The following is a 230,686-nucleotide window of genomic DNA, read 5'->3' as shown; positions in this document are numbered from 1 at the left end:
ATCCCCGTGGCACCTTTAGTCAAGGCATCTTTGGCCTGTTGATTCGCATTTATTTCATCATAAACAATAATATTCTCTATATTTATCCAGCCAGTAGTTTGTCGGGTCTGAGCCCACAACTGATGAAAGCCCTGAAGATACTCTAGGCCTACCACATCTTCCTTTGTATAGAACGGTTGGATTTCAATACCCGGCTCCGGATGCTGAATAAGCTTTTGTGTATAGATGCGTAGTTTCTCTTCCTGTGTTTCGGCTTTGATCGTTTTTAGAATGAGTTGTTTCCATTCTTCTTGAGTAATACCAGCGAAATCATCGAATTGCATTGGAAGACAAAATTAAGTTTAGTGAATTGTGGTTATCAAAGTTGTGGATTCAATCGCTAAGTTTCAAATCTTTTCCTGAATTTTCATATTTCCTTTCGATCCTACCTGGAGGGCAATCAGTAATAAAATAAAAAGGTACTTAAAGGAAAGTAAAAAATTATAACCATGAATATTTTGAATAGTTTGCTTGGTTCAGAATATTATAGTTGAATTTTTTTAGTGGGAGATATTTTCATTGTAAAGAATATATTGTCAAAGAATAAAGTAGTAACAAAGGATAAAATTTAACTTTATTTGTCAAAAGAAAGAATTTTGTGTAATTTACTCTGACAAAAGAGTGTCTTTTTTGAGTTAAAAAATTGCTTTTCAATGTGTTGAGGTGTTTTGAAGAATCCTGCTACCCTAATTTTTTTTTCCATTAAAAGTTCAGATTTTTATTTTTTTGTTAAGGCTTTTTTTATCAAATTTGTCGTCCTTGTTTTAGAAAATACACAGAGTAACCACTTAACGACGTGATCATAGGGATGCTAAAGGACAGTAAAACAGTATGGAATAACTGTCTTAAAATCATAGGAGAAAGTGTCTCCGAAAAGGATTTTAGGACATGGTTTGAACCCATTGTTCCATTACGACTCGCCAACAATGTCCTCACCATACAGGTACCCACTCTATATGTGCATGAGCATCTGGAAAATAACTTTGTGTATTTATTACGTAAAGCTATTGATGCAGAGCTTGGACCAGAAGGCCGTTTGGAGTACCAGGTTGTGATTGATAAGGGAAATGAGAAGAACCGAGCCTATGTGATCAATATTCCAACCAATAAAACACCACAGAATAAAGATCCGAAGGTTGATATCCATGCTGATAAATACAAAAGTCCATTTGATTTGTATGAATTGGAAGGCAATGGATATGCATCCTATCTGAATCCTATTTATAACTTTGACAACTTTATCGAAGGAGATTGTAATCGTCTGGCACGTTCGGCTGGTATGGCTGTGGCGCAAAAGCCTGGTATTACATCCTTCAACCCGTTGTTATTATATGGTGGTGTGGGATTGGGAAAAACGCATCTTGTGCAAGCTATCGGAAATTACATCAAACAACATGATGTAGGGCGGTTTGTTTTATATGTGTCCTGTGAGAAGTTTACCAATCAATTCATTGAAGCTGTACGAAATAACAACATGCAGGGCTTTATGAACTTCTACTTACAGGTAGACGTACTAGTGCTGGATGACGTGCAGTTTTTGTCAGGTAAAGAAAAAACCCAGGAATGCTTCTTCCATATTTTTAATCACCTGCATCAAGCTGGAAAACAAATCATCATGACCACTGACCGTTCTCCTCGGGAACTAGTAGGTTTTGAAGATCGTTTGCTTTCGCGTTTTAAATGGGGATTGAGTGCCGATTTACAGCAACCTGATCTGGAAACACGTATCGCAATTATTCAGAAAAAACTACAGGCTGAAGGAATTGCCATGGATATAGATGTGATTGAGTACATTGCTCATAGCATTGATACCAATGTCCGTGAACTGGAAGGGGTAATCGTTTCCTTAATGGCTCAAGCTTCACTCAATCGCAGGGAGATTGATCTGGATCTGGCCAAACGGACTATTCAGAATATTGTGCAGCATGTAGACAAAGAGGTAAATATTGAGGTAATACAAAAGAGGGTAGCAGAACATTTTGGGGTAACAGTAGATGATCTGAAAGACAAAAGCCGTAAAAAAGAACTAGTAGTACCTCGTCAGGTGGCTATCTATTTTGCAAAAGAATATACCGATTTCTCTCTGAAGTCTATTGGATACCACTTTGGAGGACGTGATCATAGTACAGTTATTCATGCCATTCAGTCGGTGAATGATATGCTGAAAACAGACAAGGATTTTAAAGCGGCTGTGCAGGAAATTCAAAAAAGCTTTAAAACACGTCCGAATAAGTACAGTAATTAAAAATAAAAGATTAGTTGATTATATTGTAAGTTCAGGCGTTTGTCTGAACTTTCTTTTTATCTACTTATGGCAAAGCAAAAATATTATGTAGTCTGGAAAGGTCGTGAATCTGGAGTATATACCAGCTGGGACGAATGCAAAAAACAAATTGATGGATTTGCCGGTGCTGAATATAAGTCCTTTGAAACAAAGGAGCTGGCAGAACAGGCTTTTGGTGAAAATAGCAAAAAACACATTTTTAAAAATGCAAACCAGAAGAGTAGCTCGGATTTGTCTCCATTAGAAAAGGCAAAGATTGGAAAGCCTATCCTGGAAAGTATTTCGGTAGATGCAGCCTGGAATACGGCTTCCGGAGATATGGAATACAGAGGTGTTAATACCAAGACAAAAGAACAGCTTTTTCATCAGGGACCATTTAAAGATGGGACCAATAATGTTGGAGAGTTTTTGGCAATTGTACATGGACTGGCCTATCTTCAGAGACTAGGAAGCCGATTGCCTATTTATTCAGATAGTGTCAATGCCATTAAGTGGGTACAGGCCAAGAAACATCGGACCAAACTGGAGCCTACAGATAATAATGATAAATTATTTGAATTACTGGATCGGGCAGAAAAATGGCTGGCTGAAAATACCTACCCTAATCCTATTTTAAAGTGGGAGACAAAGGTGTGGGGTGAAAACCCTGCTGACTTTGGTAGAAAGTAGGCTTATCTATCATATAAACTTTGTGATCTATCTTTTATGCGTTTTTCTTTGTATTGTAGTTTTCTATTGTTTTCTGCCATTTTTAATGATAAACGTAATCAGGAAAAGACAATAGAATCAATGATTGATGTAACACATATTGAGCAGGAAAACTTCAAAGATTTTTATATCCGATTTCATCAGGATTCTTCTTTTCAAAAGGAAAGACTTTTATTCCCTTTGCAGGGACATAAAATTTCAGAAAATCGTGCAGGGCAAATAGTAAAGGAGAAATGGACGGTTTCAAACTGGGTAATTTTAAAAGTTCCAATTGATAGGATAGATACACTACCTAAGTTTATGATTGTAAATAATGATACCATTAAGATAACTCACTATAAAACAACCCGCTTGCAGTCACAAGATGTCATAACAGAAAAGATTTGGTTGGTTGATAGTAGTTTTTACTTTGAGATTCGCTTTAAATTAGTCAAAGGGAAGTGGTATCTATTTTACTGTGAGGAAGCAGATATGTAAAGGTTGTAGTTTTAATGAGCCAACTTTATTCTATTGAGAAAAGAAACTAATTAGCGTGTGAAACCTGCATCTATGATCAACATAATGATCTTAGATGCAGGTTTTTTACTCAATTGAAGAATCTTAGCTATTCCCTATTTCAATGCATTGCGAAGTTCGGTAGCCGCTGAACGCAAGGCCGATTGTACCGCAGGTACAGTAGCCAATGGATTAAGCAAGCCATAATCGTGAATCATACCCTGTACCCGTACCAGTGTTACATCTACACCTGCTTCATCCATCTTACGGGCATATGCCTCTCCTTCATCACGTAATACATCATTCTCTGCTACCTGTATCAGTGCTGGAGGTAATCCTTTTAGTTGGTTTGTAGTAGCCTGCAAAGGCGAAGCATAGATTGCTTTGCGTTCATTTGCATGAGTCGTATAATTATCCCAGAACCAGATCATCATGTTTTTAGTTAGAAATCGGCCTGTTGCATATTGGTTGTAAGATACATTTTCAAAGTTTGCATCCGTTACAGGCCATAACAATAATTGAAACTTGATTTCAGGGCCTTTTTTATCTTTGGCCATAAGTGCTACTACTGCAGCCATATTTCCTCCCACACTGTTACCTGCTACTGCCAAACGTTTGCTGTCAATACCAATCTCTTTTCCATGGGCGGCTACCCATTCAGTGGCTGCATATGCCTGATTAATGGCAACCGGATAGTGAGCTTCCGGGGAAGGAGTGTAGTTAACGAAAACGGCTGCTGATCCTGAACCAACTACCAGATCTCGTACCAGCCGTTGGTGAGTAGGAAAGTCACCTAATACCCAGCCGCCACCATGAAAGAACATGAATACAGATACAAGTCCTTTGGCATTAGCAGGTTTGACAATATTCAATACAATAGACTGGTTGTTGACTGTAATCGTTTTCTCTTGTACTGTGATTCCCGAAAGATCTACTTTTACAGAAGACTGGGCTCCTGTCAATACAGCTCTGGCTTCTTTGGGAGATAACTGTTCCAGTGGTTTCCCACTTCCTGCATTCAGTGCATTTAGAAATTGTTTGGTTCGGGTTTCAATGTTTGGGTCTGTCGCAGGGTTTATATGTTGAGCGATTACTGATTGATTTACTGTCAATATGCCTGCTAGAAGTAGTGCTTTACCGAAATTAGATGGGGTTTTCATTGTTTGTGTCGTTTTGATTAGTAATTGAATGACACAAAGGTATGAGGCTGGTAAGCTGGCTTCAATGTACGATTGTAGACACATATAGCACTTTTTTCCTCCTGCAGAAATCACGTGTTCTGATAGTGTAAGCGAAAGCTTTGAGGAGAGTTACTTGTATGATTGGTGAACAGACGAATAAAATAGGAGGTATCTTCGTAGCCAAGTTTGTACCCGATCTCTTTAACGCTTAATTGCGTATGAACCAGCAATCGTTTGGCTTCCAGTATAATGCGATTTTTGATGATTTCGTTAGGAGATGTATTGCTGTAGCGGGTAATACGTTTGTTCAATGCTTTGGGCGTTATATGTAGTAGTTCGGAATAATCAGCAACACTATGAAAGCGTGTATAATTCCATTCTACCAACTGGCTGAAGGTACGTGAAAACTCTACTTCCTGATTGACTTCTTCACTGGTAAACTGGTGACTTTGTTTCCATACCCGCGTAGATTTGATAATCACCTGTTTCAGTAAAATGCGAAGCATTTCTTCCATAGTGGTATCGTTCAACTCCAGTTCCTGTTTTATCTCTGCCAGAATGGCCTGCATCATAGCAGATATTTCTTGGTTCATAAATATGACAGGTATCTCATAGACATTGTGAAAGAGGATGCCATCACAAGCTACTTCCTTGTCATGTATTTCTACACAGTAAAAGTCACGGTTATAATATAGCAATGTACCTGTACTATCATTGTTAAAGGCAAAATACTGTCCTGCATTGATAAAAAACAGTGCATCCTGTTCAAGTATATACTCTGTAAAGTCTACTACTACCTGAGCTCCTGCTTTGAAAAACACAATCTTGATATACTCCTTGAAGTCTTTTTTCTGTAGTTGTTCCTGAATATCAAAATTGAAATCAAAGTATCCGAATTGCTTAAACGAGAATTGCCGAAAATGAGACATAGAATATAAACAGATTAACACATATCTGCCTGCAATGTATACAGGAACCTTAGTAATGCAAAGAGGCATATCTGATACTGAAGCGGGTGTTTGAGTGTTTTCTTTGTTGTAAATTATTGAATTTTAGCATTTTATGATGATGTGCGTAAAGCTTGTAAAAATTTTTTCGACTAAAAGTTTGGTAGAGTGTTTTTCGTACACTAACTTTGGTGTATAAATTACAATAAGATAAAAATGAACGCTGAAGATTTACTGGTTAGAATACAGATAGCAAGCAAAGCGGAAGATCTGCTGACCAGAAACAACTATCGAAAAGAGTATGTGAACTATGTGAAATTGATTCACCCAGATGTATGCTCGCTGGCAGGTGCAAATGATGCAGTTGAAAAGCTCAATGCATTTAAGGAGGAGATGGAGCAACTTAACAAGATCGAAGATGATGCAGGCCTTATACAACAGATAGATGATAAAACCTTTTTATGCAAAGGGGAGAAAGAGCAGCTATTGCGGTCTCTGGAGAATTACAATCGACTGATGAAGTTGAATGACGATTCTTCCAGACACTTTCAGAAATATCTGCCAACCTCCATGAAGCTGGAAGGAGATTATCTTCGGATTAGTTACAGTCATCGTATGGTTTCTTTTTCTCATCTGACATTGCCTCAGGAACATGTAAGCTGGATTATGAGCCGTATGCTGGAATTTACAGCCTGGTTGCATCAGATAGGATATTGCCATGCAGGGTTTAATCCGGAAGTATTTTGTGTGGTGCCTGAAACACATGGAATTGTCTGTCTGTCATTCTATCATGTGAGACCAATGAAGAGTAAGTTGAACACTGTCTCAGGAAAGTATCTGGATTGGTATCCTCAGATTGTATTTGACAAAAAGCAGGCTATTGCGTATGTAGATGTAAGTCTGGCACAGCGTACAGCTCTCTACTTACTAGGTGACAAGTCTGGAAATGGGGTGAAGTTGAAAAAAACATGTAACGAGCATCTGATTAACTTTTTGATTGCACCTCATTATGAAGCTTATCAAACATATGATGATTACAGACAGTTATTACGATCCATATTTGGAAAACCTCAGTATCATGAATTAAATATATAAGTCCATGCTTCCTTAGAAGCTTGTTATGTAACTAATAATCAATCTATTACTAACTTAATTAACTACAACTATGGGATACACACGTTGGTCTGATGATGCCTATGAGCATCTGAAAAGTTCAAAAGCAAACTTGAGTACAGATGACATTTTTGCCAATAATAAAACAGGTAAAGCTAGTTCATTGATGTCACCGATTGGGGTTAAATTCCGGGAAAGCCGTGACTCGGACATCCACCCTGACTCTTTATCTATCGCAGTATTTCTTGATGTAACGGGAAGTATGGGACGTATTCCTGAAATTCTGGTTCGTGAAAAACTGGGATCTCTGATGAATACACTAATCAGTCACGGTATTGAGCACCCTCAGATTATGTTTGGAGCTATTGGAGACCACGTTACAGATAGTTATCCATTGCAGGTTGCTCAGTTTGAAAGTGGTACAGATGAATTGGACAAATGGCTGACCGAAATTTATATTGAAGGTGGTGGAGGTGGACAGTGTATGGAATCATATACACTTGGCTGGTTATTCTGTGCACGACATACTTCTTGTGACTGTTTTGAGAAACGCGGACAGAAAGGCTTTTTATTTACCATTGGTGATGAAGCTGCTTGGAGTAAACTGGATGCTGCCCGTCTGAAATATATCATGGGGTATACGGAGTCTACTGATTTGACAGATAAGCAGTTATTAGAAGAAGTACAGCGTAGTTACAATGTTTTCCATATCCACATTAACGAGGCCTCTTATCGTGATGATCCAACCGTTTTAGGATATTGGAAGAAATTGTTAGGAGAACGTCTGATTGTACTGGATGATTACAATGCTATTGCTGAGACCATTGCGTCTACGGTTGCCGTGATTCACGGAGTAGAGTTAAGCAAGATTTTGCATTCTTTTGATGCATCTACTTCCAAAACAGTAGCTAAGGCATTGGTTAATGTAAAAGCAGATGCATTGGTTAAAAATAACAGTGGAGGGTTGGTAAACAGAATATTTAAGCTGTAATATCGTTTCTCCAATAACATACACTTCCAGTCTGAAACATTTTGAGGGCTGGAAGTGAAATATATACAACTATGAAAACACTGCACAAAAAAGCATTTATTGTTATTGGTTCGGGATTTGGAGATGAAGGCAAAGGTTTGGCAACAGATATGTTGTGTCTGCAACATCCTTCTCCATTGGTGATCCGGTTTAATGGAGGACAACAGGCAGGCCATACAGTAGCAACATCAGATGGTAAACGACATGTCTTTTCCAATTTTGGTTCCGGCACATTGCGTGGGGTGCCAACTTATTGGTCAGCCTATTGTACATTTTCCCCCGGATCTATGCTGAAAGAATATGCGGCTCTGCGAAAATTAGGCGTCCAGCCTGAATTGCTTGTTGATAATCTATGTGCAGTGACAACTCACTACGATGTATTGTATAATAGAGTTCTGGAAACTGCCAGAGGCAATTCCCGCCACGGTAGTTGTGGAATGGGATTTGGGGCAACCATAGAACGGCAGCAATTGTCGCCTGTGAAGTTGTTTGCTCAGGATCTGCTTTTCCCGGAATTCTGTAAGATCAAATTAAAAACCATTCGGGAATATTACCGGCAGAAGTTAGAAAGCCAGCCTAGCTTTGATTTTGATGCACTGGAACACGATGCAGCCGACGAACATTTTACTCAGACAGTTGCAGATCTGCTTCGCTTGCAAAACCAACATGCTGTCCGGTTTGTGACAACTGCCGAGGTTTTTACAGAAAATACTCCGTGGCAGACATTTGTATTTGAAGGAGCACAAGGCTTATTGCTGGATATGGACTTTGGATTCTTTCCGCATGTGACCCGTAGCAATACCTGTTCTAAAAATGCATTGGCTCTCGTAGACCAGTACCTGAAGCCGCAACTTTCTGATCTTGAGTTATTTTATATTACTCGTGCCTATCAGACACGACATGGACAAGGGCCAATGACCCATGAAGAAATATCTCTTTCATTGATTAATAATGAGAATGAAACCAATCAATACAATGAACACCAGGGAGTATTTCGGGTCAGCCCACTGGACATTGACTTACTGAATTATGCCTTACAGTGTGATAATAATTACTCATATGGGCTGAAAAAGAATTTGTTAATGACTTGTGTAGACCAATTACCCGGTTATCAGGTTCCCTATTTTAAAGGTAATCAGCTACAGGGTGCCAATTACGAAGATATTCCATTATTGCTTACTCAGTCATTCAGTAAGACCTTATTCAGTTTTAGTGATTGTGCTGAGAATATAAACGCACGAGTTTTAGTTTCCTTTTAAGAAGTAGGTACAATTGAGTTTACCTGTTTACCAAATTGTTACTAATGTAACAGTTTGGTAACTATTTGTACATCAGTGTATAAATGCTATTTTCTCAATACAACCCACTTCTATTCTACATCTAATTATGTCAACTAACAAACGGCTGGTGATTGGAGAAGGCTTCATCAGCGGCTACATCTCTATCTTTTTGGGAGTACTTTCTATTCTGGCAGTCTTCTGTTTCCATTATCCTGAATTTTTTACGACACCTGAGTTTCGCGAGGTATATACCGGTGAAATGATGAAAGCCATTCTAATGGGAGTGATTATCGCTTCTTTTTTCTTTGCTACACTCAGTTTCTTATTGAGTAATAAAAAGCAATTAGCTGTGATTGGCATTTTATTATCTGCTTTGGCTATTGCATTAGGAGGATTTAATGTTCAACCCCGATCTGTAGACAAAACCCTCTGGCATATTGGCCTTGACTGGCTACTGATTGACCTGCTTCTGTTGTCGATTATTTTTGTGCCTATAGAAATGGCATTTCCTAAGAATAAGAATCAATCCCGCTTTCATGATGAATGGCGTACTGACCTGGTTTATTTTGTAATCAGCCATTTATTTGTTCAATTCTTTGGTGTAATTACTCAGGCTCCTGCCAAGTTGTTGTTTGGTAGGGTAGGGTTGGACCAGATCCATGGCTGGGTACAGAGTTTGCCTTTTGTAGTAGAGTTTTTGCTGGCATTATTTGTAACGGATCTGTTTCAGTATTGGGCACACCGCATTTTTCATTCACATGTATACCTGTGGCGTTTTCATTCAGTGCATCATTCTACACGGGCCATGGATTGGCTAGCCGGATCACGCACTCACTTTGTAGATATCTTTGTAACACGTTCTATTTCTTTTTTACCTCTATACATCTGTGGATTTTCAGAAATAGTCTTCAATACCTATATCATCTTTGTGTCTATTCATGCTGTATTAATCCATGCCAATACAAATATCAATTTCGGATTTCTGAAATACATCTTTGTAACACCTCAATTTCATCACTGGCATCATTGTGAAGATCCGGCACATTATGGAAAGAATTTTGCCATCCATTTTCCATTTATCGACCGGATATTTGGTACCTACTACCTGCCTGGAAATGTATGGCCTGAGGCTACTGGTGTAAAAGAAGGAAATTATCCAAAAGGTTATCTGCGCCAATTGGTCTATCCGTTTACCAAAAGTCCTTTTGATAATGATCTGAATATGGAAGATAGCAGCAAACGATAATAGTATCAGCTGTCTCGAATTTTTAGAAAAAAGCTACAAAGAGATTTATGATAATTTTAATCGGGTAAGTTGGTGTAGGTGCGTTAGCCTCCTTCTGTAGTGAGGTTAGCCACTTAGCCTGCCCAGCCCAATATGTTTTCAGGAAAAGACGTATGGAGTTAAAGAAAAACATTCTCTCTGTCCTTCTGAAAGGATCTCGTGACAAATAGAGCTATGTTTGGATTCTGAAAAGATTTTCTCCAAATCCAAATGCCACCGGTCTTGCCACGAGATTCTTACAGAAGGACAAAAAAGGGTAACAGCTCGTAAGTAGAACCATGTAAGGAACAATAACGGAACTTAGGAAGAGAGCTGAAAAAAGCGAAATGAGCAAGCTATCCAGAATAAAACAAAGCCTGCACTTTTGAAAAGTATAGGCTTTGTTTACTATTTCAGACAGAATCACATCCAAAATCTGGGATGACTCATTCTTTAGGAGATCTTATTTTTAGAAAGATATGTAATCGCTTCTACTAATCTGTCAAGGTCTTTCAACGTTGTATACACATGAGGAGTAACCCGCACTCCTTTAATGTTTTCCCAAACAATAGGACTAGTATGAATTTTATATTTGTTGAATAAGAAGGATTCAATAGCTCCGGGTTCCATACCTTCTACTGTAAAATTAGCTAATGCACAGGAATATTCTGGTTTCAATGATGTATTCAGTTTGATGCGCGGCAGATCTTTTACTTTATCACACCAGTAGTTTTTGAGGTAACGCAATCTTTCTTCCTTGCGTTTAGTACCAATTGCATTCTGAAAATTGATGGCTTGGCCAATTGCTTGTTCAATCGCAAAGGAGCGCGTACCTAATACTTCAAACTTTCGGATATCATCTATTCTGGGATCGACATTTGGGAAAAGAGGATATAGACCTTTGACTTTCTCTTTTTTAACATACAACATACCCGATCCAAAGGGAGCACAGAGCCATTTGTGTAAACTAGTACCTGCATAGTCTGCTCCCAGATCAGGTAGTTTATAATCCAGATGGGCAAATGTATGGGCTGCATCTACTACTACTTCGATACCGCGGGCATGAGCAACATCAGCAATCTTACGTACAGGTAGTATCTGACCTGTCCAGTTAATCATATGGGTGATATAGACAACTTTTGTTTTGGCAGTGAATTGTTCTGTAAATTTCTGTACAAACACCTCATCACTTTCAATTGGTAAATCCAGATTGATCCATTTAAGTTTAATTTCATCCCGTATCTCCCGTTGCTTCCATGCTTGTATCATATTGGGATAATCCTGCCTTGTAAGCACTACTTCGTCGCCTTTACGAAGTGTAAGACCAAAAATAATAGTTGCCAATGCTTCAGTAGCATTGCGGTTTACTGCAATTTCTTCCGGGGAGCAACCTGCCAGATCTGCCAACTTGCTACGTATAGGTTCTCTTCCCTGATCCATAATACGCCACATATAATAAGATGGGGCTTCATTGGCTATTCTGGTGTAACGATCCTGAGCTTCCTGCACAATAGTAGGCTGAGGGCTTACTCCACCATTATTGAGATTGATGATAGTTGTTGATGCAGTGTAGGCTTGTTGAATAGAGGCCCAATAATCTTCGTCAGAAGCTGCCTGAAGAGGTGAGAGATGAGCAATTTGCTCGCCTGCCAAGAGAATATCCTGTGCTTTTAGCGGGTTGAAGGTTGGCAATAGTGTAGCAGCACCTGTAGCTGCGCCTACTTTTCTGAGAAAATCACGACGTGTACGCATGAGGATAAACAGTAGAAGTTTTCGAAAATGTTTGGTAGGGTCTGATATAGAGGAAAGATACTGTTTTTTATAGATTATCTGGCGCTTTAGGCATATTTTCTACTATTCAGATAGTAAGAATGAGTATACTACCTATATGAGTATCGCTTTTGATAATAGATTTTCGCTGAATTCACAGCAGGATATGTTTACAGAAGGCGTGATATAGACATGTAATTACAAATATTTTTGATCGGAATTCCGATCATTTTTCATTTTGACCGGAATTCCGATCACTTTTTTGTCTTGCGCATCGTTCACCGCAAAACAAAATCTGATCGGAATTCACCGCAGACTCCAAAATAAACAGAGCCTATACTTTTTTAAAAAGTATAGGCTCTGAACTTATGTTCGCACATTATTATTTAGGGCATTACAGCCTTTTGATTAAGCTCTTCAATGGCTTCTCTGATATGGGTAACCCGATTTTCAGGATTAGGATGTGTACTAAAGAACTCAGGTTGACGACCTCCTCCGGCAGAGGCCAGAATTTCCATAACACCTATCATTCCTTCTGGATTATAGCCTGACTTTGCCATATAAAAGACACCATTTCTATCTGATTCCAGTTCATCTCCGCGACCATATTTCATATTTACCAGATTGGCAATCAATGCTGCCATTGCTGCCTTACCAATACTCCCTGTCGGATTATCCGGATCGTAACTGGCAATGACTGCAGCTCCTGTAAGTCCTTGAGTTAATTGTTGCTGTGCAATTTGCTGTGCTGAGTGCCTTTCTACCACATGCCCAATTTCATGCCCTAATACACCTGCCAACTGATCATCACTTTGTAATTTGCTATACAACGCATAGGTAATAAATATCTGGCCTCCAGGAAGTGCAAAGGCATTAATAGTTTGTGGATCTGCCAAAAGGTGGAAGTCAAATTTATAAGGCTGATTTTCAGGTAGAGAAGAGGCTACCAATTTTTGCCCGATGCGTTCTACCCGATCCTGGTCCTGCTGATTGCGGTACTCTCCTCCATATTGTTGAATCATTTCGGGTGCAGATTGTAAGCCCAGAGCAATTTCCTGGTCCACAGTCATATCTACATGTTGGGTTTCGCCTGTGACAGGATTGTCCTGTCTTTTCATATAGTAGCTTATCAGCGAAAAAAGGGCAATGCCTAATGCAAGAAAGATGCGAACTTTGCCTGATCGAAACATTTTGTTAGGTGTTTAGGGTTTGTATAAAATATGAGGCATATCAAAACAAGGTATGCTGCTTATGAATAGGATATTTTAGACAGGATACGTATAAAAATGTATACCCGTTACATTTTTCATGTATTGTCCAGCTTTATAATAGGAATTTGTTATTCAAAGATATTGTTTTTCAGAAAGCGTGAAAATAAAAACAACAGGCTGTTAAAAAATGTTAGTATAGGAAAATATACTTACGAAAAGACTGTACTTTTACAGTACATTTCTGAATGATTATCATGAACGATTATTTTCGGTTTGAAGCTGACTTTATTGAATCCATGCGATGTATCCCTATGGGTGTTCGTTGTAAGCTGGACACTTGTGGTATAAAGCTAAAGTTGTCCGAATGGAATGATTTTACCAAAGAAGAAAGGGATCAACTGTTTGAACTACCTTGTTTTGAAGAAAACGATATCCAGGCATACCGGGAATTTCTGCAAAAACTTGTCCAGAAATATACTCAATCTTTACCAGATGATCTGGCTGTAGATACTCATCCTGCCTGGCTGGATAGTACACAAGTACCCGAAAGTTTACAGGAAAAAGTAGAGGCCTTACATACACAAATTTCATTGGAACAATGGCGTGCATTAACTCCTTTGCAACGCTTTGCCCTGATAAAGTTGAGCAAACCCAGCCACGAGAGCAAAAACTTTCCACATGCTTTGCGCGAATTTGGATTTCTTTCTTGAATGTGAGTCAAACAATTTCTATCAAAAACGACTGTATTATTCTTTCTCTGTAGCCAAGAAACTATATTTCTGATTTGCTGGTTAACAAATTATAACTGTTGTCTGATTGGTATAAAATGTAGTATATATAAGGATAATGAGACAACAGCATAAAATTCTTCCTTATATTTAAAGAGATAGTATTTTGTCACTAGCTGATATGTAACAGATGAGTGAATCTGTTACTCTGCCGTATTCTTAAAGAAGATAGGCGAAGGAATAATTTTTTTGATTTTTTGCGAAACATCCCTGAAAAATATGAATACTGTTTCAGATTTGGTGCAGACCTCTTGGCTTGCCCGTTTCAAAAATATACGTCAGCGTACAGCCGCCATTTGCCAGAACCTCACTACAGAAGATTATGTAGTACAACCTATTGCAGATGTAAGCCCCGCTAAATGGCATCTGGGCCATACTACCTGGTTTTTTGAGACTTTCCTGCTGGTTCCCTATCTGAAAGGCTATCAGGTATTTCATCCGGACTTTAGTTTTGTTTTTAACAGCTACTATGAAACAGTTGGAAAGCGAGTTTTACGGACAGACCGGGGAAATCTGACGCGTCCAACTGTGGAAGAAGTATATGCCTATCGGATGTATGTAGATACACATCTGGAAGAATTATTGCTCACAATAGCTACATCTGACTTTGATAAAAGAGAAGAATTTGCGGAGTTACTGGAGATTGGATTCAATCATGAAGAGCAACACCAGGAGCTACTGGTTACAGATTTGAAATATATTCTGGGACATAATCCATTATTTCCTGCTGTAAAAGTAATTCCGGATGAGTTGTATCTCTATAATGAATTTAACACTTCCAATCAGAAGGTCCATATAGACGAAGGAATTTATGAGATTGGCCATTGGGGAAATGGATTTAGCTTTGACAATGAACTGGGGCGCCATAAAGTTTATCTTCAATCAATAAGTGTCTCTCCAAAACTGATTACCAATGCAGAATATATAGAATTTATGGAGTCAGGAGGCTATCAGAACTTTAATCACTGGCTGGCAGAAGGATGGGATTGGGTGAAACAAAATCAGATTCAGGCTCCTCTGTACTGGCATAAGATAGAAGGGAGCTGGTGGAACTATACATTTGAAGGTCTGCAGCCTGTTAATCCTGATGAGGCAGTATGTCATGTAAGCTTTTATGAAGCGGATGCATTTGCCCGCTGGAAAGGTCAGCGATTACTTACTGAATTTGAATGGGAAATTGCTGCTCAGCAGTTTGTGTGGGGACAAAGATGGGAGTGGACTAATTCTGCCTATCTGGCTTATCCTGGATTTACTAAGGCAGAAGGTGCTGTTGGAGAGTATAACGGTAAATTCATGATCAATCAGATGGTGTTGCGGGGAGCCTCCTCCGCTACTCCACCTCAACATTCCCGGATTACTTACCGCAATTTTTTTCAGACTGATAAACGCTGGCAATTCACAGGTATTCGCCTGGTACAGAATTTTTAGTAATTAACTATTCACAAAAGAGTAAAAAAGAGCAGAGTAGTCCTGGTGACTTTTATCATTTAATGTTACAATTATTTTCGTTTTTGTTCTGACCTATGCAAACTAGCACCAGCCTGGCATTATCTGAATTTGAGCATGATGTGCTCAACGGATTACAGAAAAATCCCAAATCTCTCTCTTCCAAATATTTTTATGATGACGAAGGTAGCCGGCTGTTTCAGCGGATAATGCACCTTCCGGAATATTACCTGACTCGTAGCGAACTTGAGATTTTTACAAAGCACAAGGAAGCTATGTTATCTTTGTTTAATTCAGAGCAGGAAGGTTTTGAACTGATAGAACTGGGTGCAGGAGACGGATTGAAAACTAAAGTTCTATTAAGTCATTTTTCAGAGCGAAATGTTCCATTTACTTATATTCCTATTGATATTTCGGAGAAAGCATTGGATGAACTGACTGCAAATCTATCAAGGGAGATTCCAGATATGGCTATGCAACCTGTCAATGATGATTATTTCAAAGCATTGAATGGCCAGATGACATATAGCCAATACACCAAGCGAATTGTCTTCTTTCTAGGCTCCAACATTGGTAATTTTTCAGAGGAAAGAAGTCTACAGTTTTTGAATCAGCTTAAAAACTGCCTCAATCCTGGAGACATGATTATGATAGGTTTTGATTTGCAGAAAAATCCATTTACTATTTTGTCTGCTTACAATGATACACAGGGTATAACACGTGATTTTAACATGAACCTGCTGGATCGCATTAATCGTGAATTAGGAGCTGACTTCAGAACAGATCGTTTTGTACATTATCCGATATATGATCCTGCCACAGGAGAAGCGAGAAGTTATCTGGTCAGTTTACTAAAACAACAGGTTTATCTCGAAAAGCTGGATGAGTGGGTGTATTTTGAAGAAGGCGAGGCTTTGCATACAGAAACTTCCCGTAAATATACATTGTCACAAATGAAACAGCTGTGTACGCAGGTTGGATTGAAGCCTATACACTATTTTACAGATAGCAAACATTATTTTGCAGATATGTTGCTGAAAGTTTAGGCTATATAGATATAAAAGTAAAAACCCTCATGACCATCGGATCGTGAGGGTTTTTACTTTTGTATTCACTCAAATCAAATAGTGCACTTACAAGATAATTTTCTTCAAAAGACTATTTTCTAATAAAGTTTCTTGAGAAAATACATAGAGATAAAACAGGATGTACAATCATTGCACATCTTTGTTGTATGGCAAGCAAGATCAAACAGTATGCATTCAAACCTGGACTCCCGCTGGAAATCGAAATTATTTCCATTGGAGAGACTTTTCTGAAAGGACTGGCAGAAACTACCAAACCTCACCGAACAAACTTTTATCAGGTATTCTGGTTTCAAAAAGGTAATCCTGTACACATTGTTGATTTTCGATCAGTAAAGTTAAAACCCAATTCCCTTCTTTTTATAAAAAAGCAAAGAGTCCATCAGTTTGACCCGACAGGAGGATATGAAGGTCTCGGATTGTTATTTACAGATCAGTTTTTTAACAGGACAGATCTGGATGCCAAATTTCTGACAAATACCATTCTGTTTCATGACTTATTGGATATTCCTGTTATTGATTTAAATGAATCTTCTCCAGAATTGCCTCGTATTTTTTCACAGATAGCCACTGAGCTACGCTTACCTGCTGATGCTCTTCACTATGATATACTACAAAACTTTCTGCACAATTTTCTGCTAGTTGCAGAGAGAGAACGCCAGAAGCGTGATTTTACCCAGATTCCTAAAGGTGCTGATCTGGATTACACATTTCAGTTTACACAACTCATAGAAAAGCATTTTATTACGCATTTGGCTGTAAATGAATATGCTACCAACCTTTCTATCTCCGAGAGGCGTTTGCATCAGGCTACGACCCGCATTTTGGGTAAATCTCCTAAAGAGCTTATTGATGAACGAATTCTGCTGGAAGCGAAACGCCTTCTGGTGCATACCCATCTTTCTATCAAAGAAATAGGTTTTCAACTCGGATTTGAGGAACCAACTTACTTTAATAGATACTTCCGAAAGCATACAGGGCAAACGCCTATAGAGTTTAAAGGAAGTTATATAGTTAGATAGCTATTCTGAAAAGTGTCATGGTTATACTGAAAAGTGCCTTTCTCCACAGGGCATAATGGAAGAACTTTGCATTGTCATTTAAATCATTAGATCAATCAGACAAAGCTTATGAAGTTCACAATAAAAACCTTACTAACCCTTATGATAGTGGGAATTGTATCCTTTCAGTCTATCTATTCACAAACAAAAAAATCCACGAAAATGAACAACAAAGAAAAAGTCGTTGCATTGCTTAAGAGCATAGAAACAGGTGATGCTGCTCCTGTAGGGTATATTAATCCAAACAAATATATTCAGCACAATCTGGCTGTAGCTGATGGATTAGCTGGTTTTGGTGCATTGCTACAACAGTTGCCTCCTAATTCTGCCAAAGTGAATACTGTAAGAGCATTTGAGGATGGCGAGTTTGTCTTTGCTCACACAGAATATAACTTCTTCGGACCTAAAATTGGTTTCGACATTTTCCGGTTTGAAGATGGAAAGATTGTGGAGCACTGGGACAATTTGCAGCAAACAGTAACTCAGACGGCAAACGGGCATACAATGATTGATGGCGCAACAGCAGTGAAGGATCTGGATAAAACAGAGACAAACAAAAAGCTGGTAACGAGTTTTGTAGAGAAGTTTCTGGTCAATGGAGATGTGTCTGTAGTGCCAGAATATATTATAGCCAAAGGATATGTACAACATAATCCACACATTGCTGACGGACTCGAAGGATTACAAGCGGCTCTTAAATACTTTGCCGAAAAAGGCATTGGGTTTAAGTATGACAAGATTCATAAGGTCTTGGGACAGGGAAACTATGTGCTGGTGGTAAGTGAAGGAAACATGGCTGATGTACATAGTTCTTTCTATGATCTGTTTAGAGTTGAGGAAGGAAAAATTGCCGAGCACTGGGATACTATTGAAGCCATTCCTGCTAAAGCTGACTGGAAGAATGCCAATGGTAAGTTTTAATAGTAGAAAAACGAATTAACTTGTTTTGAAAGGATTATTTATCGGTCTGGTAATAATCCTTTTTTGTTTCTATACAGACTTCTTAAATTTCTGGGAGTATCTGCTACAAAACAAAAGGTGATTGGTTAGCTTTAAGCCAAAAAAACAAACCTATGGCTTATATACCTTCTTCTGCACGTTATCAATCAATGCCTTATAAGCGTTGTGGCAATAGTGGTTTATTGTTACCTGCTATATCTCTGGGACTATGGCAAAACTTCGGAGATGTCGATGATTTTGCCAATGCAACGGCTATGATTACCCATGCTTTTGATCTGGGTATTACCCATTTCGATCTGGCTAACAACTATGGCCCTTCACCTGGGTCGGCAGAAACAAATTTTGGAAAAATCCTTACGAATGAACTGGCAGGATACCGCGATGAACTGATTATTTCTTCTAAGGCTGGTTATACCATGTGGGAAGGACCTTATGGCGACTGGGGTTCCCGAAAATACCTGATATCGAGCTTAGACCAGAGTTTGAAGCGTATGGGACTGCAATATGTCGATATTTTTTATTCCCATCGATACGATCCCAATACACCATTGGAAGAAACCATGATGGCATTGGATCAGGTAGTACGGCAAGGAAAGGCTCTGTATGTTGGGATTTCCAATTATGGTCCTGCACATACACAACGTGCTATTGATATTCTGAAACAATTGGGTACACCTTTACTGATTCATCAGCCAAAATACTCCATGTTTGAAAGAACGCCAGAGAAAGGTTTGCTGGATGTGCTAGGTCAGAATGGAGTTGGGTGTATTCCATTCTCGCCATTGGCTCAGGGTTTACTGACAAACAAATACTTGAAGGGTATCCCGGAACATTCACGTGCTACACGATCTGTATCCTTAAAGCCTGAGTTTATAACAGATGAAAAGATTGCAAAAGTACAGAAGCTAAATGAACTGGCAGTTAAACGAGGCCAGACGCTGGCACAGATGGCTCTTGCCTGGGTACTACGTGATAAACGAGTGACAACAGTATTGATTGGCGCGAGTTCTACAAAACAGATTGATGATTGTGTAGCTTGCCTGCAAAACCTCCCATTCTCGGATGAGGAGTTAAAGTATATTGAAGTGATATTAGAGTAAGATGTTGGTAGATGGATAATTGATTATTATAAAACCTGGCACAAGTCAGGTTTTATTTTTTGTAGGCAACATATTTATAAAAGTTAGTGTCTGTATATATGATAGTGTTTTGTATGTGATTTTCTATGTGTTACCTATTTTGCGATTTTTCACCTGAAGCACTACGTGTGTAATATCGCAGAATGAAACTATAGATTCTATCCTGAGGTAATCCATAGTTTTGATCTGTACAAAACCAGGCAAAAATATTTCATTGTAATGTTGTTTTATGATTAAAAGTTCTACTACCAAGTGCATTACCTTTATTATATTATTGTTTAACTGTTTCATTATCAATGCTCAGGTTGTTAAGCAAGATACGTTACAAATTCCGCCTGCTGCTGATTCTGCAGTTACACCTCATATAAAAAGAGGTGCTCGTATTACAAGTACCTTTTACGATTCTCCTGAGAAACATGTAAGATTAGCCTTCGATGTGTATGATAATGTACTTCAATACCAGGTTTTTGTAGATGGAGAGAACATAATTGCTGGCTCTAATCTAGGTCTTCGATTGAGTGATGGTTCTGATTTGTATCAGAACATGAAAGTTACTAATTCGACAACACGTATTATCAAATCGACAACAACCTTAACATTTAATGAGAAGAAATCTGTTGAGAACAATTTTACTGAAATAACTATTGAACTGGAAAAGAAAACTGATGCAAACAAAAAGCTTCAGCTAATTTTCAGATTGTATGAAGAAGGAGTTGCCTTCCAATACTATCTCCCTATGGCAGGTCTTACTAGTAGTATCAATGCTGAAACAACAGAATTTTCTTTTATAAGATCTGATCTGAATATATTTATGGAGACTGCCACCGAAAGTGGATATACCGAAATGGCACTTAATGGATTAGGTTCTTATAATGAAATTCCGGTTACATTAAAAGGAAATGGCTTTTATTGCTCTATTAATGAAGCGAATAATCAAAGCTATTCACGGGCAAGAGTATATAGAAACAGGAATAATACCTTAAATACACAATTGGTTAGTGGTAGTGTCTCTTTTTCTGGTGTGTATAGAACTCCATGGCGTTATCTGGTTTTTGCTAAAACGGCTATAGAACTGGCTGATCGTAAATACATGTTATATAAACTTAATGATGATAATCAACTGAGTGATGTAAGCTGGATGAAACCTGGCAAAGTAATACGAGTGATAACACTGGATACTCAACATGCATTAAACTGTATTAATTTCGCTGCCTCTAATAATCTGCAATATATTTTATTTGATGCGGGTTGGTATGGGTTGGGATATTCATATGAGCACAATGCGGCTTCTGACCCGCGTAAGGTGATTGCGGCTATTGATATGCCAGCTGTTATTAGTTATGCCAATTCAAAAGGTGTAGGTGTATTGCTGTATGTAAATCAGGTTGCTTTTGATAATTATAATGTAGATGAGTTTTTTACATTGTATAAAAATTGGGGTATCAAAGGAATCAAAATGGGATTTGTGGAAGGGAGAACGCAGAAAGGAATTGTTTTTTTACAAAAAATGATTAAAAAAGCTGCAGAGTATAAATTCATATTGAATATTCATGATCAGTATCGCCCCTCTGGTACATCACAGGCTTATCCTAATTTAATGACTGTAGAAGGAGTAAGAGGCAATGAGTATAGAACCAATACTGCATTGCATACAACTACTCTACCTTTTACTCGTTTTTTGACCGGTGCTGCAGATTATACAGTTTGTTACCCGGATCCGGACAAACAAAATCCTCCCTTAACTACTTTACAAACCTCCAAAGCGCATCAGTTAGCATTGAGTATGGTTTTCTTCAGTCCTTTACAACATGTATTATGGTATGGAGTACCTGAGCATTACAATAATCCTACAGAAATTGAATTCTTCAGATCATTACCTACTGTATGGGATGATACTCGTTATCTGAATGGAGAAATTGGAAAGTATATCACAGTAGCCAGACGGTCTGGCAACAAGTGGTTTGTTGGAGTGATGAATGGATTGACTTCCCGAACTGTAACTGTTCCTTTAGATTTTCTGGAAGGGGCAAGTTTATACAAAGTTACTTCCTATGAGGATAAGAATTCCTCTATCCGAAAAGATACATTTGCAATAGCCGCAGGAGGAGCACTATCTATGAATCTCGCCGGTAGTAGTGGTAAAGTATTTATTATAGAAGGAGCAGTAGTCAATCCGGAAGAGCCTGGTTCGGGTGGTGATACAACAGTTGTTGTTGAGCCTCCGCTTGGTGTTCCCGGGGAACTGGAAAGTCATATTCTGGTATATCCTAATCCTTCAACTGGCAATTTCTCTCTGACAGTACCAGATGGATTTGTTAGAAACAGCCAGTTGGTTATAACAGATTTGACCGGAAGATTAGTTTCGCGCTATGTAATAGATAAGCCAAATACCAATCTTTCTTTGACAGGTCAGGCCAGGGGTATGTATATTATGAGTATTATAGATGAAAGAAATGGTAATACCTATCGGAGAAAGATTATACTGCAATAAGTAGGTAACTCAATAATATAAAATAAAGCTGTATTGAATTTGTAAGTGATAAAAAGAGTCCTATTGATATGCCACGTAGAAGTGTTAATCCAAGTATTAACTCAGAAAGGATAGGCTGTAAAAAAGCATGCAAAAGTAAAACAGGGGTTCTTACTTCTGTTTTACTTTTGCATATTTATTAGCAATACGCCCTGCATATTCTACATGTAATCCAACTACTTCGCCTATTACTATAACGGCAGGATTGCCTAAACCAGCAGCCTGTGCTTTTGGTGCAATATCATTGACAGTGCCTATGACATATTTTTCATTAGACGTACAACCTTCCTGTACAATCATTATCGGAGTTTCTCCACGGCCATTTTCAGTAAATATCTGTAAAATCTCAGTCAATTTACTCATTGCCATAAGGATCACTACAGTTGCTGTAGATTGAGCTGCCAAGGCTATGTCTTTGGATACCTCTCCGGTTTTGGTGGTTCCGGTAGTTACCCAGAAACTTTCACTGATTCCACGTGAGGTTACAGGGATCATTTGTGACGCAGGAACTGCAATAGAACTGGAGATACCTGGTACTACTTCTACTTCAATGCCATAAGCTCTGGCCATATCGATTTCTTCTGTAGCACGACCAAAAACAAAAGGATCTCCTCCCTTTAACCGAACTACATGCCCTTTCTCCAGTGCATATTTTACAATCAATTCATTGATTTCTTCCTGTGACAAGGATGTACAGCCAAATTTCTTACCAGCAAACTGTTTAATCGCATCTGGTTTGGCATAGGATAACAGACTATCATCAATTAACGCATCATATAAGATCACATCTGCCTCCGCAATAGCCTTTATACCTCTTAGTGTGATCAGATCTGCCGCTCCCGGGCCTGCACCTACTAAAGTTAATTTGGGATGTATCATACTAGTATTTGTAATGGGTTGGCAAAATAACGGTTCTTTTTCTCAAATGCCAATAGTTTCAATAATAGACCCTGAAATTGAAGGATAGATGAGTAAAAATACTTGATTTTTTGTCTTTGTGTCTCTCTTTCAAAAGTACTGTTTATTTTCTTTTTGTATATATATTATTCTATATATTTTTTAAATGGCAGTATTTTATTTTATAAAATATGATTAAACCTTTTAATGATTGTGTGTTTTGAATAAAATGTAAAATTTTAGTTATAAATACTTAGGTATGTATTGACAAATACAGGAATGATTTTTAAGTTTGTTGAGTAGAAATTTAAACCTGTTTTGCCGGAATTATTATTAAATAGTTGTTTATTAGTTTATTTTTCATGGCTATTTTACATTTTTATGTGTTTTAATTTGAAAGTGACATTGAAAATAAGGCGTTTTTAGTAAGTGTTAATTTTTGCTTAAAGAGGGTGGGATTTACTCAACATAACTCCTACTCAGATAGTAAATAATCTATATAGTTAGTATACATTCAACGAATCCTCTGTTTTTTAGTTCAGTATTACCCTATTTATCCACCTAGATGTCAGACCATATGAATACCCGTAAAAAAATCGTCGTAGTTGGCAATGGTATGGTAGGTTATAAGTTTTGCGAAAAACTAACTGCCAGAATGCAGCCTGATCAGTTTGAGATTGTTGTTTTTGGGGAAGAGCCACGACATGCCTATGATCGTGTGCATCTGAGTGAATATTTTGCAGGTAAAACAGCTGATGATCTGAGTATGTCTACACTGGAGTGGTATGCTGAGAAAAATATCAGACTTCATCTGTCTGATCCGGTACAACAAATTGACCGGAACGAAAAAACAGTACATTCTTTTCATGGTATAACCGAATCGTATGATTATCTGGTACTAGCTACCGGATCTGCTCCTTTTGTTCCACCGATTCCGGGAGTAGAGAAGGATGGCGTTTTTGTATATCGTACTATTGAAGATCTGGATATGATGCAGTCATATGCTAAAAAAGCACGCAAAGGAGCTGTAATAGGAGGAGGGCTGCTCGGTTTGGAAGCGGCTAAGGCTATGCTGGATCTTGGAATAGAAGAAACACATGTCATTGAATTTGCTCCCCGTTTGATGCCTCGTCAGATTGATGATCAGGGGTCAGCAATGCTGAGAAGTAAGTTACAAGAACTTGGACTTGAAATACATCTGAATAAAAACACCAGTGAGATTTTAGGTGATGATTGTATAAAAGCTATGCGTTTTGCCGATGACTCCTATCTGGATGTGGATATGCTGGTGATTTCCGCAGGTATAAAACCGCGTGATGAACTTGCCAAACTAAGTGGACTGGAAGTAGGCACACGAGGTGGAATTGTAGTAAATTCTAAACTGCAGACTACTGATCCGGAGATATTTGCTGTAGGAGAGTGCGCTTTGCACAACGGAATGATCTATGGACTGGTTGCGCCTGGATACGAAATGGCTGATGTGGTAGCTTCGAATCTTTGTGGTGGAGATAAGTCGTTTACAGGCTACGATATGAGTACCAAGCTAAAGCTGATCGGAGTAGATGTAGCCAGTTTTGGTAATGCGTTCTCTACGACTCCTGAGTGTCGGACTATCGTATTTGAAGATACCGTAAAGAGTATTTATAAGCGAATCAATATTTCCAATGATGGAAAACATCTATTGGGTGGTATTCTGATTGGGGATGCAGAGGCTTACAATATGCTTTTGCAAACTGTGAATAATAAGATTGTACTACCACCTAACCCGGAAGATCTTATACTGGGCGCTAGAGGTGGAGCTGCTTCTGAAGGTTCAGGTGTAATGAGTTTGCCTGATGATGCACTGATCTGTTCCTGTGAGGCTGTAAGTAAAGCTTCTATTTGTGAAGCTGTTATTGGAGGCACTGAAACACTGGATGGGATCAAGAAGTGTACAAAGGCCGGTACAGGTTGTGGTGGATGTGTACCTATGGTGAAAGATTTGATTGCTGGTACTATGAAGGCACAAGGTAAGTATGTGCGTAATGTAGTATGCGAGCATTTCCACTATTCACGGCAGGAGCTACTGGATTTTATCCGTCTTGAGAAGCTGGAGACTTATGACCAAGTGCTTGATAAACATGGGAAAGGAGATGGATGCGAGATTTGTAAACCTGTTGTTTCTTCTATTCTGGCTAGTTTATATGCTGAAACTGCCAATAAAAAACCAGTTGCCCAGGATTCCAATGACCGCTTTCTGGCTAATATTCAGAAAGGTGGGACTTATTCGGTAGTACCGCGTATTCCGGGAGGGGAAATTACACCAGATAAGCTGATTGTTATTGGAGAAGTAGCTAAAAAATACGGTTTGTATACAAAGATTACAGGTGGACAACGGATTGATATGTTTGGCGCTCACTTATCAGACTTGCCTTTGATCTGGGAAGAACTGATTGCGGCGGGCTTTGAAAGTGGACACGCGTATGCCAAGTCACTTCGTACGGTGAAAAGTTGTGTGGGAAGTACCTGGTGTCGTTTTGGATTGCATGACTCGGTTTCATTTGCGATTGAGGTAGAAGAAAGATATCGCGGTCTGCGTTCGCCTCATAAATTGAAATCAGCCGTTTCTGGTTGTATTCGTGAATGTGCAGAGGCTCAGAGTAAGGACTTTGGCATTATTGCCACAGAAAAGGGCTGGAACCTGTATGTATGTGGCAATGGGGGTAGCAAGCCTCGTCACGCAGATTTGCTGGCTCAGGATGTAGATAAAGAAACATGTATCCGATACATAGATCGGTTCCTGATGTTTTATATCAAAACAGCTGATCCGCTGACACGTACTGCTACCTGGCTTGATAAAATGGAAGGCGGAATAGAGTATCTACGTAATGTGGTGGTAAATGATAGTTTGGGTATGGGTACACAGTGGGAAGCCGAAATGGAGCAACTGGTAGACAGCTATACCTGTGAATGGAAAGAAGCTGTGCAGAACCCTGAGATACGAAAACGCTTTGCACACTTTGTGAATGCGCCGGCAGAGAAAGATCCCAATGTGAAATTTGAACCAATGCGGGATCAGGTAAGGGCTGCTGAATGGAAGTAAAGCAGGTTAGACTGGTAGTATAGTATAACTCATGATTAATCCCATCTTAACTCATACATTACTATGTACGCAAAGGAAACAGAAACAGATGTTCAGAAATGGTTTCTCGCTTGTTCGGCAGGAGACATTCCTCAGGATGGAGGAGCTTGTGTGAAATACAATGACAAGCAGATTGCAGTATTTAATTTCTCCCGGCGAAACGAATGGTTTGCTACGGATAATCTGTGTCCTCACAGACAACAAATGGTGCTTTCTCGGGGGATGATTGGTACTCAGGGGGATGAGCCTAAGGTAGCTTGTCCGTTTCATAAGAAAACGTTTTCTCTTAAAACCGGAGAATGTCTCTCTGGAGATGACTGTACCATAACGACTTATCCGGTAAAAGTTGAAGATGGATTTGTCTACATTAATGTTGCCTCTCTATAATATTAAGGATAGAAAATGAATGATATAGTATAGTGATTACTAAGGGTGTAAATCGATCTTGTATATATCATTATTATTTCTGCTGAAAAACCTGTGGTTAGTAACCATAGGTTTTTTTATATTGGATTGTTTGTTTTGAATTTTAGTAAGAATTTATTTACCTTTACAGGTGTACCCCTCTTCTAAATCTTGCGTGCCGTCTTTTCCATATCATTGTTAGTGTTGTTGCTCTATCATACTGGCAGAGTAGGAGTTGTATTGTTGTATTTTAACCAGTACTATCCTGCTTCTTCGCCTATTATGAAGGACGACGAATGGGTCATGGTAAAGATGCCACTTTCACTGCCATATACAGCATCATGGCAACATCAGGCTGGACAGGAAGGGTTGATCCGTATGGAAGATCAGTTTTATAATGTAACTGAGCAAGCATATCAGAATGATACATTATATACGGTACTGAAAACTAATATTACAGCTCGTGAACGATTTTTTGCACTGGCTGACGAAATTAAACAGAGCCTGAATAAGGAAACTACAAAAGCAACTAGTCAAAAAAATCCACTTGCCCAGGTAATCCGCCTGCTGAACCAGTGGGGAAAAGCATATTTACCCTTTTCTGTAGGGCATCTATTAAAGGAAAGACCTCTATCGTTGATAACATACTCTCATAAAACACAGTATTTCCTATTTTTTTCGTCTCTTGTACTTCCGGTTCTTACACCCCCTCCGGAGGTCTCTTATAATTCATAAATAGTTTATGTATTCGTACAAATGCACCAGTATGTTGTGCATGCATTAGTGGTAATTCAGAATAATTAATACGCATTCTGAGCTCCATGAATGCAGGTAAACTACTTCTGAGCTTCTTTCTCTGTTAAAGCAGAGAAAGAAGCCTGGTGTGTTGTCTTTCCGGATGTATGCCAGGAAAGTGAATCTGTATGAGACATACAATTACTTATTTCCTTCATGCACTGAAACCACATGACAAAACAGACCTGTTACCAATAGATATCTGTTGGTGATACAGGTGTCTGTATATTGATACTATTTTGATTTGACTCTATTCTTTATGAGAAAAACTTTACTTTCTACAGGTGGCTTATTGGCTGTCCTGCTCTTAACCACACAGTCTATTTTTGCCCAAACGCCCTCGGATGGTCTGATGATGGCCCGCGGAACGTATTGTACAGCCCTTTCTTATTCTAAAACCAGTTGGACTGATTATTGGGAAGGTACACATAAGCGAAGCAATACCAATCTGGGAACAGTGAGTACTCAAACCTACATGATAATGGGGGCACTGGGAATCACAGATCGCCTGAATGTGATTGCTGGCTTGCCTTATATCCAGACCAAAGCCAGCGCCAGTTACCTGACAGGTCAGAAAGGATTTCAGGATGTATCGCTCTGGTTGAAATATCGTCTTGTTCAACAGGATATTTTGTTCGGTACTTTTCGTGCTTTTGTAACAGGAGGCGTTTCTGCTCCTACCAATAACTACAATCCGGATTATCTTCCTTTGAGTCTGGGTCTGCATAGCAAAACTGCTTCTGCAAGACTGGTGATAGATTATCGTTCCAGGCCGGGATTTTATTTGACGGCTGAAGCTGGATATACAGGTCGCAGCAATATTCATGTTGACCGGGATTCTTATCTGTATAATCACGAACTGTATAATACTAATGAAGTAAAGGTTCCGAATATGGCAGATGGAAATGTTCGCCTCGGATTCCGCAACGGACGCTTTCAAACAGATGTATACTTGGAGCGTATGGCTGCTCTGTCAGGTGATGACATCCGGTACAATGATATGCCTTTTCCAACCAATGCAATGAAGGCAACTACAATAGGCTGGTATGGCCGACTCAATATTGAGCAGTTTGGTATTACAGCTGGCCTTAGTAAAGTACTGGATGGCCGGAATGTAGGCCAGAGCACAGGCTTCTCTGTCGGCGTATTGTATGCTGTTCGTGTGTTTGGTCATGGTGGCAAATGTGGAAAGCCTCTGGGAATGGAATCAGCTGTAGAAAACGACACACACTAATTTAGTATTATCCTCTATTTAGAAATGACCCCTATGAAAAAGAATACACATCTCTCTTTTATAAAGACACTGGCAGTTGCATTGCTGTTTTTGGTTAGTAATGCCTGCGACAAATCATTAGACATTTCCGATATCAAGGCTTATTCCGCTTCAACAACAGATCCAAACGGAGGTAACTGGAAAACATTTGTAATTGCTAATGGTGAAGAAGTTGCTGTAGCTGAACCTACAGATGCAAGCTCTGATGCTTACAAAGCAGAATTACAAAGCTTAAAAACCCTTCAGGGAACATTAACAGGTTCTCAGAAAAATACTGTACAATACTGGGGTGGTGGTGCTGTGTTGCGCTGGAACGAAATTGCACGTGAACTCGCTGCTCAATATAATGTTCCTCCTAATTACAACCCGGATGGCACGTATCCTGTACCTGATCCTACCAAACCAACCGAGTTGCCCCGCTTTCCGTTTGCAAATCCTCCCTATACAGCACGGGCATTCGCTCTATTGAGTGTAGCTCAGTATGATGCATTGGTTGCTACCTGGAATTACAAGTTTAAATATAACCGTCAGGCTCCTTCTAAAAATGATTCGTCTATCGAGACATTATTGCCATTGTCTGATCTACCTTCTTATCCTTCAGAAGATGCTGTAATTGCAGCTGCCTCTCGGGAAGTATTGAAAAGGTTATTTCCTGGAGAAGCAGAGAAGATTATACAGAAAGCCGAAGAGCACAAAAATAGCCGTTTATGGGCGGGAACTAATGTACAAAGTGATATTGATGCAGGAGAAGCACTGGGAAAAGCAATTGGTGAAATGGTAATGAGTAAGATCGCTGGTAAAGATGGTATGAGTGGGGCCAATGCTCAGGCTAATTTTCATTTGATGAGAGAAGATGCCACTGCTCGTGGTATTACAGCTCAATGGACTAGTCGGGATATTCCGGCTCGCCCGCCTATGCTACCATTTTATGGTAATGTAAAAACCTGGAATTTTGATGCAGCTACTAAAGTATCTCTTCGTCCGGAAGCACCATATGCATTGAACAGTCCTGAATTTAAGAAAGATCTGGATGAATTGCGCAACATTTCAAAAAACAGAACCCGTGAACAAACCCGTATTGCTGCTTATTGGGCTGATGGTGTAGGTAGTTATACTCCTCCGGGACACTGGAATCGCAAAGCGGCTGCACTTATTTATGAAGGTAAATTCAATGAACTGAGAGCAGCACGTACAATGGCCTTATTAAACACAGCAGTAATGGATGCTGGCGTGTGTTGCTGGGATACAAAATTCTATTATTTGACACAGCGTCCTTCAGAAGTAGATCCTAGTGTGAAGACTTCAACAGGTATTCCTAACTTTCCTAGCTACACATCCGGGCACTCTACCTTTTCAGGTGCTGCTGCTACAGTGTTATCATACATATTCCCTGATAAAGAACAGGAGTTACAGGCAATGGCAACAGAAGCTTCTGTTTCCCGTATTTACGGTGGTATTCACTACCGTATTGATTGTGAAGTAGGATTACGGTGTGGAAAGCGGATTGGTGAATATGCTGTAAATCGTGGTAAAAGTGATGGCTCTGGTTTATAAGCTTTGTTTAATATAGCAAGAGTATTGTTTGGAAATAGCCTGTCGGATAAACTGACAGGCTATTTTTATTATAAGGTCATTGAATTGACTGGAGAACTACAACTGACAGACTTTTAAAGTGATGGAGTATTACATTATTGTTATGAATATACTTTCTACTTAAAAAATTGATGAAAGATTTCTGTTTTAGATTATATTTGATTTTCTGACCTTGTAACTATCTGCTCAGTTTAACGAAGTGGAAAGGCATAGTGATCCTATAAAAACCTATAATTCAGAAACCTTTCTGAATAAATTTATGCAGCCTGAAGAGGAATCAGAGTTGCTCCTGCAACCTGATTTTACAAAATTCTTCATGGTGAAGGTAGAGAGTATGTTTCAACGAATGAAGCTACCTATACCACCTACCAAGGCAGTAGCACATTCATTGCTTTATCTTACCGAAGGTGAAGCTACTATGACTATTGGCAGTGAAACCTATACTATACAGGCTGGTGAATGTTTGATTGTAGCAGCAGGACAGATATTTTCGTTTTCTAATCCGGATGTAAATAAGGGATATCTATGTCACTTTCCGGATGACTTTATTGTGGGCAGATTTAGCCGGAAAGACCTGCTGAAAGATTTTGAGTTTTTGAGAGTATGGGGCAATCCTCGTATACAGCTTGACTCAAAGGTTTCTGACTATGTGCATTTTTTGTGTAAACGTATATTTACAGAGTATATAGGGCATGGATTGAATCGGGTAGATATTCTGCAACCTTACTTTATTGCTCTTCTCTGTGAGTTAAACCGATCCTATCAGCCTGTATTCAGTAGCATACACACAGCAGCACTTTCACTAACACACGAATTCCGTGAATTGCTGTTTGAGCATCTGAAGACAATGCAGTTAGTTACAGATTATGCCTCTCTATTAAATATTTCTCCTAATCATCTGAATAAGGCTGTAAAGCTGATTACAGGCAAGTCTCCTTCCCGCTGGATTGATGAAGCCATTGTACTGGAAGCAAAAGCATTGCTGAGTCAGAGTGATCTATCTGTGAATGAAGTAGCTGCCGAGGTAGGGTTACTGGATGCTTCCTATTTTAGTCGACTCTTTAAGCGATATGCGGGTATGGCTCCGGGGCAGTTTCGTAAAATGATTGAAAAGTCCTCTAATTAGCTTCCTTTGTCCTAACGAAATTTCATACTTCTACAGACCTTTGCGTGCAAATACAAAAAGTCTATGGATACATATGTTGTGTCTGACTTTTATGTTATTGATGCTTCTCCAGCCTGTAGAGCTGGAAATACTATTTCACTAATTATCATTTTACATGTATCCTTTCCTGTTATTCTTTCATTCGGTTTTCCGCTGGCTGGTATTGCTGAGCCTTTTGTATAGTATTTTCCGGACATTTACTGGTTTGCGTTCGGCCAGGCCATTCTCCAGAGTTGATAACGCCACAAGACACTGGACGGCTACCATTGCCCATATTCAGCTTATGGTAGGTTTTACCTTGTATTTTATAAGTCCTTTGGTGCAGGCTTTTCGGGTAGGTGGAGGCATGCATTCTATGGAACTCGCTTTCTTTGGTATGGTACATATAGCCTGTATGCTGGTGGCTGTAGTCGTTATTACGATTGGTTCAGCTTTGTCTAAACGTCGCCAGACAGACAAAGAGAAATTTCAGACTATGCTGTTTTGGTTTCTGGCAGGCCTGTTTATCATTTTTATAGCTATTCCCTGGCCGTTTTCTCCTTTCGCTCATCGACCTTATTTCAGATCTTTCTAATCATGACATCGTTTATTAACTCAAAAATAGGCAGACTGCGGCTGGCTGGTTTGCTGGAAGGTATCTCATTATTGCTTCTGATAGGGATTGCTGTGCCTGCCAAACATATCTATGGCAATCCTGCTCTAGTAAAAGCTATAGGGCCTGTACATGGTATGTTGTTTCTATGGTTTGTGTTAAATACACTCAGTGTAGGGGTGGAGCAGCGTTGGAAGTTTGGCACAACTACCTGGAAAGTGTTGGTAGCATGTTTGATTCCGTTTGGAACATTTTATATTGATTATACTATACTACGTAAAATTGAGGTTACATCAGATATAGAAAATACTCACTAAATATAATCGTGTTTTTATTGGTGAAAAAGCTTTATTTAACTGGGTTATATAAGATTTGAAGTTTTTTTAATTCTTATACAGCTGTTATGTAGATAAATTATTGTTGTTTATTTTGTGGAAAGTAACAAAATAAAAAGAGGTATATTTTGTAATTTACGGAATAGCTCTTTATTTTTATTCTGTTATGGGTATTTCTGATTATCTCATAGTATCACAAACTCTTTAAACTTCGGTCTTATGAAAAACGCATTTTTAGCAGCTCTTTTCGGAGCTGTGCTACTGATTTCCTGTGCCCGGGAAGAAGATAATGTTAAACCCAGTACTTCTTCTGATGACGACCTGATTGGATTTATTAGTACATCCACAGGTGTTGAGAAGAGTAAGATTGTCTATGATGCTACCAAAAAACACTTTGTTTTAAACGGAGATGTTTTGGTAACCCGTCAGGATGCAGAAGATCGTCTGAAAGCTAGTAAAGGTGGTCGTACAGAACATTGGCGATATAACTATCTGGTGAGCAATACATATGTAACTAACATCAAAGTATATATCAATCCAGCTGTACCCAGTGCGTGGCAAACAGCTACCCGCAATGCACTGACACAATGGAATAATATAAATGGGACTAAGCTCTTCTTTTCAGAGGTCACCAGCAGCACTTCTGCCAACATTAGGGTGATAACAGGATATGAGGCAGCTTCCTGGGTAGCCAGAGCTTATCTTCCTACATACAATGGAAGGCCTGGCACTCCAGTAGAAATCAATACCTACTATAATTCATTGCCTAGTGGACAAAAACTTTTTGCTATGGTGCATGAATTAGGACATACTTTTGGTTTGCTTCATACAGATCAAACCAGTGGTGTCTTTATCACAGGCACCCCAACTACAGATCCTAATTCGGTAATGAATTCATATGTATTAAACTGGAATGGATTCACAACAGGAGATGTCTCTGCTGTACAAATCCTGTATCCACAATAGTGAATAGACATATGTTCGGAATATAAACTGTCCTCCTTCAACCAGCTTATTTTTTGTCTTTCGGAAATATCCATAACACTGGCAGTTTATTTCGAACATAAAAGAAAACTCCTTCCCATACAGGAAGGAGTTTTCTTTTATAGGAATCAGCGCTTATCATATTTCAAAACTTTTTTGGAAGTAAACAAAGTGCTGGCGGACGCTTTTTAGACCCTCACAAAAGAAAGAAATATGAGAAAGGATAAGATAGTTAGCTTGATCCAATAAACTCAATTAACGTCAAATGTAATGCCTGTTAGCTTTTCACTTAATGTCCACAATTGTTTTGCGTTGGCTTCGTCTAATGAATAACGTTTTACACCTGCGGATACTTCCTGGTCTGACGCTAACTCAGCAATATCTGCATCCTCACAATATACACCTCCTATGGTATTCAGTAACGGGCTCGTAGCACACCAGATGGTTGTTACTGTACCTTGAGGTATGGTTTTGAGCGAAGCTGCAAATTCAGGTAAAAATTCGCCTTTTTCGTCAAATAAGCCAAGTTGCTGAAATGTTTCCACCGATGCCTCTCTTGCCAGCTCTGTTCCCATAATATTGCCTGGATGCAATGCATAAGCTCGTACATTATGTGTTCTGGCACGATTGTCCAATTCAAGAGAAAACAGATTCAATGCTGTTTTTGATTGTCCATACCCAGCTAACGTTTCATATGTACGGTTTTCAAAATTTGGGTCTTCAAAGTTGAACGGTGCAAACTGGTGTCCCAGAGAAGATACATTCACTACTCTTGCCCCATTGGCTTTTTTCAGTGCACTCCAAAGTCTTGCCGTAAGTTGAAAGGGTGCCAGATAATTTGTTGCTAATTGGGATTCTATGCCTCTGCTATCCCTGCGTAAAGGAACGAACATAATTCCTGCATTGTGGATAAGCAGATGCAATGCCCTGCCTGACGCCAAAAATTTTTCAGCAAAACGATCTATGGAAGTATGGTCCATTAAGTCCATTTCTTCCAGTTCTACATTGGTAATACCTGCCAGATTTTGCTGTGCTTTTTCCAGGCTTCTGGCAGGTACAATTACTGTAGCTCCTGCAGCTGCCAGTGTCTTTGTAGTTTCCAAACCAATACCTGTATAACCGCCTGTTACGATAGCAATTTTGCCTGTCAGATCAATGCCTTTGATGACATCTGTTGAGGTTGAAGTCTTAACAAACCCAGAGCCTAGTGGTGTTTGTAGTGCTCCATTATAATTAGTCTTTTCCACTATCTTTACATTTTATTGTTCGACTTATCAAAACTTGAGAAGAAATGCCTTCTCCTGATTACAAGTAACCAGTGATAAGGCTTTTATGATGGGACTGTCCTGTTACAAGCCATAGATACCACCTGAAACTGAGATTTTTTCGCCTGTAATCCATCCCGAGTCATCGGAAGCCAGAAATACAGCCACTTTCGCGATATCATCTGGTTTACCAGAGCGACCCAGTGGAGTATTGGCAACTAATTTTGTTTCTGCCTCACTACCGATAAACCCTGCACTACGTGATCCTTCGGTTTCTACAACGCCTGGCAAAATAGAGTTGATGCGAATGTTTCGTCCACTAAACTCTTTTGAGAGAGAAATGGTAACTGCATCCAGGGCTGCTTTGGTCGCAGAATAGATTGAACCCGTTGGCAAAGGCATTTTACCAGCTTCTGAACTAATGTTTATAATGTTACCTTTTTTATCGCCAAACAGTTTTACAGCTGCCTGAATGGTAAGTAAAGAACCCAGAACGTTAATATTGAACTGCTGATGAAAAGTCTCTTCTGAGATTTGTTCAATGGGTTCATACAGATAAATGCCTGCATTGTTTACCAGAATATCCAATGTGCCAAACGTATTTTTTGTTTCTTCAAACAATCTGGCTACATCCGCTTCTTTCGATACGTCACCTTGTATGGAAACTGCCGTTCCGCCGTTATCAGTTATGGCTTTTACAACTTTATCTGCACCTTCCTTGCTTGACGCATAGTTTACCACGACTTTTGCACCTTCTGCTGCAAAGTATTCGGCAATAGAGGCTCCTATACCCTTTGACGCACCTGTAACTATAGCTACCTTGTTTTTTAATTTGCTCATGTGTTTAGTATTGAATGATTGAGCTGCAATGTTAGCGCATGCGAATTTATTTTGGTAACTTTGTTACGAAAAGTAACTGTAACCTTGAAGTAACCAAGTAACCTATGATGGAATGTAAAGTACGTGAAGAACAACAACACAAAAAGGAAATGATGGCTGTTCAGGATTCAATGGATGTACTGAATGGGAAATGGAAAATAGCGATTATATCCTCTATTTGCTATTACAACAAAAGGCGGTTTTCTGATATCCTGAATGATGTAGCTGGTATTTCTAATAAAATGTTGAGCAAGGAGTTGAAAGAATTGGAACTCAACGAATTGATTAAGAGGACGGTTTTAGATACACAGCCTGTGACAGTTCAGTATGAACTCACTGAACACGGAAAGTCATTGCAGACTATTATTACTAATCTTACCGAATGGGGGATTGCACACCGGAAGAAAATTACGGGGAAATAGTTCATTGGTTTGAAAGAGTGTACTTTTTAATAAATATCACTTAAACGTTATTCTTCATTCGTAGGTGATTTGATAGGTTTCATCTTTAGACAAAAGTCTTGAAGTTGTTTTGTGTGTCACATATAGTCTTTTATCTCCTCGGATTTCCTAACCTGAATAATTTCATATATTCATGTATAAAAGAAAACTCCTTCCTGTATGGGAAGGAGTTTTTATGAGAAGTAAATCCAATCTTTTATTGTTTTTTGTGACCAGGTTTTGCTTTCTGAGTTGTAATGATGACGCCAGCCTGTTTATCTGTAATATTGTATCGGGTGCGTAGCTGATCCGCTGTAATAACCTCTATGTTTTGGAGCATGTGTTTATTTTTAATATCCAGATCTCCCTCATCATATTTTTTCAGTGCTTTCCCATTGAGGATGTACTGAAACGAACTATCACTACCTGATTGTGCATATAATTTGTCATAAGCGCTGGAATAGTTACGAAACAACTTCACAAACCGGTTTCGTACATAAGCCATTGTTTCAATATACACAACACCATCTTTGGCCTTTGCTCCTGCGCGTTTTATCGCATCATGATTATAATAGACAAAAACATTGATAATATTACCCAGACTAGGCAAACTCAGTGTATCTGGCATCACTTCTGCATTATCCAGGAAGTATACAGGGTTAGGGCCTAACTTAGGGTCTTCTTTCTCAGACTTTTGGGCAAACGAAGTACCCATGCAGAGAGTTGCAAATGTTATATACAGAAGTAGGGAATAGAATCTCATGAATAAACAAAATATGTGATACAGTAATCTGGTCCTATGATTTGATTTGGCAGTAACGGGTCGAATAGGAGGCTCAGAGCCGGTTATTCTGTTAATTTTTCTGAGAATACCTGAAAAATAAACTGTGCAGTAAAGGTAGAGGGTTTGTACAGTAAAAAAATCCCGTGTTTCTGTTATTTCTTACACTTGTATCAGATGAAGAGTATTTCTAATATAAATACTGTAGGTAATAAAAGTTCATCAGTTGATTGAAGAGTTTTAAGAGACCTGTTCTTTTGTGGGCTCTTATTTTTTCTTTGTCCTATTGAAATAATATTCCTATCAACAGCCTACCAAGGTTGTTAACTTAAGAACCACCTTCTATTTTTCTCTTATTTATCTTTTGTCCTTCTGAAAGAAACTTGTGACAAATAGAGCTGTATTTGGTTTCTGAATAAATACACTTCAGTTGGAAAGGTTGCCGATCTTGTTACCCCTGTTCCAACAACAGCCTGTCACGCTTTAGCGTAATAGGTGCTACAAAGGTCTTGAATTATTCTCTATGCGCCTTTGGGGTAAGATGGGGTAGGATAGGGGTAGAATTTGGGGTAAATTTAACTGCCTGATATTGAGGCGGGGTAAGAGGGGTAGGATTTGCTCTATATAATAGTAATTATATAATATAAAAAGAAAGTATATATATAGCCCTACTACCCCATTATTCCTGTTCTCTGGGGAGAGTTTTTGTCAAAAAATGACGCCCCTCTTACCCCGTCTCAGTATCAGGCAGTTAAATTTACCACATACCTGACCCCATCTATACCCGCTTACCCCCTGAAGTTTGAAAGGCTTTCATAAGTGCTACTAGTTGTGTTATACTGATTGATTCTATCTAATGCTTGTATGTTCTCTTAAATAACTTCCTGTAAATGTGTGTATTGTGTTTATTTATTGTTACCTTTCAGCTAGTCAGTCTTTGTGCTAGGTTTGCTAAGAGTAAAGAGAATATTTGTAACACCGTTTTTGATCTAAGCAACAATTTTTATGGCAGCCAGTCTGGATGTGCTCACCCCTGAGTTTAAAGAAAAAGCGCAGGCACTACTTGAGAACTGTAAACTTCGCGGAGTAGTCATGCGTCCCAATGAAACACTGCGCTCTCCTTTTGTGCAGGCAAGATATTGGAGACAGTCCCGAACCATCGAAGAAATCCGAAAGAAAATAAACGAGTTAAAGCAGAAAAATGCCTTGTTTCTGGCACATTGCCTGGAGGTCGTTGGACCTCAGCATGGGGATCATGTAACCAATGCTATTCCAGGTTTGTCGTGGCATCAGTGGGGAGAAGCGATGGATTGCTTCTGGGTAGTGAACAATGAGGCTGTATGGAGTGCCACAGAGGTAGTCAATGGTATCAATGGATATATGATCTATGCTGGCGAAGCCAAAAAGCTGGGACTGGATGCTGGGTATTTCTGGAAAAGTTTTCCGGATATACCGCATGTACAGTTACGTAAGGCATCTAATCCTGCCAAAGTATTTGACTTACTCGCCATTAACGATGCCATGGAGCAGACTTTCGGAAATACCCAGCCTTAGGTTATATATACCTGGGTGGGTATAGTATAGGGATTTTTAATCTAACCAGATATGAAAAAAATCACCACTTACACAGTGCGAATAGCGCTATGTGTACTGCTTTGCTATTCCCTGCAAAGTTGCTATCATTATCGGATAGCCTCTGCTCATTATGATCCTGCTACCACCTACCATCACAAAACGGTGCATTCCTTCTTTTGGGGAGCTGTACAGAAACGCACTAACGGCATTGATGTAGTGGCCACTAATTGTGATAGCCTCAATATTCATAGCCTGGACGAGGTTCGGGTTACTACCAGTTTCGGGTATTCGCTGATTACGGTTGCTTCGCTGGGGATATGGTCTCCGGTGAAGATTGAATGGAAGTGTGCCAAACCCTGTCCCCGCGAAGGAGACGTTCCCTAACTTAACTTATTCCAATCTATGATTATCAGTCGTACAGGTGCCAGGAAATGGGTAAACCGGCATGAAAGCTTTACCCAGAATATAGAGGATCTCTATGATCTGGCTGATGAAAGTACTATGGATATCCTGGCTGATTACAATGATGTAACAGCAGGGATCCAGCAACTGATGAAGCAGTTTATTGCAAATGGCAAACGAACCCGTGTGCTGGGTGGAGAATGGTCATGGACTAAGATCGCGGCCAGTGATGGCATTTTATTGAATACCAAACCGCTGAACCTGACCTTTCGAATCAGCCTCAACAATGTATCACCTGCCTATGCCAAATCACCGGATGACCTCTATTTTGCGCAATGTGGGGTTTCAATACAGGAGTTAAGTACACGCCTCAGACGACGAAAACGGTCACTGAAAACATCTGGAGCCAGTAATGGCCAAACCATTGCTGGAGCCTTATCTACAGGGACACATGGGTCGGCTATTGATATAGGTGGGGTGGCAGACTATGTTGTAGGCCTGCATCTGATTGTAAGCCCTACACGGCATATCTGGCTGGAAAGACGTTCGTATCCGGTTGTGTCAGATGTTTTTGTGGCAAATTTGCATGCTGAGAGAGTACAGGACGATGCCTTATTTAATGCGGCTCTGGTTAGCTTCGGCTGTTTTGGATTTATTCATGGAGTAATGATAGAGACCGTACCCCTCTTTCTGTATGAATCCTATCGGCTCAGCGTACCTCTGGATAATACACTGTATACCTTGATGGAGTCACTCTCTTTTGCCAATTCCTTTTTGCCATACGGGAGTGAACGTCCGTATCATTTTCAGGTACTTGTCAACCAGTATGATCCTAACCACAAAGCCTATGTGACGGTTATGTATAAGCGAGACTATGAGGACAATTATATTCCACCATCCATGGCAGTGCCGGGTATAGGCCCTGGAGATGATGCACCTTCATTTATAGGAACAATCTCTCAGGCATTGCCTGCTGTGGTACCTATTTTGGTGAATGCGGTCATTGGAGGATCTTATAAGCCCTATAGTAAGGTATTTGGCACCCATGCGGAAATGTTTAGCAATACTGACCTACATGGTAAAGTATTAAGTGCTGCCATTGGCATACCTCTTTCTGCTGTGAATCAGGTAAGGGAGCTACTCATTGACCTCAATACTCATTATGGACCTTTTGCCGGAGTTTTGGCTTTCCGTTTTGTGAAAGGTACACAGGCTACACTGGGTTTTACTCATTTTACTACTACCTGTGTAGTAGAGTTGGATAGTGTTATGTCAGATGAGACATATCGGTTTTATAACAAGGTATGGGATGAATTGGAGCGACAGCATATACCACATTCTTTTCATTGGGGAAAAGTGTTGCGTCTGGATCATACACGAATCCGGAATATGTATGGCGAGGAAAAGATTGACAACTGGATACAGGCACGTAATACGCTGATGCAAGACCCGGAAAGTATGCGTTTGTTTACCAATGACGTGATGGTACTGTGGGGATTGGATGAAATCCGGTCAACTACCCCTGTAACTCCAGTTGTGTAATTGGCTGCTACTTTACTTTGAGAGAGCTACTTTACTATGAAGAGTTAAACCCTTATTCATTGTTGATTATTTTATTGTGCGCATAATTAGAGGCATATCAGTTGCTTGAGCGGAATAATATGCAGTTCGACGTCTTGCGGTGAATTTAACGCAAGACATTTAGTGAAAAGTCTGTCCGATTTGCTTGGAAGAAAATAGTTTTGCCTGGAATTCACCGCAAAATTGCCAATGCGTCGAATAAACCGCAGAAAAGTTTTTGCATAGAATAAACCGCAAGAGAGCTCTTTGAGCAGAATTCAATGCAAAAAGTTTCGTACGTATAATTCAAGTCATACTCTTACTATACCTCGAAGCAGGTATATGTAAAAGTCATTTTAAGAGTCAGCAGAGTTGATGGTCTTTTCTTTTTAATGAATGAAGCCATTGTGCTGTTACAGTTGTTGCAAGTTGTTACAGCTGAAAATTACAGTTCAACTGTTTGATAATCAACGATGTTACAGTTTTTACGGTATTTTATACATTGTCAAACTTCCTGGAAGAACACAAAAGCTCTTTTCTCTTATATATTACTATATAATATAGTATAACTATACACGTGAGAGTTTACTGTAACAACTGTAACATGCTTCATTTACAGGTGCTTACAACTGTAACAGAGCTCACTATCAATCCTTTATCATGTAAACTGTTGTCTTAAATCATAAATGACACAGATTATAGGATTTTCATGGATAAAGTGTTTTTTCTGTCATTGTGTGCTTACCAATGACCTGTTTTCCTTCATTTAGGTTAGGGGGTAATATACAACCTAGGAGAGTGCTCTATTCGTGAAATTCGAGTAATCTTTTTAATCTGCGATTCTGAAATTCTTTTCCTGTCCTCCTCAAATCAACTCCTCTTTCTGTCCTTCTGAAAGAATCTCGTGGCAAGACCGGCGACCTTTCCGATTGGAGTGTTTTTCTCTTATAAACCAAAGAAGGCTCTATGGGGCACACGTGTCCCGACAACGGTGAGAGATTCTTTCAGAAGGACCGAGTGGGACAGTGCTGTTTTCAGATGACTGATAAAGGAGAATAGCGATAATTACTTACTGTTATAGGTATGTATGATAGATATATGAAAAGAGCTGTAATAAATACTTATACCAGAAGGATATAGATAAAGTATTTTATGGTATGTCAAGGTTGAAAAATGAACGTTAAAAGTAAGATATACTGTTTTATGTTGATCTCCTACGTTATTTTTAATAGTGTAAAATGGTTGTTAACTAAAGTTGTGGTAATTAATGGGTTAAAAATGAACCTGTTTTTTAAAAATATGAAAATAGTTATATTTAACTATGATTAATCACAATTTAATATTGGATTAAGTCTTTATACTTATTTTTTATGTGTTTTTTGTTAAAAAAACAGTGTTAAAATTTTGTGTTATATATGAAATGCCGTATTTTTAATCGCAGATAGTAGGTAGTATTACTTAGTATACTTTAGCCCCTTTGAAATCGACAACATAAGCTAGAGCCGCAGCTGAAAGTTGTCAAAAGTAACTCTCCTGGAGAGGAAGATTTTCTGTGTCTTTGTAAAATAGTATTGGACTCATTTTTCCATATAGAAAAATGGTAACGGCTATGTTTTGTCTATCAGGTGGCGGCCTGACAGGTAAAAAATAAAAAAGCCTTGCAGGGATGGCGGTCTCTACAAGGCAAACGATAGTTTTAAAATTAGTTCTAACTTAAAACCACACAAAGGTATGTCAAAAAAGTTACATTTTCAAGGCTTGATTGCCCTTTTTGTAACGTTCTGCTCACTCAGTCAGGCTTCGGCGCAGTTTACACTTTCAGGGCAATTACGTACTCGCACTGAGTTACGGGATGGGTTAGGTACTCTGAATCTGAAAGGTGCAAAACCTGCATTTTTTACCTCTCAACGTGCTCGTCTGGCATTTGGCTATAGATGGGATCGGCTGCTGTTTAATTTTTCTGTACAGGATGTACGGGTATGGGGACAGGATGCCTCTTCTATTAGTAATGCGGATGGGAGCCGCTTTATGGTTCATGAAGCCTGGGGAGAAGTAACACTGGCTAATAGTGCTGATACCACCATTAAATTTAAACTGGTAGAAAATCTCTCTTTTAAAATTGGCCGTCAGACGCTTATCTATGATGATGTGCGGTTGCTGGGTGACCTGGACTGGTTGCAGCAGGCTCGTCGCCATGATGCTGCCTTACTCAAAGCGCAACACAAAGGCTGGCAGGTTGATCTGGGGGCTGGTTTTAATCAGAATACCGATGCTTTTGGCGTTACGGGGACAAACTATGTAGCGGCCAATGTACCTGCTTACACTACAGATACCAAAGGAAATCTTGTCGCTGTGCCTGGTGGCTTTATCCCTACTAATGGAAAAGGAGGGAGCCTGCGTCTGGCTAACAATCCTAGTACCAATGGCATGAATCAGATGTACAAGTCCATGCAGTTTCTGTATGTGAGCCGTAAGTTTGGTCAGACAAAAGTTTCCGGACTCCTCTTCAAAGATGATTTTAGTAAATATCGCAGTGATTCTATTCGTAATATTTCCGGAGCTGATACAGGCTATGTATATGGACGCCGGTATGATCAGGCAGGTGTAAACAGCCGTATCACCTATGGACTGATGATTAATAAGACTATTGGCAATGCTTCTGGCTTTAAAACCAATATAACAGCGGCTGCCTACTGGCAAAGTGGAAAGAATAAAGATGGCAGAAATCTGAAAGCCAGTCACTATACAGTAGCGCTGACATTCCAGAGAGGTAAATTCAGCTTTGGCCCTGGTTGGGATTATCTGTCCGGCAATGAAGCTGTTGGAGGAGGTACAGGTGCTGTTTCTATATCTACTACTGACAATCGTTTTGATCCGCTGTATGGTACACCACACAAGTTCTGGGGATATATGGATTATTTCTATGTAGGAACAGGTTCTGCAGTTGGTGGCCTGAATAACATCTACTTCAAAACAAAGTATACTGCTAAAGATTTCTTTATCGCATTAGACTACCATCATTTTTCGCTGGCTAAGTCCCAATACCTGAAAGGAACAGATGGCAAAGCCAGCACCCGATTTGATAATGGTATGGGAAGCGAAGTGGATCTGATTGTAAACTATAACCTCAGTAAGTTTACCAATCTGGAGCTGGGGTATTGCTTTATGAAAGCAACTAATACACTGGAGTATGCCAAACTGGGATCTGTAGATAAAGCTGACAAAAGTCCGCAGTGGGCCTATCTGATGATCAATATCCGTCCGGATTTCTTCTTTGCCAAACCTGTTGCCATTAAGCAATAAGTTATTCTTTCATTACATACTGAGTAGTGCCTAAGGGTAGATTCTACCTTCTGGCCACTCTATTGCCTGAACTTTTCAACCTTAACTGAATCTGATCATGAAAAAAATAAAGACAGTTGTCCAAACAGTAGTATTTGCTCTGGTAGTATTGATGCTTTCTTCTGCCGCAGGTCCAAATGCGCCTAAAAAGGTAATCAAGCTGGGTTTTATACCGCTTACCGATTGTGCTCCATTGGTAGTTGCCAAAGAAATGGGATTTTTTCAGAAATATGGAGTAGAAGTACAGTTAAGCAAAGAGGCTTCCTGGGCCAATGTGCGTGACAAAATCCTAAATGGTGAATTACAAGGTGCACACTGCCTGTTTAGTATGCCATTTTCAGTTTATACAGGCGTAGGAGGAAAGCCGGGTGCTGAAATGAAAATCGCTATGGTGTTGAATAACAATGGTCAGGGTATTACACTCTCCAAAGAGTTTTGCGGACTAGCTGGGTTTAAAGAATACAAGAAAGTAGCCCCGGCAGTAAAAGCTGTTCAGGCCAAAAAAGAAGTGACTTTTGCTATGACGTTCCCGGGTGGCACACATGATATCTGGCTTCGTAACTGGCTTGCTGCCTGTGGAGTTAATCAGAAATCTGTTGGAATTATCACTATTCCTCCACCACAAATGGTTTCCAATATGAAGGTCGATAATATGGAAGGTTTTTGTGTAGGTGAGCCCTGGAATGGAGTAGCTGCTACTCAGAATATCGGATTTACCCATGTTGCCAGTCAGGATATCTGGAAGCATCATCCTGAAAAGGCATTGGTGGTAAACAAAGAATTTGCAGAAGCCAGCAAAGAAGATCTGAAAAACGTAATGAAAGCAATTCTGGAAGCCTGTAAATGGCTGGACAATATGAGTAACCGCAAAAAAGCTGCCGGATGGTTGACCAAACCCAATTATGTCAATGCACCTCTGGCTGTCATTGAAGCCCGTTTGCTGGGATCTAACGATCTGGGATGTGATCTGGGTGTGCAAAAGTACAAAGATGACTGCATGACCTTTTTTAACAATGGTTTTGTGAATGCTCCCCGTAAATCGCACGGCATCTGGTTTATGGCACAGTATGTACGTTTTGGTTACTTGAAGTCTGACCCTGAATATAAGGCTATTGCCGAAAAGCTGGTACTGGATGATCTGTATAATGAAGTAGCAAAGAGCATGAACGTAGTATTGCCTAATGATGACATGAAGCCATTTAGGATCACCATCGATCCTACACCTTTTGATCCCAATAATCCGGAACAGTATGTGTCGCTGGCTAAAAAATAGGTAGCCTGATCCTTTATTCAACTCAATATACGTACCAAAAAACTTACTATTCTCCCGGTAAGCCCTCCTCATTCAGGGGAGGCAGGAGGGAGACTGTTGTATGACCAAATTATTCTCTTTACGCATCTGGATGCCTGTGCTCTATTTTGTAGGAAGTATATTGTTGCTGCTGGGAATATGGACATTGATAGCCTGGTGTAACCGCAATCCCGAAGCAACCGATCTGGTGGAGAGGTATCCATTACCCACTCCATTGATGACGCTGGATGTATTGAGTGAAATTTTTGCTAATCCTTTTCAGAATGATCCGGATGTAAAAGGTATTGGAACAAAGCTGATTGGTTCGCTGATGCGGGTAGGGATTGGCTTCGGATTAGGTAGTTTAATCGCTATTCCATTGGGATTATTATTAGGTTCCAGCAAGTTTATGATGAGCCTGATCAATCCTATTGTACAGATTCTGCGTCCTGTATCTCCTCTGGCATGGTATCCATTGGGACTAGCAGTATTTTCTGCTGCCGGAGGTGGCGACGGACTGATGAATCCTTCCTCAAAGGCTGCCATTTTTATGATTTTCATCTGCTCTTTGTGGCCTACTCTTATCAATACTGCCTTTGGAGTAGCTTCTATCCCTCAGGATCACAAGAATGTAGGTAAGGCGTTTGGCTTTTCTGTCTGGAAATATATTACCCGCATTTTGCTGCCTTATAGTCTGCCACATATTGTAACAGGATTAAAACTAAGTATTGGAGTAGCCTGGATGGTCATTGTGGCAGGGGAAATGCTCTCTGGTGGAGATGGACTAGGGTTCTTTGTCTGGGAAGAGGGCTTTAATGCAGGCAAGACAACACATATTATTGTGGCTATCCTGATCATCGGTATTGTAGGATTCATACTGGATAAATTTTTCTCTTCACTTCAAAAGGCTTTCTCTTATGATGCAAAATAACTATGCAACCCCTCAAGCCGGTTCTTCTATGGATAACTCAGACAAACAGGTATTAGCAAAGATGGTTGATTCTGCCAGCGCCTTTCATAAAGTGGTGGCACAACCACAAACCAGTGTCTCCATTAAAGATGTCACTGTATCATTCAAAACACCCAAAGGAATCTATACAGCTGTTAAAAGTATAGACCTGGATATCCGGAAAGGAGAGATTGTGGCTCTGATCGGGCATTCAGGCTGTGGTAAGTCTACCCTGATGAATACGATCAGTGGTATGGTAAAACCAAGCAGTGGAGAAGTAATTGCCAATGGCAAACGGGTAACAGGACCCGGGCCTGACAGAGGCATTGTTTTTCAGAACTATTCCTTGTTGCCCTGGCTATCTGTATACCGGAATATCTATGAAGCAGTTGACTCGGTAATGAAAGATATGTCCAGTGCCGAAAAGAAGGACCATGTAGAGCAAAATCTGAAGATGGTGCACCTCTATGAGCATAAAGACAAGTTGCCAGGTCAGCTTTCAGGTGGTATGAAACAACGAGTGGCTATTGCACGGGCATTTGCCATAAATCCGAGTATTCTGTTGCTGGATGAGCCTTTTGGTGCGTTGGATGCACTGACCAAAAGCAATATGCATGTAGAACTATTGAAATTATGGAATCTGGATAATCGCAACAAGACTATTATTATGGTAACACATGATATTGAGGAAGCGATATTCCTGGCAGATCGTGTAGTAGTGATGAACAATGGACCTGCAGCTACTATCAAAGAAATTGTCGATGTGCCTCTGGAGCGTCCCCGAAATAAGAAAGAAATTGTGCATGATCCTCTCTATATGGAGATACATGACAAGCTGCTAAGCTTATTGCTGGATAAGTTTTCGATTGAGGATGAGGTGGAATAAGGCTATCATGCCAATCTACTGCTCATATCCTCTTAAAATAATAAGTGAAAAATCTCTTTGTGTGGCCTCTTTCATTTGTTTCAGACACTGAAATGCCAGCAGAGAGATTTGCTTTTTTAGGCATATAATATTCTAATCAAATACAGGTTGATAGTGTTTTATTTTGATAAATATAATAAAACTGATTTTCGATTGTGTGTTTTAAATAAAGTGCAAAATTTTAGTTAAAAATACTCAATAAAATTTTGTGCAAATAAAGTATGTTTTTAAATTTGGTTAGGTTAAAAAATAAAGCCTTTGTTTGAGAAAATGTGATTTTTTGGTCTAATGCTGTTTGTTTTTGCTATGTATTTTTTAAAAAAGTAGCTATATTTTGAAAATATAGGTTTAAATATAGAGTCGTTTTTGGGTAGTGTAAAATACTTAATAAGCTAAAACAAAACTATGATGAATTTAAGTAATAAACCTCTGGAGAAACTAAATGTCCTCAGCTTTAAAGGTGTACAAATGCGTACCTTCCACATTACATGGCTTACATTTTTTGCCTGTTTTTTCGGATGGTTTGGATTGGCGCCATTGATGCCCACTATTCGCGAAGATTTAGGTTTAACCAAAGCACAAGTTGGAAACACCGTAATTGCCGCTGTTTCTGCTACTATTTTTGCCCGGCTTCTTATCGGACGTTTGTGTGATATCTGGGGCCCCCGAAAAACCTATACAGCTTTACTGGTGATAGGATCCATTCCGGTCATGCTGGTTGGACTTGCCAATGACTATACTTCCTTTCTGTTGTTTCGGTTAGCCATTGGCATCATCGGAGCCTCGTTTGTTATTACTCAGTACCATACAACCACCATGTTTGCTCCTAAAATAAAAGGAACTGCCAATGCTGTTGCTGGTGGATGGGGCAATCTGGGTGGTGGTGTGACGTTGATGGTAATGCCGTTGATTTTTGCTGCCATTGTAGGAGCTGGCTATACCAAACATGATGCCTGGCGATATGCTATGATTGTTCCGGGAATGATGTTGCTGGTTATGGCAGTAATTTATTATTTCTTTACACAGGATACTCCTGCCGGAAATTTTTCAGAAATCAACCGCAAACGGGAAAGTAAGAAGTTCTCATGGGCAGTGTTGGCTGACTGGCGGGTATGGGCACTGGCTTTTGCGTATGCTGTTTGCTTTGGTATGGAAATTACGTTTGATGGAGTTGCCACACTGCATTTTGTCGATTCATTTAAGCTGGATCAGTCCTCTGCCGGTTTCTGGGCTGGTGTATTTGGTGGCATGAACCTGTTTGCCAGAGCTGTAGGAGGTATCATTGCTGATAAAGTAGGAAATAAATATGGTATGAAAGGCAAAGGTTGGTTATTGGGGATTGTGCTGGCTCTGGAAGGTTTGGGACTGGTATTATTTTCACAAGCCAATACACTAGGCTTCGCTATTGTAGCCATGCTGACATTTGCTATGTTTCTGAAAATGGCTAACGGAACCACCTATGCGATTGTCCCTTTTATTAATCAAAAGCATGTAGGTACTGTAGCCGGAATAGTAGGAGCAGGAGGAAATGTAGGAGGGATGTTATTTGGTTTCCTGTTCAAGGCTGAATCCATTACCTATGCTCAGGCATTTATGTATATAGGCGCCATTGTAACCGTAGTTGCATTAATTGTTTTTCTTACCCGTTTTGATAAAGTAGCTCAGCCCGAAACTGCCGCACAAACGGCTGGTGCTATATGATGATATGATGCCAACGCTATAACTCTATATATAGCCATTCATGAAGCTGTTTTGTGAGAGTAAGTCTTGCCTCCCAAAGGTTTGACTTACTTCTCTCGCAGGTCTTTCTGACTTTATAGATTCTACGAGCAAAAACCCTATATACATGGAATACAAATCAACGTGCTGTTATTGTGGTACAGGATGTGGTGTTATTGTCCGCAAAGACAAAATGGGCAAGCTAACTGTAGAGGGAGATCCTGACCATCCGGTAAACCGTGGGATGTTATGTTCCAAAGGGATGAATCTGCATTATACCGTAATGGATAAGTCAGACAGACTGTTCTATCCGGAAATGCGGTTTAACAAAAATATGCCACGTCAACGGGTAAGCTGGGACGATGCTATGGAACGTACCGCCGCGGTATTTCGTACGTTGATTGACAAATATGGACCTGATTCTGTTGCCTTTTATGCTTCCGGACAATGTCTTACTGAAGAATATTATGTAATCAATAAGCTGATCAAAGGCTTTATTGGCAGCAATAATATTGATACAAACTCCCGTTTGTGTATGAGTTCTGCTGTGGTGGGTTATAAAATGTCATTGGGTGAAGATAGCGTTCCGGTTTGCTATGATGATATTGAGTTATCAGATTGTATTTATGTAACAGGAGCTAACCCTGCCTGGTGTCACCCGATTATCTGGCGTAGGGTAGAAGCCCATAAAGCAGCTAATCCACATGTAAAGATTATTGTTGCTGACCCTCGTCGTACTCAAACATGTGCCATTGCGGATGTACATCTGCAAATCAATCCGGGCACAGATGTGATTCTGAATCATGCCCTAGGACGACTACTAATCGAACAGGGAGATATTAACGCTGATTTTGTGAAAAACCATACCGAAGGCTATGAGGTGTATCGGGAGTCTGTGATGCGTCGCAGTATTCAAGAAGCCGCAGAATTATGTGGAATAGAAGAAGAAGAGCTTCGTAAAGCAGCAGCCCATATAGGAGATGCCAAAGGCTTTCTGACAATGTGGACAATGGGGCTGAATCAGAGTGTAATTGGCGTGAATAAAAACCTAAGTCTGATCAACCTTAACCTGATAACCGGACATATTGGAAAACCCGGTTCCGGACCTTTTTCACTGACTGGTCAACCCAATGCGATGGGAGGCCGAGAAGTAGGGGGATTATCAAATTTGTTGCCTGCTCACCGGGATTTACTAAATCCCGTTCATCGGGAAGAAGTACAAAAGTTCTGGGGTGGGACACAGATCTCTCCCAAACCTGGCCTAACAGCTACTGAAATGTTTTCGGCTCTTAACGAAGGCAAGTTAAAAGCTGTCTGGATTATATGCACCAATCCATTGATTAGTTTACCCGATGTACGAATAGCAGAAGAAGCACTTAAAAAGGCAAAATTTGTAGTAGTACAGGACATTTCCAACAGAGTTGAAACACTCAAATATGCTGATGTGGTGTTTCCTGCTGCTGCATGGACAGAAAAAGAGGGAACAATGACCAATGCAGAACGTCGTATTTCCTATCTGCATAAACTAACAGAAGCCCCGGGAGAAGCACTGCCTGACGCTGAAATTATCTGTCGTTTTGCCCGCAAAATGGGCTACAAAGGATTTGACTATAAAAATGCAGAGGAAATCTATCTGGAGCATTGTGCCCTTACCAAAGGTACACACATCGATATTCATGGGCTAAATTACACTATTCTGAAAGAAAAAACGGTTCAGTGGCCGTTGACTTCTGTGAATGAGACAAAAGGAAAAGGACTATTTACGGATAAAAAATTTTATACAGCTACCCAAAAGGCTGTCATTCATACAGTTCCCGATGAGAATCAATCAGAACTCCCGGATGCTGATTTTCCTCTGATACTTACCACAGGAAGAATCCGCGATCAATGGCATACCCGTAGTAAAACAGGTAAGGTAAATAAGTTGAATCAGCACATTGCAGAAGCATTTCTCGAAATTCATCCGGACGATGCAGTTCTGAGAGGGATCGAAGATGGAAATCTGGTGGATGTGACTACCCGAAGGGGGCAGGTACGTGTACAAGCTAAGTTTTCTGAAGATATTAAGCGAGGTGTTGTATTTCTACCCATGCATTGGGGAAAAGTCCTGAATAGTGATCTGAATCGAGCCAATAATCTCACAAACAATCTGGTTGATCCGAAATCCAAAGAGCCTGACTTTAAATTTTGTGCCGTTCAAGTAGAGAAATACCAGAAAATCAGACAGAAGATTATCATAGTCGGCGCAGGAGCCGGTTCCTTTGGATTTGTGAAATCATATAGGGCCTTGAATACTGAAGATGAGATCACGATTTTTAGTAAAGAAAATTTCCCGTTTTATAACCGGGTAATGCTTCCGGATTATATCAGTGGACACCAGAAATGGGAACAACTGGTAAAGATGAAAGATGAGGAAGAAGATGATCTTCGTATCCGGCTGCATCGGGGTGTAAGCATTGAACAAATTGACAGGGCTAGTAAAAGAGTATTGGATAGTAATGGAAACTGGCATTCCTATGATCTGTTGATTCTGGCAACAGGTAGCAGAGCTGCTACGTTACGGGATGTACCTCCATTGAAAGGTATTTTTACCATGCGAAGCCGATGCGATGCCGATAGCTTTAAGAAGCATCTTCAACCTGGTTCACATGTAGTAATAGTAGGAGGTGGGCTGCTAGGAATTGAACTGGCTGCTTCTTTGCGGGAGATCAATTTCTCTGTAACTGTTGTGCACCGTGTCTCCAGGTTAATGGGAAAACAACTGGATGCCTTGGGAAGTCATTTATTGCACGAAGAACTGGTAGATAAAGGAATTGATGTCTACTACAACGATGAGATTCAGGCATTTTTGGGACGGGATACCATCGAAGGATTACGGATGAAAAGTGGTCGCGTTATTCAGTGCCAAGCGTTAGTAGCTGCAATTGGAACTTCTCCAAATATTGAGATAGCCAAAGCTGCAGAGCTTCATTGTAAACGAGGGGTAGTCGTAAACGAATACATGCAAACTTCTGATCCTTCTGTATATGCCATTGGCGAGATAGCTGAATTTCAAGGGAATTTATATGGTGTTACCTCAGCCGCTGAACAACAGGCAGAGGTGGTAGCCCGCTATCTGAATGGAGATATTGCCTCCTACTATGAAGGATCATTGTTGATGAATATTCTGAAAATGCAGGGTACAGACCTCTGTTCCCTGGGTATGGCAGAAGCTCCTGCAGATAATCCGGAATACGAAGAAGTAGTGTTTATTGATAAGGCCAAACGGTATTATAAAAAATGCATCATTCACAATGATCGGCTGGTAGGTGCTATTCTGATTGGAGATAAAACAGAATTTCTGGAGTTCAGGGACCTAATTCAGAAAAAGATGGAGCTATCCGAAAAGAGACTGGAACTATTACGCTCAGGGAAAAAGGCAGAGCCTATGCAGGGAAAGCTCGTTTGTTCCTGTGGTGGAGTAGGAGAGGGAAATATTCAGAATAAGATTCGGGAAGGGTGTAGAGAGCTCAAGCAGTTGTGTCAGGCTTCCGGAGCTGGGCTTGGTTGTGGTTCCTGCCGCCCTGAAGTACAGGTTATTCTGGAAAAACACCTGCAGGTTGCTGCAGAAGTGTAAAATAGAAATTTTTACTATAAAGAGCCTATGATCCATTCCTATATTGTAAAAATCAATTTTACAGGAGGTATCGTACCTGCCGGACAATTGCAGCAGATTCTGGGGATTCTGGAGTATGCCCGGGTGCGTCATGTCCGTTTTGGTTTGCGCCAGCAATTATTGATAGAAGTTGCTGCTGAAGAATATGAGACGCTGGATACTTTATTAAAACAACAGAACATTGTTTATGAGTTTGACACTGGGCAGTATCCCAATATTGTGAGTTCTTATCCCGCTGAGGAAATTTTTAGCGCAGATAACTGGCTGGGTGAAGGTATCTATAAAGACATTTTTGACCTGTTTGATTATAGACCTCAGTTAAAAATCAATATTTCAGACAACAACCAGAGTTTCTCACCTTTCTTTACAGGTAATATAAACTGGATAGCCTCTTCTCATGCTCACTTTTGGTATTTGTATGTTCGCTTCCCTAAAACAAATTCTATTTTTGCCTGGAAAGAACTGGTTTACAGCAATGATATTCCACAGCTCTCAAAAACAATTGAAAAAGTAATCTGGGAGAATAAAGCTGCCTTTTATGCAAACGATCAGGCTGAAGGAGATAAATTAGCCACATTGGTAAAACAACAATGTGAATACATTGCCAAACCTGCAAAAGAACCTTTAGAACTATCACCATTCCGCTTGCCTTATTATGAGGGATTTAACCGCTATGGTGATAAAACCTGGTTGGGTATTTACCGGAGAGATGAATTGTTTCCTGTAAGCTTTCTGATAGATGTATGCAAAGCATGTAGCCAGACAAAAATAGGCCAGTTGTGTGTAACAAGCTGGAAGTCGCTAATTATTAAAGGGATTGTAGCCAAAGACCGATTGGTTTGGGATAAGGTGCTAACCCGACATCAGATTAATGTGCGTCATGCTGCCAATGAACTCAACTGGCAAATAGAAGATGAAAGTATAGAAGGATTAGAGTTGAAACAGCAGTTGGTAAAACATCTGGATGCAAATGATCTGCGTACTTTCGGACTGAGTTTTGCTATTCAGACACGTCCTAAGTCGGAATTGTTTGGCTGTGTGATTATTCGTAAAAAGCCGGTATTATGTTTTGGCGATTATACAGTACTAAGTTTGTATGATATTCTCTACACAGATGATTTTAATCCCAATAGTCGAAAATTATATGTTTTTGAGAAAAATCTTTTAAAATCTTACCTTGGAGAACAGGTAAGACGCCTTTGCAAAACCTATTTACGTACCCGTATTGGTCAGCAAAAAGAAGATTTATTTGCACAACCTGTTGAAGCAACGATGCCATCTGGTGAAACTTCTATACCACATTTTGTGTATCAGTGTAAGCATTGCTATTCTGTATATGATCCGCTGGTTGGAGAACCAGAGTCTAACATTCTGGCTGCAACATCATTTGACACATTACCAGAATCTTACTGTTGTCCACTATGTGAAGCTGGGAAAACAGAATTTATCAAAAAAGAACGAAGTGTGATTTTTGTGTAACAGTATTGCTACAATTCTATCATGCTGTAACTATATGATTAACAGTGGCTTGGCTGGATTAGTACTATGTGGAGGCTACAGTTCCCGGATGGGTTCTGATAAAGGACTTTTGTTGCATACAGATGGGTATTGGGTACAGAACGCCATTGATAAAATGGAAGCTCTGGGATTACCTGTATGGGTATCTGTTCGGGAGGAGCAGCACGCTATCTACAGCTCTATAATCTCTTCCGACAAACTTCTTGCAGATGCTGTATCTGTTCAAGGCCCTTTGGCTGGATTACTTACTGCCCATCAACACTTTCCAGAGCAGGACTGGCTTGTAGTAGCCTGTGATATGATTGATATGACCCAATCTGTGTTAAAACAAGTAATAGACGCCTATCAATGTTCAAAGAAATATGATTGTTTCGTTTTTGAGCAGGAAGGAAAATGGGAGCCTTTGTGTGCAATTTATACAAAGATAGCTCTGGAGAAGTTCCTTGGAATAGCAAAACAAGGCCAATTACCTTCGCAAAGCATGAAATACCTTATAGAGAAAAGTCATCCCTGTTTTATACCTATTACGTCCGATTCTTATCCTGCTTTCAGAAATTATAATCAACCGGATGATTTGAAAATAAAAAATCCCCTTTGAATTACTTCAAAGAGGATACTGAAGAGAGTTTACTTTTGCTCAGACACTTATGGGTTGCTCAATATTATACTCGTTATCTTGTAAACGGGGTCTATCCCGCTATTTTAGATTCTAATTTAATCTGTATATCCTCAATATATATTTTTCGGACAACATCTCCCTCTGTATTAAAATAAATCTGTTCTCCTACCATTTTCCCATTCCGGTACTCAATAATAGATTCTACATATTTCCCTACCTTCTCTTTGCCTAATGTAATTCCGTAATTGTATTTAATCCCTGTGAATATATCTTCCTGAAAACGACCAAAATACTTATGTAATGGCGTCCATCCATTGAAATCCATCTCAGCCAGTTTCTCTCCTTCGCGATAGTCCAAATGATAGTCAGTAATCTCATTTCCCATCGTTACACGCACAGTAGTAGAGCTTACTCTCTGATTATAAGTACCTTTATTCGTTCTCACCTTGGTTGTATCGTTACTGGGTTGCGACTTATTTACATATGCATTGCCAGTTGCAAACATAGTTTTGAATGTATCAGTAAACGGATTCATAGTCAATCTGGATTTTAGTTACTCTACATCCGAAATTGAGCCCTATTTGTAACCTCCGAAAACTGAGTAGTATGTGTATAAATCTTACATATGAAATGAAATAGGTATACCTCACACTGTTGAGTATATCCCGCATTTCTGTTTTTATTCTAGTAAAAATAGGATTATTTAAAGGGAAAGAGTATTCGTCACTGATTTTGAAAATCTAAGCAAATTTTAAGGATTTTTCAATCGAAAACATACCTTATATTATATAAATACCCACTTTTAACGTATGGAAGGTAAATAATGGAAAAAAGAAGTGGATTCTGGGTAACTAATTAGGTGAGAATTTATTTAAAATGATTCTAAATTATTGCTTTTATATGAAAAAATAATTTACAAGTAGTTGATTATTAGATACATTTGGCGGGCGTGTAATAAGCAGGTAATATCTACCTGTTTTTGTAATAAAAATATATTTGCTAAAAAAAAAACCGATACTACCTTTGTACGCCTATTATAAGACCTCATAGTGAAACTTCTTAGACCAAGTAAATTTAATATGCACATAGTCAAGTATTTACGCCCTATTTGGCGTGGTTGTTCCATGGTACTATTGCTGGCTACACTTACTTGTAGCACAGTATGGGCACAAGGTGCTGCACCTGCTGCATCTGGGGGTGGAGACGCTGCCGCTGGCGAGGCCCTTTTTAAAAATAACTGTGCTGCATGTCATGCTGCCAGTGATGAAGTAGTTGTAGGTCCAGGATTAAAAGGAGTAATGACAAGAGTTCCTAATAAAGACTGGGTTTACAAGTGGGTGAAAAATTCTTCTGCTGTTATAGCAAGTGGAGATGCGTACGGAAACCAGATTTTTAACAAGTATAATAAGCTGCAAATGCAATCCTTTCCGGATTTGCAGAATGCAGATATTGACAATATTCTGGCTTACGTAGAATCTGCTGCTACTGCTGCACCTACTGCTGATCAGGCAAAAGCTGATGGGCAAGGTGGTGCAACTGCTGCTCCTGCAGAAAGCGGTTTGTCGACCCAATACTTTACTATTATTCTAGTTGCTTTACTGGTAGTTCTGGCACTGGTGCTTCTTGTGTTAATAATGATTATCTCATTGTTGACTAAGTTTTTAAGCAACCGCAAAGATTTATCAGACGAAGATCGTGAGTTGCTGGAGCAACGTACTGACATTGGTAAAGTACTGCAAAGTGCTGTAGTGAAAGGTGCTGTATTAATCATTGCTGTGTTATTACTAGGTAAAATAGGGCTGGATAGCGTAATGCGTATAGGTATAGCCCAAGGGTATGCGCCAAAACAACCTATTTCATATTCTCACAAATTACATGCCGGAGAATATAAAATTAACTGTGCATATTGTCATACCTCTGTATACAAAGGTAAAAACGCAAGTATTCCCTCCGCTAATATTTGTATGAATTGCCATAGTGTAATCAAAAACTCTTCTCCAGAAATTAAGAAACTCTACACTGCTATTGAAAATAATCAGCCGATCGAATGGATTCGTGTACACAACCTTCCTGATCATGCTTATTTCAATCACTCTCAACATACCAATGTAGGTGGATTAGCCTGTCAGAATTGTCACGGAGATATTGAGAAGATGGAAGTAGTTGAGCAAGTTGCTCCTCTGACTATGGGATGGTGTATCGATTGCCACCGTAAAACTGAGGTTAATACCAAAGGTAATGCTTATTATGATAAATTAGTGGCTATTCATGCCAGCAAGGAGCCTATGAAAGTGGCTACTATTGGTGGTATCGAGTGTTCTAAATGTCACTATTAATTTAACAATATATAAGGCAGGTCACTCTGCCTTTCATTCATATTATTCACATACGTAAATATATCCGTTTCTATATATATTATGGAAGGCAATAACAAAGTATATTGGAAAGGTCTTGAAGAGCTAAGTAACGATATTCATTTTGTCAAAAACGCAGAGAGAGAATTTCCGGAAGGAACGCCACTGCCAGGTACTGAGGCTGCTGCTAATGCCGACATTATGCCTGCTTCGCGTCGTGACTTTCTGAAGGTGATGGGTTTTGGGATGGCTGCTGTGACATTGGCTGCCTGTGAAGCTCCGGTAAAAAAAGCTATTCCATATCTGAATAAACCTGAAGAAATTGAAGCTTCTATTGCAAATTATTATGCTTCTACTTATGTAGATACAGATGGTGATTACAATAGCGTTTTGGTAAAGACACGTGAAGGTCGTCCTATAAAAATTGAACCCAATCCTCTTTCTGGTGTAACTCCTGCTGGTACAAGTGCACGGGCACAAGCTTCTCTGTTAAGTCTATATGATCTGGAGCGTTTAAAAGGACCATTTAACGGAAAAGAGAAAAAAGCTACAGACTGGAAAAGTGTAGATGCTGCTATTGGTCAGCAATTACAGCAAGTAGCTTCTTCCGGGAAGGCAATCCGTATTGTTTCTTCTACTATTATCAGTCCTTCTACGAAGGCTGCCATCAGAGAGTTTATTGCAAAATATCCGACGGCTCAGCATGTAACGTATGATGCAAACTCTTCTGCTGGGATATTAAACGCAAACCAGACGTCATTTGGTAAAGCTGTACTTCCATTCTATAATTTTGATAAAGCAGAAGTTATTGTAGGTATTGGCAATGCCGATTTCCTGGGTACTTCTCCTGGAAGTACAACGTACAGTGCTTTGTATGCAAAAACTCGTAAACTGGGTAAGGACAAGAAAAAGATGTCTCGTCACTATCAGTTTGAGAGTACTTTATCTTCAACTGGTGCAAATGCAGACTACCGTACTCCGATTAAATCTTCTCAGGAAGGATTAGTAGCTGCCAATCTATATAATAAAATTGCTAAGAAATTAGGCGCAGCTCCTGTAAGTGCTCCTGCTTTGGACGTGAAAGGATTAGATGATGCTGCAAATGAATTAGCAAGTGCAAAATCTGCTGGTGTGGTAGTAGCAGGTTCTAACGATCCGAATGTACAGACTATTGTCAATGCAATTAATAATCTGTTAGGATCCTATAGTACTATCATTGACCTGAATGCTCCTCTTACATTGAAAGCCGGCGATGATACAGCAATGGCTAACTTTGTAAAAGAACTGTCTCAGGGACAAGTTGGTGCTGTTTTCTTCTATAATGCAAACCCTGTATATGATTATCCTACAGGAAAGCAGTTTGGCGAAGATCTGAAGAAGGCTTCTCTGAAAGTTTCCTTCTCTGACCGGATGGATGAAACCACTTCTTTGTGTGATTATGTTTGTCCTGATCATAACTTTCTCGAAGCATGGAATGATGCTGAACCTCGTACTGGTTATTTCAGCTTAGGTCAGCCAACTATTAACCCTATCTTCCAAACTCGTGCTGCTCAGCAAAGCTTGTTAGCTTGGGCTGGAAATACTATTGAATACGATAAGTTTATTCAAAGCTACTGGCGTACAAATCTGTTCTCTTTGCAATCTAAATATTCTTCTTTCAAAGAGTTCTGGATACACGTATTGCATGATGGTGTTTTTGAGCCTAAAAATGCACCTGTCACAGCCGTTAGCTTTGGTGGAGATGTAAACGCTGCTGCGGCGGCTGTTGGTAAAGCAGGTAACAATGGTATTGAATTGGTTCTTTACCAAAAAATCGGTATTGGTAATGGTGCTATGGCTAACAACCCATGGTTACAGGAATTACCTGACCCTATTAGCCGTGCTTGTTGGGATAACTACTTGACTGTTAGCCATAAGATGGCTTCAGAACTAGGTCTTACTCAAAGTGAAGAAGATGGTAATGATCTGGTTACTATTGAAATTCCTGGAAAACCTGCTATCACACTGCCTGCATTAATTCAACCTGGTCAGGCTGAAGGTACAGTGGGTCTGGCATTGGGTTATGGACGTGAGAAGGCTGGTAAAGCTGCTAACAATGTAGGTGTAAATGCATATCCATTCGCTTCTGTAAGTGCTTTGGGTGTAGGATATGTAGTGAATGGAGTAAAAGTGACTAAGGCTGGAGAGAAACGTAAAATCGCTCAGGTTCAGACACACCATACAATTATGGCTCGTCCTATTGTGCAGGAGGCCAAACTTTCTGAATACCAGAAGAAAGCTAATGCCGGAAGATTTATGCCTAAAGTGGCAACTTCTGAAGGAAAGAAAAAAGCAACAGATATTTCATTATGGCATGGTCATAAATACCAAAACCATTCATGGGGTATGGTTATTGACCTTAACTCTTGTACAGGTTGTGGATCTTGTGTAGTGGCATGTACAGTTGAAAATAACGTTCCTGTTGTAGGTCGTCAGGAAGTAATCAATCGTCGCGAAATGCACTGGTTACGTATTGATCGTTACTATAGCAGCGATGCTCCTAAAGATGATGTAAAAGGATTGGAAGAAGCTTCTGCTAACCCTGAAGTTGTATTCCAGCCAATGCTTTGTCAGCATTGTAACAATGCACCATGTGAAACGGTTTGTCCGGTATTAGCAACAACACATAGTTCTGAAGGCTTAAACCAGATGACATATAACCGTTGTTTCGGTACACGTTACTGTGCAAACAACTGTCCATATAAAGTGCGTCGTTTCAACTGGTTTAATTACACTAACGATGAACGTTTCTCTGATGTAAACTATATGTCACAAACTGATCTGGGTAAAATGGTATTGAATCCAGATGTAACAGTTCGTACACGTGGTGTAATGGAAAAATGTTCAATGTGTGTGCAACGCATTCAGGAAGGAAAATTAAATGCTAAAAAAGAACGCCGTCGTCCGGTAGATGGAGAGATTGCTATGGCTTGCGAAAGCGCATGTTCTAGTGGTGCGATTCTTTTTGGAGATATGAATGATCCTGAAAGCCGTATCAGCAAACTGATCGCAGAAGAAACAGAAGGGCGTATGTTCCAAGTATTGGAAGAAATCAATACTCGTCCTCAAGTTTCTTATCTGACAAAAATCAGAAATAAAGCATAAACTCCACTACATGGAGGTTCTTTGATAGTTGACTATTTTTCACTGTAATTATAATTTTCAAAATATATACTATGAGTCATGTTACTTCATCCGTAAGACCGCCTCTAGTAACCGGTGGTAAAACCTACGGCGATGTTACTGAAGACATCTGCCGCCAGGTAGAAGGCAAGCCTACGACGTTATGGAATATCGCCTTCCTGATTTCGTTGATTGTCTTAGGTATTGGAGGTTACGGCTTGTATCGGGTTTTTTGGTTCGGTATTGGAGAGTGGGGGTTAAATAAAACAGTAGGTTGGGCATGGGATATTACCAACTTCGTATGGTGGGTAGGTATTGGTCACGCTGGTACATTGATCTCTGCTATCCTTTTGCTTTTCCGTCAGAAATGGAGAACATCTATTAACCGTGCTGCGGAAGCGATGACTATCTTTGCCGTTCTTTGTGCAGGTAGTTACATTCTGATGCACATGGGAAGAACCTGGTTAGCATACTGGGCATTACCTCTTCCTAATACATTTGGCCCTTTGTGGGTAAACTTTAATTCTCCACTAGTATGGGACGTATTCGCGATCAGTACATATCTGACTGTATCCTTAGTATTCTGGTATATCGGTTTGATCCCTGATCTGGGTACTATCCGTGACCGAGCTAAGAACAAAGTATCTAAAGTTGTGTATGGTATTCTGAGTTTTGGATGGGATGGAGCTGCTAAGACATGGCAACATTATGAGAATGTGAGTTTGGTTCTTGCTGGTTTATCTACTCCACTTGTACTTTCTGTACACACCATTGTAAGTTTTGACTTTGCTACTTCTGTTATTCCAGGTTGGCACACTACTATCTTCCCTCCATATTTCGTTGCTGGTGCGATTTTCTCTGGATTTGCGATGGTGTTAACGCTGATGTTGATTACCCGTGAGGTATTTGGTCTGAAAGATTATATTACAATCGGACACATCGAGTCAATGAATAAAATCATTATGTTGACAGGTTCGATTGTGGGGGTAGCTTATATTACTGAGTTCGTTATTGCCTGGTATTCAGGTGTGCAATATGAGCGTTATGCATTTATTAATCGTATGATGGGACCTTACTGGTGGGCATACTGGTCAATGATGAGCTGTAACGTAATTTCCCCTCAGTTATTCTGGATTAAGAAAATTCGTACAAGTGTTGTTGCTACTTTTATCCTGTCTATAGTAGTAAATATCGGTATGTGGTTTGAACGTTTTGTGATCATTGTGACATCTCTGCACCGTGATTATCTGCCTTCAAGCTGGGCTATGTTTGCTCCTACAAAAGTTGACGTACTGGATTATCTGTATACATTCGGATTCTTCTTTACTTGTTTCTTCTTGTTTGCTAAGTTCTTACCTGTGATCAACATAGCTGAGGTGAAGGCAATCCTGAAGTCATCTTCAGAACATGTAGAAGAGCATAAGACTGTAACTTCAGCACAACCTGGTTTCCAGGCACGTCCGGCATTTAATAAAGACGTAGAATAAGAAATGCAGAAATTCCAGATCTTACTTAATATAATAGTTGGATCTGGTTTTAGCATCCATTTATAAAACTTTGTATTATCTTATTTTCCATTTCAGATAACCAATGGAACATCATATTCATAGCGAAAGCGCATTTTTAGTTGGTATTTTTGATGATGAAGACGTACTGATGTCGGGCGTGAAAAAAATCCGTAACAGTGGCGTAAAGATTCATGAAGTATATACTCCATTTCCTATTCACGGTTTGGATGATGCATTGGGATATTCCCGTAGCTTTATGTCTAAAGCCGCCTTCTTGTTTGGTCTTACTGGTTTTACTTGTCTGATAACACTGATGGTGTGGACAATGGGATTTGACTGGCCGATGATTGTTGGTGGGAAAGACTACGTTTCTATTCCTGTGCTGGTACCTGTTGGCTTTGAGGGTACTGTACTTTTCTCTGCCTTAGGAATGGTTGCAACTTTCTTGACTGTGAGTAATTTATATCCTGGAAAGAAACCATTTTTGTTTGATAGTCGCTGTACAGATGATAAATTTGTGATGGCTATTGATCTGACAAAAAACAAGCTTACGCCAGAAGAAATTACATCTATTATAAAAAATTACGGGGCTATAGAAGTCTCAACCAAATTGGTTAAGGCTGGTGATTTAGATTAATTGAGAATAGTTATAGCTTTTAACGATATTATACAGACTTATTTCGATTCTGTTTCAAGTATATGAATCATCTTAGAAAAGTAACCTTTTTGAGTCTTATTGCAGGTGCACTGCTCACTGTTGCTTGTCAACGTGATCATGATGATCCGGGTACAGAATATGCTCCCAACATGTATCATGCTATTTCTTATGAGCCGTTCCGGCAAGAAGCGAGCTTTAAGAATCCCTATAACAAGTTCGGTAACAATTTGTGGCTTCCTGTTCCAGGAACTGTAGCGAGACGTAATTACCAGACAAAGTTTGGAAAAGATAGTACCTTTGTGGAAGATTTAATGATCTATAATATTCCTAAAGATAGTATTGGCATTGCCGAAAGAACACTAAAGAATCCAATTCCTCAAACAGAACAAACTCTGGCTGATGGAAAGGAATTATATACCCGTTATTGCCAGCATTGCCATGGTGAAACTGGTAAAGGGGATGGTACAGTCGGGAAAGTATTCAAAGGTGTACCAAACTATAGTGGTTCTGGGTATAAAGATATGAATGATGGACATATCTTTCATGTAATTACCTATGGTAAAGGACGTATGTGGCCTCATGGCTCACAAGTGAATCCTGTTGAGCGGTGGAAAATTGTACAATACGTACACGAACTGCAAAAGCAGCAATAAGAGCGTCTCTTTGTTGAATTTAGTTAGATCTCAAATCGCTGCAAATAGATTGAAAATTATCTATTCAGCAATTTAACAATAAACAATACACTATTTATTACAATGGCTGAACATCATTCGGTTTCGTATAATTTAGACGAGCAATATATTTTTGATCCTAGAATCCGCCGGAATGCAATTATTGCAGTGGTGGTAGGATTTGCCTTGGTTATTCTGGGCATTATTCTGGCGGCTACAGGTGGTGGACATGAAGCTCATGGCGAACATGCTGGTGCTGCTGCTGAACATGCCGGAGCTGCGGCAGAACATGGAGCGTCATGGCTGAAACGCCTCTTTGCAAACCTGTGGATCAACAATGTTTATTTTACAGGGATTGCTTTGTGTGGTGTATTCTTTGTTGCAGTGCAATATGCGGCATGGGCTGGATGGTCAAGTCTGATTCTGCGTATTCCAATGGCGTTTGGCTTTTTTCTGCCAGTTTCAGGCGTATTAATGGTTGTTTATTTCCTGCTTGCTGGTGCTGATGTTGCACATATTTTTCATGGGCATGGATTATTTCACTGGACGGTAGAAGGGATTGCTGATGAGCATAGTCCTAACTTTGACGAGGTTCTAGCTTCTAAAACCTGGTATCTGAACTTTGGGTTCTTTATGGCTCGGATGGTTGTTTACTTTGTAGTATGGTTTGTTTTATTTACTATTATTCGTAAGCGATCTTTACAAGAAGATATAGAAGGTGGATTGGAGATATATGACAGAAACATTGTTTTCTCTGCGATATTTATTATTTTCTTTGCGGTTACTTCTGTAATGGCTGCATGGGATTGGTCAATGTCTGCTGATCCTCACTGGTTCAGTACAATGTATGGTTGGTATACTTTTGCAAGCTGGTGGGTAGCATGTCTGGCTACAATTACATTAGCGACTATATATTTGAAAGAGCAAGGATACCTTAAGATGGTTAATTCAAACCATTTGCATGATCTGGGGAAATTTATGTTTGCATTCAGTATCTTCTGGACATATGTTTGGTTTGCTCAGTTTATGTTGATCTATTATGCAAACATTCCTGAAGAAACAAATCACTTTAACGAAGTATTTGAAGGATTTGGTGGAAAATACAAAGGTATGTTCTTTGTAAATCTGCTTGTTAACTTCTTGTTCCCATTCCTGGCATTGATGACCAGAGAATCGAAACGTAAAATGACATTCCTAAAACTGGTTGCATGGGGTATCCTGGCAGGTCATTGGCTGGATTTCTACCTGAATATGACTCCGTTTATGTTGGGTGATGATGGTGGAATCGGATTTATGGAATTGGGTGTAATTGCTATCTATGCAGGCGTTTTTGTATTCATAATTGGAACGTTTTTAGCTAAAGCTCCTTTGATTGCTAAAAATCACCCAATGCTGGAAGAAAGCTTACATCACAATCAATAATTTTCGTTTTGTTTCCAAAATAGATTTTATATACAAGAAAATACCGGTTATAATTCTATCAATTATACCAAATTCTGTAAATCATGATAACTGCAATTATTGTCACAGGGCTATTATTAATTATTGCGATTTTAGTGACAGTCTTCAGAGTACAATCTCTGATTTCTATTACTAAAAAAGCAGATGAAAGAGTAGGAACAAGCAACAAGGTAAATGCTGCTTTGTTTCCTGTCTTTTTGTTCATCGGATTTGGTCTGGCTATCTGGATCTCATTTTATTCAGATCAGTTTCTTTTGCCAGAAGCTTCTTCTACTCATGGAAAGGAAACAGATAATTTATTTTGGATTACTATGGGGGTAATTGGAGCAGTTTTCTTTGCTACACATATCCTTTTATTCTGGTTCCCTTTTCAATATCAATACAAAAAAGAGCGTCGGGCAACATTCTATCCTCATAACAATAATCTGGAGGTAGTATGGACGATTATCCCCGGTATTGTTTTAACAACATTAGTTATTTCTGGATGGTGGGTATGGCGTGATATTATGAAAGATGCGCCAGAAGATGCAGTGGTTGTTGAACTGGTAGGAAAACAATTTAACTGGATTGTGCGTTATCCTGGTGATAAACAAGCTGTTTTGGGACAAAGCAAGTCTGAGCTTGGACGTTATGATTATCGTTTGATTGATGCGACAAATGAAATAGGAATCGACTTTACAGACGTAAATTCATTTGATGATTTTACATCAACTGAGATACATATTCCAAAAGGAAAGCCTGTTTTGTTAAAAATCCACGCACGAGATGTATTGCATAGCGTATTTATGCCTCACTTCCGTTTAAAGATGGATGCTGTTCCTGGTATGCAGACTCGTTTCTGGTTTGTTCCTGAAAAAACGACTGCAGAAATGCGTACGGAACTAAACAACCCTAACTTTAATTATGAACTAGCTTGTACTGAGGTTTGTGGTCGCGGTCACTTCTCTATGCGTACACTGGTTGTTGTAGATGAACCAGCAGATTATGTGAAATGGGTTGCTAATCGTAAGCCGTTCCTTGCTCAGAACCGTGATTATCTGAAACTGGTTCCTGCTAATCTAAAAGAAAAAGCTTTACAGGTTGTAGGTCCTGAAGAAGGTGGTGAACCTGCTGCTGCTCCTGCTGACTCTGCAGCTGCACCAGCTGTAGCAAGTGTACCTGTAGCTAAGTAGTATTTGTTTGTAGCATAGCAGTATGCTAAGAATTATCCTGTTATAACGTATCTTTTTTAGGGACAAACTGCGAATGGATTTTGTTTCTCTATCAGAAATAGCAATTAAATTTTATGGCAACAGCAAATCTTGACATTCATGACGGCGCTCATGCTCACAGCCATGATCATGACCACGAGCACGAACACCACGAGTTAGGTTTTATACGTTCATATGTTTTTAGTGAGGACCACAAAGTCATTGCTAAACAATATTTAATCACAGGTTTGATTTGGGCATTTATTGGTGGCTTTCTATCAATTCTGTTTCGTATTCAGTTAGGTTTTCCTGAAGCAAAGCTTTTTTGGTTAAAACCTTTACTAGGAGGATGGATCGATGATTCTGGGAAACTGGATGCCAACTTCTATCTGGCATTAGTGACTATGCATGGTACGATCATGGTATTCTTCGTATTGACAGCTGGCTTGAGTGGTACATTTAGTAACTATCTGATTCCTTTGCAAGTTGGTGCACGTGATATGGCTTCAGGATTCATGAATATGTTATCATTCTGGTTCTTCTTCCTATCTAGTGTATTAATGTTTGGTTCATTGTTCTTGAGCACAGGCCCTGCAGGGGGTGGCTGGACAGTCTATCCTCCGTTGAGCGCTGTAAAAACAGCAAACCCAGGCTCAGAATTGGGGATGACTTTATGGTTGGTTAGTATGGCCTTCTTTATTATATCTCAGTTACTGGGAGGGGTTAATTATGTTACAACTGTAATTAACCTACGTACAAAAGGTATGTCATTCTCTCGTCTGCCATTGACAGTATGGGCGTTCTTCATTACTGCAATTATCGGACTTCTGTCATTTCCTGTTCTCTTCTCTGCTGCATTACTTCTGATCTTTGATCGCGAGTTTCATACAAGTTTCTTCCTGTCGGATTTATATGTAGCTGGTCAGGCTTTGGATAACAGAGGTGGTAGCCCAATTTTGTTCCAACACTTATTCTGGTTCTTAGGACACCCTGAAGTGTATATCGTATTGTTACCTGCATTGGGTATTACATCTGAGATTATTGCTACTAACTCTCGTAAGCCTATCTTTGGATATCGTGCAATGATTGTCTCAATGTTGGCTATCATGGTGTTATCTTTCATTGTATGGGCTCATCACATGTTCGTAACAGGTATGAATCCATTCCTTGGATCAATATTTATGTTTCTTACATTGATTATTGCGGTACCTTCTGCGGTGAAAGCCTTCAATTATATTACAACCTTATGGCGTGGTAATATCGTGTTTACACCTGCTATGTTGTTCTCAATCGGTTTGGTTTCTTTGTTTATTTCAGGTGGTTTGACAGGTGTTGCATTAGGAAACTCTGCTATTGATATTCAATTACATGATACCTATTTCGTTGTTGCTCACTTTCACCTTGTAATGGGATCTGCGTCATTCTTTGGAATGATGGCTGGTGTGTATCACTGGTTCCCTAAAATGTTCGGAAGAATGATGGATGAGAAATTAGGATATGTACACTTCTGGATGACATTTATCGGTGTGTATATGGTATTCTTCCCAATGCACTACATCGGTATTGCTGGTTTCCCAAGAAGATATTATTCTTTCACAAACTTTGATTTCTCTAAGTCCTTTACTGATCTGAATATGTTTATCAGTATTGCGGCTATCGTAACATTCTCATCTCAACTGATTTTTGCTTTCAACTTCTTCTATAGTATCTTCAAAGGAAGAAAAGCTCCTCAGAACCCATGGCATTCTACAACGTTGGAGTGGACTGCTCCTGTTAATCCAGGACATGGTAACTGGGTAGGTGAAATTCCTACAGTTTATCGCTGGCCATATGATTACAGCAAGCCAGGTGCGCAGGAAGACTTTATTCCTCAAACTGTACCATATGCTGCAACTCCTGAGTCGAATCTGCCGCACGAAGTAGACGATGAAGAATTATACACAGATACACCAGAAGTAAAATCAGCACATTAATATCATGAGTAAATTTTCAAACAACAGTTATAATGCTTTCCAGAAATGGGGTATTATAACTGTTGTTTTTGTCTATTTATTGATTGCCATTGGGAGTATTGTTCGAACAACAGGTTCGGGAATGGGTTGTCCGGATTGGCCTAAATGTTTTGGTAGCTGGGTTCCTCCTACAGATTCTTCACAACTTCCAGTTGATTATAAGGATACTTATGTTCAAAAGCGTAAGCAAAAGAATGAAAGGCTTGCCGGATATCTGGATAAGTTAGGTTTTACGGAAGTAGGAAACAGGATTTTATCGGATCCATCTATTTATATCGAAGCAGAGTTTAATCCGGTAAAAACCTGGATTGAATATGTAAACCGATTGTTTGGTGTATTAGTAGGAATATTTATCGCTGGAACAACAGTCCTGTCGTTTTCTTACTGGAAACGAGACAAGACTATTTCTTTTATAAGTCTTCTCAACTTGTTTTTGGTAGGTTTTCAGGGATGGCTCGGATCTGTTATTGTTTCAACAAACCTTCTTCCGGGAACGATAACCATTCATATGATTCTGGCTATTGCAATAGCTTTGTTATTGATTTATGTAGTTATCCGGTCTTTTAGTACACCAAGAAAATTACAATCTATACCAAAAAAGAAAATAATTAACGCATTTCTGGTATGGGTTATTTTCTTATCGCTGGTTCAGATCGTTCTAGGGACACGGGTGAGAGAGGCGATAGATGTTGTAATCAGCAAAATGCAGCATCTAATGCGCAATGAATGGATTGAACAATTAGGATGGGTATTTTATATTCATCGTTCATTTTCTCTGGTGGTTCTTGTCAGCAATGTCTATTTGCTTTTTCTCCTGAAGAAATATGTTTCTTCAGATACATTGGTAAAGCGATGGGCAAAAGTATTAGTGGCGATAACTATTATAGAAGTAATTACAGGGGCCTGTATGGCATATTTTAGTATTCCTGCCTTCTTACAACCTATACATTTATTTTTAGCTGTAGGAGCAATAGGGATACAGTTTATCTTGTTTCTTGCTATTAATCCTCCTCATGGGGTTCTTAAAAAGGAACAGCCTGTTTTAAAACCAGAAATGATTTAAACCAAACTGTAAAAGTTAAGTAGAAGTTATCTAATAATGATTGTATCTGATTCGAGTATTGATATAAGTTTTGCAGGCAAACTGAAAGCTTTTTTTGAGCTAACCAAGTTCAGACTTTCGTTGACTGTGGTGTTTTCATCCAGTTTTGGCTATTTGTTGGGTATTCAGAGACCTATTGACTGGGTGCATTTTGCATTGTTTGCAGTAGCAGGATATGCAATTACTTCTGCTGCTAATACAGTAAACCAGATAAAAGAAGTGGAACTGGACAAGCTGATGAAAAGAACTGCCGGACGTCCTTTGCCAACAGGCCGGTTAAGTATTTCGGAAGCCTGGGGATTTGTAATCCTGATGTTGGCTTTGTCTATGTTCATTTTTATTACAGCATTTAATTATAAAACAGCAGGTATTGCCTTAGTATCATTTATTCTGTATGGGTTTGTATATACTCCGCTTAAGAGAGTAGGACCTGTAGCAGTGTTTGTTGGTGCGTTTCCAGGTGCATTTCCTCCTATGATTGGCTGGCTGGCTGCTACTAATCATTTTGGATGGGAGCCAGGTATTTTGTTCGCAATTCAATTTTTTTGGCAGTTTCCTCATTTCTGGGCTATTGCCTGGGTAGCAGATGAGGATTATCGTAGGGCTGGATTCAAATTATTACCGGCACAGGGAGAAAAAGGCTTTGATACAGCAGTACAGATTATGATTTATACATTGTTCTTACTGCCTTTAAGCTGGGTGCCATTAAAATTAGGTATGACAGGTATCAATTCTGCTATTATTGCTATGGTTTGTGGAATTCTTTTCCTTGCTCAAACTTTCCATCTGATGCGTACGCAAACAGATAAAGCTGCATTGAAAATGATGTTTGGGTCTTTCTTATACTTACCCGTTGTACAGATTGCATTCTTATTGGATAAAATCTAAAAAGAATTTGTTAAGTAAAGAAAAGTAGAAACTTACTCAATAATATAACTGAATTTGTAAGGATATGTCACAGAAGATTGAAATTTCAGGCTATAACGCGATTCCTGAGGAACCTCAGGAGACGCTTTCGATGAACCCTAAAAAGTTTGCTTTGTGGTTGTTTATCGTAAGTATAATTATGATTTTTGCTGCGATGAGCAGTGCCTATATTGTACGGAAAGGAGATGGAAACTGGTTGGAGTTTGAATTACCACAAGTTTTCTGGACTTCCTCTGTAATTATCCTGTTAAGCAGTATAACAATGCAATGGGCTCATTACTCTGCTAAAAAAGATAACCTGGGAATGCTGAAAATTTCTATGGTTATTACATTCTTGCTGGGGGTGGCATTTATTGTTGCTCAATACATTGGATGGCAGGATTTACAGCAACGACACATTTGGTTAGGAGGAGCTACCAGTAATCCTTCTGGCTCTTTTCTGTATATTATGACCGGATTGCACATCTTCCACCTGGTAACAGGGATTGTGTTTCTGCTGTTAGTGCTGATTGCTACCTTCCGGGATGAAATTCATGCCAAAGCCATGAACCGGATGGATATGTGTACTACCTACTGGCACTTCCTTGATTTTCTCTGGGTATATTTATTTATCTTCCTTTTAATAAATCATTAACAGATTTATATAGGATATAAAAAGATAGAATATATTTTTGCCGGGAAATGAAAAAGGTACATTGATATAAACTGAAAAGTGTGAAGAATACAGTTTTCATTTCAAAAAAGATATTATTTTTGACCCAGTTTTAGAATACGCTATTTACCAAATACAATTTATATTTTACACTCCTGATATGGCAACAGTTGCAACACAAGAAGTTTCTTCTAAAAAGTTATGGGGCGGAGGCATGGAGCCGATGAAAGCCAGCTATGGCAAGTTGATGATGTGGTTCTTCCTGCTTTCTGACGCATTTACATTTTCTGCATTATTGATTACCTATGGCTTGAACCGTTTTGGTGCTCATGCTTATGATCCTAAGCAACATGGTGCAGAATTTTCATTCTCTACAGAATACTGGCCCGTTCCTGATCATGTGTTTGACGCTATTCCATTTTTTCATGGATTGCATGCACCGCTGGTGTTTGTAGGTATAATGACGTTTATTCTAATCATGAGTTCTGTAACTATGGTATTGGCTGTAGAAGCTGGTCACCGTATGGATCAGAAAGATGTTGAAAAATGGATGTTGTGGACTATTCTGGGTGGATTTACCTTTCTGGGATGCCAGGCTTGGGAATGGACTCACTTCATTACAGGTACAGAAGGACATGGTACATTGATGAAAGTTTTTTCAGATGGCAAATGGATTACAAAAGAAGTGGTTGGTGCTAATCTGGTAGAAAACCAATATGGACCTCCATTGTTTGCTGACCTGTTCTTCTTCATTACAGGTTTCCATGGTACACACGTATTTAGTGGTGTTATTCTGAACATCCTTATTTTCTATAACACAACCATGGGTGTATACGATCGTCGTGGACATTATGAAATGGTAGAGAAAGTAGGTTTGTACTGGCACTTTGTAGACCTCGTATGGGTATTCGTGTTTACCTTCTTCTATCTGGTATAATTTTTAGATTTTATCCACTTTCCTGTCAATAATTGTACATCTTATTTGTAGGGAAGATTTAAGTAATTACTAATATTTTATAGAAACGATATATATGGCAACAGAAGCTTTAGATACACCACACCGCGAAATTCCAAAAGCACAGACGCAGGCTATCTGGCGTACATTCTGGATTTTGCTGGGAATCACTGTTTTGGAATTCGCTATTGCATTTATGGTTCCTACACATTGGCATACTTTCAAAGTAGCCGTGTTCGTAGCTTTAACGATTGTAAAGGCATTCTTTATAGTATCAGAATTTATGCACTTGAAAGGGGAAGTGAAGATGTTGATCTGGTCTATTCTGATTCCTTTGATTTTCGTAGTTTGGTTATTGGTCGCATTGCTGGTAGAAGGAAGTTCTATCTTTGAACTGCGATTCTTTCAATAAGAATATACGTTTTTAGATTTTTCGGAAACTCTGTTTAATGAAATAGAGTTTGTAACTTAGCAGCAGTATAAAAATTTATCCTTTATACTGTTTCTATCCGATAAAATCACCCGAATATCTTTAGAATGAAAAATCTTAAACAAGCCGGTATATTGCTGATCCTTTTGGCATTACCGGCTTTATTATTTCTGTTTCTACGCAACTCCGGTAAGAACCATTACTCCATTGGCCGGTATTATCCTGTTATTGACTCAGCTAGTGGACAAGTTAAAGTAGGAAAGCAAATTGTGAAAGGAAAAGAGATTGCAGATACCTTATTTCATACTGTACCCGACTTTAAGCTAACCAATCAGGACGGTAAGCAGGTAAAAGGAGCCTCGCTAAAAGGAAAAGTTGTTGTCGCCGATTTTTTCTTTACACGTTGTCCGGGAATATGTAAAAAGATGTCATCCCAGATGACCCGTGTACAGGAACGTTTTCTGAATAATCCGGAAATACAGATTGTTTCTTTTTCTGTCGATCCCGAGAATGATACAGTACCCGCCTTGCGAAACTATGCAGATATGTACGATATCAAAACAGATAAGTGGCAATTGCTGACTGGGGATAAGCCTCAGATTTATCATTTGGCTAAATATGGTTATTTTGTCACTGCTAAAGAAAATGATCCGACAGCACAGAATCTGGAGGACCAGTTTGTTCATACAGATAAGTTTGTATTGATTGATAAAGGAGGCGTGATTCGTGGATACTACAATGGAACAAATCGAAAAGATGTAGACCGTCTGATTACAGAAATAGATATTCTATTACAGGAATACGAACAATAATTCTAAATCTGACTGCCATAAAGTTATTCTGACATAGATTATTATTTTATATTTAACTACTGGTTTTTGAGATAATGAGCACAATCACACATCAACAGCAAAAATCCTATCAGAAACTGATCAACATACTTTCTATTGCTATTCCTGTAGCAGTAGCGGTGTTGCTGGGTATCCGTCAGCGAATTGATCTGGGACTATGGACAAAAACATTACCGCATATCAATGGGGTCATTAATTCAATAACTTCAATAGCACTGATTATTGGATTGATTGCTATTAAGCAAAAAAACATTGGTCTTCACCGTATTATCATGTTAATTGCCTTTATACTTGGATCAGTATTTCTGGTTAGTTATGTATTATACCATATCTCAAATGCATCTACGCCATTTGGTGGAGAAGGTTGGGTACGATCTGTATACTTCTTTTTATTGATAAGTCACATTGTTTTATCAATTGTTGTGGTACGATTTGTACTATTAGCGGTCTATTATGCGTTAAGTAATCAGATAGATCGTCACAAAAAAATTGTGAAGTGGGCATATCCTATCTGGCTATATGTATCAGTAACAGGAGTAATTGTTTATCTGATGATTAGTCCATATTATAGTTAATATTTGTGGGCTACCTTAATTTTCCCATTTAGAATTAAAAGAAACAGTATGAAAAAAAGTGCAATAATCTGGATTGCTGCAATGCTTCTATTGATTGGCTTTTCTACCCCAGATGTGCAGGCGCAATGCGCTATGTGTCGTGCTTCTGTTGAATCAAATCTAAGTAGTGGTGAGTCAACACTTGGGTCTGGATTAAACAAAGGCATTCTGTTTTTGCTGGCTATGCCTTATCTGGCTATCAGTATTGTTGCGTATTTATGGTATCGTACCAGTACCCGGGAAAGGGGAAAACGATTATATGTAGCTAATATTCTTAAAGAGAAATTAAACTTAGGATAGAGTATACTTATTTCGGAGAATGAAAATGTCAGGCAGCAAACCTGACATTTTTTGTTTGTATTTTTACATTCTAACTTGTAAATGCATGAATACCCAAGAAGGTAATTTATTGTTTCCTGTATTTCTCAAACTGGAAGAAATGCAATTGTTGATAGTTGGAGGAGGAAATGTAGGATTAGAAAAGCTATCAGCTGTAGTGAAAAATAGTCCGGCAACACCTGTTACTATGGTTGCAACCTGGTTTGCAGAAGAAACCAGAGAGCTTGCATCAGCATACGCAAATGTTATAATACTTGAAAAAAGCTTTGAACCTGAAGATCTGGATGGGAAAGATCTGGTCATTGCTGCTACTGGAATCAGAGAGATGAGTGAACAAATAAGGACAGAAGCACATAAACGTAAAATACTGGTAAATATAGCTGATACTCCTGATCTATGCGATTTTTATCTTGGATCTATTGTCACAAAGGGTGATTTGAAAATAGCGATATCGACAAATGGTAAGTCTCCCACACTGGCTAAACGTATCAGAGAATATTTAGAGGAAGCGTTGCCAGATACCACCCAACAGTTACTGGATAATCTGCAAAAGATCAGAATGCAGATTAATGGCGACTTCCAGGCCAAACTCCAGGCATTAAACGAATTAACAGAAAAGGTATTCAAAAAATAAGTCATTACACAATTGAATAATAGTCGGCATAGCTAGCACCAAGTATATACAGGATGGTAAATCGTAGTATTACAAGTCAATGTAATAGGTATTTATGCTTATGGAAAGAGTTAGGCTTATGTCTGAGATAATGTGTAATACATTGGTTATCAGAATAGGTTTTATAGGCCCCTAAGAGGTGTAAAGCAAAAATAACGGTCTGGAATAGCAGAAATTATTCAGAAAATAACTATACTTAGTACAATATTGAGTGTAAATACTTGTCTGAGAGTAACCTGGTTTTGTTGGAAAGTACTTATTCAAGATAAACTTTTAATAAAGTAAGCATGGCACTTTTTTTTAGTCATTTTATGGTTGAAAGCAGTATTTTTCTCAAAAAGGCGTATTAAATTTAGGTGTTTTCTGATGAAGTAGTATATTTTTTGGGGAAAACGGGTTCATTTTGAAAGGCTAATTTAGGTAAGAGGTGAGTCATACACTACTGGATAAAAATATTTATCGGAAGTTTACTCGACTGTACATCATTGCGCTGACCATAGTGGCATTTTTATCCATATTGGGTCAGGTGTTGGTACAGATAATGATTCACAACCAATCCAATGATTCATGGATTATTAATTATGCTGGTAGGCAGCGATTTCAGAGCCAGGCTATTGCAAAGATAACAGTAATATTGGCTGACAGAGGGAACCAGGTAGATACAGCTTTTTATCGGGGCGAGTTACGCAACTGGATTCGTTCATGGTCTAAATACCATCATGAACTGAAAAGTGGGAAGTTGACAGACTTGAATGTATTTGTTAAGAATAGCAGAGAGATAGAACGGATGTTTCAGGACATAGATCCGGATTTTGAAGCTGTTCGTCGTAGTGCCAGAAATGTTCAGCATGAACTAATGTATCCGGGACCTGCATCAAAAGCACGGATTGATAACGATATAGCATTTCTTCTCTCACATGAAAGATTGTTTCTTCAGAAGATGGAGAAGATTGTGGCTCAATATGGAGAAGAGGCTAAAGCCAAAATAGATCATCTGAGAAGCATTGAGATAAGCCTTCTGATCATAACATTAGTAGTTCTGTTGCTGGAGGCTTTGTTTGTATTCCGTCCTGCTGTCTATAAACTGCGTCAGACCATTCTGGCATTGATAGATGCTGAATACCATACACGTGAGATGAACGAGGAATTGAAGTCGCTTAATCAGTCACTGGAAGAGACTCGTGAGGAACTTATTGCGGCTACTCAGTTAAAATATACAAGAGAAATCGAAGAGCAGCGTATGCGTACTGCCTATGTAATACAGGGGCAGGAAGAGGAACGGAAACGTCTTGCCCGCGATTTACACGATGATTTGGGCCAAATGTTAACTGCATTGAAACTTGGGATAGAAAATCTGGATGGTGGTGCTGAATGGACGCCTAAGGGGCGGAAAAGATTGGATGATATTAAGCAGTTGATAGCTCAGACAATCAATGAAGTACGGATGGTTTCATTTAATCTGATGCCCTCTGTATTAAATGATTTTGGAATTGTATCTGCCTTGCGACTGCTGACTTCACAGGTAGATGCTTCTTCTTCCTCGGTTCAGGTACTTTTCCATTCAAATCTAACCGAAGAGCGATTTTCGAAAGATGTGGAAATAAGTTTATACCGGATTGCACAGGAATCTCTCAATAATGCGATTAAATATGCAGAGGCAGACAGTATCAGAGTGGAACTGTTGTTAAAACGGAAAATGCTTTACCTGAATATTATAGATGATGGAAAAGGATTTAACTATTCAGAGTTTCAACAAAAAGCACCAAAAGATAGAGCCTACCATGGATTGATGCATATGAAGGAAAGAGCCAGATTAATTAATGGCGAACTAACGATTTCATCAACTATAGATGAAGGCACTCAGATACATGTAATTGTGCCTTTGCCCAATGCTAAGAAATAATGTACAACGTAAACTCTCTATTCAACAAACTACCCGATAATGAAAAAAATCAGAGTTGTATTGGCTGACGACCATACTATTGTTAGAAATGGGATTCGTTCCATTCTGGAAGAATTTGAGGAAATTGAAATTGCAGGAGAAGCCTCAAATGGAGCAGAAGCTGTAGAAAAGGTGAAAAGTTTGTCGCCCGATATATTAATGGTAGATATTGCAATGCCTTTGTTAAATGGAATTCAGGTTACTCAGGAGATCAGTCAGTTGGGCTTATCCACCCGTTGCCTAATCCTCTCGATGCATAATAATGAGGATTACATTATGAAATCTATTGAAGCCGGTGCAGGTGGCTATTTGCTAAAAGATACAACACGTGAAGAAATGCTGCACGCTTTGCTGACAGTGAATCAGGGGGAAAAATACTTTAGTCAGTCGGTTTCCAATATCATTGTGAACGCCTACCTGCATAAAGTAAAACAACCTGATAATGTAAAAGATAAGCGGACCAAGCCCTCAAAGAAGGAGAAAGTAGTGCTCAAATATATTGTAGATGGACTTAACAGCCGGGAGATTGCAGAGAAATTAAATCTGAGTGTACGCACTGTAGACAATCATAGAGCCAGCATGATGAGACGGCTGGGAGTTAAAAATGCAGTAGAGCTGGTACGTGTTGCAATGGAACAAAAACTGATCTAAGTATATACCGACACATACTTACAAATAATGTATATCTCCTGTAAGTTTCCTGACAGGAGATATATGTTTTTACTTGCACCTATAAAGGTGTCCCCGTAATATAGCTTTCCAGAGAAGATATTCTTGCTTTTTGCTCTCTGATGATCGCATCTAAAATATCTGTAATGGAAATCACACCTACTACAGTATCTTCCTGAACAACGGGTAAATGTCTGAAATGTCCCTCTGACATCAGTTTCATACAATACTCAATTTTATCCTGAGGCGTAACTGTAATGACTTTTTTAGTCATTACTTCAAAAATGTACGTTTGCTGAGAAGCGCGTCCCTGCAGGATACCTTTACGTGCATAATCTCTTTCTGAGAAGATCCCAACCAGATGATCATCATCAATTACCAACACGGCTCCAATATTCTTCTCGTTCATCATCACCAATGCATCATATACATTGGACATAGAACGTACTGACCAAACCGTGTCAATCGACTTGTAATTCAAAAGCTGTTGTACCATCATACACTTTAAGGAGTTTAAAGGTGTGAAAAAATATATTAGAGGAAGTTTTTGAGTCTGTTGTATGGGTAGCGAGGATAAATATACTAATAAAAAGGGAAAAAACAGGATTTAAGCCGAAAAAATAATTGGATGGGAAAATAAAAAATGACGAGAGCTAGTTAGCTACTCGTCTGATTGCCAGGAAGCGAGCTTTATAATAGGTATTAGCCATAGTATCCATACGTACACCTTTGCTTGTAGTGGCATGGACCCAGGCAAGTTTTTCTCCTTTCTTGGAAACAACAATACCCACATGTCCTACTGTGGAGGTATAAGGATCAGATCCTGTAAAGAATATAAGATCACCAGGTTGTGCTTCCTCCATATATACCTGACTGCCAATAGAACCCTGTTCGCTGGAGAAATAGGGAAGATAGATACCAAATTGTTTGTAGACATAAAAGGTAAAACCAGAGCAATCAAATCCTGAGGGTTCTTTTCCTTCAGCGATATAAGGCACTCCAATAAAACTTTTGGCAAGTTTTGTTAATTCATCTGCGTTGTAATTATAGGGAACAATGTCACTACCACTATAATCATACACCTGATTATAGTGGTATTTATCACTGTTTTGGGCTATTCCTGACATAAGTGTAAAGAATAGAATGTGAGAGAGTAATAGGCTTTGTAGCGTTTTCATAATGAGGTAGTTATATTGATAGAGTAAGATTATTGAAATCATAGACGAATATCAATAGAACAAAAGTTATAGGCAATCAGAACCGGATTGGGTGAGAGAAAGGATGCTCCAGTTGTAAGAAAGGGTTGTTAAAATGAAAACGTACAGAGGGTATAGTTTTAGTATGTATAACAGTGAAATATGCTTTTGGAACTTTATACACAAAAAAAGTATTATGCTAGAGTAGTGCTTGAAAATACGTAGTTTTAAGCAAAGAAATTAATATCTTACAAAATCTATCTAATTTTACTTATCATGGGAAAAGCAATCGAAATTAACGATTCTAACTTTGATCAGATCATTGCTGGTGATCAACCTGTAATGATAGACTTCTGGGCTGACTGGTGTGGTCCTTGTAAAATAATAGCACCTGCTGTAGAAGAGCTGGCAGCAGATTTCGAAGGAAAAGCTATCGTTGGTAAACTGGACGTGCAGAATAACTCTCAGATCCCTCATCGTTTCGGAATTCGTAACATCCCAACGCTATTGATCTTTAAAAATGGTCAAGTGATAGACAAGCAGGTTGGTGTTGCTCCCAAGGCAATCTTAGCTCAGAAACTTAACGCAGCAATGGAAGAAAGCGTAAAATAAGCCGACTTCTATTTGATTCATAACCTGAACCCTCAGTTGCTTTGCAATTGAGGGTTTTCTTTTATAGGCCACTCTTAGCAGGCAATACTGTCAGATAACCATATCAGAGTTCTGATGCTTATATAAGATTACCAGAACCCTGATAATTACTGAATACCATCAAACTTCTGATATTTATGGAAAATGAACGGAGTTTAAGTATTTCTCAACATTGACCTAAACTCCGTTCATCTGTGAAAGTGAACATAGTTTAGGTCAAATCCAGAAGTGACCATTATTCGAATAACTTTTCAGAGTGATCGGTATTCTGTTCAAATCTTTTTTGACAGGAAATGATTTGTAGAGGATGAAAAATAAAAATCTGATCGGAATTCTAGTCATGAAAGCCGGCCAACTACAATTCTGATCAGAAAAAAGAAGCTACTTAGTTAGGTCAAGCTATCAGTATCCAAATTTTATGGCCAAAGATGATAAGCCCTGTGATAGCCGCTCCTATGGCAATAAATAAAACGGCTCCTGCTGCAATATCTTTAATGGCCCCTGCTTTGGGATGGAAATCTGGAGAAATAAAATCTACAATTTTTTCTATTGCACTATTGAAGGCTTCTGCTGACCACACAAGTACTATCTGAGTAATGATAATGGTCCACTCAATGTAGTTAAGTTTGAGTAGCATTCCTACGATAATGGATGCCAATGAGGCAAGTAGATGAATACGGGTATTGTTTTCATATTGGATCACAAAGCCAATACCCCGTATCGCAAACCGGAAACTTCGAAATGTTTTTTGCAGACTCTTTATTGCACTACGAAGCAGATTCATGTTTGGCTAGTTGAATGAAACTTAAAAAAACAAAGTAAAACAATACCATCACCAGTGCAAATGCTACCGATAACTTAAGTGCGGCTGGATTAAACGCCTGCCTAAGTATATCCATGAATAGATGATGTGGTTGTAGAAACAAATCCCAGCTATTCCAGCGACTGAAACGGCCCAGGTATATGCCAAAGCCACTTAATCCAAGAGAACCTAGAATCAGCGTCCAGCCAAACGATGGACCAAATAACCGATTAACAAGCTTATGTGCCAGTAACATGGAATAAAGGCCTGTATACATACCTACAGAGGCAAATGAGAATACCATAAGGCAATCATACCAAAGCGTATACCCTTTCCGATAACGTAAATGCATCAAATCTGTTATAATATAAGGAGCATTGGGGAGAAACAAGAGCCAGAAAGCTAAACCTACTGCTATCACTACATACTTGTTCACGTACACGGGTTCGTAATTCTGGATGAATAACATAATCAGTAACGGAACCCAGGCAAGAAATAGATTCCAGGCCATAAAGCTGTATTGAAGAGACTCTGAGGAGATTAATCTCCAGACTAACATAAGACAACAGATGCCTGATAATAATAATAGGAAGTGAATAGGTTTCTGAATGAGTGATAGTTTCATGGTTGTGAGGATTTTAGCTTTAAACCGGTTAAATGAAATAGTTTTGTTTGGACCAACAACAGTGTATTCATTAATTGTCAAAAATACAAAAAGTAAATATCTTAAAAGTACTTTGAGATGCAAAGTATATAATATTTTCTGTTTATAGAAAATATATCAGATGTTTCTCTGTAAAATCGGTGTTGGTAAATTCTTATTTATTGCGTAGAATTACCACCTCCTTTCATCCTATAGAGATACAAGCTGATTATAACTACAAGCAGTAGACATACAGTTATAGGGTATAATGTGATTATGGTAGAGGAGTATAGACTATACACTAGCCCACCGATTATCTATGAAAGTATTAATTATTCGTTTTTCTGCTATTGGTGATATTGTCCTGGCATCTCCTGCCATTCGGTGTCTGCGGAAAAGTTTTCCTGATGCAGAAATCCATTTTCTTACCAAGAAATCATTCAAAGCAGTTACTGAAGCCAATCCATATGTAAATCGTTTTTACTATTACGATAAAAGTGTCAGAGAGTTACTTCCTGAATTGAAACAAGCCAGTTTTGATTACATTATAGATCTTCAGAACAATGGGCGATCTTTACGAATCAAAAAAGCTTTACCTGCCAAAGCCTATACTATCAACAAGCTTAATATCCAGAAATTCCTGTTAACTACGTTCCGGCTCGATTTTATGCCGAAACGACATATTACCCAGCGAAGTCTGGATGTGATTCGTGAAATCGGGGCAGAAGATGATGGTCTGGGACTCGATTATTTTGTCCCGATAGCAGATGAGGTAAATTGGACTACATTGCCAGTAACACATCAGCAAGGCTATGTGGCAATCGTCATTGGTGCTTCTTATCCTACTAAAAAGATGCCTGTACATAAACTAAAAGAGTTGTGTACCAAACTTCCTTTTCCTGTTGTCTTGTTAGGAGGGAAAGAAGAGAGTAAAGAAGGTGAACAGATTGCATCTGTAGATTCAGCAAAAGTTTTTAATGGATGTGGCAAGTTTAATCTGAATCAGTCGGCAGATATGGTACGCAAGTCTACACTGGTTATCTCACATGATACCGGTTTACAATACGTAGCCAGTGCATTTCAGAAACCGACATTAGCTATCTGGGGCAGTACTTCGCCTAAACTGGATGTGGAGCCTTATTATGGAAGTTCCTTTCAGAATACAGGTCAGTTGCCTATGTATGAAAATATACAGGTGCCAGGGCTCAAATGCCAGCCTTGTAGTAAATATGGTAACAGGAGATGTCCTTTGGGACATTTTAACTGTATGGAAAAACAGGATATAGATCTGATTGTGGCTAAAGTACAAGCAAAGATATCTGACTTACAGGTTGTCTTACCTAAATATAAGACAGAAGTTAGCTAAAATACTATATATCCCGCACAAAGTTGAAGAAGATTCCTTTGTCTCCCAGTCGGTTTACAGCATAGTTAAAGCGGATCACTACGTTGTAAAATGTAACAATATCAATTCCTGCACCTGTGCTGTAAATCAGTTTGTTAGCCAGAAGGCCATTGCCAGGATTATGAGTAGGGTCTACTACATACCCAAAATCACCAAATGTAGTCAGGTAAAGACTAATTGGAATTGTTGAAAACTGTTGTATCCGGAATCCTGGAATACTAACCTCAGTTGATAACAATTCACGTTTGAAGGTGAACTTGGCAAATCCAAAATGTTGACCATCCACAATATATCGTTCATATCCCCGCAGATATTCAAATCCAAAACCCAGTGCTCTATATTGAGCATATGGTTGTAGGGAAGGGTAGGAGGTCATACCCTGAATATTCATATTCCAGAAGAACTTTTTTCCCAGAGGGCGATAAAGTGCAAAGTTTACCCGTAAAGATGTTTTATCAAAATTATCAGCAGGTAACAAGCCTGCACGTGTAAGTTCAAACTCTAAGTAGTGGCCACGCAGAGGATAGGCTACCAGATCACGTCGGTCATTAACAAACTCATAGGTTAACTGAAAGTAATGCTGACGCGTTTGTCCATGCAGAAAATAATCAGGATTGAGCTTGGCTATGGAGTCAGAAATAGTATTGTAGTGGAAGCGTCCTTCTATGCTATGTTGATTATAGAACTGAGGGCGTCTTGAGAAACGGACAGATGTGAAAAAGCGTTCCCGCATAACTTCATTGGTATTGAGGAACTCCAGCTTATTTCCTTCCGTCTGATAAGCCATATTCTTGTTTGTCGCATAGCTTACCAGAAAACCTAAACCATTTTTACGGGCTTTATCCAGATTACGGATTGTATAGGCCAGATCAAAACGTTTGGTAAATCCAAATTGTGCTACTGCACGGAGCTCTTCTCCATTGCCAAATACATTTTTGTGTGCTATTCTGAGTCCATAGTTCAGGCGTCGGAGATCTCGACCCCTTTCACTCCACCACTCGTTAAAGTTACGATCTCCCAGCTCCAGAATCACCATGGGAAATATATACCATCGTTCGGCTACCTGAATAACCAGATCAATGTTGCCAAATTCATTAGGCTGCAACAATAGCTCAACACTATTAAAAAGATTAGTGTTGAATATCTTATTTTTATTTCGCTTGAGAACAAGATCAATCTGAGAACCTGGCAGTGTATCTCCTGGAGCAATATCTAGTTCCCGCATAATAACCGCCGCATTGGTTTTTTTATTTCCTTCTATATGAATAGTATGTATAACCAGAAATGGTTCATCAGGAATAGAAGTGGCGGGCAGCGCCTGCGTACTGCAGGACGAGAGACTTAACCATAAGCTAAACAAATATACCAACATTGGCTACCCTGTAGTTAAAACTTTTTCTTTTAGTATGAATGATTCAAATCAGCCTGGCAGATTTATGGGCACATAATTTACACAAAAAAAGGCAAGGCTGATGGTTGATTGTGCAATTATTTTAATTGTATGTCTTGAAAACAACAAGATCTATTTTTAACCGTAATTTTTTTCTGATCGACCGACATCTTAAATTGCTGAACTGCAGAACTTATTAGAAAGATGGTCAGTTATGGAGAGGAGTGCGTATTGTGAAAAGTTCGCTCAGATAACGTATGAAATATATTTTTATTGTATTGATTCGGTTTTACCAGTATGGAATCAGTCCATATTTTCCCAGTAGTTGTCGGTTTACTCCTTCCTGCTCCCACTATGGTATTGACGCTATCCGAAAGCATGGGGCTATTAAAGGCGGATGGCTCACTTTACGACGTATTTCCCGCTGCCATCCATGGGGTGGACATGGCTACGATCCAGTACCATAAATAGATATAACAATAAAATAAAGAGGTCGCTAATGTATAGTATACAGCGACCTCTCTATTTTTTAAGCTCTTTTGGAAACTGTATCTGTATTCAGTTTTGAGCTGTTACGTAAGGCAATGATGATGATAATAATTCCTGCTAAAATTGCCGGAATACTTAGCCATTGTCCCATATACAGCGGCATTTCCCGTTCAAAGTCCACCTGAGGCTCTTTCAGTGTTTCATAAAAGAACCGTAATCCGAAACATACAACCAGAAACAGTCCGAGCAAAAGTCCCTGCGGTGTTTGGGCTTTGTACCGATTCCATATCAGGAATAACATAAGACACAATAATAGGCAAGAGAATGATTCGTACAACTGAGCCGGATGGCGAGGAACACCATACACATTGACCGCAGCTACTGTTTCTCCATCTTCATTGGACACAGTATGTGTAAATGGTCGGGATAATTCCCAACTGAAGTGTTCTCTTACTTCAGGACTTTGTCCCAGAGCAGATGGAATATCCCGTTTGGCAAAGCTATTTATGTCAGTATTTGCAAATTCTTTCTCCAGATAAGCCTTTACTTTTAAAGGGGCATAAATCTGACCATTTACTGTAGTATCTTTTCTGGATTCATCTTTTTGTGTTCTAACTTTTAGTACTTGGTCAGGATAAGGTGTCATAATAGCACTGCGAGCCGGGCCAGCAAACACAAATCCCCAGGACGCATCAGTAGGCTTTCCTATGATCTCGGAGTTCATCAGATTACCCAGGCGAATCAGACAGCCACATAGGGCCACAATGATTACAATTCGGTCTGCTACCCATAGATAAGTTTGTCCAGAGTTCTTTTTCTTACGAACGTATAACCAGAATGTAAATAGGATAGCAATGGCTGCTCCATGACTGGCTAAGCCTCCATGCCAGATTTTGAAAATTTCCAGAATATGGTCGAAGTCCTTAAAGTATTCCTGAGGCTCATAAAATAACACGTGTCCGAGACGTGCGCCTATTACAGTGGCAAGAACCATGTAAACAGTTAGTGTTTCAACATCCTGAGCAGGCTTGCCTTCTTTTTTGAAAATATGAAAAAGGATTTGCTGACCAATCAGAAAACCCAGGGCAAAGAATAAACCATACCAGCGTGGCTCAAGTAATATATCAAAAACTTTAGCACGAAAAATTTCGGGTGAAACGTCCCAGACAATAAATGAAAGCATAGTAAAATGTGCTGAAAACAGGATAAAAAAAGGATAGGCCAAAGAATGCTTCAGAGATATCTTTAGTACCTATCAGATATAGACAAATTTAGAATAACGCAAAGATAGTTTTTTTTATGAAGCAGGAAAGGTGCTTCGTGTTACCGAAACATGAACAAAATCTCAATCAGTGAATAGACCAAGCCCTATTATCCTGATGGATAAAACAAAAGGGTAAAGAAGCATTACAATGGTTGAGCCATTCATACCTTCTTTACCCTTTTGTTTTATAAGAAACAGATTATTTTACTTCTTCGTAATCAATATCAATGTAATCACCACTTTGCGAACTCCGTTTATTTCTCTGGCTAGTCTGGCTTCTTTCGTAATCAACGCTGATATCTCCCTCGTTGCGACGAGATTGCTTGCGCTGATTTTGTTCTTGGTGACGCATCTGTTTTTCAACAGCACGCATACCTAACATCCAGAATAGGCTACGAAACAGAAATCCTCCAATACGTGAAAGTACGAAGATAATAACGAATGATATAAGCAGAAATTTAAACAAAGCTGTCTGACGTTTTCTTATATTGACGAATAAAACCAGAAATTATTGTTTTCTGAATATGAATTTACAGGGAGGTAAGAACTTCCTGATCAAAGTCTTACCTTCTGTTTATCATTGATCCAGCTCTGTTAACGGCTCAGATACAGATTTCGTTCCGAATACACTTTCTGAAAGAAGTCATCATCCAAGTCATCAATAAAATAGATTGCCTCTCCTGTAGATTTCATTTCAGGTCCAAGTTCCTTGTTTACATTCGGAAACTTATTGAAGGAGAATACAGGGAGCTTTATGGCATATCCTTGTCTGCGTGGATTGAATTCAAAATCTTTCACTTTCTTCTCGCCAAGCATAACCTTGGTAGCATAGTTTACATATGGTTCATCATAGGCTTTGCAGATGAATGGAACCGTACGAGATGCCCGTGGGTTAGCTTCAATGATATATACTTTCTCATCTTTGATAGCAAACTGAATGTTAATCAGACCCACCGTATTGAGAGCTAATGCAATCTGTTTGGTGTATTTTTCGATCTGTAGAATCTCCAGTGCTCCCAGGTTAAATGGAGGTAATACCGCATTGGAATCCCCTGAGTGAATACCTGCAGGCTCGATATGCTCCATAATACCAATAATATACACATCTTCTCCATCACAGATTGCATCTGCTTCGGCTTCGATGGCATTTTCCAGGAAGTGATCCAGCAAAACTTTGTTATCTGGCATATCCTTAAAGATATCTACCACGTGGTTAGCCAGTTCTGTTTCGTTGATTACAATCTTCATACCTTGTCCACCCAGTACATAGCTTGGACGCACCAGCAATGGGAAACCTAATTCACGGGATAGTTCCAGTGCCTCATCTGCATTCTGAACAGTTCCAAACTTAGGATAAGGTATATTGTTATCTTTCAACAAAGTAGAGAAGCTACCACGATCTTCAGCCAGATCCAGTGATTCAAAGCTGGTTCCGATGATTTTGATACCATAACGGTTCAGTTTTTCTGCCAGTTTCAGAGCTGTTTGTCCACCTAGCTGTACAATCACACCTTCTGGTTTCTCATGTTGAATGATATCATAGATGTGTTCCCAGAATACAGGTTCGAAATACAGTTTGTCTGCAATATCAAAATCTGTAGAAACCGTTTCCGGGTTACAGTTGATCATGATGGTCTCATAGCCACACTCTTTAGCTGCCAGAATGCCATGTACACACGAGTAGTCAAACTCGATACCTTGTCCGATACGGTTTGGTCCTGAACCCAGTACAATGATTTTCTTCTTATCAGATACTATAGATTCATTGTCTGGACCTTCGATAGTATTTCCTTCTGGTGCCAGTGCAAAGGTAGAGTAGTAGTAAGGCGTCTTCGCTTCAAACTCAGCTGCACAGGTATCTACACATTTATAGACACGTTTGATGCCCATATCAGTCCGTTTTGTGTACACTTCACTTTCATAACAATCCAGTAAGTGGGCAATCTGACGGTCTGCATAGCCTTTATTTTTAGCCTCAAACATCAGAGAAGCTGGAATAGTCTCCAGATCGTATTTCTGGATTTCTTTTTCCAGCATTACCATCTCTTCAATCTGATGTAGAAACCAAGGATCTATTTTTGTTAGCTTCTGTATGGTCTTGAAGGGAATACCTAGTTTGAATGCATCATAAATATGGAACAGACGGTTCCAGCTTGGATGCTCCAGACTGTATAACAATTGCTCCTGATTGGTCAGCTCCTTTCCATCTGCACCTAAACCGTTACGTTTGATTTCCAGTGACTGACATGCTTTCTGTAGTGCCTCCTGGAAGTTACGTCCTATACCCATCGCTTCACCTACTGATTTCATCTGTAAGCCCAGACTACGATCTGCACCTTTGAATTTGTCAAAGTTCCAGCGAGGTACTTTCACGATTACATAATCAATAGCAGGTTCAAAATAGGCAGAAGTTGTTTTAGTGATGGCGTTCTGTAACTCATCCAGGTTGTATCCAATTGCCAGTTTCGCTGCAATCTTGGCAATCGGATAGCCGGTTGCTTTAGATGCCAGTGCTGAAGAACGGGATACACGTGGGTTAATTTCAATGGCAATGATATCGTCGTTGACAGGGTTTACAGAGAACTGTACGTTACATCCTCCTGCAAATTTGCCAATACCATCCATCATCTTAATGGCCAGATCCCGCATTTTCTGATACAATGTATCAGGCAGGGTCATAGCTGGAGCCACCGTAATAGAGTCTCCGGTATGTACCCCCATCGGGTCAAAGTTCTCGATAGAACAGATGATAATAAAGTTTCCATTGTTATCACGTAGCAATTCCAGCTCATATTCCTTCCAGCCCATGATACTTTGTTCTACCAGTACTTCATGGATAGGAGAGGCGTGCAGACCAGCATTCAGAGCCGCATCAAATTTGGAAGCATCGTTTACGAATCCACCACCTGTACCTCCTAATGTATAGGATGGACGAATAACAAGTGGAAAGCCTATTTCCTGTGCAATCTCTTTTCCCTCCAGATAGGAACGTGCAGTACGACCTTTACACACGTTAACATCCAGTTCCATCATCTTCAGACGGAATTTCTCCCGGTCTTCCGTAGTTTCGATCGCTTTGATATCAACCCCAATGATTTTTACATCATACTTTTTCCAGATACCAGCTTTATCACAGTCAATTGCCAGGTTCAGAGCGGTTTGTCCACCCATAGTTGGCAATACGGCATCAATTTTGTGTTTTTCCAGAATTTCACGAATATACTTCTTCTCCAGCGGACGCAGGTATACATGATCTGCCGTCACCTTATCGGTCATAATTGTCGCCGGATTGGAGTTAATCAGCACCACTTCGATGCCTTCCTCGCGAAGCGAACGAGCCGCCTGCGAACCAGAATAATCAAATTCACATGCTTGTCCAATAATGATGGGACCAGAACCAATAATAAGAACGGATTTGATGGAATTGTCTTTGGGCATTTTGAACAGGTTGGAGGATAATTAAAAATCCCGCAAAGTTAATGCAAAAAAGAATAGATGATAAGAAGTTTTTTAAGAAAAAATAGTATATTTAACTAAATCAAACCGCTATGCCTTATGTGTGGACGTTATTCAATCATTCTGGAAGAAGAATCTCTTACCCGTGCCTTTCATGCACAACTATCACAGGACATTCCTCCACATTACAATGCTGCTCCCGGACAATCTCTGCCTGTAATTACGAATGAAAAGACTAGTCAGGTACAGTTGTTTCGCTGGGGATTTATTCCGCAATGGGCTAAGGAAGAAAATGTTGGCTACAAAATGATCAATGCACGCCTGGATGGAATCGAAGAAAAAACTTCCTTTAAAAAAGCATTTCAGTCGCAACACTGCCTGGTACTGGCTAATAGTTTTTTTGAATGGAAACAAAGCAGTTCGGGCAAAAATGGAAAAACGCCTTATCTGATTAAACCCAAAGATCAGAGCCTTTTTGCAATGGCTGGTATCTGGAACCGCTGGACTAACTATACCACCGGAGAAGAAATATCTTCGTTTGCTATTATTACCACAGAGGCCAATGAACTGATGGGATCTATTCATGAACGAATGCCAGTAATATTATCGTCCGAACAAGCTGCTGGCTGGATTAATTCGTCTTTATCTATCGACAAGCAAAAAGCATTGTTGACTCAGTATGACTCAGAACAGATGGAGGCCTATGAGGTAACGCGTGAGGTGAACAAAGCCTATAATGACTATCCTCAGTTGCTGGAACCACTAGGCGATTCCATCCGGATACAGACAGGATCTGTTTCCTGAGTCTGTAGGCCTATAAATTTTTTCGTCACCTTTTTCTTGTCAAAACCTCCCGGAGTTTCGGGCAAAAGCCGTAACTTTGGGACATGGATCAGTTTATTGTTTCGGCACGGAAATACCGCCCCTCTACTTTTGATACCGTTGTAGGACAATCTCATATTACTACTACCCTTAAAAATGCAATCCGACAGCAACAGCTGGCGCAGGCCTTTCTGTTTTGCGGACCCAGAGGGGTAGGGAAGACTACCTGTGCCCGTATTCTTGCTAAAACTATTAACTGTCAGAATCTGACTCCGGAAACAGAACCTTGTAATGAATGTGATTCGTGCCGGAGTTTTAATGCCAGTGCTTCTTTTAATATTCATGAGCTGGATGCAGCGTCCAACAACTCAGTTGACGATATTCGTAATCTGGTAGATCAGGTACGATATCCTCCGCAATCAGGTAAATACAAGATCTATATTATAGATGAGGTGCATATGCTTTCCAATGCAGCGTTTAATGCCTTTTTGAAAACACTGGAAGAGCCACCTAGTTATGCAATCTTTATTCTGGCCACAACCGAGAAACACAAGATTATTCCTACTATTCTGTCCCGTTGTCAGATTTTTGACTTCAACCGGATTGGAGTAAATGATATTGCTTCCCATCTGGGAAATATTGCCGGAAAAGAAAGCATCCGGGCTGAAGAAGAAGCCTTGCAACTGATTGCTCAGAAGGCAGATGGGGGATTACGGGATGCGCTTTCTATGTTCGACCTGATTACCACCTTTTCTACAGACCGGAGCATCTCCTATAAGAATACCATTGACAACCTGCACATTCTGGATTATGATTACTATTTCCGGATGACAGAGTCTTTGCTCAATGAAAGTATCCCACAGGCATTGCTGATATTTAATGAAATTCTTCAGAAAGGATTTGATGGGCATCAGTTTATGGTAGGTTTGTGTGAGCATTTGCGCAACTTGCTGGTGTGTAAAGACCCAGCTACAGTTACGTTGCTACAGGTGGCTGGAAATGTGCAGAAAAAGTATCTGGCACAATCCGGACAGGCATCTGTGTCGTTCCTGCTTTCTGCTTTGAATCAGGGTAATCAGTGTGATCTGAATTACAAAACCAGTAAGAACCAACGTCTGCTGGTAGAGTTAACGCTGATGAAAATGGCTCATATCCCATCCGCAATAGATATGACCAGAGCAGTACAAAACGGCAGTGCCGACTTAAAAAAAAAACTTGATACAGTAGAGAACCCTCCCAAAACAGAGCAAAAAAGCCCATTGGCAGGTGGAAATCAGCCTCCTGTCAATGGATCTACTTCCCATGGAACGGTCTCTGATATAAAAACAACTCCATCGATTACCCCTAACACTACCATACCCACACAGTCTGTGGGAACAACTCCTGTCAGCAACCAACCTAACCCTAACCGTACCAATCCGGCATTAAAAACGCATAAGCTTACTCCTAGCATTAGTCTATCCAATCTGTCTGATACATCTGAGAAAAAAGCGGATGATACAGAAACAGTAATAAACTATGGTAATGAACCGTTTACGCCTGATCAATTACTACGACAGTGGCAAGCCTTTGCCAAAACCCGTAGCTATCCAACTGAATTGCTGATTCTGAACCGGGGATATGAGTTTCAGAATGGCACCATTATGCTAAAACTGGAAAACCAGATACAGCTTACTCAACTGAATGAATTTCGATACGAATTGCTGGAGTTTTTGCGTAAGAGATTACGAAACAGTACGATACAGATTCAGGGCGAGATTGTAGAACAGGGAAAAAAACGGATGGTCTATACCAACCGTGAAAAGTTTGATTACCTGGCCGAAAAGTATCCGGTATTGAATGACTTAAAAAGCCAACTGGGATTGGATATGGATGTATAAAAGTTCTCATTCTCTATAGGTGTATACATCTGAAAGTTACTAATTCTGATTTTCTTCTGGACGAAATACTATTCCATTGGCTTTCACTTCTATAAAGAAGAGAAAGGTCTTTTGGATTGGACTATCTATGCTGAAAAAATAGGGTGTTTTGCCCATTTTTACTTGTCTGCCATTTTGCATTATATCGTTATGTGTATTGTATTATTTGGATAAGTTAAGTATTGGTAAAATTATATTTGGGATTTGCGGATAAGGTTTTGTTATTTTATGCCCTTACTTATTTCATACTTCCATAATCAATCCTTTCCAAGTAAAATGTGTATTAAATATAGATGGTTGGCTGCCTTATGTGTCCTGGTGTCAACCTATCTTCAGGCTCAGAACGCCTATGAACTGAACAGTGGCTGGCAGTGTGTCAATGTTGCTAAGGTGAAGGAAGCTGGACAGGCTATTTCTGTTCCTTCCTATAAATTATCTGGCTGGATACCTGCTGTAGTGCCAGGTACTGTACTAACGACTCTTCTGGAGAACAAAAAGGTTCCTGATCCTTTTTATGGAATGAACAATGAAAAGATTCCGGATATCTTTGATACAGGCCGCGAATACTATACCTATTGGTTTGCCAAAGATTTTAAAGAAACTACCCCCAAAGGAGATGAACAGGTTTGGCTGCACTTTCGTGGGATAAATTATAGCTGTGATGTATACCTGAATGGCAAGAAACTGAATACTGCCACACACTATGGGATGTTTCTTCGTCAAACCTATAATATCACCAATGTTCTTTCTAAAGATGGCAATAACCGTCTGGCAGTGATTGTACACCCTCCTGATCCTGTAGGAAATGCCAAAACAGGTCAGGGCGGTGATGGTATGATTGCCAAAAATGTATCTCACCAGTATGTAGCTGGCTGGGACTGGATTCAACCCATCCGTGACCGAAATACGGGTATCTGGGACAAGGTGACTATTGAAAAAACAGGGATAGTGAATCTAAAGAATCCACATGTGGTAACGTTGGTACCTGGTGTCAGAAAGGCTGAAGGACCACAGCAACCTGCTACGATTAAAGTATCTGCTGAACTGGAGAATACAAGTACTAAGAAAGTTGAAGGTACACTACAATATACACTGGATGGACAAACTGTATCTCAAAAAGTGAGTCTGGAACCTCAAAAAACTACTGTCGTACAGTTGCCTGATTTTACACTACAGAACCCAAAGCTGTGGTGGCCTCATGGGTATGGAAAGCAACCTCTATATGATCTGAAAATGCAGTTTACTGTAGATGGTAAATCTGTATCTGATCAGGAAACGGTTTCCGTAGGGGTACGTGAAGTACAGACAGAATGGAATGCTGTTACCCGAAGCAAACAAGTGGCCGTAAACGGACAGAAAATCTTTATCAAAGGTGGAAACTGGATTATCTCGGATGCCATGCTGCGTTTTACAGATGCCCGCTATGATGCGGAAATCCGTTTTCACCGCGATATGAACCTGAATCTGATTCGTATCTGGGGTGGTGCATTGAGTGAACGACCTGAGTTTTATAAAGCTTGTGATAAGTATGGTATGCTGGTAATGCAGGATTTCTGGGTATCTGGTGACTGCAATGGCCGCTGGGTAGATCCTGTGAAAAAAGAAGATCAGTGGACTCGCCGCAAATATCCGGATGACCACAAACTGTTTTTACGTTCGGCTGAAGACCAGATCAAGATGATCCGTAACTATGCTTCACTGGCTATGTGGTGTGGAGGGAATGAAATCACTCCTCCAGAAGATATCCTGATTCCGTTGCGTGATTCTATTCTGCCTGAACTGGATGGCACACGCTGGTTTATAGACTATTCCAATTCCGATGATATGTCATATAATTTCCTGGGAGGCAATGGCGATGGACCTTATGGCATTCAGCCTATCAACCGTTTCTGGGAACATCGTACATTTCCGTTTAACTCAGAAGTTGGTTCGGTAGGAGTAGGAGATTATGAATCTCTGGAGCGGTTTATTCCGGCAGCCAATATGACGCCTCCTCACTACTCTACCAAAAAGATAGATCCGGTGTGGGATTATCATAAGTACATTGGCTATGATGAGTATCTGCAACCATATGGTGAACCTACAGAAGCCCGGGACTTTGCTAAAAAAGCTCAATTGGTAAATTACGACCAATACAGAGCACTGATGGAAGGTTTTAGCGCACATATGTGGGACTGGTATACTGGAACTATCATCTGGAAAACGCAGAACCCATGGACTGCTATGCGTGGACAGATGTATGATTATTACCTGGATGTAAATGCCTGTTTATACGGATTAAGAAGTGGTAGTGAGCCTTTGCACATAATGTATAATCCGGTGGATGGTATGGTAATGATCGTAAACAATACCTTCGAAACCAAAAGGGATCTGATGCTGACTATTAAGGCCTATACCATTAGTGGAAAAGATTCACTCATTACACAGGTTTTTAACGAGATTGGGCCAAGTACTGTAAGAAAGTATGTTCCAATACTGCCTACTATTAATGCATTGCGCAAAGAACAGGGAGTATTCCTGTCGTTGAAATTGCTGGATGTAAATAAGAAGGTCGTAAGCGATAATTTCTATTGGCTTCCAGATGCCAGTGGCAATTACTCAGGGCTAAATAAGATGGCAAAAGCTTCTGTACAGACTTCAGTAAAGGTGCTTGAAAAAGGAAAAATCGAACTGAAGATCAGCAATCCGGCAGGAGGAGCAGTAGCCTTCTTTAACCGCGTTGCCTTGGTAGATCCTAAAACTAAAAAACGTATTCTTCCTGTGTTCTTTAGTGATAATTATGTGTCTCTATTGCCAGGAGAAGAGAAAATAGTAGTAATGGAGTATACACCCGATAGCCAGTCTGCACAGCCACTTGTTTCGTTGTCGGGATGGAATGTAGAGGAGAAATTTATTCCTGTGAAATAAGAGAAAGAATAGTGTACTAAAAAGAAAGAGGTGCCTGACTATAGGTCCCTCTTTTTTATTAATTCTAACTTATGGGTCATCAACAAAAATAAACCAGAGCCTGTACTACTAAAAAGAGTATAGGCTCTGGTTTTTAAGACTTATATCTTAAATTTCGTATATACTAAATATCTGAAAGAAACATACTATGAGCCTGAAGCACCTGTCGCTTCAACTGCTTTACCAATCTTGGATAAAGGAAAGGGCTTCTCAATAAATTGTTCTGCTCCACTTTGGAGTGCTGCTTCCTGAGCCTCATTCATTCCACTGATCACAATAACGCTAATACGTGGATTGTGTTTTTTTATTGAACTTACCAGATCTGTTCCTTTGCCTCCTGGTAAATTGTAGTCCATGATCACAATATCCGGTTCAAAAGTGTGGACTTTTTGCATTACTTCTTCAAAAGTGTAGGCAGATTGCACCACATATTCTTTTGTTTCAAGGAAGTTTTGTACTAAAAGACAAAGGTCAGCCTCGTCCTCAACGATTAAAATTTTGGTTTCCATTGGGTTAACTCGATAGGAGTTCTCTTAGATGTTAGATACTGATTTACATGGCTTTATGGGATTTTTTGTAAGTAGTTTGTTACTATGCCAGACAGATTGAAAAATGCTGTTAGCGTATCTTTCTGGCCTTTTTACGAATAAATAGGTTGTCCATTTCAAAAGAACGGAAGGGAAATTGAAAAATAATCATGCCAGGGTTTTGTACAGAAGTACTATAAAGTAGTTCCGAATCAGAAAAGATAGTCTAGGATTGTGCTAGCCATTTACCAGAATTTGATTAGTATTATGCAAATCTGATTCGTATGAGAGTACTTTATCTAACGGTAATATACTTTGAAATAATGACTTGTTCCTGGGCTCAGCAGGTAGGTGAAAAAAAGACTGTATCACAAGTAAAGCCTGTCAGTAATTGTAAAATGACAACTACACTATTTCGGCAACTGGTGACTTATGCAGGATCAGATTTATTGATGGCTATACCGGGATCGTTTGAATATACACTTATTAATCAAAAGACATTTGATAGATCCTTTATACTTTATCAAATGATAGTTTTAGATAGCCTCTATATGGTAGATAGTAGCCAAACTTTTGAGATGCGATGGATAAATATGACTTACAGAAATAAACACAGGAGAGAGCTGTTTGGTAAGTGTCAACTGGAAGTCTGGAGCTTTAAAAAGGAATCAGAGGCTTACAAGCTCTTTTCTATACTTAAAACAAGTGAGATTGGTTTTAGAATAGCTGAGATTTGCAGATATATGAGAATGGGAAGGAATATATTTATATTCACAAGTGGACAATGGAGTAATTACAAAACAATTAATAGGTTAATGAGAGAGATAGAAAGTAAATATAGCTGTATGGGACAAGTAGAGTATGACACTTTCCGAAAATAAAAAATGCTTTTAAAAAACAATAAGTAGATCTGTTCTATGATCAATAAGTTACCTTTTCTTGTCGTTTTTTGTATTTCGATGACAGGAAGTATGCTAGCACAGAAAATCTCTTCAAGGCAAGATGTGATTCAGTATAAGACAGGTTGCATCATGACTAACAAACTGTTTCTCCAGATGGTGACTTATGCTGGTTCTGACTTGTTGATGGCTGTACCGAAAACATTTCAATTAACGGTGATCAATAAGGATACTTACCATGAATCTTCTTTGATTGATCTTATGCTTATTCAAAAGTCGGATATGTTACTACCCGACTCTGTAGAAAGCTCGAAAGAAGAATATCCGTTTGATTCAACTATTTCTTTTGATACAAGATGGGTACGTATAAAGTATCGTGATAAACGCAGACAAAGGTTATTTGGTGGATGTGAGTTAGAAGTCTGGAGTTTTAAAGACGAGTCTAAGGCAATTGAGGTTTTCTCTTTTCTTTCAACCGATGCACCACATGGTCTTGTTTTATTTACGGCTGATTTTTACTACGTCCGCATGGGTAGGAATATATTTATTCTATCTGTAGCACAACCTAGCAATGCATCTGTAATGAAGAAGTTGATGCGTATTATTGAGCGAAAATATACTTGCCTGGGTGAGGTAGAGCATGAAAAGAGCCAGTAGTAGATAAAACTAGCAGGCAGGTAATGTAAAATAAAAAGTAGTTCCCTTACCTGGAATGCTGGATACCCAGATAGTTCCTCCATTACGCTCTACAAACTCTTTGCATAAACCCAGCCCCAAACCTGTACCTCTTTCACCAGAAGTACCTGTAGTGGTGTAGCCCTGCTGCGCAAATATCCTGGATATATTTTCCGGATGAATACCTACTCCTGAATCAGCTATGCTGATTTGTACCATGGCAAATGTTTCAGTAGTCTGATACGGTTCAGCATGTAGCCTGATTATACCTCCCGGCGAACTGAATTTAATGGCATTATTGAGCAAGTTACGCAAAATAGTCTTGAGCATATCTTCATCTGCTTTAACACACAAGGTAGTATGTGTATTGGTGACTGCCAGTGTGAGCTGTTTTTCTAATGCCTGTTGTTGAAACCTATCCACTTTTAACTGGAATAGTTCTGTGATAGATACATCAATAGGATTCACTTCAATAACATCCATCTGACTGCGGGACCAATGGAGTAGCTCTTCTGTAATATCAGAGGCATGTGATAAGCGTTGATTCAGGGCTGATACAATACTTTTTAGCTCTTCAGGAGACAGCAGATCTGCTTCTATCAGATCGATGGCGCTTCGCAATGCATTTAGTGGACTTCGTATATCATGAGAGACTATCGAAAAGATCTTGTCTTTTGCCTGGTTACTCTTTTGGAGGAGACTTGCTTGTTTTTCTATTTCATTTTTTGCGTTTGAGAGTTCTTTGTTCGCAGCCATAAGCTTGGTCCGGTGATTTACTACCAACAGGAAAAAGAGAATGGTTATTGCAAGACCTAAACCTATAAAGATTGTTATAGTTTGTTGAAATTTTTTATCTCTTTCCAGTTCTTCTACCTCTTTCTGGGTCTGTGTGAGTTCGAGCTTTGTTTGTATAAGGGAGATAGTTTCACTTTTTTCATTAGTTAAGAGGCTATCGCTGAACTGCTTGTATTGTTGATAGTACTGTAGAGCCTTGGAGTAGTCTTTTTGTTCATTATAAATCTCGTACAGCAATTGGTTGGCAGCCATGGCATCATACATAATATGTACAGATACTGCTTTAGCTGCTGCTTTTTCTGCATACTCCAGACTGGCCGAATAATTTTTTTTGTTCTTATAAATCTGGGCCAGTCCCAAAAGCGTAGAAGTTAGAGTGGATTGATCATTAATATGTTCCTGAATGACCTGTGCTTTTTGCAGATGAGAAATCGCTTCAGGATATTTTTTCAGATTGATGTAACTGTAGCCAAGATTAGTAAGGCTTTGCCCGATACATACTTTATAATCTATCTGTTGTGCAAGCGTCAATGCCTGTTGATAATAATTGAGGGCCAATATCTGATTTTCCTGCATCTCATATGTCAATCCCATATTATTGAGTGTAGTGGCAATACCATCCTTCTTGCGAACAGAGCCAAATGCAGCAAATGCTTTGTCAAAATACTTCAAAGCTGATTTGTAATCCCGTTGATCAAAATAGATCAGACCAATGTTATTGAGACAAAGTCCGAGTTCTGCCTGGTCATTGATCTGCATACAGAGAGAAAGACTTTTCTGATAGTTGGACAAAGCCTGAATGTGATTGCCTTTTGTCCAATAGCCGAGTCCCATTCTGTTGTATGCATGTGCCTGCCCTCTGATAAAGTTATGCTGCTCTGACCATTGCGCGCATTGAGTAGCTAAAAGAATAGTAGTGTCTGGCTTACTTCGGGAATAGAGCTCGGCTATGTCGGCAACGATCAGATAACGGGACGAGTCTGCATGTACATGTGTATAGAGATGCGTGAGGCTATCCAGCATTTTGGGGTCTTGGCCAAAAACAGGATAGGTAAGAAGAAAGATAAATATAAAGAGATACGTTAAGCGAATCATTCATTCAATAGTTTCGAGACTAATAGTTCTGGTAATAACTGAGAAGAGTAATGTACTCTTTAGACTTTCTTTAACCATTCCAGTATGTTTATTACCCGATTACCATCAGCTATCTCTGTATGTGGCGAATGTACAATGCTAGTAAAAAGGCTGTGAGTTTGATAGAATTTGTATAGGTTAAGCTTTGGTTTCTGATTGTAAGCAGAAACAGAGCTGTATAGGTTTGGCAGATAATAAAGCTAAATTAGGTAATGAGCAGATGAATTCCGATTGATAGTAGTATATAATTTGTACACCGACATATTTGATACAAAAGATTGTCTAAAAAACAGGTACAGAGCTTATTTCTTTTGTGTCTTTATACTAGATTATATAAAAATCGTTAGTATAAGGATTATAGAAAAGCTGTGTATAAATAATAAGCTTATTGTTGTAAATAATATGCAACATAGTACATGATCAGAGTTTAGTTCAAGTCAGGTATGAACAGAATACTAATATTTTTCCAAAATGATCAGAATGCAGGTCAAATGCAAAACTGATTAGAACTCTGATTAAAGACGATTTTATAAATAATTCAATTAGTGTTGTGGCTCCTCTAAAATGCTAAGAGCTATGCGCAGTATAAAAAATTATAATTTCGCTCAGGACGGCTATTAAGATTGATTAACAGAGGAAAGATATGTTTGATGATAATCTCTGGAAACTTTGTCATGTATCAGGCCGTCTTTAATGTCTGAACCACTACTTCCTGTGTGTCTGTATCAAATACCAGAATGCCTTCATGTATAGCATCTAACTGGCCCAGCAATACACCTTGTTTGTTCCATACCGATGACCTTCCACCACATTCAACTTCATCACACAGGCCAATACAGTTAGACATGACTACATCCATAACGTAAGTTCTGGCAATCTCAGTGAGGCGTTCGATAGCTGTAATTACTCCTTTGACTGTCTTGGCTACACTGGATATATACAGATTAGCTCCCAGTGCAGAGGCATGCTGGGCATGTTCCGGTACAGAGAGTTCATAACAGATAGAGAGGGCTGCCTGTGGTGCATTCCGGATAACTTCCAGTGTATTATCTCCTGAAATAAAAAAGGGATCTTCATCGGCATGCAAATATTTTTTGGAATATACCTGCCAGGGTGCTTGAGGCTGATACAGAACCATACTGATATGCAGACCTGTGAGACTTCGTGTGGGTATACCAATGCCAATAGTAATTTGATGGGCATTACTCAACGTTTGAAATACTTCAAGCCTGCTATCATCAGGAGTGGCAGCGAGAGAGTCTGCCAGGGTAGGTTCGTAACCTGTAATCGAAAGCTCGGGGAAAATAATGGTATCCGCATTCTGAGATATAGCCAAATGAATCAGGGATTTGTGGGCTTCAATATTGTATGTAATATCACCCTTTACAGGTTTGGTTTGTGCAACACAGATTTTCATACTATATGTAGAAAAGTATAGATTCGAAGTATATTTTTTATCTTAAATTACAGGTGATGGAATTGAGATAAAATTTCTAAAAAAGAAACATGTTAAAATGAGTGTATTTTGCAAATGCAAGTTTTGGATTTGTATTATCTGAAGTAAATAGCGTAAGAGTTTAAATCCCAAAGACATTTATTGGTACCAACTGTTTCAAAGTTGAAAAATAAAGAGTTGAGTTTGTTTTGATTGTTTTTCTGAACTCAGATACCTAAATGTGCAAAATATTCTTCTATCTTACTAAACATACTATTAAATCTTTCTATTGTTTTATCAAATTTATCTCTTATGTTATAATTTAATAAAAACAATATATGTATTTTTTTCTTGTGTCCGAAATATATTTTTTATAATAGTAGTTTTACTGATAAAGATTTTGTGTAATTTATTTTTTTTAGAATAAACCCTCTTTTTTTTATTTTTTTTGGAGAATATATCCTTTGTTGTGTAGGTTTGTTATACAATTTTATGTATTTTTTCTAAAAAATAACAACTAAAAAAGAGTCTTATGAAGAAAAGTTTACACCTTCTTTTCTTTTTGCTCTGCACAGTATGCATACATACTGTGTATGGTCAAAATGAGATCACAGTTTCAGGAAGGGTTACCTCGGTTGAAGATGGCTCACCACTGCCTGGTGTGAGTATTACAGTAAAAGGAACAACCAAAGGGGCCACTTCAGACGCGGCTGGTAATTACCAGATCAAGGCTGCACCAGATGCTACACTGGTTTTCAGTTTTATTGGTATGCTACCTCAGGAAGTCAGCATAGGCAACCGACAAACTATTAATGTTGGGCTGGCCAATGATCAGAAACAACTTGATGAAATTGTTATCACAGGACAAGGAGTTGGGATTGAGAAGAAGCGTCTTTCTACAACAGTCGATGTAATCACTTCTGAACAGCTTAAAAATACTCCAGCAGTACGATTAGATCAATTAATCCAATCTAAGTTGCCTAATGCTCAGATTCAGCTAACTTCCGGACAACCTGGCACAGCTTCAATTATGCGGTCCAGAGGTGTCGCTTCTGCCTTTAATTCCACCACTCCTGTTATCTATATAGATGGAGTACGAGTAGATAACCTGAATACGCAGGCTGCTCTTTCTCTGGCTACTGGTGGAGCACAAAGTAGTTCGCTGGCTGATATACCTATGGAAAATATAGAACGGATTGAGTTTGTTCGTGGTGGTGCTGCTACTACACTATATGGTGCAGATGCAGCTAATGGTGTGCTACAGATTTTTACCAAAAAGGGTACGGCCGGACAATCAAGAATAAATTTTGAAACTCAATTAGGCGCTCAGGTTGGTACAAAAGACTTCCTGAAATATAAAAGAACAGCTGATGTCCTGTTTAAGCCAGGATTCATGCAGAGTTATCGTTTAGGGTTTGATGGTGGTAATGATAAAGTTACCTATAGTTTCTCTGGAAATCTATATGATGATAATAGCTTCAGATTAGGATTAAAGCAAACACGTTATAGTTTACGGACCAGTTTATCGGCAAAAGTAAACAAAATGGTTACCTATACTGGTTCACTCTCTTATACGGGTACTAAGTTCACGAGAGATTATAATGCCAATACTAGTTTTTCAACATTTTCCAATCTTGAAAACGGATCATATGGTGATCTGAATCTGTATACACCTTCAGAAGTAGATTCGCTTAAGAGTGCAGTAAAAAATATTGAAAACTTAGTAGATGTAACTGAGAATGTGAATCGTTTTCAGACATCTCATAGTGTGGAGATCAAGCCAATCGATAAGATAACCATTAATGCAACAATTGGTATGGATTCACGCTTTAGCAAACAAAAGGATATTACAACCAATATGTTGTTAGTAGCATTAGGTGCATATCCTGAAGGAACTAATGATCAAGGTACTATCGATGTATATGATCGTAATTTCTTTACCGCAACTGGTAGCTTGAATGCACAATATAGAGAAAATGCTGGTGAGTTTTCCTTCATTACTACATTAGGTGCACAATACTTCCGCAATCGTGATTTGCAAGTTCATTATAGTGCTACCAATGTAACAGAAGGATCAAAATCAATTAATTTGGCTGGGGACAGAAGTGCAGAGGACTATATTGCTACTCTTACTAGTTACGGTTTTTTTGGACAGGAAAATATAGGATTCAAAAATAAATATTTTCTGGAATTTGGTTTAAGAGCTGATGGCAACTCCGCATTCGGAGAAGACATTGGATTACAGTACTTCCCCAAAGTAGGTGTAGCATATGATCTTACCTCTGAAGAATTTATGACAAGTCTGTCTTTTATTTCTAATCTAAAATTAAGAGGTAGTTTTGGTATTGCTGGTAATTTTCCGCCTGCTTTTTCAAGAGATAGACTTGTAAATGTAAATTCTTATTTAAGTACACCTACATTCACTTTTGGACAACCCGGTGATCTTAACCTAAAGCCAGAAAAAACCAGCACATTTGAAGTTGGAGGGGACTTAGGTTTCTTTGATAATCGGTTAACAGTAGGACTTACTTACTTTAGTGCTATCACTAGGGATGCATTATTTAATGCCCCATTTTCTCCTTCTACTGGACAAGACCGACAACTACGAAATTTAGGAGAGATCGAAAATAAAGGCTTTGAAGTAAATGCTTCTGTTGGTATTGTGAAGAATGATAATTTAGATCTGACATTTACAGTATCTGCCAACACTATTAAAAACAAGGTATTATCTTCTGGTGGAGCACCTGAATTTTCTATTGGCGGATTTACCATTTTAGGTGCCTTCGTAAAAGAAGGTTTACCTGTTGGATACTTCCGTGGTAATAAAGCTACATTCAATGAAACAGGACAAGTTTCAAATATTGAGCCAAACGCAAATATAGGTTCACCTATTCCTGATCTATATGGTAATTCAAGCATTACAGCTGTCTTTAAAAAGAGATTGACCTTAAATATTGCTGCTGCGTATCAGGTAGGTGCTGAAGGGGTAAATCTGGATGAAGTATTGAGATTCAATAATGGAGTGGATCAAGGCAAAGTTCCTGAAGCATCTTCAAATGTGAGTTTTGCTAATATGACGAATATGTTTGTTGAAAAAAATGATTTTCTAAAAGTTAGGAATATTGCGTTAGCTTATCGTCTACCTGAACGTTTTTATAAGGGAGTGTTCAAGACTGCTGAGATAGGATTCAATATAACCAATCCATTAAATTTTGTGTCATCAAAGTTTGATCCGGAAATTACAGGTTCTGGTGCTCCAGGTCAAGGTAATGCTCAGGTTACAGTTGGTGGATTTGGATATGGAACTGAGTCTGCGCCAAGAACGTATCTAGGAACGATACGAGTAAGTTTCTAAAATTTTTAATCAAAGGATTTTTATCCTGTATTTTAAAATATCAAAATATGAAAAAATATTTTCTAATTTTATATATAGGCGTTTTCTCGTTGGCACCTTCTGGATGTCAACTTTTAGATCCAACGCAAGATATTGTAAACCCTAATATTACGAAAGAAGCGGTTCTAGCTTCACAGAATCCGATGACTCCCTGGGTGGATGGTCTGGAACGACAATTAGCAATTGTATATAATAATGTGATTGTTAATTTAGAAATTGCATCAGATAATTATCAAAATACAAGAACATTCTATAATCAGCAGCTGGATGCTGGAACTATGTTGTTTACAGATACAGATATCAATAACATTCAGTTTTCAATTGCTGATTTAAGAGAATCTGCTGTGTTTGGGTTAACTGAACTCAAAGCTGCTGATCCTGAAACTACTCCTGATCAAGAAGCAGAGCTATATTTTTACAAAGGATGGGCTGAATTGCTAGCAGGTGAAATATTTGTTGCGTTACCAGCAGAACCTATTGGTGTTGCATTAACACCTCAGCAAAATTTTGAACTTGCTGTTGCTGATTTCCAGAAAGCATTAGAACTTACAACTGACGCTACACGTAAGCCTGGATATCATTTGGCATTGGCTAGAGTCTATTATAATCTTGGAGATAAGACTAATGCAAAGTCTAATGCTGAAGCTGCTATCACATTAAGTCCGGCTTATTTAAGAAGTGTAAGATATGAGGGGGTAAGTTCTACTGGGCCTGTAAGTACAATGCAGGATGCATTATTTGATCGTGGTACATTTGACGATTTGCAACCGTTGCCACGCCTAGATTTTTTAGATCCTAAATACTATGGTAGAGGAAACGGAGTTGAAAGTCCTATTTATTATCAGAAAATAGAAGAGGCTCATTTGATACTTGCTGAAATTGCTATTGCTGATAAGGATCTTAGTGCTGCCAAATCTGCTATGAACAATACTATTTTAATTGCCAATAGTCGTGCTAAGGCTACATTTTCAGACGCTTCAGAAGATCGGCCTCAACCTGTGAATCCTAATGTAGCAGCAGGAGATCGACCCGATAACTCAAATATTAAAGTTGCAGCTAGTCCAGAAGAGTCTCTTCGCTCAGGTTTGGTATTATCTAGAAAATCAGGGCCAATTACCATGTCTATTATTTCCGGTACTTCATTAACAGAAGCAGCCGTTAACGCTTTATCTTCTGAAGATGACATTTTAGAAAACCTTTATCTTTTGAGACAGGAAATTTTTCTGGCAGAAGGTCGGAGAGCAGTAGATCTGGGAATAAAGTTGCCTGTTTCAGAGACAGAAAAGTTAACAAATCCAAATATTACAAATGAACAAACTGTAGGCTTTATTCCTACATTCGTTCCTAAAAATAAGGAAATGGATGCATTTGAATATAACAAAGCAGCTGGTACATGTGTGATAAAGGTAAATATGAACAAGGTGTTGGTAGCAAATAAAACATCAACCAGTGTAGTGCCATTTGAGTAATATAGTACTTGTAATGTGAAGAGGGATGGATATCCGTCCCTTTTTGCTTTGTAAGAAATGTATCTGTAAAAGAATAACACAGTTTTTATTTTAACAGACTTGTTTCTTCGTAAACGCAAGCTTGATTCCAAGCAGAATAAATACAAAGCCTGTAGCCTTATCCAGATAGCTTTTTATAGTTGGATTTTGTGTGAAATAATCCGATAGTCGTGCAGAGAAAACTGCCAGACATGTACACCAAACCAGCCCTGTAGTAACAAAAGTTATCCCCAGCAGCAAAAAACTGAGTGTGTTGCTTGTATAGGCTGGGTCAATGAACTGTGGCAGAAATGCTAGAAAAAATAACGCTACCTTTGGATTAAGTACATTGGTGAGAATGCCTGACAGGTAAATACGCTGAAGACTTATCTTGGGCGGAGCTGCTGTTTCAGATGTGGTAGAAGACTTTGAAAGTAAGGCTTTAACGCCCAGAAAAATAAGATAGGCTGCCCCCGCATACTTAACTATAGTAAAAGCCATCGCCGATTGGGCCAGAATTACCGACAAGCCAATGGCTGCAAAAATGGTGTGGACCAGTGTCCCTGTAGCAATGCCCAGCGCTGATACCATACCCGCCTGCTTCCCTTGAGAAATGCTCCTTCCCAGAATGTACATAGTATCTGATCCGGGTGTGATGTTAAGTAAAATACCAGCCAGCAAAAATGCCCAGTAGTTGATAATGCCAAACATGGTTTTGTAGGGTTGTATGGTGAGAAATGATTAGCGAATATACAGATTTTACTGTACTATCTCTTCTATAGAATTATAAGTTGTGTCTCATAACTTTCTGGAAATAAAAAGGTTGATAACATAAGCAGATGTATAAAGCCACCAACCAAAGAGAGTTTACTTCTTTTTCTTTTGTTTATTTTTGTCCTTCTGAAAGAAATCTCCTGCCACGGCGGGATAGGTGTAGCCATACTTACTTTCTGAGAGAAATAATTATCTCCAATCGGAAAGGCTGTCGGTCTTGTCACAAGATTCTTGCAGAAGGACAAAAAGGAGGAGAAAGCCTGCCAGCACAAAAAGGGATATAAGGTCAATGGATGTAGAAAGATAGAATAATAAATAAAATAAAAGAAGAACAATAAAGTTGAAGAGTACTCTAAAAACATAAGTCATCCCGGATTTTGAGTAAAGAATGTTCTTGAGAAAAAATAATAAATGTCACAAAGAGAGAAAAGGAGACTTCAATCGCGGAAGGTAATGAAGGTGCGTTGGCAATCTTTTCTCCGCGAGGTTGGCCTTTGGCCTTGTGGGGGGAAGGATCGGAGAAAAGTGTCCTTTTTTGCTTCATTTTTTGGACAAGCAAAAAATGAAGAAGCCAGTGGAAGAACAATGAAAGGGATACTAAAGAAACGAAGGAAGAAACATCTCTCTAAAATTAACCCAAGCCCACACTATTTTTAAAAGCATAGGCTTGGATTTACTCATATCCAAAATTCAGGATGATCCATGTTTTTACACATTTCAATTATGAGTTTATCACATCTGAAATTCTTCATGTGTTAGATGCTACTTATAAGGTAAACGTATTGTCTTTTATAGTTGCATCCATAAATATTCCCCCATCAAGAGTAACTTTCTGGATGGATTTAGTTGTTTTTAACGAAATGGCTGTTTGTGTCTGATCGGCTTTCCATACGGCAGCAGTTTGATGTATGCTTTCTGTGCTACCATCTGTATAGGTTATCTTCACATCAAACGGAACGGCAAACCCACCAATATTTTGTACGGTCATGGTATAGCCGCCTGTGCCTTTGGTAACTCCCTGAATGGCCAGGTCAATATAGTAATTTGTAAAATACCAGTTATGGAAAAACCAGTTCAGATCCTGTCCGGATACATTGCTCATAGAGTTAAAGTAGTCCCAGGGAATTGGGTGCTTTCCATGCCAGCGCTCCATATATCCATGCAATGCTTTTTTAAACAACTCATCTCCCAGCATATCCTTAAGGGCAAAATGACTCAATGCAGGTTTGCCGTAAGCGTTGTTTCCATAACCAAAACGTAGTTCGCTGGAAGGAGTGATGATCGGAAGGTCCTGATGGGTTGCTTTGGTATTTATCCAGCGCTCTACCCTGAATTTTTTAAAGAGGTTTTCGGCCTTTTCTTTTCCAAATGTAGCGGTGCCTATCAGTAATTCAAATGTAGTGGCCCATCCTTCATCCATGAAAGCATAACGGCTCTCATTAATACCCATGTAAAATGGCATCCAGGTATGTGCTATTTCATGGTCCTGTACAAACTGGGTAAAATCGAAACTATCGGTATGGCTATCGTTACACATCATGGGGTACTCCATATCGGCAAACCCCATCACGGAAGTCATTTTAGGGAATGGGTAAGGTATACCTGGCCAGTTGGTGGATAACCATCCTAAGCTATTACGTCCAAATTGTACTGCCCTGTGAAAATCTTCTGCAGAATCGGCAAAAGCAGCCTGCATACTGGCACGACGATTAGTTTTAGGATCAACCACCACACTGGCTGCATCCCATACATAGGTATCACTTACAGCAAGAGCCACATCGCTTATATTAGTGGCTGTCCAGGTCCATGTATTCATTGCGTTTTTGGCCGTCACTCGTTTTTTGTCCATATCCTCCTTGGTCGCAATATGTATGGTTGAGTCACTGGTAAATGATTTTTCCAGACGCTTGGCATACTCAGGCTGTAATACCTCTTTGGGATTTTGTAGTGTACCTGTTGCCCAGACAACAAAGTTTTTAGGAACTTTTACATGTAGGGTATAATCATTGAAATCGTTGTAAAACTCCTGTGCATCCAAAAACTCGAGTGTATCCCAGCCATTGTAATCGTCATATACTGCAACACGTGGGTAAAAATACGCCAGAAACACGGTTGTTGGGTCTAGCATACCTTCACGTCCGCTTTGTACAGAGGCTTGGAAATGCCAGTCAATATCCAGTGTAAGAGATTCATGCGGCAGAAGAGGTTTGGGTAGCTTCACACCCCGGTTGGTACTGGATGGTTCATTATTCCATTGAAGAGGAGTGCCATTTACCAGAAATTTATCAATCTGTATCCCTTCTGTCAAATACTCCTTTTCTGTGGCAAAAGACCTTGCCGCACCAGGACGATGTATGTTTAGGATCATCTTCATATTGATCGTACGAAGAGTATCCGGACTATTATTCGTATACACAATCTGCTCAGTACCTGTTACATTGCGATCAGGTGGTTTCACTGTAACGGTAATGGTGTACTTACCATGGTTTTGCCAGTAGTTTTTGCCGGGCTGACCGTCCTGAGAGCGGGTTTGTTTTGCGAAGGCAGCCTTGATATCGCGTGGCATGTACAGGCTTTGGGCCTGTAGTGGAATAGATGCAGCAATAAACAATGCTGCAGATACTAATTTTCTTAACATACAAATGGTTAAAGTTTGCGGCAAGGTAGTAAAACCGCAAATGACACACTACAATTCTTTACATGGAAGGTTGAGGAATGATTTGGGCAATTTTCAAGGAGAGCAAACACTACTCAGTACATTATTTCTCCTTTTCCATTGTAATCACCACACGGCGTGGAGGCACAAAGGAATCCATAAAATGGCAGATCCATATCTGATCCGGTTGTAATCCCTGAATGCTGCTGCCTTCTTCAATGACCAGTCCTTTTTGGTAAATATAATGTCCATACCCTGTGAGCAGGCTGGCAATCTCATTGGGGTCATATGCTGTAAAGGTAATCTGAAAGTCAGGAAGGCCTAAGGCATACAGGCCTAATGTATCCATAAACAACTCGCCTTCATTGCCATTGGAGACATTGAAAAAACGAATGTTCATCAGTCCATTCAGTACATCGGGTTGTTCGTCTGTTACTGCATCCACATACGTAAACGGCTCCACCAACTTGTCACTATGTTTGAAGTAGACTGCCTGAGGCTGAGTAACTCTGATAACCGCAATGACAAACTTCTGGAAGCATTCGGCACGTAACCGATAATCCAGATTTCTGGACAACAGGTCTGTAATCGTAAAATGATACTGACAGCGGGGAATCACTTCCTGAGCTTCCTGCCACTCCCAGTTTTGCTGTAACGCCGAATCAAATTGTTTGGAAGGAAGTGGTATCTCAGAGGTGAGAATAGCACACTGCATCGGAACCTCCTTATCATCATACTGGGCACTGTATTCCGGAAATGCATACAGAAACACGTTATCTCCCGATCCAATGGAATCTACTTGTAAAAACTCCTTTGTCAGTTCGGCCAGTATCTGATCTTTGTCTAGTGTAAAAGGCGCTTCGAATAAGAGCTGAGCATAAAACAGTTCAGGCTCGTTGATGGCAGATTGGGCTTGTCCCTGGTTTCCGATGTCTGTATGCATGGGTAGTTTTGTAAAGGCTTGTTGGTAGGATGCAAAATGCTTTCATGTCAGACAGAAAGCTAGTTAGAAGAATAGGAATAGACAAATAAAAGTTCCATTGATTGTACAATCCAGACCTGTGAAAGATAAGCTGGATTACTCAGATTTCACGGATGTGCATTTTCTTAAATCCATGGAAATCCATAAATCTATGTCATCTGTGAATCAGATGTTTTTTCTGTAAGCGACTATTTTTTGATTGCTTTGTTACTTTTGCCTTCTGTTTCATTTTTATGTGTTTATGAGTAACAAGACAGAAGACAATCAGTATGATAAGATATTCAAAGAAAACCTGGAATCTGTTACTCTGGCCCTGATAGAGAAAGTACTTCAGATCCAGGTGGCCTTTTACGAGAAGATAAATGCTGACTTACAACGAACTGTTGAGCGAAAACCAGATCAGCTTTTGAAAATTACCAATAAAGAAGGGAAAATCTTTTTGCTACAGTTGGAGTTTCAGCTGGTCAATGAAAAAGATATGGTCTACAGAAGGCTGGAAAGCCCTGCTAGCCCGTAAATACAAGCTGGATGTGCTGCAATATGTAATCTTTCTTTCTGACAGCAAACCCAGGATGCGTACCCAACTCATTCTGACTGATCTTGTATTTTCCTTTCAGTTGGTCCAATTTTCCACCATTGATTATGAACTGTTTTTGTCCTCAGAGAAAGGCGATGAGGTGGTCTTTGCTGTACTGGGTAAGTTTGGTGATAGCAAGCCCGAACAGGTAGCCAGACGTATTTATGAACGATTACAACAAACCTCTGTCAGCCAGATGGAACTGGACAAACACTTGCACAATTACGGGTATTGGCTAACTTGCGTAAACTAACTGACTACATTGAAACGATGATAGACTCTATTTCTAAATACATCAAAGAAGAGGATGGTATTCTTTTCAAAAGAGGAGAAAAGAAAGGGCGCTTGGAAGGTAAGCAAGAAGGCAAATTGGAAGAAAAAACAGAAACAATCCGTAAATTTCTGAAAGATGGCATTCTGACTACTCAACAGCTAGCTTCTTATTTTGATGTGAGTGAGGAGTTTGTCGAAAATCTACTACTTAATCTGAATAAATAAAAAGGAGACTTCCGGGTATTCAAGCCCGAAGCCTCCTTTTCGTTGTAAAGAAAATCGAATGCAATAAGGATTGCTTTATTTCCTGTCAGCACAATCGTTTATACCATACCTACCTTATATCTCCCTCAAAAACAACTCCGGGTCAATGTTCCAGCTTTGGATGACGGTCAGCACAGTTTTATAGTAATTCTGAATGGCAGGTAGTTTTCCCAGAAAAGGCTGAGCTGCCTGAATACATTCTTTTACATAAAAAAGCGATTTCTCACGTGAAGGAATGTGGTTGCGGTACATGATACACATATTCACACACACCATAGCCACATAGGGATGATAGATCTGGCTATTTTCAGCAGCTAACTGTTTGTAAACTGACAGAGATTGTTCATACGACTGCTCAGCTTCAGACGGTTTTTCATAGTCTAGTTGCAGACTGCCTAGGTTGTTGAACAGCAATCCTACATCGGGCAGATATGTTTTGGGATTTTCCAGTGCCAGTTGCTGATACAGAGCCAGCGACTGCTGATACGACTGCTCTGCTTCCTGATGCCGTCCTGTGTCTTTTCGGATAATGCCCAGATTGTTTAGTATGCTGGCAACCTGTGAGATATATTTCTGCGGATGCTCCTGCTGCAACTGATGATAGATACTCAATGCCTGTAAATAAGACCGTTCAGCCTCAACATGTTGATGATAGTCAGATTGCAGGCTACCCAGATGACATAAAGTCTGGGCTATGTGATGCAGATAAGCTGACTTGTCTTCCTCAGCCAGTTGCCGGTATACTTCCAGTGCTTTCTGATAGGCGGTACTTGCCTCCTTGTACTGGCGCAATGCTTTCTGTGTATTGCCCAGATGATTCCAGGTCTGTGCCACGTCCGACAACCAGGTATAAGGGCTTTCCTTTGCCAGATGCAGGCGAATCTGTAAGGCTCTCTGAAATGATTGTTCTGCTTCCTTGGATTGTTTGTGATGCTTCTGTAACAGTCCCCGATGGTTGAGCAAAGACGCCATTTCCGGCAAATAGGCTTTAGGTGTAGTCTCTTCCAGTTGGGTGTAGAGTGCTAGTGCCTGTAAATACGATGCTTCTGCTGCCGGATACTGATGCGTCATTTTCTGTACATAGCCCAACAAATCCAGCAGGTGTGCCATCTGGGCTGTATACATTTCAGTTGCTGTCAACTCCTGATAGATCTCCAGTGCTTCCTGAAAGTACGATTCAGCCTCAGTGTACTGATGTAGCGCTTTATGTAAGTGACCAATATAAGCCAGAATCTGAGCAGTTTCAGGCATGTAAGTTGCCTCATCTGTCTTTGCCAGCGACCAGGCTAATTTCAGTGCCTCATCATACAAAGGCAAAGCCTGACTATACTGATGTTGTGTATGCAATAACCGGGCACAGGAAAGGGTATTTTCCAGAAACCGAAAGGTGAGTAATGATTGTGTAAAATAAGTCTGGGCACGTTGCAAACGATCTCCCAGCGAGAAATCTACCAATGTCAGACGAGCCAGCATCAGCCATTGTTCTGCCTGTTCCTTGCGTGCCTGAGGTGTATAGGCTACCTGTTCTTTCTCCGCCCGTTCTACCTCCATCTCCAACACAAGACGGGCCGACGGATAATCTCCTGCTTTAAAATAGGCTGCTGCACGTTGCAGATAAGGCTGGGTATAGGCAATTCGTCCAAATGCCTGTTCGAGCAAGGTAAGTTCATGAGCAACCGTTTCTTGCTTTTCTTTGAGTTGTACCCGTTCCTTGTCTATTATCAGTACGTCAATCCGAAATTGCTCATCCAGAGGATAGCGTTCACTGTTTTGTAAGGCTCTGGCAAACTGCTTATCCAGCTTGCTGGCTTCCTGCTGCAATGCCTGATAAAGGGCAGAAGATACATAAGCAGATGTCTGAGTATCAGAGACAGGGATAGTGTAAACGTTTTCCATGCAGGCTACTAATAAAGGTATAATCAGGATCGGTAAATAGTCAGATTCAGGTATCTGTTGATACTATACCTGATACTTGTCTGTATGGTGGTAGCGGGTCGTTCCGTATATAGGCTCAACTGTTGAACGTGTGTTATTGGTTACAACAGATTGATAGACAACTATATGGAAGATTATATGGGAAAACTAGCTAAAAAAAAGCAGATCATCAACAGGCTCTCTGAGGGATATACGTACGTTTCAACTGAAAAATATATGCGTTTGAATGTGTAAACGGCTTTCAGACAATGTTTTAAGGTGTTTGTTGTCCGTAGATAATGAGTCAGAGAGACGCAATGTTGACCTGCATTCTGTTCAAATTTTTTTCTAAGCATAATTCACAGCCATTTCTTTTTCTGCGTTGAGTTCCACTCAGCTAATTTTTCTGCGTCTGGTTCTATGCAAACTACAAGAGGAAGAGTTACCTTGTGATGTCCGTGAGAAAATAATTTTTGCCACGAATAAACCGCAAAAAAGTTTTTGCATAGAATTCACCGCAAGTTTTGTGTTTGAGCACAATTCACCGCAGAGAAAGATCACACATCGTTTAGATGTTAGGTAGCAATGTAGGAGCAATTGATCAATCTTATCAACTTAAGAGAGTTTTTTCTTTTTTGTCCTTCTGAAAGAAGCTTATGACAAATAGAGCCACGCTTCCTTTCTGAGAGAAAAAAATACGCTCTAATTCCAGAGGCCGCCGGTCTTGCCACAAGTTCCTTTCAGGAGGACAAAAAAGAGAGTAGCATTCCTTTCAAAGAGATAAGAAAGGAAGATTCTTCCAGAAGGACAGGTAGGTATTTTGAGTGACTTCCTTAAGTCGACAGTATTGGGTGATCTGCCAATCGTCCCTACAGGATATCAGAATTTCCCTGACTGGTCTCGAAGAATACATACGAGAATCACCCATATTCCTAACTCTAATCATTTACCCATCAGTAGCAGACTTCTATTTTTGACATGTAAGCGATGTTATATCCAATCGCATTTTTTAACTGTCTATGCCATGCAAACAATCAATCATCTTCGGAGCTTGGGCCTCTTTTTTATATTCGCTTATCTGATTACCTGGTTTATCTGGGCACCTTATTATATGCCTTCTTTGTTTCCGGTCAGCTGGCATGTAGATCCCTTCTTCCATTATGCCGGACTAGCAGGACCTTTGCTGGCAGCTTTACTGTCTACCGCCATTCAGAATGGTAAAGCAGGTGTACGACTGTTGGTACATCGGATAGCTACCCTTGGTTCCTCACTGTGGGCGATACTGGCAGCCTTGGGAATTCCTTTTGTAATAGTGCTACTCTCTCAGATTATCAGTGCGATAGTTGACCATGAGCCAATTTCCTTTCGGGGCTTGGGGACTTCACGGGAGATGCCGGGGCTGTCATGGTTTACATTTGCAGCTATCAATATCTTTGTAGTAGGAGTAGGTGAAGAGGCTGGATGGAGGGGATTTGCACTTCCCCGTTTACAAGGCTCTATGACTGCTATGAAGGCTAGTATTCTGCTCACCGTCTTCTGGGCCATCTGGCATTGGCCTTTGTTCTTCTATCCGCTGAGTGGATATTACCATATGGATATTTTTGGTATAGCCGGATGGTTATTCAGCTTATTGCTGGGTAGTATTCTCTTTGCCTGGCTGTTTAATTCTTCCGGGGGAAGTGTGCTTACCTGTGCTATTTTCCATGGCATGATGGATATTATGTTTATTTCTGCCTTTCCCAATACCCATCTGGCCAGTTACAATGGCATGCTGATAACTATTCTCGGCTTTTTGGTAATCAATCGGTTTGGCGCACAGAATCTGTCAAGCAAAGAACGCGTGACGGCTATTGAATGATGGTTTGTTTATAAGGAAGTATCATTAGTGCGGATAACAGTATCCGTACCTATTTCATAGATATCAAAATCCTTTTTACTTTTTAACTCATCAACATTTTTGGGCACAAAGATTTGAGGAAATGGTGTGTTTTCAGTTTTGAAGAGGTAAGTTTCCTGAAAAGTAACAGGGTTGAGCCCATTGTAATAGAATCCATATGCCTTTGATGTATTATTGATTTTTTGAATCAAAAAAACCTGATACGATCTACAATAATGACCATTACAATATAAGTTCACGCCATTGAATAGAAAGATTTCTCTTTCTTTTATTTTATAATATCTTACAGCAACATCAAAGTCCTTCTGATACCATAACAAAAAAGGTGATGCAATGTCGTCTTTCGTATTAACCAGTCTCACAGGTGTCAGATCTATTTCTTCATTATCAATTAGTATAAGGCTTTTGTAGTATTCATATTGTGAATCATCATAAATAGAAAATGATTCTCTATCATACTTCTTGCCTAAGAATTTCATTAAAATTCGATACTCTATTATATGTCCTCCAGCTTTCTTTAAACTTCGTGCGGAGATAATTTTTGTTTGTTCATTATAAAATATTTTAAATGAAAAATCAGAGAAATCAGAATATGGAAGTATCTCAGCCCCTTTATACAAGGTTTCCATTTTAAAATCAGTAGAAGAATCTCTTTCTGTAGTTAGTAGGCTTGAATCTGTTTTTTTATAGGTATTTTTTTCTTTATGTGAACAACAACTTAGAATACTGATTGTTAAGATATATAAAAACAGGTTTCTCATACTAGTATCTGTCAAGAAAGTGACTTTGAGTCTATTCTGAAAATCACCTTATTTACAAGGTGATACTAAAATAGCAGTAGCACTCAGCGTAGAAAATTCGGATGGGAGCTTATGTGTAAAGCTTTTGAAGTCCCTGATAAAATGCGACTGGTCACTATACCCAGCCTGATAGGCAATAGTGGTAAGAGAGTCTGCACCTTTGTTTAACAGCATCAGACTTTGCTGAAAGCGGTGTATTTTCTGATATAACTTGGGCGATAATCCTACATGCTGCACAAAGAGTTTGTGTAAATACCGGGAAGAAATACCATACCGGGTAGCCAGATCTGCTACATCCAGAATGCCTTCCCGCTGCTGAATCTGTGATGAAGCAGCCGACAACAATTGTATTTTATTGGACACTTTCTCTCTTTTCGCTAATCTGTTTATGAAAAACTGATCCAGCAGTAGTAGTCTTTCGAGTAGGGTAGGGGTATTGAGAAGTCTCTCATGAAGGTGTTGCACTGAATTGCCCATGATATCCGCCAGATTAGATATATGGTCGTTAAAAAGAGAGATCCCTTCTTCCAGTAAAAACGAACTGGTATGTGCATGAAACCGGGCGCCTAACATAGAACTCTTACCTGTTGTCCGAAAGGAAAGTGGCTGTATTACCTGCCCCCACAATTCAATAGGTGCATGATCAACAAACTGATTATCAGAACGGCTTTGCCATTTGTTGGTACTCATATTAAACATGACTTCCATACATCCCGTTGCAAAGGCTGTATCCTCATAAAGTCCTTCTCCGTCAGTTTCAAACAGATAATAGGTCTTTATAAAAGGCTTTAAGGCTTCGCAAGGAGTGTATTCGGTATAGCGCATACATGCTAACAGGTTGAGGTCTTGAGGTGCAATATACAGGAGTTAGGTTGTTCTGAAATTGTATGAATCGGAACGAAATATATAGATTTTATTTGATGAATCTTTATCTTTTTGATATATGCTTGTTCCTGCCTAAGGTTGTTTATTGTCTCTAAACATCTCTCTTCCTGACTTCTACTTTTCTTTTGCTTGTCCAAAAGAAAAGTAGGAAAAGAAAAAGACACTTTTTCCCGATCCTTCAGCCCGCAAGGCCAAAGGCCAACCTCGCGGGAAAAAGATTGCCTACGCACCTACACTGCCACTCACGATTGAAGTCTCCTTTTCTCACTTTGTGACATGTGCTCAAAGTTGTCAATTTCAGAAAAAAGCATTCAGAGATCTTCTGAAAGAAATTTCCTCTTTATCCTCATGAATCAAGACAAGCTCATACACTTACACCTGTTATAAAACTCCAGAATTATTCTGGAATATACGGTCCACCGGGTTCTCCCCAGCCCCAGCGTGGCATAGGTTCATCAGGGGCCATAGGGATTTCTTCCAGATTGGAGTTAATCACAGCGATACGTGTGCCCCACTCAATATAAGCGACAAAAGCTGAACGAAACTCCGGGTCATCGGGAAGTTGCAGTGTATCAGCGGTGGTGAGCAATAGCTCAACCCAGCGTTTACGGTGTTGTTCGGTCAGATGCTTAGACAGGTGTTTTTGAATCATCTTAAAATGGCTTCCTTCCTCACTGCTATACAACTTGGGACCTCCCATAACTTCGGCAATAAAATGTGCTACATGACGCCTGTGATCAGGAGACATATGCCGGAATACAGGCTCAAGCAGTGGGTCCTGGAGTACCTGGGTGTAAAAAGAATCCATCAGTTTTTCAAATACTTCCATTCCTCCCGCCCATTCATAAAGTGTGGGAGTAGGTTTTGTTTCAGGTACAGGCATAACAGATCTAGGTGTGATAACGAAAAGTAAGTAGTTAATTGCTGGTAAACTTATCTATCTTTGTTCTAGCAGTCAATAACTTACCAAAAAGTAAGCCTGCATTTAACCAAACATTGGTACAACATGATCACTTTGCACGATAAAGTATATACCTGTCCGGTTGATGTGTCTCTTCGTTTCATCAGTGGCAAATGGAAGATTCTGATTCTATTTCATCTCTTCCATTTTGAGAAGAGAAGTTTTAGTGAGTTACGAGACAACCTACCAGGAGTGGCTGAGAAAGTATTGACACAACAACTAAAGGAACTGGAGAAAGACAATATGATCAGCCGACGTGTCCTTTCTGAGAAACCTTTGCGTGTAGAATATTTTCTTACCGAGCAAGGGCTGAGCATGTCCCCTATGTATGAGTTTCTGAGCAAATGGGGTATTGCCTATTTAGAGAAAAATGGTATTGATTATATACAGGATCAACATTTATATAAGTAATCCGCCATCATATTTGTCTGAATCACCGTAAATGTAGGGGCGCACACAGGTGCGCCCCTACAGGATCGGAATTATCAAAACATTCTTATCTATTCACTCCGCAAACTTTTTGTTGGGTTCATAAGAGCAGCTTTGAGACTTTGAAAGCTTATTGTGAATAATGTAATGACAATGGATGCTATGCCCGCCAGTCCAAAAATCCACCAGGCTATATCCACCTTGTACACAAAATCCTGCAACCACTGATGGGTAGCATACCAGGCTATCGGAGAGGCAACCAGTAACGCAATGCCGATCAGTAACAGGAAGTCTCTGGAAAGCAGAAGGAGAATAGTATATACACTGGCTCCGAGTATTTTCCGTATACCAATTTCTTTCATGCGTTGCTCTGTGGTGAACATAACTAGTCCAAGCAAGCCAACACAGGAAATCAGGATGGTAATGGCTGTTGCTGTATTGACCAGTTGAGAGGTTTTCTGCTCTTTTTCATAAAACTCTGCAATGGCATCATCTAGAAAAACATAGCTGAATTTGTGATTAGGATAGACTTGTTTCCATGCCTTTTCTATTTTGTCAATGGTTGTTTTCACTTCCTGCAGGTCTTTGCTCTTTAGCTTAATGGCTATATTTCGGGCTTTGGAAGAGGTAGTGATAAATGTAGGCGCAATCTTCTCGTGCATACTTTGTTGATGAAAGTCAGCCACCACGCCTACAATAGGATAATACTTATCACGCCATACTAACTGCTTGCCGATTGCCTCCATCGGGTGTTTGAAACCCAGTGCTTTCACAAACGTAGCATTGATAACAAACTCACTGGCAGTATCACTTTTCAGATGACTGCGTCCAGCCAGCAGCTTCATTTCATAAAAGGGAATATACTCTTCATTGCCCATCTTATAAGCTGCATCAAGCTGTATTTCGGTTTTGCCTTTGTATACTACCCGGTCTATCCCATAGTTGATTCCCATAGGTTCCAGTACTTCGAGTATGGCTTTTTTTACACCAGACAGTTGCTGAACCTTATTATACAAAACCTCCAGATTATTACCTCGGGGACCTCTGGGAGAGGTAAGGGTTATTACTGCATCTGATTTGAAACCCAGATCTTTGTTTCGCATAAAATTAAGCTGTCGCTCAACCATTAGCGTGCCAATGATAAATATCAGGGATACTGTAAACTGAAATACAATTAACCCTTTACGTAAGTAGCCCTTTTGCCCCCCTTTTAATGCAGTTTGTCCCTTCAATGTTAGAGCGGGCAGATAAGATGACAATATCCAGGAAGGATAAAAACCTGCCAGTAAAGCGGTTGTTACTGTGAGAAGTAACAGGAATAGCAATGTATGTGAGTCCAGTAACTGAAATGTCACCCCATCTGGAACAAAGTGCTGAAATGCAATCAATACAGGTTTGGTCAGCAGCAAGGCAAGAATAATAGCTACCAGTGTAGTCAGCAAAGACTCCATTAAAAACTGAAAGATCAGATTGCGACGATTGCTTCCCAACACCTTCCGGATTCCTACTTCCTTGGCCCATTGTGCGGATTGTGCGGTAGCCATATTGATAAAGTTGATTACAGCAATCACCAGAATAAACAATGCAATTCCCATAAGTCCATACAAAGTAGGCAGGTGAGCTTTTCGGGAATAGTTATCGCCATACTCCGCATTAAAATGCAGGTCTGACAGAGGTTGTAGGCTTGGGATTATCTTCAGATCTTTCTGAAAATGCGCTTTCGAGAATTGTTGAAACTGAGGTTCCAACTGGGCTGGTGTGGTTCCCTGAGGTAGTTTTACAAACGCCTGTGAGGCTGACCAGATATCATCCCATTGCTCAAGATTGATGTTGCCTTTCAGCTTGCTGGCATTGACCGTTGCCAGAGAGATAAAATCAGTGAAGGTAAAATCGGTCTGCTGATCCCAGTCTTTTATAATTCCTGCTACCGTCGTTCGGACAGAATCATGGTAAATTACCTCTCTACCTATCATCGATTCCAGCGGGATATCACCAAAATATTTGCGGGCTTTCCGTTCGGATAAAACTACTTTGAATGGTTCGTTTAAGGCTGTCTTTGGATTACCACTCAGCCAGGTATAGTGAAAGATATCGAAGTAAGAAGGCTCTGTCAGTATGATTTCAGCCTTATCTACTCCCCACTGGCGTCTTTCCAAACGTTTGGGTTCTTCTTTTCCATCAGGAATCAGCACATCGGTTTCTGTATTGTGAAAGGCCGCTATTGTCTCTATACCCGATATTTCTTTGCGCATAGCAGCTGGAACGGCATTGGGCAGAAATCCAAAGGGTTGGTCTTCTGCATGAGGGCCAAAGTGTCCTTTACAAACCAGCCGGTATATACGTTCCTTATCCGGATGGAAGGTATCATAATTCAATTCAAAATGTGTGATCAGATAGATCACCATACAGGCTGTAAGTCCCAGCGTAAGGCCAAACAGGTTAATGGAAGTGCTTGTTCTGTGCCGTGTCAGATGGCGAAAAGCGGTTTTCAGGTAGTTGCGTAACATATCCGGAGAGTATATAGGTGTGGAATGGTATGTGTGTTTACGCCTTGAGCGTTTAAAAGCAAACGGACGAATAAACCCTAATACATCCAGCCAGTAGTTCCATTGAGCCTTTCGCTTTCCTTTGGTCTGTACCTGGTAGGCAAACTCTTCCTGCAAATCGCCTTGTATTTCTTCCAGTAGATCCGGATCACAAAACCGTTCAAGTAGTTTATCCGCCCAATGTGGAGGACTGTGTTTGGTAGAGTTATGCATGGATGTATAATCGGTTGAGTTACTAGCTTGTAGTATATAAATGCCAGTCGGCTGATATTTGTTCTACTTTTGCTGATCAAATGTTTTGCCAATTTTTAAAAAGTGCTTTTCCAGTGAATCAGCCTGGATTTTAGAAGAATGAGGGTAGTTGCGTGTGTCCATTTTAGGACGATATTGTCCAACATCGGACGCCATTGTAAGCGACTATTTTCCTGTCCTATCGATTTCTTAAAAGACTGATTCAAATTCTGTTCAAACACGTCTAACAAAAGTTGAGACAGGTTTATCAGTTGGAAATAAAAAATGATCTGTATTCGGATCATTTTTGCTTTTGACCGGAATACCGATCACGTTGAAAAAATATTCGAATAATGGTCAATTTCTTTTTTGACCTTTATTCCGTTCATTGACTCTGATGACTGGAACTACAGTCATGTTTGAATAGTATTCAAACTCCGGTTATCTTTTACAAATATTGGTATTCAGGTTATATCTGATGAGTATCAGATTTTTGATAGTAGAAGCAGATTGTGGCTAACTATTCTGCTTGCTGGTGGAAAATAACTGTCTACCTAGCCACATCCCACAGTAGATAAGCCCTGCGAATGCTGCTAAAGTAATAGCCATAGGTATTGCCAAACTCTTATATAACGCATTAAAAGTAAACTTCTGATCTTCTCTTTGTACATGCCAGAGAATGAAGAAAAAATATAGTGTATGATACGCCAGCAGGGCGGTGAGTAGAAGTAAAAACCCTGCCGCTATTTTACTACGTTTGCTCAGATAAGCCAGACCTAACAGACAATATCGGCCTAGAACAAATACTATCCAGAGTAGTACAATGAAGTGAAAGTAACCTATTACAAAATAGGTATCATGCAACTGAATGTCAATTACATTTCCCTCGTCTAGTAAGAAACGAACATCAAAAGAAGCGAAAACAATACTTGTAGCAATTCCTAACAAAATAACATTCCATAAAAGCTCTTTTCCTAACTTTGTTTTTAATATCATGAATACCAATACGTTGAGGATATTATGTAAAGGAGGAGCTAGTAAAGCTATATATTTTCTGTAGAAATTATAAAATAAAGATGTTTCTTTTTGGACGTTTTATGAATTAAAGATTATAAGATTACATGTATGCAAACTATTCTAAAGAAACTTAAATTAATTTATGTTCCTTATCTGATAATAAGCATTGCTTTTATTGTACTCTATTCATTAATAACATGGCTGCTTTTTTACAAATTTAGTGTTTTTTCTATCAGAGAAGATATTCTACAAATCTGGTTACCTCTGGCTCTTCCCTGGATACTTATTCTGATTTGGTTAAGTCGACGGATTCGATTGCTTGTTTTGACAGGTGCCAATGGAAACAAACCTTTTTTATATCAGCTGGTAGTATGGGGAACAATGGCAATTCCTGCTATTATTACTCAGAATTACCTGGAAAGTGCATCTGGTGACCTGCTGCAACTGGATAATATTCATGAGATTGTTCAGCGCGAACCTGTTAAATACTATACATTAAAACACTTCTATATAGATAAACGCAATGCCACGGCAAGACCTGATTTTGTGGTAAGTGGGAAATACAATGAAGATCTTAATATGCATTTTTATGTGGCAGTTCCTATCTTGAAGGATCAAGCCGATACGATGAATGGAACATGTTATGGATGGTTGGGAAGAGAATATTCCAAACGTATCAGTAACCGACTGGATAGTAAAGAGAAAGAGGAAAGTTATAAAGCCTTTGCCCTGCAGACTGAAAAAAATTTTGAGCAAGAAGATCTTACACAGTTTGTTTATCTTAACAAAGTAGGAAATTCAGAGGCTGGAGCTGTTTATCGGGAAGCCATTAAAAGCTCTACCAGGTTTATACACAACGATTCGCCTGTATTTATTCCCGTAAATGCCCCTTTTGAGCAACGAAATGGAAATACGTTTGCCTGGATCTTTGGCGCATTGGGTATTAGTGCCTGCCTCTTTCTGGCTATGGTTCTGATCCCTCAATTTAATGAATCAGAAGTAGATCGTTTTGAACGGAGCCTACCTCCGGAAGAGAATGAACTGAAAGAGATTTTCGACCTGTTTATACCCACAACAGACTATTTTGTTACCCCCATTCTGATTAATCTGAATCTGCTGGTATTTATAGTCATGGTTTGTTCAGGACTAGGCTTTATCTCTTTTAAAGGCCCGGATCTGTTACAGTGGGGTGGTAATTTTCGTCCGCTGACCACAACAGGAGAATGGTGGCGGTTGGTGACCTGTATGTTTTTGCATGGTGGATTGATGCATATTCTGGCCAATATGATGGGGCTTTTATTTGTTGGAATCTTTCTGGAGCCTGTATTGGGTAGAACAAAATTTCTGATTGCATACTTGCTGACAGGCATTCTGGCCAGTTGTGTCAGCCTTTGGTGGTACGAGGCTACTGTTAGTGTGGGTGCTTCCGGAGCTATATTTGGTTTGTATGGTGTTTTTCTTGCCTTACTGCTGTTAAAGGTCTTTCCTGCAGAGTTTGGAAAAGTCTTTCTGGTAAGCACACTTATCTTTATAGGCTATAACCTGTTAATAGGAATTATGGGCGGAGTAGACAATGCGGCTCACATTGGGGGACTGGTTAGTGGGTTATTGCTAGGGTTGGCTTTTTATCCGGCGATAAAAAAGGAGATGGAAGAAGTCGAGGATCTGGACTTTTAGTATATATAATTTTCTTAAAATAGTTATGTTAAAGGGAAAAGAATGGCAAGTTCTGATAGGGATAGTTATATTTGATCTACTTACAAAAATAGTAGCAGCCTGTTATCTTCCTTATCAAGAGGATGTGTTTGTTATTGGTAATAAGATAAGCCTGTACCTGACTTATAATGATGGTCCAACAGGAGCACAGGCAGAAGCTTTATTGAATAGAGAGAGTAATCCTAACCTTGTAATCATTTTATCCTCTGTTAATGCTCTTATCTGGCTATCCTACTTTTTGTTTATCAGAAAAAAAGCGTTAAAGATGATATACAAAGTATTAATTGGAATAGCTGTATTCTTCATGGGAGCATTTCTAATTGGAATAGCTCAGCTGCTATTGGCAAATGTATTTATCTCTTCCTGGTATGCTGCTATAGTAGCAAAGATTGTAGCTTTACTACTTTACGGTACATTCTTTTCTTTAGCTCGTAACCAGTGGATAAGGTACTTTCTTATTCTGATTTTAGCCTGCGGAATAGGTAATCTGTTAAGCCTTTTCTATCCACCATTCAACGTTATTGATTTTATAAATGTAAAAGGATCGTATGAACTTCTTCGGATAGGTGTCTTTAACTTTGCAGATCTGTCTTTTGATATTGGAGTGATAGGTATTATCGCTTCATGGATTAGTATGCTTATTCATAAGGTGAGATATACCTATGTTCAGTCTAACTAACTATCTGTAATTCTTAAGTAAAACCAGTATAGAAGAACTTCTTATATACAACCTGGATAACTAAGTTAGAATGAAGAAAAAGAGATTACAGCATCAGGCTAATGTTATTTGTGAGATGTTTTGTGGGTGGAGATTGGAGGAAGATTGCCAGATATTGCTAGAACTAGGAAAAGGAAAGTTAGATTGTGATATACTCTCTCAAAAGGCCTATTGTGATGGAGTCGCTAGTGAATTACAGATTGTAAAGGCAATATACCAATGGCTCCAAGCCGACTGGCTACAAAATGGATTTGATCAACAGTTGATACAAGAAGTTAGATTAGCTGTTGACTTTCAGGTTGCTAAACAACAATATATATATAAACAGGAGGTTGCTCACTTTATAGTTGATTGTAAAAGTGAAATTAGACTAAATGATCATGTCTACATTGCATTCCTCTCTAAAGATTTTGACAGAGTATTGCCTGTTTTGGTTTCCAGGAGCTTTACCTCTGCAATTCAGTGTACAAGAAAAACGAAACAAGTCGGAGTGGATCCAACTCTGTATATCTACTTTACAGGAATTTATAGACCTGGATCTGCCGGAAATGAGGATGCTGAATACATGATGCATCAGATAAACCATTGCATTGATTCTGAGCATCCTCAGTTTGTTATTGTTGATTTGCGGGAGTTAGTATATACCTGGGGAAATGCGATTACACAGGCATTTCGGATAAGATCCTTAAAACAGCAACCATTTGTGGTGCTTATTAGTGAAAAGTCCCAGGCGTTAGATTCTGATTTCATCAAAGAGCTGGCAGGATGCTCATTTTATCTGGATGAACAAACAGCCTTGGATGTATTGAAGCAACAGGTTTCTGTAAACAGATCGAAGGAGTAACTCTACTGTGTTAAAGAATACTTCGTAAACAAAGCACTGCCACCTCCAGCTGTAGGACTACAGGCATAGATCCCAGCCTTTACAATAGCCTCAGCCTTGTGCAAATAGGCAATACGGATTTGCTCAAATGTAGAACCCTGATAGCAGGCATAGATCTCTATATTCTGTCCTTTGCGAATGATCTTGTATTCTATTTCCTGTATACCTGCTGCTACCCGTTGTGTAGACCAGTCTGAGTAGCCAAGGTTAGTCACTACCACCCCCAAATGTGAAAATTCAGGTGTTTCGTATTCGCAGGACGTTTTGATCCAGTTATCCTCATCTATACGAATACACAAACCTGCCTGATCAAACCGGTGTTGGGGAGTGAGGCGTACCTGGGTATACAACTCAAAATCACTTTCTGTCTCTGTGTAGTAAAAGTGGGCATTGTCATTCCGGAAACCATAATGCGTGCGTTGCCAGAAGTCTGAACCTGCATCGGGTGCGAGAAAAAGTCCATCATCCTGAAAGCGCCATATGGCAGGTTCGTTCATCCATTGATAGGAGGCAAGTGAGTCCTGAATAGTCATAGTAAGTAGATTGGATAAGGTGTTGTTGCAAAATTCAGCTTTAGAAATTACTTGGCTTAAAAATAGTACAAAAGCAGTAAGTGTACATTTTGTGGGGTATAGACATACAACTGTAAAGAAAACTAAATTGCGTTGATAAAAACAAAAAAGTTGCTAAAATTGGTAGCCGAAAGACAAAAAGTAAGAAAATACTGAACTTTCATTCTGTAAAATGAATTTTCCCTTGGAATATTGAAAAAACTCTCGGATTATGTGATGGAAGATTTTTTTGTATTAAAGATGTTTTTGCGCAGAATAGGATAATTGCTATAAGAAAGAATCAACCTGTACATTACTGGAGTAGACAGATTTTTAATTGCCAATGGTTAAGAAAAGGATAAAAAGAGGGCTACGCATTACCCGCTATGTTATTTATAAAGAAACACTAGTAGATTATCGGGAACATATATGGTCGTTTATTGGAGCATTTGTAGGCATTTCCTGTATTGCCTTCTTACAAAGTAAAATGTTTCCCTATACAGATACTGTTTTTCTGATCGGATCTTTTGGAGCTTCCAGTGTATTGATTTATGGGGCTATCCAAAGTCCATTGGCACAACCCCGAAATCTCATCGGCGGACATGTACTTTCGGCTATAGTGGGTGTTTCTGTCTATCAGCTATTGCCTGATATCCTTTGGTTAACAGCACCACTGGCAGTTTCTTTGTCTATTGTATTAATGCAAGTGACCAAAACACTGCATCCACCCGGAGGCGCTACCGGACTCATTGCTGTCATTGGATCTGAAAAAATAAAACAATTAGGGTATTGGTATGTGATTTCTCCTGTACTTACAGGCTGTCTGATTCTGTTGGTTGTGGCGCTTATTTTTAATAATATGACTGCTAACCGAAAATATCCAACCAACCGAAAATTTACCCGTTTTTTGAAAAAGAGCTGGCCTAAACTGAAGAGGTATAAGTTGAAACGGCAACGCTACTCATTACCCTCCGAATCGCACTAGTTACTTTTTTCGTTGCAGATATTCTTTGTAGTGAAACAGCTGAAATAGTTGTTGTGTAAAACGTATTTGTAGGGTCAGATAGTGATCTGCATGTGGTTTCGGATCATTGGTAAGACTGGTGCCATCCAGCAGGTCTGTAGTTGTAAAATGGTAGACCGCCTCCAAGCCCAGACTTGCCTGATCTGTCAGTCGCCAGTTCGCTCCAATGCCTATAGGAAATGTAAAAGCAACAGGGCTGCCAGTAGCTGCTAACATAGGTTTGAGCCACTCCTGAGTTGAAGCATCTGCATTCACTTTTGTGCGATAATACAACACGCCGAATCCGGCAAGGAAGTAAGCATCCAGACTACGATTATATTGTTCTCCTATGGTTTTTGATGTGGTATTAATCTGAAGTGAGATAGCAGATCCAAACAAATGAGAATGAAACGCTAAATCTCCCCATGTTCCCGGCCTCGCCCTGGCTTGTAATGACTGATAACTATTGTCCCAACGAACAGAAATGTAGTTCGTAAACCGATAGGACAGTCCTGCACTTAGGCCAATATTGAGATAATGATGTTGTAGGTCGCTATCCTTTAGTCTGCATATATCACCAGCATAGCCTGCCAGTCCTATTCCTGCCACCAGAGAGAGTCGATTCTGATAAGGATGTGCATAGGGTTTCAGAAAGGAATTTGAGTGTTCATTAGGGGTTTTAGCTTTAGTTCGGCTACCCGTCTGGCTATACGCAGGTAAAAGACAATACACCATAAGGCAAAAGGCAAGCAATAGCCTACCCCTTGTCTGATGGAAACACTCTTCTTTTAGCAATGAAAAACCCCTATAATCCATTGCTAATTGGTTTCCCCTAAACTGATAAAGACAAAGATCAGAGTTGTGATAAAATTTCATCCAGTTCTTCTTGTGTGACAGATGTAAACTCCATAGGTACCTGTAACGTTGATTGAAGAGAAATGTTTTGTCTGCCAAGCCAAAGCGTTTCTCCTGTTTTAGCCAAGGCGATCAGTATTGCTTCTTCATCCAATGGTAGATGGCTGGCCGGGATGAACACACCATTTATCTGTACAGTTGAAACTACTGAGTGAATGTTGGATGGAATCACAAAGAGACGTACCTGTGACAGAGCAGGCCCTTCACCAGAAGTCTGCAAGGAAATCCGTATATTGGAAGCTGCCTCTGAGTACACATAGGCTGGACTTAGCCAGGTATCCAATTGATTACTGATGATGGTGTAGTACTCTGGTGTGGAACTGGCTAATGCACCCAGCTCTGTCCATGTGGTTTGAGCATCTTCTTTGTAAAAACGCATTTTGGTATGATCCGTTTTTGTACGTTTGGTTGGAATCTTTAGTGTGAAGTTTTTTCCTTCCAGCATTTGAAGCGTATCTCCGTTGTATAGAATCGTAAGCATTACCTGACCACCTGTTTCAAGCAGCTCTGTAGCAGATATGGTAGGTTTTCCAAACAGTAGGATTTCCTTTTTGCTGGTTAATAGCTTTAGATGTACATCTACTACACAATTACAAGGGATGTCAGAACCTTTTCCGGCAACACATAACTTGGGTAGAATAAGTATTACTCCGTCTGGTAACGCAATTGTATCTGTTTCCGAAACATCTGATTTTGTACTATCTATAGGTATAGGAGTGTTGGGAAGAAATACCTGGCCTGGAGGTAATAGAACAGATGGATCTGTAGGAGATACCAAAGCCACATAGTTGTTGCAGGCCACAGTCAAAATAGCCAGAAGGATAACTGCTCCTCTTATAAAGAAATAGTTTTTCATAAGACAAAATTCAGTTTGGATACATATATAGACACAGACGAAGCTTGTCGTAAAAACGCTGGCAGAAGAAGGAAAAAAATAAATAGTATAGTTTCTGTTGAAAGGGAAATGTATTATATAGTTTGTATCTGGAACCAGATAAATATAGTGAGGATCTTATCATAGATATGATTGGTAGCTTTTGCTAACAACTGCCAGATTTAAATAATACGTTGGAGGCTTCCATTACTTTGAATCCGTCTGAATATTTTTATTCCGTATTTTTTACTTTTTAGATTGGCTGTATTGTTTTGGTTTCATTCCTGTATGTTCTTTAAAGACTCTTGAAAAATGGCTCAAATTGGTAAAGCCTAGTTTGTAGCCCACATCTGAAACAGATAGATTTTCCTCTTTCAGCAGACGGGCAGCTTCTTTCATTCTGTATTCCTGGTAATAGCTAAAAATACTGTTACCAAAAATTTGCCTGAATAAACGTTTTAGTTTGGTTGGGCTCATATTGGCAGAAAAGCTTACATCTTTAATGGCTGGAGGAGTATCCAGATGTGCAAGTAGTTGCTCTTTTACTTTGTATAGGGTTTGTATATCATGACTATTTAAAGCATACAGATGTTTTTCGTTTCGCTTTTCCAGTTCCATCAATAGCCTGCAAATCAGTTCTTCTGCTTTTATTCTTAAGAAAAATAGTTCAAAGGTTTTACTAACCGACTCTGTTACAATCTCGTCCACAATCTTTTGTAAAGAAGGATAGATTACCTGTTCAAATAGTAATGGCTGTGTATTTTGTAATAAGCTTTGTAAAATGGGAGATTGTTCTGACAGGTCAAAAAGCCCACTTAAATACGTTGCGTCTACCTCTATCATAATGGTTTCTGTATTTGTGTGGATTGAAATAACATCGTCGGTACTAACCCGGCTGGTCGCAATCAAAACGGAAGGCGTTTTTATAACAGACTTTTCTTCTGATAGAATTGCTGTTTTAGGGAAGATGTTCTGAAACTTGAAAAATATCATTCTCCTGGCAGTATTGATGCCTGGATTTTCGACCAGTACATCTTCGTACAATTCGTAATTACTGATAAGCAGTCGGATATGCTCATTAAAGACAAATCCGGTACAATAACCTCTACCAAAATTTTCGGGGATCTGTAATCGTCTGTTTTTTATCTCTGTCCCCAATAAATGGGCAAATTTTACCAGTATGTTCGGCACTGTTTGCTGTTTGTCTTTATTCATAAAAGTCCTTTACGACTATTTTTAAGTCAAATGTAGATATTTTATCCCTTTAATACCTGCCAATTTTGTGTCATCAAACGATACAAGATCATGTTACTGAAAAATAAGAAAGTAGCTATTATTGGAGCAGGACCAGTTGGTCTGACAATAACCAGATTATTACAGCAAAAAGGAATAGACGTAACCGTTTACGAGAGAGATAAAGATCCTCAGGCCAGGATATGGGGTGGTACACTTGATCTACACAAAGATTCAGGGCAGAAAGCTATGAAAAAAGCTGGATTGCTGGATATGTACTATGAGTTGGCGATTCCTATGGGAATAATCATGGCTGATGAACAAGGTAATGTGTTATCCACGAGAAAGATTACACCCGAAAACCAATATGACAATCCTGAAATAAGCAGAAATGCTTTACGAACTTTATTGCTTGATAGTCTGGCAAACGATACAGTTATTTGGGATAAGAAATGCACAGGGCTTGAGCCACACGATGGAAGATGGGTCTTATATTTCGAGAATAAAACAGATGCAACTGCCGATCTGATAATTGGAGCAAATGGCGGAATGTCCAAGGTTAGAAGCTATGTGACAGATACTGAACCTGAAGAAACAGGAACGTTTATCATACAGGGAGATGTATCTCAACCTGCTATAGAATGTCCGGAGTTTTATAGTTTATGTAATGGCAACAGATTGATGAGTGCCTGGCAAGGCAATTTAGTAGTAGCCAATCCCTATAATAATGGTGCATTGACCTATGGTGTCATTTTTAGAAAGCCTGAAGCATGGAATCATGGAAAAGAAGTAAACTTTCAGGATACGAACAGTATTATCACATTTCTTTCCGACCGATTTTCACAATGGGATAAACGTTTCAGACAATTGTTCAACTCAACATCGCTTTTTGTTGGATTGCCAACAAGGAAACTGTCATTAGAGAAACCCTGGAAAACCAATCGCCCTTTGCCTGTAACACTTATAGGAGATGCCGCTCATTTAATGCCACCCTTTGCAGGTATGGGCGTGAATACCGGGTTGATGGATGCATTAACTTTATCTGATAACCTCACTGACGGAAAATTTGAAACTATAGAAGCTGCTATAAATGACTATGAGCAAAAAATGTTTGTGTATGCTTCAGAGGCACAACATAAGTCCAGTAAGAACGAAATAGAAATGCGTTCTCCCGACTTTTCATTTCAGAACTTCTTCAAATAAGTAATTGTGCGAAACAAAAATACTTTCTTGAAAACAATAAAAAAGCCCATATTCATCGAATATGAGCTTAGTTCTGATTTTAACCTTAAACCTAACCTTTGTGGTTAATTTCTCTAAAAAGCCATTTTCCCGCAAGGAGACGGCTTTTTTTATTTATATCTTAATAGATGTTACTATATTTTACTAGATATTATGAATAACTTTGTAACATATTTGTAACATGAATATGAAAAGCATACATATGGAAGATCCAATACAAATTCAAACAATTAACGCCAAATTTCGTGCCACAAAAGACGAATTAACGAAGTATGCTTATCTGGAATTAAGATTTAAAAAAAAGATTATCATTGAAAAAAATGGTAAAACAAAGGATAAAGTTAGTGCAATAATAAATCTCAAAGAATACGAGTTTCCGGTTGTTCAAGAAAGTGATAAAAAGAATGTACAAAAAATAAAACAAGACAAAGAGAAAGCAGTACGCAAGCAGGTAAAAGAAATAGTTGAACAACTTTATCTTGTTTTCAAACATATGACTTATCAGGAGTTTGAAAAGGTATATACGAAAGAGGGGTCAATTGAGCAGCTTTACCGTCAACTACAGGATGGAGTAAAAAAAGATCGGGTAATTGATAAGGCTCAATTTGAGAATATGTCTTTTCTCGAATTAACACAAAGCTTTTTGGAAGATCTGAAAGGCAAAAAATGTGAGTTCAATTCATTTAATGGTGGTATAAACTCAGTTGGTAATTATCCAAAGGCTGCTAATAAGTTTGTGGAGAGTTTAGGGTCTCATATTAGGGAAAAGGCAAGTTCCACAGCCATAGTAGATTTTGCCGAATTCAGCAAAGGTCTAAACTTTCAGTTTATAAACTTGTCGTCAGATGATATTAGTAACATTATTCGTCTGAATGCTGATAGAATGAAAACCGGCATCACAAAAGTAGAAATTGAGAAATATCTCGAGCATAGTGGAATTACATTGTTGTTTAAAAAATATAACACTAATAATAGGGATAGAACTGAAGCCTTGGCTGACCGTATCAATAAAGCCTTTTGTATTAGATTAGGTAGTTCTATAAAAATACCGGATTTAAAATCAGGTCATTTACTAAGGTTTGCGGACTACCTGGCTGCTGGAATGGCTGAAAATAAGTATATGAATTATGTGTGCAGTATCCTGGACTATGCCAAGTTTAAAATCAGCCTGGATACTAATCTGATATTCTATATGAAGAAGCAGAACAAAGTTAGTTTTGCTGAGCCGGACCGAAGGATGGATCTGAGTAAAAACGAAATTGAAAAACTGTTGGTAACACCATGGCCAAGGTATGAAGATTGGAAAAAGGCTTTTTTCTTTTCGTGTGAAAGTGGACTCAGATCATCCGATATTGAGACACTAAAACGTTCAGAAATAGTTGAGACAGAAGAAGGATTTATTATTAATAAGTTGATGAAGAAAACGAAAAAGTATGCTAGAGTACCAATTTCAGATAATGCAATGAAAATTCTGGAAGACTTTGGTTTTGCTACGAAAAAGCAGGATGAGAATGTTTTCTCCTTTCAGAAAGGGATTGATCAGATGCGGAATAAGATACATGACTGGCTTAAATCAGCTGGAGTTGAAAAGAAGGTTACTTATCATTCCAGTAGACATACGTTTGTCTCAACGCTTGTCAATTCTGGTGTGGATGCATTTTTGATATCTGATCTACTGGGGCATACTGATACAGATATGATAAAGCATTACATGCATATAAAGGATATCCAAAGATTCAATGCAATCAAAAAGCTGAATATATTAGGAAAACAATAGAATATTCACTCATATTGCCAGTTTACTTTTTGATAGAATACTCATTAAATGATATTCAACAAATCCTTTATATGAGAACACGTTATTGGTTAATCCTATTATTAGGGATTCTGTTATCATTTATAACTCCCGTAATTCTAATTCAACCATCTATAAGTAAAATATTTGATTTTTCTCAAACTGGACAAATAGGTGATACTATAGGTGGAATTACAGCACCTATTATAAATTTAATTGGATCAATATTAGTGTATCTTTCATTTCGAGAGCAATTAAAAGCTAATAATTTGCAGAGAAAGGCTTTAGCTAATGAAATCAAACAGAACAGAGATAGAGAGGTATTTAATCTATTAAATATTCTTTTTCATGAAGTCACAGTAGATATTGCATCAATGTCATATGTTCAAAAGATTTATGAAAATGGTATTCTAATAGAAGAGAATATTGTAACAGGAGAAAAAGCTGTTGAAATTTTGGCAAACGATTTAAAATATAACATCAATCAGAAAAATGGCCGGACTCGGTTTGATCTTAATGAAAATATAATACCATTACTTAAAAATCTGACATCAACTATTGAATTCTTCCTTATAGAACTTAACAACTCCCAATTAAGCCTAAAATATAAGATCTTTTTCTACAAAAGGTTCTTTCGGTATTTTGAAAGTAAGCTTGCCTCACATTTTAGTAAAATCATTAAATACTCTGAGAATTATGAGCAACTTTCGATTTTACAACATAAGCTAAGATTAATTTTTTCTTCTTTTTCCTCTCTTGCCGAAGGCTATAAATTAGGAGGACATTATAGTAATATTTTTAAAAGATATCGGGATTTAGATAATCTTTAAAAGTAAAAGGTCCGGTTAATTAAGACGGACCTTATTTGTTTTTCGTGGTTTCAATGCATCCAGAATAGCGTTCTTCTTTCCTGATTCAATAAATGCAATCAAATCTGATTTCTTTAGCCAGATTAATTTCCCTGATGGTTGGTACTTATTGATCTGGCCAGTATCAATCCAGACCCGCAATGTTGGTACGGCAACACTAATAAGGATTGCTGCTTCCTCCAAAGATAAATAATCCTTCTGCGCTAGTTTGTGCTCTTCTAATAGCTGATTTGTCTTTTGCTGTTCGACTAACAGTTTTGTTAATAACTCTTCCACTGTATGATGAGATAAGAAGTCTCATAGCATACCACCAAAAATTAAAATGTTATTTGAGCTATATTGCCGGAATGGCTAAAGTTAGAAGTGCCTGGGAAGGCATCGGATAGTTAAAAGGGTCACTACTTAGTACAAAAGTACGATATAAACTTTAATTAAACAATGCTATGGATATGCTATTTGGCTTCGTTGTTATTTAAGTTTTTCATATCATCTCTCATTCTTTCCTTTTTCTTTTTGAAAAGAATGATTTCGCCAGCAATTACTTTATCCAGGAATTGATTTACTTCTGGTACATCTGCTGAAGGCAAATATTTTTTTTCGTTTCTCATCTGTATATAAGACCTTAATCGTTTTGAGGTTCAAGCTTTGCCATTTCTTCAGCCTGAAAGTTAAGATAGTCCAGAATTATCTGTTCTAGCGTTGAGTTTTCATCCTGCATATTTGTTTTACAAAAAAACTGATAGAGATTCATTAGCCTTTCATCCAGTTCAAAAGTATATTCTTTCTTTGTATTTATATTTTTCTTTCCTTTTAACTTTTCAATTAGAGCTAAAATTCTCTCATTTTTGGTTATATTGACATAACCTAACTTTTCTAATATCCAGATAATACCTACTATAGTATCCCAATTATCATGTAAAAAAGAATATGCGGCTTTACCTGCTTCTAATAATTCATGTAATGGAATTGTACTACGAACATTATCATTATCAATAGTAAATTGTTCATTATTTGAATTGTAGGCTTTCGCAAGTTTTTCGTTATACTTTTTTGCACCTTCCATTATCCAGATTACCAATTCGGGCGCGATTTCTTTTAAATTATTAGGTATTGAGGTAGCAGTATATTGGTGAGAAGAAAATTGCCCTTCTCTTTTTAATAAGTTTTCTACTTCTGTAGCTTCTTTTAGTGTTGATAAAGCTACAATTAAGGTTCTGTTATCTTCCATATATTGTATGTATAACTTAGTTAACAATGTTTCCTCCCTGATATAACTTTATCATTTCTTTGTGTTTGTGTGGCATATATAAGACTCCTTCCTTATATGCATTAATGAAATCGCATTCGAATCCCGGTTTTGAAAGATGCGTATAAAACCCTTTACTAAAACTTATTGCTGAGTCATTTGGAATTCTTGCTGAAATACCAATAGCAATTGGACCATATTGAGAAGCTCGCTTTGCAGGTTCATAAGAATAACATGCGTTGAAAATAACTACCCTTAGTGGAATATTACTTCTCTGAAAATTATCGAATATTGAATCTAACTCATCGTTTTTTAAACATGAAAAACCATTCTTCTCTTCATTCAACATCCATATTCCTCCAGTTTCAATACCAAGTTTCAGTAAATCTTCATCTGTCATTTCTCCATGCCCTGAAAAGTGTAGGATATCTGGGCTACGATCTTTGATATATCGTATAAAATTATGTTTATTTATATTTCTTCGGATAATAACATCAAATATGTCTTTTTTGTCCTGTAGCATCTCTATAATCTGACTATGCTCTCTTTCTAAGTTTAATTTTTGTTTGGTCTGATCTACAACATCTGCCGTCAACATCAAAATACATTGAGATTTTTTATGGTTATTAGCTTGGGATTTTTTCTTAAAGAGTTGATCGTTTTGATAAATCTCATTTATTTTTAATTTGTCGAGCGAATAGGTTATAAAACATCTTTCATTTAATTCAAAATCCCCTATATCTGGGTTCCATATATAATCTATTATGCATAGGGTAAAATCTCCTTCATAATATTCAAAACTATATGTATTAAAATGTCTATCAGTCTTTTCTCCATTAATATATGGAAGCGAGCATGAACCAGCATTAAAGGTTTGCAGGCTTCTTTGTTTTAGTTCATTGAGAATCTTTGAAACTATTTTCTGAGCATTATCTGCAAATAATTTACGTTCATTTTTAGTAAGGTTGTTTAAATAATTTAGAATCTCATTATAGTTGTCCTCCTGTTCTCTTTTTGTTCCAGTTTTTATAGCATCTATTAAATAATTTAAACTTTCTTGAGGAGTGCCTTTAACTATTTTGTCCATTTTACTGATGACATTGTGGATACTGTCATCTTGAATTAGAAGTGTTTTAATTATGGTAATTATTATTCTTAATGGTTTAGAAATCTTTTTTCCTTTCTTTATACTAGTAATATCAATCAGCTTATCTTCTCCTATTTGTAGAAGTAACTCATTTATCAGATATCTATCAACTGCCCTCTTGTCAAAAAAATATGTGTATGTGTTTTCTGTCTTTTCATATATATGTCTATGCCCACTAAGTTGAATATTAAAATCCATCATAGCCAAATTTGACAGAAACTCTTTTTTCTTATTATTTGATATAAAGTCATATATTTTTTCCTCATTCTGAAAAGGGTGATGTGCAACGAGGAATTTGAAAGATTTTCTAAACTCAACAGATGAAATAAATGCACCTGATTTGACACTCTTTATTAGTGTTCCTGCACGTCCCTTCTTTATAAGGTTATTAATCTGCACTGATATGTAATGTAGGTAGTTAGCTTTAAGTTTATTATTTGAATCATCTTCACCCAAAATACTTGTGTTTACATATAAAATAAAAACGCCCACATTCTCCGTTTCAGAAAGATCAAACCAATCATAGACAAGGGGCTTTCTTTTACTAAATAAATGATTTCCTGCAAATTCTTTATTGTAAGTATTTAAACCTTCAAAATAGATATCCTCTCCTTTTTTTAAACTGGTTTTATTATGTATATAATCTCTATTTCCTGGGACTACCTTAAGTTGTATATCATTGTCAATATTAAGTCCTGTTTTGTTGCCGCCACTTAAAGTGATTGATCCGTTTAACCATTCTCGTGCTTTGATGAAACTGTCAATCTTAGCATCATTAGTTAAGTCTCCAGTAACAATAACCCTATCAAATGTTTCGGATTTATAAAATTTCTCAATTGCTATCAACTGTTGAATGGAATAAGTTGGATTCTCTATTAATTGAGAGAAATGCAAATCAGAAAGATGTAAAAATCTAATCATTATTTGATGTTTTAGTCATCCCAAAAAACAATAATGTTTTTATTTATATCAATACCACAAATGAGGTATTTTATAAAAAAAGCTACCCTGAAACAAGGTAGCTTTTATAGTACATGAACAAATATTAACGAGTTGGATTAATTATAAACTGATTGCTGAATTAATTAATGATTTTGCCAGAGAACTCTCAATAATTGGCGAATAACCTTTGTTGAGACTGGTTAATGTAAAGGTTTTACCAGCTTCATCACCAGCAGCTGTGCCTGATCCATCAGTACCGGCACTGGATTGTAAACCATTTTGTAATCCCAGTACTCTCCAGGTCCCGTTCTTCCGTTCTACCAAAGCAATGTGTTTACCTAAAAGCAAACTATGAGCCTTTTCCAAACCGGATTCCGTATTGTCTGATACAGTAAAGTTTAGAGTCTGAGTCATAAAGCGATTGGAGCCTTGTCTGGTATATTCATCTGTATAGCCAGCCGAATCTTCCGCTGCAAATATTTCGTTGAATTTAGAGGAGTCAGTTATTGAAATTCCAGTGATTTTGGTTCCACCAGATGTAGCTGTATAACCGGATACCTTTTCATATCCTATCACTGCTATACGGTTTACACCAGCAACATTGAAATCGCAATTGCTACCCCCGAAAGTTGATGTTAAAAAACATGAAGGCATTTATATATAAGTATTAAAAATCTATTTAGTGTGTAAAAGCCTGATGAACCTATCTTCACCAGGCATTATTGGAATTAGGCGTATATTACTTTCTGTTTGCTGATAAGAACAACAGAACCCAAAGTTGCTACCGCTTTGATGAACATTTGATCACCGTAATTTGTGACCTTGCCAATCTCGATTTCACCAATATCACTTAGCAAATCAGTACCCAGTACAATATCAGACCAACGACCAGCAATCATTACATTTTCTGGCAATGGTACAAATTCAATGCGGATACCCAGGAAGTCAAATGAATCACCATTTACACCGAATACATCTCTGTACTGTTCTGCCTGGTTTGCTTGTTTGATTAATTTGCGTACAGACCATGGTGCAAAGATTACTGCTTCGCCAGACTGTTCAACAGCTGCTGGGATAGCCGTATATACTTTGTTAAACTCAGTTTTTAGGTTAGAAATAGTCAGTGTAGTACCGGTTACGTTGATAGTATCCGCTTTCTTCACAGCTTGCGCCAATACACCATCAGTTAAATCAGGTGCTAATGCTGCAATAACTGTTTTTTGGTTAGACGGAGCTGAACCTGATGCAATGGCTGTTTTGGTTGCAGATGCAACACCTTGCCAGTATTTCTTTTCATAGGATAAACCTAAACGAGGGATAGAATAAGAAAGTACAGCCTGAGTGAACTCATCAGAAGTGACATTCTTTGCGCCAGCAGACATAGATTCTTCAAAACGAGTGTTACGAAGGTCATCATAGGTAAAAGTGGCCAGAGCCATTATCTTTTTAGGGCTGATCAATTCGTCAGCAGCTGACAATGCATCTGTATATTGAGTGATATCAGGACTGGAAGTATAACCTGACCAGTTTATATCTCCACCCATAGTGGTTACTGGGCGTTCAGATTTAACGTTATCTAATACACGTACTACATTAGATCTACTTACTGTATTGTTTGAGTATAAAATTTCTGAAAAAATCTCTTCAAAATGTTTTGCTTTAAATTGGTTGGGTGAATAAGTAAAAGCCATTTAAGGTTTCATAGTTGTAATTTATTTAGGGTGGTTTCCAATAAGTTGCCTTATTGGAAAAGACTTATTTTGCCAGTTCACGAGCTATTTTCAATCGCATTTGGGCTTTTGAAAGCTTCTCTGGTTCAGTGACTGGATTTGCAATAATTTTTTTATCGGCTGGTTGTGATTCCAGCTTTGAAAGCTTTTCCAGGATAGAATTCAATTGAGTTTCATGTTCTGATAGCTTCAATTTTTCTTCTGAAAGTTGAGATTCGAGTTGTTGAGTACTGGCCAGTGCAGACAATACATCTTGTGGGGATAGCTTGCTGGTAAGTTTGCCAGATGCAACCGTAATTACGCTTCCATCGGATAACATATGTAACCCATCAGGGGCTGGGGATAGGCTACCATCTTCAGCAATGACTGATACTACATCTTCTGTAATATCGATTGCAGTACCATCAATAAGGCTGACACTTTCTAGTTTGGTTTCAGCTTCTGGGGCTGGTTCAGGAGTTGGATTTTCTTCTTCCAGCTTTGTTTCTGGGGTAGGAGTCTCTTCAGCTTGAATTTCCTGTTCAAACAGCTTCTCAATTATTTTTTGGAACTTATCTTTGATTGTCAATTCATAAAAATCTAACTTTAATTAGGTGTGTATTCTTCACTATACATATGTATAATATGAAAACTTGGTTTTATCCGATATGAGTAAAAATTTATTTTAAAATATCTGCCAACAGATCATCCATTAATTGATCCAGGGTTGGTTCTTCATCTTTTGGTAGCTTAGTTTCAATAGTTTCAAAGACTCCTTCCAAACTAAAACCGGTAACCTCATTCGTTAATATTTTTTCATTCCAGAATTGGGTATCTGATACATGATATGTTGAAAGCCAGCTTCCAACAGGTAAATCAAAACCCAACGCAACGGATTTATCGTTTTCTGAGGTCTTGATCCAGCTTTCTATCAGAGTTGCACTAACTGTATACTCTGAATTATGATCAAAATTGGATAACTTCAGATTACCGGTCTGAGTATGAAACTTATTGCGGATCTTTTCAATTGTATCAGATGAAAATCGGATCATGTACATCTCATTTCCATTCATTCTAGGTATGAGTTTGTCAGGGATGATTACTGCAGATGTCAAATACTGTTTGTATTCATCTTTGGCAAATAACATAGGTTCTTTGGACAGCTTAATAGCTTCTACTTCCATTGCGGGAGATTTGACAAATGAAACCAGTTGTACACCTGTTTCATCTTCATCATTAATTCGGATATCGTATATTTTCATAGTTTTAGCTTACTGAGTATTCTTTAATGTTTGTTATTTGTGCTTGTTTTTTGGTGATTTCTGTCACATCAACTTGAACTGGTCTGTTAGCTAGTGCGGTATTAGTTTGATTCAATCTTTTCAATTCAGATAATATCTCAGATGCAGAATTATTTGATTGATTAATCTGGGTTGTTGTATTCAAGTCCGGAATTACGCCTCCTGTTTCCATCTTCATTACAGGCACCGCTTTAAAGCGAACTTTATCACCCATACGGTTGATTGTTTCCAGTGCAGAAAGATTATTAGCTGTAGCACGTTTGTTTGTGACATATTCATTCCCTTCTACTTCTATGCCGGTATTACCAACTGGTATACCACCATTGGAATGACTAGGTCCGGAAAGCAGACCTCCATCAGCCATTTTAACCTTTGTGGCTAATTGTTTTGCGGATGCTACAGCAGCCACAACTGCGGCTAATGCGGCCACAATCGCAATGATGTTACCCGGAAAAGGCACTTTTGAACCACTTTTAATAGCTTCTATACCAGCTTGTACAGCACTCACAGCGGTTGCAGTCTGGTTAACTGCTGTAGCTATTTGTGATAACCTAGTTGTGACTTGAATTTGCTTCTGAGTCTCTTTCTGAAGTTTGGCTTTTTCTGCTTCTGACTTCTTTTGTCTGGCATCTTCAGCTTCCCGTTCTGCTGCTAGTTGTGCACGTTTTTCACGTTCATCTTCCAGTTGTTGAATGATTGCTTCTCTCTGTGATCCGGTAGCTTCCAGGAGTTTTTCTTCCAGACTATTAATATTGTCAGCTGCTTCTTCATACTGCTCTGTCAACTGGTCAATCTTTTCCTTACTCTTCTCAATTCTCTCATCTATGACTTCAATCTGAGAGTCAAAAGATTGTTGAAAAACAGAAATCAATGTGTTGACAGCTGTAAGGGTTTGGGAAGTAATCTCAGATAATCCCGTTATATACTTTTCACTGATCTGTTTTTGGCTGGAGTCAATGATTTCTTTGCGCTTCTCTTCCGTTGCAACAGTTATTTCATAGATGTTGTTATAGTAATCTGTATTCAAAGCAAGTAATTCATCATTAGTCAGTTTCTCTTCCGATTTTCTGCGTAGTAACTGGTTTCGTAGTAGTTCAATGTGTTTGGATTCAGATTGTTTTAATGCTTCCAGTCTCTTTTCTTCTGTAGCAGTTGTATCATCTACTGTGAACCCCAGTCTACGAATGGATTCCTGCATAGTTTTTTCCTGTGCATCCAGATTTTTCTTTTGAAGTTCTTTTTGTTTTTCAGAAGCTTCTTTTTGAATATCCAGTACAGACTGATTATAGTCTTTTTCAATTTCCAGTCTCTTATTGGCTGATTGCAGGGTAATCACTTCTTTCTGTTTGGTTGTTAAGTCTTCCTGAGCCAGTTGTTGCTGGGTGGTTTTGTCCAGAAGTACCAGTTCTTTTTGACGAATATCTGCCAGGATTTTTAACCTTTTAGATTCTGGCAAGTTGTCATCATCCAATAAGGTTTTTTGGGCATTCAGTTTGGCTTGAAGTATATCCAACTCTGCCTGCAGATCTTTTTGCCGTATTTCTTTTGCCTTATCAGCCAGTTCTTTTCGTTTGGCAAGTACAAGGATTGTTATCTCACTTTCTTTATCAAGTACTTCCTTCTTTTTATTCTGGTAGTCTTCACTTTCAATATCTTCAATTGCTTTTAGCTGAGATTTAAGCAATTTTAATTCATCATCAGCAATCTTTTTACGAATAGCAAACGAATCCTTCCCTGATGCTTCCTGTTGGGCTTGAAGTCTCTTGTTTGAATCAATAGTTAACTGTAGGAGTTTATTTGTCGCTTCTTCGGCAAGTTCTTTGTTCTTTTCATCAACACCACGATAGAATGCAGCCGATACAGATGAACCAAACGAAGAAAAGTCTTTCAGGAATTTATCCCTTGCCGCTTGATCGAAACCACTTGTAATTACGTCGAATGCATTTGAACCTAATGTGACGATGGATTTAAAGAATTGTTTGCCGGCTTCCAGTGCACCGGAGAACAATTGTGAGAAACCACCTACTTTCGTTTCAAAGAAAGTAATGGCTTTGTTAACAGGTTCAAATGATTTGGCAAATGCAATTACTTTGGCCTTAATGGTATCAAAATTGCTAATGATAGCCCCTAATGCAATCAGAAATATACCAATCCCTGTACTAATGATCGCTGTTTTCGTTACCGATCCGAATAGCTTACTGGCAAGTGTTGCTTTTCCTGTATTTTGGGCTACTTCTAAACCTGCACTGGATAGTCCCAGCATAGATTTCAGGTTCTTCAGGTTTTCACCTGTCAGACCTTCCATTAATGACTTATATCCTTGCAAGGCCAGTAATACAGTTTCAACAGATTGCTGATACTTCTGAACCTGTTCTTCACTTAACCCAATAGATTTACCAAAAGCAGCACTGGCAGCAGTTGCAATAGAAAATGCACCGGCTAATGATTCTCCAGCTGCTGCAATAGTGCCTAGTTTTTGTTCAATGGTTAGCTTCTCAACAGATTGTTCAAAGATTTCCATCTGCGTATTTGCAGCCTGAAGCTTTCTTTGCAGATCAGAGAATTCTTTAGATCCAAACTTGGCACTATCCAGTTGGTTTTCTAATGATTCGATTTCTTCTTTGAGTTCACCTATACTACTGATTGCGGTAGTAACTCCGTTCAGGACTAGTTTGTATTCTTTTGTATTTGCAGCCAATTACACGATTAATTTGAATATAGTTATGTCCGCTTCTGCGGTTTGAGGACGGAATTTTTCGATTCTATCCAGCAAGTAGAGATCACTATTTAATTTTAACAGTTGCCTACCACTCATGTTCTTAAATAGTAATGCGTCCATTTTAATTGGTCCGGAAGTGAGAAATGATTGATCCAGATTACGGTATGTTTTCTTATATAGTCTTTCAGTAATTGATTCCGAATTAGTTGTAAGATCCAGACCATAGTCTTGCATAGTCTGAGTAAGGCCAGAATTGCCAATGATGTTTGGATCTGTTGTAAATGAAAATCCAGTTACAGCTAATAGCTTATAATCTTCCTGTAAATAGTAATCCAGTTCATATACTGGTTGCTGATCCAGGGCAAAAAAGGTTAAATGAGGAATAGATTTTCCTGTTGCAAAAAACGATCTGACAAACTTTCCCATTGGTAATACAGCTTGTGATCCCTGATCCAGATAGTATTGTTCGTTATAGTAGCCTCCATAGAATAAGGCTAATCTGGGTGTATAGTTGAATCCGTTACTATAGGCAATACTGGTTAGGTTTGCCATTTTATAGTTATCTGAGGTCAGCACAAATGGAAGTGTGGCTGAAAAAACATAGTCACTATCAGATAGCCAGTTTCTACGAAAGAAATACAACGGTGCAAAGGGGATTGTCTTCGCTTCTGTATTCATTGCTGAATTAACCAGCTGATAATAGGTTTGAGTTTGACCAGTAGCAACTGTTTTCAACACATAATCATTACTATCATTTGCATACAAAAATTGAGAAGCCAGGACTGTATCCTCATCAAAAGGTTCTTCTTTGAAATCATTCAGATTTAACCTTTTTGACAGATCAATGATGTTGTTCTTATTCAGGTCAAAGAATTCATCTCTACGATAGAAGGTAAGTGTCTTTGTTTCTGTATCAGTCTGATAAAACAGATTGAATAGTTTGAATAGAGCATTGACAAAGTCAATCTTTTTCAGATTAGGCAAAAAATCAGCTGGGTTAATCTGAGTTTTGCCATTGCAGGAAGCAATAGCTATAGTATCACCAGAGCCGGAAGTGCTATTTCCTCTAAACTCAAATACAGGCTTTGTATTCTCCAATGACCAGTAGTAAAACTGAAGCTGATACTGTTTCCCCTCTTCCAGTTGTACTTTCAGGGTTTTATTTAAATGCCGTATTTCATTTGAATCAGCAGTCCTCAGATATTCACTATATAATGTGTTCGCATCTGCTTTGTATAATCCTCTTAGTGTTGGATATTGCCGTTCAAAATCCATATCCAGGAATTGAGATTCGGTTACTTCGCGAAAGGCAAAGAACAGTTCGGAACCATTGGTATCACTTATAAAATCCGATGTTCTTGACCAGGTGCTTAAACCTAGTTCGTCGTATCTGTATATGTCCCAGGTAGAGAAAAGTAGATCCAGATTGAACGTATATTCTCCTGAGTATTTGCAGGTATACGTTGGGTTGCCTCCATTTGTATGTACACTTTCTGGAGTCTGAAGAGAGAATGAGAAATCACCTTCTATAACGTTTAGATAGGGAACTATGCAACTGATTTTCCCATAGTTCAGGGTAGTAACTGTTTCTAATCTGGTTTTCAGTAGGGTAATTGGACGAGTTGTACTATTTACAAGCTTTGCAGTGTCACTTACTTTAATGGTATTGCTTTTCAACGGATTCAGCGTTCCATAATTGTATGGATTTTGGTCATCCTGGTTGGAATATAACAGGATCAATCTCCGAAAGTCTTCACTGTGCAGTACATCACCCTTAAGAGTCCATCCAGCATCACGAAATATGTTTTCAAAGATTGCACCAGTGAATAAAGATAACCCATAATCATGATAGCCAGCTGCATAGGTAATACCTTCCAATTCGTAGAAGGTCTGATAATATTCTTTGAAACTGCCTAATTTAGCATATCCATCTGGAACTAACGTAAACGCAATCTCTGATTGATGTGGATCAGAAAGATAGGAGGGAACATAATACCAATCTTCTCCCAGATAGCTATGTACAGTGGAATCTCCGGAAAATGGAACTGGAGTAAAAGACTGAATATCTCGGATAGATCCATCTCCAATAATACTGGCGATCTTCAGGTCTTTGGAGCCTGAAAGAAAACAACTATATCCATTACTATTATTCTCTTTGTGTACAAGTTCCCCATCAAAAATAATGGTATCAGCATATAATAATGTACCCTCATATACACCTTTGAACTTGCCTATCTTCTGTCTGTCGTTTTCCCGATTGAAGATTAGATTGTTGACTTTCGTATAGGGTAAAGTAAATGTATATGAGTATGATCCTGTCTTTTTTGTGGGATCATTGTAATCTGAGACAATCTTATCGAAAGCCAGATCTATTGTGTCTGATAGTTGGGCTAGTTTGCCATTGATATATAATTGAATCAAAGTGATAGTACATTTTCATTATATTGAGGTAATACATTCAATTCAATACTGAACAGCTGAAGGGTGTTATCCTTTTCATATTTGGTAGCCGTAATCATTACATATTTGCCATTAATGAAAAGCATAGGGGATAGTACCAGGTCTTTCAACCAGTCAAAATATTCCATGCTATACCATTGGGTGTAGTAAGTAAGTATTTTCTCTGTTGTTACAGTTCGGGTCTTATTGTGATCTTTAGATCCAAAGTATTGTACTTCCGTATCCAGCTTTTCAATTTTATATTTGGTTAGCTGGACCTGTTCAAATACACCAAACCGGTTCATGAACAAACATGAAATAGGAGAGTCCAGCGATTGAGTGATAATAAATGTTTTCTTTTCTGTTAGTTGCATTATATAATATATCCAGTACCAGGTTTAATGATATAATTATTGGTGTGTCTATACCATTCATTGCCATTGGAATCATATCTGGAATCCTCCAATACATAAGCAGCTGCTAATAGACTGGATGCAATAGTGGGTGTTTCCGTGAAAGAATATGATGCACCATCATTTATTTCTTCCAGGTTGAAAGTAATGGTTCCTCCAGGATTATAGGCAGTTCCGTACATAGTCACATCCAACCAAACGTCAGCCGTTGAATATGTGCCTCCATATTGATCTGGGAATGTTATGGATATATTGGCATAGCGAATGCTAGCACGTATAGTACCAATCGTAGATACACATGTACCAGAAAGGTTTGCAGTAGTTTGTCCTGATGTTGCAATTTCTGCCAGTGCTAATTGATTGGCAGCTTGCTGACTGATCAACGAATTATACTTCGCGAAAGGTACAGTGTAATTAATGGAAGTACCAGTATACCCTGAAGTACAATCATTTCTGGTAAATCCGGATTGCGCATAAGCACTGAAATAAGGTGATTGAACAGTTTTGGAAACTACTGTCTGATTCCTTTTAATATAGAATGTAATTGAACCTCCGGAATAATAACTAAACGTTTTTCCTGTTGATTGAATAGGAATATAATTGATGCCATTAGTTGAAAACTCATAACCAAATCCCTCTTCACCACCTATTAAGTCACTGATCACAAACTTTCTTTCTATGACTGATCCAGAAATTATTGTATAACCAGAATATGCTACTTGAAAATCTATGTCAGGCATTTGACAAGTACCATCATCAATAGTCGCGACATCATTGTAGTTGGGTGCATTAGGTAAGGTACAACCGTACACGATTGGATCAGCTGTGTCTAACCAGACAGCGAACCTGTCAATATCTGTAGATCCTGTAAATAAAGTTGAAGGCTTAATCCTGAATTCGTAAGTCCCACCAGTAGCGATTTGATAGGTTTTTACAGTTATATTGGTTTGTGTGAAACCTGTGATTCTGTATATATCAGCTTTTAGATTGATAGTAGAAGCAGATAAATTGTTTTTCGGGATGATTACGGAAAGAATGAATTCTTCATCATCAGCCATCTCAATAGTATCAGGTGAATTACTTAAAAACTTTCGGTTACCATTAACGTAATTTACATGCCACAACCCAAAATTGTAATCCTCCATTGGTAAAGCTGACCTGGTTGCAAATTTTGCTTTTGATTGATACTGAATAGTTTTAATCTGAGTATTGCCAGAGGTATAACTAACAGTACCAGCTTTTATAAAATAGCCTATATAGTTGTTAGAATGACCTGAAGTAATGGGTATCTCTGGATTATCCAACATAGACTGAAGAATAAGAGATACATCAAAGGATACTTTACCATCTCCAGATCCGTTTTTGATCAGAGTATCTATATATGAGCTTCCAGTTAAAGAAACCTGATTGGAACTCTGTTTTAAATCTTTACCGGATAGTTGATAGATATCACAGAAGTACAGATCACCAACCGTATAGCCAGTATCAGTAAATCCAAATTCTACTTTATTAAAAGCTGCTGAAAGGTATTGTGGTTCTTTGGTAAGAGTGATCATTTATTAAATAAAAAGTCTATCTCTGTTATTATTTGTGGTACTATTATCTGGTCAATGGCTTCAACTAATACTTGTTCCCCATATTGGATGGAAGCTTGAATAAAAGGTCTGGCTTTTATACCGTTCTTATAAATGCTATTCTGGATGGCATAGGCAAGTGCGTTAATTGAACTTACAGACCTTTTCACAAACTTGCCTTTACTGTTCCGTCCTCTTATTCGATACCTGCGAATCCAGGCAATCAGAGATTTAATAGGCACCTTCTTTATTTTAGCTTTTCTACCTTGATCAATGTTTATTGCATAGCTGGGTAGCTGTATATTGACACCATCTGTATTGAAACTTACTTTTGTAGTGTTGACAAGTCCGGATTTATCTTTCCGAAATTTATGGTTGCCTCCTTTTTCTGCAGTAATGATAATGTAGTCCTTAACCAGTTGGGCTAACTGTTGTAAGTCCTGGTCCAGTGCCGGTTTGACTCTTTCAATGGGTAATACCTGACCTGTTCCTTTGGTTCTTATTTTGCCTATCAATGCCATATCTATAAATAGAGACTGGACTAACTAAATATGTCATTACATTTTATTGGCATTTTGGTGACTGTTGCAGTAAATTCCATTCTTATACCTACAGCCTGATCAGAACCAGTTTCATCATAGGTTAGATAACTGCCATCTGATACAGATACAAACCGTTCTTTTAGTTTCTCTTTGATCTGGGAAAGGATCTGTTTACACTTGGATAGTGTTAGAATACGTTGGTTTTCTACATCAAATCTGTCCAACACATTCAAAGCAATGCTATACTCTTCTGTTTGTTTATCTTCCTGAATTTGGAATGGTAATTCAAGGAATGCCAACGGATATAGATTCTGATCTGCAAAGTCTGCTGTTTCTCCATAATCTACTTTAGCTATAGCTGGATGACTAGCAGATACTCCGGTTACAGAACAAAAGACATCCAGTAAATCCTGTCCTGCATTTTTATTAAACTCCATTAAAGGTTTTCGATTTTTAAACTTTTATTTAAGGACTCTCTATCCATCCTGTAAACCAGGTAATCAAAGGCTGTCATGACTGGGAGATTTTCGATAATAGGAATTTGACCAGGAGTTTCTGCCACCATATCATAGATATAACTCCACCAACCGTAGGCTTTCCAGAATTGGGTTTGTAGATCTTGTTTAGTTCTTTCAGTGTCTGAATTAGGTGTTTTCTCATCTCCGTTACCAGTAAATAGTTTTGGAAATGTGCTTCTGATTGTCTTGAACTGGATAAAAAAAAAGCAGCCACGCATAATACTATACTTGCAGGTAATTGTTTAAATCCTTCAGCACGTTCCATCACATCATAATCTTCATATTTTTCACCAGACAAACGTACAAGTATTGCCAGTTGATAGGGATAGGATTCTAAACCTTCCAGAACAGATGTAGATTTTTCCCAGTCAGCAAATTCTTTAAAAGTGGCTTTTTGCAGGTCTTTGACTGTATAAGTCTGGTTATTGTGTTTGAATTGTTTGATAGGTTCGAACTCTTTGGTAAGTTCTTCAAATAGTTGTACTTGCTCTATTAACTTAATAACCAGCACTGGTTCTGCATCATTGATCAGTTCTTCATCCAGGCCACTGAGTAGTGCCAGTATTTTACCGGACTTTTCCAGGTTGGAAAGTTCTGTTTGTTTCTGGATTTGGATGATTTGTAGCAATTCAGCAAATGTTAATTCTGCAAGCTGAGTTTTTAAAGTGTGGGGTTTACTATCAATTTGAAAATCTATCATTTATGCTAAAAAGAATTCTATTTGTTTACTCTTATTTTTAACTGCATATACTGTGCAGTCTACTAACTCGTCATGTTTCCCATTTGGAAAGGTGATAAGTTGGCTAATGTATTCTTCATTCCAATTCCCTTCTATCAAGTGTAGTTTACCACTTTCCGCAAACGCTGTGATGGATTCTGCACGTATGAACTTACTATCACGTCCTGGTTGCAATTCAATGACATTCCAGTTAGTTGTTAGTTTCAACTGACTGATGATGGACTTACCAGAAGATTTACCTTCGATCATTACCCGGCTTTCAGGTTTTAGATAACTGGGTAATACTTCACGTAGGTATTTCAATAGATTGGTAAAGTCTTTTCTGACATTCTGTATCCAGTTGATATATAACTCATCACCTTTATAACAATACACTAAAATACCTGTAGGGTCATTGTTCTGTTTTTCCGTTTCTGCCGGGTCAATAATTACATTCCAGGTTATTTTATCTTGGTCTGGTGTATCTTTATTTTTGAATCGGATATCAAATTCACTTCGTTTGATAATCTTAAACCAGTCACGTTTGAATAACAAGCCATCGGCTGGAGCTGGACTTTGTAAATACTGGCCAGCGTATTTGCGACTACCCAGGTTCTTTTTGTATTGTTCGATAATCTGGGTATCGAATCTATCAGGCCAAAGAAGATTATCTTTATAAAATTCTTTCAGGCTTTCCGGTTTGACATCATCAGTTAATTCGACAGGTAAACAGATATGTTCATATGACTCAGGTGAATTCTCTAATAGATAACTTGTTAGATCTTTCTCGTTTAACCGTTGCTGAACAATAATCCGTACATCACTTTTTTCGTTGTTTAAACGGTTGTAAGCCGTCCCCTTGAACCAGTTGATAGTGTTCTGACTTTCTGCCTCTGATTCAGCCTGGGATGGCATTTGCGGGTCGTCTACCAAAAGGAAGTTAGCACCTTTACCTGTAAGTGTACCTTCAATAGAAGTACTAATTCGTTGACCACCATCTATATTAATAAAGCTGGATTTCGTATTGCTGTCATCTTTTATATGAAGATTTGGAAATCTTGCTTTCAACCAATCACTTTGCAATAAGTCCCGAGACTTAACCGATAACTCAAGTGATAGTGAAGATGAATATGAAGCACATATAAACTTCAATCTGGAATCTTTCAACCAACACCAGACTGGAAAAGCCACTGAAATAATTAACGACTTGCTGGTTCTGGGGGGAATATTGATGATGATATCTTTCTGCTTTCTTTCCTTCCGGATTATACGTTCACATTCCTGCTGTAATCGGTCACATAGATACTTTATAAACCATCCATCAATGTATTCAACACCAGGTTCCAAAACTGAAAAACTTCCTTTGTAGAATTCATAAAAGGACTTTCGATATAACTCTGCTTCAACCTGGAATAATGATGCTTGTATCAATTCTTCTCATCACTTTGAGCTTTAATTAGTAATGACTGATACAACTTTAATTCATCAGTATTCAGCTTTGAAAGATCAACCTCACTATTTTGATTGAGATTAAGGTTTGCTGTTTTTACAATGCCATCAAGGCCTTCCATATTTTTAATTGAATCCAAAGTACTTTTTGCCACTCCAAGGTTTCCATCTTCCATTGCCTTCTCAAAGATCCTTTGGTATTGGAGTCTGATACGGTTAGCCGTTTTAATTGCGGATTCCTGACGGTGCTGATTTAGAATTGAGTCAGCCTCTGTCATGTACTTCTTTGCGTTTCGTTCAGTGCAATCATATTTGGCTGCAAATGCCTTAACAATTGCATTGTAACGCATACCCTGACTCATGCAATCGAAAATGAATTCAATACGCTCATTTTTATTTGCAGTTTTTATAATAGCTGGGACTTTATTCATCACTGCCAAACCCTTCTCAGTCTTACTACCCATTTACCATTTTTATATTAAAGTTTTGTTCAAACTCTTCAACCTGCATTATCAACACATCTTCCATTTCATACTGGGTATCTGAGATAATGTCAAATAGGCTTTGTGCCATTCTGGTAGTCTGAGTTTGTTGGTATTCTGCATCAATCAATTCTGCAATACTCATTCACTTTCCGGTTGACTTTTAATTAGATCACGTAGTGTTGTGATGCGTTCTTTAATGCAGGGCTTACAACTGGTAGGTCCGTGTTTTATTCCGATATGTTGGGTAAGTATATCTGCAACCTGTTGGTTTTGCTGTTCTGTGACTTGTCCGGTTTTCTCAATGTCATCCAGCAATTCTTTAATCATCTGATAGTCCATATCTGTGAGCTATATCTTCTTTAATTTTATTTACAGTTTGGTAGGTTTTCCGATAACTCCAACCCAGATCATCAGCCAACTGCTGATAAGTAGCCTTATGAACCACATAGGCTTTAAATGCACATGCTTCTAAAAATGGATAAGTACTGAATGCATACTGCATAATCGAATCATATAGGTTGAAATCATCAACAACTGACTGATCTGCAATCTGGTTGTAATACTCATTTGCATTTTTGCTTTCACGTTTCTGTCTGTTCTTTTCCTGAACCTGGTTATTTAAACAAGACAACAACAAGTACGACTCTAGTTTTTCGTAGTCGTCGGTAAAGGCTACGGAACCATTTTGTATCTTATCATAAATATTTAGTACCAGTTCAGATAATAGATCTTCAGTTGCATTAGTTTTTGTTCGCAGCCTGGACATATTGTTCGCATACCATGCTAGAAATTGTTCTGGGGTTACCAATGTTCCTTTTATTGTAAATAGGAGCAGGACTCTATTTTAGGAAGGATAGAAATAAAAAAAGCCGGATTTAATTTCCGGCTGAAAGAAGGTTTTTGATAGTCTGAGGTTTGAAAGATTTTCCGTTAATAGTATGAAAATCCAGTTCATTTAATTTATCTGCAATCTGCTGGAGAGTTAATCCATTGTTCCTGTATAAATTTGCTAGCTCTCTATGTTTTTTGTAGAAGTCTTTATTTTTTGTTTGCCTACTTAAAATAGACTTAGTTACAGAATCCGGTTTGAAGTTATTCTTACCTAGTTTGAAACCCAGTGATTTTTTTGCAGCTAATGCCGCTTTTGTTCGTTCACTTATCAGTTTGCGTTCGTGTTGTGCTAATGCTGCAAAGATATTGATGGTTAATTCATTGGCTTCCGGCATATCACAGCATTGGAAACGTACTCCAGCTTCCATTAAGTTGTTGATGAAACCAACGTTTCTGGATAACCTATCCAGCTTTGCAATTACCAGTGTTGCACCTATCTTTTTGCACTCTGTCAAGGCACTCACTAATTGAATCGTACCGTTCCCTTTACCTGAAATAACCTCAGTATATTCTGACACAATTGTGCCATTTTTGCAATGACTATGCACAGTTTGACGCTGTGCTTCCAATCCTAATCCGGACTGGCCTTGTTTCTGCGTACTGACCCTATAATAAGCAATGTATTGTTTTTTCATTCTGAAAATCAAATAGTTATAAATTTTATTGAACGCCCGTTTAGCTATTTTGAAAAATCTAATTTACAAAATGCTTTTATAGGTGTCAAGAATTAATTTGTTGGTTTTCAGTGTTTTGTGATATATTTGTATTCGGTTAGGCGATTCCGGTAAAGGCCAGGGGAACTGATGATGGGGTATGCAAACTGTTAATGCTTTGCAATTTTTTGTACTACTAATGAATCTACATTTTCCATTTTGAATATTGGAATAGATTTATTGGTTCTATTATAAAGAAATAAGTATTGTTCAGTCTGCCCTATATATAATAAACTTGAAGTAGTGACAATTTTATGATTGTTGTATTGAAATGATACATTAGATATTGCATATCCATCCATAATTTCCTGAGCTTGTTGAACCCTATAACTACCAATAATTGATTTACCTATATAAAATATCATGAAGGTTATTATTAGAAGAATATTCCTTTTAAGGTATTCCTTGTAACGAAGAAGACCATTAAAAATTAAGAAAAGAAAGATTATATCGATGAAAAGAAATATTTCTTTAAGCTGATAATTCTTAATCTGATAAAAACTCATTATCAATTGAGTTATGGCAAATGAAAGGAATAGGAAAGAGAATGCACCATATACTGGTGGTTGGAAATAATTAAAAATGAATTTCCCTGCCTTTCTTAAAAATACAGACCATTTTGAGTTACTTGTTTGTGTATTTGATGGAGTTAGTGTGGATGGTGCATTCTCTTCCTGCGTATTTCTCTCACGTTCGATTTGATTATAATTATCAAGAAATGTTTTTATTAAATTACTTGTAAGGCCAATCAAAATGACTCCTGTAGAATATATCAGTGTTGGCAAAAATAGTAAGAGCAATTCAGAGCTGGATACATAACTATATATATTAACTCCAAAGGTGTCATAGTAATAATAGATGTGACAATATCCCAGATAAAGCAATGCTGCTGTTAATACGGGTATAATCTCTATAATCTTTTTCAAGGTCTTTAAAGATTGTTTTGATGATTGAATAGATTACTTATATCGAATTTGTTTGATGTCATCCATTTTATATACAGTGGTACTGCTATCCGTAGTATTGTACCAGAATACATAATCTTTGCTCTTACCTATGTAATACTGAGTGATGCTCCCTTTTACTTCTTTGTCATCAAGAGTAATAGTTACATATTTATATCTACCTAGTTTTGTATGTTGGATTAAGCTATATGTGTTACTGAATAATAAATATAAACCAATGCATAGGCCCCAGGTAAACCAATATGTAGTCCTACCAAAAGGAACATTGTATTTCATTAATCTAATTTTTACTTCTTTCAAAAATTCCAGCAGGAATAACATTAATGTAGATAGTATTAATAAACTTATTGGATGTACGGCCTTGTTTATGTGATCTCTGAGATATATACTAAAAGCTGATAATGCGATTCCAGTAAGAAAAAATGTAGCTATTACAGAATTTCGGGTATAATATGCAGTTCTCAATAAGAAAGGTCTTTTGCTAAGGTTCTCCATTCTTTCCTCAAAATGCTTATCTAAACCATGATCAAGTACCCGAAAAAAATAGAACGGAATCATTAATAAGAACCAGATAGATACATACAGATCATGTATAAAATATGTAAATACTTCTGATACATCCATATAGTCCAATATTGGCAAGTTAAATGCCTTATAATATATATGCACTTTTAGAATGCCAATAAGTAAGATTATCGATACTAGAATGGGAACGGCTTTTGAAAGAAATTCAAAGTCAATGATTGGTTTTTTCTCTGTTTTAGGCTGAGTTTCAGTTAGTGTAGTTTCTTCCATTTTTCTGAGTTAGTGATACCTTTTATGATAAAAATCCAAATTTGTAACCTTTCTACGTTTAAAAATAGTGAAAATGATATCTGGAATCGAATTATAGGTGTAAATATGTTCACCTTATTAGGCAAAAAAACATAAAACGAAAATCCAAACTTAAGTTCTATGGGACGTCGAAAATCAGCTAAAAATGATCCGGTTCTGGGTATAGCATTAATAGTTGTAGTTATAGTGGTTTTCTTTGTTAGTAAATGCTCCAGTTATTTTGCAGAAAAGGAAACAGAAGAACTTCAGAGGAAAAGTCAAGCCAGTATTGATTCCCTCAGTCGTGTGCAGGCTGAACGTGCAACCGAACGTAGATTAAAATTGGAACGAGAACATCCAGAAATTATAGCCAAAGAGAAGGCTAGGTACGAAGCGTTTCAAAAAAAGAAGTCAATAGTTGAAGCAAAAATCAATAAGATGATTGAGTCATGTTACGGTTGGTCAAAGTTTAAAGGTGTGAACCAATATAGTTTTAATACTAATTGTTATGAGGAAAAAATGCAGAAGCTGGGATTACATAAAGGCCAATTTACATATTGGTATGAAGGCATGTATCAAGGTCATCGTTTAGTAATAGAACATCATGGAGCTGTACCAACTAATTCGGGATGGTCGAAACAACGTATAGATGTGAAATATCTTCTTGATTAGTGTGTTTTTCGAACAAGAATGTGGAAAAGTTTTGAAAGGTATAAAAATGCCGGACAGTGAATCCGGCACATAGTTATCTAATCAATAATTGTTCAACCGTTTTGAAGTACTTCACTCTTTTAGTTCTTTCGATGAGGAAGAAACGTTCTATCAGTGCCAGATTTTCAATCTGTATTTCTGAATTATAGCAATATGCCAGAGCTGCTTTTTTGCAGAGATGATTTGTAGTAGATCGAAAAATATACCGGCACTTTTCTTTATTGGTTTTGGTTAGCATTCGTTGAGCATCCAGTAGTTTCTGTATGACTTCAGACTTTTGGTGAATGCTTAATAATTCTTCTGATTGTAAACAAGTATCAATAAGTTCATCAACGATTTGAATAAATTCAGTTCCGGTCATAATGCCTCCTTTCCGGAAGAAACATTCGAATAACGAATGCAAAAAAGATTACAAGTATCATCAATCTCATTACTCAACCTCCTTTTTAAATCTTTTTAGTAACCAAAGCCTTCCTTCTGGAGTTACGTGTAGGGTAAATGAACTAAAGCCTGAAGGTGTTTTAAACTGTTTCCGGATAAAGTAATTACTATAGTGGGCGTAGTATGAATATTCATACCTGTCTTTATTGGTAAAGTAGATAACCTTCTCATTAAGAAGCCTCTGATTTAATGCCTTCGCGGAGATCTGAAGTTCTTTTGCAATATCAGTTATGGTGTATGTGTTTTTTACACCGATAAGTAGGTCAACTTCTGCTTCTTTTTTTCGGATAGCTTCATTCTGTTGATCAACTACAACAGTTAATTGATTAACTTCTCTGGCTAGTTCTTTATTCTCTGACTGCAATAATTGATTTGCTTCAAGTGCTGTTGCCCATCCTCTTAATGCTTCTGGATGTGTTGGCATTCGATTAACCTGGCTGGTTATCGCAATTCGGCACTGCCGATATACTTCAAAAATTTCGTCTCGCTCACGTGCAATCAAGTATTCGAAACATTGTGTAGTCAGGTGGTATATTTCTTCCGGTCTACCTCCAAGAGGGTTTTGCAGAATACTCTGCGAAACCTGATAATCATAACCTTCCTTATACTTTTTCTTTAGTGCAGCTACAGCCGTTCTTTTTTCTGTATAACCCAATTCCCAGACATATGCTAAGTGTACAGGGAATTTTTCACCACTTTTTTCTGATTCGAAAATCAGGTTGAAATAATTTTTGATTCTTTCTAATTCAGCTGATCTGCCAGTTTTTAGGGTAATGTTGCCATTGTCTTCATTTAAAAACATTCTTATATATTTTACAGAAACCTTTTATTAGTTACTGTTCATATATAAGTAGTTTGATTTTTTGAAAAAGCTTAAAAATATTAGAAAATTTATATCAAATGGCTTATTGTAATTGAAAATTCTTTATATAGTTATATTTATATATTAGAATATATGCTGGATATCTATTTGATTTATATTAACTATCCGGCTCAGAGTGTCTTTTCTTTGGGCTTGTTTGAAGATTTGATCCAGTGACATATATAGTTTCTGTCTATCGTTAATCTGATCAAATACAGACACTATATTATTTGAAAAATGAAACTGTAGGCCCTTCTTATTAATGACTAATGTGTCACCAAACATTTCTTTTATTATCGCATTTTTTAGTCTTGAATCGTTAGTTGTCATATAGATTAAAATTTAGAATGGTATGGGTATTTCTTCAGTTAATTCTTCTTCTATTATACCTAGCTCTTTTAACGCTTTATTGATATAATCCAGCTCTTCAAGAGTATACCTAGTTGGCTGGGTATTATGCGAAGCGGAAAAATCCGCCACTTGATAATCAGCAGGTTCCGGTTCAACTTCATAACATCCTTTTTCAATTGTGGGCTGAATGTTATACATATCCTTATAGCTTTTCATAATATGATGCACCACTAAATCAATATGATCGTGAGTTGTATAGATTGCGTCATGACACGTCAGTATTTGCACATTCAGGTTATCCTTATAGATTGCTTTTGCAATAATGTTAATAAACATCTGTGCTTCTTTCCGTTGAAGGTTTCGTGCCAGTGTCCGGTAATCAGTTTCCTTCAAATGAAGGATTACTTTGAATACGTTTGGAAATTGATTCTGCATTGCTTTTTCCTGTTGCCATACCTTCTTTTCTGAATGTTTATTGAAAAAGACTTTTTCGAAAAACTTGGCTTTCCATTCCTTTCTATGTTCCTGGGTTATTCCTTCCTGTTCCATCAGGTAATCGTAAAACTTACCTGATCTACATAGTTCAATATAATGCTTCACATCATCCGGTAATGCCAGGTGGCGTTGTTTGTAATAGCTAATTAACATACATGCAAATAAGAATGGCTGGCTATTCCGGATATCTGCAAATACTAATGGGTGATTGTTTAATAGTAAGAATTGCCGGAGCTTTGACGGAAAAGAAGTGAAAAAGGAATAGACTCTATTTGTTTTGCTGTCGATGGTAAAGTTGATATCACCTTCAGCTATCAGGGTAATATTGATTAGATATGATTTGAATTTCAGAAAGTTAAAACCAGTTAGTTTTTTGGTTCTGTACTCCTGGACCTTTGCTGCAATTTCATTTTCCTTTTTCAGGAACTCAATTTCACTCAGATACAATTCATTGTTTTCTATCAAATCACTAATCTGATTTTGAGCGTCAATTATAGATGTATAGCACGGTTTGGATATGTTATAATGGTTACATACTTCAGCTACACAATACTCTAATGCTTTTTCTGTCTGGATGGATAAACTGGATAGATCTAACTGTAAGCGATTATAAAGTCTTTTGTTCAGCTTTATTTTCTGATCTTGGCTTCTATGTTTGAAGTCTTTGATCTTTTGAATGAACTGTGAATCAGTAGGAGATACCATCTCAAACTTTGTTGTTCGATACTTATCTGTTAGCCGGTAGCCTTTACTTTTCGTGGTTGTAACATAATAATTGTCACATTCAATAATACCTAACTCAATCAATGTGTTGAGTATGGTTTTATAATACCTTTCACCATACAATTCAGATAATATGTCTGAGTGTAACTTATGGAAGCTGTCTAAGCCATTATATTTTTCTGTATGCCTTTTGATATACAGTGTGTGAATAACATGATAGTACTTATCCATATGAGAGTTTAACCTCATATGTTCATTTAATTCTTCTGATTCAATGGCTAATTGTAATACGTTTTTAAGGTTTGCAGGAAGATAAAAATTCATTAAACTCTACTATAAACTTTATTTAGATCTTCGTTCCAGAATGAATGGATAGAGCCTCGAAGATGGCTTTGGAGGAGTTAAACACTAAAAGTTATATAGTACTTTGTTTATCGAGTTATCATCTGTGGGACATCTGAAATACCTTTCTATCAGTAATTTGCAGATGGGAGAGTGATCGCTCGCTGGTTTTTATATTTAAATCTGGATCCAGCAACCAGATTGGTTTTTTATTTGAGGATTGATGAACTTTAACATCAAGTATATTCTATATGTACTTAATACACTAAGTACCTAAAAGGTAACCCATATTTTTAAACTTTTTTTGCTGCAACTGAAAAAGATATATGTGATACTGAGTTAGGAACGTTACAAGTGTGATTATATGTAAAATTGTACTTTTCTAATATGATTTAGCTAATTTTGGCAGGTCCTTTTTTTTATCAATTATACTATTCTATGTGTCTCATATATTATATTTATTACGATTAATATCATATACAATAACTAATTATCATAATATCTTATATCTATTAATTTATATTGTTATTTATTTAATTTATTCTCTCTATTCTATATCACCCTCTGTCTTGACAGTAGGTGCTATTCAATTGATAATCAATTAGTTGCGAGGTGTTTTTTCTGGGGTAAGGGGGTGGTATACTACCCACTAATTTTGTTAATGAGTAGTACCTATTCTGCTTTTAACTGTAGAGTGGACCCGCTATATCATTAGGTGACTTTTCACGTTCTGGTATTAATTCATAAGATACTATTACATGATGATCCGTAAAGGTGATAACAGGATCTGAATTGCGAACCTCATAACCTTGCGGTATTCTGTTTTTGATCGCACTTAAATCCAGGGTGACCAGATTGGTATGAATAGGAAATTTTTCAATGAAATACGTTTTGTTTGCCATTGTAGTTGAGTGTTTGGTGTGTTTGTTAAATCAATTGACTACCAGGTATTTGTATTTTAGGAATAATGCTATCATATTCCTTTTCAAACTTATCTAATTTATCGTTAATAGTTTTTACAATGACTACATATTCCTCTAAATAAGTGATTTGAGTGGCAATTTTGAAAGTACCATAAATATGTACACCAATTTTGGTTAAGTAATAAAGATGAAATTTGGTATATAATACACTTTTTGAATTTGATTCTAGTGTTGAGTTTTCAAACTGAAAAAGAAAAGAAGCAAAAGAAGTAAGTATATATGAAAGTGCTATGATAAATTGTATATTCTGCCTGATACGTTTATGAATTATTTCATCTGAATCTTGGGTAATCTGAAATATTTGATCTTTCTCCAAAAGTAGTGTATCTGAAAATGCTGCAATTGCATTATCTGCTTTAAGAATGGGGTTTGACTGATAATGATATTGTTCATATTCTAATAGATGAACTTCATTCCGAAATTCATTGAACATTGTCTCCAATAGCTGGAGTTCTTCTTGATCTTTCGCTCGTTTGATCTCCTCTTTTAAATTTTCACGTTCGTTTTCTAATGCTTCTCGCTGAATTGTTAAAGCTTCTCTTTGTAACTCGTTTGCCTCTATCTGTTTTGCGATAGCTTCTGTTTGTTTTTGATTTGCTTCTACCTGTTTTTGAAAAGACAGATATATAAGAAGGCCTCCTATAATATTTATGAAGGGTGCTGTAATCCCACCAAGTGTATCACCAATCTGGCCAGATTGAGAAAAATCTAACTCAGGTCTGAATGCAGGTAAATTCAAAACTACCGGTATACAGAATATCAGAAATATTCCTATACCAAAGTAAGTCCAATGTTTCTTACTCATATAAAGTTAAAAGTTGGTTATGGCTATTAATGAGAAAATAAGTAAAAAGTGAACTGGTGAAACATCGTGGTCCGGTAACTATTTACTACTAAAAGATAGTAGTTAAATGACAGAAGCCAGAAAACAGTTTGAAGAAGAAATTAGTATTAACTATCAAAACTGGCAGACGGATTTTGAAAAATTTGCCAGGTTCACATTTGGTAATTTGGATGACGAAATAATATATAATAATTATCTGGATGCTATTTCTAGTGTATTAATAACCCTCTCAAAACAGACTGAACATAAGCCTGTTCCTTCCTATAAAGATTACCTATTTATAGTCTTCAGAAACAATCTCTTCGATCACTTCAAAAAATCGAAACGTTTAGGTTTTGAATTGAAAGATGATTTATCAGGCTATGATAACTATTATAGCTATGATCCCCAGGCAGAGATGGATGAATATGTACTGGCAGAAGAATTTGATGTGAAAGTAGAATCTCGCCTTGATGAAGTTTTGGAGTTGTTATCTGATCATGGACGCGATGGCTATGCGGAAAGTTTTGTGGCATTAGTGGAAGTTTTACCTAATTTCAATGCGTTAAATTGGCAACAACGTCAGGTTCATGATAAGTTTTTGAAAAATCTGAATAGATATATTTCTGTTGCAGAATATAAAAAGCAATATGGTAAGATGCCAGGCAGGTTTTTTTTCAAAAAGGAAAATGAAAAAGAGAAATGGGAAAAAGAACTACGTAAAGAGAAACGAGAACAAACTTCTACTGAAAGAAGAGTAAAGGCTGAAGAGAGAAAAAAACGTATTGAGTTGAAAAAAAAGAATGCTGAGAAAAGAACAGAAGAGAGAAAGATCAGACAGTTAAAACAAGTTGAAGAAACTGAACGATTAAAACAAGAACAGATTATTAATAAAGAGACTAGATTAAAGAAAAAGGGAGAATTAAAACGAATCATTGATAAAGAGGTTAAAGAAGAAAGAAAAAGGCTGAGTCAAATTAAGAGTGAAGAAAATAAGAAAAGGATTATTGAATTAAAAGAGAAGAATCAACAAGAAAAGGCAGAAAGACTCAGAGAAAAGCTCCAGCAAATTAAAATAAAGCAAGAACTGAAAGAAAAGCGAAATAGACTGCAGGAAGAAAAAAGAGAAGCTAGGTTAGAAGTACAAACAAAGAGAGCTGAAATAAAAAAAATAAAAGAACAGCTACGAGAGAAGGCAAAAGTAGAATTACTCAGAAAGAAAGATGAAAAGACAGAATGCATTCTTGCCAGAAAAGCAGAACGTGATCTTGAAATAAGACAACGAAAAGAGGAGAAAGAAAGACTTAAATTAGCTATACAATTAGCCAAAACGGAGAAGGCAGCACTACTAGCTCAACAACGGAAAGAGCATAGTGAACTTTTAAGGGAAGAAAAACGTGCTGAAAGAGAAATAGCTGCAAAATTAAAGAAGGAACAAACTAGATTAAAAAGTAAACGATTAGTAAATAGATCTACAAATAACCTTAGTGCAAAAGTCATTGTGAAATACAATATTAATACTAATGAAATAGTTAAGTTATATTCTTCTCAACTTTCTGCAGCAAAAGAAAATAACTGTCACATCAGTGCAATTGTAAGATATCTTGATGGCTCTTGTACAGGTATTAAATCCGGATTCTCATATCGATATGCAACAGAATCAGAGATGGTTGAATATCAGATTTTTCCTTCATCAACAAAACGGAAAGTAGAGCAATACAATCGTGAAACAGGACAAATAATAAAACGATATGATTCATTGAAGGAAGCTGCAATAGATAATAATATGAGTATTCAGCTAATCCATCATTCGATTTCAAATGGTAAAAGGGGGGAAATAGGTTACCGTTATGCTACAGAAGAAGTAAATAAAATTTTTGAATAAATGAATGCAAACAATATCCCAGACTGATCCACTTCTGATTATATATAAGAACCATGTTCCGGAATTCACTATCACAGGTTCAACTTTTCATATACAATCGAAATTGAATGAAACGGAAATAGAACTGGATGTAACAATAATGGAAATCCAGACAGCATATATGGTTTTTATAGATGACCTACCAGAACTAGAAGAAACAAGCAATCTGATAATGAAATACGGTTCAGATAGTATTTATGTAGAGCTTCTGAAATATGTTTCGTAACTACCTGAATACTGGATTTGATAATGGCTGTGGGTTTAATATACCCAATGGTAATTCTATTTTCCTGGTCAGGAAGAGTGCTATTACTGGTACAACCATTACAGATGGCCAACTAGTTAATATTTCTGCTTTAACTAACTGGATTAAGTTTGAGAAGATTCAAAATCTGAATTATGAAACCATATCAAACTTTAGCCGAAATGGGTGGATATACACCACTGAAGTTTCGTTTGTGGTGCCCGAAATCAGCGTATTGAAAAATCGATTATTTGATTACCTGAAAGAAGATATAATAAGCATTTTTCAGGATCGTAATGGTAAGTTCTGGTTAATCGGATTACAACAGACTGCAACGATTTCAGGCTATGATTATGATTCAGGCTCTGGAGAGTATATGGTTAAATTAGCCAGCACACATAAACAGAAGCTGGTGCTGGTATCATCAAACCTTCCTGAGACTTTACCCATTGTAAACTATGACATTTGCGGTTTTAGTTTAACAGGTATTCGGGAGTTATCAGCAATGAAAGCTGACAGTATTCAATCTGTAGTGATTAAGGAAGATAGTGTTGTCAGAATTGATATTACAGCTTACCCATTTAATCTAAAAGGGCTAGATGACATCTATTTTAAAGTCACGCCTACTAATAGCAAAAATGGTATAGTCAATAATATCCAGTTAGGCTTTACGATTGACGGACTTACAATAGAAAAAAATGAATTACTGGAAAGGCTAACTAATACCCAACTGATATTTATTGCAACTGATAAAAATGGTAGAACCTGGATGATTGGATATCCTAGTCCAATGCTATTATCAGAAGCTGGGTTTGGTACTACAGAAGCAAATTATAAGTATGTTTTCTCTTCTACTCAGAAGCAGAATATACTTCAAATAAATAAAAACGCTTTCCAGATAGTTGAAGTGTGTAACATGCAATATGTTGATTCCAACTATGTGGATTGCGATTATGTTGAATAATCATTGATCACTTTACATCAGAACAAAGGCTCAAAACTCAGTATTAACGAAGTCGACACTAACTTCATAGAGTTATCTGCGAGTACAGCTTCTAAGGTTGATACAATAACATTTACAGGTTACACTGCAAGTACTGCAACAGAACTTGCTTCCAAAGCATCTACAGGACATACGCATGCTTATTCTGGTTTAACTGGATTACCAGATATCTACACAAAAACTCAAGTTGATACTAAGATATCCGGATTCTCACAAACTAAATTAATTATACCTAATAGTGGATATACAGTAGGTACTTTGCTTGGATTTGATGGGGTACACTATGTTAAACCCATTGCCTCTGATGTAAACAATGCTGAAGTTGTCGGGGTTGTAACCGGAATTATATCTGTATCTCAGGCTGAACTTACTTTATATGGTTTAATTGATGTAACAGGCTGGGGACTTCTTCCTAATACAGCTTATTTCTTATCTACAGCAACAGCAGGTCAGATAACCTTCACAGATCCTATTGATATTCCAGATAACAGTGGTATTGTTCGTAAACTGGTATTAATAACATTTGATTCCAATCAGGCTTTCTTTTATAACGAGCCTGGAGAGATTATAAGTGGTCAGCAAGCAGGAGAAACAATTTATTCTGGTGGAACGGGTATTTCTATATCTGGAAATGTGATATCATATACTGGATCTACAGGACTTGCTTCAGATGAAGAGTTTGATGCAATGGTGGATGATAAAGCACCTACTGTTGCTCAAATTGTAGGTAAAACTCAATTAAGCTTTGAACAAGGTGACTGGATATATCTAAATTTTTCTAAAGTTGAAGGTTCTGTTGATGATATTCCGGTTGATGAATTAGCACCTGTTACACAATCGGATTTATATCTGTATTTAGATGAAGGGTATGACCCTACCAGCTGGAATATGGTGATAAGATCTTATCAGAAATTGGGTATTGATATTATTACTGATTTGAATCTATACATACCTGGAAACATTCGTACAACCTATCCATTTGAGTTGAGTTTGCGAGTCCTAAAGATACATGCAGATGATGTAAGCATACATTTCTTCCTGGATCAAACAGACAATAACACACCCAACTATGTAGATCATACAAACAATGTTATTGCGCCAAATGGTCTTACTCTTTCCGGACCTGCTGGAACTTGGTTTGTATTGCGGTTTGCCTGTCGGGTTGCACAGCAATTTAATATAAACAATGCCTTTATTCTGGAAATTCAGAATACAACTCAGTTCATTGACAAGTATCATGATCAGAATGTGGATGGAGTAAAAAGTTTCCTTCAACCAATCGCAATTAAAAACCATACTGTTGCCATAACTCAGGAGACTTATTTTGACCCTATTGAGGAAGTACAGATAAAACCCTTCGATTTTATTCTGCGAAATGGTTCCTTTAATACTGACATAGATAAAGCAGTTCTGTCTTTTCAGTTTCAGGATGGAGGGTTGGATATTCGGGCGTACACAGCAGATGATTTTCGATATGGAGTTGCATTAAGTATAGGAACGATAGCATCTTTTGGTGGAATTGGTACATTTAAAGGATATACAGCATATTATCCTAAGCTAGGTAATCCGGATGAAAGTAATTCTATTACAATATTTGGCCCTTCATATACAAATGATACAGATTATTCTGTTTTTCTATCTAGATCAGGCTATCAACGTTTAGTAGGAATTCCTCTTGATTCAGCATCAGCAGGAGAGATTGCGGGAACAAACCTTCTACTAGACTGGGAGGTATTAGTTAATAACAGACAACACGTTTACTGGAATGGTACTATCTCTTTTACATTCTACAATCCTTATTTACATCATGAGAATGTGTATCATGTGCGTACAGGTCCAAATGGAGCAACGCTTAATCTTCCAGCATTTAGTTATCTAGTTTCAGGTAAGTCTACAAGCTTATCAGCTAATAGTTATTACACTGTGAAAATTGTATGCGTCCTGATTAATAATGCTATTTGGTATAAATGGGATATTATACAGGATGTACTCAGTAATTCAGGTGGAACACCTGGAGTACCTGTTTTTAGAACGACATCGCCAGATATAAATTCTGAAGGTTTCCGGTTACACTGGACAAATGTAGCAGGTGCAACAAGCTACCGATTAGATATTTCAACAACCAGTAATTTCTCTGCTCTTGTTTCTGGTTACAATAACCTGGATACAGGACAATCAAACACAATAGATGTCTTTGGATTGAATCCTACTACTACATACTATTGTCGCGTTCGGGCTTCAAATAGTAGTGGAACCTCTGGAAACAGCACAACTAAAACACTCACAACTATATCGGTGTAATGCTCATCCTGTATTTACATACATAGTACTAATTAAAATTGAAATGTCTATGAATTGACAAAGACAAAAACAAACCAGCAACCACAAGTTTTTAAAATTGATCTGGCTGCTGTAGCTCTTCCAACAGTAAATCTTCAGCAGTTAAAGTATTCTACTGACAGCTGGGTTAAATACGGATCAGACAACTTATTCCCCAATTACCTATGCTCATTGTTAGACAAGTGTCAGGAGCATAGTGCATTTGTTCAGTTACGGCAAAACCTAATAGCAGGAGAAGGATTCAGTGTATCTGATAATATAAAAGAAGCTCTTGCAAACATTAATCAAGAATACAATGCTGATGAACTACTGGAAAGATTAGGCCAGGATCTTGGCATACTTGAGACTTTTGCTATTCAGGTTATATGGGATAAGGCAAAAAAGAAAATCGCTGAACTATACTATATAGATTCTTCTCTTATCAGACCAGATAAAACTCTGGATGTGAAAGGAAACGTAATAGGTTATTGGTTCTGTTCGGACTGGTCCAATGTAACCACAAATAAGCCGGTATTTTATCCCAGATTTGATTTAAATAATCCTCCTGAAGAAGGTAGCCAGATTTACTTTTATCACAAACATTCCAATCTTCAGCCTTATTTTCCAAAAGTTAGTTACGTATCAGCTCTCAATTACATCGAATTAGCAGCAGAACTTTCAAAGTTTGGGTTAAGTACTGTAGTGAATGGCTTTTTCTCTGGAGGTATACTCGAAGTGAAAGGAAATATGCAAGAGGATCAAAAACGGGAATTCACAGCAAATCTTCAACGTACTTACCAGGGTTCTGAGAATGCCCAAAAAATGCTTGTAATCATCACAGAAGAAGGCAACAGTGTAACCCTGACCAATTTCTCACAAACTGATAATACCAACATTCTCAAGGCTTTAAATGAACTGGTTGTGGATAAATTGTCGACATCCCATCGTGGTAATCCGAGTCTGGCTTCAGTAATGCTTAATGGATCTTCATTAGGGGGTGATGGAAATAGCTATACAGTTAACCTTCAGATCTATCAAAATACTGTTATACGAGCATTCCAGAAAGCAATTATTTCCTTCTTCAAGAAGGTTTTGAGCCACAACGGATTCAAAGACTATGAGTTGGACATTCAAGGCCTATCAGTAATTACTACCCAGATGGATGAAAATCTGAAGGCTGATTATATCAAACCGGAAACTTGGATTCAGGAGTATGGATATTCAGAAGATGATCTAATGCCAGATAAGAAAACAATCGATAACCCAGTACTTCCAAATGCAATACCACCAATTGAATAACATCTCAAATCAGTATCTGGCATTATCAGAAAATGAAAAGAAACGGTTTGAACTCGCTGGTATTGATACTTTTCTCTTCTGGTCTCGTTTGACCTGGTGTAATTTCCTATATATGTATTGCGACAACCTAATGAATAGACAGTTAGGTAGAGTAGGAAGAATTGCTTCTTATAGAACTGGTACAAGAAATATTGATCTGGTTCCAACTCGTTTCAAACCTGCAGGTAGAAATCTGAACAGTAGAGTAATCCGGTATTTCGATGCTAACAGAGCCGGATCAATTATCAATAGTGATGGAACCAGTATAGGGTTTATAAGGCCACGAATCACAGATTTTAAGGTTCAATCTGGTCAATGGAGATCATTTAGAAGGGACACATTTGTAATTATAATTGAAATCTACTCACCAGTCACTGGAAAATTTGAGTCAGATTTTTCAAAGTTTTATGATAAAAAACAATCAGCATCTTAATGTATATACTAAGCGAAAAAGAATTAAAAGATCTGACCAGTATCAATATTCAAAAGACCAGCAACTTAAAAGTATCATTTGAAAACATAGACTTTTTTTATGTCAAAAATTTACTTAGTGCTGGATTATATGCTCATTTAACCGCGGTTGTTAGTGGTGCAACAGGTCTAACTGTCACTACAAATCAATTGGCTGTACTTGACCTTGCAAAACGTTATATGGCTTTACTGATTCATTGGGATATGCTGGGAGATTTGCCAATTAAGACAACCGAAAAAGGTGCAGAGATGCCAGATGGTACGGCTGAGATAGATTTGATTAAAGAAAAACGGCAAACTCTTTATTCCAGGGCTGAAAAAGTCAAAAAATCCATTCTTGAACTTATCAACAAATATCCGGAGGATTTTGCCGGATTATATCCTTTTGATAATTGTATAACACCTAATTCAAAACAGGATGTGAGTCCTATTATATTTTATGAAACTAAATGGAGGCTATTTCTATGACAATAACCGCTGCAACGATTATGAGTATTCTGGGTTTAGTTGGTAGCCTGATAGGTGTATATGTGAACCTTAATCTGAAAATCCAGGCAAATGAAAAAGATATTGAACATCTGGAGACTGAACTATCTGAAATTAAAGAGAATAATAAGGTAATACTTCAAATAAAGGACACTCTATCTGACTTACGTGTCTCGATAGCAGAGATAAAAAAACAGTTAGAATTACAAAAATGAAACGCTTCTTCGTCTGGTTATCATCCAGCTTTTCCGGTAACGATAACAAAAGTAGTTCCAGAAAACTTACAGCATTTGGAGTGGTAATACTCTACTATATATGTTCAATCTGGTTTTTCCTGAAAGCAAGTAATGAGTATTATATGATGTTGGTAATATTTGGCCAGGCAGTATTCATCTGTCTGTTGTTTGGTATAGTGACTATGCAACAGATTATACAGTTTAAATCATGTAGCATTATTGACTTGAAGGATAACTCAGAGGAAGAAGTAAAAAAGAAAGAGTAATTAACTAATTATGTCTAAAAGGATCAATACTACACAATGTAAATCTGGATTTTCGGATGAGTTGTGGTAGTATTGATACAAGCATTTATTACAATGACTGGAAAATATAAAGTTCCTGGTCGAAGTTGTTCACCTGATTCAGGAACTTGCAGAGCTCTAATTTCAAATATTCTCTCGTAAAGGCTCGTGTTTTAGCTAGGTGTTATCAGCTAATCGCCTAAAAGCTTATCAATCCTCTTCGTAATTTGTTTTATCTCCATCATTTGATATTGGTTAAAATCTAACCACCTATCACTTTCTTCCAAGTTAACCCATCTTCTGTTTTCTGATTCTGTAACAAGAATCCTATATGACATATCTATTTTATCTGAGATAACAAGCTTAACTACTTCTTCTACACGATTTGTAACTTGATCAACATTGTCCAGATCACTGATGTAATTGTATTCTGCAGGAGGTAAATTATAGAGTTTTTCAGTAATCTCATCCTTAATTATTCGAAGGAATGTTTCAGCTTCCATTGCGTTGTGAAGATCGTTGTAAATACCACCTGATGATTCTTCCAGAAGGGCTTCAAAGATATCATCCTTTTTACTAAGTAATTCAACACGTATTGTAAATCTTGCCATAATAGAAAAGTTAAAAAATTAGAAATAATGTTCTGGGTAACTCATACTCAAAACAGTGCCTTTAATAATAAAAATTGTATGAATGTAAATATGACCTGATAAAATTAAACAATAAAAATATTGTCCATAAATCTTGGACAATTTGATTTTTTAACTTACCTTTGATCATGGAAAAAAACTTAACAAAACAAGAGCTAGGCGAACACCTCTTTAGAATGATAAAGGAAAGGTCTGAATCGCTTCTGGCTGACTATAATGATAATAAATTACCATTAAGCCGGTCTGCTATCTATAACTTAAAATCTGGCCAGTTTAACGAAACTACATTGCAGACTGTAGCAGACTACCTGCAAATTAAAATTGAAACTTTATATCGAATTTCTAACCCAAATCAAAATGAGAACAAGTAGTAAATCTGAAATTTAAGGAAGAGCTATTAACAATCTTAAATGAAATATTCAGAGAGTATAGATTACCTTCAACCAACAAAAAAATACCTGGATCATCAACCCAGGTATTTCCCACAAACAAAAATTAAATGTTTAATCTTAAATGTACGTAAAATTATGAAAAAGGATTGGTTATTCTTTAGCATTGCAGAAGAAAAAGAAGATGGAACTACCGCAATATTAAATTGGTATTGTGATAAGACTCATGCCTTTCTTGGAGCGCATTCATTATATCTTGAATTTGTATTAAACATCCTATTAACAATCGGGCCGGAATTTGACAAGCTTCAATTCATTTCAAAATATCTGGAAAGAAATACTAATATCGATATTGAGGTTGAGTATGTATAATATCGTTTGTAACACTTTTTGTAACACTTGGTCAGGGTGAAATCAAAAAGGCCTCTAAAAACGCTAAAAAAGCCCATATTCATCGAATATGAGCTTAGTTCTGATTTTAACCTTAAACCTAACCTTTATGAATATTTTATAGCAAGTATCGCGCCAGTTTTGTCTATGTATCTGGATACTAAGTTCTTAAAAAATATGGTTCAAAGGGCGTGAAAAAAGGTTAAAAACATACATGTGATTGATAATCAGATTATTTGAGGAATTCTGCTTTTAGTAATCAAACTTTTACAACTTCTCGTTCACCTTGCGCCTGCATTGCTACCGGAATAGCTTCCAGAATTTCGGTTTTTAAGGCATCAATCATGCGTTTTTTTACATAATTCCGATGAGTTGCAAGACTTACTTCTCGCACAGGTGCAGGGCTCTCAAAGCGCCTTACACGCACAATCTGATCTGAATTTAGGTCTTGCAGGGAAAGTTCTGGCAAAATTGTGATGCCATCGTTGAGTTCAACCATCTTTTTGAGTGTTTCTATACTACCTACCTCATATTCAAAAGTAGTGCTGTCCTGGTAGCGATGTTTAAGTTCACACAGATTCATAATCTGAGAACGGATACAGTGTCCTTCTTCCAGTAGCCATAGTTGGCGTACATCAATATCCCGAGCTAAAACGTAATTTTTTTTCATTAACTCGTTCGATTTTGACAGATATACTACAAATTCCTCATAAAACAGATGTTGGGTGAATAGATTATTGTCTGGAAGAGGGGTTACCAGTAGTCCTACATCAATCTGATTGCTTTTCAGTTTCTCGATTAACACCTCTGTTGTAAACTCAGCTATCTTGAGTTTTACCTGCGGGTACCGCTCTACGAATTTTTGTAGAAACAAAGGAAGCAAGTAAGGTGCAAGTGTAGGAATAACTCCCAGACGTAATTCTCCTGAAATCTCATTTCGCTTGTCCTGTATAATTTCTTTGATCTTCTCTGCTTCCTTTAATACTGTACGTGCCTGTTCGATAATTTCCATCCCTACTTCTGTGGGTACTACAGGTTGCTTGCTGCGATCAAAGATTTTTACATTCAGTTCTTCTTCCAGCTTCTGGATCTGCATGCTGAGTGTAGGCTGCGTAACACAGCAATGTTCCGCCGCTAACGAAAAATGTCGATAGGAATCTACCGCTACGATGTATTCTAATTGTATGGTTGTCATGTATCCTTTACTATAATTATTACTATAATTATTCTTTTGTGATTACTTTTCTTTCACTGTTTATTCAAATTCCTTGACTTCTGTCGTCTTCTAATCTCTTTTCCTTTTTGCTGCCTAAGGTTGTTTATTGTTTCTAAATATATTTCATCCTACGATCTGTTACTGTTTTGCAGGCTTGTATCTAACACTTGTATCTAACATTGGTATATAGCCCAGAACCTATCTCTTCTTATCACCTTGTCACTTTTTTGTCACGCCACGGCGTGATAACAAAAAAAGGGCACTTTTGCCGAACTTCTCCCCGCACAAATCCTAGGGGTTTCCTCGCGGCAGAAAGAAGGCCAGCGCACAGCTACGACGGTTCGCGTTGAAAGGCAGCTTGGCTCTCTTTGTATCTTTTTTGAAATTATACTATCCTACCCATTTCTTCTCCTCACTATCCTCTGAAAGAATCTCGTGACAAACAGAGCCTTGTTTGGTTTATGAAAGACAAAAAATACTCTCCAGAAGGAAAAGTCGCCGGTCTTGTCACGAGATCCTTTCAGGAGGACAATGGAAGGGTACTTCGAGAGTAACTCTAATACAAATATATAGATTTTGTTTATTGGTTGTTTAATGATATTGATTTTGACTATTGAAACGCGTAATGTGTTTCTATACGACCAGGATGTAAGAAGTTACATCTGTTTGTAGGCAAGAATGATATATTAATGGGTTATCACAGAGTATATTGGAGGGTTATTGAAAAGTTTCCTGATTTTGGTAAATATAATTTTGCAAAGAGTGATTATAATCATTTTTCTTTGAAGCGTAAATCATTTCGTTTAAAAAATACAATCGCCATTTTTAGCCTACAATAGAGAATAAGATAATAGTCCCAAAAAAAGCCATTCAAATTGTGCAATGGTCGTTATAAATTTTCCCTATGAAATGATAAATAAAATCGATTTTTATTATCTGTTAATTTTATCCAATTTTGAATCGCTGATTTAACTAATACTTGTTTAACCTTTATATAATTTTTTCGACCATGCAAAACCGTATGTTATCTATCGGAGAGAAATTTCCTGAGTTCAAAAAAACAGCAGTAGTTTCTCTTGAAAAAGGTAATGAATTCTATGAAATTACAAGCCAGGATCATATCAACGCTGGTAAATGGCTGGTAATGTTCTGGTGGCCAAAAGATTTCACATTCGTATGTCCTACTGAGATTGCTGAATTCAACAAGAAAAACCAGGACTTCAAAGATCGTGATGCTATCCTGATTGGTGCTTCTACTGACTCTGAGTTTGTTCACTTAGCATGGAGACAAAATCACGATGATCTGCGTGGTTTGAAATTCCCTATGCTGGCTGATACTTCTAAGTCACTGGCTGAAGAACTAGGTATACTGGAAGCGAATGAGAAAATTGCTTATCGTGTAACATACATTGTAGATCCTCAAGGAATTGTACGTTGGGTAAGTGCTAACGACCTTTCTGTAGGACGTAACGTAGGAGAAGTAATCCGTGTGTTGGATGCACTACAAACAGATGAACTTTGCCCTTGCAACTGGCAAAAAGGTGAAGCTACCCTGACTGCTTAATCTTACTCAAAATTCCTGAGGTTCGTAGTTCTGAGTGTTCTTAACTACGAACCTCATTTCTTATCCTCTAAACATTGACCTTTCCATTATAAGTATGAATACTTTGCAACACGAAACTTTAAGTAGTCTGCTAGAAGAATTAAAAGTTGCCGATTATCAGCCAACAGCTGAAGTGGATAAACTGGCAGAAGTAGATCACCGTTATCTGCGTGATCTGCGTATCAATGTAACCAATGCATTGAAGTATGACAATCTGAGTAAAAAAGAAAGTTATTTGCTGGCATTGGCTGTAGCTATCAATGAAAAACATGCTACTCTGAAAACAACATTTGAAGCACTGGCTAAAGGAGAAGGAGCTACAGATGCTGAGTTAGCTGAAACCGTAGCATGTGTTTCTTTGCTGAACGTAAACAATGTGTTTTACCGCTTCCGTCACTTTACCAAGAAGGAATATTATGAACAAACGCCTGCAGGTATCAAAATGTCTATCATGATGAACCCTGTGCTGGGTAAAGAGTTCTTTGAATTGATGAGTTTGGGTGTATCTGCGTTGAATGGCTGTGAGATGTGTGTAAATGCACACGAAGAATCTATTCTGAAAGTGGGTGGTTCACAAGCTCGTATTTATGATGCTGTTCGCCTGACCGCTATTATTAAAGGACTTACTGCTATTTTTTAATAAATCGTTGTAATACTTTTGGTGCGAAAGCCTGGCTGCTTCTGGTGGTCGGGCTTCTTTTTTATTCGCAGATGAGCACAAAGAAAAAACGTCCGCGTTTCACAACGGGGACGTTTTTTTATATATACTTTCTTATATCATTTTTTTCCTTTACCTGGTGCCTTAGGTGCAGCAGGTTTTTTAGTTGTTTCTTTTTTTGCTTTTGTAGCAGTTGCTGCAGCATCTTGTACTACTGCTGCCTTTTTAGGAGCCGCTGCTTTTTTTGGCGCTTCAGCCTTTTTCGGAGCTTCCTCTTTTTTCGGAGCCGCCGCTTTTTTCACAGGAGCAGCTTCTGTCTGTGTTGCTTTCGAAATATCATCAATCAGCTTTTGTGTGATTTGCTTAGAATATTTCTCTTGGTTGGACTTCAGGAAGTCTACAGTTTCAGGTGCTACTTCATAAAGGCCCACAGGATTTCCATCTGCACGGTAGCTGTGAAGCAGGTACTTAATTTTGTCCGTAAAGGAGCTAAACTCAGGATTGTTGAGTTTGGAGATTTTCTCGTATGCAGCGTCTAGGGCTTTGTCGAGTTTGGAAGCATCTGTACTCATGATAGAATAATTTAAGGTGGAAGGTTGAGAAAGTTATATACTGCGTACTACTAATCTTTTGACAGATAATGTTTTTCCCCTTGCGGTTAATGTAAAATTACAAAAACAACAAACACACAAAAAAATATTTTTTTGTATTTTTCTCACATCATGGCATTTATTGATGAAAAACTTGAAGTTTTGTCTGAAACAATAGAAAGATGAGAGAGACAATTACACTAAAAATACATAGACGTGCTGATTTGTTTACTTTTTTGTTGTTATTTTATATATACATACTGTCATGTTATTTCACTGACACAGAAGTAATCTTTCCAGTCGAAAAATTATTATAAAAAATATGTGCCAGTCATGCTTGAGAGTATTCAGGATGTCCTTGCCATACTAAAGTAGGAGAATTATGTGGTATATGCAACTCATACGCGCAAGCTGCATTTTTTTTATTTGTTTTTCCACATCGAACGTATGGGCTGTAAAGACATTGCAGAGAGACACTGTTTACACCTCAAAAATAAAAACTTTCCGGGATATCTGGACTGAAACAGCTTTCTGCCTTGATACTGCCAATCAGTATCTTTTCTGGAATCCTCCTTTGTCTCTTTACCATCGTGATTCTGCCTATTATGCAAATTTTCTTCCTACTGAGAAAGCATTTGTCAATCACTACCTCTATTTCATTGTGCATAATGATGAGGCTGATACCGTGAAGCTGTATTTCTATGCAGATACACAGGAAAGTATGTGGTTAAAAGAAGAAGATCTGATTGCACATACTATACGAGAATTGCCTGTTGAAGACTATAAAGGGCGGATATATAGTGGCACGCAAACATTCTTATTAACGGTATTACCAGGGCAGACACTGGAATATACCGCTAAAATAATCCCTTTGAAGACCCGGCATTCTGCTATCTCTCCGGCTCTGATCCGGCCGGAGTATGTTGCTGACCTTTTTTTAGGCGAATACAAATATGGAATTGCAGATCTGCTGCAATTCACAATCTTCTGGGGCATGCTTCTGATGATGCTGCTTTATATTTTCTTCAAATATCTTCAGGTGCGTTCCATAGAGTATCTGTACTATTCAGGTTATATTCTGTTCTTCCTGTTTTATTTTCTGTACAGAGGTAATGCATTGAATATCGCACCTGTGCAGCGTATGCCATTCTTTGTATATTACTGGGGGAGTATCACACAGTTTATTGCCAACTGCTTTTATTTTGCCTTCTTCCGGCGCTTTTTAAATGTCTCTCAGGTGTTACCTCGGCTGGATAAAATTCTGCGTTGGGCTACGGCTGTTCTGATTGCCTACATTTGTATGGATTTTGTTTTATTCCTTTTTCCAAAGACCTACTTCTTTCGCTGGTTTTTATGGGATAGCATCCGGGCGTCTCTGATCATTCTTTCTGTAGTAGCTTTATTTATTATCGTACGGCTACGCAATCGGTTGATGTGGTATATCTTTACCGGTAGCCTGGCAATGGCTTTCTGGGGGTTGCTGGCAATGGTATTGTCTTATTATCCAAGTGCAATAGAAAACCTGCCGATGCCATTCAGTTCGCCTTTATTTTACTTTCAATTAGGTATTACTATTGAGCTACTCTGTTTTGCCTTAGGACTTGGATATAAAAACAAAAGGGATGAAATTGAGAGAGCAGAAGCACAGGAAGCTTTGAAAATAGAACAGACACAGAAAGAATTTGAGAAATATAAAGCAGCCGTAGAAGCAAGGGAGGCAGAACGTAAACGAATAGCATCCGAGATGCATGATGACATCGGGTCCGGACTAACATCTATTTTATTTCTGAGTAATGCTATACATCAGAATGTACAGAACGGGCAATTAGTGCTTACAGAAAAAATTTCTCTTATGGCCTCCGGATTGGTAGATCAGATGAGTAATATTATCTGGTCTATGAATAAGGAATATGATACCTTGCAAGACTTGGTTGCTTATACCAGAAGTCACATAAGCGAATTACTGGAAAATGCAGAAGTCAACTATGTGTTTCATATACAGGATTCTTTGCCTGAAATATCGTTGAATGGTGTGCAACGCCGGAATATTTACCTGGTTATCAAAGAAGCAGTACACAATGCTATTAAACATGCACAGGCTTCACATGTAGTGCTGGATTTTCGTTATGACGAATCGTTAAAAATTACAATTCAAGACAATGGCAAAGGATTTATCAAAAATGAGGTCCGAAAGTATGGAAATGGAATGAAGAATATGCAGCAACGTATGAAAGATATTGAAGGTAGTATCACATGGGATACAGAAGCAGAGAAAGGTACCAAAGTCTGTCTCGAAATACTTTTATCGATTCCATTCAATAGGTAGATGCTCTGTTCTATAACTTTTGTACTATTGTCTTATCGCAAATCAGCCAATACATTTGTTAACATGGAAACCATTCGAATTAGTGTTGTAGAAGATATTTCTGAGATCAGAGAAGGTATTCGGTTTGTCATTAATCAGACGCCAGGTTTTGAATGTGTTTCTGTCTATGAGAATGCAGAAGATGCTGCTGCTGCATTGCCAGCCCTATGTCCGGATATTGTTGTCATGGACATCAACCTTCCGGGAATGAGTGGAATAGATTGTATCCGAAAAGTAAGAGCTGTAACTTCTCACATACAGTTTATGATGTTTACTGTTTTTGAAGAAGGCGAACAGGTCTTTGAAGCCCTCTCTGCCGGAGCTTCAGGATATCTGCTAAAGAAAACCCCTCCCCACAAGATTATAGAGGCTCTACAGGAACTATATGAGGGTGGATCACCTATGAGTGCTTCTATTGCTCGTAAGATCGTCAATTCTTTCCAGAAAACCCTTCCCTCAGAGGAAAGCCAGAAATTATCGGTCCGTGAGAAAGAAATCCTAGATCATCTTGCGAAAGGACTTTTGTACAAAGAGATTGCCAGTAAACTTTCCATCAGTACCGGAACTGTACGCCAACACATCCATAATATCTACGAAAAACTACATGTACAAAACCGCACCGAAGCAATCAACAAAGTCTTTGGAAGATAATAACTTGTTTCTCTTATATAAATAGCAAAGAAAGACAAAGGCACTATAAATAAAATGAGAATGAAGACCCCTTCAATCGTGTGTGGTTGTATAGGTGCGTAGGAATAAAAATTCCACGGGCCTAGCATTAGCCTGTGGGGCGAAGCTTTGGAATTTTTTGCCTTACTTTTGGGCTAGTAAAAAATGAAGAGGGTAGTGAAAGAGTGAAGAAAGAGACATACAGGCACTAAGAAGAATGATATTTGGAACAATCAATAAACCTAACAAACATTCTTGATTTAGCTCTGATACTACTCTATCTATCCCAATCTTTGAATCTTCTCTAAATAAATTTTCTTCCTTATTTACCTATCATTTTCCCCCGAATTCTGTATTAGTCTGCTTTTTATCAAAAAGTAACTAGTAACACTATACCTAACTTTTATTCTATTGATCTGACTGTTGAATCCCGGTAAGTTTGCTTGGAAATAGTGCACTACTGACAGAAATCCTTCAACCCTTACTCTCAACGGATCAATGAAAACTATTCTTTCCCTTAGCCTGATGGTGTTGGTAGCCTGGAAAGCTACAGATACACTAAGTGACCTTAATCTTACTCAGACGCAAGTTGAAAAAGTGACCATGTACGGTGCCCGAACCGGATTCGCACTGCCTTCGTGGAGCGAATATTCTTTATATAATTTCGTAAAGAAAGCAAAATCACTTCCAGCAGGGTCTCAGGCTGCCGCTGTAAAGTCTCTGGGTGCCATAGTAAAAACATATGTTCAGTCAGAGCAATTTAAAGGCGAATGGCAGGCCTATCTGAAAGAGAAAGGATTTTATGATCCCAAGGCTGCCGGGGATGTAGCTCGTCTGGAAGAGATGAAAAAACAGAATACAAAGCAGAAAGGAGATATGGCTGCCAGTACTAAGAAAATGAATGAAAGTCAGCAGCAGATGGCTAAGGTATTGAAAGAACATCCGGAAATGATGGATATGATGAAAAACCAGATGAGTAAAGAAGACTGGGCAGAAATGCAGGAGTATCTGAAGAATCCGCAAAAAGCCACTGCGGCTGCACAGGGTAATACCAGTTCTGGTGATGACTACATCAAAAAAGAAGAAGCCCGTATTCAGAAGGCTCAGGAGGACTACGAAAATAATAAGTATACCAATATGGTTCGTCTGCGTCTGAAAAATGTAATCGAAACAGCTAACTCTGTAGATTTTGCAGCTGAAGTAAAAGCTAACAAGTACAATCAGAAGAAGTTTGTTAATCCTGTGTATGAAAAGAAAAGTGATTTGTGGAAGCTGTTTTATCGTGCAGGAAAAGAACCTACCATGGCTGCCCGCGATTTTGCTCAGCAATGGCTTGGAGAGTTGAAATAGCAAGTTTCTGAACCAGAACCCAACAGGGTTTAGCCAGTTTTATTTCAGAGAACGTTTTTATAACCATTGTAGGCTGAATCTCATTTTACAAGCGAGTATTTTTTTATCCAAACACTACATGAAAGCCATCTTCTCTTCAATAGTCTTATTGCTTTGTTTGCTAATCAACAACTCTTGTAAAACCAATGAGTTAGGACCTGGTAACTATACAGGACAGGAGATTACTCCAGAGCAAAGAATGACTTTATTGGCAGAATGTACAGCAAAGTATACCTCCTTACAGAATGAGGATACTGCACAAGCCAGGCAACAACTGATTGCCTGGCTTAAAACCCGTCCGGAGTTTATTGCATCGGGTTATGATGATGAGTCGCAGAATGCTTGGGCTATCTTCACAGATGGACGTTTTGTGATGTTTGTCGACAACAGGCCTCAAGCTCCGTTTGAAGACAGGAGTGGGCGGATAGCTTTTGAGAACGAACAAATTACAGCACCCGCCAGCAGTGGTGCCAGAGAGACCGAATTGCCTGATACAAAAAAGGTACTCCTTTTCAGTGGAATGGGATCTGCTTTTATTGATACTCCTCCTGAACTAGAACGGATATTTGCCATTGCCAAAACTGGATATCAGATCAAAAAGGAACGGGCTAGTATTGATAATCTGAAAGGTGTCGGAGCGGAAACAGCAGTGTTTTATCTAAGCACACATGGAGGACGTATCAAACCGAAAGATAAGCTCTCGATAGATGGAGAAGACTTTCCAGATGCATTGATTGGGTTTTGGACTACAGATTCCTGTACAGCAGCAAACGAAGCTAAGTACAAGAATGATCTGGATAAAAAACGACTGGGATATATGGTCGCTAAATACAATGAGCCTACACGAGGAAATCCTATCAAAGAAGCACACTATGTAATTACTCAGGACTTTGTAAATACATATATGAGCTTTGGTAAAAATGCACTTATTTACCTCGATGCCTGTAACAGCTATATGTTGGACGAGGGTGGCGATGTGTGGGCTGGAGCATTTATAAATAAAGCACAGGAAAAGAAGGCTACCTATATTGGCTGGAGCAAACGGGTACTGGATAAAGATGCTTATCGGTCTGCCAAGTTTTTGTTTGATCGCTTGTTGGGAGCTGATTATACGAGTAACAACCCGAATCTCGGTATTCCAAAAGAAACCCCTTCTCAGCGTCCGTTTGATATAGACGCTGTGATGACTAATATGATACAAAAAGGGTTTGCTATCTCAACTGTTGAAGGGGAAACGGCTGTATTACATCATGCTTCTACAGTTGGACCAGACACACATGCTAGCCTGAAGCCTAGTATTGCCTATATGGAAATAGACGAACTGGCAAGCAAGCTGACAATTTATGGCATTTTTGGTACTGACCCCGGAGATGCCAAACGGGAAGTTACAGTCAATGAAACAAAGGTGACTGTAAATGAATGGAAGTCGGATAAGATTACCTGTACCATTCCGGTAAGTGGAAACGGTGCCGCTGGAGAGGTAATTGTGAAAGCATATGATCAGAAAAGCAACAGTGTACCTCTTACGGAATGGTATATTCCATTTACCTGGAGTGAAACCGGAAAGTTTTACAGCCGTACGGTGGATGTTGTACTTCATCTGCGTGCAGATGTACATCGTTACCGAAATGCCCCTGGTGAAACCCCCAAGCCTATTGAGAGTCCAGATGTAATACCTTCACATCCATTTGCCAAAGATTCGAAGGCAACCTATAAAGCGGGTGGGTCCTGTTCGTACACCTGCCCCTGTAACCCTGGACAATTTGGTGTTTCCAATAAGGTAATAGGAAGTCCGGAAATCAATATTCCATATAGCGTTGATGCCTCAAGTGCTACCAATAAATTCTTTGCTATATACGGTTGGGACAAAGACCGGAAAGTACTTACTGTATTTGCATCCGGAAGTAATTTTGATGGCTATAAAAATCAGGAAGTGAGCGGTGGATGCACAGAAGGAGGTACTACTACCGAAAATACTCCTTTGCCTCTGGCATTTGTGATAAGTGAAAGCCTCAATGAAATCACATTGGAACTGCCATTTGCAAACACTGAAGCATTTGATTTTCGAATCAAAAAAGGTGAACGGTCTATGGAAACCATTGCATTAGAACATTGTGCCTGTCAGGATAAATCAGAAGCGCCTATCAAGCTAAGCTGGAAAGATACAGAAGCTCGTTTTGCCCCAACTGCTAAAACAGCAGCCCGCTTAGCTTCTGCCAACTAAGAGTGGGTGCATCACATACTTTACAAAAAGGTTTATTCAACCATCAGCCTGAGCAACTCTTATGAAATATATAGTATTCCTTTTGTGCATTTTTATTTCCGTATCTGCTTTTTCTCAGCAAGAAACGTTTGATCTGATTACCTATACACCTCCCAAAGGATGGAAGAAAGAATTCAAGGAGAATGTAATCGGCTATTCGAATGTCGATAATGCAAAGAAAACATGGTGCAGAATTTCTGTCTACCGAAGTACTGCCAGCAAGGGTGCTATCGATCAGGATTTTATAAGTGAATGGAATGAGTTGGTTGCCAAACCCTATCAGATCACCAAAGCCCCGCAAACGAGTACTACACAAGATGCTGCAGGATGGAAGATAAAAGGTGGGTCCGGGACATTTGTGTTTAATAATAGTGATGCAGCTGTATTGCTGACAACCATGAGTGATAACAGTCGTGTGGTAAGCATCACGGCTATGACAAACAGCCAGGATTACATGCCTGTTATCGAAAGATTTGTGGAGAAAGTTAGTCTGAAAAAGAGCACTGCTTCCAATGCCGGTACCAAGCCAGCAGCATCTTCTACCACTACACCCAGAGCAACACCTGTAAAAAGTAGTTATAAATTCACTACTACCAACTTTGATGATGGCTGGGTAGCAACAGAGCAGGCTGACTGGGTGCAGGTGGCAAAAGGAAATCTAAAGGTGCTGTTACACTATCCTACCAACCGGATTGATGTCTCCAGTTCTGATGTTAAGATAATTGCCAACAATGCCTGGAATATTCTGGTGGCACCACGATATAGCAATCTGAAAAACTTTAAGCTTACTAACGGAAATCTGGATTATCTGCGTCCTATGTTTATGTCTGGCAATGTGTCAGATCCTTCTACCGGAAAGGTAGTGTATGTGGTTCTTTTTAAACGTGGAGAAAGTGGATGGATAGAAGTGGTTGCACCTGATAAAAATACATTTGTTCAGGCGTTTGGAGTGGATAATGATATCATTGATAACACCGTCAGTATGTCTATATGGGAGCCCCTGCAAAAAATGGCAGGTTATAACCGGTTTGGGGTGGCTATGTCTGACCTTATAGGTAAGTGGACAAACAATTTTTCGGGCATGACACAATATGTAAATGTCTATACAGGAGCTAGTGCTGGTATGGATACACATTCTTCTGCTCAGGTATTTGTTTTCTCTGGTAACTCCTATCAATGGCAGATTAGTTCTGCGAGTGGGTTCGTAGGAAGTATCAAGTTTCAGGGTGCAAAGTCAAATGGGCAGTTTAAAGTTCCTACTAACTGGCAAATCTATTTCTCAGATATTGAAGCAAAGCCCAGGACTTATGATGCGTATTTCTCCTGTATAAAAGGTGCTCGCATTTTATGGTTACAGGATAGTGCTTATCCTATTGGGTTTACTGCTTATGGCAGGAGTGAATAGATTACTTTACCACACTGCCTTAGCTATGAAAAAAGTAGTATCGTTGCCAATTTGTTTCTTTTGGCTAGTCTTTACCTATGCTCAACAGGAAACGTTTGATCTGACTACCTATATACCTCCTCAGGGGTGGAAGAAGGAACAGAAAAAAGATGTAGTCACCTACACAATAACCGACCAGAAAGCAAAGACATGGTGTACATTGGCTTTATATGCTGGCATAGTCAGTAAAGGCAGTAGCAACCAGGATTTTTCCAGTGAATGGCAGCAACTGATTGTATCACAGTATAATGCTGTTGGAAGTCCCCAGATTAATCCTATCCGGAATGCAAATGGATGGCAGATGAAAAGCGGGGGAGCAGAGTTTGTTTTTAATAAAACTAACGCATTGGCTATGCTGACAACATTTACAGGATATGGCAAATGTATCAGCATTGTTGTATTGACTAATGGAGAACAATATCTGGCTACTATCCAGAACTTTATCAGTTCTGTGACTCTGCAAGGTGGTGATGGTAAGAGTACAGCTACACCTGTTTCTTCTTCTGGTACGAAACCCATTCCCACAGGACAAAAAGCAACGGTATGGATGAATGTTCAGATAAATCCTTTGGATGGAAGTGATCATGAAAATATCGCTACAGCTTCAGCAAATGTAAAGTTCTATGTAGTTTATCCGGATGGAGATTATTACCCTGAAATGCCATCTGCTGGTTTGCAAAGCTTTGATAAGAACAGGAGCCAAACAGGTAAAGACAAAGAATCCTGGGGAAAATTTTCTCTTCAAAATGGAAAAGGAGCGTTCCGATCAAAATATGAAAACATACAGGTTGAACAGGTCAATCTTACCCAACTAAAGAAAGTGGGGTATGCCTATAATTTTTACAAATGTGCTTCTGTAGATGGACTGACCTTACAAGGTCGATGGAGTTACATTCCAAACTGGAGCAAAGATCCCTATTATTCGCAGGCAGGATGTCGTCAGGTAATCTATTTTTCCAAAGATGGAACCTTTGATGACAGAGGTATCTGGGTGAGTGATTGTCGCAACCCTACAAAAAATCCACAGGATGCACCAGGAAAAGGAACGTACCGGATTCAGAATTTTACCATTGTTCTAACCTATCTGGATGGCCGGATTATTCATAAGGCATTTACAGGTGTTGCAGATAAGAATCCGGCAACTTATCCGGATTTACTTTACATAGGAACTAATCCTTTCTACAGTAAGTAGAGAGATGAGTTTTAGTATGCTTCAAAATCTTTTTTATTCACTACACTATTTCCTGATCAGTTATGAAACGTGTTTTTTATGTATTGTTAATGAGTAGTTTGTTGTTATGTAATGCCTGTAAAACTAGTGACCCGGAACCGGGAGCAACTAAGACCGAAGTAGGAGAACCCACAGGAACCGCAACGACTGCCAGTATTGGTGCTGCCGGAGGATCAATTACGTCTGCTGATGGATTAGTAAAACTAGATATTCCGGCAGGTGCATTGGCTGCCAATACTACTATATCTGTACAACCTATTACAAACAATGCTCCTTTGGGTATTGGAGGGATTGCCTATCGGTTTATGCCCGATGGCCAACAGTTTAACCAGCCTGTAAAAGTGACATTTAAGTATACAAATGATTTGCTTGCAGGTGCAGATGCCAATGTATTATGGATTGTGACTCAGGCAGCCGATGGTTCATGGCAAGCTTTATTGAAAAGCAATGTAAATACAACTACTAAAACCATTACCGGAGATATCACACACTTTAGTGACTGGGGCTTAGGCAAGTTTATGGATGTATCCTTAGATCCTGCCTCTGCCTATATAAAGCCAAAAGGATCTGTACAATTGAAAGTATCCGGTTTTATCGCCAGCACGAATCCAGATGATGAACTGGCTCCATTGGTGCCAATTAGCCCTAAGAGTAATGACGATGCATTGGAACTCTTAACACCTATCGAAAAACGAACTTCGCTATTCAAGCAGGTAAAATGGACGTTAGCCGGTGAGGGTACATTAACCCCTAACGGCTGGACCGCTACTTATACAGCGCCTTCTGAAACTCCATCCAAAAATCCGGTCGCTGTTTCGGTAGAGATGGAACGATACCAGGATGGACAACCTGCACAGCTATTCAGTAAGGTTTTGCTGGTGTCAAACATTACCATTGCTGAAGAGGGTGTTGTTGTAGTTAATTTCAATGGTACAGAATACAAATATAAACAATCAGGAGATGCTAATCAGGTGGCTTATGTGGTAGTTCAGAATGAGTATGTAGTATGGCAGGGCGCGTCTTCTACCGGGATTCCTAATTTTACTTTTTACCGGTCTCTGATAGGTACAGGATCACATTCACACAATTGCCAGGATGCAGCTGACATTGTTTCCTATACAGCTAGCCCTACACTAGTGTACCAACTGGAATGGTGTGACGATGAGGGAACCTGTCATTGTGCCCCTTTTACAAGTACCATCTCCGAGTTTGGAAATGGCGCAGGCAAGACGATTGCTGGTACTTTTTCCGGAAGCTTATATAATGCAGATGGGGAGTTGTTTCCTATATCAGGCTATTTTAATGTAAAGAGGATCAATTAAGAGAGTAGTGCGTCGTGAGTTTGTGCAGGCAGAACAGAAATGTTCTGCTTTTTATTTGCAGGGAATTGTCACCATCGAACACAAAAGTATTTTCAGGAAAATTCTCTTTTTGTATTTTACCGGCACACTATAACCAATTCATTTATGAAGCAATTCTTTCTTGTCCCGGCATTGCTCTGTTGCCTGAGTGTACTGGCACAAAACAAAGCAGACGATGTCAAAACATTTACACTTACCAATGGAATGAAATTTCTGGTTGTTGAGGATAATTCTATTCCCAATGCCAATATGTACCTGCTCTATCGGGTGGGTGCCCGCAATGAGCATCCTGGTATTACAGGCTTATCCCATTTTTTTGAACATATGATGTTCAACGGTTCTAAAAAATATGGCCCAAAAGAGTTCGATCGCACCATGGAGTTTAATGGAGGGGCCAACAATGCCTATACTACCGAAAATGTAACTGTATATACAGATTGGTTTCCGTCTTCTGCACTCGAAAAGATATTTGATTTAGAAGCAGATCGTATTGCCAGTCTTACCATCGATCCTAAAATGGTGGAGAGCGAACGTGGCGTAGTGTTGTCTGAACGTAGCACAGGTTTGGAAAACTCTCCATGGCGTATGTTGGGTGAAGCTGTGAATGCCACTGCTTTTCAGGAGCATCCGTATCACTGGCCTGTAATCGGATATGAAGAAGACATCAAAAACTGGACAAAAGAAGACCTGGAATATTATTTCAAAACCTATTATGCACCCAATAACTGTGTAGTGGTAATTTCTGGAAATGTAAAAACGGATGAAGTAAAACGATTGGCACAGAAATACCTGGAACCTATTCCGGCTCAGAAAGCAGCAGATCCGGTCCATCTGGTAGAACCTCCTCAGACAGGGGAACGTCGGGTGACTGTACAAAAGCAAGTAGCGACTCCTTATATGCTCATTGGGTATCATACACCTGAAGCACGCCATAAAGACTTTTATGCACTTAGTATTTTGAGCTCTGTTCTTTCCAAAGGCAATTCTTCCCGATTATACAGCACCCTGGTAGATAAAAAACAGTTGGTATCCAATGTATTTACTGACTATAGTGAAAGCTTTGATCCAACGTTGTTTCAGATATATGTAGTAGCTGCAAAGGATGCAAAAGAAGCAGACATTGAAAGTACCATTTACGAAGAAATAGAAAAGATTAAAAAAGATGGTATTACAGAGAAAGAACTTCAGAAAATAAAGAATCAGAAACTAATGGAGTTCTATGGACAAATCGAAACTATTAATGGGAAGTCTAACAACCTGGGAACCTATGAATTGTTCTTTGGTGATTACAAAAAGATGTTTGAGGCTCCTGCTGAGTACAACAAGGTAACACTAGATGATATCAAACGGGTAGCCAATGAGTATTTTAAGAAATCCAATAGAACTGTAGGTGTTTTAAAAGCAAACGTAGAAGACTAATCCCATGAAAAGAACCACTTTATATATAGTATTTGCTCTTGCCTTTGTCTGTCAGTCATTCTGTAGTTTTGCCCAGACAAAAGCTGCCGAGTATAAATTACCTGGGTACGAGAAATTTGTTTTATCCAATGGGTTGACGGTGTACCTGATGGAACAACATGAAGTACCTGTCATTAATGTAGCCGCTATCGTTCCTGCCGGAGCCATCTATGATGGCTCACAAGCCGGACTTGCCTCTCTGACTGCCACAGCGTTAAAACATGGAACAAAGAACTATACAAAGACCAAACTGGAAGAAGAACTGGATTTTGTCGGAGCGACACTGGCTACACAGGCAACCAAAGAATATGCTTCTCTTTCTGCTGGATTCGCAGCCAAAGATCAGACAAAGGTTTTACCATTAATCAAAGAAGTACTGGTAAATCCAACGTTTGATGCGGCAGAGTTTGAAAAAGAGAAGAAACGAATGCTGACTAATCTGGAAAGAGCCAAGGAAAGTCCTCGTTCGGTGATGGGATCTTACTGGTCTGCATTCCTGTATAAAGATCATGTATATGCTAATCCGGTTACAGGCAAAGTATCCACAGTTGGTCAACTTCAGGTAGCAGATGTACAAAAGTTCTATCAGGCCAATTATATTCCTAATGGATCTGCTATTGCCATAGTGGGAGATTTTAAGGCGAAGGATATGAAAGCTCAGATCTCCAAACTGTTTGCAGACTGGAAAAAAGGAACTTCTGCTCAGAAAAATCTGGCTGCCAGTGTCGTAACTGCACCAACCGGAAATAATGTTTTGCTCATTAACAAAGACGATGCACGGGAGACGACATTTTATATTGGGGGAGTTGGTATAAAGAGAGATAACCCGGACTATGTGGCTATCGAAGTGGTAAATACCGTTTTTGGCGGACGATTTACCTCCTGGCTTAATGATGAATTACGTGTTAACTCCGGATTGACCTATGGGGCAAGCAGTCGGTTTTTGCCTCTGAAAAATGCAGGTACTTTTTACATCTCAACCTTCACCGCCAATAAAACCACAGAACCGACTATTGATAAGGCGCTGGAAGTGCTTAATCGTCTGCATACTACAGGTATTGATGAAACTACCCTGCAATCTGCCAAAAACTATGTGAAAGGACAATATCTACCTGATTACGAAACAGCAGGACAGTTGGCAGGTTTGCTTACTGAAATGTTCTGGTATGGTTTCAATGAGTCTTTTATCAATAGCTTCCAAGCTAATGTAGATCAACTGACAACTGCCAAAGCCAAAGAGATTGTGGCAAAGTATTTTCCGAAAGACAAGCTTCAGTTTGTGTTGGTTGGCAAAGCAGAAGAGATTAAAAAGATTGCTGAAAAGTATGGTCCTGTAACTGAAAAGCAGATTAAAGCGGATGGATTTTAAACGATAAGATCTTCAAATTAAAACTCTAAATGAAAGCACAAAGAATCCGGATTTGGCTGGGTTCTTTGTGCTTTTTCCTTTTCTGAAACATACTATCTCTTCAATAAAATGGAGCATGAATAGGTTTTTATTAAAAGGAACCATTAGGTTAACTACATGGGTAGAATGAGTTTGTTATACCAGTAAAGTCGCTTATGGTGGTAAAATGCCTTTTGTCATAAAGTACTAGTGCTTTATTTGTCAGTAACTTACTTTTAGTCTGAAAACATCCCTAAACCTATGCGTACTTTTTTAAGATGGACATTGTCCCTGTTGATACTTGGGGCTATGCAGCCTGTATGGGCACAACTTACCACACCACCTGGCGGAGGAAACAAGAAAGCTTCCGTATCTGAAAGAATTGGCATTACAGATATCACCATTACCTATGATCGTCCGGGTGTCAAAGGCCGGGAAGGAAAGATCTGGGGAACCTCAGTTGCTCACTATGGCTTTCAGGATCTGGGCTTTGGAACCAGTAAGTCTGCTCCCTGGAGAGCCGGTGCCAATGAGAATACCACCATCTCATTCAGCACAGATGTAAAAGTAGAAGGTAAAAACCTGCCTGCTGGAACCTATGGATTATTTATGGCTTTGCAGGAAGGTGGAGCCACCGTTATTTTCTCCAAAAACTCAACTTCCTGGGGAAGCTACTTCTACGATCCTGCAGAAGATGCACTACGTGTAGACGTAAAAACAACATCCCTCAGTGAAAGTGTGGAGCGACTAAAATACGAATTTACAGATCAGACAGATAACTCAGCTGTTATTGCTCTGCTTTGGGAAAAGTTAAAGGTTCCATTTAGAGTTGAGGTTGATCTGGTAAATACTCAACTTACATCGTTTCGCAAAGAACTACGTTCAGATGTTGGTTTTAACTGGGAGCCATGGGCACAGGCTGCTGCTTTCTGTGTGCAAAACAATACTAATCTGGAAGAGGCGTTAAAGTGGGCTGATGTCGCTGTAAATGCTCCATTTCTGGGACAGAAAAATTTCACGACTTTAAGTACAAAAGCTCAGGTATTAGAAAAGCTAGGCAAAACAACCGAAGCTACAGCGTTGATGAAAGAAGCCATGCCAATGGGCAATATGCAGGAATTGCATCAGTACGCCCGTCAGCTGGTAGCTATGAAACGTAGTAAAGAGGCACTGGAAGTATTTCAGTTGAATGCAAAAAAATACCCTGCCGATTTTACTACCAGTGTTGGATTAATAAGAGGATATTCGGCTGTAGGGGAATATAAAAATGCATTGAAGCTGGCTAAAACAGCTTTACCCAAAGCGCCAGACTCTAATAGCAAATCCAATGTAGAGAAAATGATTGCTACGTTGGAACAAGGAAAAGATGTAAACTGAGAAAATTATTTTTTAATCTGAATGTGAGTGAGATTGCCCATCTGAAAAGTTGGGCAGTTTTTTGTGGCTCAAAAGATAGCGTTGCCCGGCTCCATAGTATCTCCTTTGATTTTTTGAACTGAATTCAACATATTATAGCCTGTGAGCATAGTTTATTGCATAAGTAAGGCTTGTGCATAATTCTATGCAAAGAGCAATAGGAGGAGTTGCTTTGTGATGTTCGTGAGAAAATACTTTTTACCTGGAATAAACCGCAAAATTGCTGATACGTTGAATTCACCGCAAAAAAGTTTTTGCATAGAATTCACCGCAACATTGTTGTTTGACCGGAAAAAACCGCAAAATGTTTCATGCGCGTAATTCCGGTCAAAATGTTTTTATGTACACAATTATGCGTACTACAAAATTTTTTCAGAATAGAATCAAAAGCATTTTTATCATTCAGGTGACTATGGATTATTTTAGGAAAAGCCTAGGAACGTCTGAAGTGTTTGTGTACAATAATCGAAATAGGAAGACCAATCATACACATCAGAACCAGCATACCAATAGCTGCCTTTACAGGGTTAAACGGAAGCTTTGGTGTATTGCTAAGTGGGAGAACTATTTGATTCATAACAATCCAAACAAAAACACCATACAGCAGGCCTGCTACTATTTTGTGCCTAGCCAGTATTTGAAGTCTTGGATAGAGTAAAAAATAAAAAAATGCAAAAGTCATAGCAATAAAGAAGTGAAGGAGCAGTCCTATAAGAGCCATAAGCGTACCTCCTGAAAACGCTTCTTTACCAACTACCCCACTGGCAATAAAAAGTAGTAGTCGTACTGGAGTTGTTCCGGCTAACAAATAGTTGACAATAACTGCGGTTATAAGATCCAGAATACCTGCTATCAAGCCAGCTTTCAATATAGTTTGAGTGCTTCTATGCAGAGAGGTGGGGACATTATGCGAAACAGAAGAGTGTGCCATCTGAATAAATGTCTAGTGTTATACAAAGATATTCTCTTTTGTGTAACTTGCTTGTATTCAAGTATTTATTTTGTGATAGTGTATAAAACAAACGCCTCTGCAGTGAATTCTACAGAGGCGTTTGTTTTATGTATTGTATGATACTCTCAGTTTAGGCAACTTTCTCCTTCTTATACATTTCTGCTAGTGTCTGAACTGCGAAGTCTATTTCTTGTTCTGTGTTAAACTTACTAAATGAGAAACGCACAGAAGCACGTTCTGGATTAGCCTGAATAGACCGTAGAACGTGTGATCCAATTTCGCTTCCACTGGTGCAGGCACTACCACCCGATGCAGATATTTTATTGATATCCAGATTGAAAAGTAGCATTTCTCCTACTTCTGCAACTGGCAAGCTCACATTCAGGACTGTATAGAGACTTTTATCCGATTGGATAGGATCGCCATTGAAAGCAATGCCTTCAATTTCTGTTTGCAGTTTGGCAATCATACGCGATTTCAGGCGTTGGATATGTTGTTGATGTTCATCCATATCCCGGTAGGCAATCTCCAGTGCTTTGGCAAGTCCCATGATGCCGTATACATTTTCGGTTCCACCCCGCATGTTACGTTCCTGAGAGCCTCCATGTATAAAAGGCTGTATTTTATTCTGCGCATTGATATACAGAAAGCCAACACCTTTGGGACCATGAAACTTATGGGCTGCTCCAACGATAAAGTCTACCGGAAGCTTTTGCAAATCATGGCGAAAATGACCCATTGTCTGCACTGTATCAGAATGAAAGATAGCTCCGTGCTGCCGACACAGTTCACCTACCAGTTGTATATCTGTGACATTGCCGATTTCATTATTGGCATGCATCAGTGATACCAGTGATTTGGGGTATTGTTTGAGCAATTCTTCCAGATGATTCAGATTGATATAGCCTTTCTTGTCTATTTCTACCATATGTAGCTGGATATGACCCGCCTTATGCAAGTTTTCCAGCGTATGTAGTACTGCATGATGTTCTATGGGAGACGATATAGCGTGTTTTATTCCCAAGGCCTCAATACTGCAGCGAATGGCTGTATTGTCAGCTTCAGTACCACCTGAGGTAAAGAAGATTTCAGCAGGAGAGGTATTAAGTAATTGAGCAATCGTTTTGCGCGATTTTTCAATGGCTGAGCGTACCTCTCTTCCATGTGTATGAATAGAAGACGGATTACCATAAAACTCAGTCATAAATGGCAACATAGTTTCCAGTACTTCTTTATCCAAAGGAGTAGTTGCCGCATTATCTAAATAAACTCTCATTGTCAATCTGAATTTTAATTATTTTCTTTTGTATGGTTTTGCTCGTAGTAGTTGGGATTGTCAGCAACTCAGGTTCTGATCTGTTGTCCCACCAGTTCCCGTATATCACTAATAATCTTGTTTGCCAGGTAATCAGCTGTAGACTGAGAATCTGACTCTGAGTAAATACGAATGATAGGTTCCGTATTGGATTTACGCAAATGTACCCATTCTTTACCAAATTCTATCTTTACGCCATCTACAGTGTTGATAGGATTCTTAGCATATTTCTGTTTAATCATCTCCAGAATTTCATCTACATCGATATCAGGAGTGAGTTCAATTTTATTTTTAGATATATGGTAATCCGGATAGGTAGCACGTAGTCTGGAAATAGAATACCCAAACTCAGCCAGGTGACTCAGGAACAGTGCAATACCTACCAGGCCATCCCGTCCATGATGCAAGGCCGGATAGATTACACCTCCATTACCCTCTCCACCAATGATAGACTGACATTCTTTCATGGCAGTTACCACGTTTACCTCACCTACAGCAGCTGCAAAATATTGGCCACCATATCGTTCTGTTACATCCCGCAATGCACGGGTTGATGACAGGTTAGAAACAGTGTTACCTCCCGGATGATGTTTGAGTATATAGTCAGCTACAGCTACAAGTGTGTATTCTTCTCCAAACATGCTTCCATCCTCACAGATAAGCGCCAGTCTGTCTACATCAGGATCTACCACTATACCCAGATCATAACGACCTTTCTCAAGTTCGGCTGCGATCTGGATAAGGTGTTCTGGAAGGGGTTCCGGGTTATGGGCAAAAATTCCGGAAGGATCACAATTTATTAGCGTGCGTTTCTTTACACCTAATGCATCCAGGAGCATTGGAACTGCAATACCTCCTGAGGAGTTAACCGCATCTATTACCACATTAAACCCACGTTGCGCTATAGCAGCCCGATTGACAAGGGGCAATGCCAGAATAGCTTCAATATGTTTCTGCAGATAGGTGTTGTCTGTGGTGTACTTACCTAACTTCTTTACTTCTGCATAGGTAAAGTCGTTTTCTTCTGCAAGTTTTATGATCTTTTCGCCATCAGACGCTGACAGAAACTCCCCATGTTGATTTAATAATTTAAGGGCATTCCATTGGATTGGATTATGACTGGCTGTAATGATAATACCTCCACTTGCTTTTTCCATGACTACTGCCATCTCCACAGTAGGAGTCGTTGACAACCCAATATCTACTACATCAATCCCCAATCCCTGCAATGTGGATGATACAATACGGGAAATCATTTCTCCTGAAAGTCTGGCATCACGTCCGATTACCACTTTGAAGGTATTGGAAGCGGATGCTTGTGTTTTGATCCAGGTTCCATAAGCAGCTGTGTATTTAAGCACATCTGATGGAGTCAATGAGCCTCCACTCTTTCCTCCAATAGTTCCTCGGATTCCTGAAATCGAAGTAATTAATGTCACTTTCTATACTGTTAAGGTGAGTATTGTGAATTTTGTATGGATTGGTAGTGAGTGCAATCCCAAACAAGTGTAATTAAAAATGAAGGCAAAAATAACAAATAAAAGTGGAATGCGAGGGTCTTTATATCTGATTTTATTTTATTCAATTATGAGGGTGATAGATAGTATATTTTCTTATCAATTAGAGGGTTATTTTTGTTTTATTTTAATGAATATACTCCTGTATCTTATGAAATGGGTTTTTATTTTGTTACTATAACATTTTTTATTGGTTCTTTTTTGTAAATAACTTCCGATAGACATACTAGGGCTTATATCTTTTTCTGCTCAGATACAAGCCCTACGTTTTGAGTGAGTTACATAAAAGAGTGTTAGTAACAGGCCTTGATGTCATTTTAGGCATATTGACTAGTTTATTTGATAGTTATCTATCTGTTGTATCAGACTTATTGGTAATGTCCGTGAAATCTCTCAAAGGCTGCTCTTTCAAGATTTTCCCTTTGGCTTGGATGGGAAATCGCAATAAGTTCCTTGGCACGTTGTTTCAAGGTTTTTCCGAACAAGTCAGCTACTCCATATTCCGTTACAATGAATCGGGCGTGTGCCCGAGTAGTCGTAATAGCTGCTCCCGGTTTTAGTTCAGATACAATTTTGCTTTCTCCCTTACTAGTGGTTGATGCTAGTGCAATAATGGGTTTACCTCCCTCTGATAAGGCCGCCCCTCGTATAAAGTCCATTTGTCCACCCACTCCAGAATATTGGTATGTACCAATTGTATCTGCACAGATCTGTCCTGTGAGATCTACTTCTATAGCGCTGTTAATAGCTGTTACTTTTGGATTACGTCTGATTATACTGGTATCGTTAGTATAGGAGGTTTCCTTCATTGCTACAGCCGGATTATTATTGATAAAATCATATAACCTGCGGGTCCCCATTGCAAAACAGGATACAATCTTGCCGGGCATTACTTTCTTTAATGAATTATCAATAGCGCCGCTTTCAAATAAGTCTATAAGTCCATCAGAAAACATTTCGGTGTGGATTCCCAGATGTTTGTGATGTTTCAATTCTGCCAGTACTGCATTAGGAATTCCTCCAATTCCCATTTGAAGAGTTGCTCCATCTTCTACCAGACCCGCAACATTTCTACCTATCGAAATCTCCAGATCAGATAATGGTTCTGGTTTTACCTCATAGATTGGATAATTTACTTCTATTGCTGCATGAATCTGACTTACATGAATAAACCCATCTCCATGTGTACGAGGTACTGATGGATTGATTTCTGCAATAACATATCGGGCTGTCCGTACCGCTGCCAAGCTTACATCTACAGAACATCCTAGAGAGCAATATCCATGCTCATCTGGAGGAGAAACCATAATCATGGCTACATCCAATGGAAGGATATTGCGATAAAATAGTAAATGAATATCAGATAAAAAGATAGGAATATAATCACCATAGCCTTCTGCAAGAAATTTTCGGTGATTTGCTCCAACAAACATAGCATTGGAATGAAACGTTTTCTTTAAATCGTGTTTCATATAAGGTAATACCCCTTCGGTATGGATATGAAGCAATTCTACATTTTCCAGTCGTGATGCCTGTGTTGTCATAGCATCAAGTAATACATGAGGGGTAAGCGCAACACTGTGGACAAACACACGATTGCCAGATTGAATATATTTAACTGCTTCTTCTGCAGTTGTGTATTGAAGTGAAACTTGCATGGTATAGTTTTTAATAACAGATGTCTAGACATCTGAAAAGTACTAACTGTTAACTATTTCCTGCAAGGTAGGAGGGAATTAAAACAGTATGAATGATTTGTATCACCAATAAAAATGAGGAATCAGGTAGTTTGTCTTACTATTGTTGATGATACAGAAAGACAGGCGATTTGTTTACTTGAAGATAAAGAGATTGGAGGCAATGAAAACTAGCATAAAATATATTTTTTCATGCTGGTTTTTATATTACTGGCTTTTGAGCATGGTCCAAATTTGTTCTGTGCAAATACATCTCTCTTCTAACCCGTTCCATATTCATTGCTAAACGTATACATACCAAGAATACAGGAATTATGGTGTCTTATTTTTTAATGACCAGACTATCTGCTATGTAAACAGATTCTATTTTGGAATTATGCAATACTTTCAGAAATGGCGTTGGCACATTTGACTTTTCTTGGCCAGAGGATGGGATTGGTAGATAATTGTCAGTAGGGCTGCCTTGGAAAAGAACCTTTTCTTGTTGGGAAAGAATTTCCAGAATATCAACTTTGTCCAACCAATGATAGTAAACACCTGTAAAAATGTTATAAGAATAGGCATTAGTATAAAGTTTCGAAAGGCTAGTATGATATCTCATTTTGGCAACACCTGAATAGGAAAGTGCAAATTGTAGTGCAAACTCAGGTGATGATGCCCGATAATAATATACAACAGGTAATTGATTGTAGGGAGATCCCTTCAGATATACTTGAGATGCTAACTGAGCAATTTTATCAGATTGAAGCCTATTATAAAGTGATGAAAACTGGAAGTATGCATTGCCAATAAATCCAATAGAAAAAAGGAAGAGTAAAGTTTTATAGTATGTATTTTTGTAAGAGAGCTGTTGTATCTTGTTATTCCAGAAAAGAAAGACAAAAGACAGAATGCAGTTTGATAGTATAAATGAAGGAAGTAAATAGCGTGATTGATAATGCTTTGCTACTAAAAGAATTAATAAAGTACAGGAAATCCATAAGCCTGAAAGAATCTTTACCAATAATCTATTGGGATACCTATTATCTTTCTTTTTTGCAAAAAAAGAAAAGAATATCGCTAAAAGGGTAAGTGTGAGTAGACTATAGGATATTGTCAGAGAGATTTCGTTTTTTATTATAAGGTCTAGGTGCTCGAAAAATGTATGTGTATTAATAACTTCTGAAGGCCCGGATCCATAGGAGCCAGATCGCGTTGTGAGTCCTTTTATCCAATTAATAAAATAATTTCGGGAGAAGATGACAGGGATAGATAATGTAAGACCTATAAGGCCGGAAAGAATACAATAATAGATTTTATTGACTCTATTAGATAAAATAAATAGTGGTATTAGTGCAAAAGGTGCAAATGTAATCTTGGTAGAAATACCAGTTCCGGCAATTAGTGCAAAGCCAATGATATAAAAGTTCTTATATATGCCTTCATCATCTTTATAATATAGCCTTAGTATCAGATATATCATCCACATAGAAAGAATAGCCAGTAAAGGCTCAGGAGTTACTCTTGTAATGGAATGTAGGCTTTCCAGTGATGTAAAATAAGATAGTTGAATGAATATACTATACTCTATAGCGATAAAATTGCTTAATAAGCTCCCAATAAGCCATAAGGAGATTATAGTAATCAGCAATAATACATAGTTGATTGTAGTAAGATAAAATTCAGGATGTTTTAGTACATCTTCTTCTAAAGAATTATTTTCTGCGAATAAATGAACAATTCGAATTGTTCCTGCTCCTATCCATTGAATAGGGGTTCCAGGATGATCTACATGTCCAGGAGGAATAAACTGTGCCAGATTTAAACTGTTAATCAAGTATACATAGTCAGGATCTGAATTAGTACCTAAATAGTATGGACCCTGTGCAGTTTTTATATAACTATGACATATAAAAAGGCATAAAGGCACCAATACTACTAATAGCTTTTGATATATACTTAATGATTGATTTTGTACTAGTAAAGGGTGTTTATTTTTTTTCAAGGATGACATAACATCTGAATGCTAGAATAGATCTAAGAGGAGTAAGAGCTTTCTCAAAGAATTGGAACATTGGGATAGACCAATCCGGAATCATAGATTTATTCTCGAATCCACCAGACGCAGGATATAACAGAAAACTGAGATGCTCCTTATAGGCTAGGTGAAACTGATCTCCAAATATTTTTTTGAAAGTATCTCTATGTTTAAAAAACAACAAGTAAGGAATTGCCTGATTAGAGTCCCATGGATCCTTTTCATTGGTTTCTTTCTTTTGGAAATAATCAACATCCATTATAAATGGTTCTGGGTGAAATTTACGATAAATAGGGAGCGAAAAAAGCGATGGGTAAGGCTCTAACATGATTAATCTTCCACCTGGCTCCAGAACGCGTTGGGCTTCTTTTAAAAAGGCAACCGGATTATCCAGATGGTGTAACACATCTATCATAACGATATTTCCTAGCTCATTATCTTTAAAAGGCATATGGTGTGCATCAAACACCATATCCAGCCAATCAAATGGAACAACATCAGCTGCTATAACATCTGGTTTAAATTGTTTGAAGTTTCCTCCTCCTGCTCCAAGTTCTACTGTTGGTTTTTGGGTTTGGGCTAAGTCTTTAATAATTTTAGTATACCATTCAGAGTAGATTATTTGCAGAATCTTTTTTTCATCCCAAATACGTCTGTGCTTTTCTAATATATGTTCCATGAATTTTCGAACAATAATTTATATAAACTTAATTTTATTCATCGCAAATGCCACCATTTTTAAAAGGAGCCAGCCATGTTTAAATCTGGATATATTGGTCTCTCCATAAGAACGTGCTTTATATCGTATGGGGATTTCTACTATTTTCAAATTTAATTTTGAAGAACCAAATATAAGATCAAAATCGCCAAAAGGATCAAAATCGCCAAAGTAGCTTCGGTTGGCTATTAGCTTCTGATAGTTGGCCTGCGAAATTACCTTTGTTCCACATAAAGTATCTTTTAATCTTTGGTTAAGAAGCCAGGAAAACATAATAGAAAAGAACTTGTTGCCCATTATGTTTAGTGTTCTCATCGCTTCATCTTCCATGGGATACACTAATCGGGACCCATTTATATATTCTCCCTTTCCAGATGCAATAGCATTGTAAAATTTGGGTAGATCCTCTGGAGGAACTGTAAGATCAGCATCCAGTATCACCAATATATCACCTGAGGCCATTGCAAATCCTTTTCGCACTGCATCACCTTTGCCTTTACCATCCTGAGTTGTATATTTTACATCAAGTAGGGATGAATAGGCTGCACATACTCGTTTGATTTCTTCAAGGGTATCATCTGTTGAGTTCCCTTCTACAAATATTACTTCCGTATGACTACCCATTTGAGGCATCCGTTGTAAGGCTGCTTCAATATTGCCTTTCTCATTGCGGGCTGGAATAATTACACTTATACTCTTTTGCTGAGGATTTTGATTATATTCAGCTATGCTACGTGCTATGATGAATTTCTTTAATCCAAATAAGTTAAAGAAAGGTAGATGCACCAGGTAATTGTTGCAAAGCCAAGATATAATAGGGATATTAATGGGTAACAGAAACCGTCGTCCGTGTTTAATAATATCAAAATCTGTTAGTTTGAGTAAATTGGATATATCTTCTATTTCCAGCCAGTTGCTACGTTTTTGCGGCATTTTTAAACCTAACCATTGTGCCAGGCTTAGTAAGGGTAGCCAGATAAAATTGATATAGGTGATAATAATACGGGTATCTTTGTTGCAGACAGAATGCAATTGGGAAAATGCTTTCTGAACATCCTCAAAATATCCGATACTATCGGAAATAATTATGAAGTCAAACTTCTCTTTTAGTGTAATTTGCTCTGCATCCATCACCTGAAAGTCATATTGAGGAAATTGCTCCTTAGCTATATGTATCATTTCTGGCGAAATATCAATACCTACTCCATAACTCGGCTTTAACTCGTTAAGTAGATAACCTGTACCACAACCTATTTCAAGAATTCTGCTATTTTCGGGAATATTAAACTTTAGAAATTTAACCAGGTTCTTATAATAATACTTGTTCCGCTTTATCCACGTATTTCGTTTGGGCGCAATTGTATTCATTTGGGTTATTACACCCTCTTTAATAGACGAAAGTTGCATTTGGAATGTATATGAAGGTTTTTGATGTAAATCTATACTATGTATTTATGTGTTGTTAGAAAAGATTGTCGGAGTTATTTTGAAGCGCACAAATATATAAAATAAAGGGCTGGTAATCTCTTGGCAACTACCTGTTGATTAATAGAGTCCATTTTGGTTTGCTGATTATAAATAGAATCTATTTTGCTGTTGATGGTTATTTTATTGCTATGTAGACGTCGATTAAAGTCAATCCAGAGGGAATCACCTTGATAAAAAGGACTTGTCTTTATAAGTGCAATATTCTTTTGTATATAAGGTGTATTAGTAAGCTTTATGGATTGTTGTTTTCGTAAATCTAGAAGTTCATTAATAGTTGCTTTATACCGAGGATTCATAAATAAGTATATTACACTACTAAGAACTAATAGTATTAGAATAAATAGAATTTTCGTATCTCGTAACATACTAACAGATGGAAGAAGCGATAATATATCTCTTCAAATAAGCAAGATCTCAGTGAAAAATGCGAAATTACATAGGATCTACATCAATCACAACAGTGGTTTGTTTAAACTGCTTTGTAGTTAGGATTTTTTGAATCTCTTCTCGAATCTGTTCTTTAATCAGGCGCAGGTTTATATTATCCTTCTCAAGCTTAATCAGAATATCTTTCAGGAACTGATTTCGTATCCTATTAACCAAAGGCGGTTCTGGACCAAGTACACGGCTACCCATCTTTTCCCTCAATCCATTTGCCAGTGTCTGAGCAGCCTCTTCTGCTGTAATTTCATCTTCATGTTTAATAATCAGACGAATCAGACGTGTAAATGGAGGGTAATTAAATTTTTGCCGTTCAGGTATTTCTTTTTCGTATAATCCTTCATAGTCATTTTGCAGAATTTTCTCAATTACAAACAGTTCTGGGTTGCCTGTTTGAATCAGTACACGGCCCTGTGTATTCCGGCGACCTGCACGACCTGCCACCTGAGTAAGGAGTTGAAACGCTCGTTCATGGGCACGAAAGTCCGGAAAATGAATGATGTGATCGGCATCAAATATGCCTACAAAGCTAACTTTGTCAAAGTCAAGCCCTTTACTTAGCATTTGTGTTCCTATAAGAATATCTGTCTCACCTGCTTCAAATGCTTGTACAATATTCTGAATAGCGTTTTTCTGACGTGTCGTATCCAGATCCATGCGAGCAGTCCGGGCCTGAGGAAGCAATAATTTTAGTTCATCCTCTATCTTTTCAGTACCATAACCCATTGTTTTAATACGAGTAGATCCACAGACAGGGCATTGATGAGACATTTGCTCTGTAAACCCGCAATAGTGACAACGCATTTCCTGCGTATGCTGATGATAGGTAAGACTAACATTGCATTGGTGGCAATGAGGTATCCACCCGCAGTCTTCACACATTACATAAGGGGCATATCCACGACGATTCTGAAACAAGATGCTTTGTTCTCCTTTTGTAATATTGTCTTTTAAGGATGTCAACAGTGTATCTGAAAAATTGTGTTTTAGTTTTTTCTGTTTACGTTCTATCCTGATATTGACTAGAGAAATTTCCGGAAGTTGTGCCTCCCGAAAACGTTGAGTAAGTTTTACATACCCATATCTGCCTTGTTTGGCATTGTAAAACGATTCAAACGACGGAGTGGCTGAGCCCATCAATACCTTAGCTTGCTGAAGTCTGGCTACAACCAGGGCCAGATCCCGTGCATTGTATCGGGGAGCAGGATCATATTGTTTATAGGAACTTTCATGTTCTTCATCTACTACAATGAGTCCCAGGTTATCAAAGGGTAGGAATATTGCAGATCGAACTCCAATGACAAAATTGAACTTACCAGACAGTACCCCTCTCCACACTTCGACACGTTCATTATCAGAGAATTTAGAATGATAAATGCCCATTTGGTCCCCAAATACTTTTCGCAAACGGGATACAATCTGAGTGGTTAGAGCAATTTCCGGTAAAAGGTATAATACCTGAGAACCAGAAGCCAGTACTTTCTGAATGAGGTTGATATATACAGCCGTTTTTCCACTTCCTGTAATTCCATGCAGCAATACCGTATCTTTTGTCTTAAAATACGACATAATCTTTTCAGTAGCCAGTTGCTGGGACTCAGAAAGCTGGACATCATCTCCTGAATAGGGTACATCTGCAAAACGGGAAATGATTATCTCAAATTCTTCAAAAACATTCTTCTTTAACAGTGTTTTTAGGGCAGATTCAGAGATGTCATCCTTAACAAGGACAGATTTTTCCAATCCATCGGCATTGGCTATACGGTTCTGCATCACAGGTACGCGGGCCAGGTATTTCATCAATACACCAACCTGTTTGTACTGCTTGCGATCTTCCAGTTCATCAATCAGATCCTTTAAAGGCTCCCAATCTTCATAATCGCGGGTCAGACGAATCTTCTTGACGATTTTGGGAGTATATTTTTCCTTTACCTCTTCATATACCAGTACAGCTCCTTTTTTGCTTAAGGATTTAATAATAGGATAGATATCCTTCTGACCCAGAAGCCGGGCTGCTTCATCTGTAGATAAAGAGTTTTTCTCCTGAACAGCTTCCAGTAGCTTTCCTTCTGTTTCTGTAAGAGGAGTGTTGACATCAAACTCTGGATTATATTGTAATTTAGATTCACTATTAATCTTTAATCCGGAAGGTAATGCTGCATTCATCACCTCTCCGATATGACACATATAATAATCTGCTACCCATCGAAACAACTCCAACTGATAGATAGTAACCATAGGTGCCTCATCCAGAAGCTCAAGCAAAGGCTTGGCAATATATTTCTTTGGTGGATCCTGGTGCACACGTGCTACAATAGCTGTTAGGATACGGCGGGTACCTAATTGAACAATAACCCGTGCGCCAACCTGTATCATATCATTCATGATAGCTGGAACTCTATAGGTAAGCAGGTTGGGCAGTGGAAGTGGTACAATCACATCCACAAACAGGGTAACTACTTCAGGAAAAAGCCCTAAAGAAAGCGAAGCAGACTCGTTTATTTCGTTATCAGATGACGACACAAATTTTTTTAATCAATTGAAGGTTGGGGCTTGCTGCTATACTATTCTTTGAGATAATGACAGGCCTTCGATAAACACAAAACCCATGAACATATACAAAACGGGAGGACGAAGGTACAAAAAAAAAAGAAGCGATAGGTCGCTTCCATTTTCTTTATACAATTAAAGTGCTTGACGCAAACAGACACTAATAAGTATATCTAAAACGTCATGTATGCCTTTAAATTGTAGTGATTATAAAATATCTATATCAATACGCCGGGGAGCTTCATCTCTATCTTTAAATGGAAGGAGCACCTGCAACTGACCATGACTGTATACAGCTTGAATATGACTGCTATCTACAAAGTTTGGTATATCAAAGATCCGTTGAAACATAGGTACAGGTTCGTCCTCTTCTTCCTCTTCAATAAATTTATCAAACATCTCCGGCAGGAAGGAGTGAATAGTCAGTTTATCATTATTTACGAATATATGAAAAGACTCAGGATCTACTCCAGGGGCAGATAAACTGATTACTAATTTCTCAGCATCATGCGCAACCTGAATAGCAGTCATACTAACTCCTCCGGTAATTGTATTTAACCAGTTAATCTGGTTAACATACTCTTTCAAATCATTTTTCATAGTTGCCTGTTTTTATGTATGAAACAAAATACATTACAAGTTTTGTATAATTAGGATCTACAAATTATATACCGACCAGTTTTAATGCCTGTAGTATGCATACAATCAAGTATACATATGTCAAATTGGCTACGTTGTGTGGAAAAATCGTACCTGAATATGTCAAAAAGTCGCTTTTATTTTTTGTGTATTCTATAGATAGGGTAAAAATGTAGTTGTTTTTACCCAGCTCTACGCAGATAATCAGGTAAACACCAGGACTCGTAGCAGAATAATCCTTAGCAAACTTATTTGCAAATGCACTTGTAGGCCATTAATTTTGCCCGCTTGCTGAACTTACTGGCTTGGTATTTCATATTGCATTCGGATACTATCTTTTAAACCTAAACTCTTTGGATAATGGCTTCAACATTTGCATGGGAAAAAATTAAGGATTACGAGGAAATTAAGTTTGAGTATTATAATGGCATCGGAAAGATAACCATTAATCGTCCCCATAAACGGAATGCATTTACACCGCTGACTGTAATCGAAATGATTGATGCTATGACGCATTCCCGTTACGATGATCGGATTGGGGTAATTATATTGACAGGAGAGGGGCCGGATGCTTTTTGTAGTGGTGGTGATCAGAGTGTTCGCGGACATGGAGGATATGTAGGTAAAGATGGGGTAGCCCGGTTAAATGTATTGGATCTGCAAAAGTTGATCCGTTCTATTCCTAAGCCTGTCATTGCTATGGTTGCAGGATATGCTATCGGAGGTGGACATGTTCTACATGTAGTATGTGACTTGTCAATTGCTGCTGAAAATGCTCGTTTTGGGCAGACCGGTCCTAAGGTAGGAAGTTTTGATGGTGGTTTTGGTGCTTCATATCTGGCACGTATTGTTGGACAGAAAAAAGCACGCGAAATCTGGTTCCTGTGCGATCAGTACAATGCACAGGAAGCACTGGATATGGGTCTGGTGAATAAAGTAGTTCCTTTGGAAAAACTGGAAGAAACAACTGTAGAGTGGTGTGAGAAGATACTTGAAAAATCGCCTATTGCCCTACGCATGCTAAAAGCTTCCTTTAATGCTGAACTTGATGGTCAGGCAGGTATTCAGGAGTTGGCAGGAAATGCAACATTGCTATACTATCTGTCAGATGAGGCAAAAGAAGGAAAACAAGCTTTTCTAGAAAAACGTAAACCGGATTTTTCAAAATATCCAAAATTCCCTTAAGTCCAGTTGTAAAACTTAGAAAGGGTATAATATTGAAAATCAATGCTTTTTCTAAGTAATGGGCCTTAAAATGATGACTCTTCTACTAAAATCAGACTATATCTGATTAAAAGATTATTATTTTAGAACTATTTTTTACGAAAAAAATAATATCTTGTAATTGAAAGACGGCGTAGAAATACTAGAGTAGTACAGGTTACGAATGGAAAGTGAAGTATATTAATACCTGTCAATATAATGTGTTCATCCCTGGAATAATTGATGTATATGCTTACAGATACAAGTGTGCTTATCAAAGAAGTTACCCAAAATGAGATCTCAGATGTTTTATCTATAGCTAAAGCTACCTGGGAACCTACTTATCGGGAAATACTTTCCAAGGCACAAATTGACTACATGTATGAAGAGATTTATACTGCAACAGCTGTAGAAAAACAGATACGGGATCAAGGACATACTTTTCTGATATTATATGTTGCAGATGCAGCTGTCGGATATGCTTCCTATAGTTTAAGAGAAGACAAAGAAAGAGTATATAAAGTGCATAAGTTGCATATTCATCCAGACTTTCAGGGACAAAAATATGGACGTACATTGGTAGGGCATCTTGAGAAGGAAGTAAAAAACCGGGGAGCTCGCATGCTGGAAATGAATGTCAACCGTTATAATCCTGCCGTTCGTTTTTATGAACGATGTGGATATCAGCAGGCGCGGGAAGAAAATACTCCAATCGGAGATTTCTGGATGAATGATTTTGTTATGTATAAGGAACTTTACTAAGAGTCTCTATACCAAAAAGAAGAGCCTGTGTATATTCATACATGGGCTCTTTTTTTTATAAACTAATAATGGAACTAACATTATTTCAAGGGGTTTGTAATTAGAATGAATCCCTCTTACCTTCGTATGCATCAATCCAACCAGACTTTTGTGGTACAGCTACGTAAAAAACGAAGAAGCCGACAGATTATTCTAAGAGCGTTATTGCGACTTATCCGATTTCCTAATCTGATGATTGTTGCACTAACGCAATATCTGGTTCGTGTTTGTCTGGTAGGTCCAAAGGGCGAGTGGTGGAATCATCTTATTGATTTACATTTATTAGGCTTGGCGTTCTCCACAATATGTATTGCCGCTGCCGGATATATTATCAATGATTACTATGATATAAAGATTGATACCATTAATAAACCTCGCAGGGTAGTTGTAGGTAGGATTATGAGTAGGCGACAGGCTATTTTTGCTCACTCGTTTCTGAACTTTCTGGGAATTGGAATTGGTACACTGATTGGATTGCGTATTGGTCTGGTTAATTTTATTGCCGCTTTTTTATTATGGCTCTATTCCAATCAGTTAAAAAGACTTCCCTTTATTGGCAATTTTATAGTGGCATTGCTAACCGCTGCCACATTATGGGTAGTTGTTCTTTATAATCCTCAAAATAGACTATATGTGTATACATATTCAGTCTTTGCATTTTTTATTACATTGATTCGTGAGATTATCAAGGACATGGAAGATGTAAGGGGAGATGCTACTTTTGGTTGTCGCACATTACCTATCGTATGGGGAATACGTCGTACCAAACTCTTTCTTTATTTTCTGATACTGACCTTTCTAATCACTTTATATTCTTTTGCTCCATTTCTTCCCGAACGCCTGATCTGGTATTTCAGTCTGTTTATTCTTTTGCCTATGTTATGGTTCGTCCGGCAACTGGTTCGGGCTGATACCAGAAGCGATTTTGGGTATCTGAGCCAGATTTGTAAACTTATCTCTGTGGTAGGAGTTGTGAGTATGGTATTTGTGTGAAGAAATGGGTCTTGGTTGTTATTAAATGTGTTTATACCTTACCCAGGCTGATAACTAATTTTTGCACCAGGGCTATTGTATATTTACTACCTTTGCTGCCGTTTATTTAATTCTATTGCGAAACATTTTCTTTCATGTATTTACTGGAGTTATTTGCAAAGCTTCCTCTGTGGATTTTGTATGGGGTGGCAGATATAATCCGGTTTCTGGCTTATTATGTGATCCGATACAGGAGAGACGTCGTAGAGAAGAATCTACGTCTTTCTTTTCCTGATAAAACCGAGAAAGAACGAGAGCAGATTGCTAAGAATTTTTATAGAAATCTGGCAGATATTGCTGTTGAATCCTTGAAGTTGCTCAGTATCTCAAAAAAGGATCTCCAAAAAAGAATCAGGATAACCAATCAGGAAATTGCTACCAATTATTTGAAGAAAGGGCAATCGATTGTTGTCATGACCTCGCATCTGGGTAATTGGGAATGGCTTCTTGCTGGGAATGGCGTAACGTTAGGTTTTGATGTGGATGCTGTGTACAAAGAACTTACTACTGCTTCTTTTGATCAGTTGATGTTGAAGATTCGTAGTCGGTTCGGGCCTCATCCAGTAGAGATGAGGCAAGTGGCAAGAGAACTGGTGAAGCGTAAAAACATCACACGCATCATTGCGATGGTAGCAGATCAAACACCTTTTCCGGAACAGGCATACTGGACTACATTTTTACATCAGGATACACCTTTTTTTACCGGAGTAGCAGGAATTGCCAAACGAACCAATTATCCAGTGCTATATACAGGGATGCGGCGTGTAAAAAGAGGATACTATGAAACCTGGTTTGAAGTAATCTCGGAAGATTTATCAGAGACTACGTCAGAGCAATTGATTGAAGACTATGTACGGAAAGTAGAAAGAGATATTCAGTTGTATCCGGATCAGTGGTTATGGTCACATGCTCGATGGAAGTATAAACGACCTGCCTTGACAAAAAAAGAACAAATTTAGAATAATTAAAAAGGCTCCTGAACCCAGGAGCCTTTTTAATTGCTAACGTGTAAAATGATTTAAATAAAAACATTCCTGACGTGCTTTGCTATAAAACTGAGTAGCTGCATACTGCTGTTTGAGTTGTGTAAAGTATTTGCGATCAGCAGGAGCATAGCTAGGTGGAAGCCCTTCATAATAACTATCTGGTTTGGGTGCTTTATACAGGTAATAGTTATTTTGTTCACATTTTGCCGCCATAAATAAACTTTTAGCTGCCAGTTCTTTATTTCCTACTTGTTTAGCTAACTCGGCTGCTTTTGAATAGTAGTCCAGTGCATGGCTGCAATCTGTGTAATCATCTGCCGAAACAGATGGAATTCCATAAGGTCGATAATAATCCATGGCTCTCCATGCAAATCCAAAATAGGTTGTATTATAATAGATCGTACCTAACTTATAAGTGGCATCCAGTGCTTTGGCTTTGTCTGTATCTGCTGCCTGTTTTTTCAAGGCTTTGATTTGCTGTATCAGTTGTAATTTGGAAAAGTGTTCAGATGAACCTTCTACACATTCATGACAATCTTTAAGCTGATCCTGAGTAGGAATGCCTTCAATATCTTCATACTTATAGGTGAGCTTGCTAAAGATCTGTTCGGCTTCATCCAGTTTGTCTGCACGTAACAAAAAGGTTGCTTTCATTTCAAGCAATACATCTTTGGGTGTTGTCTTATCAATTTTTGCCAGCAATTCTTTTTCGTACGTTGTTTTGTTTGCTTTATCTGTAAAAGATAGCAACTGTTCAATCAACTGGGCATTGGGTGATGTGCGTAAGGTATAGAGATCATTAGTTGAAAGAAATTCTTTAGCTGCCTCACCTTGTTTTTTATACAGTCTGGCAAATACACCAACCATAAGGCTCTGTAAAGCCTCAGACTTTGTTTTCTTGATAGCCTGATAAAGACGTTCTTCGCTGACAGCATCAATCTTCTGAAGCTCAGCTAACTGAATCATCAGTTCAAAGGTTTCTATCTGTTGTTTTACTTCTTTGGTCTGACTGCTGGCCGGAAGTTGTGCAAATGTTTTGCGTGCTTCTGCTGCGTTACCTGCCAGATAATCTGTATAGCCCAGAGCCAGTGTCCATAGTGCTTTATTCTTGTTCTTGCCTTCGCTTACCACTTTAAAGATAAAGGCTTTTAATCCAGCAGACCCTTTCTCAAATGTATTCAGATCTTCACTCTTCATACTCTTCTTCACTTCATATTTATTGATTTCCCGCACCAGCAAAATATCCAGGTATTCAGATGTTGGGTCCAGAATATAGATATTTTTCATCTCCTCGAGCTTCAGATTATCAGGCTGAATAGCACGCAGAAAATGCAGTGTAGCTTTCTCATGATTACTTTTGCACATGGACAATACTTTTTGCCAGTCTGCATCATTGGTAATGGAGAAGCTATAGTAGGAGTTGATGCGTTTACTTTCTGATTTGTCAAATACAACGGAGAATAAATAGGCTGCCAGTGCATTATTCTGACCCGAACGGCGTATTGCGCCCGCCTTATGTCCCAATGCCCAGTATTTGATCGGACTCTCTGTATTTAATGGGGCTACCAGTTTATCATAAAGACTGATGGCTTTGGCATACGAACGTACATAATGTGCCAATCGTATTGCCTGGTAAGCATAACGTAGTTTTAGAAACGGATTTTGTTCTGTCTGATAGGTTTGTTCCGCTTTAGAGATTAGTTTAATTATTTGGGGATTTACCTGCTTAGTTTCCACTGTCCAGTCATCTCCTTCAAGGGCAAAGGGCTCACAGGTTTTAGCAAAAATGAGATAGTCTACTGTTGCTGCATCTTTCTTCTGAACCAGGTATTTAACCATTGAATTGTTTTGAAGTGTAGCACTCAAAGGAGTAGCAGGATTTGATAAATAGGTTTTTATAGCCTGAATTTCTTTCCTGGAAGCTTTATATACCAGATTTTCAATATCATTTGTTTTTGCTTTATTTTCTGTCAATGTAGTCCAGTCTGCCAGGTTTTCGCTTCTGCGGAAAGCAGGACTTTCTTCCCATGAATCATCGTACAGGCGATCAAAGGAGAAATACAAAGGTTCAAAGAATGGTTGATTGGTAAGCTCTGGGTTAAAGAATCGGGATAGCGTCCATCCATCCCAGTCGCCATCTGCACAGCTTTCCAGATCCTGATAGGGATACATACACAAAAACAGACTAATGAAAGCGATTGACCACTTTTTGAAGCTCTTCAGGCGCATAGCGAGTGAGGTTTTTTTCATCAAGATAATAAAATAATATGTGTGGTTCAGATTGGTTAACAATAGGGTTTAACAGATCAGCTGACTCTTGCAACTGAGATAAAGAGATCTCTTCCAGACGTAACTCATCTCCGCGATAAAGATACAGGGAATGAAAATAATGGCTTTCTCTGACTCGGAATTTTTTTTGTGTAATCGGTTCAAAATGAAGTGTATCATGCAATGCCTCTATTGACACGTTGGTGAGGAGGTTTATTACCTGACCTTCTCGCTGTAAAACAACCCACTGGTAGATAGGTAAGGCTATATCCAGTGGCAGTGGGTAATCTTTGAGTCGGCGCAGATACTGGCGGGCTATAGTCAGATCCAGAATGGAGTTGTCTGTTCCTCTGCCATCCAGAGAACCCATGTTGTAAAACATCAATATACCTTTATCTACTGGTGGAATGCCTGCCCGACCTGTGTACTTTAACTGATGAAGTCGAATGGTGGCAGAGATCTGTATGGATTGTCTGGCAATGTTTTTCTTTACCAGAGATGCCAGTAAAAAAAACTTCTCACGGGATTTTTCAGACCAGTCACAATCTAATTGAATCTCTTTTATGGAAAGATGATTACTATCGGCTATAGAACGAATTTTTGTTGTAATCTTAGTGGCCAAGTCCGAAACCTGACTGACAGGAATCTGGACCATAGTGCGGTTGGTAATGAAAATAGTCGGAATAATAGATAATCCATTTGGAACTTGTTCTGTGAACCGGATCTCTGCTACAGGTAGAGCCTTGCCTGCTTCAAAATTCCAGTCCACATCAAAAAACTTTACATTGATCTGTTTTACCTGCAACTGAGCCAGATAGCTGCTGTCTGTTTTAGATAGTCTGAAAGTGCTTTTCCAGTAATAAAACGAAGCATGGGGTTTATGCTCTGATGAGCAGGATTGTAACAGGAATAAGAGAATGGTTACTAGAACTATTGTATGGTACCGGCTTCGCATATATTGACAAATGGATCGCCAGCAAAAATACTATCTTTTCTGAGAAAGATTAGGCTGATACAGCCAGACGTGTCCGGACCTTTTCTGGTGAATTACCATACCATTTTTTAAATGAATGAATAAAAGCAGCTGGCTCCGAATATCCTAAAACGTAAGATACATCTGCAACGGAAAAGCGATTATGTTGAAGCAACATATACGAAATTTGTTTTTTCAGATCGTCTATGATCTGTCTGAAGGTTGTCTGTTCAGTACTTAACCGACGTTGTAATGTTCTGGGAGTGAGATTGAACACATCGGCTATTTTTTCCAGAGCAGGTAATTCTGGTTTAGCCATATTCAGAGATGCAATTTTTACTTTGCTCGAAAAAGTGGGTTCCAGCTTCATTGTTTCAATCAGTTTCAGGTATTCAGGAATCAACGCATCCAGGTGTAATCGGCTTATGTCCTGTAGTGAAGCTTTTAAAAGCGCAGCCTTAAATGAGATAGCAAAACTTTTACCTTGTTGCCATTCGGATGGATAGTCAGGAGAACAGGCAGGTGAGAATAACTGAAAGTCCAGTGGCTGCGCTGTCATCATGGCTAGTTCGCGGGAGATGATAGTCAACAGACTTTCCAGCACTATAGTACTAGCTTCAGATTTATCTCCGTCTGTAGACAAATTGATAATAATACGATCTTTTATAAACTGAATTTCGGGCTGCACAACCCGAATGGTGTTGTCTATGTAGTTATTTAAATAAAACAGAGCTTCTTCGATAGTAGTAGCTTGCAGAGAAATCTGATAGATTAACCCCAGGGAATTCATATTCAGAAAGTTTCCCAACCGTATACCTAAGAGGTCGTCTTTTAGGCTTGTAGTAATAAAATTGATAGCAGCAAAAAAATCCTCACTACTTACTGTTGCTGCTTCCTGAAGAAAGTTCTCTGGTGGAGTCGTCATTACAGAAAGTATCTCCCTTCTGGACACACCCCTGAGTTGGGCATACTCTATAAAACTGTGTAAGTGCAGAGCCAGTATTTTCATTTTGTCGCAAAATGTCAATTTGAAGTAATCCAACAAATCTACTTTTGTTCATCAACTTTAAACAGAAAAACATATGAAATTCTTAAAAAATGTAATGCTCGTAAATGCTATAAGTTCTGGTGCTACAGGTCTGATTCTACTTGTATTTGCTTCTTTTGTAGCCGACTTATTTGGTACCTCTGCTATCATTGCAGTTGAAGGTACTGGTCTTTTTTTGTTGTGTTTTGCAGCTCTAGTCTTGTTTGAAGGTTTAAAGAATCCAATGCGTCCAGCTTGGGTGAACCTGATCATTATATTGGATATTGCCTGGGTGGTGATCAGTGTGTTAGTGATAGTGTTACAGCTTTTTCATCTGACTCTGATAGGGGATGCATTGATTGGGGCTGTTGCGTTATGGGTTGCTGCCATGGCTTATCTGCAAAGTCGTGGTTTGAAACAACTATCTGTTGCTTAACCTCCTGTATAAATATCTGTTTGATCACTATTTTATCATTATATACATATGAAACGAATCTATTTTGTCGCAGTACTTATTCTGTCAGGATTGCCTGTATGGGCTCAGCAAAGTACAGATACGAAAGAAGTACAAATTGTGAAAGAGTTTTTGCATGGTGTAAGTACCAAAAATCGTGAGATCACCCATCGGTTACTGGATGAAAATGTCTCATGGGACCAGCCTGGCAACAATACACTATCAGGAAAGAAAAAGACAGCAGCCGAAGTATTTACTATGTCTGGCCAAATGCATAAAATTTCGCAGGGTACTTTTCAATTGAAAGACTATAAGGTGCTTGGAATGAATGGAAACCAGGTGATATGCCAGCTACACTTTACTGCTATACGACCTGAAGGTGCCTGGCTCGATATACAGAATACAGATGTATATACAGTTGAAAATGGGAAAATTACTCAGGCACAGGTGTTCTCGGCAGATCTATCCCAGGAAGATTATTTTTGGGGAAAATAATGAATAAGGAGAAGATCTAATCTGGCTGTTTAGTAGATAAAGCTGGTTATAAAGTGCCAGCTTTATATTTTCTAGGGACAGGGTTTCCTTCTCAATATATAGTACTACTAAGATGATTAAATTTTAATCTGCTTTTAATTACTATGCTTGAAATTTAATCAGGTTTTAATGGATTTGTGCCACTCTGTAACGTTAATATGACATATTTAATCACTCTTCTTAACGTTATAGAAATGAAAAAAGGACTAGTATTACTTTCCATATTGTCAGTAACTGTTCTGACTAGTTGTGTTACTATTCGTCAAGGTGAGGTAGGTGTAAAAAGAAAGCTTGGAAAACTGGATAATCAGGTAAAATATTCAGGAGTACATGGCTTTAACCCTTTTACCTCTACTATTATCAAAGTTCCTGTTCGTACTATCAATCTACCTTTAGCTCTGGAGAATGTGCCTTCCAAAGAAGGACTTAATATTACAGCAGAAATGGCGGTATTATACCGTATACTTCCGGAAGCAGCTCCCAAAGTATTGACCACTATAGGTGAGAAATATGAAGACGTACTGTTAATAAGTGTATTCCGATCTGCCGCAGCTGATGTATGTGCACGATTCTATGCAAAGGATATGTATACCGGACAACGGGAAGAAATTGAAAAAGAAATAACTGCTGAAATGCATAATATATTAGAACCCAGAGGTATCATTATAGAGAATGTATTGCTAAAAAGCATTGTCTTACCTAGAGGACTTGCTGAATCTATTGAACAGAAACTGGAAGCTGAGCAATCTGCCCAACAAATGGATTTTGTATTACAAAAAGAAAGAAAGGAGGCTGAACGAAAAGTAATCGAAGCAAAAGGTATTTCAGATGCCCAGAAAATTATTAATGAAGGACTGACTCCACAGTTGATTGAATATAAAAGTATAGAGGCTTTCAAACAATTGTCTGCCTCACCCAATACCAAAGTTATTGTAACAGATGGCAAAACGCCACTGATGATTTCTCCTCAGTCAAAAGAATAACCAGAAAACAGATCTGCTTGAACGAGATGATTCATTCATGCAGATCTGTTACTGAAACTACCTCTAACTCATTATCTAATAGATATTGTTTGGGTACTCCGGTTTGGATTTCTGTGTGAGCAATATTTTCAGGTGTGATATGTTGCAGATACATCATCAAGGCCCGTAGACTATTTCCATGAGCTACAATCAGTATAGTTTTATTTTCTGCTAACAGAGGAGCAATATGTCTTTGAAAAAAAGGGATTACCCGATTCGCCGTATCTTTAAGGCTTTCTCCATTGGGCGGGGCTATATCGTAACTTCTGCGCCATTGATCCACTTTGTCTGCGCCAAATTTTTGAGCAGTTTCTGTTTTGTTCAGCCCCTGCAAATCTCCATACATCCTTTCGTTTAAGGCTGCATCCTGTATAATAGGTAAATAGGTTTGACCAATCTCCTGGAGAATAATATTCAGTGTTCGGATGGCACGTTTCAGAATAGAAGTAAAACAAGCGTCAAAATACATACCTTTTAATACTTTTCCTGCTCTGTGAGCTTCTTGTTCACCCAAAGATGTCAGATCTATATCTACATCTCCTGTAAAGCGGTTTTCCAGATTCCATTGTGACTGTCCGTGCCGAACAATGACTAGTGTTGACATATCCTAAAAAGTGGTTTGTCTCAATGTGCATAATTGCTGTGAAATACCCAAAGAGTTAGATGCAAGATTCAGGCAGTGTATACCTCTTTTTATCTTTTTAGTGTTTAAGTCTAAACCTGTCTTTGAAAAATCTATATTTGTGTAAACACTTTTTACCGCAATGGCAACAATCTATAAACCTGAAAATCATATTCGTATTGTTACAGCAGCTTCCCTGTTTGACGGACACGATGCTGCTATTAATATTATGCGTCGTATTCTGCAAAGTTCCGGTGCGGAGATTATCCATCTGGGACACAACCGGAGTGTAGCGGAAATTGTAGACTGTGCTATTCAGGAAGATGTGCAGGGGATTGCTATTACCAGCTATCAGGGAGGACATATTGAGTTTTTTAAATACATGTATGATCTTTTGCAGGAGAAGGGTGCCGGACATATCCGGATCTTTGGCGGAGGAGGAGGTACTATTCTTCCTCTCGAAGCTGCAGAATTACATCAATATGGAATTACCCGTATTTATTCCCCTGATGATGGCCGGACGATGGGATTACAGGGTATGATTAATGATTTACTTGAGAAGTGTGATTTTGATGTGAGTGAAGCGGCATTAAAGGATCGAGTCAATGCTCATACTATTTCTTCATTATTTAGCCGAATAAACGGATATTCATTTATTCAAGACCATGTGTTAGTTAGTCCGGACAGCTTTGAAAAAGACGAACAGGAACGTTTATCAAATCTGAGTAGTATTTCTATACCACGTTTAATTACCATTGCTGAAAACTATCCGGACTCTGAAGAGTACATCAGATCGCGACTACAGGAATCACTTGAAAAGGGGAGAAAAGTACCAGTACTAGGCATTACAGGTACAGGAGGAGCTGGTAAGTCATCTATGGTAGACGAACTGGTCAGACGATATCTGCTTGACTTTCCGGATAAGACTATCGCTATTATCTCGGTTGATCCATCCAAACGCAAAACCGGAGGAGCTTTGCTGGGGGATCGTATCCGCATGAATGCTATCTTTAATCCACGGGTCTATATGCGATCGCTGGCAACCCGGCAATCCAATCTGGCATTGAGCCGATATGTGCAGGATGCTATCGATATCTGCAAGATCGCAACATTTGATCTGATCATTGTAGAAACTTCCGGAATCGGACAGTCTGATACAGAGATTGTAGACCATTCAGATGTGTCCTTATACCTGATGACAAGTGATTATGGGGCTGCCACACAACTAGAAAAGATTGATATGCTTGATTTCGCAGACGTTATTGCTATCAATAAATTTGATAAGAGGGGGTCACTGGATGCTTTGCGTGAGGTGAGAAAACAATATAAACGCAACCGTAATGCATGGGATGCAGAAGATGAAACGCTTCCCATTTATGGTACTATTGCCTCGCAGTTTAATGATAGCGGAACTCATACACTCTATCAGAAAATTATTTCTCTTTTGCATGAGAAGGCTGGAAGCTTTGAAGGTGGAAAGCTATCTGCACTGATGAGTTTACATCCTGAACGGATAAGCCAATCCCGAAGCAGCATTATTCCTCCCGAAAAGGTTCGGTATCTGGCTGAGATTGTAGAGAAGAGTTTGGAATATGATCAGTTTATTCAGGAACAAACCCGTATTGCCCGCCAACTCTATCAACTGAAAGGGACTATTGATTTGCTTAGAGGAAAATCTTTAGTAAGAAAAGAATCAGAAGAGGGTATGGTTGCTGCCTATCAGGAAGACGAGGCAGAAGAGCTAAAGTCACTCATAAACTGGTATCAGAAGTTGGATCAGCAACTGCATCATGAATGCAGACAATTACTCAACGACTGGAAAGAGAGGGTCCAACAATATAAGGCTGACAAATACCAATACAAGGTGCGGGATAAAGTATTTGAACAGGATTTATATACAGAGACTTTGTCTCATCTGAGAATTCCTAAGATTAGTTTACCTCGTTATGAAGATTGGGGCGATCTGTTACGCTGGATGCTGACAGAAAATGTACCAGGAGAGTTTCCGTTTACAGCAGGTGTTTTTCCGTTAAAACGTGAAGGAGAAGATCCTACACGAATGTTTGCAGGAGAAGGTGGCCCTGAACGCACTAATCGGCGGTTCCACTACCTTTCCAAAGGCATGCCTGCCAAACGCCTTTCTACCGCCTTTGATTCTGTTACATTATATGGCGAAAATCCGGATCATCGTCCGGATATCTATGGTAAGGTAGGCATGTCTGGTGTGAGTGTGTGTACACTGGATGATGCCAAGAAACTGTATTCAGGTTTTAATCTCTGTGATCCGGCTACTTCTGTTTCGATGACGATTAATGGACCGGCGCCGATGTTACTGGGATTTTTTCTGAATGCAGCCATTGACCAGCAGTGTGAGTTATACATCCGAAAACATAATCTGGAGCAGGAAACCAACCAGAAGATTCTGACTATCATCGCCAGAAGATTCTTCAAATCACTGGAAGTGCAGACATTTCCGGATGATAAAGATTCCTTAGAGCAAGCTGCCGAAGCAGAAGAGGTATCTTCTGAAGAATACATAGAAAGGTTTGGTTTTGATACAACACTTGATCTTTCGTTTACTGCTGATGGAAAAGTTGGGATCGTTGTAGCTATGAACAAGGAAGATTATCGCGATGTATACATTCAACAACTCACAGAAGAAAGTCCGGCAGTACAACAGTTGTTGTATCCGGAGATATGGAAGGAGTGGAGAGGATTATGGATTCCGGAAGTATTATATCAGTTTATGCCTGCTTACAATGGTAAATTGCCGGAAGGAAATGATGGATTAGGACTGATGTTGTTGGGAGTAACAGGGGATGTGGTGTTATCACAGGATATCTATGAAACAATCAAAGCCGATACACTGAAAAAAGTACGGGGGACTGTTCAGGCAGATATTCTTAAAGAAGATCAGGCACAGAATACCTGTATCTTCTCAACAGAGTTTGCTCTTCGAATGATGGGCGACATTCAACAGTACTTTATTGAAAAACAGATTCAGAATTTTTATTCAGTGTCTATATCTGGGTATCATATCGCAGAAGCAGGTGCCAATCCGATTTCTCAACTTGCTTTTACGCTGTCCAATGGGTTTACGTTTGTGGAATATTATCTGAGTAGGGGAATGCATATTGATGATTTTGCCCCCAATCTGTCTTTCTTCTTTTCCAATGGTATGGACCCTGAATATACAGTGTTGGGAAGAGTAGCCCGCCGGATATGGGCAAAGGCAATGAAATTGAAATACAAAGGCAATTCCCGTTCACAACGCCTCAAATATCATATCCAAACTTCCGGAAGAAGCTTGCATGCGCAGGAAATCGCCTTTAACGATATTCGGACTACTCTGCAGGCATTGTGTGCCATTTATGACAACTGCAACTCTCTCCATACCAATGCCTATGACGAAGCTATTACTACCCCTACAGAAGAATCTGTACGTAGAGCCATGGCGATTCAGTTAATTATTAATAAGGAATGGGGATTGGCAAAAAATGAAAACCCATTGCAGGGATCTTTTATAATAGAAGAACTTACTGATCTGGTAGAACAGGCCGTATACCAGGAATTTAACCGTATAAATGAACGGGGTGGAGTACTTGGCGCTATGGAGACTATGTATCAGCGTTCTCAGATTCAGGAAGAATCGTTATACTATGAAACCCAAAAGCATAATGGAAAGCTACCAGTCATAGGAGTCAATACTTTTCTAGACCCTCAGGGCTCTCCTACACTGTTGCCTGCTGAGGTATTTCGTAGTTCACAGGAAGAGAAGAACTTCGCTATTGATTCGAAAGCAAGATTTGAGACAGCGCATCTGGAAAAATCGGAACAAGTGCTGACAGAATTACAGAAAATAGCTGTTCAAAATAAGAATACATTTGAGTCATTGATGGAGGTTTGTAAATTCTGTTCACTAGGTCAGATAACACATGCCCTATATGAGGTAGGAGGGCAGTATCGGCGAAATATGTAGTTGTTGAAATTTTCTACAACCACATATTTCTATTTTGGAAAAGATTATGATCTCATTACTATATTCGTTACTAAAAGGTAAGTTTATAAAAACGATGAATAAACATAACTATCAAAAACTACTTGTCTATATACATGTCATTTTGTTAATTCTTTTAGTTGTTGACATTTTCTTGATTGTTAGGTTTGACATGTCTTATTGTACATATTGGTTAGATAGAGTTATTGCGTTTGGATGGTTGATGAGTGGATTACTAATTTTTGCTTCTTACAGGAGAAAAGGTAAGGTATGGAGCAAGCTATATTATGGTACCTTTCTTTTTTATCCAATAACCTGTGCTTTGGCTTTTTTTATTGATCGAGTATTTTTTGCAATTATTGCCAGTCCACTTATTACTATTCTATTGATACCTGATGTTTATTATAGTGATAGCAAATATGAGATCAGAGAAAATTCTGGGATAATGACTTCAAAGCAATTGATACTTATAGAAAAACGGACATTGGTGGAGAAGCTTATAGGGACAGAAAGTCTGACAGAAACGCCTGCCAAATATAGTAATCTAAAAATTATAAGAGAGACTACTGATAAAATAGAGAGCTTGGTTAGTGATGGTAAGACACAATCTGTGATCATGTTTCAAAAGTAAACCTGAAATAGTAAGATGGGCCTGTAAAGGCATTTGTTTGTTTTTCTGTACACACCTTCCTTTCTTTTCTTGAAACAGTTTCTTAGTATTATGGCAGAAATAATACTATTCCCCGTCTTATTCAATGGATGAAGTTTATAAACCCGTAAGTACATCTCGTACTACTCTCACAGAATTGATGATTCCTTCATATGCCAATTTTGGTGGAAAAATACATGGAGGTATTCTCTTATCGCTGATGGATAAGGTAGCTTATGCCTGCGCTGCCAAACATGCAGGTAGGTATTGTGTTACCGTGTCTGTAGATGGAGTTGACTTTTTGCAACCTGTTGAAGTAGGCAATCTGGTGCATCTACAGGCTTCTGTCAACCATGTGGGGCGAACCTCTCTTGTAGTTGGGATTCGGGTCACTGCTGAAAATATCAGTACTGGAGTAATACGGCATACCAACACTTCTTATTTTACAATGGTTGCCAAAAACGAAGATGGCTCCAATGCAGTAGTACCCGGTTTGCAACTAGAGACCCGTGATGATGTACGCCGGTTTCTGGAAGCTATTAAACGAAAGGAACTAAAGCAAACGTACCGTTCAGAGTTGGATAATGTAAAAACACAACTGGAAATAGAAGTGGATTTGCCTAAATTGACAGATGAACGTTGTGAGATACTGGCTAACGCCCTGAACCGATAGGTTAATTTCTGTACAGTTTTTCTGTTGTTACCAATCTTAATATTGCAGTAACATTAGTATAATCAGATATATGGATATTTGCATTGACCGAACTCCGTGCCGATGCGACCACTATTTATTTGTATATTCCTTTTACTAATTCAGGGAACCATCATTCAGGAAGGTTACAGTACTACCCTTCCTGAAAATGATACCCTCTACATTGATTTTCTGAACACCACAGCTGAGAAATACCTGAATTCCAACCCGGATACCGCATTTGTTTACGCCAAGCAAGCTTTACTCCTCTCAGAGAAAAAAGGCTTTGTTAAGGGCATTGCTGTAGCCAATGAGAATCTAGGTTTGTTCTTTTATAATCAGGGTGGTTTTCAGCAAGCAGTTTCCTATCTGCTTAATGCAATTGCTTCTTATAAGAAAGTTGGTGATAAGATAGGTGTGGCAGAAAGCTATAACCATCTGGGGATGGCTTATTACTATGGGTTAAAAATAGATGTGGCTTTGCAATGTCATCAGGAAGCCTTGAAGATATATGAACAATTGTTTGATGAAAAAGGGAAGGCGGAAACATTTGGGTACATAGGTCATCTGTATGAAAAGCAAAAAGAGTATCCACAAGCCTTAATCTATCAGGAGAAAGCTTTTAAGATTTATGAGGGGCTGAATGATAAGGCAGGACTGGGGAAGATTATGGAAAATTTGGGTAGCATATTTGAAGATATGGAAAACTACCCCAAAGCGTATGAATACTTTAATAAAGCTTTGACTTTTAATCAGGAGGTAAACGATCAGGTTACCATTATTAACAATCTCAATAATATAGGAGATACGTACCGAAAACAAGGTAACTATTCGGATGCATTAATATACACCTTGCAGGCGTACCAATTGGCTCGTAAAATGAATCAAAAAGATCGCCTGCGATCAGCTCTGAGAGATCTTTCCAAAACCTACGCATTTATAGGTGATTATAAGAAAGCACATGCTTATCTGGACTCTTCCTATACATTGTATCAACGAATTTATGATGAGGAGTCTGTTCTGCAAATGGCACGAATGCAAACCTTGTATCAGACAGAGGCTAAAGAAAAGGCATTAGTTGTGAAAGACGCTACTATTCAGTTACTGGAAGGAGAGAGACGTATTGGTCAATTGTGGATTATATTGCTGGTAACAGGAACAGTATTGTTGCTTTCATTTGGAATTATTTTTTTTCGGTATCAGCGACTTAAAACCCGAAAAGACAGAGAACTGCTTGAACAGACACAACGTGTACTGGAAACTGAACGTGAGAATACTCAGCTGAATGAACAAAATCTGAAAACAGAACTAGAGAATAAGCGACTGAAAGAACTTCAGTTGCAACAGGAACTAGAAACCCGATCCCGTGAGCTGACTACGCACGCTTTACAGATTGTTCAGAAAAACAAGTTTCTGGAAGAGCTAAAAGTAAAGCTGAACGAAATCCGAAGGAGCGAAAAGGATAAAACCCGACAAATCAAAGAACTGATAGCCTCAATTGATTATAGCTTTAAACTGGATCAGGACTGGGAAGACTTTAAACGTTTTTTTGAACAGGTACACCCCGATTTCTTTCAGAACCTACAATCTGTTGGTACTGATCTGAGTGCACATGATAAGAGATTGTGTGCATTGTTACGGCTAAATCTCAGTTCTACTGATATCTCTACTATATTGGGAATTTCTCAAGATAGTTTACGCATTGCACGCTACCGCCTTCGTAAAAAGCTGAAACTGGAAGAAAGAGCCAACCTCACAGCCTTTCTGGTTAGTTTTTAATTTTTTGATAGGCAATGTTATAAGAAATCATGTGCGAATAAAAAATCAAGGCAATGGATACACTGACTAAAATACAAAGTGACCGTTATTCAAATCGTTTTTGCCTGTGACCGGAATACCGATCACTTCTCTCAACTATTCGAATAATTGTCACTTTCTTTGTTGACCTGAATTTAGTTTATTTTGGCTGATGACTGGAGTTTAGGTCATAATTGAGAAATAGTCGGATGCTGATCAGGAATATTGCCAATAAAAAAGCACCACAGATCCCTGTGGTGCTTTTTTATTGGCAATATATTATCTATGAGTGTTTTAGTTTTTGACTAAACACCTTCTTGAATTTTTCTATTTTCGGACGGATTACCATTCTGCAATAAGGTTGGTCACCATTCTGATTGTAATAATTCTGATGATAATCCTCTGCTTTATAAAACTTAGAAAACGGAGTAATCTCAGTTACAATTGGGTCATCAAACGCTTTAGAGGCATCCAATTCTTTTTTATATTTCTCAGCAAGTTGTTTTTGTTCAGCGTTGTGATAGAAAATCGCAGACCGGTATTGTGTACCCACATCGGCTCCCTGTCTGTTAAGAGTGGTTGGGTCATGAGTACTCCAGAAGACTTCCAGTAATTCCGGATAAGAGACCTTTGCAGGGTCATAGGTAACCTGAATTACCTCAGCATGACCAGTGGAACCTGTACATACTTGTTTATAGGTCGGGTTCTCTACTTGGCCTCCGGAATATCCGGAAGCTACAGAAAGAACACCATCTACTTGTTGGAAAATGGCTTCAGTACACCAGAAACATCCGGTACCAAAGGTGGCTGTATCTGTTTTAGCTACGTTGGTTGTCATTTGAACAGGTTTAGATTGCATTTGAGGAACTTTCTTCTGCTGACTCTGAGCACAGGACAGCAGGCAAATCCCTGCGAAAAGGGTGAATATCAAAGGTCTTTGCATAAGAAAAGATGTTGTTATCATCATATTCAATAACACATATTTTGTAAGAAGTGTTCGCTCATATATACGATACCTGGAATGGACCGGATTTCTCAAAAAAGAAAATCCCATGTACTGTGCATGGGACTAATTAGGTTGTAGTGAGTTCGTTAAGTAATTATTTGTCCAGAACAGTAGCTCCATTGATGAGATAGTTGCCTTTATCTGTTACCAGGTTATATACTTTGGTTGCAGTTTCTTCAGAATGTGTAAAAGGTGTATATACTTTAAACGTAATAAATTCACCAGTTGCAGAGTCAAATACATAGATACTATCACCTGATTGGATCTCATTCATAGCTTTGCGACCATTCTGAGTCAATATCGGATGGTTAGGTGTTGCCTGAATTTTAGTGATCTGAGAAACATGTTGTTGGGTAGAAGCTGTAACAGTTTCATTAGCTCCAAATAAAGTCTGAACCGGATAACCTTTTCCTTCATGGATCTGAATCTCCTGTACAATTGCAGTCTCCAGTTTGTTAGCCTCTTTATTATAGGAAGCGATAGCCTCACCTACTTTTATCTCAGAGATTTGTTTGGTTTGACCATTGGCTAACGTTACCAGTGCATTGGCAGGGAAACAAACATCATAATCTGTTTTATTACCAGTTGTAGATGCACCACTGCTACCTGTTGCCAGTGTGCTCATTTCGCGTGACATAACATAAGCAAACGCCGATCCAAATGCTGATTCTACTTTGTTATAATCTTTTAAGTCATCAATATAAAGAGCCCATACATTCTTGTCTGATTCCGGAGATGGTATACACACATTGAATTTTTTACCATTTCCAGGTGTATAATAGATAGCTACCATCCCCAGTGATTGTTTGGATTTATTATCCAGCAGGCGGTAGAGGTATACACGGCGTTCAATGCCATCACTGTATTTAAATACATAGGGGGGCTTCATCTCAAACCGATCCAGCACATAGGCATTTTCAAACTTTACATAAGTATCGCTTTCCAGGTCCTTTATCTCAAAGGTTTTTGCCTTCTTGTATTCATCCAGTGTCAATGCACGTGATTTTTCACTTTGTGCAGTTGCTGAAAGAAGCGTCAGGAAAAAACAAAGGCAGAGAATGGACCTTACAGATGTGTAAAGGGAATGTTTCATCATAGGTTTTGAATGGTTTTGGTTGGGGAGAAACCTAAAGATAGAAAAATACCCTTTACACTCCAAGGCTCAGTGGGTCTTTCTATGCTGCACTATTGACCACTGGTATCTTTTCTGACTGAAAACCAGGTCCGGATAACGGCAAAAGTGGTAATAGCAAGAAAGAAAATAATAATGTAGTGGACATAATTGATGATTTGAGGAAACGACTGACCCAGAAAGTATCCTGCCAGTGGAAGAGTTGTTCCCCACACGGTACCACCAATGATGTTATAGATTGAAAAAGACTGAATCGGCATCTGAATCGTACCTGCAATAATAGGGGAGAAGGTCCGAAGAACAGGCATGAAGCGGGCTATGATAAGTGCTCTGCCACCATGTCTGGCAAAGAATTGTCTGGATTTATCCAGATTTTTACGTTTAAAGAAAAGAGAATCTGGCCGGGTTTCCAGTCCTTTGCCCAGTGCTCTTCCGAAAAAGAAGCCTACATAACTACCTATTATGGCTGCAATGACAATACATATAACAACGATATAGATAGGAAAATCAATGGCTTTAGTAGAACAGAAAAGGCCTGTCAGAAATAAGAGATAATCGCCAGGCAGAAAAAAGGCGAAGAAAAGGCCATTTTCAGCAAAGATGATCAATGTAACCAGTACAAGACCTCCATAGTTAATAATTTCTTTTGAATCGAGTAGTACCTGGAAAAAATCCCAAATTGAATTCATAGTAGTCGGATGGTTTCGGTTTACCATCTAGTAGGGACGAGACAGTAAACGCTGAACGCAAATTAAATGCGCAAAAGTTCGATGCGAAGTAAATCATTTTTGTGCAAAGCCAAGCCAATGTTTGTTGTATTCTTCTGAAAGAAGTAAAAAAAGATTTGTGTATTACTTTACTTGTATTCGTATAAGCTGATTGGATAGAAGGTAACTCAGCAAAATAATTCGATAAAAATAAGCTTATGTAAGTTTTTACACTGTTTTTACTATTTAAGTAAAGTCTTTTAGTTGTATGTTTGTAATCATACTCAGGAGCAGAAAAGAGATACTATGCATTTTTGTTATAAAATTTACCCAAAAAGCGCTTACAATTCTCTTACGAAGTGAATAAATGATTGTACCCAATAAATCATTACTTATTTTATACATTGTAAGATATTAAGAGCTTTGAATACAAGATCAAAGTGAGGCAAGGGTGAAATAAGTTAGTTTTCTATTGAACACTCAATTTCCATACAACCTTTAAATGCTCTTGGAGAAGCAACTCCTTCGCTATGAAAAAATTTTTAACTGCCTTTGGCTTTATTCTCTACACCTACGTTCTTTCATTTGGCCAGTCAGCCGTGACCATGCAGAAAATTCTGCAGTACCCAAAGTATACTTTTTCAGATACTGTACGAATGACAAACGTTCCTCAGGAGGAATTATATGCACGTGCCTGGAACTGGTTTAATGAGCAAACTAAAACAGACATTAATTTCTTTGAAGAAGCCAATAAACGATATGGACGCTTTACAGGAACCTCAAAAATACCTTTTCAGAGTAAAATTGCTGCAGGCAACGATTATGTAAAAGGTAAAATTTATTTTATGGTTCGCATTTTTGTGCATGAAGGATATTATATCTATGAGTTCACAGACTTCGTGCATCAGGGACGTCTTACTTTCAACACTATCACTACCGCTCCTAAATATCCCTATCGTCCTATGGCTGATAAAGACTGGCATAATATGGTGTGGGAAGAAATGAAGGTAACCGTAAAAGACCATATATATCCGATGGTAGGTAGTCTTCGAGCTAGCATGCAGAAAGAATCAGATCAGTTTGGACAAATTGTATCTCAACGAGATGCTGAAATACCTTTGGAAGAACTTCACAATGCCGATATTAAAACACTAGTACCGTCCAAAGCCGAAGATCCTTTGAAAAATAAGCCTAAAACAGTTTCTTCTACCAAGAAGAAAGCTGGAAGTAAAACTAAAAAATAATATTTCAGATAGGTAATCGGCTTGCTGAAAATTCACTAAAAGCATTTCTTCTAAGTAGAAATGCTTTTATTTTTTTGTGTATTGTGCAATGAATTACTCTATATATAATCCGACTTTCCGTTTATCATTGATTTAAACCATTGGTAATACCATTCTACCACTGTTCGATAGAAATACGCTTATTTTGTAGTTCTATTCACTGTTTTTGGTAAATAATTGCATCTTGGCAAATAGTTGAATGTCTGCTTCTTTACCAGCCAAACCACTTTTAAAATTTATATTTCTCTAATTTCCGCTTTTGTTTATTAACGCATTATGAAATTTTGGATTCCTGTTGCGCTTGTCATGTTAGCATTGGGGGGTGTTATATACTATAATAAGATATTTACGAAATCTCATGCTGTTGTAGGGAATACTTCTGGTCAGCCTCAGGAAATTGCCATACAGGGATTTGTTGCTAAATCTAAAAGCCTTACCAATAATCTGGTAGCCAGTGGTACATTGATGCCTGCTGAACAGATCGAAATACACCCGGAAGTCTCCGGAAGAATTATTTCGCTAAATATTAATGAGGGTCGGGAAGTAGCGGCTGGTACGCTGCTAGTAAAACTGTACGATGCCGATTTAAAAGCACAACTTAGAAAGCTTCAGGTACAGAAGGAAAATCAGGAAAAAATTGTAGAACGTAGCAAAAAGTTGTTAAATGCTGATAATATCAGTCAGCAGGACTATGATTTAACAACCACTACACTAAATACGATTTTATCAGATATAGACCTGATAAAGGCTCAAATTGAAAAGACTGAAGTACGAGCTCCATTTCGCGGAGTTATTGGTTTGAGAAATGTTAGTTTGGGTGCCTATATTACTCCTTCAACTTTAATCACCAAGTTACAGCAGATTAATCCATTAAAAATAGATTTCTTTGTCCCTGAAAAATATGCTGTTTCTATTGCAGAAGGAGATAAGGTTGCTTTTGCTGTAGATGGGTTTGGTGAAAACTTTTCCGGAAAGATTTATGCGATAGAACCTGATATTGATCAGGCTACACGCAGCTTAAAAATCAGGGCGTTAGTGAGTAATCCATCCGCCAAGCTACATCCAGGTGCTTTTGCAAAAGTTAATCTGGATGTTGAGAATATAACTGCTGTAGTCATTCCTACACAGGCAATCATTCCTCAGACTCGTGGCAAAAAAGTAGTTATTTCTAAAAATGGCAAAGCTATTTTTCAGGATGTGGTTACTGGATTACGGGATGAGAGTAATATACAGGTAACTCAGGGGTTAGCTGCTGGTGATACAGTAATCACAACAGGCCTATTGTTTGTTAAACCTGATCAGAGTCTTAAATTTACAAAGGTTGAAGAGTAGTTGATTCGTCTTGGGCTGCAAACGCTGAGATTCTGGTACATATGCCTTTGTGCATCTGTTGGCTCGTTGAAAAATTTTATTAGGGTATTTTCCTTTCCGCATTCTTTAATTTAGTAGTAGACTATGAGTTTACCCTCACTTAGTTTAAAACGTCCGGTGCTGGCAGTAGTTATGTCAGTGCTTATCATAGTTTTTGGGGGCATTGGCTATACATATCTGGGTGTTCGTGAATATCCTGCCATTGACCCACCGGTTATTACTGTAAGTACATCCTATACAGGTGCCAATCCGGACATTATAGAGTCTCAGATTACAGAGCCTCTCGAAAAATCTATCAATGGCATTCAGGGTATTCGTAACATTTCATCTACGAGTTCATTGGGATCGAGCCAGATCACGGTTGAATTTACACTGGATGTTGATCTGGAACAAGCAGCCAATGATGTGCGTGATAAAGTATCTCAGGCTACACGAAACCTACCTCAGGATATTGATGCACCGCCAGTTGTTGCCAAGGCTGATGCCAATGGTGATCCTATTATGTTTATTCCTGTACAGAGTACAACCCGAAATGTAAATCAACTTTCAGATTATGTAGAGAATATTCTTCAGGAACGACTTCAAACAGTAAAAGGTGTGAGTCAGGTAAATGCATTCGGACTAAAAAGATATTCCATGCGGCTCTGGATAAATCCGGTAAAGCTGGCTGCCTATCGGTTAACCATACAAGATGTACAAGCTGCTTTGAATCGGGAAAATGTAGAATTGCCTGGTGGAAAAGTATATGGAAACCAAACAGAGCTAACCGTAAAAAGTTATGGACGTCTTACTACTGAGGATGAATTTAACAATCTGATTATACAACAGACTGCCAACCAGGTGATTCGCTTTAAAGATATTGGAACTGCAGAACTGGGATCTGAGAATGAAGAAACAGGGGCGATGCGGAATAATGCTACCAATATATCCATGGTTGTGATTCCACAACCGGGAGCTAATTATATTGAAATTGCCGGTGAGATTTATAAGCGTCTGGACGAAATAAAGAAAGAATTACCTCCTGATATGATTATAGATATAGGAGTTGATAAGTCGCGATTTGTTAAGAAAGCAATTGAAGAAGTAGAAGAAACGCTGATCATTTCTTTTGTGCTGGTGGTGATTGTCATTTACTTTTTCTTTAGGGACTGGCTTATAGCTATACGGCCATTGATTGATATTCCGGTTTCGTTGATAGGAACATTCTTCATCATGTATATCTTCGGATTTTCTATCAATGTCTTGACATTGCTGGGGATAGTACTGGCAACGGGATTAGTGGTAGATGATGGGATTGTGGTAACTGAAAATATCTTTAAAAAGCTGGAGCAGGGAAAAAACCGGTATCAGGCAGCTAAAGAAGGTTCTGAAGAAATATTTTTTGCTGTTATTTCTACCAGTATAACATTGGCTGTGGTATTCTTACCTATTATATTCCTTCAAGGGTTTGTAGGTAGTTTATTCCGCGAGTTTGGAATAGTAGTAGCTGCAGCTGTGTTGATTTCTGCCTTTGTCTCTTTGTCACTTACACCTGTATTGAGTGTACGCCTGGCAAGTGATCATAGCAAACCTACCTGGTTTTATCGTAAAACAGAGCCTTTCTTTCAATGGATGGATCAGTCATATCGGTCTTCGCTGGAAAAGTTCATGCAGGTTCGCTGGTGGTCTTTTGTTATTATTGGTATTTGCTTTGTGGCTATTTACTTCATTGGGTCTAACCTTCAATCTGAATTAGCACCTTTAGAAGACAGAAGCTTAACACGGATTTCTGTTACCTTGCCCGAGGGTGCAAGTTATGAAAGTACAGAACGCTTTATTACCGATATCTCTCAATTTGTGATGGACTCTATTCCGGAAGAGAAGATGGTCTTTGGGATTACCGCCCCCAGTCGCGGATCAAGTGCTCCTGTTAATAATGGCTTTGTAACAGTATTGTTAAAAGATCCACAGGATCGGGGTCCTAATGGACGTACACAGCAGGAAGTTGTTGATTACCTCAATCAAAATATGCGTCGGTTTAATCAGGCAAGGGCATTCCCAACGCAGGAGCAAACCATACAAATAGGATTTGGAGGAACCTCTTTACCTGTTCAGTTTGTAATCCAGAACCTGAACTTTGAGAAGATGAAGGAACGGTTGCCCAAGTTTATGGAGGAAGTACAGAAAGATCCTACGTTTCAGATTTCAGATGCAAACCTTAAATTCAACCGTCCGGAGTTATATGTTACGATTGATCGGCTGAAAGCAACAGAGTTGGGAGTATCTGTATTGGACGTATCCAATACTTTACAACTGGCACTCAGTAATAGGAGATTTGGCTATTTTCTGATGAATGGTAAACAGTATCAGGTAATTGGACAGGTAGAACGCGCCGATCGTGATGCCCCATTGGATCTGAAGTCGTTTTATGTGCGGAGTAATCGGGGTGATCTGATTCAACTGGATAATCTGGTACAGATGGAAGAAACTTCTAATCCTCCACAGATATTTCACTTTAATCGGTTTAAGTCTGCTACTGTTTCTGCTTCTCTTGCTCCTGGTAAAACGCTTGGAGATGGTATTAAAGCCATGCAGGCTATAGCTGAGAGAACCTTGGATGACAGTTTTAGTACAGATTTATCAGGACCTTCACGCGACTTCGCGGAGAGTACATCTAATACCAGTTTTGCTTTGATACTGGCTTTAGCCTTAATCTATCTGATTCTAGCTGCTCAGTTCGAGAGTTTTACAGATCCTTTTATTATCATGGTAACTGTTCCTCTCGCCTTTGCCGGGGCATTGTTTTCGCTTTGGATTTTTAATCAGACACTAAATATATTTTCACAGATCGGTATTATTATGCTGATAGGTCTGGTAACCAAAAACGGTATCTTGATCGTAGAATTTGCAAATGAAAAAAGAAAAGAAGGTTTGCCGAGAATGGAAGCAGCTGTGGAGGCTGCGGCGATGCGGTTAAGACCTATTCTGATGACGAGTCTGGTAACTGCATTTGGTGCATTACCTATTGCATTATCATTAGGAGCAGCATCAAAAAGTCGTATTCCTTTGGGAATTGTAATTGTAGGGGGAATTATGTTTTCATTGATGTTAACATTGTATGTGATTCCTGCTATTTATTCTTATTTTTCACGTAAGCAAACGGTACATTCAGAAGAGGAAGAGCACAAACACGTTGTGCCTGCTGAGTGATGATAAAGGAAATTTGTCTGTACAATATAAGTAGAAGATGTCTCTTCCATTCAAACTATACAATTTTTGACTCATTTTAGTGTTATTTTAAAAGTGAAGAATTCTCTTTGTTTATATATCATCCTGGCGATATGTGTTTTTCCTTCATTGGCTATCGCACAGGAAGCATTGACATTGCAACAAGCTGTAGACATTGCTTTGCAAAACAATTATTCTATCAAAGTAATACGAAATCAGCAACGAATTGCCGAGAACGATTACACCATTGGAAATGCTGGTTATTTGCCTGTTGTAAATGGAACTTTGCAGACTAGTAATACTTATAATGGTTTCTATAAACAAGAACAATACCGGACTGCACAGACAGCCAGAGGGGATAGTGCCTATACTGTTGTTCAGGAGTTCAGTGGATTAAATAACCTGGGATTAACAGGTGGTATCAATGTAAACTGGACAATCTTGGGAGGTGCATTGGCTACTACATACAAACGTCTGGAAGAGCTAAGAGAAGCAGGACGTGAGAATACAGAGATAACCATCGAAAATACTGTAGCATCAGTAACCAATGCTTACTTCAATATTATTCAGCAGGAACAACGTCGGGTAGTATTGGAAGATGCACTTAAAATTTCTCAGGAACGACTGCGTTTGGCTAAGAATCGCTATGAAGTAGGAAGTGGCTCTCGACAAGAGTATTTATCTGCACAAGTTGATTACAATACAGATCAATCTGCATTAATTACACAGGAGCAATTAGTAACGAATGCGAAGATAACCTTAAATCAGTTATTGATTCGTCCGGCAGATGTTGCTATTGTAGCTACAGATACTATGCTGGTTAATACTAATTTGAATATAATTGAATTACGTTCTGCTGTGGAAAGACAGAATCCAAGTCTTTTGCTGGCACAACGTAATAAAAATATAGCTTACCTGGATGCAAAACTTGTTAGAGCCCAACGCTTACCTTTGGTTAATGTATTTACAGGCATAACTGGAAATTACCAAAATAGCAGGGCGTCTGTAGTTCCAAACCTAACCAGAAGTATGTATGTGAATTATGGGGCTACGGCTACTATTCCTATTTTCAATGGAAATAATCTGAATCGTCAGGCTCAGAATGCCAGAATTACTCAGCAGAATGCAGAGTTTCAATTCGAAGATCTTAAAACACAAGTTTTGGCTGATTTACAGGTAGCTTATGTCAATTACTCCAATAGTTTGCGTTTGATTGAGTTGGAGCGGCAAAACGTAGCAGTAGCACAACAAAACGTTACTATTGCATTGGAACGTTATAAAACAGGTGTAACCACTTCTCTTGAAGTTCGGGATGTACAACGTAATGCAGTAGCCGCAGGTAGCCGATTGATCGATGCTATTTACAATGCCAAACTTGGCGAGATAGAACTAATGAGATTAAGTAGCCAGATTGTACAATAAGGCAGAGTATCTTTTCTGAAGTCATAAAAAAAGCCTTAACTGAAACAGTTAAGGCTTTTTATTTCCAAACACTACACTCAAACTATAGGGAATTTATCAACTATGAAAATATTTCTTATTGGTTAACTACTTCTTTTCTATTTTCTTCCTTCTGTGTCTCTTCTTCCTGCCATTGACCACACCTGCGTGCATAGGCTTGTCTGAGTTTTTCCTTTTCCTCTGGTGTCATGGATGATAAATGTTTTTCCATTTTACGACGCCAATACCCTCTTTTGTTCGCTTTGCTCTTCCATAAAGGACGTACTCCACATAATAACAAACGAGAGATAACAAAAATTCCTAATGCCTGACTGAAAGTGATCATTGGGCCAGAAAAAAGTGAAGGAACTGTCAGATTCCACAATTTCATGATAACCCATCCAAATAGAAAGAAACCTACTGAAATGAAAAAGGCCACCTTTAGAGCATACAAGATCCAGTGTCTTCTCATGATTATAAAATTAAAATATTATCAATCCGCAAGTCACCTTTTACTGAACAAGACAGGTGAGTCTGATCTGAATTGTATTATGTTTAATTTCCTACTATTTCGTCATACAACGTTTCCAGACGCTTACGTAAATGCAAAACGGCATATCTCTTTCTGGAAAGAAGCGTATTGACTGTAACACCTGTTGTTTCTGAAATTTCTTTAAAGCTTTTGCCTTCCAGTTCGTGCCATACAAAAACTTCCTTTTGTTCATCTGGTAGCTCTTCCAGTGCTTCTGCCAGTGTGTCCCACATGCGGGTACGGGTGTACGTACTTTCAGGACCATCTTGAGGGTCAAAAAGAAGCTTTGAGAGATTCCAGCTTTCTTCATCCTCTCCATGGTTCAAATATTGTTCCAGTGATTCTGGTTTTTTCTTTCTGTACCGATCAATTATTTTATTACGGGCTACTCTAAATAACCAGGCACTAATTTGTTCTATTGGTTCAAGCACATTAAACGTTTCTGCTAGTTGGTAGAATACATCCTGCAAAATATCTTCTGCATCTGTTTTTTCTGGGACACGCTTGCGAATAAATGCCAACAATCTTTGTTTTTCGTGCTGGAATGCTAGTTTAAGCGTCTGGTTTTTTATGTCTTGTGTTGCGGGCAACAATGACAGACTATCGTTCATCTCTATGTTCAGTAAAGTACTTCCTTGTTTACTAGGAAGACGTTGTGATGTATGGTCATATTTTATCAGAATAACATTTTTTATTTTTAAAACGTGCCATTTTATCTAATTTTCCTACTCTATGCTTAGGACGGTAGTAGGTAAGTGTATAAAAATCACTGAATCTTATCTGAAAGTGCCTATTTTACAGCAATGATATGTTATGAATTTGCCCATTTTTATGTATTCTGACAGCTTTTACTTTACTTAATAATTAGTACTATTCATTTATGCAGTGGTTATATCTTTTTTTTGCTCTTATGGCTGGAGTAGGAGTTTCTACTCAATTAGGTGTTAATTCTCAGTTACGTAACACCGTGATCAATCCTATTCTGTCAGCACTTATCTCTTTTTCGGTTGGTACAATTGTTCTGGCTATCTATATGGTGGCCAACTCCCGTAATTCTATACCATCTTTTGACGTGCTGAGAAATATAGTCTGGTGGAAATGGATGGGAGGAGTACTAGGTGCTTTGTATGTTACTGCCGCTATTATGATTGCACCACGGATTGGAGCTGCAAATTTTGTGAGCCTTGTCATTGCTGGTCAGTTACTGGCCACGTTATGGTTTGATCATTTTGGCTATCTGGGTTTTACTATTCATCCTGTCAACATTTACCGACTGCTTGGTGCTATGCTAATTGTTTTAGGTGTATACCTTATTCAGAAGTATTAATATAAGTCTCATTTTTCTGAATATGGAAAAAGATAGAAAAAATATATTCTTTTTAAGGTTGATTTTTGTCATTATCCTTATGGCTACAGATTATTTTTGTAATTTCGTGTTCCTACCTAACTACCGAAATATTTTATGAGAGCCATTTTAAAAGCTGGCAGTGTTGTATCTGTTGTTCTGTTACTAATGTTAGTATGTAGCTGTAAGAAGACAACATCAGCCGATAATCAGAAAAAGATTCTCGCTCCAGACCCATTGAACAATGCGGTTACCAAGC

Annotated in this window: 202 protein-coding genes (2 of these 202 only partly in view); 117 read left to right on the top strand and 85 right to left on the bottom strand. The window is 38.5% G+C overall.

Annotated elements, in window-relative coordinates; genetic code table 11:
* Positions 1-323, bottom strand: partial view of a methylmalonyl-CoA mutase family protein gene (locus QNI22_RS08985; protein ID WP_314510315.1) — the 5' end (the start) only. The gene continues 916 nt to the left of window position 1, outside the view; only the first 323 of its 1,239 coding nucleotides appear in the window; the start codon lies at positions 321-323; the stop codon falls past the left edge of the window.
* A 524-nt stretch (positions 324-847) separates the two neighbouring features.
* Between QNI22_RS08985 and dnaA the strand changes: the two genes are divergently transcribed.
* The 3 genes from dnaA (at position 848) to QNI22_RS08970 (ending at position 3,508) form a co-directional block, all read left to right on the top strand.
* Positions 848-2,284: a chromosomal replication initiator protein DnaA gene (gene dnaA / locus QNI22_RS08980; RefSeq protein ID WP_314510314.1), complete on the top strand. Its 1,437-nt coding sequence runs from the start codon at positions 848-850 to the stop codon at positions 2,282-2,284.
* Between the two features lie 66 nt (positions 2,285-2,350).
* Positions 2,351-2,992: a ribonuclease H1 domain-containing protein gene (locus QNI22_RS08975; RefSeq protein WP_314510313.1), complete on the top strand. Its 642-nt coding sequence runs from the start codon at positions 2,351-2,353 to the stop codon at positions 2,990-2,992.
* 36 nt (positions 2,993-3,028) lie between these two features.
* On the top strand, positions 3,029-3,508 hold the full coding sequence (locus QNI22_RS08970; RefSeq protein ID WP_314510312.1) for a hypothetical protein: 480 nt from the start codon (positions 3,029-3,031) through the stop codon (positions 3,506-3,508).
* A 134-nt stretch (positions 3,509-3,642) separates the two neighbouring features.
* Here the strand turns inward: QNI22_RS08970 and QNI22_RS08965 are convergent, their stop codons facing one another.
* Both QNI22_RS08965 and QNI22_RS08960 read right to left on the bottom strand, forming a co-directional pair.
* Positions 3,643-4,686: an alpha/beta hydrolase gene (locus tag QNI22_RS08965; protein WP_314510311.1), complete on the bottom strand. Its 1,044-nt coding sequence runs from the start codon at positions 4,684-4,686 to the stop codon at positions 3,643-3,645.
* Positions 4,687-4,796: 110 nt separating this feature from the next.
* Positions 4,797-5,636 carry a helix-turn-helix domain-containing protein gene (locus QNI22_RS08960; RefSeq protein WP_314510310.1) on the bottom strand — a complete coding sequence of 280 codons (840 nt, stop codon included), beginning with the start codon at positions 5,634-5,636 and terminating at the stop codon, positions 4,797-4,799.
* A 234-nt stretch (positions 5,637-5,870) separates the two neighbouring features.
* Between QNI22_RS08960 and QNI22_RS08955 the strand changes: the two genes are divergently transcribed.
* The 4 genes from QNI22_RS08955 (at position 5,871) to QNI22_RS08940 (ending at position 10,323) form a co-directional block, all read left to right on the top strand.
* Positions 5,871-6,749, top strand: a complete 879-nt coding sequence (locus tag QNI22_RS08955) for a hypothetical protein (protein WP_314510309.1) — start codon at positions 5,871-5,873, stop codon at positions 6,747-6,749.
* 70 nt (positions 6,750-6,819) lie between these two features.
* Positions 6,820-7,758, top strand: a complete 939-nt coding sequence (locus QNI22_RS08950; RefSeq protein ID WP_314510308.1) for a hypothetical protein — start codon at positions 6,820-6,822, stop codon at positions 7,756-7,758.
* A 71-nt stretch (positions 7,759-7,829) separates the two neighbouring features.
* Positions 7,830-9,056 (top strand): adenylosuccinate synthetase, encoded by a 1,227-nt coding sequence (locus tag QNI22_RS08945; protein WP_314510307.1) that lies wholly within the window; start codon positions 7,830-7,832, stop codon positions 9,054-9,056.
* 127 nt (positions 9,057-9,183) lie between these two features.
* The gene (locus tag QNI22_RS08940) at positions 9,184-10,323 is read left to right on the top strand and encodes a sterol desaturase family protein (RefSeq protein WP_314510306.1); all 1,140 of its coding nucleotides are present in this window, start codon (positions 9,184-9,186) and stop codon (positions 10,321-10,323) included.
* Positions 10,324-10,794: 471 nt separating this feature from the next.
* Here QNI22_RS08940 and QNI22_RS08935 read toward each other — a convergent pair whose 3' ends face one another.
* On the bottom strand, positions 10,795-12,093 hold the full coding sequence (locus QNI22_RS08935) for an aminotransferase class V-fold PLP-dependent enzyme (RefSeq protein ID WP_314510305.1): 1,299 nt from the start codon (positions 12,091-12,093) through the stop codon (positions 10,795-10,797).
* 404 nt (positions 12,094-12,497) lie between these two features.
* Positions 12,498-13,301, bottom strand: coding sequence for a M48 family metalloprotease (locus tag QNI22_RS08930; protein WP_313975207.1), 804 nt, complete (start codon positions 13,299-13,301; stop codon positions 12,498-12,500).
* A 275-nt stretch (positions 13,302-13,576) separates the two neighbouring features.
* On the opposite strand from QNI22_RS08930, the gene QNI22_RS08925 reads away from it, so the two are divergent.
* The 7 genes from QNI22_RS08925 to QNI22_RS08895 all read left to right on the top strand — a co-directional run bounded on the left by QNI22_RS08925 (position 13,577) and on the right by QNI22_RS08895 (position 22,292).
* On the top strand, positions 13,577-14,032 hold the full coding sequence (locus QNI22_RS08925) for a nitrate reductase associated protein (protein ID WP_314510304.1): 456 nt from the start codon (positions 13,577-13,579) through the stop codon (positions 14,030-14,032).
* Between the two features lie 297 nt (positions 14,033-14,329).
* The gene (egtB, locus tag QNI22_RS08920; RefSeq protein WP_314510303.1) at positions 14,330-15,538 is read left to right on the top strand and encodes an ergothioneine biosynthesis protein EgtB; all 1,209 of its coding nucleotides are present in this window, start codon (positions 14,330-14,332) and stop codon (positions 15,536-15,538) included.
* Between the two features lie 95 nt (positions 15,539-15,633).
* Positions 15,634-16,602, top strand: coding sequence for an L-histidine N(alpha)-methyltransferase (gene egtD, locus QNI22_RS08915; protein WP_314510302.1), 969 nt, complete (start codon positions 15,634-15,636; stop codon positions 16,600-16,602).
* Positions 16,603-16,790: 188 nt separating this feature from the next.
* Positions 16,791-17,663: an AraC family transcriptional regulator gene (locus QNI22_RS08910; RefSeq protein WP_314510301.1), complete on the top strand. Its 873-nt coding sequence runs from the start codon at positions 16,791-16,793 to the stop codon at positions 17,661-17,663.
* 201 nt (positions 17,664-17,864) lie between these two features.
* Positions 17,865-18,623 (top strand): nuclear transport factor 2 family protein, encoded by a 759-nt coding sequence (locus QNI22_RS08905; protein WP_314510300.1) that lies wholly within the window; start codon positions 17,865-17,867, stop codon positions 18,621-18,623.
* A gap of 152 nt (positions 18,624-18,775) precedes the next feature.
* On the top strand, positions 18,776-19,762 hold the full coding sequence (gene mgrA, locus QNI22_RS08900) for an L-glyceraldehyde 3-phosphate reductase (protein WP_314510299.1): 987 nt from the start codon (positions 18,776-18,778) through the stop codon (positions 19,760-19,762).
* A gap of 268 nt (positions 19,763-20,030) precedes the next feature.
* Positions 20,031-22,292 carry a glycoside hydrolase family 97 N-terminal domain-containing protein gene (locus tag QNI22_RS08895; protein ID WP_314510298.1) on the top strand — a complete coding sequence of 754 codons (2,262 nt, stop codon included), beginning with the start codon at positions 20,031-20,033 and terminating at the stop codon, positions 22,290-22,292.
* A gap of 150 nt (positions 22,293-22,442) precedes the next feature.
* On the opposite strand, the gene cobA is transcribed toward QNI22_RS08895, so the two are convergent.
* On the bottom strand, positions 22,443-23,210 hold the full coding sequence (cobA, locus tag QNI22_RS08890; RefSeq protein WP_314510297.1) for a uroporphyrinogen-III C-methyltransferase: 768 nt from the start codon (positions 23,208-23,210) through the stop codon (positions 22,443-22,445).
* Positions 23,211-23,805: 595 nt separating this feature from the next.
* Here cobA and nirB point away from each other — a divergent pair.
* The 9 genes from nirB (at position 23,806) to QNI22_RS08845 (ending at position 33,473) form a co-directional block, all read left to right on the top strand.
* The gene (gene nirB, locus QNI22_RS08885; RefSeq protein ID WP_314510296.1) at positions 23,806-26,310 is read left to right on the top strand and encodes a nitrite reductase large subunit NirB; all 2,505 of its coding nucleotides are present in this window, start codon (positions 23,806-23,808) and stop codon (positions 26,308-26,310) included.
* A gap of 63 nt (positions 26,311-26,373) precedes the next feature.
* The gene (gene nirD, locus QNI22_RS08880; protein ID WP_314510295.1) at positions 26,374-26,736 is read left to right on the top strand and encodes a nitrite reductase small subunit NirD; all 363 of its coding nucleotides are present in this window, start codon (positions 26,374-26,376) and stop codon (positions 26,734-26,736) included.
* Positions 26,737-26,925: 189 nt separating this feature from the next.
* Entirely contained in the window at positions 26,926-27,489 is a 564-nt protein-coding gene (locus QNI22_RS08875) for a hypothetical protein (RefSeq protein ID WP_314510294.1), read from the top strand.
* A 319-nt stretch (positions 27,490-27,808) separates the two neighbouring features.
* Complete coding sequence (locus tag QNI22_RS08870; RefSeq protein WP_314510293.1) at positions 27,809-28,783, top strand: transporter; 975 nt, start codon at positions 27,809-27,811, stop codon at positions 28,781-28,783.
* A 33-nt stretch (positions 28,784-28,816) separates the two neighbouring features.
* Positions 28,817-30,376 (top strand): vanadium-dependent haloperoxidase, encoded by a 1,560-nt coding sequence (locus tag QNI22_RS08865; protein WP_314510292.1) that lies wholly within the window; start codon positions 28,817-28,819, stop codon positions 30,374-30,376.
* Positions 30,377-30,674: 298 nt separating this feature from the next.
* Positions 30,675-31,541: a helix-turn-helix domain-containing protein gene (locus QNI22_RS08860; RefSeq protein ID WP_314510291.1), complete on the top strand. Its 867-nt coding sequence runs from the start codon at positions 30,675-30,677 to the stop codon at positions 31,539-31,541.
* Positions 31,542-31,695: 154 nt separating this feature from the next.
* On the top strand, positions 31,696-32,154 hold the full coding sequence (locus QNI22_RS08855) for a hypothetical protein (protein WP_314510290.1): 459 nt from the start codon (positions 31,696-31,698) through the stop codon (positions 32,152-32,154).
* Between the two features lie 2 nt (positions 32,155-32,156).
* Complete coding sequence (locus tag QNI22_RS08850; RefSeq protein WP_314510289.1) at positions 32,157-32,489, top strand: DUF3817 domain-containing protein; 333 nt, start codon at positions 32,157-32,159, stop codon at positions 32,487-32,489.
* Positions 32,490-32,726: 237 nt separating this feature from the next.
* Positions 32,727-33,473, top strand: coding sequence for a M57 family metalloprotease (locus QNI22_RS08845; protein WP_314510288.1), 747 nt, complete (start codon positions 32,727-32,729; stop codon positions 33,471-33,473).
* A 269-nt stretch (positions 33,474-33,742) separates the two neighbouring features.
* Here the strand turns inward: QNI22_RS08845 and QNI22_RS08840 are convergent, their stop codons facing one another.
* Positions 33,743-34,738, bottom strand: a complete 996-nt coding sequence (locus tag QNI22_RS08840) for an SDR family NAD(P)-dependent oxidoreductase (protein ID WP_314510287.1) — start codon at positions 34,736-34,738, stop codon at positions 33,743-33,745.
* Between the two features lie 102 nt (positions 34,739-34,840).
* Entirely contained in the window at positions 34,841-35,596 is a 756-nt protein-coding gene (locus QNI22_RS08835) for an SDR family NAD(P)-dependent oxidoreductase (RefSeq protein ID WP_313993520.1), read from the bottom strand.
* Between the two features lie 104 nt (positions 35,597-35,700).
* Here QNI22_RS08835 and QNI22_RS08830 point away from each other — a divergent pair, with 104 nt between their 5' ends.
* On the top strand, positions 35,701-36,057 hold the full coding sequence (locus QNI22_RS08830; protein WP_314510286.1) for a winged helix-turn-helix transcriptional regulator: 357 nt from the start codon (positions 35,701-35,703) through the stop codon (positions 36,055-36,057).
* A 235-nt stretch (positions 36,058-36,292) separates the two neighbouring features.
* Here QNI22_RS08830 and QNI22_RS08825 read toward each other — a convergent pair whose 3' ends face one another.
* Positions 36,293-36,790, bottom strand: a complete 498-nt coding sequence (locus QNI22_RS08825; protein ID WP_314510285.1) for a hypothetical protein — start codon at positions 36,788-36,790, stop codon at positions 36,293-36,295.
* Between the two features lie 1,071 nt (positions 36,791-37,861).
* Here QNI22_RS08825 and QNI22_RS08820 point away from each other — a divergent pair.
* The 11 genes from QNI22_RS08820 to QNI22_RS08770 all read left to right on the top strand — a co-directional run bounded on the left by QNI22_RS08820 (position 37,862) and on the right by QNI22_RS08770 (position 54,390).
* Positions 37,862-38,410: a M15 family metallopeptidase gene (locus tag QNI22_RS08820; RefSeq protein WP_313975174.1), complete on the top strand. Its 549-nt coding sequence runs from the start codon at positions 37,862-37,864 to the stop codon at positions 38,408-38,410.
* 51 nt (positions 38,411-38,461) lie between these two features.
* A complete protein-coding gene (locus QNI22_RS08815; RefSeq protein ID WP_314510284.1) occupies positions 38,462-38,815 on the top strand; it encodes a hypothetical protein in 354 nt (117 codons plus the stop codon).
* An 18-nt stretch (positions 38,816-38,833) separates the two neighbouring features.
* Positions 38,834-40,375 (top strand): FAD-binding protein, encoded by a 1,542-nt coding sequence (locus tag QNI22_RS08810; protein ID WP_314510283.1) that lies wholly within the window; start codon positions 38,834-38,836, stop codon positions 40,373-40,375.
* 1,749 nt (positions 40,376-42,124) lie between these two features.
* Positions 42,125-43,696 carry an alginate export family protein gene (locus QNI22_RS08805; RefSeq protein WP_314510282.1) on the top strand — a complete coding sequence of 524 codons (1,572 nt, stop codon included), beginning with the start codon at positions 42,125-42,127 and terminating at the stop codon, positions 43,694-43,696.
* Between the two features lie 97 nt (positions 43,697-43,793).
* Entirely contained in the window at positions 43,794-45,008 is a 1,215-nt protein-coding gene (locus QNI22_RS08800) for a CmpA/NrtA family ABC transporter substrate-binding protein (RefSeq protein WP_314510281.1), read from the top strand.
* Between the two features lie 100 nt (positions 45,009-45,108).
* Positions 45,109-45,957: an ABC transporter permease gene (locus tag QNI22_RS08795; RefSeq protein WP_314510280.1), complete on the top strand. Its 849-nt coding sequence runs from the start codon at positions 45,109-45,111 to the stop codon at positions 45,955-45,957.
* Positions 45,944-46,861 carry an ABC transporter ATP-binding protein gene (locus tag QNI22_RS08790; protein ID WP_314510279.1) on the top strand — a complete coding sequence of 306 codons (918 nt, stop codon included), beginning with the start codon at positions 45,944-45,946 and terminating at the stop codon, positions 46,859-46,861. Before QNI22_RS08795 ends, QNI22_RS08790 begins: the two co-directional genes overlap by 14 nt.
* A gap of 447 nt (positions 46,862-47,308) precedes the next feature.
* Entirely contained in the window at positions 47,309-48,601 is a 1,293-nt protein-coding gene (locus QNI22_RS08785) for a NarK family nitrate/nitrite MFS transporter (RefSeq protein ID WP_314510577.1), read from the top strand.
* Between the two features lie 145 nt (positions 48,602-48,746).
* On the top strand, positions 48,747-52,235 hold the full coding sequence (locus QNI22_RS08780; RefSeq protein WP_314510278.1) for a molybdopterin-dependent oxidoreductase: 3,489 nt from the start codon (positions 48,747-48,749) through the stop codon (positions 52,233-52,235).
* Positions 52,236-52,262: 27 nt separating this feature from the next.
* Complete coding sequence (locus QNI22_RS08775) at positions 52,263-53,753, top strand: rubredoxin (protein ID WP_314510277.1); 1,491 nt, start codon at positions 52,263-52,265, stop codon at positions 53,751-53,753.
* 34 nt (positions 53,754-53,787) lie between these two features.
* Positions 53,788-54,390 (top strand): molybdenum cofactor guanylyltransferase, encoded by a 603-nt coding sequence (locus tag QNI22_RS08770; RefSeq protein ID WP_314510276.1) that lies wholly within the window; start codon positions 53,788-53,790, stop codon positions 54,388-54,390.
* Between the two features lie 91 nt (positions 54,391-54,481).
* Here the strand turns inward: QNI22_RS08770 and QNI22_RS08765 are convergent, their stop codons facing one another.
* Positions 54,482-54,946, bottom strand: coding sequence for a hypothetical protein (locus QNI22_RS08765; RefSeq protein WP_314510274.1), 465 nt, complete (start codon positions 54,944-54,946; stop codon positions 54,482-54,484).
* Between the two features lie 544 nt (positions 54,947-55,490).
* Between QNI22_RS08765 and QNI22_RS08760 the strand changes: the two genes are divergently transcribed.
* The 19 genes from QNI22_RS08760 to QNI22_RS08670 all read left to right on the top strand — a co-directional run bounded on the left by QNI22_RS08760 (position 55,491) and on the right by QNI22_RS08670 (position 76,563).
* Positions 55,491-56,747 (top strand): c-type cytochrome, encoded by a 1,257-nt coding sequence (locus tag QNI22_RS08760; protein ID WP_314510272.1) that lies wholly within the window; start codon positions 55,491-55,493, stop codon positions 56,745-56,747.
* A gap of 81 nt (positions 56,748-56,828) precedes the next feature.
* Entirely contained in the window at positions 56,829-59,909 is a 3,081-nt protein-coding gene (locus QNI22_RS08755; protein WP_314510271.1) for a TAT-variant-translocated molybdopterin oxidoreductase, read from the top strand.
* A gap of 71 nt (positions 59,910-59,980) precedes the next feature.
* A complete protein-coding gene (gene nrfD, locus QNI22_RS08750; RefSeq protein ID WP_313975148.1) occupies positions 59,981-61,414 on the top strand; it encodes an NrfD/PsrC family molybdoenzyme membrane anchor subunit in 1,434 nt (477 codons plus the stop codon).
* Positions 61,415-61,517: 103 nt separating this feature from the next.
* A complete protein-coding gene (locus QNI22_RS08745; RefSeq protein ID WP_314510270.1) occupies positions 61,518-62,072 on the top strand; it encodes a DUF3341 domain-containing protein in 555 nt (184 codons plus the stop codon).
* Positions 62,073-62,134: 62 nt separating this feature from the next.
* Positions 62,135-62,746: a c-type cytochrome gene (locus tag QNI22_RS08740; protein ID WP_314510269.1), complete on the top strand. Its 612-nt coding sequence runs from the start codon at positions 62,135-62,137 to the stop codon at positions 62,744-62,746.
* Between the two features lie 102 nt (positions 62,747-62,848).
* On the top strand, positions 62,849-64,186 hold the full coding sequence (locus QNI22_RS08735; protein ID WP_314510268.1) for a quinol:cytochrome C oxidoreductase: 1,338 nt from the start codon (positions 62,849-62,851) through the stop codon (positions 64,184-64,186).
* A gap of 83 nt (positions 64,187-64,269) precedes the next feature.
* Positions 64,270-65,397 carry a cytochrome c oxidase subunit II gene (locus tag QNI22_RS08730; RefSeq protein WP_314510267.1) on the top strand — a complete coding sequence of 376 codons (1,128 nt, stop codon included), beginning with the start codon at positions 64,270-64,272 and terminating at the stop codon, positions 65,395-65,397.
* A 113-nt stretch (positions 65,398-65,510) separates the two neighbouring features.
* Positions 65,511-67,388 (top strand): cytochrome c oxidase subunit I, encoded by a 1,878-nt coding sequence (locus QNI22_RS08725; RefSeq protein ID WP_314510266.1) that lies wholly within the window; start codon positions 65,511-65,513, stop codon positions 67,386-67,388.
* 4 nt (positions 67,389-67,392) lie between these two features.
* Positions 67,393-68,490 carry a COX15/CtaA family protein gene (locus QNI22_RS08720; protein ID WP_314510265.1) on the top strand — a complete coding sequence of 366 codons (1,098 nt, stop codon included), beginning with the start codon at positions 67,393-67,395 and terminating at the stop codon, positions 68,488-68,490.
* A gap of 36 nt (positions 68,491-68,526) precedes the next feature.
* Positions 68,527-69,417 carry a heme o synthase gene (gene cyoE, locus QNI22_RS08715; protein WP_314510264.1) on the top strand — a complete coding sequence of 297 codons (891 nt, stop codon included), beginning with the start codon at positions 68,527-68,529 and terminating at the stop codon, positions 69,415-69,417.
* Between the two features lie 64 nt (positions 69,418-69,481).
* A complete protein-coding gene (locus tag QNI22_RS08710; protein ID WP_314510263.1) occupies positions 69,482-70,090 on the top strand; it encodes a cytochrome c oxidase subunit 3 in 609 nt (202 codons plus the stop codon).
* A 178-nt stretch (positions 70,091-70,268) separates the two neighbouring features.
* Entirely contained in the window at positions 70,269-71,045 is a 777-nt protein-coding gene (locus QNI22_RS08705) for a cytochrome c oxidase subunit 3 (protein ID WP_314510262.1), read from the top strand.
* 94 nt (positions 71,046-71,139) lie between these two features.
* Positions 71,140-71,475 (top strand): cytochrome C oxidase subunit IV family protein, encoded by a 336-nt coding sequence (locus QNI22_RS08700; protein ID WP_314510261.1) that lies wholly within the window; start codon positions 71,140-71,142, stop codon positions 71,473-71,475.
* A 125-nt stretch (positions 71,476-71,600) separates the two neighbouring features.
* The gene (locus QNI22_RS08695) at positions 71,601-72,305 is read left to right on the top strand and encodes an SCO family protein (RefSeq protein ID WP_314510260.1); all 705 of its coding nucleotides are present in this window, start codon (positions 71,601-71,603) and stop codon (positions 72,303-72,305) included.
* Positions 72,306-72,379: 74 nt separating this feature from the next.
* Positions 72,380-72,919 (top strand): DUF420 domain-containing protein, encoded by a 540-nt coding sequence (locus QNI22_RS08690; protein ID WP_314510258.1) that lies wholly within the window; start codon positions 72,380-72,382, stop codon positions 72,917-72,919.
* Between the two features lie 48 nt (positions 72,920-72,967).
* Positions 72,968-73,258 carry a hypothetical protein gene (locus QNI22_RS08685; RefSeq protein ID WP_314510257.1) on the top strand — a complete coding sequence of 97 codons (291 nt, stop codon included), beginning with the start codon at positions 72,968-72,970 and terminating at the stop codon, positions 73,256-73,258.
* 85 nt (positions 73,259-73,343) lie between these two features.
* Positions 73,344-73,931, top strand: coding sequence for a precorrin-2 dehydrogenase/sirohydrochlorin ferrochelatase family protein (locus QNI22_RS08680; RefSeq protein WP_314510256.1), 588 nt, complete (start codon positions 73,344-73,346; stop codon positions 73,929-73,931).
* A 466-nt stretch (positions 73,932-74,397) separates the two neighbouring features.
* Entirely contained in the window at positions 74,398-75,873 is a 1,476-nt protein-coding gene (locus QNI22_RS08675) for an ATP-binding protein (protein WP_314510255.1), read from the top strand.
* A 39-nt stretch (positions 75,874-75,912) separates the two neighbouring features.
* Positions 75,913-76,563 (top strand): response regulator transcription factor, encoded by a 651-nt coding sequence (locus QNI22_RS08670; RefSeq protein WP_314510254.1) that lies wholly within the window; start codon positions 75,913-75,915, stop codon positions 76,561-76,563.
* A 79-nt stretch (positions 76,564-76,642) separates the two neighbouring features.
* Here QNI22_RS08670 and QNI22_RS08665 read toward each other — a convergent pair whose 3' ends face one another.
* Both QNI22_RS08665 and QNI22_RS08660 read right to left on the bottom strand, forming a co-directional pair.
* Positions 76,643-77,080, bottom strand: a complete 438-nt coding sequence (locus QNI22_RS08665) for a CBS domain-containing protein (protein ID WP_314510253.1) — start codon at positions 77,078-77,080, stop codon at positions 76,643-76,645.
* Positions 77,081-77,234: 154 nt separating this feature from the next.
* Positions 77,235-77,759, bottom strand: coding sequence for a C40 family peptidase (locus tag QNI22_RS08660; protein ID WP_314510252.1), 525 nt, complete (start codon positions 77,757-77,759; stop codon positions 77,235-77,237).
* A gap of 294 nt (positions 77,760-78,053) precedes the next feature.
* Here QNI22_RS08660 and trxA point away from each other — a divergent pair, with 294 nt between their 5' ends.
* A complete protein-coding gene (gene trxA, locus QNI22_RS08655; RefSeq protein WP_314510251.1) occupies positions 78,054-78,389 on the top strand; it encodes a thioredoxin in 336 nt (111 codons plus the stop codon).
* Between the two features lie 433 nt (positions 78,390-78,822).
* Here the strand turns inward: trxA and QNI22_RS08650 are convergent, their stop codons facing one another.
* Together QNI22_RS08650 and QNI22_RS08645 are read right to left on the bottom strand one after the other, a co-directional pair.
* Complete coding sequence (locus QNI22_RS08650; protein WP_314510250.1) at positions 78,823-79,212, bottom strand: diacylglycerol kinase family protein; 390 nt, start codon at positions 79,210-79,212, stop codon at positions 78,823-78,825.
* A complete protein-coding gene (locus QNI22_RS08645; RefSeq protein WP_314510249.1) occupies positions 79,196-79,855 on the bottom strand; it encodes a DUF1361 domain-containing protein in 660 nt (219 codons plus the stop codon). Before QNI22_RS08645 ends, QNI22_RS08650 begins: the two co-directional genes overlap by 17 nt.
* A 337-nt stretch (positions 79,856-80,192) precedes the next feature.
* Between QNI22_RS08645 and QNI22_RS08640 the strand changes: the two genes are divergently transcribed.
* Entirely contained in the window at positions 80,193-81,239 is a 1,047-nt protein-coding gene (locus QNI22_RS08640) for a glycosyltransferase family 9 protein (RefSeq protein WP_314510248.1), read from the top strand.
* Between the two features lie 4 nt (positions 81,240-81,243).
* On the opposite strand, the gene QNI22_RS08635 is transcribed toward QNI22_RS08640, so the two are convergent.
* Positions 81,244-82,650 carry a BamA/TamA family outer membrane protein gene (locus tag QNI22_RS08635; RefSeq protein WP_314510247.1) on the bottom strand — a complete coding sequence of 469 codons (1,407 nt, stop codon included), beginning with the start codon at positions 82,648-82,650 and terminating at the stop codon, positions 81,244-81,246.
* Between the two features lie 275 nt (positions 82,651-82,925).
* Between QNI22_RS08635 and yidD the strand changes: the two genes are divergently transcribed.
* Positions 82,926-83,135: a membrane protein insertion efficiency factor YidD gene (yidD, locus tag QNI22_RS08630; RefSeq protein ID WP_314510246.1), complete on the top strand. Its 210-nt coding sequence runs from the start codon at positions 82,926-82,928 to the stop codon at positions 83,133-83,135.
* 62 nt (positions 83,136-83,197) lie between these two features.
* Here yidD and QNI22_RS08625 read toward each other — a convergent pair whose 3' ends face one another.
* The 3 genes from QNI22_RS08625 to carB form a co-directional block, all read right to left on the bottom strand.
* Entirely contained in the window at positions 83,198-84,340 is a 1,143-nt protein-coding gene (locus QNI22_RS08625) for a prolipoprotein diacylglyceryl transferase (RefSeq protein ID WP_314510245.1), read from the bottom strand.
* 280 nt (positions 84,341-84,620) lie between these two features.
* A complete protein-coding gene (locus tag QNI22_RS08620) occupies positions 84,621-84,887 on the bottom strand; it encodes a DUF4834 family protein (protein WP_314510244.1) in 267 nt (88 codons plus the stop codon).
* Positions 84,888-85,015: 128 nt separating this feature from the next.
* Entirely contained in the window at positions 85,016-87,859 is a 2,844-nt protein-coding gene (carB, locus tag QNI22_RS08615; RefSeq protein ID WP_314510243.1) for a carbamoyl-phosphate synthase large subunit, read from the bottom strand.
* A 117-nt stretch (positions 87,860-87,976) separates the two neighbouring features.
* On the opposite strand from carB, the gene QNI22_RS08610 reads away from it, so the two are divergent.
* The 3 genes from QNI22_RS08610 to QNI22_RS08600 all read left to right on the top strand — a co-directional run bounded on the left by QNI22_RS08610 (position 87,977) and on the right by QNI22_RS08600 (position 93,525).
* Complete coding sequence (locus tag QNI22_RS08610) at positions 87,977-88,681, top strand: SOS response-associated peptidase (protein WP_314510241.1); 705 nt, start codon at positions 87,977-87,979, stop codon at positions 88,679-88,681.
* Between the two features lie 83 nt (positions 88,682-88,764).
* Positions 88,765-90,579 carry a DNA polymerase III subunit gamma/tau gene (locus QNI22_RS08605; protein ID WP_314510239.1) on the top strand — a complete coding sequence of 605 codons (1,815 nt, stop codon included), beginning with the start codon at positions 88,765-88,767 and terminating at the stop codon, positions 90,577-90,579.
* Positions 90,580-90,894: 315 nt separating this feature from the next.
* A complete protein-coding gene (locus QNI22_RS08600) occupies positions 90,895-93,525 on the top strand; it encodes a glycoside hydrolase family 2 protein (RefSeq protein WP_314510238.1) in 2,631 nt (876 codons plus the stop codon).
* 185 nt (positions 93,526-93,710) lie between these two features.
* On the opposite strand, the gene QNI22_RS08595 is transcribed toward QNI22_RS08600, so the two are convergent.
* Complete coding sequence (locus QNI22_RS08595) at positions 93,711-94,073, bottom strand: response regulator (RefSeq protein ID WP_314510237.1); 363 nt, start codon at positions 94,071-94,073, stop codon at positions 93,711-93,713.
* 302 nt (positions 94,074-94,375) lie between these two features.
* Here QNI22_RS08595 and QNI22_RS08590 point away from each other — a divergent pair, with 302 nt between their 5' ends.
* Entirely contained in the window at positions 94,376-94,972 is a 597-nt protein-coding gene (locus QNI22_RS08590) for a hypothetical protein (RefSeq protein WP_314510235.1), read from the top strand.
* A gap of 150 nt (positions 94,973-95,122) precedes the next feature.
* Entirely contained in the window at positions 95,123-95,647 is a 525-nt protein-coding gene (locus QNI22_RS08585) for a hypothetical protein (RefSeq protein ID WP_314510233.1), read from the top strand.
* A gap of 9 nt (positions 95,648-95,656) precedes the next feature.
* Here the strand turns inward: QNI22_RS08585 and QNI22_RS08580 are convergent, their stop codons facing one another.
* Together QNI22_RS08580 and QNI22_RS08575 are read right to left on the bottom strand one after the other, a co-directional pair.
* Entirely contained in the window at positions 95,657-97,555 is a 1,899-nt protein-coding gene (locus QNI22_RS08580; RefSeq protein ID WP_314510232.1) for a tetratricopeptide repeat-containing sensor histidine kinase, read from the bottom strand.
* A gap of 718 nt (positions 97,556-98,273) precedes the next feature.
* Entirely contained in the window at positions 98,274-99,011 is a 738-nt protein-coding gene (locus QNI22_RS08575) for a carbon-nitrogen hydrolase family protein (protein WP_314510231.1), read from the bottom strand.
* A gap of 607 nt (positions 99,012-99,618) precedes the next feature.
* Here QNI22_RS08575 and QNI22_RS08570 point away from each other — a divergent pair.
* Both QNI22_RS08570 and QNI22_RS08565 read left to right on the top strand, forming a co-directional pair.
* Entirely contained in the window at positions 99,619-102,384 is a 2,766-nt protein-coding gene (locus QNI22_RS08570) for a TonB-dependent receptor domain-containing protein (protein ID WP_314510230.1), read from the top strand.
* Positions 102,385-102,431: 47 nt separating this feature from the next.
* On the top strand, positions 102,432-103,892 hold the full coding sequence (locus QNI22_RS08565) for a tetratricopeptide repeat protein (protein WP_314510229.1): 1,461 nt from the start codon (positions 102,432-102,434) through the stop codon (positions 103,890-103,892).
* 90 nt (positions 103,893-103,982) lie between these two features.
* Here the strand turns inward: QNI22_RS08565 and QNI22_RS08560 are convergent, their stop codons facing one another.
* The 3 genes from QNI22_RS08560 to QNI22_RS08550 form a co-directional block, all read right to left on the bottom strand.
* Positions 103,983-104,621 (bottom strand): LysE family translocator, encoded by a 639-nt coding sequence (locus tag QNI22_RS08560; protein ID WP_314510228.1) that lies wholly within the window; start codon positions 104,619-104,621, stop codon positions 103,983-103,985.
* A gap of 829 nt (positions 104,622-105,450) precedes the next feature.
* Entirely contained in the window at positions 105,451-107,322 is a 1,872-nt protein-coding gene (locus QNI22_RS08555) for a M1 family metallopeptidase (RefSeq protein WP_314510227.1), read from the bottom strand.
* A 121-nt stretch (positions 107,323-107,443) separates the two neighbouring features.
* Entirely contained in the window at positions 107,444-108,283 is an 840-nt protein-coding gene (locus QNI22_RS08550) for a DUF4261 domain-containing protein (RefSeq protein ID WP_314510226.1), read from the bottom strand.
* Between the two features lie 280 nt (positions 108,284-108,563).
* Between QNI22_RS08550 and QNI22_RS08545 the strand changes: the two genes are divergently transcribed.
* The 3 genes from QNI22_RS08545 to QNI22_RS08535 are packed head-to-tail and all read left to right on the top strand — an operon-like array spanning position 108,564 to position 109,397.
* The gene (locus tag QNI22_RS08545) at positions 108,564-108,839 is read left to right on the top strand and encodes a hypothetical protein (protein ID WP_314510225.1); all 276 of its coding nucleotides are present in this window, start codon (positions 108,564-108,566) and stop codon (positions 108,837-108,839) included.
* Positions 108,790-109,152, top strand: coding sequence for a hypothetical protein (locus QNI22_RS08540; protein ID WP_314510224.1), 363 nt, complete (start codon positions 108,790-108,792; stop codon positions 109,150-109,152). Before QNI22_RS08545 ends, QNI22_RS08540 begins: the two co-directional genes overlap by 50 nt.
* Before the next feature lie 17 nt (positions 109,153-109,169).
* The gene (locus QNI22_RS08535) at positions 109,170-109,397 is read left to right on the top strand and encodes a hypothetical protein (protein ID WP_314510223.1); all 228 of its coding nucleotides are present in this window, start codon (positions 109,170-109,172) and stop codon (positions 109,395-109,397) included.
* 114 nt (positions 109,398-109,511) lie between these two features.
* Here the strand turns inward: QNI22_RS08535 and QNI22_RS08530 are convergent, their stop codons facing one another.
* On the bottom strand, positions 109,512-111,332 hold the full coding sequence (locus QNI22_RS08530) for a tetratricopeptide repeat protein (RefSeq protein ID WP_314510222.1): 1,821 nt from the start codon (positions 111,330-111,332) through the stop codon (positions 109,512-109,514).
* A gap of 1,042 nt (positions 111,333-112,374) precedes the next feature.
* Between QNI22_RS08530 and QNI22_RS08525 the strand changes: the two genes are divergently transcribed.
* Positions 112,375-113,208 (top strand): CPBP family intramembrane glutamic endopeptidase, encoded by an 834-nt coding sequence (locus QNI22_RS08525; RefSeq protein ID WP_314510221.1) that lies wholly within the window; start codon positions 112,375-112,377, stop codon positions 113,206-113,208.
* Positions 113,209-113,216: 8 nt separating this feature from the next.
* Here QNI22_RS08525 and QNI22_RS08520 read toward each other — a convergent pair whose 3' ends face one another.
* The 3 genes from QNI22_RS08520 to QNI22_RS08510 all read right to left on the bottom strand — a co-directional run bounded on the left by QNI22_RS08520 (position 113,217) and on the right by QNI22_RS08510 (position 115,815).
* Entirely contained in the window at positions 113,217-113,876 is a 660-nt protein-coding gene (locus QNI22_RS08520) for a hypothetical protein (protein ID WP_314510220.1), read from the bottom strand.
* 180 nt (positions 113,877-114,056) lie between these two features.
* The gene (locus QNI22_RS08515; RefSeq protein WP_314510219.1) at positions 114,057-114,872 is read right to left on the bottom strand and encodes a helix-turn-helix domain-containing protein; all 816 of its coding nucleotides are present in this window, start codon (positions 114,870-114,872) and stop codon (positions 114,057-114,059) included.
* Positions 114,873-115,329: 457 nt separating this feature from the next.
* Positions 115,330-115,815, bottom strand: coding sequence for a group II truncated hemoglobin (locus QNI22_RS08510; RefSeq protein ID WP_314510218.1), 486 nt, complete (start codon positions 115,813-115,815; stop codon positions 115,330-115,332).
* Positions 115,816-115,938: 123 nt separating this feature from the next.
* Here QNI22_RS08510 and QNI22_RS08505 point away from each other — a divergent pair, with 123 nt between their 5' ends.
* Positions 115,939-116,304 (top strand): winged helix-turn-helix transcriptional regulator, encoded by a 366-nt coding sequence (locus QNI22_RS08505; RefSeq protein WP_314510217.1) that lies wholly within the window; start codon positions 115,939-115,941, stop codon positions 116,302-116,304.
* Positions 116,305-116,393: 89 nt separating this feature from the next.
* Here the strand turns inward: QNI22_RS08505 and QNI22_RS08500 are convergent, their stop codons facing one another.
* The 3 genes from QNI22_RS08500 to QNI22_RS08490 all read right to left on the bottom strand — a co-directional run bounded on the left by QNI22_RS08500 (position 116,394) and on the right by QNI22_RS08490 (position 120,095).
* On the bottom strand, positions 116,394-119,081 hold the full coding sequence (locus tag QNI22_RS08500) for a permease prefix domain 2-containing transporter (RefSeq protein ID WP_314510215.1): 2,688 nt from the start codon (positions 119,079-119,081) through the stop codon (positions 116,394-116,396).
* Between the two features lie 63 nt (positions 119,082-119,144).
* Positions 119,145-119,276, bottom strand: a complete 132-nt coding sequence (locus QNI22_RS08495; protein ID WP_314510214.1) for a hypothetical protein — start codon at positions 119,274-119,276, stop codon at positions 119,145-119,147.
* Positions 119,277-119,615: 339 nt separating this feature from the next.
* Positions 119,616-120,095: a hypothetical protein gene (locus QNI22_RS08490; RefSeq protein ID WP_314510213.1), complete on the bottom strand. Its 480-nt coding sequence runs from the start codon at positions 120,093-120,095 to the stop codon at positions 119,616-119,618.
* A 129-nt stretch (positions 120,096-120,224) separates the two neighbouring features.
* Between QNI22_RS08490 and QNI22_RS08485 the strand changes: the two genes are divergently transcribed.
* From QNI22_RS08485 to QNI22_RS08475, 3 genes are all read left to right on the top strand, one after another.
* A complete protein-coding gene (locus QNI22_RS08485; protein ID WP_314510212.1) occupies positions 120,225-121,793 on the top strand; it encodes a rhomboid family intramembrane serine protease in 1,569 nt (522 codons plus the stop codon).
* A gap of 25 nt (positions 121,794-121,818) precedes the next feature.
* The gene (locus tag QNI22_RS08480) at positions 121,819-122,511 is read left to right on the top strand and encodes a signal peptidase II (RefSeq protein WP_314510211.1); all 693 of its coding nucleotides are present in this window, start codon (positions 121,819-121,821) and stop codon (positions 122,509-122,511) included.
* Between the two features lie 70 nt (positions 122,512-122,581).
* Entirely contained in the window at positions 122,582-123,394 is an 813-nt protein-coding gene (locus tag QNI22_RS08475; protein ID WP_314510210.1) for a hypothetical protein, read from the top strand.
* Positions 123,395-123,396: 2 nt separating this feature from the next.
* Here the strand turns inward: QNI22_RS08475 and QNI22_RS08470 are convergent, their stop codons facing one another.
* Positions 123,397-123,966, bottom strand: coding sequence for a DUF1349 domain-containing protein (locus QNI22_RS08470; RefSeq protein WP_314510209.1), 570 nt, complete (start codon positions 123,964-123,966; stop codon positions 123,397-123,399).
* 361 nt (positions 123,967-124,327) lie between these two features.
* On the opposite strand from QNI22_RS08470, the gene QNI22_RS08465 reads away from it, so the two are divergent.
* The gene (locus QNI22_RS08465; protein ID WP_314510208.1) at positions 124,328-124,969 is read left to right on the top strand and encodes an HPP family protein; all 642 of its coding nucleotides are present in this window, start codon (positions 124,328-124,330) and stop codon (positions 124,967-124,969) included.
* On the opposite strand, the gene QNI22_RS08460 is transcribed toward QNI22_RS08465, so the two are convergent.
* The 3 genes from QNI22_RS08460 to QNI22_RS08450 all read right to left on the bottom strand — a co-directional run bounded on the left by QNI22_RS08460 (position 124,970) and on the right by QNI22_RS08450 (position 127,991).
* Entirely contained in the window at positions 124,970-125,722 is a 753-nt protein-coding gene (locus QNI22_RS08460) for an outer membrane beta-barrel protein (RefSeq protein WP_314510207.1), read from the bottom strand.
* 118 nt (positions 125,723-125,840) lie between these two features.
* Positions 125,841-126,758: a hypothetical protein gene (locus QNI22_RS08455; protein WP_314510206.1), complete on the bottom strand. Its 918-nt coding sequence runs from the start codon at positions 126,756-126,758 to the stop codon at positions 125,841-125,843.
* A 264-nt stretch (positions 126,759-127,022) separates the two neighbouring features.
* Entirely contained in the window at positions 127,023-127,991 is a 969-nt protein-coding gene (locus QNI22_RS08450) for a helix-turn-helix transcriptional regulator (protein ID WP_314510205.1), read from the bottom strand.
* A 90-nt stretch (positions 127,992-128,081) separates the two neighbouring features.
* Here QNI22_RS08450 and QNI22_RS08445 point away from each other — a divergent pair, with 90 nt between their 5' ends.
* From QNI22_RS08445 to QNI22_RS08435, 3 genes are all read left to right on the top strand, one after another.
* Positions 128,082-129,212, top strand: a complete 1,131-nt coding sequence (locus tag QNI22_RS08445) for an FAD-dependent oxidoreductase (protein WP_314510204.1) — start codon at positions 128,082-128,084, stop codon at positions 129,210-129,212.
* 226 nt (positions 129,213-129,438) lie between these two features.
* The gene (locus QNI22_RS08440) at positions 129,439-131,028 is read left to right on the top strand and encodes a tyrosine-type recombinase/integrase (RefSeq protein ID WP_314510203.1); all 1,590 of its coding nucleotides are present in this window, start codon (positions 129,439-129,441) and stop codon (positions 131,026-131,028) included.
* Positions 131,029-131,099: 71 nt separating this feature from the next.
* Positions 131,100-131,876, top strand: coding sequence for a hypothetical protein (locus QNI22_RS08435; protein WP_314510202.1), 777 nt, complete (start codon positions 131,100-131,102; stop codon positions 131,874-131,876).
* 15 nt (positions 131,877-131,891) lie between these two features.
* Here QNI22_RS08435 and QNI22_RS08430 read toward each other — a convergent pair whose 3' ends face one another.
* From QNI22_RS08430 to QNI22_RS08320, 23 genes are all read right to left on the bottom strand, one after another.
* Positions 131,892-132,191: a helix-turn-helix domain-containing protein gene (locus QNI22_RS08430; RefSeq protein WP_314510201.1), complete on the bottom strand. Its 300-nt coding sequence runs from the start codon at positions 132,189-132,191 to the stop codon at positions 131,892-131,894.
* A 176-nt stretch (positions 132,192-132,367) separates the two neighbouring features.
* The gene (locus QNI22_RS08425; protein WP_314510200.1) at positions 132,368-132,523 is read right to left on the bottom strand and encodes a hypothetical protein; all 156 of its coding nucleotides are present in this window, start codon (positions 132,521-132,523) and stop codon (positions 132,368-132,370) included.
* A gap of 14 nt (positions 132,524-132,537) precedes the next feature.
* Positions 132,538-133,143, bottom strand: a complete 606-nt coding sequence (locus QNI22_RS08420; protein ID WP_314510199.1) for a hypothetical protein — start codon at positions 133,141-133,143, stop codon at positions 132,538-132,540.
* A 16-nt stretch (positions 133,144-133,159) separates the two neighbouring features.
* On the bottom strand, positions 133,160-135,229 hold the full coding sequence (locus tag QNI22_RS08415; protein ID WP_314510198.1) for a metallophosphoesterase: 2,070 nt from the start codon (positions 135,227-135,229) through the stop codon (positions 133,160-133,162).
* Between the two features lie 141 nt (positions 135,230-135,370).
* On the bottom strand, positions 135,371-135,904 hold the full coding sequence (locus QNI22_RS08410) for a hypothetical protein (RefSeq protein WP_314510197.1): 534 nt from the start codon (positions 135,902-135,904) through the stop codon (positions 135,371-135,373).
* Between the two features lie 74 nt (positions 135,905-135,978).
* On the bottom strand, positions 135,979-136,941 hold the full coding sequence (locus QNI22_RS08405) for a hypothetical protein (RefSeq protein ID WP_314510196.1): 963 nt from the start codon (positions 136,939-136,941) through the stop codon (positions 135,979-135,981).
* 64 nt (positions 136,942-137,005) lie between these two features.
* The gene (locus QNI22_RS08400) at positions 137,006-137,548 is read right to left on the bottom strand and encodes a hypothetical protein (RefSeq protein ID WP_314510195.1); all 543 of its coding nucleotides are present in this window, start codon (positions 137,546-137,548) and stop codon (positions 137,006-137,008) included.
* Positions 137,549-137,639: 91 nt separating this feature from the next.
* On the bottom strand, positions 137,640-138,221 hold the full coding sequence (locus tag QNI22_RS08395) for an XkdF-like putative serine protease domain-containing protein (protein ID WP_314510194.1): 582 nt from the start codon (positions 138,219-138,221) through the stop codon (positions 137,640-137,642).
* A gap of 4 nt (positions 138,222-138,225) precedes the next feature.
* Positions 138,226-140,958, bottom strand: coding sequence for a hypothetical protein (locus tag QNI22_RS08390; RefSeq protein ID WP_314510193.1), 2,733 nt, complete (start codon positions 140,956-140,958; stop codon positions 138,226-138,228).
* Positions 140,959-143,400: a hypothetical protein gene (locus QNI22_RS08385; protein WP_314510192.1), complete on the bottom strand. Its 2,442-nt coding sequence runs from the start codon at positions 143,398-143,400 to the stop codon at positions 140,959-140,961.
* Entirely contained in the window at positions 143,397-143,792 is a 396-nt protein-coding gene (locus QNI22_RS08380; protein WP_314510191.1) for a hypothetical protein, read from the bottom strand. The genes QNI22_RS08385 and QNI22_RS08380 overlap by 4 nt, the downstream gene beginning before the upstream one ends.
* Positions 143,792-145,387 carry a DUF5977 domain-containing protein gene (locus QNI22_RS08375; RefSeq protein WP_314510190.1) on the bottom strand — a complete coding sequence of 532 codons (1,596 nt, stop codon included), beginning with the start codon at positions 145,385-145,387 and terminating at the stop codon, positions 143,792-143,794. The genes QNI22_RS08380 and QNI22_RS08375 overlap by 1 nt, the downstream gene beginning before the upstream one ends.
* Positions 145,384-145,926: a hypothetical protein gene (locus QNI22_RS08370; protein WP_314510189.1), complete on the bottom strand. Its 543-nt coding sequence runs from the start codon at positions 145,924-145,926 to the stop codon at positions 145,384-145,386. The genes QNI22_RS08375 and QNI22_RS08370 overlap by 4 nt, the downstream gene beginning before the upstream one ends.
* Positions 145,927-145,946: 20 nt before the next feature.
* Positions 145,947-146,384, bottom strand: coding sequence for a hypothetical protein (locus QNI22_RS08365; protein ID WP_314510188.1), 438 nt, complete (start codon positions 146,382-146,384; stop codon positions 145,947-145,949).
* A gap of 73 nt (positions 146,385-146,457) precedes the next feature.
* Positions 146,458-147,165 (bottom strand): hypothetical protein, encoded by a 708-nt coding sequence (locus QNI22_RS08360; protein WP_314510187.1) that lies wholly within the window; start codon positions 147,163-147,165, stop codon positions 146,458-146,460.
* Positions 147,166-148,614 carry a phage terminase large subunit family protein gene (locus QNI22_RS08355; protein ID WP_314510186.1) on the bottom strand — a complete coding sequence of 483 codons (1,449 nt, stop codon included), beginning with the start codon at positions 148,612-148,614 and terminating at the stop codon, positions 147,166-147,168.
* Complete coding sequence (locus QNI22_RS08350) at positions 148,611-149,096, bottom strand: hypothetical protein (protein ID WP_314510185.1); 486 nt, start codon at positions 149,094-149,096, stop codon at positions 148,611-148,613. The genes QNI22_RS08355 and QNI22_RS08350 overlap by 4 nt, the downstream gene beginning before the upstream one ends.
* Positions 149,089-149,259 (bottom strand): hypothetical protein, encoded by a 171-nt coding sequence (locus QNI22_RS08345; RefSeq protein WP_314510184.1) that lies wholly within the window; start codon positions 149,257-149,259, stop codon positions 149,089-149,091. The genes QNI22_RS08350 and QNI22_RS08345 overlap by 8 nt, the downstream gene beginning before the upstream one ends.
* The gene (locus tag QNI22_RS08340; protein ID WP_314510183.1) at positions 149,256-149,456 is read right to left on the bottom strand and encodes a hypothetical protein; all 201 of its coding nucleotides are present in this window, start codon (positions 149,454-149,456) and stop codon (positions 149,256-149,258) included. Before QNI22_RS08340 ends, QNI22_RS08345 begins: the two co-directional genes overlap by 4 nt.
* Positions 149,437-149,883 carry a hypothetical protein gene (locus tag QNI22_RS08335; protein WP_314510182.1) on the bottom strand — a complete coding sequence of 149 codons (447 nt, stop codon included), beginning with the start codon at positions 149,881-149,883 and terminating at the stop codon, positions 149,437-149,439. The genes QNI22_RS08340 and QNI22_RS08335 overlap by 20 nt, the downstream gene beginning before the upstream one ends.
* Before the next feature lie 109 nt (positions 149,884-149,992).
* The gene (locus tag QNI22_RS08330; RefSeq protein WP_314510181.1) at positions 149,993-150,643 is read right to left on the bottom strand and encodes a recombinase family protein; all 651 of its coding nucleotides are present in this window, start codon (positions 150,641-150,643) and stop codon (positions 149,993-149,995) included.
* A 188-nt stretch (positions 150,644-150,831) separates the two neighbouring features.
* The gene (locus QNI22_RS08325) at positions 150,832-151,647 is read right to left on the bottom strand and encodes a hypothetical protein (protein WP_314510180.1); all 816 of its coding nucleotides are present in this window, start codon (positions 151,645-151,647) and stop codon (positions 150,832-150,834) included.
* Positions 151,648-151,680: 33 nt separating this feature from the next.
* On the bottom strand, positions 151,681-152,481 hold the full coding sequence (locus tag QNI22_RS08320; protein ID WP_314510179.1) for a hypothetical protein: 801 nt from the start codon (positions 152,479-152,481) through the stop codon (positions 151,681-151,683).
* Between the two features lie 159 nt (positions 152,482-152,640).
* Between QNI22_RS08320 and QNI22_RS08315 the strand changes: the two genes are divergently transcribed.
* Positions 152,641-153,171, top strand: a complete 531-nt coding sequence (locus tag QNI22_RS08315; protein WP_314510178.1) for a hypothetical protein — start codon at positions 152,641-152,643, stop codon at positions 153,169-153,171.
* Between the two features lie 73 nt (positions 153,172-153,244).
* Here the strand turns inward: QNI22_RS08315 and QNI22_RS08310 are convergent, their stop codons facing one another.
* From QNI22_RS08310 to QNI22_RS08290, 5 genes are all read right to left on the bottom strand, one after another.
* On the bottom strand, positions 153,245-153,613 hold the full coding sequence (locus QNI22_RS08310) for a hypothetical protein (RefSeq protein WP_314510177.1): 369 nt from the start codon (positions 153,611-153,613) through the stop codon (positions 153,245-153,247).
* Positions 153,614-153,640: 27 nt separating this feature from the next.
* Positions 153,641-154,453, bottom strand: coding sequence for a phage antirepressor KilAC domain-containing protein (locus tag QNI22_RS08305; protein ID WP_314510176.1), 813 nt, complete (start codon positions 154,451-154,453; stop codon positions 153,641-153,643).
* A gap of 402 nt (positions 154,454-154,855) precedes the next feature.
* A complete protein-coding gene (locus tag QNI22_RS08300; RefSeq protein WP_314510175.1) occupies positions 154,856-156,406 on the bottom strand; it encodes a hypothetical protein in 1,551 nt (516 codons plus the stop codon).
* 701 nt (positions 156,407-157,107) lie between these two features.
* Positions 157,108-157,326: a hypothetical protein gene (locus QNI22_RS08295; protein WP_314510174.1), complete on the bottom strand. Its 219-nt coding sequence runs from the start codon at positions 157,324-157,326 to the stop codon at positions 157,108-157,110.
* A gap of 25 nt (positions 157,327-157,351) precedes the next feature.
* Complete coding sequence (locus tag QNI22_RS08290) at positions 157,352-158,212, bottom strand: DNA translocase FtsK 4TM domain-containing protein (protein WP_314510173.1); 861 nt, start codon at positions 158,210-158,212, stop codon at positions 157,352-157,354.
* 106 nt (positions 158,213-158,318) lie between these two features.
* On the opposite strand from QNI22_RS08290, the gene QNI22_RS08285 reads away from it, so the two are divergent.
* From QNI22_RS08285 to QNI22_RS08245, 9 genes are read left to right on the top strand one after another with little or no spacing between them, the layout of a single operon-like run.
* A complete protein-coding gene (locus tag QNI22_RS08285) occupies positions 158,319-160,115 on the top strand; it encodes a hypothetical protein (RefSeq protein ID WP_314510171.1) in 1,797 nt (598 codons plus the stop codon).
* A 4-nt stretch (positions 160,116-160,119) separates the two neighbouring features.
* Positions 160,120-160,380 carry a hypothetical protein gene (locus QNI22_RS08280; RefSeq protein WP_314510170.1) on the top strand — a complete coding sequence of 87 codons (261 nt, stop codon included), beginning with the start codon at positions 160,120-160,122 and terminating at the stop codon, positions 160,378-160,380.
* Positions 160,370-161,362: a hypothetical protein gene (locus QNI22_RS08275; protein ID WP_314510169.1), complete on the top strand. Its 993-nt coding sequence runs from the start codon at positions 160,370-160,372 to the stop codon at positions 161,360-161,362. The genes QNI22_RS08280 and QNI22_RS08275 overlap by 11 nt, the downstream gene beginning before the upstream one ends.
* A gap of 3 nt (positions 161,363-161,365) precedes the next feature.
* Positions 161,366-163,702 (top strand): fibronectin type III domain-containing protein, encoded by a 2,337-nt coding sequence (locus tag QNI22_RS08270; protein WP_314510168.1) that lies wholly within the window; start codon positions 161,366-161,368, stop codon positions 163,700-163,702.
* A 54-nt stretch (positions 163,703-163,756) separates the two neighbouring features.
* The gene (locus tag QNI22_RS08265; protein WP_314510167.1) at positions 163,757-165,019 is read left to right on the top strand and encodes a phage portal protein; all 1,263 of its coding nucleotides are present in this window, start codon (positions 163,757-163,759) and stop codon (positions 165,017-165,019) included.
* Positions 164,997-165,491 (top strand): hypothetical protein, encoded by a 495-nt coding sequence (locus QNI22_RS08260; protein WP_314510166.1) that lies wholly within the window; start codon positions 164,997-164,999, stop codon positions 165,489-165,491. Before QNI22_RS08265 ends, QNI22_RS08260 begins: the two co-directional genes overlap by 23 nt.
* Positions 165,491-165,997: a hypothetical protein gene (locus QNI22_RS08255; RefSeq protein WP_314510165.1), complete on the top strand. Its 507-nt coding sequence runs from the start codon at positions 165,491-165,493 to the stop codon at positions 165,995-165,997. The genes QNI22_RS08260 and QNI22_RS08255 overlap by 1 nt, the downstream gene beginning before the upstream one ends.
* Positions 165,994-166,230, top strand: coding sequence for a hypothetical protein (locus QNI22_RS08250; RefSeq protein WP_314510164.1), 237 nt, complete (start codon positions 165,994-165,996; stop codon positions 166,228-166,230). Before QNI22_RS08255 ends, QNI22_RS08250 begins: the two co-directional genes overlap by 4 nt.
* The gene (locus QNI22_RS08245; RefSeq protein ID WP_314510163.1) at positions 166,227-166,517 is read left to right on the top strand and encodes a hypothetical protein; all 291 of its coding nucleotides are present in this window, start codon (positions 166,227-166,229) and stop codon (positions 166,515-166,517) included. The genes QNI22_RS08250 and QNI22_RS08245 overlap by 4 nt, the downstream gene beginning before the upstream one ends.
* A 209-nt stretch (positions 166,518-166,726) precedes the next feature.
* Here QNI22_RS08245 and QNI22_RS08240 read toward each other — a convergent pair whose 3' ends face one another.
* Complete coding sequence (locus QNI22_RS08240; protein WP_314510162.1) at positions 166,727-167,146, bottom strand: hypothetical protein; 420 nt, start codon at positions 167,144-167,146, stop codon at positions 166,727-166,729.
* Positions 167,147-167,313: 167 nt separating this feature from the next.
* On the opposite strand from QNI22_RS08240, the gene QNI22_RS08235 reads away from it, so the two are divergent.
* Entirely contained in the window at positions 167,314-167,556 is a 243-nt protein-coding gene (locus tag QNI22_RS08235) for a hypothetical protein (RefSeq protein WP_314510161.1), read from the top strand.
* Between the two features lie 39 nt (positions 167,557-167,595).
* A complete protein-coding gene (locus tag QNI22_RS08230) occupies positions 167,596-167,946 on the top strand; it encodes a hypothetical protein (RefSeq protein ID WP_314510159.1) in 351 nt (116 codons plus the stop codon).
* Between the two features lie 277 nt (positions 167,947-168,223).
* Here QNI22_RS08230 and QNI22_RS08225 read toward each other — a convergent pair whose 3' ends face one another.
* Complete coding sequence (locus tag QNI22_RS08225; protein WP_314510158.1) at positions 168,224-169,159, bottom strand: hydrogen peroxide-inducible genes activator; 936 nt, start codon at positions 169,157-169,159, stop codon at positions 168,224-168,226.
* Positions 169,160-170,189: 1,030 nt separating this feature from the next.
* Between QNI22_RS08225 and QNI22_RS08220 the strand changes: the two genes are divergently transcribed.
* Together QNI22_RS08220 and QNI22_RS08215 are read left to right on the top strand one after the other, a co-directional pair.
* On the top strand, positions 170,190-170,744 hold the full coding sequence (locus tag QNI22_RS08220) for a peroxiredoxin (protein ID WP_313975053.1): 555 nt from the start codon (positions 170,190-170,192) through the stop codon (positions 170,742-170,744).
* Positions 170,745-170,838: 94 nt separating this feature from the next.
* A complete protein-coding gene (locus QNI22_RS08215) occupies positions 170,839-171,423 on the top strand; it encodes a carboxymuconolactone decarboxylase family protein (RefSeq protein WP_314510157.1) in 585 nt (194 codons plus the stop codon).
* Positions 171,424-171,560: 137 nt separating this feature from the next.
* Here the strand turns inward: QNI22_RS08215 and QNI22_RS08210 are convergent, their stop codons facing one another.
* Positions 171,561-172,013, bottom strand: coding sequence for a hypothetical protein (locus tag QNI22_RS08210; RefSeq protein ID WP_314510156.1), 453 nt, complete (start codon positions 172,011-172,013; stop codon positions 171,561-171,563).
* Between the two features lie 409 nt (positions 172,014-172,422).
* On the opposite strand from QNI22_RS08210, the gene QNI22_RS08205 reads away from it, so the two are divergent.
* The 10 genes from QNI22_RS08205 (at position 172,423) to QNI22_RS08160 (ending at position 186,975) form a co-directional block, all read left to right on the top strand.
* Positions 172,423-174,357 carry a sensor histidine kinase gene (locus tag QNI22_RS08205; protein ID WP_314510155.1) on the top strand — a complete coding sequence of 645 codons (1,935 nt, stop codon included), beginning with the start codon at positions 172,423-172,425 and terminating at the stop codon, positions 174,355-174,357.
* Between the two features lie 63 nt (positions 174,358-174,420).
* Positions 174,421-175,047, top strand: a complete 627-nt coding sequence (locus QNI22_RS08200) for a response regulator (protein ID WP_314510154.1) — start codon at positions 174,421-174,423, stop codon at positions 175,045-175,047.
* Between the two features lie 516 nt (positions 175,048-175,563).
* Positions 175,564-176,415: a hypothetical protein gene (locus QNI22_RS08195; protein WP_314510153.1), complete on the top strand. Its 852-nt coding sequence runs from the start codon at positions 175,564-175,566 to the stop codon at positions 176,413-176,415.
* A gap of 118 nt (positions 176,416-176,533) precedes the next feature.
* Positions 176,534-178,678: an IPT/TIG domain-containing protein gene (locus QNI22_RS08190; protein ID WP_314510152.1), complete on the top strand. Its 2,145-nt coding sequence runs from the start codon at positions 176,534-176,536 to the stop codon at positions 178,676-178,678.
* A 61-nt stretch (positions 178,679-178,739) separates the two neighbouring features.
* Positions 178,740-180,122 carry a hypothetical protein gene (locus tag QNI22_RS08185; protein WP_314510151.1) on the top strand — a complete coding sequence of 461 codons (1,383 nt, stop codon included), beginning with the start codon at positions 178,740-178,742 and terminating at the stop codon, positions 180,120-180,122.
* A 25-nt stretch (positions 180,123-180,147) separates the two neighbouring features.
* Positions 180,148-181,353, top strand: a complete 1,206-nt coding sequence (locus QNI22_RS08180; protein ID WP_314510150.1) for a hypothetical protein — start codon at positions 180,148-180,150, stop codon at positions 181,351-181,353.
* Between the two features lie 62 nt (positions 181,354-181,415).
* Complete coding sequence (locus QNI22_RS08175) at positions 181,416-182,714, top strand: hypothetical protein (RefSeq protein ID WP_314510149.1); 1,299 nt, start codon at positions 181,416-181,418, stop codon at positions 182,712-182,714.
* A 144-nt stretch (positions 182,715-182,858) separates the two neighbouring features.
* Positions 182,859-184,172, top strand: a complete 1,314-nt coding sequence (locus QNI22_RS08170; protein WP_314510148.1) for a M16 family metallopeptidase — start codon at positions 182,859-182,861, stop codon at positions 184,170-184,172.
* Positions 184,173-184,176: 4 nt separating this feature from the next.
* Positions 184,177-185,580, top strand: coding sequence for a M16 family metallopeptidase (locus QNI22_RS08165; RefSeq protein WP_314510147.1), 1,404 nt, complete (start codon positions 184,177-184,179; stop codon positions 185,578-185,580).
* A 279-nt stretch (positions 185,581-185,859) separates the two neighbouring features.
* Positions 185,860-186,975: a DUF2911 domain-containing protein gene (locus QNI22_RS08160; protein WP_314510146.1), complete on the top strand. Its 1,116-nt coding sequence runs from the start codon at positions 185,860-185,862 to the stop codon at positions 186,973-186,975.
* A gap of 472 nt (positions 186,976-187,447) precedes the next feature.
* On the opposite strand, the gene QNI22_RS08155 is transcribed toward QNI22_RS08160, so the two are convergent.
* The 10 genes from QNI22_RS08155 to QNI22_RS08110 all read right to left on the bottom strand — a co-directional run bounded on the left by QNI22_RS08155 (position 187,448) and on the right by QNI22_RS08110 (position 200,309).
* Positions 187,448-187,945, bottom strand: coding sequence for a DUF1440 domain-containing protein (locus QNI22_RS08155; protein ID WP_314510145.1), 498 nt, complete (start codon positions 187,943-187,945; stop codon positions 187,448-187,450).
* Positions 187,946-188,096: 151 nt separating this feature from the next.
* Positions 188,097-189,242 carry a cysteine desulfurase family protein gene (locus QNI22_RS08150; RefSeq protein ID WP_314510144.1) on the bottom strand — a complete coding sequence of 382 codons (1,146 nt, stop codon included), beginning with the start codon at positions 189,240-189,242 and terminating at the stop codon, positions 188,097-188,099.
* A 68-nt stretch (positions 189,243-189,310) separates the two neighbouring features.
* Positions 189,311-190,720 (bottom strand): phosphoglucosamine mutase, encoded by a 1,410-nt coding sequence (gene glmM / locus QNI22_RS08145; RefSeq protein ID WP_314510143.1) that lies wholly within the window; start codon positions 190,718-190,720, stop codon positions 189,311-189,313.
* 446 nt (positions 190,721-191,166) lie between these two features.
* Positions 191,167-192,456, bottom strand: a complete 1,290-nt coding sequence (locus QNI22_RS08140) for an acetyl-CoA hydrolase/transferase family protein (RefSeq protein ID WP_314510142.1) — start codon at positions 192,454-192,456, stop codon at positions 191,167-191,169.
* Between the two features lie 361 nt (positions 192,457-192,817).
* Positions 192,818-194,311, bottom strand: a complete 1,494-nt coding sequence (locus tag QNI22_RS08135; protein ID WP_314510141.1) for a hypothetical protein — start codon at positions 194,309-194,311, stop codon at positions 192,818-192,820.
* A gap of 154 nt (positions 194,312-194,465) precedes the next feature.
* Positions 194,466-195,191, bottom strand: a complete 726-nt coding sequence (locus QNI22_RS08130) for a class I SAM-dependent methyltransferase (protein WP_314510140.1) — start codon at positions 195,189-195,191, stop codon at positions 194,466-194,468.
* A gap of 18 nt (positions 195,192-195,209) precedes the next feature.
* Positions 195,210-196,598, bottom strand: a complete 1,389-nt coding sequence (locus tag QNI22_RS08125) for a glycosyltransferase (protein WP_314510139.1) — start codon at positions 196,596-196,598, stop codon at positions 195,210-195,212.
* 113 nt (positions 196,599-196,711) lie between these two features.
* Positions 196,712-197,014 carry a hypothetical protein gene (locus QNI22_RS08120; protein WP_314510138.1) on the bottom strand — a complete coding sequence of 101 codons (303 nt, stop codon included), beginning with the start codon at positions 197,012-197,014 and terminating at the stop codon, positions 196,712-196,714.
* 136 nt (positions 197,015-197,150) lie between these two features.
* The gene (gene priA / locus QNI22_RS08115) at positions 197,151-199,682 is read right to left on the bottom strand and encodes a replication restart helicase PriA (RefSeq protein ID WP_314510136.1); all 2,532 of its coding nucleotides are present in this window, start codon (positions 199,680-199,682) and stop codon (positions 197,151-197,153) included.
* A 234-nt stretch (positions 199,683-199,916) separates the two neighbouring features.
* Entirely contained in the window at positions 199,917-200,309 is a 393-nt protein-coding gene (locus tag QNI22_RS08110; protein WP_314510135.1) for an Hsp20/alpha crystallin family protein, read from the bottom strand.
* A gap of 399 nt (positions 200,310-200,708) precedes the next feature.
* On the opposite strand from QNI22_RS08110, the gene menB reads away from it, so the two are divergent.
* The 4 genes from menB (at position 200,709) to QNI22_RS08090 (ending at position 204,343) form a co-directional block, all read left to right on the top strand.
* Positions 200,709-201,533, top strand: coding sequence for a 1,4-dihydroxy-2-naphthoyl-CoA synthase (gene menB, locus QNI22_RS08105; RefSeq protein WP_313975006.1), 825 nt, complete (start codon positions 200,709-200,711; stop codon positions 201,531-201,533).
* 267 nt (positions 201,534-201,800) lie between these two features.
* Complete coding sequence (locus tag QNI22_RS08100) at positions 201,801-202,313, top strand: GNAT family N-acetyltransferase (protein WP_314510134.1); 513 nt, start codon at positions 201,801-201,803, stop codon at positions 202,311-202,313.
* A gap of 105 nt (positions 202,314-202,418) precedes the next feature.
* On the top strand, positions 202,419-203,345 hold the full coding sequence (locus tag QNI22_RS08095) for a geranylgeranylglycerol-phosphate geranylgeranyltransferase (protein ID WP_314510133.1): 927 nt from the start codon (positions 202,419-202,421) through the stop codon (positions 203,343-203,345).
* Positions 203,346-203,479: 134 nt separating this feature from the next.
* Positions 203,480-204,343 (top strand): lysophospholipid acyltransferase family protein, encoded by an 864-nt coding sequence (locus tag QNI22_RS08090; RefSeq protein WP_314510132.1) that lies wholly within the window; start codon positions 203,480-203,482, stop codon positions 204,341-204,343.
* A gap of 42 nt (positions 204,344-204,385) precedes the next feature.
* Here QNI22_RS08090 and QNI22_RS08085 read toward each other — a convergent pair whose 3' ends face one another.
* From QNI22_RS08085 to QNI22_RS08075, 3 genes are read right to left on the bottom strand one after another with little or no spacing between them, the layout of a single operon-like run.
* Entirely contained in the window at positions 204,386-206,599 is a 2,214-nt protein-coding gene (locus tag QNI22_RS08085) for a hypothetical protein (protein WP_314510131.1), read from the bottom strand.
* Positions 206,556-207,593 (bottom strand): hypothetical protein, encoded by a 1,038-nt coding sequence (locus tag QNI22_RS08080; protein WP_314510130.1) that lies wholly within the window; start codon positions 207,591-207,593, stop codon positions 206,556-206,558. Before QNI22_RS08080 ends, QNI22_RS08085 begins: the two co-directional genes overlap by 44 nt.
* A 49-nt stretch (positions 207,594-207,642) precedes the next feature.
* On the bottom strand, positions 207,643-208,620 hold the full coding sequence (locus QNI22_RS08075; RefSeq protein WP_314510129.1) for an AraC family transcriptional regulator: 978 nt from the start codon (positions 208,618-208,620) through the stop codon (positions 207,643-207,645).
* Positions 208,621-208,693: 73 nt separating this feature from the next.
* On the opposite strand from QNI22_RS08075, the gene QNI22_RS08070 reads away from it, so the two are divergent.
* The 3 genes from QNI22_RS08070 to QNI22_RS08060 all read left to right on the top strand — a co-directional run bounded on the left by QNI22_RS08070 (position 208,694) and on the right by QNI22_RS08060 (position 210,609).
* A complete protein-coding gene (locus tag QNI22_RS08070) occupies positions 208,694-209,074 on the top strand; it encodes a hypothetical protein (protein ID WP_314510127.1) in 381 nt (126 codons plus the stop codon).
* Positions 209,075-209,122: 48 nt separating this feature from the next.
* Positions 209,123-209,587 (top strand): nuclear transport factor 2 family protein, encoded by a 465-nt coding sequence (locus QNI22_RS08065; protein ID WP_314510126.1) that lies wholly within the window; start codon positions 209,123-209,125, stop codon positions 209,585-209,587.
* Positions 209,588-209,820: 233 nt separating this feature from the next.
* Positions 209,821-210,609 carry a prohibitin family protein gene (locus QNI22_RS08060; protein WP_314510125.1) on the top strand — a complete coding sequence of 263 codons (789 nt, stop codon included), beginning with the start codon at positions 209,821-209,823 and terminating at the stop codon, positions 210,607-210,609.
* Positions 210,610-210,640: 31 nt separating this feature from the next.
* Here the strand turns inward: QNI22_RS08060 and QNI22_RS08055 are convergent, their stop codons facing one another.
* Complete coding sequence (locus QNI22_RS08055) at positions 210,641-211,252, bottom strand: 2,3-bisphosphoglycerate-dependent phosphoglycerate mutase (protein ID WP_314510124.1); 612 nt, start codon at positions 211,250-211,252, stop codon at positions 210,641-210,643.
* Positions 211,253-211,412: 160 nt separating this feature from the next.
* Here QNI22_RS08055 and QNI22_RS08050 point away from each other — a divergent pair, with 160 nt between their 5' ends.
* The 4 genes from QNI22_RS08050 (at position 211,413) to QNI22_RS08035 (ending at position 218,386) form a co-directional block, all read left to right on the top strand.
* Positions 211,413-215,249 carry a methylmalonyl-CoA mutase family protein gene (locus QNI22_RS08050; protein WP_314510123.1) on the top strand — a complete coding sequence of 1,279 codons (3,837 nt, stop codon included), beginning with the start codon at positions 211,413-211,415 and terminating at the stop codon, positions 215,247-215,249.
* Between the two features lie 94 nt (positions 215,250-215,343).
* Positions 215,344-215,898, top strand: a complete 555-nt coding sequence (locus QNI22_RS08045; RefSeq protein ID WP_314510122.1) for a hypothetical protein — start codon at positions 215,344-215,346, stop codon at positions 215,896-215,898.
* A 124-nt stretch (positions 215,899-216,022) separates the two neighbouring features.
* The gene (locus QNI22_RS08040) at positions 216,023-216,589 is read left to right on the top strand and encodes an acyl-CoA thioesterase (protein ID WP_313974980.1); all 567 of its coding nucleotides are present in this window, start codon (positions 216,023-216,025) and stop codon (positions 216,587-216,589) included.
* A 102-nt stretch (positions 216,590-216,691) separates the two neighbouring features.
* Positions 216,692-218,386, top strand: a complete 1,695-nt coding sequence (locus QNI22_RS08035) for a tetratricopeptide repeat protein (protein ID WP_314510121.1) — start codon at positions 216,692-216,694, stop codon at positions 218,384-218,386.
* A 301-nt stretch (positions 218,387-218,687) separates the two neighbouring features.
* Here the strand turns inward: QNI22_RS08035 and msrA are convergent, their stop codons facing one another.
* The 3 genes from msrA to QNI22_RS08020 all read right to left on the bottom strand — a co-directional run bounded on the left by msrA (position 218,688) and on the right by QNI22_RS08020 (position 221,231).
* A complete protein-coding gene (msrA, locus tag QNI22_RS08030; protein WP_419836222.1) occupies positions 218,688-219,347 on the bottom strand; it encodes a peptide-methionine (S)-S-oxide reductase MsrA in 660 nt (219 codons plus the stop codon).
* Positions 219,348-219,504: 157 nt separating this feature from the next.
* Positions 219,505-220,506, bottom strand: a complete 1,002-nt coding sequence (locus QNI22_RS08025; RefSeq protein WP_314510120.1) for a Hint domain-containing protein — start codon at positions 220,504-220,506, stop codon at positions 219,505-219,507.
* An 89-nt stretch (positions 220,507-220,595) separates the two neighbouring features.
* Positions 220,596-221,231: a DedA family protein gene (locus tag QNI22_RS08020; protein ID WP_314510119.1), complete on the bottom strand. Its 636-nt coding sequence runs from the start codon at positions 221,229-221,231 to the stop codon at positions 220,596-220,598.
* 548 nt (positions 221,232-221,779) lie between these two features.
* On the opposite strand from QNI22_RS08020, the gene QNI22_RS08015 reads away from it, so the two are divergent.
* From QNI22_RS08015 to QNI22_RS08000, 4 genes are all read left to right on the top strand, one after another.
* Positions 221,780-222,493 (top strand): DUF4468 domain-containing protein, encoded by a 714-nt coding sequence (locus tag QNI22_RS08015; protein ID WP_314510118.1) that lies wholly within the window; start codon positions 221,780-221,782, stop codon positions 222,491-222,493.
* A gap of 315 nt (positions 222,494-222,808) precedes the next feature.
* Positions 222,809-223,864 carry an efflux RND transporter periplasmic adaptor subunit gene (locus tag QNI22_RS08010; RefSeq protein ID WP_314510117.1) on the top strand — a complete coding sequence of 352 codons (1,056 nt, stop codon included), beginning with the start codon at positions 222,809-222,811 and terminating at the stop codon, positions 223,862-223,864.
* A 123-nt stretch (positions 223,865-223,987) separates the two neighbouring features.
* Entirely contained in the window at positions 223,988-227,092 is a 3,105-nt protein-coding gene (locus QNI22_RS08005; RefSeq protein WP_314510116.1) for an efflux RND transporter permease subunit, read from the top strand.
* A 66-nt stretch (positions 227,093-227,158) separates the two neighbouring features.
* Entirely contained in the window at positions 227,159-228,532 is a 1,374-nt protein-coding gene (locus tag QNI22_RS08000) for a TolC family protein (protein ID WP_314510115.1), read from the top strand.
* Positions 228,533-228,647: 115 nt separating this feature from the next.
* On the opposite strand, the gene QNI22_RS07995 is transcribed toward QNI22_RS08000, so the two are convergent.
* Both QNI22_RS07995 and QNI22_RS07990 read right to left on the bottom strand, forming a co-directional pair.
* A complete protein-coding gene (locus QNI22_RS07995; protein ID WP_314510114.1) occupies positions 228,648-229,022 on the bottom strand; it encodes a hypothetical protein in 375 nt (124 codons plus the stop codon).
* 83 nt (positions 229,023-229,105) lie between these two features.
* Positions 229,106-229,693 (bottom strand): RNA polymerase sigma factor, encoded by a 588-nt coding sequence (locus tag QNI22_RS07990; protein ID WP_314510113.1) that lies wholly within the window; start codon positions 229,691-229,693, stop codon positions 229,106-229,108.
* Between the two features lie 269 nt (positions 229,694-229,962).
* Between QNI22_RS07990 and QNI22_RS07985 the strand changes: the two genes are divergently transcribed.
* Both QNI22_RS07985 and QNI22_RS07980 read left to right on the top strand, forming a co-directional pair.
* On the top strand, positions 229,963-230,409 hold the full coding sequence (locus QNI22_RS07985) for a DMT family transporter (protein ID WP_314510112.1): 447 nt from the start codon (positions 229,963-229,965) through the stop codon (positions 230,407-230,409).
* Positions 230,410-230,544: 135 nt separating this feature from the next.
* A protein-coding gene (locus QNI22_RS07980; protein ID WP_314510111.1) for a vanadium-dependent haloperoxidase crosses the window boundary here: on the top strand, positions 230,545-230,686 show its start. It continues 1,238 nt past the right edge of the window; 142 of the gene's 1,380 nt are visible here — the first part of the coding sequence; it begins with the start codon at positions 230,545-230,547; its stop codon lies off the right edge, out of view.

It is taken from the genome of Xanthocytophaga agilis (assembly GCF_030068605.1).
In the GTDB taxonomy this organism is placed as follows: Bacteria; Bacteroidota; Bacteroidia; order Cytophagales; family 172606-1; genus Xanthocytophaga; species Xanthocytophaga agilis.
Note: the sequence above shows the minus strand (reverse complement) of the source record. Positions and strands in the feature narration are given on the sequence as shown.

Bases quoted from the DNA above. Each gene is read 5' to 3' on its own strand.
- QNI22_RS08315 (WP_314510178.1), top strand. From the start codon at position 152,641: ATGGGACGTCGAAAATCAGCTAAAAATGATCCGGTTCTGGGTATAGCA.
- QNI22_RS08940 (WP_314510306.1), top strand. From the start codon at position 9,184: ATGTCAACTAACAAACGGCTGGTGATTGGAGAAGGCTTCATCAGCGGC.
- QNI22_RS08730 (WP_314510267.1), top strand. From the start codon at position 64,270: ATGATAACTGCAATTATTGTCACAGGGCTATTATTAATTATTGCGATT.
- QNI22_RS07985 (WP_314510112.1), top strand. From the start codon at position 229,963: ATGCAGTGGTTATATCTTTTTTTTGCTCTTATGGCTGGAGTAGGAGTT.
- QNI22_RS08765 (WP_314510274.1), bottom strand. From the start codon at position 54,946: ATGAATCCGTTTACTGATACATTCAAAACTATGTTTGCAACTGGCAAT.
- QNI22_RS08410 (WP_314510197.1), bottom strand. From the start codon at position 135,904: ATGCCTTCATGTTTTTTAACATCAACTTTCGGGGGTAGCAATTGCGAT.
- QNI22_RS08735 (WP_314510268.1), top strand. From the start codon at position 62,849: ATGGCTGAACATCATTCGGTTTCGTATAATTTAGACGAGCAATATATT.
- QNI22_RS08380 (WP_314510191.1), bottom strand. From the start codon at position 143,792: ATGCAACTAACAGAAAAGAAAACATTTATTATCACTCAATCGCTGGAC.
- QNI22_RS08545 (WP_314510225.1), top strand. From the start codon at position 108,564: ATGAGTAACAAGACAGAAGACAATCAGTATGATAAGATATTCAAAGAA.
- QNI22_RS08965 (WP_314510311.1), bottom strand. From the start codon at position 4,686: ATGAAAACCCCATCTAATTTCGGTAAAGCACTACTTCTAGCAGGCATA.
- QNI22_RS08485 (WP_314510212.1), top strand. From the start codon at position 120,225: ATGCAAACTATTCTAAAGAAACTTAAATTAATTTATGTTCCTTATCTG.
- QNI22_RS08785 (WP_314510577.1), top strand. From the start codon at position 47,309: ATGAATTTAAGTAATAAACCTCTGGAGAAACTAAATGTCCTCAGCTTT.
- QNI22_RS08370 (WP_314510189.1), bottom strand. From the start codon at position 145,926: ATGGCATTGATAGGCAAAATAAGAACCAAAGGAACAGGTCAGGTATTA.
- QNI22_RS08700 (WP_314510261.1), top strand. From the start codon at position 71,140: ATGGCAACAGAAGCTTTAGATACACCACACCGCGAAATTCCAAAAGCA.
- QNI22_RS08555 (WP_314510227.1), bottom strand. From the start codon at position 107,322: ATGTTAAGAAAATTAGTATCTGCAGCATTGTTTATTGCTGCATCTATT.
- QNI22_RS08465 (WP_314510208.1), top strand. From the start codon at position 124,328: ATGGTTAAGAAAAGGATAAAAAGAGGGCTACGCATTACCCGCTATGTT.
- QNI22_RS08870 (WP_314510293.1), top strand. From the start codon at position 27,809: ATGAGAAAAACTTTACTTTCTACAGGTGGCTTATTGGCTGTCCTGCTC.
- QNI22_RS08560 (WP_314510228.1), bottom strand. From the start codon at position 104,621: ATGTTTGGCATTATCAACTACTGGGCATTTTTGCTGGCTGGTATTTTA.
- QNI22_RS08330 (WP_314510181.1), bottom strand. From the start codon at position 150,643: ATGAAAAAACAATACATTGCTTATTATAGGGTCAGTACGCAGAAACAA.
- QNI22_RS08240 (WP_314510162.1), bottom strand. From the start codon at position 167,146: ATGGCAAGATTTACAATACGTGTTGAATTACTTAGTAAAAAGGATGAT.
- QNI22_RS08335 (WP_314510182.1), bottom strand. From the start codon at position 149,883: ATGTCCAGGCTGCGAACAAAAACTAATGCAACTGAAGATCTATTATCT.
- QNI22_RS08140 (WP_314510142.1), bottom strand. From the start codon at position 192,456: ATGCAAGTTTCACTTCAATACACAACTGCAGAAGAAGCAGTTAAATAT.
- QNI22_RS07990 (WP_314510113.1), bottom strand. From the start codon at position 229,693: ATGAACGATAGTCTGTCATTGTTGCCCGCAACACAAGACATAAAAAAC.
- QNI22_RS08075 (WP_314510129.1), bottom strand. From the start codon at position 208,620: ATGAAAATACTGGCTCTGCACTTACACAGTTTTATAGAGTATGCCCAA.
- QNI22_RS08020 (WP_314510119.1), bottom strand. From the start codon at position 221,231: ATGAATTCAATTTGGGATTTTTTCCAGGTACTACTCGATTCAAAAGAA.
- QNI22_RS08420 (WP_314510199.1), bottom strand. From the start codon at position 133,143: ATGGAAGATAACAGAACCTTAATTGTAGCTTTATCAACACTAAAAGAA.
- QNI22_RS08645 (WP_314510249.1), bottom strand. From the start codon at position 79,855: ATGAAACTATCACTCATTCAGAAACCTATTCACTTCCTATTATTATTA.
- QNI22_RS08720 (WP_314510265.1), top strand. From the start codon at position 67,393: ATGAGTAAATTTTCAAACAACAGTTATAATGCTTTCCAGAAATGGGGT.
- QNI22_RS08195 (WP_314510153.1), top strand. From the start codon at position 175,564: ATGAAAACTATTCTTTCCCTTAGCCTGATGGTGTTGGTAGCCTGGAAA.
- QNI22_RS08805 (WP_314510282.1), top strand. From the start codon at position 42,125: ATGTCAAAAAAGTTACATTTTCAAGGCTTGATTGCCCTTTTTGTAACG.
- QNI22_RS08450 (WP_314510205.1), bottom strand. From the start codon at position 127,991: ATGAATAAAGACAAACAGCAAACAGTGCCGAACATACTGGTAAAATTT.
- QNI22_RS08610 (WP_314510241.1), top strand. From the start codon at position 87,977: ATGTGTGGACGTTATTCAATCATTCTGGAAGAAGAATCTCTTACCCGT.
- QNI22_RS08910 (WP_314510301.1), top strand. From the start codon at position 16,791: ATGGCAAGCAAGATCAAACAGTATGCATTCAAACCTGGACTCCCGCTG.
- egtB (WP_314510303.1), top strand. From the start codon at position 14,330: ATGAATACTGTTTCAGATTTGGTGCAGACCTCTTGGCTTGCCCGTTTC.
- QNI22_RS08150 (WP_314510144.1), bottom strand. From the start codon at position 189,242: ATGAGAGTTTATTTAGATAATGCGGCAACTACTCCTTTGGATAAAGAA.
- QNI22_RS08250 (WP_314510164.1), top strand. From the start codon at position 165,994: ATGACAATAACCGCTGCAACGATTATGAGTATTCTGGGTTTAGTTGGT.
- nirD (WP_314510295.1), top strand. From the start codon at position 26,374: ATGTACGCAAAGGAAACAGAAACAGATGTTCAGAAATGGTTTCTCGCT.
- QNI22_RS08595 (WP_314510237.1), bottom strand. From the start codon at position 94,073: ATGGAAACCAAAATTTTAATCGTTGAGGACGAGGCTGACCTTTGTCTT.
- QNI22_RS08625 (WP_314510245.1), bottom strand. From the start codon at position 84,340: ATGCTTTCATTTATTGTCTGGGACGTTTCACCCGAAATTTTTCGTGCT.
- QNI22_RS08190 (WP_314510152.1), top strand. From the start codon at position 176,534: ATGAAAGCCATCTTCTCTTCAATAGTCTTATTGCTTTGTTTGCTAATC.
- QNI22_RS08905 (WP_314510300.1), top strand. From the start codon at position 17,865: ATGAACAACAAAGAAAAAGTCGTTGCATTGCTTAAGAGCATAGAAACA.
- QNI22_RS08515 (WP_314510219.1), bottom strand. From the start codon at position 114,872: ATGCGCTATACCGAATACACTCCTTGCGAAGCCTTAAAGCCTTTTATA.
- QNI22_RS08830 (WP_314510286.1), top strand. From the start codon at position 35,701: ATGATGGAATGTAAAGTACGTGAAGAACAACAACACAAAAAGGAAATG.
- QNI22_RS08950 (WP_314510308.1), top strand. From the start codon at position 6,820: ATGGGATACACACGTTGGTCTGATGATGCCTATGAGCATCTGAAAAGT.
- QNI22_RS08170 (WP_314510148.1), top strand. From the start codon at position 182,859: ATGAAGCAATTCTTTCTTGTCCCGGCATTGCTCTGTTGCCTGAGTGTA.
- QNI22_RS08010 (WP_314510117.1), top strand. From the start codon at position 222,809: ATGAAATTTTGGATTCCTGTTGCGCTTGTCATGTTAGCATTGGGGGGT.
- QNI22_RS08300 (WP_314510175.1), bottom strand. From the start codon at position 156,406: ATGAATTTTTATCTTCCTGCAAACCTTAAAAACGTATTACAATTAGCC.
- QNI22_RS08500 (WP_314510215.1), bottom strand. From the start codon at position 119,081: ATGCATAACTCTACCAAACACAGTCCTCCACATTGGGCGGATAAACTA.
- QNI22_RS08690 (WP_314510258.1), top strand. From the start codon at position 72,380: ATGAGCACAATCACACATCAACAGCAAAAATCCTATCAGAAACTGATC.
- QNI22_RS08535 (WP_314510223.1), top strand. From the start codon at position 109,170: ATGATAGACTCTATTTCTAAATACATCAAAGAAGAGGATGGTATTCTT.
- QNI22_RS08085 (WP_314510131.1), bottom strand. From the start codon at position 206,599: ATGCGCCTGAAGAGCTTCAAAAAGTGGTCAATCGCTTTCATTAGTCTG.
- QNI22_RS08970 (WP_314510312.1), top strand. From the start codon at position 3,029: ATGCGTTTTTCTTTGTATTGTAGTTTTCTATTGTTTTCTGCCATTTTT.
- QNI22_RS08160 (WP_314510146.1), top strand. From the start codon at position 185,860: ATGCGTACTTTTTTAAGATGGACATTGTCCCTGTTGATACTTGGGGCT.
- QNI22_RS08685 (WP_314510257.1), top strand. From the start codon at position 72,968: ATGAAAAAAAGTGCAATAATCTGGATTGCTGCAATGCTTCTATTGATT.
- QNI22_RS08225 (WP_314510158.1), bottom strand. From the start codon at position 169,159: ATGACAACCATACAATTAGAATACATCGTAGCGGTAGATTCCTATCGA.
- menB (WP_313975006.1), top strand. From the start codon at position 200,709: ATGGCTTCAACATTTGCATGGGAAAAAATTAAGGATTACGAGGAAATT.
- QNI22_RS08070 (WP_314510127.1), top strand. From the start codon at position 208,694: ATGAAATTCTTAAAAAATGTAATGCTCGTAAATGCTATAAGTTCTGGT.
- QNI22_RS08025 (WP_314510120.1), bottom strand. From the start codon at position 220,506: ATGATGAAACATTCCCTTTACACATCTGTAAGGTCCATTCTCTGCCTT.
- QNI22_RS08740 (WP_314510269.1), top strand. From the start codon at position 62,135: ATGAATCATCTTAGAAAAGTAACCTTTTTGAGTCTTATTGCAGGTGCA.
- QNI22_RS08045 (WP_314510122.1), top strand. From the start codon at position 215,344: ATGAATAAACATAACTATCAAAAACTACTTGTCTATATACATGTCATT.
- QNI22_RS08530 (WP_314510222.1), bottom strand. From the start codon at position 111,332: ATGGAAAACGTTTACACTATCCCTGTCTCTGATACTCAGACATCTGCT.
- QNI22_RS08065 (WP_314510126.1), top strand. From the start codon at position 209,123: ATGAAACGAATCTATTTTGTCGCAGTACTTATTCTGTCAGGATTGCCT.
- QNI22_RS08230 (WP_314510159.1), top strand. From the start codon at position 167,596: ATGAAATATTCAGAGAGTATAGATTACCTTCAACCAACAAAAAAATAC.
- QNI22_RS08345 (WP_314510184.1), bottom strand. From the start codon at position 149,259: ATGAGTATTGCAGAATTGATTGATGCAGAATACCAACAAACTCAGACT.
- QNI22_RS08640 (WP_314510248.1), top strand. From the start codon at position 80,193: ATGAAAGTATTAATTATTCGTTTTTCTGCTATTGGTGATATTGTCCTG.
- QNI22_RS08580 (WP_314510232.1), bottom strand. From the start codon at position 97,555: ATGATTCGCTTAACGTATCTCTTTATATTTATCTTTCTTCTTACCTAT.
- QNI22_RS08705 (WP_314510262.1), top strand. From the start codon at position 70,269: ATGGCAACAGTTGCAACACAAGAAGTTTCTTCTAAAAAGTTATGGGGC.
- QNI22_RS08035 (WP_314510121.1), top strand. From the start codon at position 216,692: ATGCGACCACTATTTATTTGTATATTCCTTTTACTAATTCAGGGAACC.
- QNI22_RS08845 (WP_314510288.1), top strand. From the start codon at position 32,727: ATGAAAAACGCATTTTTAGCAGCTCTTTTCGGAGCTGTGCTACTGATT.
- QNI22_RS08660 (WP_314510252.1), bottom strand. From the start codon at position 77,759: ATGAAAACGCTACAAAGCCTATTACTCTCTCACATTCTATTCTTTACA.
- QNI22_RS08810 (WP_314510283.1), top strand. From the start codon at position 38,834: ATGATTATCAGTCGTACAGGTGCCAGGAAATGGGTAAACCGGCATGAA.
- dnaA (WP_314510314.1), top strand. From the start codon at position 848: ATGCTAAAGGACAGTAAAACAGTATGGAATAACTGTCTTAAAATCATA.
- QNI22_RS08855 (WP_314510290.1), top strand. From the start codon at position 31,696: ATGTATCCTTTCCTGTTATTCTTTCATTCGGTTTTCCGCTGGCTGGTA.
- QNI22_RS08340 (WP_314510183.1), bottom strand. From the start codon at position 149,456: ATGGACTATCAGATGATTAAAGAATTGCTGGATGACATTGAGAAAACC.
- QNI22_RS08130 (WP_314510140.1), bottom strand. From the start codon at position 195,191: ATGGAACATATATTAGAAAAGCACAGACGTATTTGGGATGAAAAAAAG.
- QNI22_RS08960 (WP_314510310.1), bottom strand. From the start codon at position 5,636: ATGTCTCATTTTCGGCAATTCTCGTTTAAGCAATTCGGATACTTTGAT.
- QNI22_RS08040 (WP_313974980.1), top strand. From the start codon at position 216,023: ATGGATGAAGTTTATAAACCCGTAAGTACATCTCGTACTACTCTCACA.
- QNI22_RS08755 (WP_314510271.1), top strand. From the start codon at position 56,829: ATGGAAGGCAATAACAAAGTATATTGGAAAGGTCTTGAAGAGCTAAGT.
- QNI22_RS07995 (WP_314510114.1), bottom strand. From the start codon at position 229,022: ATGAGAAGACACTGGATCTTGTATGCTCTAAAGGTGGCCTTTTTCATT.
- QNI22_RS08665 (WP_314510253.1), bottom strand. From the start codon at position 77,080: ATGATGGTACAACAGCTTTTGAATTACAAGTCGATTGACACGGTTTGG.
- QNI22_RS08440 (WP_314510203.1), top strand. From the start codon at position 129,439: ATGAAAAGCATACATATGGAAGATCCAATACAAATTCAAACAATTAAC.
- QNI22_RS08780 (WP_314510278.1), top strand. From the start codon at position 48,747: ATGGAATACAAATCAACGTGCTGTTATTGTGGTACAGGATGTGGTGTT.
- msrA (WP_419836222.1), bottom strand. From the start codon at position 219,347: ATGCAAAGACCTTTGATATTCACCCTTTTCGCAGGGATTTGCCTGCTG.
- yidD (WP_314510246.1), top strand. From the start codon at position 82,926: ATGAAATATATTTTTATTGTATTGATTCGGTTTTACCAGTATGGAATC.
- QNI22_RS08710 (WP_314510263.1), top strand. From the start codon at position 69,482: ATGTCACAGAAGATTGAAATTTCAGGCTATAACGCGATTCCTGAGGAA.
- QNI22_RS08280 (WP_314510170.1), top strand. From the start codon at position 160,120: ATGCAAACAATATCCCAGACTGATCCACTTCTGATTATATATAAGAAC.
- QNI22_RS08205 (WP_314510155.1), top strand. From the start codon at position 172,423: ATGCAACTCATACGCGCAAGCTGCATTTTTTTTATTTGTTTTTCCACA.
- QNI22_RS08255 (WP_314510165.1), top strand. From the start codon at position 165,491: ATGTATATACTAAGCGAAAAAGAATTAAAAGATCTGACCAGTATCAAT.
- QNI22_RS08670 (WP_314510254.1), top strand. From the start codon at position 75,913: ATGAAAAAAATCAGAGTTGTATTGGCTGACGACCATACTATTGTTAGA.
- QNI22_RS08015 (WP_314510118.1), top strand. From the start codon at position 221,780: ATGAAAAAATTTTTAACTGCCTTTGGCTTTATTCTCTACACCTACGTT.
- QNI22_RS08505 (WP_314510217.1), top strand. From the start codon at position 115,939: ATGATCACTTTGCACGATAAAGTATATACCTGTCCGGTTGATGTGTCT.
- QNI22_RS08475 (WP_314510210.1), top strand. From the start codon at position 122,582: ATGAAGAAAAAGAGATTACAGCATCAGGCTAATGTTATTTGTGAGATG.
- QNI22_RS08210 (WP_314510156.1), bottom strand. From the start codon at position 172,013: ATGAGTACAGATGCTTCCAAACTCGACAAAGCCCTAGACGCTGCATAC.
- QNI22_RS08550 (WP_314510226.1), bottom strand. From the start codon at position 108,283: ATGCATACAGACATCGGAAACCAGGGACAAGCCCAATCTGCCATCAAC.
- QNI22_RS08745 (WP_314510270.1), top strand. From the start codon at position 61,518: ATGGAACATCATATTCATAGCGAAAGCGCATTTTTAGTTGGTATTTTT.
- QNI22_RS08080 (WP_314510130.1), bottom strand. From the start codon at position 207,593: ATGCGAAGCCGGTACCATACAATAGTTCTAGTAACCATTCTCTTATTC.
- QNI22_RS08835 (WP_313993520.1), bottom strand. From the start codon at position 35,596: ATGAGCAAATTAAAAAACAAGGTAGCTATAGTTACAGGTGCGTCAAAG.
- QNI22_RS08415 (WP_314510198.1), bottom strand. From the start codon at position 135,229: ATGATTAGATTTTTACATCTTTCTGATTTGCATTTCTCTCAATTAATA.
- QNI22_RS08815 (WP_314510284.1), top strand. From the start codon at position 38,462: ATGAAAAAAATCACCACTTACACAGTGCGAATAGCGCTATGTGTACTG.
- QNI22_RS08175 (WP_314510149.1), top strand. From the start codon at position 181,416: ATGAAACGTGTTTTTTATGTATTGTTAATGAGTAGTTTGTTGTTATGT.
- QNI22_RS08925 (WP_314510304.1), top strand. From the start codon at position 13,577: ATGAACGATTATTTTCGGTTTGAAGCTGACTTTATTGAATCCATGCGA.
- QNI22_RS08155 (WP_314510145.1), bottom strand. From the start codon at position 187,945: ATGGCACACTCTTCTGTTTCGCATAATGTCCCCACCTCTCTGCATAGA.
- QNI22_RS08865 (WP_314510292.1), top strand. From the start codon at position 28,817: ATGAAAAAGAATACACATCTCTCTTTTATAAAGACACTGGCAGTTGCA.
- QNI22_RS08490 (WP_314510213.1), bottom strand. From the start codon at position 120,095: ATGATATTAAAAACAAAGTTAGGAAAAGAGCTTTTATGGAATGTTATT.
- QNI22_RS08110 (WP_314510135.1), bottom strand. From the start codon at position 200,309: ATGAAAAATGATTTGAAAGAGTATGTTAACCAGATTAACTGGTTAAAT.
- QNI22_RS08445 (WP_314510204.1), top strand. From the start codon at position 128,082: ATGTTACTGAAAAATAAGAAAGTAGCTATTATTGGAGCAGGACCAGTT.
- QNI22_RS08930 (WP_313975207.1), bottom strand. From the start codon at position 13,301: ATGTTTCGATCAGGCAAAGTTCGCATCTTTCTTGCATTAGGCATTGCC.
- QNI22_RS08055 (WP_314510124.1), bottom strand. From the start codon at position 211,252: ATGTCAACACTAGTCATTGTTCGGCACGGACAGTCACAATGGAATCTG.
- QNI22_RS08775 (WP_314510277.1), top strand. From the start codon at position 52,263: ATGATCCATTCCTATATTGTAAAAATCAATTTTACAGGAGGTATCGTA.
- QNI22_RS08260 (WP_314510166.1), top strand. From the start codon at position 164,997: ATGCAATACCACCAATTGAATAACATCTCAAATCAGTATCTGGCATTA.
- QNI22_RS08725 (WP_314510266.1), top strand. From the start codon at position 65,511: ATGGCAACAGCAAATCTTGACATTCATGACGGCGCTCATGCTCACAGC.
- QNI22_RS08455 (WP_314510206.1), bottom strand. From the start codon at position 126,758: ATGAAAAACTATTTCTTTATAAGAGGAGCAGTTATCCTTCTGGCTATT.
- QNI22_RS08125 (WP_314510139.1), bottom strand. From the start codon at position 196,598: ATGAATACAATTGCGCCCAAACGAAATACGTGGATAAAGCGGAACAAG.
- QNI22_RS08495 (WP_314510214.1), bottom strand. From the start codon at position 119,276: ATGGCGTCCGATGTTGGACAATATCGTCCTAAAATGGACACACGCAAC.
- QNI22_RS08435 (WP_314510202.1), top strand. From the start codon at position 131,100: ATGAGAACACGTTATTGGTTAATCCTATTATTAGGGATTCTGTTATCA.
- QNI22_RS08120 (WP_314510138.1), bottom strand. From the start codon at position 197,014: ATGAATCCTCGGTATAAAGCAACTATTAATGAACTTCTAGATTTACGA.
- QNI22_RS08235 (WP_314510161.1), top strand. From the start codon at position 167,314: ATGGAAAAAAACTTAACAAAACAAGAGCTAGGCGAACACCTCTTTAGA.
- cyoE (WP_314510264.1), top strand. From the start codon at position 68,527: ATGATTGTATCTGATTCGAGTATTGATATAAGTTTTGCAGGCAAACTG.
- nirB (WP_314510296.1), top strand. From the start codon at position 23,806: ATGAATACCCGTAAAAAAATCGTCGTAGTTGGCAATGGTATGGTAGGT.
- QNI22_RS08575 (WP_314510231.1), bottom strand. From the start codon at position 99,011: ATGAAAATCTGTGTTGCACAAACCAAACCTGTAAAGGGTGATATTACA.
- QNI22_RS08945 (WP_314510307.1), top strand. From the start codon at position 7,830: ATGAAAACACTGCACAAAAAAGCATTTATTGTTATTGGTTCGGGATTT.
- QNI22_RS08200 (WP_314510154.1), top strand. From the start codon at position 174,421: ATGGAAACCATTCGAATTAGTGTTGTAGAAGATATTTCTGAGATCAGA.
- QNI22_RS08955 (WP_314510309.1), top strand. From the start codon at position 5,871: ATGAACGCTGAAGATTTACTGGTTAGAATACAGATAGCAAGCAAAGCG.
- QNI22_RS08305 (WP_314510176.1), bottom strand. From the start codon at position 154,453: ATGTTTTTAAATGAAGACAATGGCAACATTACCCTAAAAACTGGCAGA.
- QNI22_RS08395 (WP_314510194.1), bottom strand. From the start codon at position 138,221: ATGAAAATATACGATATCCGAATTAATGATGAAGATGAAACAGGTGTA.
- nrfD (WP_313975148.1), top strand. From the start codon at position 59,981: ATGAGTCATGTTACTTCATCCGTAAGACCGCCTCTAGTAACCGGTGGT.
- QNI22_RS08600 (WP_314510238.1), top strand. From the start codon at position 90,895: ATGTGTATTAAATATAGATGGTTGGCTGCCTTATGTGTCCTGGTGTCA.
- QNI22_RS08760 (WP_314510272.1), top strand. From the start codon at position 55,491: ATGCACATAGTCAAGTATTTACGCCCTATTTGGCGTGGTTGTTCCATG.
- QNI22_RS08540 (WP_314510224.1), top strand. From the start codon at position 108,790: ATGAAAAAGATATGGTCTACAGAAGGCTGGAAAGCCCTGCTAGCCCGT.
- QNI22_RS08290 (WP_314510173.1), bottom strand. From the start codon at position 158,212: ATGAGTAAGAAACATTGGACTTACTTTGGTATAGGAATATTTCTGATA.
- QNI22_RS08975 (WP_314510313.1), top strand. From the start codon at position 2,351: ATGGCAAAGCAAAAATATTATGTAGTCTGGAAAGGTCGTGAATCTGGA.
- cobA (WP_314510297.1), bottom strand. From the start codon at position 23,210: ATGATACATCCCAAATTAACTTTAGTAGGTGCAGGCCCGGGAGCGGCA.
- QNI22_RS08185 (WP_314510151.1), top strand. From the start codon at position 178,740: ATGAAATATATAGTATTCCTTTTGTGCATTTTTATTTCCGTATCTGCT.
- QNI22_RS08820 (WP_313975174.1), top strand. From the start codon at position 37,862: ATGGCAGCCAGTCTGGATGTGCTCACCCCTGAGTTTAAAGAAAAAGCG.
- mgrA (WP_314510299.1), top strand. From the start codon at position 18,776: ATGGCTTATATACCTTCTTCTGCACGTTATCAATCAATGCCTTATAAG.
- QNI22_RS08860 (WP_314510291.1), top strand. From the start codon at position 30,675: ATGCAGCCTGAAGAGGAATCAGAGTTGCTCCTGCAACCTGATTTTACA.
- QNI22_RS08800 (WP_314510281.1), top strand. From the start codon at position 43,794: ATGAAAAAAATAAAGACAGTTGTCCAAACAGTAGTATTTGCTCTGGTA.
- QNI22_RS08605 (WP_314510239.1), top strand. From the start codon at position 88,765: ATGGATCAGTTTATTGTTTCGGCACGGAAATACCGCCCCTCTACTTTT.
- QNI22_RS08275 (WP_314510169.1), top strand. From the start codon at position 160,370: ATGTTTCGTAACTACCTGAATACTGGATTTGATAATGGCTGTGGGTTT.
- QNI22_RS08005 (WP_314510116.1), top strand. From the start codon at position 223,988: ATGAGTTTACCCTCACTTAGTTTAAAACGTCCGGTGCTGGCAGTAGTT.
- QNI22_RS08470 (WP_314510209.1), bottom strand. From the start codon at position 123,966: ATGACTATTCAGGACTCACTTGCCTCCTATCAATGGATGAACGAACCT.
- QNI22_RS08100 (WP_314510134.1), top strand. From the start codon at position 201,801: ATGCTTACAGATACAAGTGTGCTTATCAAAGAAGTTACCCAAAATGAG.
- QNI22_RS08220 (WP_313975053.1), top strand. From the start codon at position 170,190: ATGCAAAACCGTATGTTATCTATCGGAGAGAAATTTCCTGAGTTCAAA.
- QNI22_RS08895 (WP_314510298.1), top strand. From the start codon at position 20,031: ATGATTAAAAGTTCTACTACCAAGTGCATTACCTTTATTATATTATTG.
- QNI22_RS08295 (WP_314510174.1), bottom strand. From the start codon at position 157,326: ATGGCAAACAAAACGTATTTCATTGAAAAATTTCCTATTCATACCAAT.
- QNI22_RS08245 (WP_314510163.1), top strand. From the start codon at position 166,227: ATGAAACGCTTCTTCGTCTGGTTATCATCCAGCTTTTCCGGTAACGAT.
- QNI22_RS08365 (WP_314510188.1), bottom strand. From the start codon at position 146,384: ATGGAGTTTAATAAAAATGCAGGACAGGATTTACTGGATGTCTTTTGT.
- carB (WP_314510243.1), bottom strand. From the start codon at position 87,859: ATGCCCAAAGACAATTCCATCAAATCCGTTCTTATTATTGGTTCTGGT.
- QNI22_RS08180 (WP_314510150.1), top strand. From the start codon at position 180,148: ATGAAAAAAGTAGTATCGTTGCCAATTTGTTTCTTTTGGCTAGTCTTT.
- egtD (WP_314510302.1), top strand. From the start codon at position 15,634: ATGCAAACTAGCACCAGCCTGGCATTATCTGAATTTGAGCATGATGTG.
- QNI22_RS08790 (WP_314510279.1), top strand. From the start codon at position 45,944: ATGATGCAAAATAACTATGCAACCCCTCAAGCCGGTTCTTCTATGGAT.
- QNI22_RS08375 (WP_314510190.1), bottom strand. From the start codon at position 145,387: ATGATCACTCTTACCAAAGAACCACAATACCTTTCAGCAGCTTTTAAT.
- QNI22_RS08215 (WP_314510157.1), top strand. From the start codon at position 170,839: ATGAATACTTTGCAACACGAAACTTTAAGTAGTCTGCTAGAAGAATTA.
- QNI22_RS08795 (WP_314510280.1), top strand. From the start codon at position 45,109: ATGACCAAATTATTCTCTTTACGCATCTGGATGCCTGTGCTCTATTTT.
- QNI22_RS08635 (WP_314510247.1), bottom strand. From the start codon at position 82,650: ATGTTGGTATATTTGTTTAGCTTATGGTTAAGTCTCTCGTCCTGCAGT.
- QNI22_RS08165 (WP_314510147.1), top strand. From the start codon at position 184,177: ATGAAAAGAACCACTTTATATATAGTATTTGCTCTTGCCTTTGTCTGT.
- QNI22_RS08460 (WP_314510207.1), bottom strand. From the start codon at position 125,722: ATGGTGTATTGTCTTTTACCTGCGTATAGCCAGACGGGTAGCCGAACT.
- QNI22_RS08360 (WP_314510187.1), bottom strand. From the start codon at position 147,165: ATGATAGATTTTCAAATTGATAGTAAACCCCACACTTTAAAAACTCAG.
- QNI22_RS08565 (WP_314510229.1), top strand. From the start codon at position 102,432: ATGAAAAAATATTTTCTAATTTTATATATAGGCGTTTTCTCGTTGGCA.
- QNI22_RS08050 (WP_314510123.1), top strand. From the start codon at position 211,413: ATGGCAACAATCTATAAACCTGAAAATCATATTCGTATTGTTACAGCA.
- QNI22_RS08590 (WP_314510235.1), top strand. From the start codon at position 94,376: ATGAGAGTACTTTATCTAACGGTAATATACTTTGAAATAATGACTTGT.
- QNI22_RS08480 (WP_314510211.1), top strand. From the start codon at position 121,819: ATGTTAAAGGGAAAAGAATGGCAAGTTCTGATAGGGATAGTTATATTT.
- QNI22_RS08095 (WP_314510133.1), top strand. From the start codon at position 202,419: ATGAATCCCTCTTACCTTCGTATGCATCAATCCAACCAGACTTTTGTG.
- QNI22_RS08060 (WP_314510125.1), top strand. From the start codon at position 209,821: ATGAAAAAAGGACTAGTATTACTTTCCATATTGTCAGTAACTGTTCTG.
- QNI22_RS08520 (WP_314510220.1), bottom strand. From the start codon at position 113,876: ATGGAAACCTTGTATAAAGGGGCTGAGATACTTCCATATTCTGATTTC.
- QNI22_RS08935 (WP_314510305.1), bottom strand. From the start codon at position 12,093: ATGCGTACACGTCGTGATTTTCTCAGAAAAGTAGGCGCAGCTACAGGT.
- QNI22_RS08525 (WP_314510221.1), top strand. From the start codon at position 112,375: ATGCAAACAATCAATCATCTTCGGAGCTTGGGCCTCTTTTTTATATTC.
- QNI22_RS08405 (WP_314510196.1), bottom strand. From the start codon at position 136,941: ATGGCTTTTACTTATTCACCCAACCAATTTAAAGCAAAACATTTTGAA.
- QNI22_RS08320 (WP_314510179.1), bottom strand. From the start codon at position 152,481: ATGGAAGAAACTACACTAACTGAAACTCAGCCTAAAACAGAGAAAAAA.
- QNI22_RS08285 (WP_314510171.1), top strand. From the start codon at position 158,319: ATGACAGAAGCCAGAAAACAGTTTGAAGAAGAAATTAGTATTAACTAT.
- QNI22_RS08680 (WP_314510256.1), top strand. From the start codon at position 73,344: ATGAATACCCAAGAAGGTAATTTATTGTTTCCTGTATTTCTCAAACTG.
- QNI22_RS08850 (WP_314510289.1), top strand. From the start codon at position 32,157: ATGACATCGTTTATTAACTCAAAAATAGGCAGACTGCGGCTGGCTGGT.
- QNI22_RS08090 (WP_314510132.1), top strand. From the start codon at position 203,480: ATGTATTTACTGGAGTTATTTGCAAAGCTTCCTCTGTGGATTTTGTAT.
- QNI22_RS08695 (WP_314510260.1), top strand. From the start codon at position 71,601: ATGAAAAATCTTAAACAAGCCGGTATATTGCTGATCCTTTTGGCATTA.
- QNI22_RS08825 (WP_314510285.1), bottom strand. From the start codon at position 36,790: ATGGGTACTTCGTTTGCCCAAAAGTCTGAGAAAGAAGACCCTAAGTTA.
- QNI22_RS08770 (WP_314510276.1), top strand. From the start codon at position 53,788: ATGATTAACAGTGGCTTGGCTGGATTAGTACTATGTGGAGGCTACAGT.
- trxA (WP_314510251.1), top strand. From the start codon at position 78,054: ATGGGAAAAGCAATCGAAATTAACGATTCTAACTTTGATCAGATCATT.
- QNI22_RS08510 (WP_314510218.1), bottom strand. From the start codon at position 115,815: ATGCCTGTACCTGAAACAAAACCTACTCCCACACTTTATGAATGGGCG.
- QNI22_RS08650 (WP_314510250.1), bottom strand. From the start codon at position 79,212: ATGAATCTGCTTCGTAGTGCAATAAAGAGTCTGCAAAAAACATTTCGA.
- QNI22_RS08350 (WP_314510185.1), bottom strand. From the start codon at position 149,096: ATGGGTAGTAAGACTGAGAAGGGTTTGGCAGTGATGAATAAAGTCCCA.
- QNI22_RS08585 (WP_314510233.1), top strand. From the start codon at position 95,123: ATGACTAACAAACTGTTTCTCCAGATGGTGACTTATGCTGGTTCTGAC.
- QNI22_RS08425 (WP_314510200.1), bottom strand. From the start codon at position 132,523: ATGAGAAACGAAAAAAAATATTTGCCTTCAGCAGATGTACCAGAAGTA.